The sequence below is a fragment of the Cyclobacterium jeungdonense genome (genome assembly GCF_010994275.1).
Taxonomy (GTDB): Bacteria; Bacteroidota; Bacteroidia; order Cytophagales; family Cyclobacteriaceae; genus Cyclobacterium; species Cyclobacterium jeungdonense.
The window spans coordinates 403,700-634,385 of the sequence record NZ_WMCD01000001.1 but is presented as its reverse complement, the minus strand read 5'-3'; the positions used below and the strand labels follow the sequence as shown (position 1 = coordinate 634,385).

General features: G+C 44.3%; 161 protein-coding genes, 3 tRNA genes and 2 pseudogenes (2 of these 166 cut by a window edge). 67 read left to right on the top strand and 99 right to left on the bottom strand.

Going from position 1 to position 230,686, the window contains the following annotated elements:
* The 3 genes from GKS34_RS02370 to GKS34_RS02360 all read right to left on the bottom strand — a co-directional run.
* A protein-coding gene (locus GKS34_RS02370; RefSeq protein WP_163383201.1) for a SusC/RagA family TonB-linked outer membrane protein crosses the window boundary here: on the bottom strand, positions 1–2,237 show its 5' portion. The gene continues 1,225 nt to the left of window position 1, outside the view; only the first 2,237 of its 3,462 coding nucleotides appear in the window; its start codon is at positions 2,235–2,237; its stop codon lies off the left edge, out of view.
* Positions 2,238–2,284: 47 nt separating this feature from the next.
* Positions 2,285–3,310 (bottom strand): FecR family protein, encoded by a 1,026-nt coding sequence (locus tag GKS34_RS02365; protein WP_163383200.1) that lies wholly within the window; start codon positions 3,308–3,310, stop codon positions 2,285–2,287.
* A 129-nt stretch (positions 3,311–3,439) separates the two neighbouring features.
* Complete coding sequence (locus GKS34_RS02360; RefSeq protein WP_163383199.1) at positions 3,440–4,033, bottom strand: RNA polymerase sigma factor; 594 nt, start codon at positions 4,031–4,033, stop codon at positions 3,440–3,442.
* Between the two features lie 413 nt (positions 4,034–4,446).
* Between GKS34_RS02360 and moaD the strand changes: the two genes are divergently transcribed.
* From moaD to GKS34_RS02335, 5 genes are read left to right on the top strand one after another with little or no spacing between them, the layout of a single operon-like run.
* Complete coding sequence (moaD, locus tag GKS34_RS02355; protein ID WP_163383198.1) at positions 4,447–4,686, top strand: molybdopterin converting factor subunit 1; 240 nt, start codon at positions 4,447–4,449, stop codon at positions 4,684–4,686.
* Between the two features lies 1 nt (position 4,687).
* Positions 4,688–5,101 (top strand): molybdenum cofactor biosynthesis protein MoaE, encoded by a 414-nt coding sequence (locus tag GKS34_RS02350; RefSeq protein ID WP_163383197.1) that lies wholly within the window; start codon positions 4,688–4,690, stop codon positions 5,099–5,101.
* A 36-nt stretch (positions 5,102–5,137) separates the two neighbouring features.
* Positions 5,138–6,127: a GTP 3',8-cyclase MoaA gene (gene moaA / locus GKS34_RS02345; RefSeq protein WP_163383196.1), complete on the top strand. Its 990-nt coding sequence runs from the start codon at positions 5,138–5,140 to the stop codon at positions 6,125–6,127.
* A gap of 41 nt (positions 6,128–6,168) precedes the next feature.
* Positions 6,169–7,365, top strand: coding sequence for a molybdopterin molybdotransferase MoeA (locus tag GKS34_RS02340; RefSeq protein WP_163383195.1), 1,197 nt, complete (start codon positions 6,169–6,171; stop codon positions 7,363–7,365).
* Between the two features lie 3 nt (positions 7,366–7,368).
* Positions 7,369–8,514 (top strand): XdhC family protein, encoded by a 1,146-nt coding sequence (locus GKS34_RS02335; protein ID WP_163383194.1) that lies wholly within the window; start codon positions 7,369–7,371, stop codon positions 8,512–8,514.
* Positions 8,515–8,554: 40 nt separating this feature from the next.
* On the opposite strand, the gene GKS34_RS02330 is transcribed toward GKS34_RS02335, so the two are convergent.
* The 5 genes and pseudogenes from GKS34_RS02330 to GKS34_RS02310 form a co-directional block, all read right to left on the bottom strand.
* Entirely contained in the window at positions 8,555–9,877 is a 1,323-nt protein-coding gene (locus tag GKS34_RS02330; RefSeq protein ID WP_163383193.1) for a hypothetical protein, read from the bottom strand.
* A 147-nt stretch (positions 9,878–10,024) separates the two neighbouring features.
* Positions 10,025–10,768: pseudogene (locus GKS34_RS23840) on the bottom strand (HAEPLYID family protein).
* Positions 10,769–11,076: 308 nt separating this feature from the next.
* Entirely contained in the window at positions 11,077–14,490 is a 3,414-nt protein-coding gene (locus GKS34_RS02320) for a HEAT repeat domain-containing protein (protein WP_163383192.1), read from the bottom strand.
* Positions 14,491–14,560: 70 nt separating this feature from the next.
* On the bottom strand, positions 14,561–17,989 hold the full coding sequence (locus GKS34_RS02315) for a HEAT repeat domain-containing protein (RefSeq protein ID WP_163383191.1): 3,429 nt from the start codon (positions 17,987–17,989) through the stop codon (positions 14,561–14,563).
* A 134-nt stretch (positions 17,990–18,123) separates the two neighbouring features.
* Positions 18,124–19,452 (bottom strand): AGE family epimerase/isomerase, encoded by a 1,329-nt coding sequence (locus GKS34_RS02310; protein WP_240459163.1) that lies wholly within the window; start codon positions 19,450–19,452, stop codon positions 18,124–18,126.
* 562 nt (positions 19,453–20,014) lie between these two features.
* Between GKS34_RS02310 and GKS34_RS02305 the strand changes: the two genes are divergently transcribed.
* From GKS34_RS02305 to GKS34_RS02295, 3 genes are read left to right on the top strand one after another with little or no spacing between them, the layout of a single operon-like run.
* A complete protein-coding gene (locus tag GKS34_RS02305) occupies positions 20,015–21,127 on the top strand; it encodes a Re/Si-specific NAD(P)(+) transhydrogenase subunit alpha (RefSeq protein ID WP_163383189.1) in 1,113 nt (370 codons plus the stop codon).
* 1 nt (position 21,128) lies between these two features.
* Positions 21,129–21,446, top strand: a complete 318-nt coding sequence (locus GKS34_RS02300; RefSeq protein WP_163383188.1) for an NAD(P) transhydrogenase subunit alpha part 2 — start codon at positions 21,129–21,131, stop codon at positions 21,444–21,446.
* A gap of 5 nt (positions 21,447–21,451) precedes the next feature.
* The gene (locus GKS34_RS02295; protein ID WP_163383187.1) at positions 21,452–22,819 is read left to right on the top strand and encodes an NAD(P)(+) transhydrogenase (Re/Si-specific) subunit beta; all 1,368 of its coding nucleotides are present in this window, start codon (positions 21,452–21,454) and stop codon (positions 22,817–22,819) included.
* A 142-nt stretch (positions 22,820–22,961) separates the two neighbouring features.
* Here GKS34_RS02295 and GKS34_RS02290 read toward each other — a convergent pair whose 3' ends face one another.
* The 4 genes from GKS34_RS02290 to GKS34_RS02275 all read right to left on the bottom strand — a co-directional run bounded on the left by GKS34_RS02290 (position 22,962) and on the right by GKS34_RS02275 (position 26,061).
* The gene (locus tag GKS34_RS02290; RefSeq protein ID WP_163383186.1) at positions 22,962–23,297 is read right to left on the bottom strand and encodes an L-rhamnose mutarotase; all 336 of its coding nucleotides are present in this window, start codon (positions 23,295–23,297) and stop codon (positions 22,962–22,964) included.
* An 11-nt stretch (positions 23,298–23,308) separates the two neighbouring features.
* Complete coding sequence (locus GKS34_RS02285; protein WP_163383185.1) at positions 23,309–24,139, bottom strand: amidohydrolase family protein; 831 nt, start codon at positions 24,137–24,139, stop codon at positions 23,309–23,311.
* Between the two features lie 16 nt (positions 24,140–24,155).
* Positions 24,156–25,229, bottom strand: a complete 1,074-nt coding sequence (locus tag GKS34_RS02280) for a 3-oxoacyl-ACP synthase III family protein (protein WP_163383184.1) — start codon at positions 25,227–25,229, stop codon at positions 24,156–24,158.
* 196 nt (positions 25,230–25,425) lie between these two features.
* The gene (locus GKS34_RS02275; protein ID WP_163383183.1) at positions 25,426–26,061 is read right to left on the bottom strand and encodes a peroxiredoxin; all 636 of its coding nucleotides are present in this window, start codon (positions 26,059–26,061) and stop codon (positions 25,426–25,428) included.
* 224 nt (positions 26,062–26,285) lie between these two features.
* Between GKS34_RS02275 and GKS34_RS02270 the strand changes: the two genes are divergently transcribed.
* Together GKS34_RS02270 and GKS34_RS02265 are read left to right on the top strand one after the other, a co-directional pair.
* Positions 26,286–26,357 (top strand) — tRNA-Glu (locus GKS34_RS02270).
* A 30-nt stretch (positions 26,358–26,387) separates the two neighbouring features.
* Positions 26,388–26,459 (top strand) — tRNA-Glu (locus tag GKS34_RS02265).
* A 257-nt stretch (positions 26,460–26,716) separates the two neighbouring features.
* On the opposite strand, the gene GKS34_RS02260 is transcribed toward GKS34_RS02265, so the two are convergent.
* On the bottom strand, positions 26,717–33,934 hold the full coding sequence (locus GKS34_RS02260) for a malectin domain-containing carbohydrate-binding protein (RefSeq protein WP_163383182.1): 7,218 nt from the start codon (positions 33,932–33,934) through the stop codon (positions 26,717–26,719).
* A 375-nt stretch (positions 33,935–34,309) separates the two neighbouring features.
* Between GKS34_RS02260 and GKS34_RS02255 the strand changes: the two genes are divergently transcribed.
* The 4 genes from GKS34_RS02255 to GKS34_RS02240 all read left to right on the top strand — a co-directional run bounded on the left by GKS34_RS02255 (position 34,310) and on the right by GKS34_RS02240 (position 39,812).
* Positions 34,310–35,542, top strand: coding sequence for a multidrug effflux MFS transporter (locus GKS34_RS02255; RefSeq protein WP_163383181.1), 1,233 nt, complete (start codon positions 34,310–34,312; stop codon positions 35,540–35,542).
* A gap of 72 nt (positions 35,543–35,614) precedes the next feature.
* On the top strand, positions 35,615–37,228 hold the full coding sequence (locus tag GKS34_RS02250) for an ABC-F family ATP-binding cassette domain-containing protein (RefSeq protein ID WP_163383180.1): 1,614 nt from the start codon (positions 35,615–35,617) through the stop codon (positions 37,226–37,228).
* Between the two features lie 18 nt (positions 37,229–37,246).
* Positions 37,247–38,638, top strand: coding sequence for a high affinity choline transporter 1 (locus tag GKS34_RS02245; protein WP_163383179.1), 1,392 nt, complete (start codon positions 37,247–37,249; stop codon positions 38,636–38,638).
* Positions 38,631–39,812 (top strand): class I SAM-dependent rRNA methyltransferase, encoded by a 1,182-nt coding sequence (locus GKS34_RS02240; RefSeq protein ID WP_163383178.1) that lies wholly within the window; start codon positions 38,631–38,633, stop codon positions 39,810–39,812. Before GKS34_RS02245 ends, GKS34_RS02240 begins: the two co-directional genes overlap by 8 nt.
* 46 nt (positions 39,813–39,858) lie before the next feature.
* On the opposite strand, the gene GKS34_RS02235 is transcribed toward GKS34_RS02240, so the two are convergent.
* Entirely contained in the window at positions 39,859–41,268 is a 1,410-nt protein-coding gene (locus tag GKS34_RS02235) for a Gfo/Idh/MocA family protein (protein ID WP_163383177.1), read from the bottom strand.
* A gap of 56 nt (positions 41,269–41,324) precedes the next feature.
* Positions 41,325–42,431 carry an acyltransferase family protein gene (locus tag GKS34_RS02230; RefSeq protein ID WP_163383176.1) on the bottom strand — a complete coding sequence of 369 codons (1,107 nt, stop codon included), beginning with the start codon at positions 42,429–42,431 and terminating at the stop codon, positions 41,325–41,327.
* 237 nt (positions 42,432–42,668) lie between these two features.
* Here GKS34_RS02230 and GKS34_RS02225 point away from each other — a divergent pair, with 237 nt between their 5' ends.
* Positions 42,669–43,799, top strand: coding sequence for an amidohydrolase family protein (locus GKS34_RS02225; protein ID WP_163383175.1), 1,131 nt, complete (start codon positions 42,669–42,671; stop codon positions 43,797–43,799).
* 3 nt (positions 43,800–43,802) lie between these two features.
* Here the strand turns inward: GKS34_RS02225 and GKS34_RS02220 are convergent, their stop codons facing one another.
* Both GKS34_RS02220 and GKS34_RS02215 read right to left on the bottom strand, forming a co-directional pair.
* Positions 43,803–44,903 (bottom strand): SGNH/GDSL hydrolase family protein, encoded by a 1,101-nt coding sequence (locus GKS34_RS02220; protein ID WP_163383174.1) that lies wholly within the window; start codon positions 44,901–44,903, stop codon positions 43,803–43,805.
* Between the two features lie 149 nt (positions 44,904–45,052).
* Positions 45,053–45,589, bottom strand: a complete 537-nt coding sequence (locus GKS34_RS02215; protein WP_163383173.1) for an O-fucosyltransferase family protein — start codon at positions 45,587–45,589, stop codon at positions 45,053–45,055.
* Positions 45,590–45,963: 374 nt separating this feature from the next.
* On the opposite strand from GKS34_RS02215, the gene GKS34_RS02210 reads away from it, so the two are divergent.
* The 5 genes from GKS34_RS02210 (at position 45,964) to GKS34_RS02190 (ending at position 55,529) form a co-directional block, all read left to right on the top strand.
* Entirely contained in the window at positions 45,964–47,334 is a 1,371-nt protein-coding gene (locus tag GKS34_RS02210) for a sulfatase-like hydrolase/transferase (RefSeq protein ID WP_163383172.1), read from the top strand.
* Between the two features lie 298 nt (positions 47,335–47,632).
* Positions 47,633–49,468, top strand: a complete 1,836-nt coding sequence (gene glmS / locus GKS34_RS02205) for a glutamine--fructose-6-phosphate transaminase (isomerizing) (protein WP_163383171.1) — start codon at positions 47,633–47,635, stop codon at positions 49,466–49,468.
* 17 nt (positions 49,469–49,485) lie between these two features.
* Positions 49,486–51,690, top strand: coding sequence for a DUF4954 family protein (locus GKS34_RS02200; protein WP_163383170.1), 2,205 nt, complete (start codon positions 49,486–49,488; stop codon positions 51,688–51,690).
* 176 nt (positions 51,691–51,866) lie between these two features.
* Positions 51,867–53,837, top strand: coding sequence for a hypothetical protein (locus GKS34_RS02195; protein ID WP_163383169.1), 1,971 nt, complete (start codon positions 51,867–51,869; stop codon positions 53,835–53,837).
* Positions 53,838–53,849: 12 nt separating this feature from the next.
* Entirely contained in the window at positions 53,850–55,529 is a 1,680-nt protein-coding gene (locus tag GKS34_RS02190) for a glycoside hydrolase family 88 protein (RefSeq protein WP_240459162.1), read from the top strand.
* On the opposite strand, the gene GKS34_RS02185 is transcribed toward GKS34_RS02190, so the two are convergent.
* Together GKS34_RS02185 and GKS34_RS02180 are read right to left on the bottom strand one after the other, a co-directional pair.
* Positions 55,511–56,761, bottom strand: coding sequence for a glycosyltransferase family protein (locus GKS34_RS02185; RefSeq protein WP_163383168.1), 1,251 nt, complete (start codon positions 56,759–56,761; stop codon positions 55,511–55,513). The two genes, GKS34_RS02190 and GKS34_RS02185, sit on opposite strands and share 19 nt — an antisense overlap.
* A 107-nt stretch (positions 56,762–56,868) precedes the next feature.
* Positions 56,869–58,149: an MFS transporter gene (locus tag GKS34_RS02180; RefSeq protein ID WP_163383167.1), complete on the bottom strand. Its 1,281-nt coding sequence runs from the start codon at positions 58,147–58,149 to the stop codon at positions 56,869–56,871.
* A 292-nt stretch (positions 58,150–58,441) separates the two neighbouring features.
* Here GKS34_RS02180 and GKS34_RS02175 point away from each other — a divergent pair, with 292 nt between their 5' ends.
* The 4 genes from GKS34_RS02175 (at position 58,442) to GKS34_RS02160 (ending at position 62,631) form a co-directional block, all read left to right on the top strand.
* Positions 58,442–58,873 carry a hypothetical protein gene (locus tag GKS34_RS02175; RefSeq protein ID WP_163383166.1) on the top strand — a complete coding sequence of 144 codons (432 nt, stop codon included), beginning with the start codon at positions 58,442–58,444 and terminating at the stop codon, positions 58,871–58,873.
* 12 nt (positions 58,874–58,885) lie between these two features.
* Positions 58,886–59,101 carry a DUF3820 family protein gene (locus GKS34_RS02170; protein ID WP_163383165.1) on the top strand — a complete coding sequence of 72 codons (216 nt, stop codon included), beginning with the start codon at positions 58,886–58,888 and terminating at the stop codon, positions 59,099–59,101.
* Positions 59,102–59,191: 90 nt separating this feature from the next.
* On the top strand, positions 59,192–61,567 hold the full coding sequence (locus tag GKS34_RS02165; protein WP_240459161.1) for a TonB-dependent receptor: 2,376 nt from the start codon (positions 59,192–59,194) through the stop codon (positions 61,565–61,567).
* Between the two features lie 113 nt (positions 61,568–61,680).
* A complete protein-coding gene (locus tag GKS34_RS02160; RefSeq protein WP_163383164.1) occupies positions 61,681–62,631 on the top strand; it encodes a DUF4625 domain-containing protein in 951 nt (316 codons plus the stop codon).
* A gap of 65 nt (positions 62,632–62,696) precedes the next feature.
* Here GKS34_RS02160 and GKS34_RS02155 read toward each other — a convergent pair whose 3' ends face one another.
* Together GKS34_RS02155 and GKS34_RS02150 are read right to left on the bottom strand one after the other, a co-directional pair.
* A complete protein-coding gene (locus GKS34_RS02155; protein WP_163383163.1) occupies positions 62,697–62,921 on the bottom strand; it encodes a hypothetical protein in 225 nt (74 codons plus the stop codon).
* A 168-nt stretch (positions 62,922–63,089) separates the two neighbouring features.
* Entirely contained in the window at positions 63,090–63,605 is a 516-nt protein-coding gene (locus GKS34_RS02150; protein ID WP_163383162.1) for a hypothetical protein, read from the bottom strand.
* Positions 63,606–63,709: 104 nt separating this feature from the next.
* Here GKS34_RS02150 and GKS34_RS02145 point away from each other — a divergent pair, with 104 nt between their 5' ends.
* From GKS34_RS02145 to GKS34_RS02100, 10 genes are all read left to right on the top strand, one after another.
* A complete protein-coding gene (locus tag GKS34_RS02145) occupies positions 63,710–65,302 on the top strand; it encodes an ATP-dependent DNA ligase (RefSeq protein ID WP_163383713.1) in 1,593 nt (530 codons plus the stop codon).
* On the top strand, positions 65,292–67,736 hold the full coding sequence (locus GKS34_RS02140) for a ligase-associated DNA damage response DEXH box helicase (protein WP_163383161.1): 2,445 nt from the start codon (positions 65,292–65,294) through the stop codon (positions 67,734–67,736). Before GKS34_RS02145 ends, GKS34_RS02140 begins: the two co-directional genes overlap by 11 nt.
* Positions 67,737–67,809: 73 nt before the next feature.
* A complete protein-coding gene (locus tag GKS34_RS02135) occupies positions 67,810–68,937 on the top strand; it encodes a PQQ-dependent sugar dehydrogenase (RefSeq protein WP_205602005.1) in 1,128 nt (375 codons plus the stop codon).
* Positions 68,938–69,018: 81 nt separating this feature from the next.
* Entirely contained in the window at positions 69,019–70,689 is a 1,671-nt protein-coding gene (gene betA / locus GKS34_RS02130) for a choline dehydrogenase (RefSeq protein ID WP_163383160.1), read from the top strand.
* Positions 70,689–72,164, top strand: coding sequence for an aldehyde dehydrogenase family protein (locus tag GKS34_RS02125; RefSeq protein ID WP_163383159.1), 1,476 nt, complete (start codon positions 70,689–70,691; stop codon positions 72,162–72,164). Before betA ends, GKS34_RS02125 begins: the two co-directional genes overlap by 1 nt.
* Positions 72,165–72,230: 66 nt before the next feature.
* A complete protein-coding gene (locus GKS34_RS02120; protein WP_240459160.1) occupies positions 72,231–73,715 on the top strand; it encodes a high affinity choline transporter 1 in 1,485 nt (494 codons plus the stop codon).
* Complete coding sequence (locus GKS34_RS02115; RefSeq protein WP_163383158.1) at positions 73,712–74,674, top strand: nucleoside hydrolase; 963 nt, start codon at positions 73,712–73,714, stop codon at positions 74,672–74,674. Before GKS34_RS02120 ends, GKS34_RS02115 begins: the two co-directional genes overlap by 4 nt.
* A 722-nt stretch (positions 74,675–75,396) precedes the next feature.
* On the top strand, positions 75,397–77,037 hold the full coding sequence (locus GKS34_RS02110) for an acetolactate synthase large subunit (protein ID WP_163383157.1): 1,641 nt from the start codon (positions 75,397–75,399) through the stop codon (positions 77,035–77,037).
* Positions 77,034–78,437: an aldehyde dehydrogenase family protein gene (locus GKS34_RS02105; RefSeq protein WP_163383156.1), complete on the top strand. Its 1,404-nt coding sequence runs from the start codon at positions 77,034–77,036 to the stop codon at positions 78,435–78,437. The genes GKS34_RS02110 and GKS34_RS02105 overlap by 4 nt, the downstream gene beginning before the upstream one ends.
* Before the next feature lie 286 nt (positions 78,438–78,723).
* Positions 78,724–79,023: a cupin domain-containing protein gene (locus GKS34_RS02100; protein ID WP_163383155.1), complete on the top strand. Its 300-nt coding sequence runs from the start codon at positions 78,724–78,726 to the stop codon at positions 79,021–79,023.
* A 63-nt stretch (positions 79,024–79,086) separates the two neighbouring features.
* Here the strand turns inward: GKS34_RS02100 and GKS34_RS02095 are convergent, their stop codons facing one another.
* The 8 genes from GKS34_RS02095 to GKS34_RS02060 all read right to left on the bottom strand — a co-directional run bounded on the left by GKS34_RS02095 (position 79,087) and on the right by GKS34_RS02060 (position 87,485).
* Positions 79,087–80,082: an NADP-dependent oxidoreductase gene (locus GKS34_RS02095; RefSeq protein WP_163383154.1), complete on the bottom strand. Its 996-nt coding sequence runs from the start codon at positions 80,080–80,082 to the stop codon at positions 79,087–79,089.
* Positions 80,083–80,536: 454 nt separating this feature from the next.
* Positions 80,537–81,094: a glycosyl-4,4'-diaponeurosporenoate acyltransferase CrtO family protein gene (locus GKS34_RS02090; RefSeq protein WP_163383153.1), complete on the bottom strand. Its 558-nt coding sequence runs from the start codon at positions 81,092–81,094 to the stop codon at positions 80,537–80,539.
* 80 nt (positions 81,095–81,174) lie between these two features.
* The gene (locus GKS34_RS02085) at positions 81,175–81,603 is read right to left on the bottom strand and encodes a papain-like cysteine protease family protein (protein ID WP_163383152.1); all 429 of its coding nucleotides are present in this window, start codon (positions 81,601–81,603) and stop codon (positions 81,175–81,177) included.
* 29 nt (positions 81,604–81,632) lie between these two features.
* The gene (locus GKS34_RS02080) at positions 81,633–83,873 is read right to left on the bottom strand and encodes a hypothetical protein (RefSeq protein ID WP_163383151.1); all 2,241 of its coding nucleotides are present in this window, start codon (positions 83,871–83,873) and stop codon (positions 81,633–81,635) included.
* On the bottom strand, positions 83,851–84,654 hold the full coding sequence (locus GKS34_RS02075) for a SagB/ThcOx family dehydrogenase (protein ID WP_163383150.1): 804 nt from the start codon (positions 84,652–84,654) through the stop codon (positions 83,851–83,853). The genes GKS34_RS02080 and GKS34_RS02075 overlap by 23 nt, the downstream gene beginning before the upstream one ends.
* 32 nt (positions 84,655–84,686) lie before the next feature.
* Positions 84,687–86,018: a YcaO-like family protein gene (locus GKS34_RS02070; protein ID WP_163383149.1), complete on the bottom strand. Its 1,332-nt coding sequence runs from the start codon at positions 86,016–86,018 to the stop codon at positions 84,687–84,689.
* Positions 86,011–87,099 carry a hypothetical protein gene (locus tag GKS34_RS02065; RefSeq protein WP_163383148.1) on the bottom strand — a complete coding sequence of 363 codons (1,089 nt, stop codon included), beginning with the start codon at positions 87,097–87,099 and terminating at the stop codon, positions 86,011–86,013. Before GKS34_RS02065 ends, GKS34_RS02070 begins: the two co-directional genes overlap by 8 nt.
* A gap of 74 nt (positions 87,100–87,173) precedes the next feature.
* The gene (locus GKS34_RS02060) at positions 87,174–87,485 is read right to left on the bottom strand and encodes a hypothetical protein (RefSeq protein ID WP_163383147.1); all 312 of its coding nucleotides are present in this window, start codon (positions 87,483–87,485) and stop codon (positions 87,174–87,176) included.
* 694 nt (positions 87,486–88,179) lie between these two features.
* Between GKS34_RS02060 and GKS34_RS23240 the strand changes: the two genes are divergently transcribed.
* Positions 88,180–88,323: a hypothetical protein gene (locus tag GKS34_RS23240; protein WP_205602004.1), complete on the top strand. Its 144-nt coding sequence runs from the start codon at positions 88,180–88,182 to the stop codon at positions 88,321–88,323.
* Positions 88,324–88,491: 168 nt separating this feature from the next.
* Here the strand turns inward: GKS34_RS23240 and GKS34_RS02055 are convergent, their stop codons facing one another.
* The 3 genes and pseudogenes from GKS34_RS02055 to GKS34_RS02045 all read right to left on the bottom strand — a co-directional run bounded on the left by GKS34_RS02055 (position 88,492) and on the right by GKS34_RS02045 (position 92,402).
* The gene (locus GKS34_RS02055; RefSeq protein WP_163383146.1) at positions 88,492–89,172 is read right to left on the bottom strand and encodes an SAM-dependent methyltransferase; all 681 of its coding nucleotides are present in this window, start codon (positions 89,170–89,172) and stop codon (positions 88,492–88,494) included.
* A pseudogene (locus tag GKS34_RS02050) lies at positions 89,173–89,364 on the bottom strand (VOC family protein); the annotation flags it as partial. It abuts the gene before it with no gap.
* A 53-nt stretch (positions 89,365–89,417) separates the two neighbouring features.
* The gene (locus GKS34_RS02045) at positions 89,418–92,402 is read right to left on the bottom strand and encodes a DEAD/DEAH box helicase (protein ID WP_163383144.1); all 2,985 of its coding nucleotides are present in this window, start codon (positions 92,400–92,402) and stop codon (positions 89,418–89,420) included.
* A 2,205-nt stretch (positions 92,403–94,607) separates the two neighbouring features.
* Between GKS34_RS02045 and tnpA the strand changes: the two genes are divergently transcribed.
* Positions 94,608–95,048: an IS200/IS605 family transposase gene (tnpA, locus tag GKS34_RS02040; protein WP_163383143.1), complete on the top strand. Its 441-nt coding sequence runs from the start codon at positions 94,608–94,610 to the stop codon at positions 95,046–95,048.
* Between the two features lie 495 nt (positions 95,049–95,543).
* Here the strand turns inward: tnpA and GKS34_RS02035 are convergent, their stop codons facing one another.
* The 6 genes from GKS34_RS02035 to GKS34_RS02010 form a co-directional block, all read right to left on the bottom strand.
* Entirely contained in the window at positions 95,544–95,951 is a 408-nt protein-coding gene (locus tag GKS34_RS02035; protein ID WP_163383142.1) for a hypothetical protein, read from the bottom strand.
* A 1,286-nt stretch (positions 95,952–97,237) separates the two neighbouring features.
* Positions 97,238–98,110 carry an SMP-30/gluconolactonase/LRE family protein gene (locus GKS34_RS02030; protein WP_163383141.1) on the bottom strand — a complete coding sequence of 291 codons (873 nt, stop codon included), beginning with the start codon at positions 98,108–98,110 and terminating at the stop codon, positions 97,238–97,240.
* A 58-nt stretch (positions 98,111–98,168) separates the two neighbouring features.
* The gene (locus GKS34_RS02025; protein WP_163383140.1) at positions 98,169–99,062 is read right to left on the bottom strand and encodes a sugar phosphate isomerase/epimerase family protein; all 894 of its coding nucleotides are present in this window, start codon (positions 99,060–99,062) and stop codon (positions 98,169–98,171) included.
* 18 nt (positions 99,063–99,080) lie between these two features.
* A complete protein-coding gene (locus tag GKS34_RS02020; protein WP_163383139.1) occupies positions 99,081–99,872 on the bottom strand; it encodes an SDR family NAD(P)-dependent oxidoreductase in 792 nt (263 codons plus the stop codon).
* Between the two features lie 2 nt (positions 99,873–99,874).
* Complete coding sequence (locus tag GKS34_RS02015) at positions 99,875–100,900, bottom strand: zinc-binding dehydrogenase (RefSeq protein WP_163383138.1); 1,026 nt, start codon at positions 100,898–100,900, stop codon at positions 99,875–99,877.
* A 105-nt stretch (positions 100,901–101,005) separates the two neighbouring features.
* Positions 101,006–101,710: an orotidine 5'-phosphate decarboxylase / HUMPS family protein gene (locus GKS34_RS02010; RefSeq protein WP_163383137.1), complete on the bottom strand. Its 705-nt coding sequence runs from the start codon at positions 101,708–101,710 to the stop codon at positions 101,006–101,008.
* A gap of 311 nt (positions 101,711–102,021) precedes the next feature.
* On the opposite strand from GKS34_RS02010, the gene GKS34_RS02005 reads away from it, so the two are divergent.
* Together GKS34_RS02005 and GKS34_RS02000 are read left to right on the top strand one after the other, a co-directional pair.
* A complete protein-coding gene (locus GKS34_RS02005) occupies positions 102,022–102,378 on the top strand; it encodes a hypothetical protein (RefSeq protein ID WP_163383136.1) in 357 nt (118 codons plus the stop codon).
* Between the two features lie 8 nt (positions 102,379–102,386).
* Complete coding sequence (locus tag GKS34_RS02000; protein ID WP_163383135.1) at positions 102,387–103,529, top strand: geranylgeranyl reductase family protein; 1,143 nt, start codon at positions 102,387–102,389, stop codon at positions 103,527–103,529.
* A gap of 87 nt (positions 103,530–103,616) precedes the next feature.
* Here the strand turns inward: GKS34_RS02000 and GKS34_RS01995 are convergent, their stop codons facing one another.
* Genes GKS34_RS01995 through GKS34_RS01985 form a run of 3 tightly spaced genes read right to left on the bottom strand, consistent with a single transcriptional unit; the run spans position 103,617 to position 107,796 of the window.
* Positions 103,617–104,669 (bottom strand): SMP-30/gluconolactonase/LRE family protein, encoded by a 1,053-nt coding sequence (locus GKS34_RS01995; RefSeq protein ID WP_240459159.1) that lies wholly within the window; start codon positions 104,667–104,669, stop codon positions 103,617–103,619.
* On the bottom strand, positions 104,669–105,916 hold the full coding sequence (locus GKS34_RS01990) for an aldose epimerase family protein (RefSeq protein ID WP_240459158.1): 1,248 nt from the start codon (positions 105,914–105,916) through the stop codon (positions 104,669–104,671). Before GKS34_RS01990 ends, GKS34_RS01995 begins: the two co-directional genes overlap by 1 nt.
* Positions 105,917–105,924: 8 nt before the next feature.
* On the bottom strand, positions 105,925–107,796 hold the full coding sequence (locus GKS34_RS01985) for a glycoside hydrolase family 2 protein (protein ID WP_163383133.1): 1,872 nt from the start codon (positions 107,794–107,796) through the stop codon (positions 105,925–105,927).
* A 166-nt stretch (positions 107,797–107,962) separates the two neighbouring features.
* Between GKS34_RS01985 and GKS34_RS01980 the strand changes: the two genes are divergently transcribed.
* From GKS34_RS01980 to GKS34_RS01970, 3 genes are all read left to right on the top strand, one after another.
* Complete coding sequence (locus GKS34_RS01980; protein ID WP_163383132.1) at positions 107,963–111,034, top strand: DUF7133 domain-containing protein; 3,072 nt, start codon at positions 107,963–107,965, stop codon at positions 111,032–111,034.
* Between the two features lie 165 nt (positions 111,035–111,199).
* Positions 111,200–116,860 carry a PKD domain-containing protein gene (locus GKS34_RS01975; protein ID WP_163383131.1) on the top strand — a complete coding sequence of 1,887 codons (5,661 nt, stop codon included), beginning with the start codon at positions 111,200–111,202 and terminating at the stop codon, positions 116,858–116,860.
* Positions 116,857–117,888: a PorP/SprF family type IX secretion system membrane protein gene (locus tag GKS34_RS01970; protein WP_163383130.1), complete on the top strand. Its 1,032-nt coding sequence runs from the start codon at positions 116,857–116,859 to the stop codon at positions 117,886–117,888. Before GKS34_RS01975 ends, GKS34_RS01970 begins: the two co-directional genes overlap by 4 nt.
* On the opposite strand, the gene GKS34_RS01965 is transcribed toward GKS34_RS01970, so the two are convergent.
* Entirely contained in the window at positions 117,885–119,147 is a 1,263-nt protein-coding gene (locus GKS34_RS01965) for an alpha/beta hydrolase family protein (RefSeq protein ID WP_163383129.1), read from the bottom strand. The genes GKS34_RS01970 and GKS34_RS01965 overlap by 4 nt on opposite strands.
* Positions 119,148–119,347: 200 nt before the next feature.
* Here GKS34_RS01965 and tyrS point away from each other — a divergent pair, with 200 nt between their 5' ends.
* From tyrS to GKS34_RS01945, 4 genes are all read left to right on the top strand, one after another.
* Entirely contained in the window at positions 119,348–120,637 is a 1,290-nt protein-coding gene (gene tyrS, locus GKS34_RS01960; RefSeq protein WP_163383128.1) for a tyrosine--tRNA ligase, read from the top strand.
* A 56-nt stretch (positions 120,638–120,693) separates the two neighbouring features.
* Positions 120,694–121,392 carry a TetR/AcrR family transcriptional regulator gene (locus tag GKS34_RS01955; RefSeq protein WP_163383127.1) on the top strand — a complete coding sequence of 233 codons (699 nt, stop codon included), beginning with the start codon at positions 120,694–120,696 and terminating at the stop codon, positions 121,390–121,392.
* A gap of 145 nt (positions 121,393–121,537) precedes the next feature.
* Positions 121,538–121,756 (top strand): hypothetical protein, encoded by a 219-nt coding sequence (locus tag GKS34_RS01950; protein WP_163383126.1) that lies wholly within the window; start codon positions 121,538–121,540, stop codon positions 121,754–121,756.
* 146 nt (positions 121,757–121,902) lie between these two features.
* On the top strand, positions 121,903–122,670 hold the full coding sequence (locus GKS34_RS01945; protein ID WP_163383125.1) for an SDR family NAD(P)-dependent oxidoreductase: 768 nt from the start codon (positions 121,903–121,905) through the stop codon (positions 122,668–122,670).
* Here GKS34_RS01945 and GKS34_RS01940 read toward each other — a convergent pair.
* The 5 genes from GKS34_RS01940 to GKS34_RS01920 form a co-directional block, all read right to left on the bottom strand.
* Complete coding sequence (locus tag GKS34_RS01940; RefSeq protein WP_163383124.1) at positions 122,667–123,623, bottom strand: YihY/virulence factor BrkB family protein; 957 nt, start codon at positions 123,621–123,623, stop codon at positions 122,667–122,669. The genes GKS34_RS01945 and GKS34_RS01940 overlap by 4 nt on opposite strands.
* A gap of 79 nt (positions 123,624–123,702) precedes the next feature.
* Positions 123,703–124,260: a 1-acyl-sn-glycerol-3-phosphate acyltransferase gene (locus GKS34_RS01935; RefSeq protein WP_163383123.1), complete on the bottom strand. Its 558-nt coding sequence runs from the start codon at positions 124,258–124,260 to the stop codon at positions 123,703–123,705.
* Complete coding sequence (locus GKS34_RS01930) at positions 124,257–125,060, bottom strand: patatin-like phospholipase family protein (protein ID WP_163383122.1); 804 nt, start codon at positions 125,058–125,060, stop codon at positions 124,257–124,259. Before GKS34_RS01930 ends, GKS34_RS01935 begins: the two co-directional genes overlap by 4 nt.
* Before the next feature lie 39 nt (positions 125,061–125,099).
* Complete coding sequence (locus tag GKS34_RS01925; protein WP_163383121.1) at positions 125,100–126,047, bottom strand: acetyl-CoA carboxylase carboxyltransferase subunit alpha; 948 nt, start codon at positions 126,045–126,047, stop codon at positions 125,100–125,102.
* Between the two features lie 88 nt (positions 126,048–126,135).
* Complete coding sequence (locus GKS34_RS01920; RefSeq protein WP_163383120.1) at positions 126,136–126,789, bottom strand: ABC transporter ATP-binding protein; 654 nt, start codon at positions 126,787–126,789, stop codon at positions 126,136–126,138.
* A gap of 247 nt (positions 126,790–127,036) precedes the next feature.
* Here GKS34_RS01920 and sucC point away from each other — a divergent pair, with 247 nt between their 5' ends.
* Together sucC and GKS34_RS01910 are read left to right on the top strand one after the other, a co-directional pair.
* Positions 127,037–128,251 (top strand): ADP-forming succinate--CoA ligase subunit beta, encoded by a 1,215-nt coding sequence (sucC, locus tag GKS34_RS01915; RefSeq protein ID WP_163383119.1) that lies wholly within the window; start codon positions 127,037–127,039, stop codon positions 128,249–128,251.
* Between the two features lie 38 nt (positions 128,252–128,289).
* Positions 128,290–128,363: transfer RNA gene (locus tag GKS34_RS01910), tRNA-Arg, on the top strand.
* 121 nt (positions 128,364–128,484) lie between these two features.
* Here GKS34_RS01910 and GKS34_RS01905 read toward each other — a convergent pair.
* A complete protein-coding gene (locus GKS34_RS01905; RefSeq protein WP_163383118.1) occupies positions 128,485–128,904 on the bottom strand; it encodes a transposase in 420 nt (139 codons plus the stop codon).
* A gap of 507 nt (positions 128,905–129,411) precedes the next feature.
* Between GKS34_RS01905 and GKS34_RS01900 the strand changes: the two genes are divergently transcribed.
* From GKS34_RS01900 to GKS34_RS01890, 3 genes are all read left to right on the top strand, one after another.
* Positions 129,412–131,946 (top strand): M56 family metallopeptidase, encoded by a 2,535-nt coding sequence (locus GKS34_RS01900; protein WP_163383117.1) that lies wholly within the window; start codon positions 129,412–129,414, stop codon positions 131,944–131,946.
* A 121-nt stretch (positions 131,947–132,067) separates the two neighbouring features.
* Positions 132,068–133,276, top strand: coding sequence for an alpha/beta hydrolase family protein (locus GKS34_RS01895; RefSeq protein ID WP_163383116.1), 1,209 nt, complete (start codon positions 132,068–132,070; stop codon positions 133,274–133,276).
* Positions 133,269–134,396, top strand: coding sequence for a mannonate dehydratase (locus GKS34_RS01890; protein WP_163383115.1), 1,128 nt, complete (start codon positions 133,269–133,271; stop codon positions 134,394–134,396). Before GKS34_RS01895 ends, GKS34_RS01890 begins: the two co-directional genes overlap by 8 nt.
* Positions 134,397–134,400: 4 nt before the next feature.
* Here the strand turns inward: GKS34_RS01890 and GKS34_RS01885 are convergent, their stop codons facing one another.
* Together GKS34_RS01885 and GKS34_RS01880 are read right to left on the bottom strand one after the other, a co-directional pair.
* Positions 134,401–135,669: a hypothetical protein gene (locus GKS34_RS01885; protein WP_240459157.1), complete on the bottom strand. Its 1,269-nt coding sequence runs from the start codon at positions 135,667–135,669 to the stop codon at positions 134,401–134,403.
* Complete coding sequence (locus tag GKS34_RS01880) at positions 135,666–137,201, bottom strand: sulfatase family protein (protein WP_240459156.1); 1,536 nt, start codon at positions 137,199–137,201, stop codon at positions 135,666–135,668. Before GKS34_RS01880 ends, GKS34_RS01885 begins: the two co-directional genes overlap by 4 nt.
* Positions 137,202–137,420: 219 nt before the next feature.
* On the opposite strand from GKS34_RS01880, the gene GKS34_RS01875 reads away from it, so the two are divergent.
* Positions 137,421–138,974 carry a hypothetical protein gene (locus GKS34_RS01875; RefSeq protein WP_163383113.1) on the top strand — a complete coding sequence of 518 codons (1,554 nt, stop codon included), beginning with the start codon at positions 137,421–137,423 and terminating at the stop codon, positions 138,972–138,974.
* Between the two features lie 63 nt (positions 138,975–139,037).
* On the opposite strand, the gene gap is transcribed toward GKS34_RS01875, so the two are convergent.
* On the bottom strand, positions 139,038–140,042 hold the full coding sequence (gene gap / locus GKS34_RS01870; protein ID WP_163383112.1) for a type I glyceraldehyde-3-phosphate dehydrogenase: 1,005 nt from the start codon (positions 140,040–140,042) through the stop codon (positions 139,038–139,040).
* 268 nt (positions 140,043–140,310) lie between these two features.
* On the opposite strand from gap, the gene GKS34_RS01865 reads away from it, so the two are divergent.
* Entirely contained in the window at positions 140,311–141,225 is a 915-nt protein-coding gene (locus tag GKS34_RS01865; RefSeq protein WP_163383111.1) for a bile acid:sodium symporter family protein, read from the top strand.
* 16 nt (positions 141,226–141,241) lie between these two features.
* Here the strand turns inward: GKS34_RS01865 and GKS34_RS01860 are convergent, their stop codons facing one another.
* Genes GKS34_RS01860 through GKS34_RS01845 form a run of 4 tightly spaced genes read right to left on the bottom strand, consistent with a single transcriptional unit; the run spans position 141,242 to position 145,117 of the window.
* Positions 141,242–142,273, bottom strand: coding sequence for an aldo/keto reductase (locus GKS34_RS01860; RefSeq protein WP_163383110.1), 1,032 nt, complete (start codon positions 142,271–142,273; stop codon positions 141,242–141,244).
* Between the two features lie 11 nt (positions 142,274–142,284).
* Positions 142,285–144,165, bottom strand: coding sequence for a TonB-dependent receptor plug domain-containing protein (locus tag GKS34_RS01855; protein ID WP_240459155.1), 1,881 nt, complete (start codon positions 144,163–144,165; stop codon positions 142,285–142,287).
* On the bottom strand, positions 144,135–144,557 hold the full coding sequence (locus GKS34_RS01850) for a phosphoribosyltransferase (protein WP_163383109.1): 423 nt from the start codon (positions 144,555–144,557) through the stop codon (positions 144,135–144,137). The genes GKS34_RS01855 and GKS34_RS01850 overlap by 31 nt, the downstream gene beginning before the upstream one ends.
* Positions 144,558–144,589: 32 nt before the next feature.
* Entirely contained in the window at positions 144,590–145,117 is a 528-nt protein-coding gene (locus GKS34_RS01845; RefSeq protein WP_163383108.1) for a hypothetical protein, read from the bottom strand.
* A gap of 168 nt (positions 145,118–145,285) precedes the next feature.
* Here GKS34_RS01845 and GKS34_RS01840 point away from each other — a divergent pair, with 168 nt between their 5' ends.
* The 3 genes from GKS34_RS01840 to GKS34_RS01830 all read left to right on the top strand — a co-directional run bounded on the left by GKS34_RS01840 (position 145,286) and on the right by GKS34_RS01830 (position 149,002).
* Positions 145,286–146,824 (top strand): GH3 family acyl-acid amido synthetase, encoded by a 1,539-nt coding sequence (locus tag GKS34_RS01840; protein ID WP_163383107.1) that lies wholly within the window; start codon positions 145,286–145,288, stop codon positions 146,822–146,824.
* A 100-nt stretch (positions 146,825–146,924) separates the two neighbouring features.
* Positions 146,925–148,175 carry an MFS transporter gene (locus GKS34_RS01835; protein ID WP_163383106.1) on the top strand — a complete coding sequence of 417 codons (1,251 nt, stop codon included), beginning with the start codon at positions 146,925–146,927 and terminating at the stop codon, positions 148,173–148,175.
* 29 nt (positions 148,176–148,204) lie between these two features.
* Positions 148,205–149,002, top strand: coding sequence for a TspO-related membrane protein (locus GKS34_RS01830; RefSeq protein ID WP_163383105.1), 798 nt, complete (start codon positions 148,205–148,207; stop codon positions 149,000–149,002).
* 20 nt (positions 149,003–149,022) lie between these two features.
* Here the strand turns inward: GKS34_RS01830 and GKS34_RS01825 are convergent, their stop codons facing one another.
* The 14 genes from GKS34_RS01825 to GKS34_RS01760 form a co-directional block, all read right to left on the bottom strand.
* Positions 149,023–150,093 (bottom strand): glycoside hydrolase family 113, encoded by a 1,071-nt coding sequence (locus GKS34_RS01825; protein WP_240459154.1) that lies wholly within the window; start codon positions 150,091–150,093, stop codon positions 149,023–149,025.
* On the bottom strand, positions 150,090–151,559 hold the full coding sequence (locus tag GKS34_RS01820) for a BCCT family transporter (protein WP_163383104.1): 1,470 nt from the start codon (positions 151,557–151,559) through the stop codon (positions 150,090–150,092). Before GKS34_RS01820 ends, GKS34_RS01825 begins: the two co-directional genes overlap by 4 nt.
* A gap of 310 nt (positions 151,560–151,869) precedes the next feature.
* Positions 151,870–153,303, bottom strand: coding sequence for a BNR-4 repeat-containing protein (locus GKS34_RS01815; protein WP_163383103.1), 1,434 nt, complete (start codon positions 153,301–153,303; stop codon positions 151,870–151,872).
* Between the two features lie 85 nt (positions 153,304–153,388).
* Positions 153,389–153,769 (bottom strand): response regulator, encoded by a 381-nt coding sequence (locus GKS34_RS01810; protein WP_163383102.1) that lies wholly within the window; start codon positions 153,767–153,769, stop codon positions 153,389–153,391.
* 307 nt (positions 153,770–154,076) lie between these two features.
* The gene (locus GKS34_RS01805; RefSeq protein ID WP_435380176.1) at positions 154,077–155,363 is read right to left on the bottom strand and encodes an enolase C-terminal domain-like protein; all 1,287 of its coding nucleotides are present in this window, start codon (positions 155,361–155,363) and stop codon (positions 154,077–154,079) included.
* A gap of 138 nt (positions 155,364–155,501) precedes the next feature.
* Positions 155,502–157,880, bottom strand: a complete 2,379-nt coding sequence (locus GKS34_RS01800; protein ID WP_240459153.1) for a c-type cytochrome — start codon at positions 157,878–157,880, stop codon at positions 155,502–155,504.
* Positions 157,880–159,334 carry a sulfatase family protein gene (locus GKS34_RS01795; RefSeq protein WP_163383100.1) on the bottom strand — a complete coding sequence of 485 codons (1,455 nt, stop codon included), beginning with the start codon at positions 159,332–159,334 and terminating at the stop codon, positions 157,880–157,882. The genes GKS34_RS01800 and GKS34_RS01795 overlap by 1 nt, the downstream gene beginning before the upstream one ends.
* A complete protein-coding gene (locus GKS34_RS01790; protein ID WP_163383099.1) occupies positions 159,331–160,920 on the bottom strand; it encodes a sulfatase family protein in 1,590 nt (529 codons plus the stop codon). The genes GKS34_RS01795 and GKS34_RS01790 overlap by 4 nt, the downstream gene beginning before the upstream one ends.
* Positions 160,921–160,929: 9 nt before the next feature.
* Positions 160,930–162,063, bottom strand: a complete 1,134-nt coding sequence (locus GKS34_RS01785) for a formylglycine-generating enzyme family protein (protein ID WP_163383098.1) — start codon at positions 162,061–162,063, stop codon at positions 160,930–160,932.
* Positions 162,064–162,170: 107 nt separating this feature from the next.
* Positions 162,171–164,075 carry a sulfatase family protein gene (locus tag GKS34_RS01780; RefSeq protein WP_163383705.1) on the bottom strand — a complete coding sequence of 635 codons (1,905 nt, stop codon included), beginning with the start codon at positions 164,073–164,075 and terminating at the stop codon, positions 162,171–162,173.
* Positions 164,076–164,086: 11 nt separating this feature from the next.
* Entirely contained in the window at positions 164,087–165,805 is a 1,719-nt protein-coding gene (locus GKS34_RS01775; RefSeq protein WP_163383097.1) for a hypothetical protein, read from the bottom strand.
* Positions 165,806–165,886: 81 nt separating this feature from the next.
* On the bottom strand, positions 165,887–167,419 hold the full coding sequence (locus tag GKS34_RS01770) for a sulfatase family protein (RefSeq protein WP_205602003.1): 1,533 nt from the start codon (positions 167,417–167,419) through the stop codon (positions 165,887–165,889).
* A gap of 57 nt (positions 167,420–167,476) precedes the next feature.
* Positions 167,477–168,622 (bottom strand): M14 family zinc carboxypeptidase, encoded by a 1,146-nt coding sequence (locus tag GKS34_RS01765; RefSeq protein WP_163383096.1) that lies wholly within the window; start codon positions 168,620–168,622, stop codon positions 167,477–167,479.
* A 157-nt stretch (positions 168,623–168,779) separates the two neighbouring features.
* Positions 168,780–170,018: a Tm-1-like ATP-binding domain-containing protein gene (locus GKS34_RS01760; protein WP_163383095.1), complete on the bottom strand. Its 1,239-nt coding sequence runs from the start codon at positions 170,016–170,018 to the stop codon at positions 168,780–168,782.
* Between the two features lie 190 nt (positions 170,019–170,208).
* Here GKS34_RS01760 and GKS34_RS01755 point away from each other — a divergent pair, with 190 nt between their 5' ends.
* A complete protein-coding gene (locus GKS34_RS01755) occupies positions 170,209–172,884 on the top strand; it encodes a phosphoenolpyruvate carboxylase (RefSeq protein WP_163383094.1) in 2,676 nt (891 codons plus the stop codon).
* 103 nt (positions 172,885–172,987) lie between these two features.
* Here the strand turns inward: GKS34_RS01755 and GKS34_RS01750 are convergent, their stop codons facing one another.
* From GKS34_RS01750 to GKS34_RS01730, 5 genes are all read right to left on the bottom strand, one after another.
* A complete protein-coding gene (locus GKS34_RS01750) occupies positions 172,988–174,367 on the bottom strand; it encodes a serine hydrolase (protein WP_163383093.1) in 1,380 nt (459 codons plus the stop codon).
* 477 nt (positions 174,368–174,844) lie between these two features.
* A complete protein-coding gene (locus GKS34_RS01745) occupies positions 174,845–177,049 on the bottom strand; it encodes a DUF5916 domain-containing protein (protein ID WP_163383092.1) in 2,205 nt (734 codons plus the stop codon).
* Between the two features lie 92 nt (positions 177,050–177,141).
* Entirely contained in the window at positions 177,142–178,371 is a 1,230-nt protein-coding gene (locus GKS34_RS01740; RefSeq protein ID WP_163383091.1) for an alkaline phosphatase family protein, read from the bottom strand.
* Positions 178,372–178,466: 95 nt separating this feature from the next.
* Positions 178,467–180,266, bottom strand: coding sequence for a RagB/SusD family nutrient uptake outer membrane protein (locus GKS34_RS01735; RefSeq protein WP_163383090.1), 1,800 nt, complete (start codon positions 180,264–180,266; stop codon positions 178,467–178,469).
* Positions 180,267–180,279: 13 nt separating this feature from the next.
* The gene (locus tag GKS34_RS01730) at positions 180,280–183,513 is read right to left on the bottom strand and encodes a SusC/RagA family TonB-linked outer membrane protein (RefSeq protein ID WP_163383089.1); all 3,234 of its coding nucleotides are present in this window, start codon (positions 183,511–183,513) and stop codon (positions 180,280–180,282) included.
* Positions 183,514–183,708: 195 nt separating this feature from the next.
* On the opposite strand from GKS34_RS01730, the gene GKS34_RS01725 reads away from it, so the two are divergent.
* From GKS34_RS01725 to GKS34_RS01700, 6 genes are all read left to right on the top strand, one after another.
* Complete coding sequence (locus tag GKS34_RS01725; protein ID WP_163383088.1) at positions 183,709–184,353, top strand: TetR family transcriptional regulator; 645 nt, start codon at positions 183,709–183,711, stop codon at positions 184,351–184,353.
* 176 nt (positions 184,354–184,529) lie between these two features.
* Positions 184,530–186,662 carry a carbohydrate binding family 9 domain-containing protein gene (locus GKS34_RS01720; protein WP_163383087.1) on the top strand — a complete coding sequence of 711 codons (2,133 nt, stop codon included), beginning with the start codon at positions 184,530–184,532 and terminating at the stop codon, positions 186,660–186,662.
* Between the two features lie 186 nt (positions 186,663–186,848).
* The gene (locus GKS34_RS01715) at positions 186,849–188,795 is read left to right on the top strand and encodes an ATP-binding protein (protein ID WP_163383086.1); all 1,947 of its coding nucleotides are present in this window, start codon (positions 186,849–186,851) and stop codon (positions 188,793–188,795) included.
* Positions 188,796–188,856: 61 nt separating this feature from the next.
* On the top strand, positions 188,857–190,248 hold the full coding sequence (locus GKS34_RS01710; protein WP_163383085.1) for an arginine decarboxylase: 1,392 nt from the start codon (positions 188,857–188,859) through the stop codon (positions 190,246–190,248).
* 113 nt (positions 190,249–190,361) lie between these two features.
* Positions 190,362–192,326, top strand: coding sequence for a hypothetical protein (locus GKS34_RS01705; protein ID WP_163383084.1), 1,965 nt, complete (start codon positions 190,362–190,364; stop codon positions 192,324–192,326).
* 85 nt (positions 192,327–192,411) lie between these two features.
* Entirely contained in the window at positions 192,412–193,260 is an 849-nt protein-coding gene (locus GKS34_RS01700; protein WP_163383083.1) for a DUF2490 domain-containing protein, read from the top strand.
* A 186-nt stretch (positions 193,261–193,446) separates the two neighbouring features.
* Here GKS34_RS01700 and GKS34_RS01695 read toward each other — a convergent pair whose 3' ends face one another.
* From GKS34_RS01695 to GKS34_RS01675, 5 genes are all read right to left on the bottom strand, one after another.
* Positions 193,447–193,983 carry a hypothetical protein gene (locus GKS34_RS01695; protein ID WP_163383082.1) on the bottom strand — a complete coding sequence of 179 codons (537 nt, stop codon included), beginning with the start codon at positions 193,981–193,983 and terminating at the stop codon, positions 193,447–193,449.
* A 22-nt stretch (positions 193,984–194,005) separates the two neighbouring features.
* Positions 194,006–195,292, bottom strand: a complete 1,287-nt coding sequence (locus tag GKS34_RS01690; RefSeq protein ID WP_163383081.1) for a hypothetical protein — start codon at positions 195,290–195,292, stop codon at positions 194,006–194,008.
* Positions 195,293–195,311: 19 nt separating this feature from the next.
* Positions 195,312–195,884: a YceI family protein gene (locus GKS34_RS01685; RefSeq protein WP_205602002.1), complete on the bottom strand. Its 573-nt coding sequence runs from the start codon at positions 195,882–195,884 to the stop codon at positions 195,312–195,314.
* A gap of 573 nt (positions 195,885–196,457) precedes the next feature.
* A complete protein-coding gene (locus tag GKS34_RS01680) occupies positions 196,458–197,948 on the bottom strand; it encodes a sulfatase (protein ID WP_163383079.1) in 1,491 nt (496 codons plus the stop codon).
* 7 nt (positions 197,949–197,955) lie between these two features.
* Entirely contained in the window at positions 197,956–199,701 is a 1,746-nt protein-coding gene (locus GKS34_RS01675; RefSeq protein ID WP_163383078.1) for a c-type cytochrome, read from the bottom strand.
* 187 nt (positions 199,702–199,888) lie between these two features.
* Between GKS34_RS01675 and GKS34_RS01670 the strand changes: the two genes are divergently transcribed.
* Entirely contained in the window at positions 199,889–200,419 is a 531-nt protein-coding gene (locus tag GKS34_RS01670; protein WP_205602001.1) for a hypothetical protein, read from the top strand.
* A 90-nt stretch (positions 200,420–200,509) separates the two neighbouring features.
* Here GKS34_RS01670 and argJ read toward each other — a convergent pair whose 3' ends face one another.
* From argJ to GKS34_RS01615, 11 genes are all read right to left on the bottom strand, one after another.
* A complete protein-coding gene (gene argJ, locus GKS34_RS01665) occupies positions 200,510–201,721 on the bottom strand; it encodes a bifunctional glutamate N-acetyltransferase/amino-acid acetyltransferase ArgJ (RefSeq protein ID WP_163383076.1) in 1,212 nt (403 codons plus the stop codon).
* 13 nt (positions 201,722–201,734) lie between these two features.
* Positions 201,735–202,781: an N-acetyl-gamma-glutamyl-phosphate reductase gene (gene argC, locus GKS34_RS01660; protein WP_163383075.1), complete on the bottom strand. Its 1,047-nt coding sequence runs from the start codon at positions 202,779–202,781 to the stop codon at positions 201,735–201,737.
* Positions 202,774–203,973 carry an acetylornithine transaminase gene (locus GKS34_RS01655; protein ID WP_163383074.1) on the bottom strand — a complete coding sequence of 400 codons (1,200 nt, stop codon included), beginning with the start codon at positions 203,971–203,973 and terminating at the stop codon, positions 202,774–202,776. Before GKS34_RS01655 ends, argC begins: the two co-directional genes overlap by 8 nt.
* Positions 203,974–203,975: 2 nt before the next feature.
* Positions 203,976–204,800 (bottom strand): acetylglutamate kinase, encoded by an 825-nt coding sequence (argB, locus tag GKS34_RS01650; RefSeq protein WP_163383073.1) that lies wholly within the window; start codon positions 204,798–204,800, stop codon positions 203,976–203,978.
* Between the two features lie 182 nt (positions 204,801–204,982).
* On the bottom strand, positions 204,983–205,744 hold the full coding sequence (locus GKS34_RS01645; RefSeq protein WP_163383072.1) for a PhzF family phenazine biosynthesis protein: 762 nt from the start codon (positions 205,742–205,744) through the stop codon (positions 204,983–204,985).
* Between the two features lie 14 nt (positions 205,745–205,758).
* Positions 205,759–207,210: a TrkH family potassium uptake protein gene (locus tag GKS34_RS01640; RefSeq protein WP_163383071.1), complete on the bottom strand. Its 1,452-nt coding sequence runs from the start codon at positions 207,208–207,210 to the stop codon at positions 205,759–205,761.
* Between the two features lie 2 nt (positions 207,211–207,212).
* Entirely contained in the window at positions 207,213–208,559 is a 1,347-nt protein-coding gene (gene trkA / locus GKS34_RS01635; RefSeq protein ID WP_163383070.1) for a Trk system potassium transporter TrkA, read from the bottom strand.
* Between the two features lie 113 nt (positions 208,560–208,672).
* Positions 208,673–210,673, bottom strand: coding sequence for an alpha amylase C-terminal domain-containing protein (locus GKS34_RS01630; RefSeq protein WP_163383069.1), 2,001 nt, complete (start codon positions 210,671–210,673; stop codon positions 208,673–208,675).
* Between the two features lie 185 nt (positions 210,674–210,858).
* Positions 210,859–212,217: a Ca2+-dependent phosphoinositide-specific phospholipase C gene (locus tag GKS34_RS01625; RefSeq protein ID WP_163383068.1), complete on the bottom strand. Its 1,359-nt coding sequence runs from the start codon at positions 212,215–212,217 to the stop codon at positions 210,859–210,861.
* Between the two features lie 127 nt (positions 212,218–212,344).
* Complete coding sequence (locus tag GKS34_RS01620; protein ID WP_163383067.1) at positions 212,345–213,322, bottom strand: endonuclease/exonuclease/phosphatase family protein; 978 nt, start codon at positions 213,320–213,322, stop codon at positions 212,345–212,347.
* A 149-nt stretch (positions 213,323–213,471) separates the two neighbouring features.
* Positions 213,472–214,749, bottom strand: a complete 1,278-nt coding sequence (locus tag GKS34_RS01615; RefSeq protein WP_163383066.1) for a DUF445 domain-containing protein — start codon at positions 214,747–214,749, stop codon at positions 213,472–213,474.
* A 236-nt stretch (positions 214,750–214,985) separates the two neighbouring features.
* Here GKS34_RS01615 and GKS34_RS01610 point away from each other — a divergent pair, with 236 nt between their 5' ends.
* Entirely contained in the window at positions 214,986–216,383 is a 1,398-nt protein-coding gene (locus tag GKS34_RS01610; RefSeq protein ID WP_163383065.1) for a sensor histidine kinase, read from the top strand.
* 2 nt (positions 216,384–216,385) lie between these two features.
* Here GKS34_RS01610 and GKS34_RS01605 read toward each other — a convergent pair whose 3' ends face one another.
* From GKS34_RS01605 to GKS34_RS01565, 9 genes are all read right to left on the bottom strand, one after another.
* Positions 216,386–217,123: an NYN domain-containing protein gene (locus GKS34_RS01605; RefSeq protein WP_163383064.1), complete on the bottom strand. Its 738-nt coding sequence runs from the start codon at positions 217,121–217,123 to the stop codon at positions 216,386–216,388.
* Between the two features lie 49 nt (positions 217,124–217,172).
* Positions 217,173–218,045, bottom strand: coding sequence for a universal stress protein (locus GKS34_RS01600; protein WP_163383063.1), 873 nt, complete (start codon positions 218,043–218,045; stop codon positions 217,173–217,175).
* Positions 218,042–219,643 carry a BCCT family transporter gene (locus GKS34_RS01595; RefSeq protein WP_163383062.1) on the bottom strand — a complete coding sequence of 534 codons (1,602 nt, stop codon included), beginning with the start codon at positions 219,641–219,643 and terminating at the stop codon, positions 218,042–218,044. The genes GKS34_RS01600 and GKS34_RS01595 overlap by 4 nt, the downstream gene beginning before the upstream one ends.
* A 13-nt stretch (positions 219,644–219,656) precedes the next feature.
* Complete coding sequence (locus GKS34_RS01590; protein WP_163383061.1) at positions 219,657–220,997, bottom strand: hypothetical protein; 1,341 nt, start codon at positions 220,995–220,997, stop codon at positions 219,657–219,659.
* Between the two features lie 248 nt (positions 220,998–221,245).
* Complete coding sequence (locus tag GKS34_RS01585) at positions 221,246–222,106, bottom strand: alpha/beta hydrolase (RefSeq protein ID WP_163383060.1); 861 nt, start codon at positions 222,104–222,106, stop codon at positions 221,246–221,248.
* A gap of 242 nt (positions 222,107–222,348) precedes the next feature.
* Positions 222,349–223,410 carry a zinc-binding metallopeptidase family protein gene (locus GKS34_RS01580; RefSeq protein ID WP_163383059.1) on the bottom strand — a complete coding sequence of 354 codons (1,062 nt, stop codon included), beginning with the start codon at positions 223,408–223,410 and terminating at the stop codon, positions 222,349–222,351.
* A gap of 491 nt (positions 223,411–223,901) precedes the next feature.
* A complete protein-coding gene (locus tag GKS34_RS01575; protein ID WP_435380177.1) occupies positions 223,902–224,756 on the bottom strand; it encodes a sugar phosphate isomerase/epimerase family protein in 855 nt (284 codons plus the stop codon).
* Positions 224,757–224,816: 60 nt separating this feature from the next.
* Positions 224,817–225,809 (bottom strand): sugar phosphate isomerase/epimerase family protein, encoded by a 993-nt coding sequence (locus GKS34_RS01570; protein ID WP_163383057.1) that lies wholly within the window; start codon positions 225,807–225,809, stop codon positions 224,817–224,819.
* A 125-nt stretch (positions 225,810–225,934) separates the two neighbouring features.
* Complete coding sequence (locus tag GKS34_RS01565) at positions 225,935–227,344, bottom strand: Gfo/Idh/MocA family protein (protein ID WP_163383056.1); 1,410 nt, start codon at positions 227,342–227,344, stop codon at positions 225,935–225,937.
* Positions 227,345–227,578: 234 nt separating this feature from the next.
* Here GKS34_RS01565 and GKS34_RS01560 point away from each other — a divergent pair, with 234 nt between their 5' ends.
* From GKS34_RS01560 to GKS34_RS01550, 3 genes are all read left to right on the top strand, one after another.
* The gene (locus GKS34_RS01560; protein ID WP_163383055.1) at positions 227,579–228,154 is read left to right on the top strand and encodes an RNA polymerase sigma factor; all 576 of its coding nucleotides are present in this window, start codon (positions 227,579–227,581) and stop codon (positions 228,152–228,154) included.
* Entirely contained in the window at positions 228,141–229,412 is a 1,272-nt protein-coding gene (locus GKS34_RS01555; RefSeq protein ID WP_163383054.1) for a hypothetical protein, read from the top strand. Before GKS34_RS01560 ends, GKS34_RS01555 begins: the two co-directional genes overlap by 14 nt.
* Before the next feature lie 120 nt (positions 229,413–229,532).
* Positions 229,533–230,686, top strand: partial view of a PVC-type heme-binding CxxCH protein gene (locus tag GKS34_RS01550; RefSeq protein ID WP_163383053.1) — the 5' portion only. 1,780 nt of this gene lie beyond the right edge of the window; only the first 1,154 of its 2,934 coding nucleotides appear in the window; its start codon is at positions 229,533–229,535; its stop codon lies beyond the right edge, outside the window.

The following is a 230,686-nucleotide window of genomic DNA, read 5'->3' as shown; positions in this document are numbered from 1 at the left end:
AACGAGGGGTAGAGAATACTTCGGTTGGCCGGGGAAAGCGTCGAAAACCAATCGTTTCTAACCGTACCGTTTACGTACAAAAACCCTTTGTAAGACAATTCCGTGCTTGCATACAATGAATTTACCTGACGTTCGGAAATGGTATAGTTTGTGGTAATTTTACTGGCATTGCCGATGGTGTATAATCCTCTGGTATAAAAGTTTTCACCCAATAAAGTATTCACATCCAATCTCCTGTACATTTGGTTCCCACCTAAATTGACGAGCAATCCGAAATCCCCAAAGGTCCGGTCCAAACCTATTAGAAAATCTGCGTTTACCTCGCGAAAACGCCTCAAATCCTGAACGTACTGCCCATTTACAAATCCCGGAGGTGGTGACGATTGCCGTTGCGAGCCGGTAGGTAAATTGTATTCGGAATCCCTGGAGTAAAAATCCTGGCCGAATCTTCCTTGCACATACAGCCAATCTGTAATGTCATACCTTGCTGTAATGTTGCCATAGACCCTATCCCTCACATTGTTTTCAAACCGGGAAAGGGCAAAGTAGGGATTGGTACGGTTGGTAAAACGAGAATAGGGAAATTCATCTCCGTTTTCATCAAAAGCATATTCCTCCAACAGGTCTAGAGGCATGGATGTAGCCAGGGTATAAATGACTACCGGACTAAAATCCTGCTCGGCAATATTCGGCGGATTAACCCGGTCTTCCTTGGAATAATTGATATTACCGGAAACGGTAAGTTTTTTCATGTTTTGGGTAAAGCCCAGGTTTATCGTTTTCCTATTGTAATTGGAGCCGGGAAGAATTGCCTTACTGTCCATATTGGCCACTGATAGGCTAAAACCACCATTTTCTCCTCCGGATGAGATCCGAATGGTATTCGAAAAGGTGGAACCATCCCGGTAATAGCCTCTGACTTTATTAGGCTGGGGCTCATAGGGCACTTCAATGCCATCAAATAAAATTTGGGTCATTCCGGGCTCAAATTTTTCTCCAAAACTCCACACGCCCGAAACCGGCCTGGGTGAGGTCGGTCTAAGCCCGCCTTCACCTTGACCGTATTCATACTGATAGTCGGTAAAATCCAGTGGAGTGTCATGGGTATAATTGGAATTTAATTCCACCTGAATTCCCGATCCGGTAGACCTATTCCGGGTAGTTATCATGATGACACCATCCTTGGCTCTGGCACCGTACAGTGCTGAGGCCGCTGCCCCTTTCAAGACCGACATGGAAGTAATGTCATCCGGATTGATACTACTCAACCCATCCCCACTATCCGATTTCCTGTTGCTTCCCACTTCCGAAACGTCTCCACTTACGCCAAAATTGGTATTGTCAATTGGTACGCCATTGACAACAATCAATGGAGAATTGTTTCCTCCAAAAGACGAAACCCCTCTTATCCTAATCTTACTGCTACCCTGAGGACCCGATCCCATTGAGGATATGTTCACTCCTGCTACCTTTCCCTGAAGGGAATTGATGAAATTTGGTGTCCTGTTTATCGTCATCTCTTCTGATTCTACCGTTGAGGTGGCATATCCCAGGCTTTTTGCTTCCCGCTTTATCCCCAAAGCGGTAACGACCACCTCTTCCAAGCCGGCAATATCTTCCTGTAAGGTAACATTGATGATGGACCTGGAATTGATATCGACCCGCTGGGTTGCAAAGCCAATGTAGGAAAATAATAATTCGCCGTCTTCTGGGGCATTTAGTGTATACTCACCATCAATATTGGTAATGGTCCCAATAGTGGTACCTGCTACAGAAACCGCGACCCCAGGCAACGGCTCCCCTGTTTGGGCTGTTACCTTACCTGATACTTCGATGTCGGCTTCTTCCACTCGTATTTCAAGGCGTTGAGTATCCGCATTTTCGGCAAGAAACCGCACGCTTATGGCATTATTTACCTGTTTGAAATGCAGTTTCTTTTCGATGGCCAATTCCGTCAATATTTCCGCTACGCTTCCTTTAAGCTTATTTAGATGCAGAATTTCAGGATCTTCAAGTCCTTTATCTGCATAGAAAAACCGGTAGTCGGTTTTGCTCTCAATGTGGCGGAGTATCTCCTGCAGACTCCCCTGCCGGATATCCAGTTTTATGACCACATCTTCAATACTTTTGACACTGTCAAAGGCATAACCGGTATGAAATACCAGCATGCTTAAAATTCCTAACGTCAGTATCCTGACCTTTAGATTTTTAGTGGGTTTTAATAAAACATGCTTCATGGGATTTTGGGTATTGGTTAATATTAGATGGTTATAATTGATGCAATTCAACTGGGAGAAGGATAGATGGATACTTTTTTACCATCTAATTCGTAATCAAAATGCATGGCGTGGCTTAATACATTAAGAACATCACTCAGGTAGGCTTTCTTTTGAAAGGTTCCGGAGAATTGGTCATTAGGGAAATTTCCGTTTACTGAGATTTTAACATCATACCAGTTTTCCAATTTTTTAAGTATCGATTGAAAGGATTCTTTATCGAAATAAAGAATCCCCTCCTTCCACAAGGAAATTTTCTTCGGATCTATATCCATTTTTTGCATGGGTTTACTTCCTGAGGGCACCAAACTCCCCTCACCCGGAACCAGTTGCATATTTTTACCGGTTTGCTCATTTTTAACCCGTATTTTCCCGGTAGCTAAGGCTATTTCTATGGACTCCAGGGAATTTGTATTAATATTAAAGGAAGTACCCAAAACAGTAGTGGTTACATGAGCAGCCTGAACGGTAAATGGCATTTCCTTTCTCTTTTCTACTTCAAAAAATGCCTCTCCATTTAAAATCACCAGACGATTCATAGTGAAATTTCTAGGATATTTGATTTCGCTGCCAGCATTTAAAAAAACCCGGGAGCTATCCGGCAACAAGATTTTTGATTTTATGCCTTTTGGATTTGATTTCGTAATCCAGCTTGATTCCGAATCCAACTCATTAGCTATTGGCACTGCTGAATATCGGGGCAAAAAGCCCCATTCCTGGAGCATAAGTAAAAAGATCACTACAGCGGCAGCATAACGAATCCAACTATAAATCCAGGGTGAATTCCGTTGAAATTTAGGTAACTGTTTATTCGTTTTTTTTTGTTCATCATCCCCCTTTTGACCTTCCGGTTTGGAAGGTAAAACAGCGTCTGTTTTATCTGAAGTGATTTCAGAATCCCAAACTAATTTCAGTAGCTGTTGAAACTCTTTTTTCCCATCAGGACTATTCAGATATTCTAAAAATGCCTTTGCATGACGCTTTGAAAGCTTGCCTTCATGAAAATCTTTCCATTTTTGAATAAAACCGCTCATGCTTACCTGGTAGGTTATACGGTATATATGCTCAAATCAGGTAATTTACTTATGCAAAGGGAATTTATTCCATATATTTTAATGAAATATGTTAAAAATAAAAAATTACTAAGCAAAACGGTAAAAAAATTAGAAAATTAATAACAAAAAGAATAAATCCGACGGAATCAACTCACTGGATTGAAATTCTTGTTTCAGTCTTTTTGTTGCTTTATAAAGTTGGTTCTCCACCGTTCGTTTGGACAAATGCAACCTAAGCGCTATTTCTTCGGCTGTCAGGTGTTCGGTGAATTTGAGTTTAAAAACCTCCTGCTGACCTTTTGGAAGAGACGCGATAGCTTTTTCTGAAAACAGTTTCAATTCCTTAAATTCCATCTCTTCCTCGGTATTGCAAGTTACCTGGACGCCATAATTTAACTGATACTGCTTGTAGGCAATTTCTAAGGCCTGTTTTCGTGACCTAATAAAAATGGAGGAACGCATGATCGTGAACAAATAGGCATTAAAAGAGAGCGAGCTATCCAATCCCTCTCTTTTTTCCCAAACCTTTAAGAAAACTTCCTGAACGACTTCCTCGGCATCTTGATGACACAAATACATTTTCTTACAGGTTCTCAGAATTTTGGCAGCAAACCGCTGATATAATTGTTGATATGCAACGGCATCGCCTTGCCTCACGAAGCTTACGAGTTCAGGAACCGAGTATTTGTTTTCAGTTGACATCGAAAATTTAGACCTTACTACCTTACAAGTAATGTAATTTTCCAATAAATCACAATATTTTACTTCATTTAATATTTTTTAAAGAATTTTATTTTTAAAAATATAATTTTATCAAAAGCTTAGATGATTTTACTAATTTTTTAATAAAAGCTAAAATTTTAAAATATAAATTTTAGTGTATTTCCTTTTTATAAATCATATTAGTTGATTAAAGACCATTATTAAAATATTATTTTGAATTAATTGCTACAAACCTAGTTCAAGTGAATTAAAAATTCACCGTACAGTTTCATCCAAAACCTCTGAATGCGCCTGCGCTTTCGAGCAGCGATTAATAAGCTGTCCAAATTCGTGGTTTATCAAAACTGATTGCGTAAATTTAAGACTCACAATAGCGAAAATTTCAACCAACTATGGAAGTGCTTTTATTCGGAATTTCAAAGGAACTAATGGGACAACAAGTGTTATCCTTGCCAGAGCACCAAAAAATTGCGACGGTTTTGGAATTAAAACAATGGATCTTGAATCAATATCCAGAAATGGGTACTTTATACAGTTTTGCCATCGCTGTGGATCAGGAATATGCTGATGATGAAACCCCGATCACTGAAAATCAGGAAATTGCTTTAATCCCACCTGTTAGCGGAGGTTGATATGAAAAAAATATTGCTTGTCAACCAAATCGATTTAAGCGAAATGTATTCCTGGCTTCAAGACCCCGAGGCCGGAGGCATAAACCTGTTTATTGGAAATGTAAGAAACCATGCTCAGGAAAAAGCGGTTGTGAAGTTAGAATTTGAAGGCTATAAGCCCATGGCCATGAAGGAAATGGAAAAATTGGCAGCAGAAGCCATGGAGAAATGGCCTATCAAAAAACTATTGATGGTACATGCATTGGGAAGCAAACAAATTGGCGAGCCAGTAGTGGTCATAGGTACGGCAACAGCGCATAGAAAGGATGCTTTTGAAGCCAGCCGGTTTTTGATAGATGAGTTAAAAAATAAGGTCCCTATCTGGAAAAAGGAGTATTTTGCCGACCAGACGGTTTGGGTAAATGCCCACCCCTAACGATACGTTAGTTACTAAAAGGAAATTTAAAATAGCATGCAAAAAGAATTGATAGATCGGTACGGAAGAAAGTTGGATTACCTGAGGTTATCCGTTACAGACCGATGCAACTTCAGGTGCTACTATTGCATGCCCGAAGAAGGAATGGACTTTGTTCAACGGAAAGAACTGCTATCCTACGAAGAACTCGATTACCTGGCCTCATTATTTATTCAATTAGGAGTAAAGAAAATCAGAATTACGGGGGGAGAGCCATTCGTTAGAAAAGGTATAATGGGCTTTTTAACCCAGCTTTCCCAACAACCAGAACTGAAAGAAATTACCCTTACCAGTAATGGATCGATCACGGATACCCAAATCCAGGACCTGGCAACGCTTGGTATCCGGAAGATTAATATTTCTCTCGATTCTCTCGATAAGCAACGCTTTTTTGAAATCACCCGTAGAGATCGGTTTGAGGAAGTATACCAATGCATCCAAAATCTGATGGATCAGGGGTTTGTAGTCAAACTAAATTGTGTGGTCGATGGCAATAAAAATACGGAAGATATTATTCCATTTGTCAGATTGACCGAAAATTCCCCTTTGTCCGTACGTTTTCTCGAAGAAATGCCGTTTAACGGAACCGGAAAGTTTGAACCGCCTCGATGGAACCACATCGCTCTTCTGGAATATATCAAGGAATTTTTCCCAAATATGCGGAAGGTGTTGGATGAAAAAAACAGTACCTCTGTCAATTACCAGGTTCCCGGCTTTCTTGGCACGTTTGGGATCATTCCAGCCTTTAGCAGGACATTTTGTGGTACCTGTAACCGGATCCGGCTTTCGGCCACCGGAGAATTGAGAACCTGCCTGTATGGCCCCCCGGTAACCAATCTAAGGGATGTATTAAGAGGCGGAGCGAGCGATGTTGCCCTTATGGATGAAATTATTCAGGCAGTAGCCAATAAAGAAAAGGATGGTTTTGAGGCAGAAGCAAAGAGTAAGAAAGTCCCGAAAAAATCAATGTCCTTTTTAGGAGGCTAAGGTGGCCAATAGAAGCTTCTTATCCCAACAACCTACTACAAATGATTAGCGTAAACCAAGCCAGAGATATCCTTTCAAGTAATCCCTTGTCCTTACCAGAGGAATTCATTCCTTTCCAAAAAAGCCTGAATCACACCCTTGCATCAAATGTATATGCAGACCGTGATGCGCCGCCGTTTCACCGGGTTACCATGGATGGGATTGCCATTCAGTCCGAAGTGCTACAAGTAAAAAAGCAGTTCAAAATTGAAGGCATTCAGGCAGCGGGACAGAAACAGATGACGCTGAAAAATTCCGAAAATTGTCTGGAAGTAATGACCGGAGCGGTCTTGCCGAAAAATACCGATTGTGTGGTGCCCTACGAAATGGTGCAGATCAATAAGGACACTGCAAAAGTGAATGAATTTGAATTTAAGAAATTCAAAAATGTCCACCTCCAAGGTACCGATGCTAAAAAAGGCGACCTGATTTTACGAAAAGATTCCTGGATCCATCCTGGAATTTTAGGTGTGCTGGCATCGCTTGGGCAGGAAAAAGTAAAGGTCGTCCGACCGCCAAAGGTGCTTATTTGTGCCACTGGTGATGAGCTTGTGGGAGTGGATCAGCAGCCCCTTCCGCATCAAATCCGCACGTCCAACGTGTACATGCTCGAGGCAGCATTAAAAAATCTGGGCATAGCGGCGGAAACAGCCCACCTACCAGACCACAAGGAGGAGCTCCGCAGAGATATTGAAAAAGCATTGAAGAGCCATTCCATTCTGCTGTTTTCCGGGGCAGTTTCCAAGGGAAAATTTGATTTTCTTCCCGAAGTATTAAACGATCTCGGCCTGGACATTCTAATTCATGGGGTCAAGCAAAAACCTGGGAAGCCCTTTTTATTTGGCAGGAAAAATGAAAATTTCGTTTTTGGATTTCCCGGTAATCCCAGCTCTACTTTAGTGTGTTTTCATACCTATTTTAAACCCTGGCTGTCCAAGCAGTTAAAAAGATCTGCATCCCAAGCTTCCGGGATATTGGCAGAGGAGGTGATTTTTAAGAAACCCGTTACCTATCACCTACTGGTAAGAACCGAAATCCAAGACGGTAAGATAATGGCTTACCCTATAAAAAACTCAGGATCCGGGGATTGGGTACACCTTTCGGAGGCAGATGCTTTTCTAAGTTTGCCGGCTGACGTGGAAACATTCCAAAAGAACGATATCTTTCCATTAAATTATTTTCATAAGGGCGTTTTCTAAAAAATGAAAGAAATAAAATCCATCGTTGCAGCTCATGAATCAGCAGTTCAAAATGGGGAGGCATCTGCCTTGGCCACAGTCGTAAAAGTGGATGGCTCGTCTTACAGAAGACCCGGAGCCAGGATGTTGGTTACCGAAAACGGGCAACTAACCGGTGCTATTTCTGGAGGTTGCCTGGAGGGAGATGCGCTGAAAAAGGCTCAAATGGTCATATTCAGTCAGAAATCCATGTTAGTCACTTATGACACTACCGACGACGACGATGCCAAATTCGGTGTAGGATTGGGTTGCAACGGTATCATCCATATTCTCATCGAGCCGATTTTACCTGAACAGGAAAACAACCCCATCTCGCTTTTTAAACGTTGCCTGGAAAACAGGGCGGACAAGGTACTGATTACTGTTTTTAACACTCAAGAAAAAAGAGCTACTCAGGTAGGAACTTGTTTGCTAGCCAGTGAACAGCAATTCGTTCAAAACCCAGGAGCAAATCAAGTAAGCGATTCCTTTCAATCCTTTGCCAGTAATAAAGCGAAGGAAGTATTGAAGAAAAAGCATTCGTTGATTACACCTCTTGATTCTCAATCGTCATTGCAGGCTTTTGTAGAGTTTGTTCCCGCTCCTATCAAATTGGTACTGATCGGAGCTGGAAACGATGTCATACCCTTAACCCGCCTGGCGGATGTCATGGGATGGGAAATGGTTTTGGTTGACGGCAGGTCTGATTATGCTACCACCGCCCGCTTTCCCATGGTTTCTCAATTGCTGATAGGTAAAGCGCAGGAGGTTCTTCCTCAATTAAATCCGGATCAAAGAACAGCGTTGGTATTAATGACCCATAATTTTGACTACGATCTGCAAATTATGAAAGGCCTTTTTCCCTATACTTTTCCTTATTTGGGAGTTTTGGGACCCAAGAAAAAACTGGAGAAATTGATTGAAAACCTGGAAACAGCGGGAATTCAACTGGAAGAAGCCCAACTTCAGTGTATTTATGGACCTATGGGGTTGAACATCGGAGCTGAGAGCCCGGAAGAGATCGCTCTATCTGTTACTTCTGAGATCATGACAGTACTTTCCGGACAGCAACCTAATCATTTGAAAAACAGGCAAGGTCCTATACATATCGATGAAAATCGGTACAGATAGGCGCTTCAAATCCCTTTTAACCCAAATATTATTTATTTTATTAGATGGAAATCTGAAATTGAAAAACCAACATGCCTTTCCTGTCGGATGAGGAAATTCCTTCCTGCGACTCAAGAAATATTGGGCGACTCTGATAGTTTAGCGACAATTTTGTTTGATTTTCATTAATCAACCAATTAAACCCATATTCGTAGGTAATAATCCGGTCTTCCAGCAAATCAAATTTTGAGATCTGGCTGGTTACAAAGGGCTGCAGGGTTCCCCAACTGCCTAAAAGATCTTTTTTCATAAGGTATCCTACTTGACCGTAAAAGCTATTTCCAGTCCCCATCATAGGGAAAGCATTTCCCGGTCCATTAAAACTAGCCTGGGCAGTGGTTCCGTTAGTAGGATTCATGACGCCCAGATTCCGAATATAATTCTTACCATAGTCATTGGAATGAAATGCACCGTAAAGGGTAAGCGCCGTGTTTTCGCTACGATTAAGCGGTTTATCATAAAATACATCGACGGACAGCAAGGCCAGATCGGAATAGATAGTAGGCCCACCTGTTTGTTCCAGATGCCACATAGCCTGATTTTGGTAAAGAAAACCGGCTCCGATGTTAAAAACGTGTTTCTTTCCCAGGTAAGACCCCGCATTGTAGGGAGTGGTATTGGACTCCTGATCTAAAAACTGGTACATATAATACCCATGTAGCTGTAATCCGGCAGGTGAACCAGCAAAGGTTGCCACTAAACCCGGGATGTTTCCCTGAACGGAGGATTGACTTACCGCCATGGGTTTGCTCAATGCCATTCGGTAATCCAGGCGATTAAATTTCCCCTTGGCATAAATGGAATATTTTCTCAAAAACTGGTCGGTGACATCATTAGTGGTTTGCTGGTACAAGGGGGCATCCAATGATAAAATCGAGCCGACAGAAGGAGAAGAATACCTGGATACTCCGTTCCAACCCGTAAGTCCGGTACCTATGGATAACTTTTCGTCCCAAAGGGCTATTTCTCCCAGCGCGTCATGAAAAAACAAGCCTTGCTTTCTTTCTCCCAGATAGGTCAAATTATTGGTTCCAAATTGGGTATAAAAAAACACTTTGTCCGTCAATTGACCAAACAACTGAATTCGGGTCCTGCGAAGTCCAATATCAAAGGTTTGATCTTCCAGGTAACCATCCACGGTGGTTCCCGGGTTATTCCAAGTATTCCGTACCCAAATTTGATTTAAGAATGTTAATTTTACGTACTGACTCCCATCCTCGTTCAGTGCATATTTCAATTCCGAAGTCTCTTTTTGCTGAGCGGAGAGGCCGAGCGGAAAAATAAAGAAGAAAATAAAATAAATCCGTACAGGTAATCTGGGCATATTCGATAATGGATTATCATTAAAAAAAGCTTTTATCAATGATTAGCTAAAGAAGCTACACAAAGGTACATTTCTCAGGCAAATTGAATCTAACTCATTGTAGCTTTAAAATGAAAATTATATAAGTGGAAAATTTCGAACCGGGATTCAATGACCCGGTTCGTAAATTATCCTTAAAAACGAACTGAACCTTTCATTTTCCCTGCTTACAGGAATACCGGTAACTATCCCAATCAACAGGTTTTCGGCAATGCTCAGCCTCATCTGAGGCCTTATGATCATGTCAAAATCTTCACTTGCGATTTCTTTATTGAATTCGATACCGATAAAATTTCGCGTTCCACTAATCATGTAATGGAAATTGGTATTGACTTGCCAGATTACTTACAATCCGGAAACTCCGTAATGACTCTGCATAAACGGACCGGTGTAAATGAGCGTGTGGTAATTGAATCCCCACCTTTTGGCAGCAATAAAAAAGGGATTATAGGCATTACCTGAAAATATACGCTCTTCCTTGTAGTTGGAGAATTGATTCATTTCAAAATCATGAATATATCCGATGGCAAGAGAAGTCTTGCGTTTCTCCGATACAAAGAACGTATATTGACCTGCTAATTTCAAACTGTTGAGTTTGTTTTCAGGAGCCGCTCCGTTTCCGTTTATTGGATAATAAAAAGAAAACGGCAATTCTACCTCCAAACCTTATCTATTCATGGGAGCCCATTCGTATTCCACCAGGGCGAGGTATTCATCATAACGTTCCTTATCAGTAAGTCCCAGGCCAACATTCCATTCCCTTTCCCCTTTTCTTGCGCCAAGATCCCGAATTAGATCAATGTATAAGGGTTCTGCATGCAACACTTTGGCGGTTTTTTTTTTCTTCGACATCAGAGATGTAAATACTATCTAGTAATTCGTTGGAGACCTCTATTTTTGTTTGTGCTTGTACATGGTAATTAATTCCAATCAGTAAAATACCGATCCTAGCTATTTGATTCATCATTGGTGATAAAATTAGACATGAAAAAACAAGCCCTGCTGGAGAAGCGGAGCTATTAATCAATTAAAGAGGATGTTTATGAAATCTCCGGCGGAGGAGAAGAAATGGCAAAAAAACCAGGTGCCACCCATCCCAGGGTACTTGTTAAAAAATTAGTATTACGAATGTGACGAATCATGGGCGCAAGGATCGGAAATTAGTTAAATGGCTCTTCCAATGTTGCTAAAAAACTTACCAGATCTCTGATTTCCCTTCTCGTCAGGTATTCTTTCATATCGGGCATACTGGATGGGGCATCCCTCCTTTCGGTGATATGTGATTTTTGAATAACTGTATCCGGCTGATTACCCATTTCCAGGGTAATGCTGGTATCATTTTCATCGACCTTAATACCGGCCAGGGTTTTTTCGGTTTCCAGGGTAAGCGTAACAACGCCAAAGCCGGGCGCCAACCTTTCACTGGGAGCGATCAAAGCTTCCAACAATTGCTTTCTGCTTAGCTTTTTTCCGATACCGTTGAGTTTGGGGCCAGCGTTCCCTCCAAAGTCGTCATACGCATGGCATTTGATGCATTGTCCCGTAGCGTGCTGAAAAAATATACGTCTACCTTTGGCCTCATCGCCCCCATACATGCTGCCACTATAACTTGCCAGCAGGTCATCTTCTGTCATTTCGGATTTGATTTTCTCATAACGGCTAAGCAGACTACCCGCTTTCATACTTTCCATAGCTTCAAAAAATTCCAGTTCTATGGAGGGAGGTAAGGTACCGTTTTCCAATTGGTCAAGTAATCGCTCCAAGACCGGAAGTGAAGCGTTTTCATTTAATTTGGCAAGCGTGGTAACGGCAGCTTGTTGCTCTTCAACCGTCCTTTTTTGAATAACCTCTTCCAACAGCGAGGCCTTGGTTTCGTCATCAATTTCCAACTGTGCAATTAGATCCAGGCCAGCAACCCGTACCGTTTTTTCCTGATCAGCCAACGCCTTTTCAATAGCCTCATCGATAGGTGCCTGTTCCATCTTGGCCAAAGCTCTCAGGCTAGCCTCCCTCACCGTAGCTATCGGGTCCGAATTCAAGAGATTCAAGAGAATTTCGGAGGACTGATCAATGGTGAGGTCACCCAATGCCTTCACAGCTGCCTCACGAATTTCAGAAGATTCGCTGGTTGCAACGGCCATCAGCGTTTCAAAACTGGAAGCTTTTAGATCGGCCAAATCTCTTTGGACCTCTCCCCTGTACCAACCATCTACCCTGTCCAAAACAGATGGCGATGCCCAGTTACTTACAGTGGCGATTGCCTCCATTCGCATCGCATCCGGAGCATCAGAACGATTAATATATGTCAATAAATTAGCAAGCGCTTCATCCGTCCCCCATCGGAGATTGGCATTAATGGATCGTCTAAGCAATGGTTCAGAATCGAAATTTCTTTTTGTCAGCAAACTTCCAAGTGCAGGAAATGCTTCCGGGATGGAGAAATCGTCGTTTATGGCACGGGCTGCTTCTGCTACAATGTATTCACTGTCGTCCATTAAAAATTCGGTAATCCCTTCGTGCCGAAGTCTCCTGAGCGCAAGCACGGCTCCTAAACGGACGGCATCCGTACTATGGTCTGCAAGCGAAACCAAAAACTCAGGGCTGGCCACCCTGGACAGTGCCAGACTGGCTGCGTGGCGGATATAAACGTCTTTATCGTCGTTTTGAACCAGTAAATTGACTAATTCTTCTTTGCCGGCTTCGTATCCAATTCTACCAATCGCTTCCGCCGCAAAAAAACGAACCCGGGGATGATTGTCCGTTAAAAGGGGAACCAGATGCTCGCCCGCCGGAACATACCGCACATCTCCCAGCCATTTAGCGGCTTGTGCCCGAATTTCATCGTCACTATCCAAAAGAAAAGGCAACAGTAACGCCGCGGTTTCAGCATCTTTTCGGGCAAACTGTGAAATTCCCCAAATGGAATGAACCCGAGACAACTGATCAGTGCCATTTTTTAACTTTTTATGAAACACCTGTAATCCAGATTCTCCGCGTTTGGCCAATTCAAATTGTGCTTTTTGGCGTACCCGTTGATCTTCATATTCTAATAGTTGAGCCAATTCTTCCAACTTCAATTCCGAATAATCCGCAGCCAGATAGGAAGCCGTCATTTTCAATGGATCTGCAGAGGCTGTGACGTCAGTTAACTTCCAGATTCTGCCATAGCCTTTATTTACCCACCCATCAATCCAGTCTGAAAAATACAAGGAACCATCCGGACCAAAATCCATTCCGGTGGCCAAAATCCCTCCTACCAACTGCTCGGATTCACCCATTTCAAATCCTGCCCCCTTAGGTTTCAGACTGAAGGCATGGATACCGGACCTGGCAGGATTTCCTGCAAATTCTGCTACGAAAAACTTGTTTTTCCACTGTTGCCCAAGTGCTGTACCCGGATTATAAACCATGCCCGTAGGACCGTTGATGTAATTAGCGATGGTAGGAATAAAATAAGCAGCCTGCTCTTCTGAGCGAGGTAAATGCATATTTTCATCCATCCATACCTTGTAAGAATTGTTCTTGGGATCACGATATTTACCAAATTGCCAATTGATCCGCCATCCCGTGTCAGAACCTTCTACCAGGTAAACGATTCTTTCCCGCTCTCCCCGGTGATCCCCGTCATTGTCTACGCTAATAAGGTTCCCGTATTCATCAAAATCAAACTCATGCGTATTTCTTACGCCGTAGGCAAAAATCTCAAAGTCTGTTCCATCTGGATTTGCCCTTGCTATTACACCGCAATTAGGATAAACATATTCATTTCCTTCCTTGTCCACACCGTTAAATCCGATATCTCCAATTCCCCAATAAATCTTCCCTTCCGGACCCACCTTCAAACCGGACATATTATGTCCCCCAAAGCCTATGTGAACACCAAATCCATGAGCGAGGGATTCCTTTTCATCCATGGTCCCGTCTCCATTAGTATCGCGTAATTTCCAAAGATCAGGAGCGACACCTACAAATAATTCCTCCTCGTGGTACAAGACCGCACCCGCCACATCCGATATTTCCTCATTGAAGTCACTTACAATTAATTGCGACCGATCGGCTCTTCCATCTGCATCTGTATCCTCCAATCGAAAAACGTTCTCCTTTTCTACTGTCAGATCTTTCCAATCATGGGACCCGTCTTGATTAATATCCGGCAACCATTCGTTTTCGGAACTGTTCTCAGGCGCCAACTCCTGGTGAATAAATGCTCTCCTATCATCCACATGCTTCATTTTGATGGAAGAAATCTCCCAGTCCTGATGACTACGGATATCAAATTCGGAAATTTTTCTTCGATTGGTCTTGCTATAATACACACGCCCCAAATCATCTATCTGCATGGAAATGGGGTCAGCTACCAGAGAATCTACCGCCCAAATATCTAATTTTAAGTCAGCGTGTGTTTGAGGCTTTACCAAATCCAAGACGGCCTGAGCTTGGTCATTTACCTCCTCTTGCGTCAATTCGATGGTAACTGGCTCTTGCCTCTTTTCCGAGCAGCGAAAAAGTATTACCAAAATAAATAGTTGTATGAAAAGGATGGGTCTATTCGTCAATTGAATTTTCTTTAACATGTGATATTAACCAATTTTATTCCCTTCTTGTTACTCCGTTCAATTTTTAAATCCGATCGGGTATTCCCACTTACCATTCATCGGTCAGGGTGACTAAAAAACTGACCAAATCCCGGATCTCACGCTTAGTAAGCAGCCCTTTCATATCAGGCATCGAAGACAGCGCGTCCGTCCTTTCCTGAATCTGACTTTTAGGTATCGATTTTTCAGGATCGTTTCCGATCTTAAGGTTTACTACTTCTTCATTTTCAGAAACCAAGATACCGGATACCGTTTCTCCCTTATCTAGCTTCAGCGTTACCATCCCATACCCCGGAGCCACCCGTTTACCCGGGTTGATCAGAGCCTCCAACAATTCTTCCCTATTCAGCACGTTCGCTATCCCATTCAAACGGGGGCCTGCCATTCCGCCATAATCATTATACGCATGGCATCGCATGCATTGCGCGTTTTGGTGCTGAAAAAAGATTCTTCCTCCAGCCCGTTCATCGCCTCCATATAAGCTACCCGCATAGGAAGCCAATAACTCATCGGTACTTAGTGAAGACTGAATGGATGAGTATTTTTCCAACAGCCGCTCATTGCCAAGCATTTCCACCCCTTCACTCAATTCCAACACCAGCCCTGGGTGCAGCTTTCCATTTTCCCATTGATCCAGTAAATCCTCCATTACAGGTACCGCATGCAATGCTTCCACTTCTGCCAATGTAAGCAGGGCAGCTTGCTTTTCTTCAATGTCTTGTTTATCAATGACTTCTTTTAATAAATCAGCCAGCAGTCCTCCATCAAAATCCATCTCTCCCATTAAATCTAAGCCAGCTATCCGAACGATTTTCGCCGGATCACGTGTTGCACACTCCAGTGCGCGATTCATTTCATCCCATTCCAAACTAGCCAACGCCCGCAATGCGGCTTCCCGTACTTCTTCGTTACTATCATTTTGAAGTTTTGTAAACAAAAGATCGGCAGCTTCGAACATTTCTATTTGGCCGGCTGCCTGAACGGCTGCCAAACGAAGGCGATTGTTTCGGTGATTTAGCATTTGCAGTATTACATCCGATGCCTGAGCCTTAAGTGCGGACAGATCCCTGCTCATTTCTCCCCGATACCGGCCATCTACCCTATCTAGCAAGGAGGGAGATGCCCAGGTAGAGACTGATTCCATAGCTTCCTTTCGCATGGCTACCGGTGCATCTTCCCTGGAAATATAGTTCAGTAGATTGTCAAGTGCCGATTCCGAACCAACCCTAACGTTTGCATTGATAGCACGTCGAAGAAGTGGCTCAGAGCTGAGGTCGCTCCTTTGTAAAATATTTCCAAGCGCAGGCAATGCTTCGTCAATGGAAAAATCATCGTTAATAGCCCGAGCAGCCTCTGCCAAAATGTACTCATCTCCATCTTCTAAAAACAGCTCAATAGAAGGTGCCTTCATTCTCCTGAGTGCGACTACTGCAGCTATCCGGACCGCTCGGGAGGAATGTTTGTGTAGGTTCTGAACCGCCTCCATGTCGCCAATTCGAGCGAGGGCCAGACTTCCGGCATGCCGTAAATAAACATCTTCATCATTATTTGCTTCAAGCATGTTTATCAGTGGCTGAACTGCAGCTTCGTGACGAACCCTTCCCAGGGCTTCGGCAGCGAAGAAGCGAGCCCGCGGATAGCTGTCCTGAAGCAAGGGAATCAAGGGATCTCCGGCATTTTCAAAGCGAATATCACCAATCCAGCGTGCTGCCTGAGCCCTGATTTCCGAATCACTATCGTCAAGGTAGTTTACCAGGAGTTCTCCTGCCCGTTCTTTCTCTCCTGCCCGACCCATCTGGGCAATCCCCCAAATGGCATGTACCCGTGCCAGTTGATTGCCTACCTGATTCAGCTGACTATCAAAAACCTCCCATCCTCTATCTCCTCGGGTGACTAATTCAAATTGTGCCTTTTGACGGATTCGCTTGTCCGCATGCCCCAATAAAGATTCCAATTCAGAAAGGTCCTTGATTTCAAAATCAGCCTTCATCAGGCTTTCAGTTTCTTCTCTTACCGGATTGTTCTTCCCGGACATATCGTCCAGTTTCCAGACTCTACCATAATCTTTTGTTCCCCAACCATCGATCCAATCGGAAAAATACAAAGCGCCGTCTGGACCAAAATCCATCCCGGTAGCCAATATACCACCCATGATTTTCTTGGTTTCTTTTAGGGAAAATCCTGCTCCCTCGGGTTCCAACTTAAAGGCATGAATACCGGATCGGGCTGGATTACCGACGAACTCTGCTACAAAAAAGGTGTTTTTCCACTTGTCTCCCAGAGCGGTACCTGGGTTATACAACATTCCGGTCGGACCGTTGACGTAGTTGGTTATGGGTGGAATGAAATAAGCTGCCTGCTCCTCATGTCTGGGCAAGTACATACCTTCGTCCATCCAAACCTTATAAGAGTTATTTTTGGGGTCCCGGTATTTTCCAAATTGCCAGTTTATCCTCCAACCGGTATCCGACCCGTCCACCAGGTATACAAGACGTTCACTTTCTCCTCGGTGATCACCATCATTGTCCACGCTGATCAGATTGCCATAATCATCAAAAACAAATTCATGAGTGTTTCGCACTCCCATCGCAAAAATTTCAAAATCACTTCCATCCGGATTGGAACGAGCAATGACGCCGCGATTGGGATACTTGTAATGGTTTCCTTCCTGATCCACTCCGTTAAAGCCGATATCGCCTATTCCCCAGTAAACCCTGCCATCCGGACCCATTTCTGCTCCTGACATCCCATGACCACCAAAACCAATATGCACCCCAAAACCGTGAGAGATGGATTTTTTTTCCTCTACCAGGCCGGTACGCTCGTTTATCTGCATGCGCCACATATCTGGTCCTGCCCCTACAAATAGGTCATCTCCGTATTTCATGACGGCACCAGCTACATCTGTTACTTCTTCATTTAATCCCTCAAAAACCAACTGGTATTGATCGGCCAGACCGTCTCCGTCTGTATCCTCAAGGCGGTAAATATGCTCCTTTTCTACGGTCATGTCCCTCCAGTCACGGATTCCATCGGCGTTGACATCCGTCAGCCACTGGTTTTTATCGCTATTCTGCTCCGATAATTCCTCTCTCAAAAATGCTCTTTTGTCTTCAACGGACTGAAGGCCAATAGACTTTATTTCCCAGTCCTGATGGCCACGTATATCAAATTCAGAACTTTTTTGCCGGTTTGTCCGGCTGTAGTACAAGGCTCCCTTATCATCGAAATCAATGGAAATAGGGTCAAAAACCAATGAATCGGATGCCCAAAGCGAAATTTCCAAGCCCTCCTCCAATTCAGGTTGTACCAGGTTCTCCAGCTCGGCCGCCATTTGGGAAGCTGATTCTTTACTAATTTGCTTGATCCGTAACTCGTCTTGGGAAGGATTGCAAGCATAAAAAAAGGTTAGTCCGGAGAAGATTACAAAAGGCCAAATTCTCAAATTAATAGCTGCTTTATGATTTCTTGATCCCATTTATTGATTGTGTGATTTGATTTTCTGATTTATCTCTGAAAATCAAATTTTAATTAAAATATGCCCGTCAATATATGAAAAAGTTAAGGAGTGAAAAACTAAAATTTTATAAAAGCCGAATTCTCAACTTTTTTTTAGTTTTCGCTCTTTTTAATGGTAAGGCTCAAATGCGATGGGTCCCGTAATTTCAATTCGCAATTATTCAACGATCGGAAATTATGATAGGCTGTTTTCCAGATGTGACCTTTTTTTTCCAGTTTCAGATCGGGCTGTTTGTCCAGTCCGCCCGAATACCATTCTCCATGCTCGTGGTCAATCAGGTATTGCTGTATGTAATCCCATTGTTTCTTAAATTTTTCAAAATAGCGATACGGGTCGTCAGGATACAAATCAGCCATGATGAGCAAGGTATTGAGCCCTTCAGCCTGTGCCCACCAATTTTTTGTATCTCTAAGCGTTTCGGGAGTTTCCCTTCCGGGGAAATAGTATCCCCCATCGAAGAAGCCACCCGTAGCCTCGTCCCACCCGAAAGTCAGCGCATGATCTACCATTTTCTTTCCGATATCCCAGGTTTTGTAATCGTTTTCCAGACCTAAAACGTGAGAAGCCTCCATCATCAGGTACGCCGTCTCCACATCGTGGCCATAGGAAACATGGTCGATGGCATGGTGCTTTTCGATGGCCTCCCTGCCCTGATCCCGGAAACTTACCGGAGTCCAATCTGCTTCCAGAAAAAGCTGCAGGTAACCTTGCTCCTGGACAATGGTGTCTCTTATCAGCTTTAAGAGTTCTTCCGTACGTTTTTTCACCAGGGGATCTTTCCAAACCTGATACAGTTCGGTAAATGCCTCCAATAAATGAATGCTACTATTTTGATCTTTATATCCAATGGTTGAGGTAGAAGGGGTTTCTGCCGTGCGCATGATGGGAGTTCCATCCCGGTAGAGGTTTTGAAAATACCCACCATGCATCGAATCGTAACTGTGTTCTTCTAACCAATAGAAGGCTTTCTTTGCCAGTTTCAATGCCTCCGGGTTGCCTGTTTCCTTGTAATAAGCGGCCAAACCATAAATACCAAAGGCATTGCCATAGGCTGTTTTCTCACCTGAACTGTCCGGGGGCAAAGTACCGTCCCTGGTCAACAGGGTATGAAAGCCTCCATATTCAGAATCCCAAAATTTGTCCCGCAAAAATTCAAACCCAATTTCTGCTCCTACCTCGTAATGGCCCACTTCAGGAAACCTTTCCCTAATTTTTGATAAGGTCCAGAGATGCCTTGCCTGGGAGACGATCATTTTATTTTGATTTTCAGAGAGCGAGAAATCATATTCAAAACTACTCAAATACCCTCCAAATTGGGTATCATAGGCTTTGGGATACCAATGATTAATCATTTCGTGTTTTATGGAATAGGCAATCTCCTCAGCAATAGCCAGGCGAACCGCCTCTTGCGCGGAAGCCATGAAAATTGGGAGCAAAAGGAACGCTAATAGGTATGGGGGCAGTTTGGTCATTATGATGGGGTTATTGGGTTATTTATCTTCTCGCGATTAGGTCAATAACTTCTTAAGTTATTGGTTTTTGCGCTTTTTCCAGTACCGGTACAATACAATAACGAAAATGGGTAATAATATTACAGGCCAATATTCAAAAAAAGGGAGGCTTTCTTCGCTGGTAGCATTCTGGGAAAATACCAATGAAGGAACGGTAAGTAAGACTGGAATAAATAGACGTATCATTCGCATAGGTCGGTATTTTAATGGTTTTTGTTGTTCCAAAATGCAATCAATCCTGTGTCCGAGATTTAATGGCAAGATCAATTGCTAATATTTTCGATTATGTTTTGAAATTTAATTAAAAAAATGGTTTTGAGCTTTATTTTAGTAAACTTTTAAAAGACATTACTGTAAAATCCCTAAAAAAGTGCTTTTTTTGCACTGCCAAAGTTAAAAGGCTAACTTAACCACAAGCAGGAGCAACCGCTGGATTTGGAATTGTTTTTGAAGTAATCAATTAACCACCACTATGATTTTAGGAATTTTAAAAGAACCTTCTCCGGAAACCAGGATATCCCTGCATCCGGAGGCAGTAAAGGTACTCACGGGATCGGGCAATCAGGTACTGATTGAAAAAGGAGCTGGAGAATTCGCTTTCCTTTCCGATGAGATTTACAAAGAAGCAGGTGCCAGCGTAAAAACCAGAGCAGAAGTGCTGGATTCGGCTGAAATGATTTTCCAAATCAACCCGCTTGAACTGGAAGAGCAAAAAAAACTATCCAAGGGTAAGTACCTTATTGGCGTATACCAGCCTCTCGTAGCTCGGGATCTAGTGAAGGAATTGGCAGAAACAGGAGTCACGCTGTTTAGCATGGATTCCATTCCGCGAATCACACGAGCGCAAAGCATGGATGTATTGTCCTCCATGAGTACCGTTTCTGGCTACAAGGCGGTCCTGCTGGCTGCTGCTACTCTTCCCCGATTTTTCCCCATGCTAATGACGGCAGCCGGAACCATCGCTCCTGCTAAAGTACTTGTAATCGGAGCGGGAGTGGCCGGTCTACAGGCCATTGCCACTGCCAAAAGATTAGGGGCTGTAGTGGAAGCTTTTGATACGCGACCTTCTGTAAAAGAGCAAGTAGAGAGTCTGGGAGGTAAGTTTGTAGAGGTTCCGGGAGCCGTAGAGGACAAAGGAGCCGGAGGATATGCCGTGGAGCAATCCGAAGAATACAAACAAAAGCAATCGGAAATGCTGGAAAAGTCCATTATTAAATCGGATGTGGTTATTACCACGGCTTTGATACCAGGTAGGAAAGCCCCCGTTTTAATCACTAAAAGCATGTTGGTAAAGATGAAAGCCGGTGCCGTAGTAGTGGATCTGGCTGCTGTGAATGGTGGAAATTGCGAAGGCACGGAAAACAACAAAACCGTCACAATAAGTGGGGTCACTGTTATCGGGAACTCAGTATTGCCTTCCACGATGCCGGAAGATGCCAGTAAAATGTACAGCAAAAACGTTCAGAACTTACTCAAATTATTGCTCAAAGAGGATCAAATCAACCTCAATTTTGAGGATGCTATTATCAAAGGAACCTGCATCACACATGATGGCAAGGTTATTTATGAACCTTTATTAAAATAAAATGGAAGCGATCATAGACTATATATCAGTCAATCAACAAGAATTTTACATATTCATTCTGGCCATATTCGTGGGGATAGAAGTGATTTCCAAAGTTCCTACTGTCTTGCACACCCCGCTAATGTCTGGGTCTAACGCCCTTTCCGGAGTGGTTATCGTGGGATCCATTATCGTTCTGGGAAAAACCGACCCCGCCAATTACCTGGCTTTGGTATTGGGATTTTTAGCCGTGTTGCTCGCCACACTGAATGTGGTGGGAGGCTTTGCCGTTACCAACCGCATGTTAGAAATGTTTAAAAAGAAACCCGGTAAAAAATAATAACTATGATTTTACAACTAATCGATATATGCTATCTGGTAGCTGTGGTGCTTTTTATTCTGGGAATAAAATTAATGAGTCATCCCGAATCGGCCAGAAAGGGCAATAGCATTGCCCTTGCAGGAATGATTTTGGCTATCATTGCCTCTTTTTTCACCCCTGGTTTGGATAACATTGCGCTTATACTCATTGCCATCGCCCTTGGAACGGTAGGCGGGTTGTATTCTGCCAAAACCGTACAAATGACGGCCATGCCCCAGTTAGTCTCTTTCTTTAACGGTATGGGCGGCGCGGCCGCGGCGTTAATTGGCATGGTGGAATACGGAGACCTCCCGGTTGATGACACGGGAAAAGGAGCCGTGTTGATGGCCAGCCTCATCATCGGCTCTGTCTCTTTTTCCGGATCCATGATTGCTATGGGAAAACTCCAGGGAATTATCAAAGATATCCGGGTCAACAAAATCCTTGCATTCATTGTACTTGGGTTTTCAATCGCCCTTGCAGTGTACGTTCTAAACTCAGGTGAACCCCAACCCATGCTGGTGTACGGTTTGGTGTTTTTGGCTTTGATTTATGGGTTATTATTTGTCTACCCAATCGGAGGTGCCGACATGCCAGTGGTTATTTCGCTGCTCAATTCGTTGACAGGGGTGACAGCAGCCACAACCGGATTATTGTACGATAACAAGGTGATGTTGATGGGAGGTATTTTGGTAGGATCGGCAGGTTTGCTGCTGACTTTACTGATGGCCAAGGCCATGAACCGTTCTGTCAGCAACATCCTCTTTACCTCCTTCGGATCCGCCTCAGGCGCAAGCACCTCTGGAGAGGACGGAGATCAGGTGGCTAAAGAAATAAACACCTACGACAGTGCTATCTTACTGGCGTACGCCAAACGCGTAGTAGTAGTACCCGGCTATGGGCTTGCTGTAGCTCAGGCGCAACACGCGGTGCATGATCTGGAAAAAATCCTGGAAGAGAAAGGCGTAGAGGTTACCTACGGAATTCATCCCGTAGCTGGCCGGATGCCCGGACATATGAATGTGTTGCTCGCGGAATCGGATGTTTCTTATGACAAGCTGATCGAAATGGATGAGATGAACGAACAGCTTCCAAATACGGACGTGGTGATGGTAATCGGTGCAAATGATGTGGTCAACCCTGCCGCCAACGACGATCCTTCCAGTCCGATATATGGCATGCCTATTCTGGAAGTGAACAGAGCAACCAATGTCATCGTCATAAAGAGGAGCATGAGTTCCGGCTACGCTGGCATTCAAAATGCCCTCTTTTTTGATCCTAAGACCAGAATGCTTTTCGGAGATGCGAAGAAGGTCCTGAATGGACTGGTTAGCGAAGTGAAAAACATGTAAAACTCATTCACCAAAAAAAAGCCTCCCTAAACAAAGGGCGGCTTTTTTGGTTTTTAAGATGACCAAACACCTTGAATCACGTTAAGTACATTACCTTCAAATGGACTTGAGTTACACAGGGGCTGATTCTTGAATTTTCTAGCTAATCTCCAAGTGAAAAAATCCGTTCCATTAGCACCCATTTTTCACCAGGAGCGGCCCAGGGCAAGGATCTCTGAAGGCTTCCCATTTGTTCTTCCCATTCCTGCACGTGTATATTATTAGCATCCATACGAGCTTTCCTTTCAAACGAAAAGTCTTCATCTACTTCTATAATCATAAAGAGTCTGTTGCCGGTCAGGTATATGTCCATGACCTGGATACCTGCTTTCCGAATACTTTCCTCAATGACCGGGGGTACCTGTTGATGCCGTGATTTATACCGATCAATGATTTCTGGATCATCTTGAAGGTCTAATGCCAAACAATAGCGTTTCATTTGCCTTTAAGTTAAAGTCTGTAAAACTTCCTGGCATTTTCATACCATACTTTGTTTTGGAAGGCTTCGGGTTTTCCCTCCAGGTAGGATTCCAAAATCTCGCAGACCTGTTGGTAGGAAGCGGCTAACTTACAAACCGGCCAGTCGGATCCGAAAAGTAATCTGTCTTCTCCAAAAGCGTCCATTACCACATCCAGGTAGGGATAAAAATCCGTTTGCTCCCAATTTTGCCAATCAGCTTCTGTCACCATCCCGGAAACTTTGCAGGATACTTGTGGATAGCTGCTGAGTTCGATGATCTTGTCTTTCCAGCGACTTATCTCCCTTTCACGAATCGAGGGCTTTGCCAGGTGGTCCAATACAAACCTTCCCTTCGGAAAATTTTCAACGGTATGAATGACTCCCTCCAGTTGGTGCGGAAGTACCAGTAAATCGTAGCTGTATCCAGCCTCGAAAATTTTTGCCAATCCTCGCTGAAAAGCTGGTTTTAAGATAAATTTCGGATCGGTCTCATCCTGCAGTAGGTGCCGAAAGCCTTTTAGTTTGGGAAAGGGCTGGTAAGCATGTAATTTATCTGTCAACTGATCTGAAGTCAAATCAATCCAGCCAACCACGCCTAAGATAAAGGGATATTCTTCCGCCAGATCTAATAGAAACTCGGTTTCGGCATCTTCGGGAACCGCCTGGACAGCCACGGTCCCTACTACCTCATTTGCCTGAATTAGGGAGTGCAACTGATCAGGTAGAAAATCGCTAGCTAAAATTTCCAAACCCTCCCCTATCCAGGGAAACCGTTTTGTATCGTAATGCCAGAAATGCTGATGGGAATCGATTTTTTCCATAGCTTCAAATGTCTGATTAGGGATGGCAATACACCATCGCATTTATATTCATACCGGCTCCTACCGAAGCAAATAATGCATATTCTCCAGAGACAAACCGATGGTTTTCCATTTCGCCTTTGGCCACCAAATCGTATAAAATCGGGACGGTAGCCACAGAGTTATTTCCAAGCTTTTGAATACTCATAGGCATGAGGTCCGCTGGTATCTCTGTCTGATTGTACAACTGAAATAGACGCTCCAAAATGTTGTGGTCCATTTTGGCATTCGCCTGGTGTATGAGCACCTTTTTGATCTTTTCCAGAGGGACTCCTGAACGGTCGATACAGGCCTTTAGCGTAGGCGGAACGGTCTTTATAGCGTACTCATACAATTTCCTACCATTCATTTTTAAGAATAGGGTGTCGTCCGGATAATCCGGATTGTAAGAGGGGCCCATAGTGAGCAAATGAGCATGATCCAGCGTATCAGACCGGGTTAAATGGGATAGAATCCCCGTTCTTTGTGCTGTTTCGGAAGCCTCTAAGATAACTGCTCCCGCACCATCCGAAAAAATCATGCTGTCCATATCGTGAGGATCGGATATACGGGAAAGATTTTCAGCACCTATTACCATCACCCGTTTGGCATCCCCGGATTGAATGTAATAATTGGCCTGGATAATCCCCTGAAGCCATCCGGGACAACCAAACGGCAAATCGTAAGCAACTGTATATGGATTTACTATACCAAGCTTGTGCTTGACCCTGGCCGCAATGGTGGGGCAGGTATCGATGCGGATATTACCCTTTCGAATATCTCCAAAATTGTGTGCCACAATAATGTAATCCAGCGATTCACCATCAATGGAGGAGGAATCGAGAGCCATTTTCGCTGCAAAATAACCCATATCAGAAGTCATCAGATGATCTTCGAGATACCTTCTTTCCTTGATTTCCGTTATTTTTTGAAGGGTAGCCACTATGTCTGGAGTCGGTTTTACCAGTCTTTCTCCATTAGCACCATAAAATTCCCGAGACAAAAAATCCTCGTTATGTACTCTAATAGCTGGTAAATAACTTCCGGATCCTTTGATAATACTACTAATCATGTGCTTTTGTATCAGTGAACAATTCTGTTGGAAAATAAAGCGCCTAAAGTAATGAATTTTCTCTTAGTAGGAATAAAAATAGAAGACTGATTTGGCATCAACAAATACAAGTAGATGCCGACATGGAAAAACAGTGTTTTTTCCAGGTATAGGGTGAAAAAAAAAAGGATGATTATGGTCATCCTTTTTTAGTTGGTTAGAGGTTTGGTTGCGGTGTTGTTCTCAGGTAGGGTTTGATTTCCTTGTGTCCTTTTGGGAATTTGGCTGGAATGTCCTCATTTTTAATGGCCGGAGCTATGACCACGTCTTCACCAAGCTTCCAGTTGGCCGGGGTCGCCACGCTGTAATTGGCTGTTAGTTGCAATGAGTCGATCACACGAAGTAATTCGTCAAAATTTCTACCCGTACTTGCGGGGTAGGTTATGATCAGTTTGATTTTCTTATCATTTCCGATGATAAAAACTGAACGTACAGTAAAATTCTCATTGGAATTGGGGTGAATCATGTCGTACAGTTCAGATACCTTTTTATCCTCATCGGCGATAATGGGGAAATTTACTGTCGTGTGCTGTGTTTCGTTAATATCTTTTATCCAGGATTTATGACTTTCAACACCATCCACACTTAAGGCCAACATTTTGACATTCCTTTTGTCAAACTCGTCTTTTAACTTAGCTGCTGCGCCAAGCTCAGTGGTACATACTGGCGTATAGTCGGCAGGATGGGAAAAAAGAATCCCCCAACTATCTCCCAGATACTCATGAAAATTAATCTTACCAGCGGAGGAATCTGCGGTAAAATCCGGTGCAATATCTCCTAATCGTAATGACATAATTATTTTGGTTTAAATTATTCTATAGATTTAGTAGGGAAACGGTTGCTGGTGGAAAAAAGTTTGTTGAATCAAACCTTTTTTAAAGATTTTTAAATTTAATCGCTAATTTTCAAAGGATTGTCCAATCTTCACCGAATAATTTTTTGGTGGGTTTTGGTTTATTATTGAAAGGCCCTATATTTGCAACACCTTTTAGAAAAGAGCTAATTCTTCGACAAAATGGTCCGTTCGTCTAGGGGTTAGGACGCATCCCTTTCACGGATGAAACACGGGTTCGATTCCCGTACGGACTACAGATTTATTAACAGTTCTTTTTTCTTAAGGGTCCGTTCGTCTAGGGGTTAGGACGCATCCCTTTCACGGATGAAACACGGGTTCGATTCCCGTACGGACTACAACAAATCGGATTTATCTGTCCTAGACAGGTGAATCTTATTTGTGGTTGTTAGTGGTTAAAGTGAATAAAAAAACCTGGTCTCTTGACCAGGTTTTTTTTGTTTAGGTTCCAACTGTTTTTTCAAACAGTAATTTTTTTTTAAAAATTTGATCCGTGATTCATACCAGAATTAATATGTAAACAAGTCCATTGATTGTAACAAAAAAAGCCTGATCGCTAGACCAGGCTTTTTTTGTTATTAGGTACGTAAACTCACTATCGATTCACAATCAGCCTTAATTGTAGAACTTCCCCTTCTTTGGAAATCAACCGAATCAAATATACTCCCTGCTCCAACCGTGCTACTGGTAAGGCGTATTCCGGTTGATCACTATCCCGTACATTCAACATCATAACCTGTTGCCCGCTTAAGGTATAAATTCCAATCCAGTCCAACGGCATATCCCCTTCCAGTCTCACGAATGCTTCCGCACTTGCAGGATTTGGATAAAGTTTCACTGAAGGGAAACTCGAGGAGCCTGTGTTAAATAATTCCATTTCTGCCCCGGAATCGTCATGAACGAACAGTTTGGCACCACTTCCACCAGTACCTACTTTCGTACTAACCCTTTCTAACACGATACCTGAAATATTGGCATTATTTTGTGAAGCCGAGAAATTCAGATTTAAAATACCATCCAAAACTTCTATATTTTCGAATACCAGCTCCGTAGGCAGGTTATTACTTTCGATGTAAATATCAAAATCATTTTTAACCAACTTTCCTTCAATCTGGATATCAAAAACTCGCTTACCTGGACCGGCAGAAGGACCAGCCTTTCCAAACCATAATTCATTATGATAGGTGCGCACCCTGTAAGTCCCGTTTTCAACCGGTATAGAGTAGGCCATATTTTGACCATACCTTTCTGTTTGGAATAGTTGGATACTGCTTGCAGAGGTATTTGTAAACCTACCGTTGCTGGAATAGTATTCAGGATAGTTTTGATCACCCACAAAGTCCCTGCCTTCATAGCTGACAGAATTCGCAGTTCCCGTGTTTAGACTCAATGACCAGGAAGGCGCTTCGTCCCAAACGTTAATAGAAATCTGTTCTGAATCAGAACCTCCATTTTCATCCGTAACGGTCAATTGCACCTCATAGGTTCCGGCAGTGATGTACTCATGAACTGGGTTAATTTCCAGACTACTGCCTCCATCACCAAAATCCCATGCATAACTCAGTGCGCTTTCACCACTGGAAGACGATCCATTGAAGGACACTTCTATAGGAGCAACGCCCTCTGTGGCACTAGCCAATATGACCGCTTGGGGCGGAAGGGCTGCATCTGATAGCGATTCGATGGAGAATCCAGAGATGGTTGCATTATTTTCCTGAGCCACCAAATTGATGTTTAATACACCATCCCTAACTTCCACTGCTTCAAATGTCAGTTCGGTGGGTTGATTGTTGTATTCGGAAAACAGGTCCAAATTGTTTTTTACCGTTTCTCCTTCCAATAGAATGGAATATATTCGTTGCCCCGGAGCTGCGGCCGGACCGCTTTTGCCAAACCACAATTCATTGTGGTATGTTTTAACAGTATAGAGTCCATTTTCCACCGGTATCGAATAGGTGAAGTTTTTACCAAACCGCTCCGTTAAAAACAAGGGGGGATTTCCAGCACTGCTATTACTAAAGGTATTGGAACCTGAAAAACTAATTTCTACGTTGTTTTCACCTAAAAATTCATTCCCATTATAGGTCGTGGAATTATTTGTCCCTCCATTTACATGCATTGAAAAAGAATTTGGGCTTAATACCGTTACAGTTACCTGATCGGATGCCTGATCACCCGAACTATTATACACAGTTAGGCTCACCTGGTATTCTCCTGGAGTTTCAAAAACATGTGTTGGATTTTGTTCTGCTGAGAAGCTTCCATCTCCGAAATTCCAGAAAAAAGTAAAATCCGAAGGTTTACTTATCTCATTCGAAAAATTAACTTCCAGGGGTGCTCCGCCTGACAAAACAGAGGCGTTGATTGATGCCAGCGGAACAGTTCCTAATTCTCCTTCGTTGACGATGGAAAATCCTGAAATGGATGCGTTGTTACTGGATGCAATTAGATCCAAATGAAGGACGCCATCGTTAACCTCCACATTTTCAAACACAAGAGCTAAGGGTTGGTTATTACTCTCTACGAATAAATCCAAATTATCTTTGACAACCGTACCTTCCAATGCAATATCGTAGACCCTTTTACCTGCTGCGGCGGTACCTCCTCCTGGTTTACCAAACCAGGTCTCCGAATGATGCGTAGTCACGGTATAGACTCCGTTTGGAACGGGCACTTGGTAAATTAGATGTGTTGAAAACCGTTCGGTCTGATAAAGAGCATCCGTTGCCAGGTTGGAGTTACTGTAAACAGAGCCTCCATTATGTATATTCGTAAGACTCACATCCCCAAGATAGGTATTGCCCCCAAATTGCACATTATTGGACGTTCCGGCATTGTAATAAAGAGATACCTCTTCGAATTCGCCATCTCCCAGTAGCGGTACGATGGTTTGACCTTCCTTGCCCCAATCTATCACAAGATTGGCGACTCCCTCAAGAGCCTCCCCTTCATAATCCAATGCCAATGTAAAACGATGGCCAGGCTCCCAGAATACATTTTCCACAGTTTCTCCTTCCAGGATAAGAAAATCTGACGCGTTTGGCCCGGTAAGACTGATAGATCTGATCCACAAACCGGTATTTCCGTTATCAAGCGCTACCTCGATTTCTTTGGGCTGCCCCTTTTTAAACCTGACCGAATCAGGCACAACCAATTTACTTTTTACCAATTTAGTACCAGCCGGTTGATCGAAACCAAAGAATTCCATGTTCTTTTGATTTCCTCCGCCTTTGGTGGGAGAACCTGCCAATACGAACAATCCTTTTCCAGATACAATGCCCTGAGTACCATGCCTCCCAAAATTAAGCGAACTTAAAGTCTGCCAGGTTTGGTTAAGTGGATCATACATTTCAGTAGTATTCAATGCAACAGAACTGGTATCCACTTCTCCACCCGCAACGATCAATTTATCCAGGTAATTATTGACAATCGCTCCTGCTCTCGGTGTGGGCAGGTTCTGTCCTTCCGGAAGTGTGCTCCAAGTTTGACTATTAAAATCATATACATCCACCTCAGGTAATACCGGTGCAAAAGTTCCTCCGGCTCCTCCGGATTGCCTACCTGATACCAAGTATAAGCGGCTTCCGATAGTAACCGCAAAGAAGTGATCACGCGCTCTCGGAGCATTCTCTAAAACAGTCCATTCGCCTGTTTTTGGATCAAAGGAATCAAAATAACTCACGTAACCACCGTCATGGCCATCCGTGTTGCCTCCTACTATGTAAAATTTACCTCTGTGTTCAACCACACCCGCTGATCCCCTTCGTCTGTTTTCGGGAATTTCCGGCCCTTGTATCCATTCCTCAGCAACTGGATCAAACATCCAGATATGAGTGGCCGGCAATTCATTAGGAAAATTATTGGTCTGGAAAGCTCCGATAACCCAAATCAACCCTTCATAGGTAATGGCCTGAAAGTGGTTAAAGCTATGCGGGTTAATATTGGGAAGGGAACGCCACTCGTCTTTAGAATAATCATAAATATCAATGGTTTTGGCACTTTCTCGTCCCCCCATTAAATAAAATTTATCCCCAGCCTGTACAAAACTGTTTTCATGCCGGCCTGCATACGAAGTACTTTCATTCTTCACATGCCATTCCTGATCCACCAGATCCGGACTGATGGTCCATGTAAAATTAAATGATTCGGCATCAGAATGAATTTCATCCTCGTCATCAATAGTGATGGTAATACGATAAGGGCTATTTGCAAGAGCGTCCTCCGCTATTTTACCATAAATGGTTCCATTGGTTGGTTCAAGGTACACGCCAGGAGGCAATCCTTCTGAAGAATAGCTTAGGTTTCCATTTCCTCCAGAGGCTGCCACAAACATACTTCCGTCCAGCTCGTATCCCGAGAAATTTATCTGATCCTCAACGGCAGTAAATTCAATTGGAATCTGAATAGGTTTACCTATTATTTCAATACCGTTCACAAGCGGGTTTTCCTTTTGCTTCAGGAATGAAATGTTAAGTTCTCCGTCAGACACAGATACCTCATACTGTTTCATACCGCCAACCAAGTGACCAAATGCTTCTATTAAATCAAAGGAGGACGCAACCGTTTTCCCTTCGATTTGAATACCAAAGTAGCGTTGCAACGGTGTAGATGTACCTGCAAAGCCATTTCCCATATACAAATTCACAAAATATTCCCCGTTTGGTAGAGGAATTCGATATTCCATACTTGCCTCTGTGCCATACCTTTCCTTATTGAAAATCTGTACGTATTGGGTATCCGATATGTAATCAGGAATGGACTCGTGTCTTTGGTTTGCATTAAATGAATTGGTAGCGCTTCTGCCACCGGAAACAGAAAACAGGTCTGTTTGCTCCGGACCAGTGATACTATTGGCCAGCCAGTTAGGTGAACCGTCCTCTCCATTGAGCAGGCTACCTCCTGCATTAATTCGTAACAAAATTTCAAAATCCTGTTCTATGGTAACGGCAAAGGATTGTTCCACATAGTACCCGTTGGAATCAGTAGCTCGGACGGTAAGGTTAGCTGTCACTTCATCACTCGGAGTCATTATGCGAAGAAGGTTGTCTTCAACCTGAGTAGCGACCGCTGGATTGGTATTTCCAGAAACCGAATAAGTCAGGTTATTGACACCATCATTATCATTGAAATATTCATCAAGATTGACCGTCACATCCGGATCGCCTATCAGTCGATTCACATCCCGTAAGGTCCGGATAGTATAGGGGATTTCCCCACTAACTTTGAAATAGTTCCATACACCTATAAAGCTCTCCAGACTGTTGTGAGAAGATCCGTAGATGCCAATCGCAAGGGGCTTCGACAAGTCCTGAATGGCTTCTAATACCGCCCCACCGGCATTCAAGGTTCCCAATGATGTGGCGGGATCATTATTATAGGTATATCGTGGCTCTAGCGTACCTTCCATCGGATTTACCACAAAAGACAATTCGAGAAGGGTATTGGCATCGGCGCGCTGATCAACAGGGATTTCAAGGAAAAGCGATTCGGCTGCTACCACATCGTCGATCTCCTGAACAGCAGTGATTCCATCTTTGGTAAAGACCAATTTGATAAAATTACTTTGCGTACCGTCTCCTATCTGAATACCTACCTCACCATCCCCGGCATAGTCATACAATTGTCCAGGGGAAGACAATCCGATTAGGCCCGAGGAAATTATATAAGTACCCGTTTCAATTCCGACGTTAACACCCAGCTGAAACCCTTTTTCCTGATCATTAGCTGTTCCGTTAGCTGTTCCTCCAGTCATCGAAACCTGAATGGCACCGGCAGTTCCACCATAAATATCTGGAGGACCAGGAGAAGCGTTTCCTTTATCCAGCCACTCCAACCAGTTTGGATTCTCATCCCCATTATTCATCAATCCGGTCAATCCTAATCCTAAGAATCCAAACTCATCTCCGGAATCATCTGATTGGTTGGTGAATAATTGGTTTTCCAAAGGCAAATCGGTAGGATAGCCGATTTGAAATGGGTCATCGGCATCCAAAATACCATCTCCATCGTCATCCAAATCATTCAAATTAGAAACAAAGTCTTTGTCATAATCATCCGGTGCAGAACCGCCAGAGCAATAATCTGTGCCATTATCCAACTCGTCTTGATTGGAATAGCCATCGTGATCATAATCTGCATTAGGGTCGAATGCGGGATCGTTTACGGCAATACAGAATACATCATCTGCCGGAGTGAGCACCATAATCCTATTATCAAAAGTGGCTACCCATATGGTGCCGGGAAAAATTTCAGCATCCCCATTCGTGGCGATGCCGAGAGCATTTCCTCCATTCAAATTCCATTTACTAAATTCAGCCTCCTTAAGAGACCCATCTCCATTTAGATGAATCAGGTGTAGGGTGCCTCCGTTTTTTCCGACGACCAGGGATCCTTTCAGCGCCCCATCAAAATTAGTCCCCTTGTACTCGGCAATGCCGTTGGAATTATTTGGAAAAACAGTAACGATACTGGGTTGCGGTCCGTTGGCATTGACCAAAGTAGGTGCAATAAAATTCGCCTCTGCTGCATTTGCTCTGCTTTGAGGTACCGGAGGCCAGTTTGCAGGAAGGCTATTCGCTGCGTATTCATCAAACCCAGTCTGCCCGGGGGCTACTGGCTCCAAAATTTGAGTTCTGAATTTATCTGTGGGAGAAAAAGCAGGAGTAATATTCGCGTAGTTATTGTTATCACCAACAAATTTTGTGTACAAACCCGCACCTCCGGGTTCGAAGGGAAACGGAGATCCCGCTTGATAAGGCTGGCCGGGATTTGCTCTAATCGGCGTGGGATGCCCTCCGTAAAAAGTTCCCGGCGTATAGGCATCCAAATCGGTGGTTACCAGCAATAAGTGATCCTGATTGTCTACAAATTCTCCATCAGCGGAAGGATTTAAGGGGCTGGCACCCGGTTCTCCTGGATCGTATTCGTTGCTTACAAGCGAGGCATTTCCCTCGTTGATAGGTAACCCGCCCCAATTGATATTGGCACCGTTGTCGGTTACAAAAAGTTTTCGGTCCTCGGTCACTACTAAATCATACGAATTCCGGTATCCTGGTGAATAAATCTGCACCGGCCCGTCTAAGGTAACCATTCCCATATTCAACCCGTCATTTCCGCCAAACGGATCATTGACATCTATTCCATCGTAATTTGGGTCGTTCGGATTATATACTCCATTTACATTTTCCCTACTCGGGTCATCCAATGTAGGGATATCGTATTTGAAGGACCGACCCGAATGCGTATCTGTTTTTGTAGGTAGGGCTTCAAGGGCATTAAGATCTATACTCAAAATGGCAGCTGAAAGCGCAAACTCAGTAATGTAGGTAAAGTTTTTCGATGGGGCTCCGGCATTGGTCAATCCACCACTTGCTACCAATAAATACGGCTTGCCGTTGATCATGGTAAATTCCAACCCGTTGGTAGAGTGATTTTCTTCTGATCGAGGCAAGCCACGAACCAAATCCATTGCTTCCCAAGTTTCGCCTGTCCAGCTAAGACGGGTGATGACTCCAGAATTAGTGTCCAGCAACTTATCCCCGCTGGGGCCGCCCCATTTAGGATCACTGGAACTCACATAAATGATCGGATTTTGGGCCGTGCCAACTACGGTCAATCCGGTGATTTGCCGGCTTCCCCTATTGTCGTAAGCTAACAGCCCGTTGTCATCGTAATTGGGAATACTTTTCACTCCCAATAAAATTTCTTCCCCAACCACATTGTACTCATTGGGGCCTTCTTTTTCGATGGTGTAAATTTTAATTTCTCCTTTTAGCTGAGCCACATAAAGTCTTTCATCTGGACCGAATTGCAAGGATGTCCCCAAATTAATGTTCTGAAAACCGTTAAAATTCAGAGAAGTCTGGTTGAAGCTGGCGTTTTGAGAAAAAACATAATTTTGATGAGATATACCAATAAAAATTATGAGCCAAAAAAATAAAATAGAATTTGATTTTACTGTTCCCATGAATTACGGAAGATTAAATTGTAAAACTGTTTAATTATAAATTTTAAAAGTATTATGCTGTTTTAACAACACAATATTAAACATTTAATCTAATAATGTCAATGGTAAAAAACGTTTTATTTTATTTAAAATACATTTTTATTGTTTTGATAGTTTCGCTTTTTCTTTCTTAACCGCAAAAAGCCTGTAAGTTTATTTAAATAGCTATTTTTGTGATTTCTTATGAAAGAACAAAAAAATTATTTTATTCTGGTTTTGGTTTTGGGTGCGTTGAGCACCATCAGCCCTTTTTCGGTAGATATGTATCTGCCGGCCTTTCCCGCTATATCGGAAAACCTGAATACGAGCATTTCCAATGTGCAGCTTTCCCTCACCAGTTATTTAATAGGGATTGCCATCGGACAACTTTTTTACGGCCCTTTGCTGGATAAATTTGGTAGAAAAAAGCCCCTGTATGCCGGTCTTTGGATTTATGTAGTTGCCTCAGTTGGTTGTGCCTTTACTTCTTCCGTAAATTCGTTGATAGTGATGCGGTTTATTCAGGCCGTAGGTGGCTGTGTGGGTATGGTGGCTGCGCAAGCGCTGGTTCGCGACTTATTTCCAGTCAATAAAATTGCGCAGGCACTGGCCATGCTCACCCTGGTAATCGCCGTTTCTCCCATGATTGCTCCCACCTTAGGAGGCTATCTGACAGCCCATTTTCACTGGCACTGGATGTTTATTTTACTTGCAGCTATTTGTACCGCTATTATTCTGGCCTGCAAATGGCAGTTGCCGGATGGGGCAGACCCGGACCCGGACCTTTCGTTAAGACTAGGCAGAGTTACTAGAAAGTACCTTGACGTATTAAAAAACAAGCAGTTTTTAACCTACATCCTGGTAGGAGGCATTGCAGGGGCAGCCCCTTTTGCTTACATAGCGGGTTCATCCGATGTTTTTATCAACATCTACGGATTGACAGCCACTCAATACGGCTGGCTCTTTGCTTTTTTGTCCGTAGCTATGATCGGAGCCACCCAACTTAACCACGTTTTACTGAATCACTTTAGCAACCGAACGATCGTTATTACTGCCCTCTCCTACCAATTGGTTGTTGGGTTGGTAATTATCACCGGTGTAGGTACTGGTGTCTTTAACGTTTGGATGCTGATAGCAATGATGTTTATTTTTCTCACCGGCCATGGGTTAAGTGTACCGAATGCGGCTGCTATTTCGCTGGCTCCCTTTGAAAAGAACGCCGGGAGTGCCTCCGCTATGATGGGCTTTATGCGCATGTCTTTTGGGGGGCTGATCTCAGGTCTTGTAAGTATTTTTCATAACGGCACTGCCATGCCAATGATACTGCTTATGGCAGGTTGCATCCTGTTAGCCGGCCTGGTCTTGATTCATTACTACCATTCCACCGGAGAATTGTATACCTGGAGGAAAAAGAATTCAAGGCTGTCTCCCAGGTGAACGGGAAAATAGGTGATGCTCAATTATTTTTCTAACTTTGCGCTTTATTAAAATTCTCAGAAAGTACAGACAATGATTTCAGTTGATAATTTATCCTTAAAGTTTGGTAAAAGGACACTTTTCGAAGACGTAAACTTAAAGTTTACTCCTGGAAACTGCTACGGTGTGATCGGTGCCAACGGAGCTGGAAAATCCACTTTCCTAAAAATTCTCACCGGAGAAATCGACAGTACTTCGGGCATTGTAAACATCACCCCGGGTCAACGAATGGCGGTGTTATCGCAAGATCACTTTGCCTTTCAAGAAGAAGAAGTACTACGTACCGTAATCATGGGACATCAAAAGCTTTTTGATATCATGACAGAAAAGGATGCTATCTACATGAAGGAGGATTTTACGGAAGAAGATGGAAACAAAGCGGCTTTATTGGAAGCGGATTTTGCTGAGATGGATGGATGGAATGCAGAAAGTGACGCTGCCGCTCTATTGTCCGGTCTGGGTGTAAGTGAGACTTACCACGGTAAGTTGATGAAAGACCTTTCCGGAGATCTAAAAGTGAGGGTATTGCTGGCGCAAGCCTTGTTTGGCAATCCGGACATTCTGATTCTGGATGAACCTACCAATGATCTGGATGCCGAAACCATCGGTTGGCTGGAGGATTTCTTAATCAACTTCAAAAATTTGGTGATCGTGGTGTCCCACGACCGGCATTTTTTGGATCAGGTAGCCACGCACATCGTAGATATCGATTTTGGTAAAATCAACATCTATTCCGGAAACTATTCGTTTTGGTACGAATCTTCCCAACTCGCCGCAAAACAAAAGACAGATCAAAATAAAAAGGCGGAAGAGAAGCGGAAAGAGCTTCAGTCTTTTATAGAGCGCTTCTCGGCAAACGTGTCCAAATCCAAACAGGCGACTGCCCGGAAGAAAATGCTCGAGAAACTGAATGTGGACGAAATCAAACCGTCCACCCGAAAATACCCCGGCATTATCTTTAAACCGGAAAGAGAAGCAGGAGACCAATTATTGCTGACAGATCAGTTGGAATTAAAAAATGGAGAGAAAATATTTTTTACCGACGTAAACCTGATGGTTGACAAAGGGGATAAAATTGCTTTTTTATCCCGAACGAAGCAGGCTGTCACCAAGTTTTTCCAAACGATCATGGAAGAAATTCCCGTGCAATCCGGAAGTTTCAAATGGGGAGTCACCATCAATAAAGCCTACATGCCCAACGATAATTCTGCCTTTTTCGATTCGGATTTAAAGCTGATTGATTGGTTGAGCCAATACAGCGAAAATCAGGAAGAAGCCTATGTAAGAACTTTTCTGGGACGAATGCTATTTACCGGCGAAGAGTCTCTGAAGAAGGCTTCTGTATTATCGGGTGGAGAAAAAGTGAGGTGCATGGTATCCCGAATGATGTTACAGAACCCAAACTTTCTGGTATTGGATGAGCCTACCAACCACCTGGACCTGGAGTCCATTCATGCCCTTAACAATGCCATGATCGATTTCACGGGAACTCTATTGTTTTCGTCTTATGACCATGCTTTCGTTCAATCAGTAGCCAACCGGATCATCGAGTTTACACCTAAAGGCACCATCGATCGGCGAATGGATTACGAGTCGTACCTTGAAGATTCTGAAATTAAGGCATTAAGGGAAAAAATGTACCATTAAATATTTAATAAACAAAAGTTGCTGGCCACTGCAATCGTTTGTTACCTGCTGGGAACCATGGCACTCGGTGCCTGGTCTTCCCGTAGGGTCAAAACCTCGGGAGACTTCATGCTGGCAGGCAGGCAGCTTCCCCTATTTTTAAGTGCCTCCGCCCTATTTGCTACCTGGTTTGGGTCCGAAACCATTTTCGGTGCCTCTTCCGAATACCTCAAACATGGCTTGCTTGGAGTCATGGAAGACCCTTTTGGGGGTGCCTTATGCCTGATGCTATTCGGCTTGTTCTTTGTTAAGCCCATTTATGCCATGCAGGCGCGAACTCTGGGAGATGTCTATCAAAAACTGTTCGGAAAGCGGGTTGCTTTGTATGCCAGTATTTTCATGATCCCTGCCTATTTTGGATTCATTGCCGCCCAGTTAGTTGCCTTTGGTTTAATCCTAGAGGCCGTTTCCGGCCTTACCATGGCATCAGGTATTGTAATCAGTGCGGCCGTCGTTTTATTCTACACCTTTCTCGGTGGCATGTGGGCCATATCCATTACGGATTTTGTTCAAACGATCGTGATTGTGGTCGGCCTGATTTGGCTAGCGGTTACGCTCAGCCAGGAAGCCGGAGGCATTTCCACGATTCTAGAGCAGGCACCCGCTTCCAGTTTTAACTTCTTTCCACCGCCAGCAATTGGCGACTGGCTAGAGTACCTGGGCGCCTGGGCGATATTGGGTTTGGGAAGTATTCCCAGTCAAGACATATACCAACGCTCCATGGCTGCCAAAAGCAGCAATACTGCCCAAAAATCCCTATTTCTGGCATCAGGATTTTACCTGACCATTGGTCTGCTGCCATTGTTTATCGCGTTAAGTGCAAAAATTCTCTATCCGGATATTTACCTTGAAAACGAGCAATTGCTCCTTCCGGAACTGGTTTTACAACATAGTAGCGTACCACTGCAAATCGTCTTTTTTGGAGCGCTCCTTTCTGCCATCATGAGTACCACGAGTTCTTCCATGCTTGCACCTGCGGCCCTGTTAACCGAAAATATCATCAAGCCGATTAAAAAATCTGTTTGGAAGGAGCAGCAATTGTTGTGGGTATTACGAACTTGCCTAACAGCCATCACAATTATCTCAGTTGGTCTTGCGTTTTGGAAAACCAATATTTATTCCCTGATCGGAGAAGCTTCCATGTTGCTTTTGGTATCCTTGTTGGTCCCATTAACTGCCGGCCTCTATTGGAAAAAAGCCTCTACTACTGGTGCCAATGGATCTATTTTCGGAGGAATGGTTGCTTATCTGTTGTTTTATTTTGAATTTGTTGCTATGCCTTTTCCGCACCATTTGGCGGCATTGGTAGTCAGTATGGCTGCCATGATCGGCGGTTCTCTCTTGTTTCCCAGACCTAAACGTAATGAATAATTACCCTGAAATTATCTTAAAAAAAGGAAAGGAAATTTCCTTAAAACGAAAGCATCACTGGGTTTTTTCCGGTGCCATTCATCAAAAGCCCAATACGCTGGAAGACGGGGATTTGGTAAAAATCCTTACTGCCAAAAGCCAGGTGGTTGGAATAGGGTTCTATTCACCAGGCTCCATTATGGTACGAATGATTACTTTTAGTGATCGGGAAATAACGGAAGCATTTTGGTTGGAAAAACTCTCAGCCGCCTACCAGTTAAGAAAGAAACTATTTTCCCGCCAAACACAAAGTACCACTGCCTATCGAATGGTTCATGGAGAGGGGGACATGCTTCCTGGCTTGATTATCGACTATTACGACGGAATCCTGGTAATTCAAGGACATCACCTGGGAATAATCAGAGAGTTACCATCCATTTCGAACGCACTTCAACATCTCCTGGGAAACGCACTCAAAGCCATCTATAATAAAAGCTCCGCGGCACTTCACGGAAAAACAGAACAGGCAGACGACTGGATTTTTGGTGGAAATCAAGCGCTTCGTATAAAAGAGAATGGGTTACACTTTGAAATCAATTTGGAAAAGGGCCAAAAAACAGGTTTCTTTCTCGACCAACGGGACAATAGAACACTGCTTCAGAGATATTGCCAAGGAAAAGAAGTTCTCAATACCTTTTGTTATTCGGGTGGATTTTCGGTCTACGCGCTTGCTGCTGGTGCTAACCGGGTCACATCTGTAGATATTTCATCAGAAGCCATTGCTCTTTGCCAAAAAAACCTCGAATTAAATGGCTTCGACTCCAAAACGAACCCCTGTCTGACAGCTGATGTGTTGAAATTGTTACAAGACATCGATGACGCTTATGAGGTGATAATTCTCGACCCGCCAGCTTTTGCGAAAAATATTCGCTCACGTCACAATGCAGTCCAGGCGTATAAACGGTTAAATGCCATGGCAATGAAAAAAATTAAGTCTGGGGGTATCTTATTTACGTTTTCATGTTCGCAGGTCATTGACCGGGAACTCTTTCACCACACGGTAACATCAGCAGCGCTGGATGCAGGCCGAAAGACCCAGGTATTGCATCAGGTATCTCAGGGAGCCGATCACCCTGTTAATGTATTTCACCAGGAAACATCCTATTTGAAAGGATTGATTTTGTACGTGACCTAAAAAAAGAAGTGGCGGGAATGCAAACCCCGCCACTTAATCACGTCAATTAAACATTTACTCCGGTGGTTCCCCCTCCTTTCAGGGTAAGTTCCACCGGCTTATTGGTTTCCCAGGAACCAGCCGTAAAGTCTGGAACATCAATTGAGTTGGACCGGTTGGCCACCGACCATTCACTCAGTGGAGTGATGGAACTCCACAATGCTGCGTCGTACACATCCTGATCCAGCGGTAGCCCGTTTCTGAGACAATCAATTAATCTCCAGTCCATCATAAAGTCCATGCCTCCATGTCCCCCTATTTTTTTCGCCATTTCGCCAACTTTTTTGACAATTTCCGGGGTGTACTTTTCCTCCAGGGCTTTCATTTCCGCTTCTTCCATCCAGCCATGTCCGGTAGAAATTCCAGGAACAGGCCATTTTCTGGCCATGCCCTTGGTTCCGCTTATCAGATGGATTCTGGAATAAGGCCTGGGAGAACTCACATCATGTTGAATCATGATGGACCTACCTTTTTTGGTTTTTACCAGGGAGGTATTCATGTTTCCTCGGAATTGTTTGGTAGCGAAGGACGCATAAAAATCATCCTGATCGGCTAATTCCTCCGCACGCGCTTTCATGTGAAAATCCTGGCTGGAGAGGGAGGTAAGGTAGTCCATTTGGTCCCCTCTGTTGATATTCATTATCTGGCAAACCGGACCCAAACCGTGTGTGGGGTAAATGTTCCCATCCCGGTAATTTTCCTTCAGTCGCCACATATCCTGATACCCGGTATCTTTTTTGAAATTCAGGTCCAGAAGATCGTGAATGTAAGCTCCTTCCCCGTGAATAACATCGCCAAAAAAACCATCTCTGGCCATGTTCAGCGTCATCAGTTCAAAAAAATCGTAACAACAGTTTTCCAATTGCATACAATGTTTTTTAGTTCGTTCCGAAGTTTCCACCAGTTGCCAACATTCTTCGAGTCTGATGGCAATAGGGACTTCAGAAAAAGCATGTTTACCGGCCTCCATGGCATAAACCGCCATAGGCGTGTGCCATTGCCAGGGAGTAGCGATATAAATCATATCCAGGTCGTCCCTGTCCACCATTTTTTTCCAGGCATAGGTGCTGCCGCTGTAGGTCGCCGGCTTGTGAGAAGTTCCTTCCAGGCTCTTCATTACCTTATCTACCATTTCCGGCCTTAAGTCACACAATGCCTTTATTTCTACTCCCTGAATTTTACTGAGTCGGTCCACGGCACCCGGGCCGCGCATTCCCAGTCCAATTACTCCTACCCTAACGACATCTAGTTTGGGAGCTGCGTAGCCAGACATATTAAATCGTTGTGCATACTGCCTTTTGCTTTGCACAAGCACTTTTTCTTGTTCTTCCTGGGATAAACCGGTAAAACCCGTTCCCATCATTCCTATTCCGGCCAAGCCGGAGAGTTTTAAAAACTCCCTCCTTTTATTACTCATAGTATTTGATTGTTGATTGAATAGTTTGACAAAACCCTCCCGGGCTTTTTTACGAATTATATCTTAAAGAAAATCTTGTTTTTATAAAGAAAATAACAAATATACCACATAAATGCCAACGTAAAGAAGGCATTCAATAGTGCTAGCACGTTTTCCGGCAAACCTAATAAACCGAGAAATCCGTAATTAAAGATTCTTACAAAGCCCGTCAGCCAATCATGCCCCAGGATTTCTGCGAACAGATAAATAAATATCGGATTCATTCCTACAATAAGAAAAACAAACGTCCATTTTTTAATATTTTTCACATCAATAAGCCAGTAAAAAAAGACCAGTGCCAAAACCGCCCAACCACCGGATGCCAGGACAAAAGCACTGGTACTGATGCGTTTGATAATGGGAGTGATTCCTACCCAATCCAGCCCATACCCTATCGATAATCCCAGCAATCCTGCTATAAGAAACGTCTTGATTTTTTGCTCATCCGAGGTTTTGGACAGAAGTAATTTTCCACACATGGCTCCCCAAAGGGTATGTACAGCCGTCGGAAGGCAATTAATGGCTACCCAGCCTCCTTTGTTAATTTTACCCATCAGGATCATGTCCAGAAAAGAACCGAAATTTTCGCCTTTTACAAAAGGATCGGCCGGATCGTAAACCCGGTATACTATCTCAGTTAGTATCAATAAGCCAACCGATAGTGCAAGCTGCCATTTAGCAGGGTAATTAATAAACAAATAGGTGAGTAATATAGTAAAGGATAACTGCGTCAGTACATTCCATAATTCAAATACTAATGCATCAGCATACACACAATGCAATCCGGTACCAAATAAAAATAAAAGCAAACACCTGCGAAGGATATGTCGGGTGATTGCTGAAGGGGCGGCTCCTTTTTCCCTCCTTCTTTTTAAAGAAAAAGGCATGGCTACCCCGACGATGAACATGAAAAAGGGCTGAATGAGATCCCAAAAGCGGAGGCCATTCCATGGATGGTGGGTGAATTGCAGAAAAACAGCGAACTCAAAACTTCCTTCCGGAACCATTCCCAAAAGAGCTCTATATACAAGAGCTGACTCTGCAACCAATAAAAACATGGTTATTCCCCGGTAAGCATCCAAAGAAACTAATCTTCGGCCAGGGGCGGTTGGGCTTGGATTCATAGATGGTTTCTCATAAAACTCGATTCGGAAATTTTGTCTATCAGTAAGTATTTCAAATATAGCTCTTCAGAGAACAGGTTCAAACACCAGAATAAGAAAAGGGATGAATGGTTTTTTGCTTATTTTAAACTTTTATAAAATATTTAGCTACATTTAATCAAAACGGTAAAAAGGTTTAAAAAAAATCAAAACAAACCTTTTTCGGTCCCTTCAAAACCCCTAAACATTATTTAAGGTATGCGTACCCATTTACTCGGAATACATTTATTAATTACTTTCGGCATTCTATTTTCCTGCAGTAATCCCGAACAAGATGCTGGAAATACCGATGCGGAATTCAAATCTGAAAACTCTGTTGAAAACCTGCTTCTAAAGGATCACCAGCCGGTATCGCTATACCAAGGAAACGAACATCCCGTGGAAAAGGCGGCATTTCCAATTATCGACATGCATGCGCATCCCTACGCCAAGTCGGAAGCACAATTAGATGAGTGGGTGAAAATTATGGACAATGTAGGCATAGAAAAGACCGTAATTCAAACCTATCGAACCGGTGCTGCTTTTGATTCCCTGGTGAAGGCCTACAGCAACTATCCGGACCGCTTCATTCTTTATTGTGGATTTGATTATACCGGATTTGAAGATGATGATTTTGGAGCTGCTGCTGTTAAAGAACTGGAAAGGTGTTTTTCGGTAGGTGCTAAAGGTGTAGGAGAACTGGGGGATAAAGGGAAAGGACTTTTTTACTCCCGACCGACCAAAGCGTTTGGCATGCATATCAACGATCCCAGAATGAAACCGCTCCTGGAGAAATGTGCGGAATTGGGCATGCCGGTCAGCATCCACGTAGCAGAACCAATCTGGATGTACCAGCCAATGGACGCCAGTAACGATGGCTTGATGAATGCTTTTAAATGGCGACTCGATGACCAGGAAGGAATCGTAGATCATGGGGGCATGATGAGTATTTTGGAAGATGCGGTGGGGCAAAATCCCAAAACAACTTTTATTGCCTGCCATTATGCCAATAGCAGTTATGATTTAAGTATCCTCGGAAATCTTTTTGACAACTACCCCAATTTATATGCTGATAACAGTGCCCGATATGCCGAAACGGCGACCATCCCCCGAACGGTAAATCGATTCTATACCCAATATGCCGACCGCTTGGTTTATGGGACCGATATGGGGATTAGTGAAGCTATGTACCGTACCACATTTCGTGTTTTAGAAACTGCCGACGAGCATTTTTATGACAGAAACATCTCCTCCTACCATTGGCCCATGCATGGGTACGACCTTCCGAAGGAAATATTGGAAAAGGTCTACCGTACTAATGCCTTGGAAATTTTAAACCTGCAACCTTGATTATCAATATAAAATTTCGGTTATCAGATTGGCATAGCCCCGGGCATATTGATCCATCCCCAGGTCGGACGGATGTGTACCGTCTACCGTGCCTTCCATGGAGAGACCGATGGCGTCTTTCTCCAGGTAATACACTTCGCTTACACCTAAAGCTAAAAGTTCCCCGTACACCTCCTGTGACCATTGATTTCTTTTTTCGTAAGCCTCTCTCCTATCTTTGTTGACCAGTCCATCTGTATAGCCTGCATGATCAACTAAAAGAATTGGGGTTTCTGGTCGTTTGGACTTTAGATAAGTTACCGCATCGTTAATCCTTTGTTTAACCTCCTCTTCCTTAAAGGTATCGCGCACCAAATTAGGCAGGCAATCGAGTACATACAAGCTACTTTCGATTGATGCCATATATCGGATGAGTGGATCTTCCAACTGCCCGTTTCCGGAAAAACCAAGATTGATTAGCGGCCGATTTACAGCTCTTTCCAGAATAGCTGTCCATGCCATCCCAGGTCGCGATGCACAAGCACCCTGGGCAATCGAAGTACCGTAAACTACAATCGGTAAGCTAGCAGCCTCTTTGGGCAATAATTCAAATGTGGCATCGGCAGCGACGCCGATTTCAAGGAACAGAACTTCGTTGTAAAGCGGGAGGTACAAGTCAAATTCCCTATCCCTGCTATTCTCTTCTATCAGTTGAAATCGGTAGCTAATTGTATCGCCAAATGAATAATCTCCTTTTACCCAGATCCAATCGCTTGTTTCATTTTTTGTATAAAGATCTAATCCACTCACTCCCGTAGCAGGCATATGCGGCATTTCGATGTTGCCGGAAACAGTGTATCGAACCTGAATGTTTTTGGCATCGGTATGAAAGCGTAGCTTCACTCCTGCTGCATGCCTCGAAAGCCGCCAAACTGGTTCTCTAACCTGGTCTTTCAGCGTTTCAGGTAATCTAACAAATACTGCCTCTGAGCTTGCATTTCCATGAACAATATCCTCCTTTTCAGATTCTAAGGGATTAATCCACTGCAATTGCTCCTGTCCATGTGATGTAGCGTAGGAAAATAATACTATTAGAAATATATAAAAAACAGTTCTTCGTTTCATAGAAATGAAATTATCAAGTTTTAAGGATTTATCTGTAATTGGAGGTAGCCTTTTCAATGCCAGCACCTGTTTTAACCTCACAAACACAATACTACAAAAGAAAAATGGGTTAAAGAACTAGCAATTTAACCTAAATACTATCACGGAGTTTAAAGATGAAGGATTTCCAGTTCCGTGCCATAAATACGGTTAGCAACTCCGGAGTAAGAGCTCCAGCCAGTAGGAACCGTAATTTTTTTTGTTTCAGCCAATAAAAACAATTCAACTACAGCATCAATCATCCCTTCCCTAGAGTCTCTACCAAAGACTTTTTGATAGGTAAATACTACTTCTGGATATTTTTTTTCAAAAAATTTTGCTGTGCCAGGGTCATCTGTTGCTAAAAAAACACCAAAACTTTCAGGGTTAGTTGCCAAATATTCCTCAATCTTATTTTCAAAAAGATATTTCGGGCTATTCCGTATGGCTTTTATATGGTCACCCTTGCGGATATGCATGCCTATCATATGGTCTTTAAAACTACCTTTAAAAACCTCTATTTTAGTTGCAATTTGCTGGACCGGAACAAAAGAATGAAAACCTTCCTGATAGTCGATACACTGGTTACCCGTTATTACCAAAATCTTTTCCTTATTTTTACATACTTTTTTCAAATGATCGATACCTTTTTTAACATCCTGGTCCATAATCAGGCAATCAAACCCCAGCAACCTGGAAAGACCTTTATTCTATAAAGAAACCATCCATCGAATGAAGTTCATTTTGTGATCTGCCAGAAATTGACTCCTGATAAAAAAATTGTATTTAGATTCTGGATTTACTAATTTGAAATTGGGGTTAGGTTGGAAAATTTCCTGATACGGGATATTTAAACCAGAATCAGGAATCCAAATAACTTCCAAGTCGGCATTAATGAGTGATTTAAAGTAAATAAAGGATGAAATGGCTCTCATCCTGTTGCCCAGGCCAGATGTAGGTTTCAGTAATAGTTTTACTTTTTCCATTGGAAAATTAAGCCTACTTTCAATCAAAAATTGAAATTATGATACCAATTATAAAAATGATAAAGATTATTTTTACAAGCCTGCTTCTTGTCATAATTATTTCAACTGAATTAATTGCTCAAAAAAAACCAAATGTGCTTGTGATTCTGACCGACGACCAGGGTTACATGGATTTGGGTAGTTATGGAGCTACAGATCTAAAAACGCCCCATATTGACCGCTTGGCTGAAACGGGAGTAAAATTTACGCAATTTTATGCAGCAGCTCCTGTATGTTCCCCCTCCCGGGCTGCTTTATTAACCGGAAAATTCAATTTCAACGCAGGGCTTTTTGGAAATGTGGCTCCTCCTCACCGAGATCCGGAGGGAAATTCAGGGCTACCCACTTCCGAAATAACCATGGCAGAATTATTTAAAAGCAATGGGTACCGAACCGGACTTATCGGAAAATGGCATTTGGGACATACTCCGGAAAAACTTCCCAATGGCCAGGGCTTTGATTATTTCTTTGGCCATCAAAGGGGATGCATTGACAACTTTTCCCATTTTTTTTATTGGAGTGGACCTAATCTCCACGATTTGTATCAGAATCAACAAGAGATCTATCGGCCAGGAGAATTTTTTGGAGACTTGATGGTGGATGAAGCTAAAAACTTCATGGATCAGGAATCAGATCAACCTTTTTTTATGTATTGGGCGATCAACATGCCCCACTATCCCTACCAAGGTGATCCCAAATGGCTGGAAGAATACGCCAGCCTGGAAAGCCCCCGGAAAGAATACGCTGCTTTCGTTTCTACCATTGATGAGTTGGTAGGTGAAGTGTATGCTCACCTAAAAACCATCGGAGAACTGGAAAATACCATTATCGTTTATCAATCGGACCATGGTCACAGTGTGGAAGAAAGGGCCTTCTTTGGGGGTGGGGATTCAGGACCATTTAGTGGAGCCAAATTCAGTATGCTGGAAGGAGGAATCCGGGTTCCAGCTATCATTCGCTATCCCCAAAAACTTCCTCAAAATGAACTCAGGCATCAGTGGGCAAATAGCATAGACTGGATGCCTACCTTGGCAGCGTTAGCAGGTATCGATCTGCCAGTGAGGCATCAAATCGATGGTAAAAATCTGGTTCCTTTACTTTTAAATCCACAGCTCCCCAGTCCACATCAAACCATGTTTTGGGGAACGGGGCAACCGGAGAATGAAAACCATCCCTGGGCAGTTCGTAAGGGTCCGTGGAAATTGATCGGCAACCCAACAGATCCAACAGGAAAATTGCATTTCAGTAAAGCGGACAAACTTTACCTGGTAAACCTGGAAAGCGATTCCACAGAGGTTCGCAACTTAGCCCCACAGCACCCGGACAAAACCAACGAATTATATTTGCTTTACAAAAACTGGATCGAAACTTTAAAAAAGGAAAAATAATTTGCCGTTGAATAAATAATTTAAAAATAAATTGTTTTTCGACCGGTCCAATCATTTTAAAAGCAAAAATTTCTTTTACGAGATATTGACTATATTTAGCAATTTCAAAGTTTAGATATCAAAAGTTTTTCACCAAGTTAAATCACTAAACTAAAAATAGAAAAAAAAGAATTTACTTATTGAATTTTTTCCTTGCGAAGCTCCGAAGAGGCTATTGCAGATATAATTTTTTATTTATTAAATTTCGTCCAAAGAGCACGAGAACAATTTTTAACAAACATTATTTTGACATTTTATTATGTGTGGTATTGTTGCTTATATTGGTAACCAGGAAGCGTATCCAATAATTTTAAAAGGCTTGCAAAGATTAGAGTATCGAGGATATGACAGTGCGGGTGTTGCCCTGCTGGATCACAAGCTCAGTATTTACAAGAAAAAAGGAAAAGTGGCTGAATTGGAAGGGTCGCTTATCGGCAAAAACCTTCATGCTAAATCAGGTATTGGCCATACCCGGTGGGCAACCCATGGTGAACCTTCAGATCGTAATGCACACCCCCACCAGTCTCCATCTGGAAAGTTGGCGATGGTTCACAACGGAATCATCGAAAATTTTGCTCCGATAAAAAAGGAGTTGCAGAATAAGGGATATGTTTTCGAAAGCGATACGGATACGGAAGTATTGCTTTATTTTATTGAAGATATTTACAAAAACGACGCAACAAGCCTGGAAGAAGCCGTGCGAATCGCGCTCAAGCGGATCATAGGTGCTTATGTAATCATCCTTATGGATGAAGCTCATCCCGACACTCTCATAGCTGCCAGAAAAGGAAGTCCTCTGGTTATCGGAATTGGCAAAAACGAACATTTTTTGGCTTCGGACGCCTCTCCTATAATAGAGTATACAAAAGAGGTAGTATATATTAATGATTACGAAATGGCCATCGTAAAACCGGATGAATTGATACTGAAAAATCCGGGGAATGAACGCATTACTCCCTTCATTACCAAACTGGATTTGGAGTTGGCGGCTATAGAAAAAGGGGGGTACGAACATTTCATGTTAAAGGAAATATTCGAACAGCCCACTGCTGTATTCGATTGTCTGCGGGGTAGGCTGGATGCCAAGGCGGGTACCATCCGAATGGGGGGCATAGACAAACATCTGGAATTACTCAAGGAAGCCAAAAGAATTATACTGGTAGGTTGTGGGACTTCCTGGCACGCCGGTTTATTGGCCGAATACGTTTTTGAGGAACTCTGCAGGGTGCCTGTAGAAGTGGAATATGCGTCGGAATTCAGGTACCGGAATCCGGTTATTAATCCGGGAGACGTGATCATCGCGATTTCACAAAGCGGGGAAACGGCAGATACGCTGGTTGCATTGGAGAATGCAAAAAATCAGGGGGCTTTTATTTTTGGGGTAGTTAATGTGGTGGGTTCAAGTATCGCCCGCCTTTCTCAGGCAGGAGCCTATACCCACGCAGGTCCTGAAATTGGCGTTGCATCCACCAAAGCCTTTACCGCTCAAATCACCGTATTGTACCTTATTGCGATTAAGCTAGGCTATGCCAAAGGAAGCCTTTCCAGAGATCGCTACCTTAACCTAATTGGGGAACTGGCTCTAATTCCGGATAAAATCAGCGAAGTACTGAAGTCCGCACCGGAAGTGGCCGCTCTGGCAGAGAAATACAAAGATGCCCGAGACTTTCTATTTCTCGGTAGGGGTTATAATTTTCCGATTGCCTTGGAAGGCGCCTTAAAACTTAAGGAAATTAGCTATATACATGCAGAAGGCTATCCTGCAGCCGAAATGAAACACGGGCCCATCGCTTTGGTGGAAGAAAGCCTTCCGGTAGTTTTTGTAGCAACCAAAGATGCCTACCACGACAAATTGATAAGCAATGCACAGGAAATTAAGGCTAGAAAAGGAAAAGTATTGGCCATCATTTCCGAAAACGACACCGTTTTTCAAGACATTGCCGACGAAACCATTGCTGTTCCCGTAGCGGATGAAATTCTTGCGCCTCTCCTGAGCGTGGTTCCCTTACAATTATTAGCCTATTACACCGGCTTGGCAAAAGGCCTCGATGTGGACAAACCCAGAAATCTGGCAAAATCAGTGACCGTGGAATAAAAAATCACCCAATATTCATGAATAAAATAACAAGGCATCCATTATCCGATTTGGGATACCAATTCATTGAGGATCGTTTTTTACCTAAAGGTAAGGATGAATATTACCTGAGAAATAAGCAGAACCGAACCGAGACCATTTACCGGAAATTAAATGCCCGGGAAATTGAACAATTGGTTCGAAACCAAAACCAATCCGATAACTGGAATAATATCCTGGTATCCGACGCCTTCAATCCGGAATTGGTCAAAAATTGTAAGTTTTTTGGCTTGGTCCGTATCGGCAAACTGGAACCTTGTTTCCTGGAATACCACAACCTCCGCATGCCTGTCGGGATTTACAACAGCCACATTATAAGTTGCGATATCGGAGATAACGTGGTGATTGATAACGTCCACTACCTTTCCCACTACATCCTGGGAAATGAAGTAGTATTGGTAAATGTCAACGAGATGGCTACCACCAGCCACGCAAAATTTGGTAACGGCATCATTAAGGAAGGGGAACCCGAATCCCTGCGAATCTGGTTGGAGGTTTGCAATGAAAACGGGGGCAGAAAGATTGCTCCTTTTAGCGGTATGCTTCCAGGGGATGCCTGGCTTTGGTCCCGCTTTAGGGCAGATGAGGTGCTTCAACAACAGTTGTTGGCCTTTACCCAAAAAGCCTTCGACGAAAAAAGAGGCTATTATGGCAAAGTAGGTGACCGGTGTATCATTAAAAACTCCCTCATATTAAAAGATGTCTGGATTGGATCGGATGCTTATATCAAAGGGGCGAATAAACTAAAAAACCTGAGCATTCACTCCAACCCGGAGGCAGTTACCCAGATCGGTGAAGGATGTGAATTAGTAAATGGCATCGTAAGTGAAGGTTGTACCGTTTTTTATGGGGTAAAGGCAGTTCGATTCGTAATGGCCTCTCATTCCCAGCTGAAATATGGTGCACGGCTGATCAATAGTTATTTAGGCTCCAATGCAACCATTTCCTGCTGCGAAGTTTTGAATTCACTTATTTTTCCAGCGCACGAACAACATCATAACAATTCCTTTCTTTGCGCTGCCCTGGTTCAGGGACAAAGCAACATGGCGGCAGGCGCTACGGTAGGATCCAATCACAATTCCAGAGGTGCCGATGGGGAAATTGTCGCAGGAAGAGGGTTCTGGCCCGGCCTGTGCGTTAGTCTAAAACACAATTCCCGGTTTGCTACCTTCAACCTGATTACCAAAGGAGATTATCCGGCGGAAATGGATATCCCCCTCCCCTTTTCTCTGATCAGCAACGATGTTCACCGGAACGAATTGGTAATTCGCCCCGCTTATTGGTTTTACTATAATATGTATGCGCTGGCCAGAAATGCATGGAAATACAGGGATAGGGACAAACGCACCACTCAAACTCAAAAACTGGAATATGATTATTTGGGACCGGACAGCATGCTGGAAGTTTCCAAAGGTATCGCTATTCTGGAAGAATTGTGCGGAGAAGCCTGGTACAAACAGCAATCATCAAAACCCCTTCCTGCCAAAGACCTGCTTCGAAACAAAGGAAAAGAACTACTTTCTTCAGACAAAGCTGAAATTGATAACTTAGACATTCTTGCCAACAATTGGGAAAACGGCAAGCGGAATGTTCGTTTGGTTAAAGTCCGAGAAGCCTATTTGATGTACAAGAAACTGGTTGAATATTATCCTATTAAATGCCTGGAGGAAAGCCTGGGATCTGAACAACCAGTTAATTTTAACAGTTTTTCCCCCTATTTTCCCAAACAAAGCCTTCCCTATAAATGGATCAATGTGGGCGGACAATTAATTCTCGAAAAGGACTTGGATCGCTTCATAGACGAAATAAAAAGAGGTTCCATCACAAGTTGGAAAAAAATTCACGAACGGTATAAAATGCTTGGGGAAAGTTATGAGAAAACCAAAACCATGCATGCCTTTTCCTTAGCTATGGAAAACCAACAAGGTTTTTCCCAAATGGACAGAACTGCTTTAAAGGACATGCTAGTAAAGGCAAAATCCTTTCGCTCATGGCTTTCCGAACAAACCTACCTTTCCCGAAAAAAAGACTATGAGAACCCATTTCGAAACATGGTTTATCAGGATTTTGACGAAAGAGATGAGGTACTAGGATCGCTGGAAAAAAACAGCTTTATTTTGAAAGATAGAGAGGATTGTGAGACTTTCCGGAAAAAAATGGATGTTTGGATTGCCCTTCTTTAAAGGTCCTGATTCATTCCTCATTTTATCAAAACTTAATGATGTATCCAATCCATGATGCGAAAGAAGCGGTAGCAAGCAGCTGGTCCAGGCATTTCCACTTCCAGGCAGTTTTTTTTTTGAATAAATAATGCTAAATTATACTGTTTTGGTGGTAATAATGAATTGGATTAAACTATATGCCTGACAGATTTTCTTTTGCGAAATTAATCTTCCTATTCGGAACGGCAGTGGTGGTTTATCAAGCGAAAGCTCAGCCTTGCCCTGAAAACCTGATGGCAAGGGATTCGGCCTCTAACTATCTGGAAATTTTATCTCCTAATTCCGATCCTATCTCCATTCCCTTGCCTGAAGTGCAGGTATTTCCCGGAGGAAAAGAACGGATTTACATCCTTCTTCCGGATATTCTTACTGAACTATCGACTCCTGTAATCCGATGGAATGAATTGGTTCTGAAGAAACCACTTAATTCGGATGAAAATTGGAAGGGCTCCCTGGATCGGGCTTTGTTTTACCCTACTCATTGCCTCCCTGATTTGGATGAAAGCCATTTTTCTGAGGCTAATTCGCAGGAGGGATTCTTCTACGAAACAGAAAACAATAGGGTGACCGTACAAGGAACCGTATCTTTTGCAGAAGTAGATGGGAAGCAGATGAAACTCCATTTCAACGTGACCGACCGGGAGGTCCCAAGACCATTGATAAACGACCTGGATGGAAAAATCTATTCTAGAGGTAGTTCACTGACCATTTCCTCGGGTGAAATCAGTTACATTCCTACAGATAGGCTTTTAACAGGCTCGGGTTTCGCGGAGGGAGATAACCTAGACCAACGATTTGATTTTCAGATCAATGAATTTCAGGGAGAGCCCGGGATTTATGTTGTCGACGAGGGACCTGATTACCTGGATACCTATTTCATTTATAAGATCGATGGAAACCCGGAGACCGAAATATTTATTAAAAAATTCGCAATTAACTCATCGGTTATGGCTTCGAACTCCTTTTTTGAACCCGTTCCATTTCAGGTAAACTCCCAGGACCTGGAGCAGCTTCCGTTATTAGCCGAAATGCATAGTAGTAGTCTGTTAATTGATCCAAAACCAGTCTCCATTGAGTTACCTCTCGTCAATCAGGCTTTTGAGGGCAATTCGCCCAATATTCAACAAATTAGGAGCTTTACCAATCCACCGGTATTGAACCCTGATTCCTGGGTAAATGACTATACCGTCTTCTTCGAAAACTTACCGGTATGGAACCTTAAATGGGTAGAAGAAGATTCAGCGGATGTCGTAAAAACGATCAGTCTGCAAAATCGTTTGCCAGAAACGAATACCGATGAGCCTGGAATTGAACAGCGGCTCAGTTACCAACAGGTAGAAAAAATGAACGAAGGTTTTATGGAAATCTTTAAGAATTTTGATGATTCTGCCGATACCACCCAATTAAAAACATCCATTTTGAGTTTATTTGAAACCAATGATCTGACTACTTCAGCGGGGATGAATGACTCTTTTGAAGAATTTCTGGTGACGACCATTTCGGCCTTCCGGGAAGCCGAAAAACACGCGCTATATACTGGATCTGCGGCAGCCCTTCCCGCATTAGATGCAAATGCCCTGGAATTGGCGCCCGTCGAGCTGCAGGTGAATACGGAAACCGGATTACCGGTATCCAGGTCTTTTACCTTTAAAGAAACAAATATTCAAATAACTTATGAAAAAGATAGTATTTCCCTATTGGCTGTCAATAAAAACCAGGGCCAACAATCAATCAAAATTCCCAATGCTGGCTTACTGGATATTTATCAGTTATTTGGAGTGCTAAGTCAGTTACCGCTTGCCGAGGACTCACAGTTTAATCTGGGCTTTTTTGACTTGATGCCCGTTGAAAAACGTACGGTGGAAGAACCCAATCAGCAGAGACTCCTCCTGCTTCCAAAATACATCCATGCAAGCGTGGAGGTGGTTGAGAAGTTAACTTATCAGGGTACCGCGGCAATTAAATTAGCTATCCAATTCAACGGCTTGCGCAACCCTTTATTCCCGGAAAGCTATGAACCGGACTTTAGCGGCACCTATTACGTCAGCCAATCATTTCCGCACCAACTTATCAAAGCTACTTTTAATCAAGGATTGACTCTTCAGTAAAATTTTCCCTATATGACCATTCCCCTATCAAAATTCCCTCATTTATTGTTTTGGTTGCCTTCCTGTTTGATAGCCCTAACCGTAAGTATGTTGCCATCCTGCCAGGGAACCTCCATTCAGCCTCCAGAAAACGATGTATCACGGGCGATGGAAAATGGCTACCTGGCCCACGAAGGATACACCCGAAGTCTTCATTTTACAAGGGATTGGCTGGAGCACGCAGATCCGGAAACCGGTTTAATCCCCAGAAATCTGAATGACAGCAAAGATATATGGAATGCAAAAGATGCGGCAGCAGACAATTACCCCTTTATGGTCCTGACCGCTTCTCTTCTGGATAGAGACCTTTATGAAGGAAAGCTGGCAGGCATCCTGGAAACCGAACAAAAGTTAACCAATCGCCTAGACCGTTTACCTGACACCTATTCCTTTTCCAAAGGTGATTTTGAGCAGGGAGAGTTGAATAAAGAAGAAATTATTTTTGGTGCCTCGGAGTACATAAAAGATGGATTACTTCCGCTGACGGAATATATTGGACAGACCCCCTGGTCCAATCGCATGACCGCACTTCTCGACGATATATGGAAAAATGCAGCTAATGAGACGCCGTATGGAGTCATTCCTTCACTGAATGTGGAAGTTAATGGAGAATTATTACAGGCTCTTTCAAGGGTATATTGGATGAGTGGGGATGATAAATACCTGGACTGGGCCATCCGATTGGGGGACTATTACTTATTAGGTGACCATCATCCCACAGATGATTTCGAACTACTCCGGCTTCGGGATCACGGTTGTGAAATTGTCTCCGGGCTTTGTGAACTTTATGTTGCAACCGCCTTTGCAAGGACGGAAAAAAAAGAAGCTTATCAACCGGCCATCTATCGAATGATGGACCGAATCCTGGAAGTTGGGACCAACGAACACGGGCTGTTTTACAATCAAATAAATCCCCAAAATGGAGAAATTCTCGATAAGGGAATTGCCGATACCTGGGGGTATACGTATAACGCTTATTACAGCTTGTTTTTACTGGATAATCACGAACCCTACCAACAAGCTGTGCTAACGGCCTTAAAGAACCTGGACCATTATGAGTACTACGATTGGGAAGGAGGAAGTTCCGACGGCTATGCAGATGCCATTGAAAGTGCTTTAAATCTTTACAACCGAGAACCTTTACCAGAAACCAAAGACTGGATAGACAGTCAAATTCAACACATGTGGTCCCTGCAGGATTCGGCTCACCGTAGTGGAACGGAGTCTTACCGGGGCAATGGCATCATCGAGGGCTGGCATGGGGATGGGAATTTTGCCAGAACCACCCTGATGTATTGCCTCTGGAAAGCACAGGGGGTAACAGCCCATCCATGGAATGAAGATTTGTACCTAGGCGCTGTTCCGGACGAAAATGGAATTCTAATTTCCCTTTTGAGCGAAGAACCATGGAAAGGCACCATCAGATTTGACCGGATCCGGCATCAGCACATCTTTAATCTGCCGTTGGATTATCCCCGAATCAATCAGTTTCCGGAATGGTTTGTGGTTTCACCGAAGAAAAAGTACCGGGTGAGCTTCCCTTCCGGGGATACCTCGGGAAGTTACAGGGGTGACGAATTGATAGCGGGTATCGAAATAAATTTGGAAAAAGATCAGCAAATAGCGATCCTCATTCAGCCCATTGAGGAGTAGGAAGTATCCCTCTTCCTGAAGAATGCCAATAAGGTTACGGCATCCGGGTCTTGCAAAGCCAGTGAATCACTGGCTAGAATTTGCTGTGCAGCCTTCGTTACCGGTAGGTTTGGAAAGAAATGATCACGTAGGTAATGGGTCAATTTGAGCACCAAAAAACCATCAAACCATTGCCAGAATTTTTTTAAAAAAGAAGCTTTTGTGGTGGATTCCCGCTTTATTTGCTGCACCCGCTCCTGGAATTCAATTATTTCTAATATTTCCTTCAATGGCTCTGGCAATTGCCATTTGTGGGGTTCCTGATCGTAAAGTAGGGGTATCTGAGTAAATAATTCCTTTAAACAGGCATAACTGTCTGGATGATAGCTTTCTTTTGCAAGTGAATCGCCTCCCAGAAAGTCCAACTGAGCCCGGCCAGTACCGAAAGGTACCCGGTCTGACGCCCTGCAGGAAGGAAAAACCGTTGCATCCAGATACGAAAATTTTACTACGGGTAATAGTTTGTGCATAAAGTAAAAGTCCTCTCCGGCCTTGCGACTATTCATCCCGCCAGAACGGGCGTAGGCCGCAGCCCTGACAGCCATGCAGGAACCAACGGTATGAAAAGCAAAGGGGTAGCCCGCCCATTTCAATCCCTGAATGTAACACCTTAGATGGAGTTCGTATTGAATGATTCCTGATGCCAGCGCCGGTTTGGGTTCGTTTTTATACCGGTGTTCAAACATAAAATGTCCAAGGTCCAGGGAAGGATCCTGAAAAGCCTTTTCGGCAGCCACAAGGTATGGCTCAGAAACCTCACAGTCTGCATCCAAACAAAGAATGGGACCATTTTTCCCCAGCATCCCCCAGCGGCGTAAGGCCTCATCCATGCCAATTTTCCGTGCCAAACCGGCTCCCGCCTTCTTTTTTGGAAGCGCTTCCTCCCGAATAAGCTTCAGCTGTATGAAATGATCTGGATGGTTCCTCTTCCATTCCTGGACCTGTCGGATGCATTCCCGATTAGTTGTCAATACAGCGTCCGGAGCACCAGCTGGTGCATTGACAACACAAATTACTTCTACTGACCCAGTGGTAGGCTGACAATTTCCGAGTGAATTTAGGGTGATATCGATGTTGGGTTCCATGTAGGCGGGAATAACCACAACTAAAGACAGGTCATCGGGAGGAGCACCCTTAAGGTAGGATTCCTTTACCTGAAATCGTTTGGTATATGTTCCAATAATCGCTTGCATGGTGGAGAAAACTATTGTGTGATTTATTTCGGAAAAGTACAAAAAATACTGACAGAGACCGGCCGATTGTACCTAAGGCTTAGGATGAAGTTTCAGGTCCTGATAAATCAATGCTTCAAATTGAAAATATTAAAAAAATCAAACCTTCGGTGACGCCTTTTGTATTTGTATTTCATTTTAGCATAGGTGTAATTAGGTACGATCCGGAAAGACATTATGATAATCACGAACATCAAAATCAGGGAACCGATAAATACCACATCAAAGCTATAGCCAGCATCCACTACCACGCCGTAAATGGCAGGACCTACGGCCGAACTTAACACCATGACGGAAGCAAAAATACTCCGAACCTTGCCTATAAAACCGGCACCAAATAATTCAACCTGGAGGGCAGAAACGATGGCATTTCCAAAGCCCGCAGAGGCCCCCATCAGGATCATGTATGGAAAAATGACCAAGGGGTCACTGAATAACCAAATACACAAGATGGCCAAAAGAAAAGGGATCAGGTAAAAAGGAAAAAACTTCCTTGCCGTGTACTTGTCAATCAGAGGCCCCGCAAACAAGATGGCCATAGAACCCGAAATAGCATAAAAAGTTAGCCCTACCGCCATCCATTCCAAAGTCCAGCCCTTAAAATCAGCAATGGCAAACTGATAAAAAAACAAGCCAGTCACTGTAAAAGAAAGTACGAATAAATTGGGGGCTAAAAGCCAAAACGTTCTGGATTTCATAATTTCCCATTGGGTAGCTTCTTTTTTAGAACTGGGGTGGTCGGAATCGTTTACTTCCTCATGTACAACCAGCTTTTTTTCATCTATGAAAAAATACAAATACAAGGGGACCACTACCAAAACGATCAGGGCATTTACCAATAAGGATTCTCTCCAGCCAAAAAGGTTGATCAGTCCCACTACCATGATAGGCAAAGCCGCCTGCCCGAAAGGGTGCCCCAAGGATGCCAGGCTGATGGCCTTTCCCCTGCCCTTCTGAAAGTATTTGGACATACTGGTAATGGCTATATGACTGAATAACCCCTGTCCGGCGATACGCAGCCCAAAAAAGGCCAGGGGAAGGAAATACCAATACTTGTTAAAACTCATTAACACCATGGCCAAAATAAAAATGACCATTGCTATAAGTGTGTATTTTACCAAGCTGATTTTGTCGATGTATTTTCCTATTTGAGGCAAAAGCAAAGCACTTGCAATGGTAGCTACCATGTAATAAACGCTGATTTGGGCATTCTGAAGGGAAAACTCCTCAATCAGGTAGGGCACATAGAGAGCCAGCAGATAGGTTTGCCCGTAGCCCGAAAGACACGTCATTAGCAACCCGAAAGACAGGAGTTTCTTATTTTCTAAAACAAAATTCAAGTAGTTCATTAAATGCTGGTTTTTTGCAATCTATAAAAAGGTTTTCCGGGCTTTTAAAAAGATTATTTGTAAAATTAGAAATTAATAATTTTCAAAAAAACCAAATAAGATAAAAATGAAAGATAATTCCACACCCTATATTAACAACAGTCCCAACCAATCACTTCCCATTTAAATTGACCCAAATTGCCCATCATTAAAAGACAAATAATTCCTTCTCCTACTATAAAGCAGCTTCATTTGATGAAAGAGTCGTAATTTTTTCTTTATTTAGCCAATCGAAACAGAAAACACTCCAAACATGACCACCGGATTTCAGCATCTTCATTCTTTCCTGGCCTACATTGTTCTGGCAGGCATTTTATTTAGCTTCGTAGTTGCGCTCTATGGCGCCTTAAGTAACAAAACCTTTACAGAAAAAGACCGGAAATTCGGATTGTTAGGCATGGTGCTCTTACATATCCAATTATTAGTTGGAATTATCTTGTATTTTCTCAGTCCCTTGGGCTTATCCAACCTTAGCGGAGAAGCCATGGGTGATTCCATGAGCCGTTTGTATGCACTCGAACATCCACTGATCAATATCCTGGCCGTAGCGCTGGTAACCATCGGCTATAGTAGGGCCAAAAAGCTGACTGAAAGCCGGAGTAAATTCCGAAGTATCTATATGTTTTACGGAATCGGGTTTATTCTTATCCTTAGTCGAATCCCCTGGAATGCCTGGTTAAACTAATTTTCCCAAGATTTGGACAATACCATTCTTCTCGATCTGGTCTCTAAAAAAATGCCCTTTGGTAAATACAAAGACAGGCTTATTTGCGATGTTCCCGAACACTACCTGATCTGGTTCAAACGACAAGGTTTTCCTGAAGGTAAATTAGGCATCTGGCTCGAAACCATGTATGAAATCCGGCTGAATGGACTTGAGCATTTGTTGGATAAGTTAAAAACAAAAAGGTAATCAAATTCAATTTGCCATATTGTTGCAATAATTGGCAAATAAAGATACCTTTGTGTTTGAGTTCTGGTTTTCATCATCCAAATTTATCCTGTGAGGATTATTCTTCTATCCAGTTTCTTCCTGGTTTATTTGTCTCTTTTTTCCGTTGCCCAAGAAAGGTCGTTCTTCGCCATTGAAGGTACGGTAAGAAGCGAATCCGGGGAAGGCTTGCCAGCCACTATCATCGTACATGAATTGGGGAAAGGAACAGCAGCAGACTTAGAGGGTAATTTCCGTATAGATGGTTTAAACCCAGGAAACTACCACTTACACGTAACCCACCTCGGGTACAAGGCCCTGACCAAAACAATCAGGATAACTACGGAGGACCTGCAACTCGACCTTAGGTTGGAAGAATCGGCGATTACGCTGCAATCGTTAACCATAGAAGCAAATCCATTCAAAAACGGACCAGTAGAACAGTCCCAGAGCATTGAAGTAGTGGACAGGGAATTCATGGAAAAAAACAACTCTGGAACTTTTGCCAATGCCCTGGAAAAATTACCTGGGATCAGCACCATCAATACCGGAGTAGGCATCAGCAAGCCCGTTATCCGGGGAATGAGTTTCAACCGCATCATGGTCAATGACCGGGGAATCAAGCAGGAAGGCCAGCAATGGGGGGCTGACCATGGTTTGGAAATCGACCCGTTTGACGTAGACCGGGTCGAGGTGGTCAAGGGGCCTGCCTCGCTTATTTACGGTTCGGACGGAATGTCCGGTGTGATCAATATATCCCCAGCTCCCTTTCCCCGGGAAGGGAACATTCAGGGCCATCTGATCAACAGCTACCGTACCAATAATGCCATGAGAAGTCATTCGGCCATGGTAGAAGGAAATAAAAACGACTTTGTGTTTAAAGGACGAGTCACCCTTCAGGATTTTCAAGATTACCGGGTCCCGGCAGATAGATTTGTCTATGCAGGTTTTGAATTACCGGTATATGATAACCGGTTAAAAAACACTGCCGGAAAGGAAAGGCATTTTTCCCTCATGACCGGCTGGCGAAAAAACTGGGGAAAATCCACGCTCACTGTGAGCCGTTTTCAACAAAAAGCGGGGATATTTACCGGGGCTGTGGGCATTCCAAACAGCTACAACCTTCGTCACAACGGAGATTATGGGGATATCGAATTTCCCCGCCAGGACAACACCCATCTTAAGGTCATTTCCAATACCACGATTCAATTAAAGGAAAACTGGTTAGAATTAGATCTGGGCTATCAACGGAACGAGCGAATGGAGCAATCCCTTCCCCATATTCATGGGGTGGGCCCCACGCCCGAAGGAAATTTAGCCTTGGCCTTATACCTCAATACCTTCACGGCCAACGCCCGCCTAAATTACCACATCAATCCAAAACACCAATCCATTATTGGGTTTCAATCCTCACTAATGGATAACCGGTTTGGAGGTTTTGAATTTTTATTACCTGCTTTTCGGTCATTGAATGCGGGTCTTTTCTATTTCCATGAATACCGGTGGACAAATAATTTGATAGTAAACGCCGGTCTGCGATTGGATGGAGCACGTCATGTTATCCAGTCCCACGAACAGCCAGTATACGATCAATCCTTAAATCCTACAGGTGAAACGGTACAGCGAAACCCGGATATTGATCGCGATTTCTTTAATATCAGCGGAGCTACCGGTTTTTCCTGGATTCTTAACGAACATAACAATTTCAAATTAAACCTGGGCAGCAGTTTCCGTATTCCCACTCCTATTGAATTAGCCACCAACGGCATTCACCATGGTAATTTCAGGCATGAAATTGGCGATGCTGATCTTAAAAGTGAGCGGAGTTATCAGGCAGACCTGAATTTCACCCATTCATTAGATAAGCTTCTATTTGGAATCAGCCCTTTCATAGCTTATTATCAGGATTATATTTACCTGGCTCCTACCGGCAGGTTTTCTACCTTATCCGGTGCAAGTACCCTTTGGGAATACCGACAGAATAATGCCCTTTTTGCAGGCGCAGAGTTGAAATTTCAATGGGCTCCAATCCAGGGAATACAGTTTTCTCTTGCCGGAGAATACATTTATAATCAAAACCTGGATACCCGTTTGCCTTTACCCCTGACACCTCCTGCCAGCGTGCTGAGCAGTATCGAATATTCACTTCCAAAAACTTTGTGGTTCATTGCAAACAGCTATTTCTACCTGGAATACCGACAAGTAGCTGCTCAGAATCGGGTAGACCGAAACGAGCGAACTACTGGAGGTTATGGGTTGCTCCAGGCCGGGCTGGGATGGGAAATCCCTCTTGGCTCCAAAGCGTGGAAAATTCAGATCAGTGGTCAAAACCTGCTCGACACCTATTATTTCAATCACCTGAGCCGATATCGTTTGCTCAACCTGCCGGAACAGGGAAGAAATATTAACTTTAATCTGAAAATCCCCTTCCAGCTTAAAAGTAATTGAGAATTAAACGTAAACTTTTTGGAACTCTACCGGGTATGGCTTATTATTGCAACACTAATGCATATGCAATAAAATTGTATTGTAATCCATCTCTCTAAACTACCGCATCAATTATGAAAACAAACGGAATAGTCTTAATGGCCTTTGCTTCTATTTTTTTTCTGGCATGTGAAACCGGAAGTGAGTCTCCCCAGGATCTGGAAGCGCCTGTCATTGACCATGCAGAAAGCCACGATGAAATTGAGCCTCAAAATGGCGAGGTTTTCGGTGAGACAGCCGATCACGCGCCTATTAGGTTCTCTGTAGAAGACCCCTCGGGAATCGGACAGGTTCGGGTAAATGTACATGCTAATTTTGATGGACACAGCCATGCACGTATGAATAATGATTTCGTCCGATTGAATATTAACGATATTTACAGCCCGGAAGCCTCGAATCCAGATTTCCGATTTCCGGAAGGAAGTACCCGAATCAACATTGACGATCCTGGTACGGACATTTTCTGGGCAGGAGCCAACTCCCGATTGACAGGGCCGGTTATCGCTGGCTCGTATGATGTTGGCATTGAGGCTACAGATATTCACGGTAACCAAACCGGCTATGATGATGGAAGCAGCTATCTGGCCACCATCCAGATTCGTACCCCGTATGCCCCTTCGATCAGCATTACCAATCTCCATGAGGAGGAATTAGAAGCGGAGGCCGGGATGCCTTTAAACGTACAGGGTAGCATAAGTAGGACCAGTCATGATCTGAGTGCTCCCATTTCGTTTTTATGGATCAGGCTAACGGAAGAGCATGATGACCTCGAGGGCGAAGGCGGTCACAATCACCGAATCTCAGAGGAAGATTACTACGATCAAATGTGGGGAAGTTCAGCCTGGCTGGAAGAGGGAAGTGGTCCGGAATTACCACACGATGAAATGCTGGATCTTTCTAAAATTTTAACCGGAGATAATGCCATCCAAGTCCCTTCCGGAGAAGATCACCTGGATTTAGTTATTCGTGCTGAGGATGTAAATGGAAATACAACCGAAAAAACATTTACCGTCCACATAGAGTAACTGAATCAAAAAAGCGCTTTCATATGATAGCGCTTTTTTGATTTTTAAATATATAGTGGTTTAGTTTAATTTTTTCCTGTCCAGTCTACTTTTATCTGGGTGTGAGGCAAATCAAATCGATGAACAATTAAATCTTTTTTCACCGACCAAAAAGCATCCTTTATTGATTGAGGCAGCTTAACTGATTTGGCAGAAAAATCGCTCACCTCCGGTAGCGAATCCCAAAACCCTTGTTGACTTATTAAAGAAAAGGTTAAAATAATAAGCAGATACTTGATAGAAAATTTCATAACTCATTTTGTTTAATAAAGTAATAACTATAATTAAACAAAAATGTTTGCGTAGAAAATAAAAAAGAGCCAGTTAGGCTCAAATTTTCAGGATAATCAGCTGATTAAAATGTTTGATCCTAATAGAAGGGCCCGCTTACCCCGAATTAACTAAAAAATAATGATTAACTATTCAGGGTAATTAGGTGAACACAATGCTATTTTGTTGGTATTAAAATTTTGAAGTGAAGTATCGTTGCTACCGATATTGCCGCTAACGAGAATAATATCGTAATCAGGACCCTGGTCTGCCAGGTGGATTTTTATATGCCCATCGAAGTTTTTTAATGTTTCAAAATCTGGCTCATTTCCATTTGATAGTTTGCCAATAACCGTTCTGCTTTGCAAGGTTCGGCTGTCAATGGGGCTAAGCAGCTGTGCAATGGTAGCGTCTTCTTCGTCCAGACTTCCAAAATGTAAGTGCCCTGTGTAGAAGTAAGGGTCCATGGAATTTACACCGTTCAATTGGATTAATAACTCCACAACAGCATCTTCCCTTAGCTCAAAAGTAGCGGTACCATCAAAGGCATATTCTCCGGTCTGGTACAAGGGATAACTAACGGACTGAATTTCAGGAGAATTTTCTTCCGGTTGGCATCCTGTGAACGCCAACACTAAAACTGAGATAAATGGGATTTTTTTCATTTGTTAGTAATTTACTCACCAAATTTCTAAACGAACAATTGAAATTATTGGTTTATGAAGAACTTAAAATTGTGAAATTAAGTGAGGAAAATCATCAAAATAGGATGAAAAGATTTTCAAAATTGATCAACCAACTAGACGAGACTAACAAGACCGGAGATAAATTACGTCTGTTGGAAGCCTATTTTGCCGAGGCACCTGACCAGGATCGTCTTTGGACCATGGCGCTATTCACCCATAAGCGACCCAAAAGAACCGTAACCAGCAGGCAACTACGGGACCTATGCTGCGAAATTGCCGGGATTCCCGATTGGTTATTTGAGGAATCGTACCAAACCGTCGGAGATTTGGCTGAAACCATTGCGCTGGTACTTCCTGAATCGCAGGGGCATTCGGAAAGCCCTCTACACGTGTGGATACAGTTTCTCGAAGAGTTAAAAAATCGGGAAGAGGTCGATAAAAAAGCGGCCATTCGGCAAGCTTGGCAAACCCTATCCAAAGAAGAGCGTCTGGTTTTTAATAAATTGATAACTGGGGGATTTCGAATCGGAGTTAGCCAGCAACTGATTACACGCGCGTTGGCAACTACCTTTGGTTTGGAAAAAACAGCCGTAGCACATCGGATCATGGGAAACTGGAATCCCTGGCAGACATCTTTCAGTGATTTAATGTTTAACTCGGATCTTTCTGCGGATCTTTCCCGTCCCTACCCTTTTTTTCTGGCTCATCCGGTGGAAAGGGCTGAGGACTTACCCGGAGAAAGGTCAGACTGGCAAGCCGAGTGGAAATGGGATGGTATCCGGGGCCAGCTTATTCATCGCCAAGGAGAGGTTTTTATCTGGTCCAGGGGAGAAGAATTGGTTACGGATAAATTTCCGGAATTAGAGGCCATGGGAAAAGCCATTCCGGATGGTACGGCATTGGACGGTGAAATCATGCCTTTTGAAAGCGACAGGCCGCTTCCCTTTGGCCTGCTGCAAACCCGCTTAGGTAGAAAAAATGTCAGTGCCCGTCTTTTGAGAGAGGCTCCGGTATCTTTTATGGCTTACGATTTACTGGAATGGGAAGGACAGGACGTTCGGAATTGGAAGCTTTCCGAACGAAGGAAAACCTTGGAAGGTTTGGTTGAATCACATCCTGAAAAAAAACTATTGATTTCCCAAGTGCTGGCGGCTCCTACCTGGACGGAATTAACCCAAATACGGGAACAATCCAGAGAGATGAAAGCGGAAGGTTTGATGCTGAAAAGAAAAGACGGAGTCTATGAGACTGGCAGAAAAAGAGGCGGATGGTGGAAATGGAAAATAGATCCCCTTACCATTGATGGGGTGATGATTTATGCACAAAAAGGCCATGGTCGGCGCGCAAATATCTATTCAGATTACACCCTTGCTGTTTGGAATGGGGATGCGTTGGTTCCCTTTGCAAAGGCCTATTCCGGACTGACCGATGCTGAGATGAAATCGGTAGATACCTATGTCAAGAAAAATACCCGAGAACGATTTGGTCCGGTAAGGACTGTGAAACCCGGTCTGGTTTTTGAAATTGCTTTTGAAGGGATTCAGGAGAGTCCCCGGCATAAATCCGGAATAGCACTTCGGTTTCCCAGGATTCATCGCTGGCGAAAGGACAAGCCCATCGAGGAAGCCAATTCCCTGGAAGATTTACAGCATTTATTGGAAAAATATGGAAAGTAACTGGGCAGAGAACTGGTTTCAAGAAAAAGGCTGGACTCCGTTTGATTTTCAGAAAGCCTGCTGGAAACACTACTTGCAAGGTCAAAGCGGTTTACTAAATGCTCCTACCGGCTCAGGCAAAACCATGGCTCTGTGGATGCCTGTACTGATGGAATACGTACGGGAACATCCCGATTCCTGGAAAAAACCACAGAAAAATGGCTTACAAGTTATCTGGATCACCCCATTGCGGGCATTAGCTCAGGACATACACCAGGCAATGAGCCGGGTTTGTGAAGAAACCGGCCTTCCCTGGCGAATAGGTGTTCGAAATGGAGATACGGGAGTGGCCGAACGCCAAAAGCAAAAAAAATCCATGCCGGAATGCCTGATTACCACTCCTGAAAGCCTGCATTTGCTGCTCTCCCAAAAGGACCATCCAATCCTCTTTAAAAATTTAAAAGGGATTATCGTTGATGAGTGGCATGAATTGCTGGCAAACAAAAGAGGCATCCAAGTACAACTCGCTCTCAGTCATATTCGCACCTTGACCAAACAGCCTTTAAAGATCTGGGGCATATCGGCCACCATCGGCAACCTTGCCCAGGCTCACCAGGTATTGCTAGGTGAAAAACAGCCGGAGCTTATCGTCCGCTCCGCTATCAAAAAAGAAATACTGGTCCAGTCCATCTTGCCGGACGAAGTAGAGCGGTATCCATGGGCCGGTCATCTGGGCATCAAAATGATCCAGAAAATACTTCCGGTAATCGAAGCCAGTCAAAGCGTCTTGTTATTTACCAACACCCGTTCCCAAACCGAAATCTGGTATCAGAAAATCCTGGAAGCCAAGCCGGAATGGGCAGGAATAATGGCCATGCACCACGGCTCCCTGGATCCTGCGGTACGGGCCTGGGTAGAGGCTTCCCTTCATGATAAAAAACTCAAATTAGTGGTCTGCACCAGCAGTCTGGACCTGGGAGTAGATTTCAGACCGGTGGATACCGTAATTCAGGTAGGAGGTCCTAAGGGCGTTACGCGCTTTGTCCAACGCGCAGGCAGGGCAGGCCATCAGCCCGGAGCCCTTAGCAGAATCTATTTTATTCCCACCCATTCCCTGGAATTGATAGAAGCAAGTGCACTAAGACAGGCGATTCATAGCGGGCAATATGAGGATCAGGTTCCTTTGGAAAACTGCTACGATGTACTTATTCAGTTTTTGGTTACACTGGCCCTGGGAGAAGGCTTTTATCCGGAACAACTGTTTCCTGTCATCCAATCCACTCATTCTTTCCGATCGCTCAGCCGGGAAGCATTCAAATGGATGCTCGAGTTTATCACCGTCGGAGGAAATGCCTTAGGCAGCTACGAAGAATTTTCAAAGGTGGAAATACAGCTCGATGGGCTTTACAAGGTGACCAGTAGGAAAACTGCCATGCTGCACCGTTTGTCTATGGGTACCATTGTCAGTGATCCTATGATTCAGGTAAAATTTCTGACTGGAGGCTATATTGGCTCTGTGGAAGAGAGTTTCATATCTAAGTTAAAACCGGGAGACGTTTTTTGGTTTGCCGGCAGAAGTCTGGAGTTTGTACAAATTAAGGAAATGAAAGCCCTTGTACGAAGGTCAAAAAAGAAAACCGGAACCATCCCCCGCTGGATGGGGGGACGCATGCCCCTTTCTTCCAGGCTGGCCGAACTGATTCGATCTGAGTTGCAAAAAGCAGCAGATCATGAGGAGGACTCTGTTGAGCTACGGACGATTCAACCTATTTTGGCACTACAGGGATCACTGTCCAGAATACCGGATCAGAAATCCCTACTCGTAGAAAAATGCAAAAGCAAGGAAGGATACCACGTCTTTTTCTTTCCTTTTGAGGGAAGGTTTGTACATGAAGTCTTGGCTGCTTTGCTGGCATACCGCATCAGTGTCAGCAATCCCATTAGCCTGAGCATTGCCATGAACGACTATGGGATTGAATTGCTTTCCGATAGTCCTATTCCCATAGAAGAAGCGCTGGAGGAGGACTTGTTTTCTTCGCACAATCTGATGGAAGATATTTATGCCAGCATCAACGAGAGTGAAATGGCACGGCGACGCTTTCGGGAGATTGCGGCCATTGCTGGCTTGGTATTTCAGGGCTACCCCGGAAAAAGTATTCAAACCAGGCATTTGCAGGCCACTTCGGGTATCCTTTACGGGGTATTTGAAACTTATGATCCAGACAATCTCCTTTTGGAACAGGCCAGGAGGGAAGTACTGAACGTTCAGATGGAAAAAAACCGGCTTGAGAACGTTATTGATCGCATCAACCGGCAAAAAATTCATTTGCTTTCCACCTCAAGGATCAGCCCCTTCGCCTTTCCAATCATGGTAGACCGCCTGAGCAGAAACAGTCTTAGTTCCGAAAAAATTGAGGACCGTGTTCTGCGCCTGCAGGCAGAACTGCTCGTTTAAAACTTGTTTAGGAGCTATTTTAAGTGTAATTTTACCTTTTATTTAATTAGCATATACCAAAATTACTCCTTATATGAAATCACTCTTTCTTTCCATACTGATGACCAGCCTTTACGTGGCCTGCATGGGGCAGACACCACCCAATGGACCTGAAGTAACTGACCCTGAATGGGACAACTACACCGTCGAAACGGTAGTCGACGATCTGAAATTACCCTGGGGAATGGCATTTTTGCCGGATGGCAGCCTGCTGATCACAGAACGTTCGGGAGAACTAATCCATTTTAAAAATGGTGAAAAAACTGAAATTAGCGGCGTACCTGAGGTACGTGCCAAGGGACAAGGAGGCTTGCTCGATATTGAGCTACACCCGGATTATGCTAGCAACGGCTGGATATATCTTTCCTATTCCTCGGAAGAAGGTCCGGGAGACGGTGCGCACACGGCGATCAGTCGCGCAAAGTTAGAGGGCAATCGCCTGACCAATCAGGAAGTGATTTACAAAGCTACCCCTAATACCGAAGCTGGCCAGCATTATGGGTCCAGAATTGTATTTGATAAGGATGGATATTTGTTTTTTACCATTGGTGAAAGGGGTAATCGGGACGAAAACCCGCAGGACATCACCCGTGACGGTGGAAAAGTATATCGATTGCACGATGACGGCCAGGTACCGACGGACAATCCGTTTGTAAACTCCACCGGAGCAAAAAAGGCCATTTATTCCTATGGTCATCGAAATCCGCAGGGAATGATTGTACATCCTGAGTCAGGAGAAATATGGGTTCACGAACACGGTCCCCGCGGTGGCGATGAAATCAACGTGGTCAAAAAAGGGGCGAACTTCGGTTGGCCAGAAATTTCCTATGGCATCAATTACAACGGAACCATCCTTACAGAGGAAACTTCCAAACCTGGCATGGAGCAACCGCTTTATTATTGGGTACCTTCCATTGCTCCCAGTGGATTTGCTGTAGTGACCGGCGACCGTTATCCGGAATGGCAAGGAGATTTATTGGTAGGCTCTTTAAGCTTTGCCTACCTGGAAAAACTTACACTCGATGGCGATGAAGTAACCAAAAGAGAAAAAATCATCGATGGAATGGGCAGGGTCCGAAATGTAGTAATGGGACCGGATGGCTACATTTATGCCGGAATTGAAGGAAAAGGTATCGTGAAGATCGTTCCATCAGCTAACTAATCAGGTTCGCTTGAGCACGGAAAACCCTGGAGTGAGAGCAACAGGAAAATCAGAATCGGATAGTTGCAGAAAAAATAAACAATGTCGAAAAACACCTATGATTTTATCATTATTGGCGGCGGCTCTGCCGGAAGCGTATTAGCCAATAGACTAAGTAAAGACCCTGAAAACAACGTTCTCGTCATAGAAGCAGGAAGGATGGACCATGCCTGGGATTTCCGGATTCACATGCCGGCTGCCCTTACCTACCCACTTTCTAACAATTTTTACAATTGGGGCTACTCTTCCGACCCAGAACCCTACATGCATAACCGCCGAATCTACCAACCCAGAGGCAAAGTGCTGGGAGGCTCCAGTTGTATCAATGGCATGATTTATATCCGAGGCAATGCGTTGGATTTTGAAAAATGGGCCGCAATGGATGGCTTAGAAGATTGGGGATACGCCCATTGCCTGCCTTACTTCAAGCGCATGGAAAACCGCTTGATCGGAGGCAATGATTACCGTGGAGAAGGAGGTCCTTTGCACCTGACCACGCCAAAATGCGACAATCCGCTGTTTGATGCCTTTTTTGAATCCGTTCAACAAGCTGGCTATCCCCTTACAGATGATGTGAACGGGTATCAGCAAGAAGGTTTTGGTAAATTTGACGCAACCATTTATAAAGGAAAGCGCTGGAATGCAGCCAGGGCATACATTCATCCGGTAAAAGACCGTAAAAACCTCAGTATTTCCCTAAAATCCACTGTTTCCCGCATTCTGTTTGAAGGTAACCGTGCCATTGGAGTTGAATTCGTAAAAGGCGGCAAAACCCATAAGGTCTATGGTGAGAAAATAATATGTAGCGGAGGAGCAATCAATTCCCCCCAGGTTCTTCAGTTATCTGGCATCGGTAACGGTGCTGAACTGAAAAAACTGGGCATTCCGGTGGTAGCGGACCTCAAAGGGGTCGGCGAAAACCTTCAAGATCACCTGGAGGTATACGTGCAGTGGGCTGCCAAGAAACCGGTCAGCCTCTACCCCTCCTTAAAATTTTACAACCAACCAAAAATCGGCCTGGAATGGCTTTTCAATAAAACAGGTGTCGGAGCTAGCAATCACTTTGAAGCAGGGGGTTTCATTCGCGGCAACGAGGATGTCTCCTATCCCAACCTGCAATACCATTTCCTTCCTATTGCTATCCGCTACGACGGTTCCGCCCCGAACGAAGGGCATGGTTTTCAGCTTCATGTGGGCCCCATGAATACCGATGTCCGGGGCCATGTGAAGATAAAATCTTCCGATCCCGGAGAATACCCCAGCATTTTGTTCAATTACCTTTCCACCGACCAGGAAAGGAAAGAGTGGATAGAGGCCATACGCTGTACCCGAGACCTTGTGAATCAACCGGCCTTTGACGAATTGCGGGGAAAGGAACTTTCTCCCGGCGCATCGGTGGAAACGGATGAAGAAATACTTGACTTTGTGGCAAGGGAAGGCGAAAGCGCTTACCATCCAAGTTGTACCTGTAAAATGGGGTATGACGACCAGTCTGTAGTGGATGCTAATCTAAACGTTCATGGCATCGAAAACCTGAGTGTGGTGGATGCTTCCGTAATGCCTGCCATTACCAATGGCAATATCTATGCACCGGTAATCATGATTGCAGAAAAGGCAGCAGATATTTTATTGGGCAACAGCTCCGAATCACCACAGCAGGTTCCCTATTACACGCATAAAACCGAAGTGGAAAAAAACCAAGTTTCCCATTAATGGATATACAACCCTTTTTTATTGATGGCTCCTGGGTCACGGCGCAAGCTGGAAACCAGCGAACCATCATCAATCCTTTTGATCAAAAGCCAATTGCTCTCGTCGCTGAGGGAGACCGAACCGACGCCCGGGCAGCTATACTAAGTGCGCGGAAAGCATTCCAGGAAGAAAGCTGGAGCCAGATGCCTGCCCCAGAGCGGGGAAAGATGCTCTATGAATTGGGTGATCTTATCGCTGCGAATAAGGAGAAATTAGCCAAACTGGAAACGCTAAATACTGGTAAAACCTACACTGAGAGTCTTTGGGACATGGATGACATTGCCGGCATCTTTCGCTATTATGGAGGCCTGGCAGACAAACATGCGGGAGAAGTCATAGCTAGTCCCAATCCTCACAGTCATAGCCGGCTGGAAAAAGAACCGGTAGGTGTGGTGGGCATGATTTGTCCCTGGAATTACCCTCTGCTACAGGCAGCCTGGAAAATCGCTCCTGCGCTAGCTGCCGGCTGCACGCTGGTAATCAAGCCCAGCGAACTCACGCCTTTAAGCACCCTGGAATGGACCCGACTGGCAGATAAAGTAGGCTTTCCAAAAGGGGTTATCAATATTGTTACCGGACCGGGTGCCACCGTTGGGGCCGAATTGGCGGAAAGCCATGAGGTGGACATGATTTCCTTTACCGGTGGCGTGGTAACGGGCAAAAAAATCATGCAGGCGGCTGCCGGGAATGTAAAAAAAGTAGCCCTTGAGCTGGGAGGCAAAAACCCACACATCTTGTTTGAAGACGGGGACTGGGAAACTGCCATTGATTTTATCCTGAACGGAGTTTTTTTTCACGCCGGACAAATCTGTTCGGCCGGAACCCGGGTAATGGTACAAGCCGCTATCCACGATGCGGTAGTTGAACGTCTCGAAACCAGAATCCGCAATATTCGACTCGGTGACGGAATGAAGGATACCACCCAAATGGGGCCACTCATTTCCGCAGATCAGTTGAAAAAAGTAGAAAATCACGTACAGACTGCCATCCGGGAAGGGGCGCATCTGGTCTGTGGGGGCAAAAGACCGCAAGGATCTGAATTCAGTCAGGGTTTCTTTTACGAGCCTACCCTTATAACTGGCTGTACCTCAGGAATGCGCATCGTTCAGGAAGAAATTTTCGGCCCCGTGGTGCATGTAGAGAAGTTTGACTCTGAAAAGGAAGCTATTCAGCGAGCCAACAATACCATTTATGGCTTATCTGGAGGGTTTTGGTCCAAAGATCCGGACCGGATTTCCAGAGTTTCTAAAGCCCTACGGTTTGGAACCGTATGGGTGAATGACTTTAACGTTTACTTTACCCAGGCCCCCTGGGGAGGATACAAACAATCCGGACTGGGCAGAGAACTCGGTACCAATGGCCTGGAAGAATTTCAGGAGATCAAGCATGTCTATCAAAATTTCAACCCCCAACCCCTAAACTGGTTCGGGAAATAAACTCTTACAACTATCGATACCACAAGCCTAGGCATTATCGTCACCGTTTTTTTTTACCTGATCATTTTGCTCACGGGCTATTATGCCAGCAGAAAGGAATCGGGTGATCAAACTTCCCAGGGAATGTTACTGGCGGGACGAAAGATGCCGGCATGGATAGGTATTTTTACCATGACTGCTACCTGGGTGGGTGGTGGATATATTATCGGTACCAGCGAGGCAGTTTTCGATAGCGCCCGTGGTCTGGTATGGGCCCAGGCTCCCTGGGGTTATGCCCTGAGTCTGATTCTCGGAGGCTTGTTCTTTGCCCGTAAAATCCGGAGCTTCGGATTTACTACCTTCATCGATGTATTTGAAAATAAATACGGAAAAAAAACCGCCGCCATCCTTTTTATCCCTGCCCTGATCGGGGAAATATTCTGGAGTGCGGCTATTTTGGCTGCGCTGGGAATCACGTTTGCCACGATTTTCGGACTGGATCTTGAAACCTCCATTTTGGTTTCTGCAGCTATCGCCGTAGGCTATACCATGCTAGGCGGACTTTGGTCTGTGGCCTATACCGATGTGGTGCAGCTGGTTTTTATCATCATTGGCCTGGGCATCAGCATTCCATTTGCATTGGATAAAATCGGCGGAATGGATCAGGCATTGGAAATATACGATCAAACCATAAGTCATGGGTTTCAGATTTTTCCTTCCCTGGAGGCCTTTACCGGCAACGACCCTGCCTGGGGAAATGGTATTTGGGTATGGTTGGATTTTGCGCTGCTGCTCATTATGGGAGGCATTCCCTGGCAGGTCTATTTCCAACGCGTATTGTCCTCGAGTTCGGACCGGTCAGCCGTTCGGCTTTCCATCTATGGGGGGATTTGTTGTGCGCTAATGGCCATCCCTGCCGTACTTATCGGCCTGGCTGGTGTGGGATTTGACTGGAGCAATTCTTCGTTGGGAGCAGCCCCGGAAGCGACCATGGTACTGCCTTACGTTCTTTTGGAAATGACCCCTCCGCTGATTGCAGCACTGGGGCTCGGCGCCGTGGCAGCGGCAGTCATGTCCTCCGTGGATTCCTCGGTGCTCTCGGCTGCCTCCATGTTTACCTGGAACCTGTACCGGCCCCTGCTCCGTCCGGGATGCACCGACAAACAGATCAAAAACACCATCCGATGGGCCATTCTAGGAATCGGATCGGTGGCTACCTGGCTTGCCCTGACCCTGAAAAGTGTATACGAACTTTGGTACCTCTGTGCAGATCTGGTCTATGTCATCCTGTTTCCACAGTTGGTTTTGGCCCTATATTTTAAGAGTAGCAACCACTATGGGGCCATCGCCGGGATTTTGGTTGGTTTGGTATTGCGATTTGGCGGTGGAGAGCCAATTTTCGGAATCGAACCTTTTCTCCCCTACCCCATGAATGATCCAATAGAAGGGTTACAATTCCCTTTCCGTACCTTTGCCATGCTGGCCAGTCTGCTTACCATAATCGTCGTTTCTCTTCTAACCCCGCAAGGATCCGGCTCGAAACAAACTAAATTGAACACTGAAAAATCATGAAAACCGGGTTTTCTCTTTACCTTCTTTGCTTTATTTCGGGAATTACGTTGGCTCAAACTGAGAAAATTATTCTGGATACCGATCTGGATTCTGATGTGGACGATGTAGGAGCTTTGGCCATGCTACATACGCTTGCAGATCATGACCGGGTAGAAATTCTAGGTGTCATCGTCACCAGTGACGACCTTTTTGCACCTCAATGTGCCGATGTCCTCAACCATTATTTTAAACGCCCAGACATTCCCATTGGCGTTGAAAAAGGCATTCCGTTAAATGATTTTTCCAGATACACCAGGGCACTGAGCCAGGCCTTCCCCCACAGGCTTAAGGAATATAATGATGCTGAAGATGCCACTCAAGTTTACCGAAGGCTACTGGCGTCACAACCCGACAGCAGCGTCACTATTGTGACCATTGGGCATTTGACCAACCTCAGGCATTTAATCGAGTCAACTCCGGATGCCATCAGTGAACTTTCCGGATTGCAATTGATTGAAAAAAAGGTAAAACTATGGGCCTGTATGGGCGGGCGATTCCCCGAAGGCAAGGAAGCAAATTTTTACCGGCCAGATCCGGAATCCACCAAAATAGCTGTGAACCGCTGGCCTGGCCGGGTGATTTATTCGGGATGGGAAATTGGCAATGAAATCATCACCGGAGGTACCTACCTGAAAAAATCCCTTCCTACCGAGAGCCCGGTTTACCTTGGGTATAAACTGTTCAATGACTTTGCTGGAAGACAAAGCTGGGACCAGTCGATTTTGCTGTACCTTATCTCTCCTGACAGCTACTGGGAGTTAAGTCTCAGAGGCAAGGCCCTGGTTAGTGAAGATGGCAGCAATGCATGGGAAATGGATAAAGAAGCAAATCAACAGTACCTGATCGAAAAGACCACTCCGACAGAAGTGGCCAAAATTATGGATGCCTTGATGGTAGGGCAATATCGGGATGGGTTTTAATCGTTTATGTTGAAAAGTCATACTTTGTGGCTGTCGTGCATATTATCCATACCGGAACGAATTGAGTCGATATTCCTCTGTTTTCTGTCCCTGATTCACTTTTCTGTTCGGGACAGGCTTTGATTAAAAGCAAAAAAATGCCGGAGCCTCATTGTTCATGAAGCCCCGGACAAACCCTACATTAAAAAATAACCAACTAACCAATAGGCAATTTCTTGCCTTCTATTCAACCCTTCTTGTCTTTCTCCAAAAAATCGAAGATTCAAACTCCAAAAATTTCTTTTAATCTTATTGCTGTCTGATGAAATAAAGGTAATAGATAAAAAATGGGTAATAAAACTTTTTTCAGTATATTTCACTTTAAAAATTAACAAAACAGTTTTTTAATTTTGAATAACATAATATTAGGTAAGGATAATTTTAAACCCTGTATTTTGCATTTTCTATGGTGAAAAAATCGCTTTACCCCGTTTAATATTCTAAATTTCAATAGGTTACTTATTATCCAAAACCTGGATGCGTTTGCGCCGGTGAGGGAGGTGTTCGAATTTGAAAATGCCCCAGGTAGGGTTTTTGTCATTTTTTGCGCTTCAGCAAAAAGTGAAAAAATCAAGAAACCACTATAAGCCAAAGTGGCACATAAAATTCGGTATTTAAATTCATAAAGGGTAGATTAGTATAAAATTTGCACCTAAATTAATCCACTACTACAATTTTTATTTATGAAAGCATCCGATTTATTTGTCAAAGCCCTGGAAAAGGAAGGGGTGGAATATATTTTTGGCGTTCCAGGCGAAGAAAACCTGGACCTGCTGGAGTCCTTGAGTACGTCTTCCATTCGTCTGATCCTTACCCGGCACGAACAGGGAGCTGGTTTCATGGCGGCTACCTACGGAAGATTAACCGGCAAACCGGGCGTATGTCTTGCTACCCTTGGACCCGGAGCCACCAACCTGGTAACTCCAGCTGCCTATGCCCAGTTAGGCGCCATGCCCATGATGATGATTACCGGTCAAAAGCCCATCAAAAAAAGCAAGCAGGCCCGTTTCCAGATCATTGACGTGGTGGACATGATGCGTCCCATTACCAAATACACCAAGCAGATTGTTAATGGCAGCGTAATCGCTTCCAATATTCGGGAAGCGTTTCGTCTGGCTACCGAAGAAAGACCCGGTGCCGTACACCTGGAATTACCGGAAGACATTGCCCAGGAAGAGACGGAAGATACCGTGTTCGACGTGGTTGGCCATATCATGCCCAAACCGGATGATAGGGCCATAGAGGCTGCCGTCACCATGATCAAACAGGCTAAAATGCCTTTATTGCTGATTGGGGCCGGAGCCAACCGCAAAGTAACTTGCGATGCCTTGGCAGATTTTGTAGATGAGACCGGTATTTATTTTTTCACCACCCAAATGGGCAAAGGAGTGATTGACGAGCGTCATCCCCAATACCTGGGAACCGCCGCCCTGTCCAGCAACGATTTCCTGCATGCAGCCCTTGACGAATCGGACCTGATCATCAATGTGGGGCACGATGTGATAGAGAAACCGCCCTTCTTTATGAAACACGGCGGTAAAAAGGTGATCCATGTGAACTTTGCTCCGGCAGAATTGGATCCCGTATATTTTCCGCAGCTCAATGTGGTGGGTGATATCACTACTGCCGTGGAAAAACTGACGGAGAAAATCACCAAAACCAGCAATTGGGACTTTTCCTTTTACCAAAAAGTGAAAGCCGAAGTGGCCGGCCATTTGAGCAAGTACTTTGAGGACGAGCGCTTTCCTACCCTGCCTCAACGCCTGGTAAACCTGCTGCGCAAAAAACTGGGCGAAAAGGATGTGATCACCCTGGACAACGGGGTGTACAAAATCTGGTTCGCCCGTAACTATACCTGCTACCAGCCCAAAACCCTATTGCTGGATAATGCCCTTGCCTCCATGGGTGCGGGACTTCCCTCAGCCATGACCGTAAACCTGCTCTACCCCAATAAGAAAGTCGTGGCCGTGTGCGGGGACGGGGGATTTATGATGAACTCCCAGGAACTGGAAACTGCCGTTCGGCTGGGACTTAATCTGGTGGTCATCATTCTCAATGATCAGTCCTATGGGATGATCAAATGGAAACAAGAAGACATGGGCTTTAAGGACTTTGGCCTGGATTTTAAAAACCCGGACTTTATCCAATATGCCCAAAGCTATGGTGCCCATGGCTACCGGCCGGGAAGCGATCAGGAACTTCAGGAGGTCCTGGATAAAACCCTGAACAGCCCCGGAGTGCACGTGATTGACCTTCAGGTCGATTACTCCCTAAACCACCCCATTTTAAATGTCATGTTAAAAGAAAAAACAGCGAAATTATGAGCGATACGAATAAACTAAAAGTACACTCTCCCTATGATCAGCAACTAATCAAGGAGTTGCCAATGATGGACGGGGCGGCGTTGGAAAAAATCATTCAAACCGCCTATGAACTTTTTCAAGACCAGTCTGGCTGGATTGCTCCTTATAAAAGGATAGCGATCCTGGAAAAAGCCCGTCAACTTATGGAGGGAAAGGTAGAAGAACTGACCAAAACTGCCGCTCAAGAGGGCGGTAAACCCTATAAAGATTCCAAGGTCGAAGTGCTACGAGCTATCAATGGAGTAAAAATCGCTACCGAGGAGATTTCCCAACTTAGGGGGGAACAGGTACCTATGGGCCTTACAGCTGCCTCTGTCAACCGACTAGCATTCACAATCCGAGAACCTATAGGTGTGGTGGCCTCCATTTCCGCCTTTAACCACCCCCTCAATCTGATCGTTCACCAGACTATTACTGCCTTTGCGGCAGGCTGCCCGGTGATCATCAAACCCGCCAGCACCACTCCCCTATCCTGTGAGGCCTTCGTGGCTATTTTAAAGGAAGCCGGTGTACCGGATGGATGGGTGCAGATGGTGCTTTGTACCAATGAACTGACCGAAAAGCTTGCCACGGACAAAAGGGTCAATTTTCTTTCCTTTATTGGTTCGGGTAAAATCGGTTGGTACCTGAAGTCCAAGCTGGCTCCGGGCACGCGCTGCGCACTGGAACATGGAGGTGCTGCTCCGGTGATCGTGGAACAAGATGCTGACATGGAAGACATGCTGCCCCTGCTGGTAAAGGGTGGCTTTTACCATGCCGGACAGGTCTGCGTCTCCGTGCAAAAAGTTTTTGTACATGAAAAAATCGCTAAAAAACTGGCGCAGGACATGGCCACGGCGGCCAAAAAACTAAAAGTAGGCGATCCCCTTGATGAAGCCACCGAGGTAGGACCCCTGATCCGCACAGGAGAAGTGGATCGCGTAGAAGAATGGGTAAAAGAGGCCGTCGAAAGCGGTGCCGAACTGCTGTGTGGTGGCAAGCGGATCAGTGACACCTGTTTTGAACCGACTGTACTGTTTAATCCTCCTCATGATGTGCGCGTATCGAAAGAAGAAATTTTCGGCCCGGTGGTTTGTGTCTATTCCTACACAAATCGGGAGAAAGCCATTAAATTGGCCAACAGTTTGGAATACCATTTTCAGGCTGCCGTTTTTACCAGGGACATCGACCTGGCCCTGGATACCGTACAAAAGCTCAATGCCACGGCCGTAATGGTCAACGACCATACCGCTTTTCGTGTAGACTGGATGCCCTTTGGAGGACGGGACGCATCCGGTGAAGGCCTGGGAGGCATCCCCCACTCCATGCATGACATGACAAGGGAAAAGTTGATGGTGTTCAGGAGCAAAATGTTGCCATAGATTTTGATAAAATTGATTTAAAAGGCCTTTCATCGGAGGATGAGGGCCTTTTTTACTAAAGCAGGGGAGGACTTGAAATTAAAAGTCAGGGTAATTCCCGGGTTTTTCTTAACTTGGGGTAAATGAGATGAATTAGCCCAATAAAAGGTCCTGGAAGCCCAGCTGATACCAAATAGTTCGAAAAAATTCCTGGATTAGGAGCAATTTGACTGGCTTTATCGGAAAAATTCAGAATAACATAAAAAAATAAAACAGTAAAACAGGACATACCCAAAAAGATAGCCAAATGACAATTAAAGAAATAAAGGAGGAACTAAAAACTTCTAATCATCCCATTGCAAAATCACTTCATCACGGAACTGGTTTTAAAGTTCTTGTTATGGGGTTCAATAAAGGGATGATTTTAAAAGCACATAAAGCACACAGCCCATCAAAATTGACCGTATTGGAAGGTAGTGTAATTTACAAAGAAGAGAATAGGGTTATAGAACTAATGCAATATGACGAGGTAGAAATACCGATTGAAGTAACGCATTCTGTTGAGGCTGTTGAGGATAGTTTATGCATTCTATCGCAAGGGGAATAATAGGTTTTGTTTTTTAAAAACCTCATTTTGAACCCTTTCAGACATAAAAAACCACAGCCGTTTTCATACCTTTACAATCATTTTACCTTTATTTTTTCCGTCAAATAAATCAAGAAATGCCTGCGGAATGGTATCAAATCCTTCCATAATAGTTTCGCTGAATTGCAGTTTTTCATCTGTTAGCCAGGCAGCTAATTGTTTGGTGGCAGATGGGAATTTTTCAGCAAAGTCACCGATGATAAATCCACGCATGGTCGCACTTTTTGTGAGGAGGATGGGCTGCAATCGGGGGCCAATTGGAACCTCTGTTTCGTTGTAGAGCGATATGGCACCACAAACAGGCAATCGCGCAAACTTATTGATGTTTGCCAATACCGCATCTGAAATCTCCCCTCCAACGTTGTCGAAATAAATATCTACCCCATAAGGACAAGCGTCTTTGATCGCCTTTTTTAAATCAGGAGTTGTTTTGTAATTGATGGCATGATCAAAATTAAACGTCGACGTAAGTAGCTTTACTTTTTCATCATTGCCGGTGATACCAACCACTTTGCAACCTACCAATTTTCCAATCTGTCCGACTACCGTCCCTACGGCTCCGGCAGCACCGGAAACAACCAGTGTCTCCCCTTCCTTTGGCTTTCCTATTTCAGTCAAGCCTATATAAGCGGTAAGTCCGGTCATTCCTAAAATTCCCAAATAACTAGATAGTTTAGCAACTGTAGGATCTACCTTATTCAGACCTTTACCTTTTGAAGTCTGGAATTCCTTCCAATCCAATATGCCAGATACAAAATCGCCCTTTTTGAAATCCGGAAGGTTGCTGTCCACCACTTCCGCTATTATTCCCGACTGAATCGGTTTGTTTAATTCGAACGGTGGAATATAGGATTTCGCATCATTCATCCTGCCACGCAGATAAGGATCGACCGAAACGTAAACTGTTTTCAGCAAAACCTCCCCCTCCTTGGCAGTAGGGACTTCCTCACTGACCGTTTTAAAATCATCGAGGGACGGCTTTCCATGCGGGCGTTTGTTCAAAAGGATTGTCTTATTCATGATTTTCAAGTTTCCCTATATGATGACAAAAATGATACCGCAAGTGGGAAAATTCCTGGAAATAAATATCCCCTTTTTATATATTAAATTTTGCAATTGGTACGACTGATTAAGAAAGAAGCCGAGCCCACTTCATGTATTGTAAAATTCAGATTTGAGTGCTTTAAAGACACATGATTTGGCTAAAGCCATAGATGAGGAAAAAAAATCCTATTACTTACAGCTGAAGCAGTAGGCAATTGATTAAGAGGATCCTGTTTTTAGACGATATTTCCTCAATAGGAATGTGGCTTCAGCCCATTCTTAAAATAGAATAGCAAAACCCCCGGCTTTAGCCAAAATGAATACCTCAAGCAGCAATCAATTAATCAAAATCCGGTTCCAGATCATTACTCTTCACTAGGAATGCGGCTTTAGCCCATACCTTTAGGCAGACCCAAAGGTTCCGATCAATTTATCTACCAATAATTTTCTGAATCCGTATGCGATGAACACGTTGCAGCAAAATCGGATAGCCATTTCCGATTATATTTAGCAAGGTGGTGAGAAAAAAAATGATGGTATATCCCCGGAACAATAGCATAACTGATGCAACACCCAACAATACAAAGGCACCCAAATGACCGAATTCGGATTGCCTGGTCTGGAAACTAAGGTTAGCAATCCCTGTTTTGGTGCCATCGAAGTATTTCTTTCGCTGCTTCTCCTTTCCCCAAAAGGCAACAAGCAGCAACCGTTTAAAATACTCCCCTCCCAACCCTACATACGCCGCTTTCAACCGCTCGGGTTGGCGAATCTGGTAATAGGTGTCCGGAAGTAGCGTACTGGTAGCAAATGCAAATCCCGGAAAGGCAAAAACACCTGTCAGAAACAGAGCCAACAAAAAAGAAATAAAAACAGATTCAAAAAGGGACAAATCAGGGATGGTACCGCGACTTAGCCCATTCACCATTTCATAAGACCGAAAGGCCAGGAAGAGTGAGAGCAATAGGAAACCGATTTTTCTAAGCATCTAAATACATATAAAAACGAAATAAACGACATTTTTATTTAGAAAACCATGGCGGATACCTTTTCATTTTATAACCCGTATTAAACACTTCTAATTGTTTTATAAGAATGAGTCCAATGGTAGTACTGCTGATACTCACGGGTAAAGGCATCCAAGCTCCAAATGCTGTTCCCAAGCATGGAATCTGCAATTAATAAATTACTATCTTCATCGATGCCATAGATCACAACCAAGTGCCAACCAACAAAATGCTTCATACAAGCGGCAATTGGGTGGGAATTTTGCAATTCAGAAAGGATTTCCTCCCGTCCTAAGGCTCTATCCAGGCATTCAAAAAAATTCCCGAGGTAATCCAGGGCTCTATCAGGTGCAAAAAACCGATTGTAATTATTTCCTAACAAACGCTTTGCAAAATCCAGTTGATTAAGCCCACTAGCTCCTTTATAAAATCGGGCAACAGATACCGAAACGGCTGCCCAACACAAACGGGTATCGCATTGAGGTTCCATTTCAAAATCTAATTTAATAGCACCCATAGTTACAAAAAAATGGTAATTAGACGCTTTTCCTCCATTCGTCTCAAAACTTTCAAAATCGAATCATCCTTTTTATAAGCTTCATAAATACTTCTGACGTTAGAATATAGATGGATATTTTCCAAAATCATTTTTTCGATTTCTGATAACTTCATTGGTCTTCTGTAGCGCTTAAAATAAACAATAATTTGATTTTCTCCTCGGTCAATAGAAGCAATCGCTTGGCTTATTCTGACCTTGGAGGACAACAAAAAATCAAACTGCTCCTTATGTGTAAAGAAATATTTTTTTTCACCAAAAATAATTTTTGAAACCTGATATCGAATGCATGAGGATAATAATTCCTGGGATGACACCGGCAATTCATTCCCAAATTGTGAATCGCTAAAAACCGTTGTATAATTTTTCAATTCAGGCAGAATCAAACACAAAATGCGATAAGTTAATCCCTTCAATGAGTTATATCCCAGACCGTTGTAAACGCTTCTGACTACCTTTGACGAAGCCATAATACCCAAACCTGCCGTACCTAAAGCAATCTCCGGATTTTCATCGGCTCTATCTATTCTACTAAATGAAATAGTTCCACTCGATTCAAAATCCTCGAAAACCAGATCCATTTTCTGACAAATTGAGCGCAATGCATTTTCTAATTGAATTGATATAGATTCTACAGATACGCCTTTGGAAGACAACCCGCTGCCCAAAATAGCTTGTGCAACACGAGGAGCTAATGCTTCCGGGTGTTCATTACTCAGCCAATGAATACTTGATCGTAACCAAAAAATAAAAGCTCTGTTATTATTTCCCTTTAATTCTTCCAATTGAGCAAAACAAAAATTAAAATATAATAAATCGCTTTCTACTTTTAGACTATTATTAACTTCAAAAGCTTTCAAATAATAAGTTTGAGCCAATTTATAATCCTTGATCTTCTTATAAAGACGCGCTTGGTTGATTGAGTTTATATATAATATATGCCAATCGATATTTTTTTGTAGGGCAAGCTTATTCTCTATCTCCCTTTCAAACCCAAATGCAGAATCCAAATCACCTATTTTTAATTTATTTAATGCGGAAATATTCAATAAGTAAAGATAGACCCTTGGATATTTCGTTTTAGAGAGATACTTTCTGGCTAGTTCAAAAATCGGTTCAGCTTCATGTGGTCTATTGGTCATCACCAGTCCCCAAGCCTTACTTTGATACAAGGTGGCTTTGTATTCATTTGGTAAATCTTCGTGTGGAGCTTTTTCCTTTGCTGCCTCCGAAAAGTACATGAGTGCGATCCGAATATTCTGAATTTGGGAAACTACAGACGCTAATTTCAATTTATCAAGGATTTTTTTTCGAATAGCCTCCAAAATCCTAAGAGCAATGGCATAACCACCTTCCGAAAAACGCTTGGCAGCTTCCCATTGTAAAAAACCAATTTCTCCATCGTTTCTCAGCCGCTGAATTTCAAAATAAACCCGCAAATGAGAAGCGCTATCAACTGTCTTTAGCCTGCTGTAAAACAAGCTGGGATTGCTGTTTTCGTTTGTTCTTTCCGTAGGAGCAATTACAACATGACCCCTGGATAAAAAAAGACTTGAAGACGGAATTAACTCCTCCAACTTGGAGGCTAACTGGCCCTCTATTAGTCCGGGAATCGGAAACGATCCTGTAGGAATCATTTGATTAGCTGGTGAAAAATCAAAGGTTACCTGCCAGTTCGAGGGAAAAGAAGCCTCGGCAAAATTCAATAAAGCGATCTTACATGAAGTAGTTTTCAACCCTTCAGAAAGCAATTGAATAAATTCAATATTTTCCGGTTCCCAGGAATATCCCGGCAAGGGAGGAATGATTACTACGCATTTAATATGTTGTTTAACAAGCTCAATAATAATCCTTTTACAGCTTTCATAAGCGATTATAAAGTTTTGGTCACCTGTACTTTCGTTGTCAATCAAGCGACTAATAACAGCTGCATATTCTTCCCCTTGGTTATCAACGCCAATCAACGGCTGTAAATACTCATAAACGTCGATGCCCAATTGAGTACATAACTCGTGCACGACCCAGTGACCTTTCCAGGCACCCAATGACAAATCCGAAAAAAGACATTCCTTGCTCAGACAAGCTACATGAAGCTGTTTTTGTAAAATGTCCCAGGATTCAAAATGAAACCCTTTTAAGAATGTTGTTTCATTGGATCGGGAAATGACTGGCGTATCCTTATTAATTACCTCTGCAAATTCCATTCAAATAAACCGTTGCGTGATTCAACCCATCAATTTTCAAAAAACGGTCGACCAACCGATCGTGGTACCCGCCGATATTTATAACCCCTAATTCGAGAGCGGTGGCGGCCAAATTAATATTCTGCGCCACATGCCCTGCTTCAAAAAGTGCAAATCGATAGCCTTTTTCCTTGTACTTAAAGGTGGATCGGTTAAATGCAGCGGTGATGAAAAGGATCAGGGAGGTGTCGTAGGCAAGATGGGTTTGAAACCCTACCAGGCTATTGGCTATTTCCTCATCAAAATTTCCTTCCCGAATGAACTGAATGGCATTTTCAACAGGAGAATAATGATAAAGTCCCGCTTTTAAAGATTCTACTCTTTCGTTGGTATAGAAATACAACTCCAGCGGATACAAGGCTCCTCCCGAGGGCACGGTCCGGAAAGGACGTCGAATGTATTCGTTGTCTTTGTTGTCTCGTGTAACTCCGTAGCCACAATATAAAATGGTGCGCAGCTGCTCCAGGGTAAGTGTTTTCGGTAATATTTCTTTGGGCGTAACCCGATTCGTCACGGTTTCCATAAACGAACGTTCGATACGCGAAAAGCTGATAGGTAAAGGAATGGACGGGAATTGCTGATACGGAAACACATCGTATAAATTACTCATTTCCTCAACTACCTGATCATTCGTCAAAGAACCGTCATAGTGACCCGTTTTTGAACTTTCATGAAAAATCTCCCAGGAAGGTGTAACTGATTCGCCAGCAAGTGCTGCTTCTTTCCACAATGAATCTAACATACGTTAATTTTTTTTATCAGTGAATATTTCTGTTACGGGAAGGGATGGGGAAATGGATAATCAGCTTTTCCTGTAACCAACCCTTCAAAACCTAATTTCTGGGGAATCGTCCATAGCCGTTCACTACCTAAAGGGCGCTTGTGATACCCCATAAATAGCGGATGATACCCGGGTATAATCGCCCGAATGACGGTCATTCCCAGACTCCTAATATCAGCGGTCGTTATATCTGTAACCAGCACATCGTATCCTGATTTTTTGATTGTAGAAACCAAGGATTTCATTTCCTCTAGCGGAGTCTCTTGAGAATAATCCACTAATTCATTAAAATCCATCCATTGATCAGAACTGTATAAAAATTCAGCGTGTTTACTGACCGCAGGATTAACCCAAAAATTAACGTGGTGCACTTGCCCCAGCACATTGTCAAATTCAGGATGCGATTCCAAACGGGGCAATTCATTTTTAATTTGATAGGCATACCTTTCCGTATGCGCTAACTCCTCCATTGCTTTCCTAACCGCTTCTTCCGGGGATAAGGCTACCGAAGCCGCCACAACCAGGGGCACAAAGTTCGTTTTTATACCTGTCGCAACCGCTAAAATTCCAGTGATCTTGGTTTCATTGGAGATGTCCATCAGGTGAATCTCATACCCTACTTCCTCAAAACGCTGAATCAAGTCCTTGTTTTTTTCACTTAAGGTGTGTTTCCTGATTTTCCGTCTGGATAGCTTGGCTTGCCAGGTAATCATAAAATTATCTCTTTCAATAACCTCGCAAACCCCACCCACCACTGCCTCTTCAAAGGAACAATGACAAGACAATCCGGAAGAAATGGGTTGGACAATAGGTGTTTCATCGCCATTTTCGTAAAAAAAATAGGGCACAAACACCATGGAAGCAGGAACCGCTTGATGCTCCCCGGTTGCCTGATTTACGGCCTGTATCCAACGAACAGGTGCGTCCTCCGTAAATTCGTCAAAGTCAAATTCGGGGTGGTTGTATTGTTCTTTACTATACAAAGCAAATTTCTTCGGATGAACACAAGTAAAGGGCGCGTCATTATAGGAACACAGTGGAAATTGTTTCTTGTCATAAATTGCTGCGCAATAGCGTTCCACACATTCCCCTACCGTTTTGGCTAACGCTAGCTCCCGGGTGGTGGCGGCACCTCCGCCAATGGCGAAGTTTCGGTATTCTCCAAATGCTTCTGTGTTAGCAGCCGAACCATTAAAACGAAAAAATCGAGGAGAATCGACCTCTAATGGGTGTTCACTGACCCCCGTAATTATTCCTACTTTGGGATCTAGCAGAAAAGGTAAGGTATCCGTGAGTCTTCGTATTGGTGTTAGTAATTCATTCATCGTACCCTACCGTTTGTTCGATTTCTTTCCAAGAGTCTTCAGAAGTCAATTGCTTATGAATATTAATCAACGGCATTTCATTTAACGGACTGCATACCGGGCAGCGGGGTGCTTTTACCAAGTTCCTTTTGTTCATGGAACCGGCCAGCAGATCTACTTCACACAGCGTACCCAAATCCCACTGAATGTTGGATTTGAATTTTATCAAATCAAATGCACCCACCTCTGCCAATACCGTAACCATGGAATGATGGTAGGCTGCAATTTGCTGCCCCTCAAAAGCGAATTTTTCGGTAAGGCGTTTCTCGCTAAAATCAGAACTGGCGGAATTTTGTCGAAGTTTTAAGCATTCTAAACAAGGCCCCTCGTCCCGAATAACAAGAGGACCTGCATAGCCAACCATATTTTGTAATAAAAGTGGGTAGAAAGCAATATTATTTTTTACAGCAAAGGCATTCCATGATTCTAAGAGATAAAAACTTCCAAACTCAGAAGAGGCAACTATAAAACCTACACCTCGACTGTCTTCCAAAAAATCTGTTTCCTGAATTTTTACAATACGCTCGTCATTCCAAAAATTATCAACGATTTTATGATTGTCATCGAAAAAGCGTACATTTCGTAGAGAGGGGTCATCGATGACCATAAAGTTATTCTTACCCTCTGTAAAAAGCGAACTTATTAGTCGCTTGTTTAGCTCATTAATTCCTATAAAAGCCCAGGGCTTTTCATTCAATGTTTCTGAAATTTGGGATTGATGCGCATTAAAATGCCAGTAAAAAATATCCTGTGGAGTCTCTTCATCATACCTATAGTTATTTGTGTCCTCCAGATAAACAATGAATTTCTTCTCTATAAGATGGTTAATAAAAGATTTGATCAAATTGTAGATACTTCCCGTAAATAGACTGGCCAGTTCATCGACTGTTTTAGGACTTTGTATTAATGCCTTTTGGATAACCTTTATAATAATAAGGGCGCTTTTATCAGGGATGGCCATGGAAGAAAGTCCACGCTTCAGCACTACGCTATCTTCCAATTCGATAATTTGAAATGGAAGTACTTTTAATTTTTTTTCCATAATACATAAATAGATTTAGTAGTCTAAAGAATGAAAGTGGGGAGCTTTCCCCACTTTCAAGCCAAAGGATAGAATTATGCTGCTTTAACTACTGCGGCAGCAGTGCAGCAACAGGCTGGCGTACAAGTACAACAGCAACTAGCACCCACTACAGGAGCTCTGGAGCTTCCAAAAAGGCTGTGGTTGGAAAAAGCTTCTTCGATGGATTGTAAATCCCTTACACCTAATTTCTCCGTACGAGGTGTGTGATTTTTCCAGGCTAAAGCTACTAAATCTCCTTCTACCAGTTTTTTAGCTGCATCTGTTAAAATACTCAAATCGTGACCCTCTAATAATTCCCCTATGGGAGTATTAAAGTCTTCGTAATTTTCTAATAATTTGCTCATTTTGTTTGGTTTAAGTGTTTAAAAATAATTTGCACGATTAAACTCATGCCTGAGTTTCTTTCATAAATAGGAAGTCACCCTTTTATTGACTGGCTGTTTCAGTTATATATTTGCAGGACTACGTATCATACCAATCACCCAATCAATGTTGGGTACCAATGCTGGCTAAACAGGTGTCAGCCACAGTATAAATTTATCAGGCCTCTTGATGCCGCCGTTGTCGTATTTCTCTTTAAAATTCCTCCGGAGCACCCATGTACTCCATCAAACAGGGATAATCAAAAGGAATACCCTTATTCATAGGAAAAGCGTATAGGCTTCTTTCGCCTTTATTTAATATCAGCACCGAATTCCAAACCGCACCATTTTCAAACAATACAAACAATATAGGGATTATTTAATTAAATCATGTTTTTTCATTCAAAAAATAATTTAAAATATAATTATTCTATACTTTTATGACAAAACGCAGAACAAATAGTTATTGGAACCACTTTCCTATCGGGATTTCTTTATTAAATTTCTTCCTAGGTTTTTTCAATGGAAGTACAGCACTATACTTTGAGGATTTCAGCCTGGATTTTTCTTGCTTTGGTGTATATTATAATAAAAAATATCAGAAGAGAAATCGGTTTTAAGAACGAAAAATAAACCCTTAATAAACAATTAAAACGATCTCCTTAGGGGCTAACTATTGGCACAAATAGAAACAAAAACAGGGGTTCCTTCCCGTATGAGACCAGATAAGCAAAAACAGGCACACAAGAAAAGGAGCAACGGGGAGGGAATCATCATAGGCACCCTGCCCGACCACGTGATCGAGAAGGAGGCCCCTTAAGTGAGGATCGGTGATCGCCCGGCTAACTGATGACAGGTACGGTAATGGAATGTTGGGGTTTGCAGGCGTCGCAATTGTCTGCAGTGACAAAATTTGATGCGGGGCAGAAAGGCATACGTACCTTTTGAACCTCCCATGTTTTATACATGATATTAGGCAACGGTATTCCTATTTCCTTTTTATTATCAGCATTTCATTTCCGTTTTTTTGGAATTCATAATCAACCTTTTCTATGTTTACGATATAATTCGTTTCAAAATATTCAATCAAGTTAACTAACAAATCTGTCTTTTTTGCATCCAGGTTTAATATCGGAAATATCCTAATTTCTTTCGCCACTCTCAGCATTTCTGTTATTGATGAAATATGAAAACTAAGTCCAAGTTGAGAATATAATATCAGGAAATGAGAACTTAATCCCAAATCAAAAGACAAATCTTCAAAATCCGTTTTGTTTGGTAATTCATGATTTATATACCTACCTGTCATCTTTCCATCCTCATAATCTTGAAGGAATTTAGTCATTGCAGAAATTCGGATTTTTTCCAGTTCTTGAATGTTTTTAATTTTCGTCCAAACAAAGTTTTCAAGATTGTTTTTTGTCTGCTCTAAGACCATTTCCTTTGTCTCTTCAATCTTTTGTTGAAGTTCTTTTTGAGAAAACTCGTAAATGGGGTCAATCGAAACAACACGTTTACCATTTTCAGTCATTTCACTATTAAAACTCGCAGGTCCATCACCAAAACTGATAATCCTACAGTCCAAATCAGAATCTGTCAGGTTGAACATGTTACTATATTCTTCCAGATTTCTGCCCCAGGGAACCGTGTTTTTTAATTCAAATGCCATCTAATTTTTCCTTTCAGTTATTTCACCATTTTTATCAAGGGGTAAATAGGGATGATAACCCACTTCCCATAAATTTTCGTCTGGGTCGGCAACGTATCCGCTGTATCCATCCCAAAATGCTTTTTCAGGTTTCTTTATTATCGCAACGCCATTTCCTGATAATTCTTCAACTATCAAATCAACCAGCATTTCTGTCTTTGTATGGTATGCTAATGTAAAACTTCTAAAATCGAGATTTGGAAATCTTAGCCCTCAAACAATGTTTTTTGATAAACACCTCCTTTGATTTTATTCATTAATTCACGAATAAATTCATAATGTTTCACATAGTGATTGGGTACAACTATTCTATCGATATTTTTAGAATGCAGTAGTTGCATTTTAATCTTATCTGACCTAATTCGTTTTTTATTTTTATAATGTTCAATACCATTTATTTCAAATACCACTTTTGGCATCCTACCCTGAAAAATTACACCGTCAAATTCTTTTTTGTTTAAATCCGGATTGTTTAATTCTCCCGGAAAGACATCGATTACGTTGACATTTCTTTCAAAACGGCTGCCCTGTATGGTGCAATAATGGCTCATTGTTTTATAAAACTCGTCTTCAAATTTGGAATCATTCGAAAATCCGATGGTAAACTTGTTTGCAGCACTTTTTTGGATTTGGGTAGTACCATTTTTCTGAACATAATCAATCAGGGCGTACAAATCATCATCTTTCCTGGATAACCTATCTATTGCCCTTTTATCGGCTACCACAACCAAATTTTCCTGTGCCCTGGTAACGCCAACATTGATTAACTGGCTGTTGTTTTTTATCCAGTCGTAGGTTCTGGGAGTTGTGTTTCTGGATAGGGAAGTAGATATAATGATGGTTTTATTCTCTTGCCCCTGAATTTTGTGAATCGTACCACAACTAACGGAGGAATCAATTTCGGCATTTGCTTTTGCCTCATTCAGATAATGATTCAAAACCTCCTGCTGGTTTCGGAAGGGTGTGATGATAAACGTATCCGTTAATTTATTTTCTGCGATGTATTTTACTATTTCCTGTGCTTCTTCAATGCATGCATTTCTATCCTTTTGGTTTACATTATTCACATCTATCAGCTTCACCTCACCTTTTACTGTAATCTTAGAGAGGTTCAATCTGTTCTCATAAAACCGCATGTTAGAATAATTGATAATTTTCCTTCCACAGCGATAATGATAGCTCAGCAAAATATCTCTGGAAATATTATCTATCCTTTTATAAATGGACAGGATAGAATTATTATAGTAATCGTAGGTATTATCTACCCCAAACTGGCTCATCAGGTGTCGATTTCTGCTTTCTTCAAAAACAACAATCGGTTTTAGCTGGTTTGTGTCGCCAATCAGAACCATGTTTTTGCATTTTGAAATAGGAATCAGGCTGGTGGCTATATCGCACTGCCCTGCTTCATCCATTACCAGTAAATCAAATTTATATTTCCGACCCAGCTTACGGCTGGATATATTGGTAGTAAGTATAATGGGAAATACTTTCGTGAGCTTCTCCAGGTTCTCGTCATCGGATATCCATTTATTAAATTCCTTTACCTGTTTTTCAGATTCCTCAATATCCAGTATTTCAATCAACTGAATAAATTCCTTGCTGTTCAAACGCTTTACATACCGCAATGATTCGAAGTAGAAAAACTGCAACAGCTGTTGGTTATCTTTTATCACTTCAAATAAATTATCCAGATCGTCATTGTTGGTTTCTGGGATTTGCTTTAGTTTTTTTTCAATGGCCTGTTTTTCCTTTTCCAACAAATGATTTTTTCCTTTTGACAACAGACTGCTAACGAAGGACAGGTTTTGTGCCTGTTCAATTCTGGTTTCGTAATTTTTAATTTTCTCCAGTAATTTTCTGTTTTTCTCTTTCGACCTTTCTTTGAGGTTAACCAATAGTTTTTCCTTAGGCACATCTTTTGTTTCAAAGGCATACCTTTCTCTAATTAAATCCAGTGCCTGGGCAACAAATTTATTGTTTCCAAGCCTAAGTACAGGAAGCAGAATTTCCTTGTTCCGGTACTTGCCTATGTACAATTTATCCTTAATTCCATCAATGGGTACATTGTTGTTTGACGAAATCAACAATGTTTTACCATTGGTAAGGCAATTCACAATAATATTCAATATGGTTTGTGTTTTGCCGGTACCGGGTGGTCCTTGCACATAGGTGATGGGGTATTTCAACGCATTGTAAATGGTTTGAATCTGATCAATATTAATATTCCGGTCATACAGCGCAATATGAGGTTCTGTTCGGTTTTGTCTGTCCAACAATGATAGGTTTTGAAAGAATGCCTTTAAGGGAACCTCCATTTCCTTTTGCTCATAGGCTGCATGTATGTTATCGTAAATTCCAGCTATATCTATCTGGGCATATCCCAAAACAACTACCTCTGGCCTTGTATTTGGCATTTCGCCGGTTTTAAAATTGCCTCGCAATAATGCTAACGCTTCGGACTTATCCCTTAAGTAGATCGCTTCATAATCTTCCGGACTCAAATCGGTGTAGTAGGATAAGGAATGCTTTACATCTTTGATATAAAAGTTGGGATTGAATTGTGTTTTGCTACCTGCATGTAAGGTTTTGTTGACGGGATCTAGCTCGAGTTTGCGGTAGGCAATTACAAATTTACCTTTCGAAGGTAAATCAATTGAAAATTCACTTATCGCCAGCTCGTAGTTAAAATACTTGTTGTAATCGTTATGATAGATATCTTTTATGATCTGCTTTTGCTGTTCGTCGGATAACTGATACGGATTTTTCTTCGCCAATTCTGTTAAGTCCACCCCCGGAATTAAATGGGCTTTGTAAAGAAAGGGGTCTTTATTGGCTTTGTAACATTCCAGGTAGTAGTTTAATATACTATTATCATACCGGTCAAATTCAAAAACCTGCAAACCTTCATCCTCCTCCAGCTTTTTGATCAGCTTTTCCGACACATTGTAGTGTGAAAATTTCAGGATTTCAGCAGTCTGAATGCTGGAAATATATATTTTGGCATCTCTGATGGGGTCATCTTTTGTTACATTAAACATGTTTACCCACAGTTCACCCTTTTCATTTATATTTAGTATGCTTATCCAAAAAGGTGTAATCTCCCCGCTCCTATTTTGGTAGGTAATGTTCAGGTATCTCCCTTCCCGTATGGCTTTACCAATAAGTGTGGTGATTTTTTTGTCGATCATTTTGGGTGCTTTTATTCTTCATCTGCCCCGAAAACTAGTTCAGCAAATGTAATTTTAAAAATAGCAACAATTTCAATTTCTATCTCCTGCAACCTTTCGATCAGCGCAAACTTTCGTCTTAAAAAATGAATGCAGCTATTGGTATCTAAAAGGTACTTCATTCGGAACCAGCATCTCATGCTTTTTCAACTCGTGCTTCTTATTTCTTTGGAATCGTTGTTGTCTTCCCATGATATAAAAAGTGATTTCAAGGCCCTCTTCCCTTCTTTTATATCAAGAGTTGCTGTCAATTTTATGATCAACTTTTTCTTGGTGCGATCATCCATACCTTTCCATAGACCGAAATATTGTTCCAATGGCTTGTTATTTAAAGTGAGAGGTTTGCCATGCTTTTTGCTTCAATTTACGGAATTAATAGGTCGATGGTCAAATGTTTCAAAAATTAAATTAACAATCAAAACAAAAACCAATGTAATATCGGACGGGGATTTTATCTGTTGGCCTGATCCCATCAGCCGCCTTGGTCCCCTTGGAAACCCCGACATAAATAGAAATGCTCCGTTAGCCCAGACCATAGAATAGAATCCCAAACCATCGCCTAAATGGATCAAATGGTGAAATTTGGTTTGGAAAGGTTCAAAGATAAAAGTTTTGGCTAAAGCCCTAGTTTGGTAAAAATTCAATAATGCCTACAGCTGAAGCAGTAGGCTATTGATTATCAAAATCATGGTTTCAATTGATGATTCTTCAATAAAATGCGGCTCTATACCATTCCTCTAAATGGTTATTTCTCAATAGGAATGCTTTAAAATTGGAATAGTAAAACCTCTGGCTTTAGCCAAAATGAATACCTAAAGCAGCGGCCCACTAATCAACATCCTGTGCCAAATTATTACTCTTTAATAAGAATATGGCTTTTATCCATTCCATAGAATAAAACCCCAACCATCGCCAAAATGGATGAAATGGTGAAATCTGGATTGGTAAGGTTTAAGGAAAAAAATTTGGCTAAAGCCCTAGACGGAAAAACCAATATTGCCTATAGCTGAAGCAGTAGGTAATTGATTGTCAGAATCATGGTTTCAAGTGATGATTCTTCTATAAAATGCGGCTTTAGACTATTCCTCTAATTGGATATTCTTCAATAGGAATGCGGCTTTAGCCCATTCTTAAATATGGTATAGTAAAAACCCTGGCTTTAGCCAAAATAGAGGGAATTGTAAATTCTGGATTGGAAAGGTTTAAAGGTAAAAGATTTGGCTAAAGCCATTGATGGAGGAAAAATCCATATTGCCTACAGCTAAAGCAGTAGGCAATTGATTAAAAGAATCCTGATTTTAAATAATATTTTCTCAATAGGAATGGGGCTTTAGCCCATTCTTAAAAAGGGAATAGTAAGAACCCTGGCTTTAGCCAAAACCGATACCCCAAGCAGCAGGCAATAAATCAAAATCCGGTTCAATTTAATAAGAATATGGCTTTTATCCATTCCATAGAATAAAACCCAAACCATCGCCAAAATGGATGAAATGGTGAAATCTGGATTGGTAAGGTTTAAGGAAAAAAATTTGGCTAAAGCCCTAGACGGAAAAACCAATATTGCCTACAGCTGAAGCAGTAGGCAATTGATTGTCAGAATCATGGTTTCAAGTGATGATTCTTCTATAAAATGCGGCTTTAGACTATTCCTCTAATTGGATATTCTTCAATAGGAATGCGGCTTTAGCCCATTCTTAAATATGGTATAGTAAAAACCCTGGCTTTAGCCAAAATAGAGGGAATTGTAAATTCCGGATTGGAAAGGTTTAAAGGTAAAAGGTTTGGCTAAAGCCATTGATGGGGGAAATCCATATTGCCTACAGCTGAAGCAGTAGGCAATTGATTAAAAGAATCCTGATTTTAAATAATATTTTCTCAATAGGAATGCGGCTTTAGCCCATTCTTAAAAAGGGAATAGCAAGACCCCTGGCTTTAGCCAAAACCGTTGCCCTTAGCAGTAGACAATTGATTAAAAGAACCCGGGTTCCAAATGATAATCCCTCAATGGAAATGGGGCTTTAACCCATTTTTAAAAATGGAGAAGCAAGAACCCCGGCTTTAGCCGAAATTGATAAATTAATAGGTCGTTAGTTTAAAATACCGATTTAATTAACAGAAATTTCAAAATGATTTATTAAATCTAATATACTCTCATCCATCTTTATTATGCCATTTGTAAAGGTTTATATCCATTTTATTTGGAGTACCAAAAACAGGGTACCCTTGCTGGATTCGATTAATTTGAGAACGAACCTTTGGTCCCATATACGGGAAAATGCAGTGAAGAAAGGGATTTTTATTGATCACATAAACGGATACTCAGACCACTGTCATTGTCTGGTTTCTATGGGCATTGATCAAACCATGCAAAAATTGATGCAATTGATAAAGGGAGAGTCTTCTTTTTGGATTAATAAAAACAAACTTACCCAAGAGAAATTTGAATGGCAGGATGAATATTTTGCGGTGTCTGTTTCTGAATCGATGGTGGATAACGTCAGAGCCTACATCAGAAATCAGGAAGTCCATCACAAGCGCAAAACATTCCAGGAAGAATATGAGGAGTTAATTGTGAAATATGGTTTTGAAAGGTTTAAGGATAAATGATTTGGCTAAAGCCATTGATGGGGGGAAAATCCTATATTGCCTACAGCTGAAGCAGTAGGCAATTGATTAAAAGGACCTTGATTCCAATTGATGATTTTTCAATAGCCCCTTCCTAAAAAGCGAATAGCAAGAACTCTGGCTTTATCCAAAACCGTTGCCCTTAGCAGTAGACAATTGATTAAAAGAACCCGGGTTCCAAATGATAATCCCTCAATGGGAATGGGGCTTTAACCCATTTTTAAAAATGGAGAAGCAAGAACCCCGGCTTTAGCCAAAACCGATATCCCAAGCAGCAGGCAATTGATCAAGAGAATCCTGGTTCCAAATGATGATTTTTCAATAGGAATGCGGCTTTAGCCCATTCTTAAAAATGGTATAGTAAAAACCCTGGCTTTAGCCAAAATGAATACTTCAAGCAGCAGGCCATTAATCAAAATCCGGTGCCAACAAGGAATACGGCACTGAGGGCAACCATCCCTTTTTAAAATTCCTTAATCAACTAAAAATTATAGCAACCAAGACCGTTACCGCAATGGTTATAATCATCGCAATTGCACCTACGCCAGCCGCTTTCCAGGCAGAATAAAATTCTCCATTCGATTCCTTATGATTTTTTAGCCGTTCCCCTTGAATTCTCTGAACGATCAGGTAGATGATACCGGTATAAATTAATGGAATGAGGGCACTAGGTATGCTATCAATAATCTCTTCCGGAATCAAAAATATGCCGGCAAAAAGTACTATACTGGCTATTACTCCTATAACAAGCGATTTTTTTGCATTATCTGGTTGTTTTAAGGTCTCATAATTTTTCTTTACCAAATATCCGGCCGCAAGCGGTCCCCCTACGAAAGTTGCAATCGCTATGACTCTTACTGAGTAAAATTTTTTTGGTTCTTCCATGTACATCTTTTAAGGTTTAAATTTGGTTCGGAAGTACCCTACTTCACTTGTCAAGTACCCCTACCCACTTCTTAAGTACTCCCCCCCGCTTCCGAAGTGGGAGGGGGTACCTCAAACTGACAAGGTTGGCGTTCGGAACTCGAACGTTGCGGTTCGGAACCCGGCGTTTGAAGCTAAAATGCTCTATTTTTTGCAAAAAAACCGAAGCGTTCTGGTTAAATCACGAAATTTCTGCCATTTTGACCGGATTTTTCCGGTCCGGAACTCGACAATGGTACTTCCGAAGTGGGGGGGAGTACTTCCGAACTCGGCCTGTCAGGTTTTTACATGCACGCTTGCAGTTCGGAACCGGGTACGTGCGGCTTTTTAGTGAAAACTTGCGCCATTTTGGCGGGTCGATAGAGCTAAAACCTGCGAACTTGCGGTTTTAAACCGCATTCTTGCAGTTCGGAACCGTTCGTTTGAAGCTTGGAAGTGCAAGCTTAAAGCTAAGCACCTCCCCTTTGCGGCTTCGATGTCGTTTGTTAGGGTATTGGATGGACGTTTGGAACGGAGTTTATGGAAGGAGGGAAAAAATAAACGGGTGCAGGGTGACATCCCTCCACTGTGCCCGCTATTTGTTTGAGAGAAACCTAAGCCACTTTTTTCTTTCTACACATCCTTTCCCTTCTCCAAGGGACTGCCTGACTTTTCAAAACGCTGCCCCTGGTAATCGTAAATTACCTTGGCATGTCCTGGATTTTTCCAACAGGAGGAAAGATGTCTTCGCTCATTTTGGGAATGGCTAGCTGCTCTGATGGAGACGGTGTCCTCAAGTAGTCTTGATTGTATTTATTGTTATATAAACAGAGCACCTTCATCATTTTAACTTATATATTTCCCAGACAAAAATCAGGGTTATCCAACCATTTACGACTGGATACCCCTTATTAGTCTGTTTTTTTGCCAGGGTTTATTTCTTCGACTATTGCTGTGTCTGGTAGGGAAGTAAGCCTTCTAAGCCGAAGTTTCGTCAGCCTTTGAAAATACATCGAGCCTCCATGGAAAAGTTTTCCACCAGCTGCTTCCAAATCCTTCCAGACACACGAACAATATAGTAGTTTAATTTAAGAATGGCTTGGAATACCGTCCAAAAAATCCAGCCAACCAAATAAAAATAACCTGGGTACAGCAAAAAAATACGCCGGAACAAAACCTGCCGCTCCCCCCTTCCCGGAAAACGTCCCGGGGGAAGAACCGGCTATTCCGTCAGCATGATCCTATAGTCCACTTCCTTCCTCTTGTGATCAAAAGGCGGGTCCGTAGACCTGTGCTCCTTTTACCGGAACCTTACAGGTAAAAACACTTCCACTTTGCGGGTACCGCTGTATCTTTTCGGCGGAAAGGTTTTCGCGGGCGGTGGTGATGAGTAATTCGTCGTTGTCTGGTCCGGAAAAGGCGCAGGAGGTGACATGTGGCGCGGGAACGTCGATTTTGTCCAGTTGCAGGCTGGTCTCGGGGTCCCAGCAGTACACGCCGAATCCCCCGTAATGGGCCACCCAGAGCTTGCCGTTTTGATCCATGCACATGCCATCAGGCGTGCCCAGTTCCTCGGGTATGGTCACGGCTACCCGGTTAAAACTGATAAAGCCCTTCTCCAGATCGAAGTCAAAGGCTTGTATCTTTCGGGTGGGACTGTCGATGTAGTACAGGGTGCGCTCGTCCAGGGACCAGCAGATGCCGTTGGAGATGCTGACCAGATCGATTACTTTTTGGGGAACCCGATCCTTATCCACCAGGTACAGGGATCCTGCATTTTTGGTGAATTTGGTGCTCATGGTGCCTGCCCATAGCCTGCCTTTGCTATCACAGGCCCCGTCATTCCAGCGGTTGTCCTGCTTGTCCTGCTCCACCTCGCATAGCCAGTCAAGTTGCTCCGATTCGGGGTCAAATTTGGCCAGTTTCCGATCCAGCGACAGCAGGTATTGGCCGTTTCCGTCGGGAATGATCATGGTAAGGCGATGGGGAAAGCTCCATTTTTCGGGGGTTGTATCTCCCCTTTTCAGGCGAAACAGGGTTCCATTTTCTATATCCACCCAGAGGTACCGGCCTTCTGTTGGCTCCCAAACGGGGCTTTCAGCCAGTACACAGCGGGAATCGAAGAGTAGTGTTGCTTTCATAATACGTGCATTTTTTCCCGATTGACCGCAGGCTTGCTGTCCATCGGGAGGTAAGAAATCAGGCTTGTTCGGGCCAGTAGATGGCGAGCTTTTTCTTTAGAAAAGCCACGCTTCTTTCCAATTGATCCATGCCGTCCACGCCGTCCTCAATGCTGACCCAGCCGTCGAATCCCACGCGCTTCAGTTCGGTGAAAATGGAATCGTAATCGTTCAGTCCTTTGCCAATCTCCCCATGACTCAACCGTTCGGCATAACCCACGGCCCCACCTTCCTCTTTTTTCAGGTCTTCGATGGTACCGTATTTTAAGTAACGATCGCTGGCATGCATGGTTACCACCCGGTCCGACACCCGATGGAGCAGTTCCAGGGGATCCTCACCGGCCAGAAAGGTATTGCTGGGATCGTAGTTGACCCCAAAATGGGAATGCTGTATGCTGTCTACCAGTTGGCAGAACACGTCCATTTTCTGGGCAAATTCCGGATAGGTCCAGAAATCGTCTTTGTAATGGTTTTCCAGAATCAGCGTGATCCCCCGCTCTTCGGCATAGGGAATGCAGCTCATAATCGCTTCGGCGGCCAGTTTCACTCCTTCATCCAGGCTTAGTTCGGGTCGTTTCTGTCCTGACAATACCCGGCAATAGCTGCCGCCCAGGGCACGGGTCATGTCGATCCAGTGTTTTTGTTTGGCGATTTCCTTTTCCCGAAAAGCCGCATCCGGATGGGTAAAATCCGGGGAACAGCACATCATGGGGATTACTTTTCCGGTATCTTCCACCCGGGCCTTGAATTCGGGCCAGCGGGCGCTGTCTTCCATTTCCAGGAATCCGGCGTACCATTCCAATCCGTCTATGTCCAGGGTACTGGCGAGTTGAATCCATTCCTCCAGTTTCATGGATCCGTCTTTGCACAGGGCTTGCATGTAGGCTTTGGGAAATGCGGCTAATTTTGGCATAATGTATTTATTGAAAAATTAATGAATGGTACTTGCATCTTTGGGGGCATTGCGGCCGATCAGTGGGTACTGTTCCAGCTCCATCACCTGTCCGCTTACGGGTCCGCACTCGTCGGACAGCCAGAAGATAGCGGCGGCGGCGATTTCTTCCGGAGCAATGATTCGTCCGGCCGGGGCGTACATCTTGGGAAGGTCTTCGTACCAGGTATCCGAAAGGCCGTGTTCCTTTTTGCGTTGTTTTTCGGTTTCGGTGAGCACCCAGCCCGGATTGATCTGATTGACGCGCACGCCTTTATCACGGAAAAGGCTGTCACCCAGGTTTCGGGTCATGGTCATCAGCGCGCCTTTGGACATGCTGTAGGCCAATAGATTGGGTTCACCGCTCCATGCATTGACGGAACCGATGTTCAATACATTACCTTTGTTGGCGGATAATTCCGGCAGGGCAGCTTTGATCAGCAAAAGCGGGGCGATGGAATTGATGGCCAGCACTTTTTCCAGAAAGGCCCGGTCCACGCTTTCCAGATCGGAGGACACCACCCAGGCGGCATTGTTTACCACCGCATCCAGTTTCCCGAAGCGTTCTTTGGCCAGGGCTACCAGGCGCTGCGCACAGCCGTCCTCTTGCAGGTCTTCTATGTGCAAAGCAGCCTGCTCCACTCCTATTTTTTGCAATACCGCTTCTCCCCAATCCTTTTCCAGCCCGTGCAGCACCACCTTGGCGCCTTCGGCTGCGCAACGAAGGGCGATGGCTTTGCCGATGCCCGTGGTACTGCCGGTGACGATGATTACTTTTCCTTTTAGTCGCATGATCAGACGGGTTTGAGTACGCTTTTTACCACTTCTCCATGATGCATTTTCTCAAAGGCTTCCAGCCAGGAGGTAACGGGCCATACGCCTCCGATAATGGGTTTGACATCCAGCATGCCGGAACCCATCATGCCGATGACTTTTTCCCAGATGGGCCAGTTGTGGCTGAAACTTCCCTGAAGGCGGACGTTTTTCTGTACGATGGGATCCAGGGAAAAATTACAGGGCTGCGGACCCCAGCCTACCTTGGTAATCTGCCCGTTGGGGCGTACCAGGTTCATGGCGATTTTCAGGGTGGCGCTTGCTCCTGCGGCATCCACAATCAGGTCGGCTCCCAATCCGTCCCGGGATTTGGCCCAGTCGGTAGCATCGCCAATAATGCCTTCACAGCCGTAGCCTTTGGCAATTTCCAGCCGGCCCCTATCGGCTTCCAGACCCAGAACGGCCACCTCAGCACCGTTTAAGCGGGCCATAACGGCGCAAAGCATGCCAATGGTACCGGGACCGATGACGACCACACGGTCGCCAGGCCGGATATTGGAGTTCACTACAACTGCATTGTAGGCCACGCAACAGGGCTCGGTAAGGCAGGCTTCCTCGAAAGGAACCTGCTCCGGTACCCGGTGCAGGCAGCGGGCCGGTACTTTTACAAAGCGGGTCATGGCCCCATTTACCCCGTAGCCAAAGCCTTTTCGGGTGGGGTCCAGGTTGTACAGGCCAACGCGGCTCATGGGATTCAGGGGGTCGATCACGGCGGCGGTTTCACTCACCACCCGGTCTCCCGTCTTCCATCCTTCCACCCGCGGCCCGATCTCCAGGATCTTACCGCCAAATTCATGTCCCAGTACCACCGGGTAGTTCACCGGCCAACTGTGATCCGAGGTCCATTGGTGCAGGTCACTGCCACAAACCCCTACGTTGGCCACTTCCAATAATACTTCGTCCTCTCCTATTTCAGGTTGTTCGATTTCACGTATTTCTACAGAACCTTTGGCTTCTGCATAGTTTACTACTGCTGCTGATTTCATCTGTATAGAATGTTTTTTTAGCGGTCAGATAAAATCTCGCATGTTTCATAATCATCCCTCCGTGGGTCGCTTGCATCATGCTCGATTTCATGTACCTGTTGATTTTTATTTAGAAATACCTACATCCCCGTGCGCATGTACTGCATCACAAATTTTCTTTAGCGAAGCTTCCAGATTTCCATCTGCGGTTTTAAATGCATCCGCATCGATGGTCAGGGGCGCGCCCAGCACCACCAGCGGAGCGCCATAAGTTGGCGTGGAAATGGCCTGCTCCAGGCTCAGTCCGCCTACGGCCTGCACGGGAATGCTAACAGCGTTTACTACTTCTCTAAGCTGGTCCAGGGGGCTGGGCATGCGCTTTCCTTTTGCGGCGATCCCTCTCCTTTCATCATAGCCGATATGGTGGACGATAAAATCACAACCCAGGTCTTCCAGGAATTTCGCTCCGGCTACCATGTCCGGACAACCGAGGTTGTCGCCCATCACCTTGACGCCATGATCTTTTCCTGCCTGAACCACGCATTTGATGGTTTCTTCGTGGGCACGGGCCATGACCACCACGTGGGTAGCACCAGCTTTGGCCATCATCTCTGCTTCCAGGTAGCCCCCATCCATGGTTTTCAAATCGGCTACAATGGGTGTATCGGGAAAGGCTTCGCGTAATTTACGGACTCCATGCAGGCCTTCGGCCAGGATCAAAGGTGTTCCGGCTTCCAGCCAGTCTACGCCTGCACGCATGGCCATGGCCGCTGTTTCCAGCGCTTCTTCAATATTCGTTAAATCTAAACTGATCTGAACAATTGGTTTCATTCGTTTGGGTTATTAATAAAGATGTAATTAATTGCTTGCTTAAGCCTGAATAGAGCTTCACTAATTCAGGTAATTATTAATGGAAAACAGGTGTTTTCCGGTAAAAAAAATCAGGGAAATTCGGGAAAGCGTTGGTGCTAATCATGGAAAATGGGGAATTGTTGGTTACGATTCTGTTCGATTCCAAGTTAACTATTTATATTTAAAGCTCCTTAGGGTTTTCGCAAGTAATACGCTAATCTTTCAGGAATGGACTATTACCGTTTTGGGCGAATTCCGGTACTTCATACATTAATTAATTTTCGAGGAACATGCAGGAAAAGTGGGTTTTTGATTGGAAGGAACAAGATAAAAAGGACAACCTAAAAGAATCCTTTGATTCCCTTTTCTCCCAAAAAGCAAAAGAGCTGGGGATTTTTCTGAGTTACTATACCCGCTCCGAAGGAGCCGTTGCAGAGAATGTCCATCTTCTGGAAATGGAGGAGCTCTTATCCCCCCAAGAAGGATTGCTCTGGCTGGGGTTTCAAAAAGTGTTTTACAATGCCTGCCTAAATATCGACGAAACCGATCCGGATAAAATGCAGGTCAGGTACCTTATTAATCCCTCAAAAGGAAAACTAGTCCTAACCGGTCCGGATGTGCCCGAAAGGGAGCCGGACGAGCTCTGAATTATCACATGAACGCATACGACATCGCCGTAATCGGCACGGGACCGGCGGGTGCCATGGCGGCCTACACCGCCGCCTCCGCAAACAAACGCGTCCTCCTGATCGAAAAAGAACAGCTCCCTCGCTACAAAACCTGCGGAGGAGGCCTGGTATTCCGGGGAAAAAGCCGGTTACCCTTTTCGATCGAAGCCACGGTAGAAACGGAATGCCTGGAAATCGAAGTCTATTTTGAAGGTTCCAAGCGGTATTTTTCCACGCGTAGAGAGAAACCGATTATCAGCATGGTGATGCGTGATTCCTTCGACTCCCTGTTGATAAGGAAAGCCCGGGAAAAAGGAGCGGAATTGATGGAGCAGTGTACGCTACAAGGATTGACGCAGGAAGAAAAAGGGGTTTTGCTCCAGACTTCATTAGGGGAAGTCCGTGCCGGGTATGTGATTGCTGCTGATGGGGCGCTTAGTCCAACCGCGAAGTTGGCGGGCTGGGAAGAAAGCAGAAAGCTTATTCCAGCGCTGGAATACGAAGTAACCGTTAATCCGGAGGATTTTGAGCGGCTGTCGCAGAAAACGCGCTTTGACGTGGATGCCGTACCTTATGGCTATGCCTGGTGCTTTCCCAAAAGGAACCATTTGTCCCTGGGAGTCTGTAGCCTCAAAAAGCAAAAAATAAATTTAAAAGAATATTACCAGGCGTATCTGAAAAAACTACAAATCAAAGAGGTGCTTTCCGCTTCTGCCCATGGTTTCCAGATTCCCATTGCCCCCAGAACAACTGGGTTTTCCAAGGGTAGGGTTTTCCTGGCTGGCGATGCGGCCGGATTTGCCGATCCGCTGACGGCCGAAGGAATTTCCAACGCCCTGTATTCCGGGGAGTTGGCGGCAAAAGCCCTTATAGAAAACGGGAAATCAAGCATTGCTGCCGGCCATGCCTATCAGGCTTTGCTGGAGGAAAAACTGCTTCCTGAGTTAAAGACCTCCGCTTTAATGGCCTGGATATTTTATGCCCAGCCCTCCATGCGAAATATGCTTATTCAGAAATACGGGCAGCGAGGCTGCGAACTATTGACGGACCTTTTTATGGGAAAAAAAGCCTTTCCGGATAATTTAAAGCAGAAGTTAAGAGAAAAAATTCCGATGTTGAGGTTTAGTTGACTGAACTAATTCCCCCTTTTAAGGGGGCGAGGGGGATTTGATTTCGTTCGGGATTTCCGGGTACGATATACAACATAAAACTTCCTCCTATTTCAACGCTATCTTAACCACGTAACTATCGGCGGTGACAAAAAGCAGGTCTTCATTTTCATTTAGTGCCACATTGGAGCAGCGTTCGCCCAGGTTCAACCTGCCCAATACCTGCCCCTCCGCATCGAAAATCCAGATGCCACCGGGACCAGTAGCAAAGACGGTTCCGTCGCTTCTGACTTTCAGTCCGTCCGGAAGGCCGGGATTGCTTGCCGACACTTCGCTGGCATCGTGATACATCTGTCCTTCGGTGGGAAATCCATTTTCATCCAGGGAATACCGATACCAATAGGGTTTTTCCGGATCAGAGTTGGCGATCAGCAGTTCCTTTCCATCCGCCATGAAGGCCAGACCATTGGGACGGGAAATACTGTCCAATAGCAAATCCAATTCCCCTTCTTTGGAGTAACGATACACGCCTTGAAAAGGGATGGCTTTCGCGGGATCATCCATTCTGGATTCCAGTCCATAGGGAGGATCGGTAAAGTAAAGGTTTCCATCCGCATCGTAAACAGCATCGTTTGGACTGTTAAAAGGCATGCCTTCGTATTCGCCAACGATAGTTTCAAAATTGGATTCGGGCTGGTCCAAAGGGGCCAGCATCCTTGCCATCCGCCGGTCTCCATGCTGGCAAAGCACCAGGTTTCCCTGAGGATCGAGCAACAATCCGTTCGACCCCAATTCCCCGCCACGGCTTCCTTCTCCGGTAAATCCGGCCGGATCCAGGTAGACTTGCGGGGCTTCTCCTTCTTTCCAGGAATGCACTTTATTGGCTGGAATCTCCGAAAACAATAACATTCCTTCGGAAGCAATCCACAAAGGTCCTTCCGTCCATGCAAAACCACTGCCGATAATAACAGCCGTTGCCTCCGGATCGATAATGCCATCCAGGGCATCCCGCTCTTTCATAATCTGCAGGGGAAGGGTTGCTTCCTTGGCAACAGAATCGGCTGTGCCCTGACCTGTCGAATTTTTCGTGGAATTTCCTGAGCAGGCCGCCAGAAAAACCAGCATGCTCAGAAATAGTGCTAATGGGTTCCCAGTATTCATTATTCAATCACAGAAAATTTGTAAATGCATTCGTGGGTATAGGTCTCTTCAGGATTTAGGGTGACCGATGGAAATTCTGGTTGGTTGGGAGAATCCGGGAAAAACTGGGTTTCCAGGCAAATCGCTCCCCGCTTACCGTAGGTTTTATCTCCCTTAGATGCCGAGGTCCCATCCATAAAATTTCCAGTATATACCTGAACTCCAGGCTGGTCGGTGTAGACTTCCATCCTCCGGCCATTTTCAGGAACCCAAACCGATGCCGCCCAAATGGTTTCATCGGTTCCTTCTTCCCGATTGATCACCCAGTTGTGATCGTATCCGCCAGCTTTTTGAAGTTGCTCGTACTCATCGTCTATTCTTTCTCCTATCAGATGCGGCTCGGTAAAGTCCATCGGTGTACCTTCTACAGGGCGCAACTCACCCAAAGGAATCAGCACCTCGTTTACCGGCGTGAAATAGTCTGCATTCAATTCCAGCATGTGGTTGTTGACATTTCCCTCCCCTTGTCCATTCAGGTTGAAAAACGAATGGTGGGTCAGGTTTACAATGGTAGGTTTGTCCGTTTCCGCCTCGTAGGTGATTTTAAATTCGTTGTCATCGGTTAGGTGATAATTCATAAATACGGTAAGCTCTCCCGGGAAACCGGCCTCTCCATCGGGAGAGACGTATTTCATGGCCAGCTTCTGATCCGTTGCTTCCAACACTTCCCATACCACAATATGATAGCCGCCCGGCCATCCATGCAGGTTGTTGGGGCCATTATTGGCTTCCAATTGGTAGGTTTCCCCATTCAGCGTAAACTGGGCATCGGCGATTCGATTGCCATAGCGGCCTATGGGCGCACCGTAATAGGAAGTAGGGCTATTGATGTAATCTTCCAGGTTGTCGTATCCCAGCACCACATCTTCAAAATTCCCGCTTTTATCCGGTGCAAAAAGCTCCACTACCCGGGCACCGTAGTTGGTGACAGTCATTTCCATGCCGTTGGCATTGGTAAGCCGGTATAGTTTCACTTCTTTTCCGTCGATCGTTTTTTCAAATTTTGCTGGGTTCATTTCCGATAAGGTTTTAGTCGTCTGCTCCTCTTCCACTTGTTGCTTTTCTGCCGGCCCGCAGGCTAGCAGCAGTCCCGAAATGGCCAAGGAACTAATAAAGGATAATTTCATGAGTTTATAATTTGCTTTTTTAAAGGTCACATGGAATCTCGCATGCTTTCTAATCATCCTTCTGTGTATCGCTTGCGTCATGCTCGATTTCATTTCATTGGGATTTTAATGGTGTATAATTCCTGGTGTTTGTCCCGCAAAAAGGCAGGCTCAAATTTAATTACCTCGCGGTCGTAGGTCATCAATCCGTTTACTTCCACTTCCACGTCCGTGGTTTGTGTATAAATGGCCGCAGAAAGGCCTAAGGGAATCAACGGTTTCAGGTCCCGGATCAACTGGCTGTAGCGCTCCTGAAGCTCGGTTTGATTTTTAAAACTCTGATAGCCCCAGTTGTCTTTTTCCTGCCAGGTATGGCCGTCCACCGGCAGGCCAAGGCCTCCGAATTCTCCCAGTACGATCACCTGCTCCTCACCCCAGATTTGGGGATCCGGCATGACCGGGTCCGGATAGTTGTGCATGTCCATAATCTGCCCTTTCAGAGTGTAATTTCCTCCACTGGCGCCATTCACTAAGCGGCTGGGATCGTAATCTACGGTCCATTCCACGATTTCGTCGGTATCAAACTGCCCCCAGGCCTCATTGAAAGGCACCCAAACAACAATGGAAGGGAAATTGTAATTGGCATCCATGATGGCTTTCCATTCCTTCCTGAAAATTTCTTCCGATTCGGAGGTACGGTTTTTCTCCGTACCCTTACCGACCACTCCCGGCCTGGATTCCCAGCGATTTCCCATATCTCCGCTGGGCATGTCCTGCCATACCAGCACACCCAGGCGATCGCAATGGTGATACCATCGGGCAGGTTCCACTTTTACGTGTTTCCGGATCATGTTGAAACCCATATCCATGGTTTTCTGAATATCAAAAAGCAAAGCCTCGTCCGTAGGCGCCGTATACAAGCCATCCGGCCACCAGCCCTGGTCCAGCGGACCATATTGAAAGACAAATTCATTATTTAGCATCATCCGTTGTATGCCATTTGCATCCGGAGCGGTACTGATTTTTCGTAATGCGGTATATCCTTTGACCTGATCCACCACTCTATTACCATTTAAAATGGCTACTTCCAGATCGTATAAAAAGGGGCTCTCCGGACTCCATACCTGCGGCTGATCCAACGTGAATACGGCTTCTTCCTGGTTCGCAACAATGGTTTCTCCTACCTGCATGCCATCTGCCATCAGGCGTACGCGGACCCTGTGATTTTCGCCAGGAGAAGAAATATTGGTTTGCACCCGGATCTGATTATTGTCAAAGTCTGGTGTATTCTTCAGGGAAGTGATGTATTGCTCGGGCACGGCTTCCAGCCAAACCGTCTGCCAAATACCGGTAACCGGTGTGTACCAGATTCCCCTGGGTTCGTTCACCTGCTTACCTCGGGGCTGCGGTCCCTCGTCCGTGGGATCCCATACCCGAATGGCAATCGATTGATTTTTGCCGGATTGCAGGGCTTCGCTGATTTCGAAATAAAAGGGATCGTAACCTCCCTGATGAACGCCAACGGACTGCCCGTTGACAAAAACCTCGGCTTCCCAATCCACCGCCCCAAAATGCAACAGCACCTTATCTCTACGCATGGATCGGTCGATTTCGATGTTCCGGAAATACCATAACTCCTGGTCTTTGCCTACCCGACTTCCCACACCGGACAGGGCAGATTCAATGGCAAATGGCACCAAGATTTCCCCGTCAAATTCCTGAGGCATGCTAGCACCTTTGGGCGCCAGGGCATAATTCCAAAGCCCATTCAGGTTAGTCCAGGCATCGCGTTCCATTTGCGGGCGAGGGTACTCCGGAAGTGGATTGGCCGGATCTATATCCTCTGCCCAAGGGGTCAGAATTTTGGCATCCACCGGATGCCAGGAGGCCTGTTGTGCAAAAGTCGGCGAAATAAGGAAAAGGGTTACCAGCCACAATGTCAGAATTGGTTTCAAATGATTATATTTTTCTTTTGCGGCCATAGGATCGGTTAGGTTTATGCTATTGATTTTCAAAAGTTCTGATTTTTGTGAAGGAATAAGGCGAAAATATTAAAAAATATGGATAATGACACCGAATCTTAGGTTAAATTCCATAATTTAATGCGGCGATTCGCTACAATCCTTTGTTCATCATCCTAGACTTCAAATGATTATCCACCACCCCATTTCCTACCCAAAATACCAGTGCTTTTCCATCTCAATGGCCCTGTTGGTAATCTTTCTTGTTGGTTGTGAGCAGCAGGAGAAATTTGAACATTCCCTGGCTGCCAACGAGGATGTGGCCCAATACATGGAAAATTTTGAAGGCAGAGGAGACCTGACCGATCCGGATTCGCGTCCAACGGATCCTGAAAAATCGATTCAGGCCTTTCGATTGCCCGAGGATTTAAAACTGGAGTTGGTTCTGAGCGAACCGGACATAGTCCAACCGATCCACATGAGTTTTGACCAGCAAGGCAGGCTATGGGTGGTGCAATACCAACAATACCCTTATCCGGAAGGGTTAAAAATTACTTCCATAGACAACCACACTCGGGTAAAATTTGATCGGGTACCGGAAGCACCACCGGCAGGAGCAAAAGGAGCGGATGTCATTTCTGTCTTTGAGGACAAGGAGGGCGATGGAACGTTTTCGCATGCCTTTGACGCCATTGAAGGTTTAAATATCGCAAGTTCGGTGGCATTGGGCAGGGATCGGATTTGGGTTTTAAACCCACCTTACCTACTGGCATATCCGGACCCGGATGGAGACGGTAAACCCGATGCAGAGCCGGAGGTTCATCTGGAAGGGTTTGGTCTGGAGGATACCCATGCCATTGCCAACAGCCTGCAATGGGGACCGGACGGCTGGCTTTACGGAGTTCAGGGAAGTACCACGACTGCTAACATCAAGTCAGAAAACAGTGATCCCGTTTCCTTTCAGGGACAGGCCATCTGGAGGTACCAGCCGGAAAACAAAACCTTTGAACTGTTTGCGGAAGGAGGAGGAAACAACCCCTTTTACCTGGAATTTGATCGGAAAGGCCGGATCTTTTCAGGTTCCAATGGTTATGGCCGCGGCCCTTACTACAAGCAAGGCGGATACTATGTGAAAAGCTGGGGCAAACACGGGGCGTTGACCAATCCCTATGCTTTTGGCCACCTTCCTAATATGCCTTTAGATGGCGAGAAAAAGCGGTTTACCCATGCCGTGATGATCTACGAAGCGGATCTTTTACCGGCAGCTTACCAAAATAAAATGATGGCACTTAATCCCCTTCAAAATTATGTCCAACTGACCGCCTTCCAGCCAACGGGTTCTTCCTTTTCGACCCAGGATGAGAAGATGCTGGTGGAAACCACGGACCAATGGTTTCGTCCGGTGGATATCAAAACCGGTCCGGATGGGGCCGTTTACCTTGCCGACTGGTATGACAGCAGGCTTTCCCATGTGGATCCCAGGGATACCTGGCACAAGAGCAGCGGCAGGATATACCGCATTTTACCGAAGGACGCATCTCCAACTAAAGAATCCTTTGATTTGGCCAGAGCTGATTTGGAGGAACTCACCGAATTATTAAAACATACCAACAAATGGTTTCGCCAACAGGCATTGAGGCAATTTGCGGACCGAAAAGATCCGGCAGCCCTGCCGGCGTTGCATTCATTGTTTGAATCTGAAAACCCGCAGCATGCCTTGGAGGCCTTATGGGCAATTCATTTGTCCCAAGGTTTTGATGAGGCCTTTATTATTAAAGCCTTGAACCATAAAGATCCCACCGTACGAATGTGGACCTACCGACTGGCAGGAGACGAAAACGCAGTAAGCTCCCCGGTGCTAGAAGCAATGATTGAAACGACGGAACATGAGGAAGATGCAGAAGTGAGCGGGCAAATCGCCTCCACAGCCAAAAGGTTGCCGACGGAGCAAGCTCTTCCTTTATTGAAAGCCTTGCTTCTATCAAACCCGGATGCGGAAGATCCGGATATACCCTTGTTGGTTTGGTGGGGGCTGGAATCCAAGGTTGCCGGTGATTTACCCCTGGTTTTGGACTTTTGGGAAGACCCTCAAATCTGGGAAAGTCCCATAAGCAAGACTCATTTGGCCGGGCGTATGATGCAGCGTTTGATTCGGGCGGATCAATACGATGCTGCTACCGAACTACTTTCGCTTTCTCCTGATGAGTCGTTCGATCAGGTATTGGTGGCCGGTTTTTACGAAGGTCTGGTAGGCAGGGATTTAATTAACCTTCCCAAACCCCTCTTGGATAAAGTGTCTGAAAAAGAAAAGGATACCCAACCTTTCGAATTGGCTTTAAGATCGGGTGATTTTACGAACCTGGACAAGGCCATTGAACTAATCGGCGACACAGAGCAGCCGCTAAACGCCCGACTAAATATGGTTCATTTGTTGGGAGAACTTCAGCCAGCGGCCGCCCTGCCGGCATTAATTGATCTTATTGGATCCGGTGCCAGCCCGGGATCCTTGAAGCAGGCAGCCATTCATGCATTAAAGAAATTTGACAATCTGGAAATCGGTAAAACAATGGCCTCCATTTATCCCGGAATTCGGGCCGATGCCTACGTTCGGGAGGAAGCCATCCGGCTGTTTAGCAGCAGGCCGGAATGGGCCAAGGCATTTTTTGAGGAAATTATAGAAACCAAAGTGATCCACAAAGAGGACGTACCCTATTCTTTGGCCCGGCATTTCTACTTGTTGGAAGACGACGCTGTCCGTCAAAAAACGAAGCAGATCTGGCCGGAGACCCAATTGATGACATCCGATGAAAAAAACGAAGCTATTTCCAAATACAAATCCATTGTGAAATCCGGGGAAGGAAATGCTATTTCCGGAAAGCAGGTTTTCGCTCAAAATTGCGGCAGTTGCCACCGAATGGACGGTGGAGGAGGCACTATAGGGCCGGATTTGACGGGATATGACCGTAGTGATTTGGATTACTGGTTGCTCCACGCCGTTGATCCCAATGCAGCCATACGGGAAGGCTACGAAACCATGGAGGTTAGGACAAAAGATGGAAGAACAATTTGGGGGAAGCTGGAGAAAGACGAAGGAGAAACCAAGTACCTGGTTCCGCCTTTGGGAGGGAAAGGGGAATTCCTTTCCGGGAATGATATCCAGTCCATGGAGATTCAGCAGGTTTCCGTCATGCCAGAGCGCCTTCTGGAAACCTTAAACGAACAGCAAATCAGGGACTTATTTGCTTTTATTCTAAAATAAATGGATAAAAAACAGGCCGTGTAGGCAAAATTCTGGTACAATTGCTTAATTTTGATTCCAGATGTAGTTATACTCACTAATATGTATTTCTAATTATTAAATTTGTTTTTTATCGTGTATCATTTTTTTAGAAGGATCTTTTTTAGGCCAAAATTAAAGGGAAGTATGTGGGTGATGGCTTCGCTGATGGTAGGCTTATCTATCTTTCAATCCAATGGGAACGGCTGGAATTTCTTCGCTCCCATTACCATCACCGGGCAGGAGGATGTGAGCATCTATTACGACGAAACAAAGGAGATTACCCTGGACATGCTTTCCATCGATTACGATGGCGATCCCGATGATTTAATTATACAGGTGCTAGACGGAACCGGATACAACCGTTCCGAAAATTCCATTATCCGAACCATCGAGTACGATGATGAATGGGCCGCCGCAGGAGAGGAAATCTCGGTGAATGTTCGGGTAAGCGATGGGGCCGATCAGGCAGATTTTGAATTAACGGTACTGGTAATACCTCCATTGACTCAAACCAGTTATTCAGAAAACACCTGCCTGGGCACCATTTCACTAACCGTCAGGGCATACCGACCCGAGCCTAGTATTCGTTCCGAATCATTTCCATTTACCTTTACGCTTTCTACCCTAACAGGTGAGGTAATAGACGAAATCGTATTTGATAGCAATTTTCCAGGTCAGGGAAGTGCCTCGGCCACGTTCGGGGGCATCGATTTGGAACTTGACCGAAACTCCGCCTACAAAATTCGGGTGGAAGACAATTTGGGCAGGACCTTCGAACGAGAGGCCGGTCCAATTGGAGAGGCGTATTCATTGAATTTTGATATTAATGTATCCGGACCCTTGTGCGCCGGCGATCCGGGAGGCGTGGTGGAATATATAATCTACAATGCGGAGGTGCCGCTGAATTTCTTTGGTATTTACCGAGAGAACGGCACACTTGTTACGGAAGTCTACGATATTGTCAGCCTTGCAGATGACTACGTCATAGTGAATGCAGACAATCTCAGCGCAGGAAGGTATTATATTGAAGTCACCGATAACTTTGGTTGTATGGGAACCCAGGAATTTGAAATCGTTCTGCCAGATCCCATAGCAGTAGCGGAAAGAATTCTCGACCCATCCTGTTTTGGAGCCAGTGACGGTCAGATAGACCTTTCTATAAGCGGAGGCTGGTCCCAACCTTTTGATGGAAGTCCCATCGAAGCAGCAAGGGATTATTCCATACAGTGGTATAACTCCGCAGGTGACGAACTAGGCACTGGGACAAACAGCCCGATCGAAGAGACAGGAGAAATTGTGGGCATGGAAAGCGTGCTTTCCGGTCTGCCGGCAGGGAGGTATTATGCTGAAATTACCGAAAGCGTAAGGCGGTTTGAAATCCCAGATGCAGATCCCCTGGTATGTGCCTTCGTTACTCCAATCTATATTGTGGAAGGGCCGGAACCTCTTGAATTAGGTGCTGTTTCCAATGACATTTCCTGCCATGGAGCCGGAGACGGGCTTTTATCCATATCGCCTACTGGAGGAACTGAAGCCTACACAGTAAACTGGTACGAAGGGAATTTTGCCGACCTGAATGCCCCGGATGCTTCGGGGCTCACCCCTTTACCAGAACAAGTAGGGGAAGGATCTTTCCAGCGTCAGGGAATCCCCGCCGGTGACTATGCCATTTTGCTAACAGATGCCAACGGATGTTTTCTTGCCGAAAACTTCAGTATTTCAGAACCGGATCCCCTTTCTATTTTTGAACGAACTGACTTGAGGGAAAATGTTCGGTGTTTTGGAGAAGAAAGCGGTACCATCGTCGTAGAGGTAGATGGACCTACCATTTCCCCGTATTTCTTTGAAGCTTTTAAAGATGGGGCCACTACGGGCATTAAGGCAGCTCCCATCGTTTCCCTGGGCTTTAGCCCGGTATATTTTACAGACCTTCCGGCTGGGGAATACCGAATCCGGGTAACCGACTCCAATGGATGTACATTTGATATCGATGGTATTTTGATAGAGCAGCCAGCCACAGGCCTGGTTATAGAAGAGCCCCTGATCTCGGATTACAGCGGCTTCGCTGTTTCCTGTGCCACCGCCACCGATGGAAGCATTGAATTGACCATAACGGGAGGTGAAGGGGAATTGGAGTACCTGTGGACCGGACCAGATGGCTTTGAATCCACGGAAAAGGATATTTACGATTTGTCACCTGGCCAATATCAGTTTTTAGTTACCGATGAGAACAACTGCTCGGCCACCATTGGTTCGGTAGAAATGATCGCTCCTCCCCCGCTTACGCTAAGTGTAGATATTCCTCAGTACAATGACTACCAAATCAGTTGCAACGGCAGTGAAGATGGAAGGATTACTTCCCTTCCAAGCGGGGGAACGGGTAATTACACCTTTGATTGGACCGGTCCGGATGGATTTACCGCCGCCGGTCCTACCATTGATAACCTCGGGCCTGGAGTTTATTCTTTGATCGTCACCGACGAAAATGGCTGCTTCGCACAAGCCGATTATTACCTGGATCAGCCCGCACCACTAATCATAAGTGAAAATTCAGATGAAAGGCAAAATATCACCTGCTTTGGGGAGGATACCGGAGCTTTGACAATAGGCTTACTTCCTACCCTACCTCCTTTTGATCTTGAACTGGGACTGGTGGGAGAAGTCGATCCGATACGGACCATCAGCGAATTTAACGGCGAAATATACGAATTCACTAACTTAGAAGCCGGCGATTATTGGGTTCGTGTTCGAAATAGCAATGGCTGCACCGATATCGTCGAAGACATTCCCATCATCCAACCGACCACCGGACTGGAGTTGAGCGATGTAATGGTCTCTGATTTTAACGGATTTGAAATTTCCTGTTCCGGTGCCAATGATGGATCCATTTCCCTGGAAGTAGTGGGCGCACAGGGTGATCTGAATTACTCATGGACCGGACCGAATGGCTTTACTTCAGAAAGCAATGTCATTGCTGGTTTGGCTCCCGGCAGCTATGAATTGCTTGTTTCCGACGATTCCGGCTGTTCACTTACCGAAACGTTTGAATTGACCGAGCCTGACCCCTTGATGGCAACGGATGACGTTTCTGATTTCAACGGTTTTGGAATTCAATGCCATGGTGGAGATCAGGGATTCATTACGCTTTCTATATCGGGAGGGGCGGCTCCCTTGTCCATAAATTGGACCGGACCGGATGGCTTTGTTTCCAGCGAACCCGCTTTGGAAAATCTGGTAGCAGGCCTGTATGAAGTCTCCATTACCGATCAAAATGGTTGCCAGCTTAGCAACAGTTACAACCTGTTGGAGCCGGAGGAACTGGAAATAGTAGAATTAGCTGACGAAAAGATTGACGTAGCTTGTTTTGGTCAGGAAACAGGCAGGCTTGGTGTAAGCTTAGGCCGGGCATCCACCGGCCCATACCGGTTTACCCTTGAAAATACTGATGGAACCATTACCCGGGAGGCGCTTGCCAACCCGGACACTACCTGGATCGTGGAAAACCTGCCCGCCGGGGTATATCGCGTTCGGGTAACCGATGGAAATGGTTGCCAGGTAGAAATAACCGAATTGGAAATCACCCAACCGGAAGATGGAGTGCAAATCGAATCCATAGATGTTTCAGATTACAATGGATTCAATATCAGTTGCTTTGGTGCTGGAGATGGGTTTATTGAGCTACTTGTCACGGGTGGTTCCGGAAATTATGATTTCTCCTGGACTGGCCCTAACGGCTTCTCCTCCGATCAGGCAGTCATAACTGATCTGGGGCCGGGTTCTTATCAGGTTACAGTTTCCGATGAATACGGGTGTACCCTTTCGGAGACTGTGGACTTGAACGAACCGGAAATGTTAGCCCTTTCCGAGGAAGTGTCTGATTTTAATGGTTTTGGCATCCAATGTAATGGTGGAAAAGAAGGCTTTATCAATTTAAACCTTACTGGAGGGGTGGGCCCTATGGCCATCAGCTGGACCGGTCCGAATGGTTTTAGCTCCAACCAACCTTCCTTGGATAATCTGGCTGCAGGCGTCTATCAGGTGACTATCATGGATCAAAACGGATGTGAAGTTCGGAACGAGTTTGTGCTCAACCAGCCCGAAGCGTTAACCGTGGATTTAATTGACCAGGTGGATGTTTTATGTTTTGGCGAAGCTACGGGGTCCATCGATATCGCAGTAAGTGGCGGTATACCTGATTCCTATGTCTACGAATGGCGTCGGGATGGGGCAGTTATCGAATCGACTACGCAAAACCTGGATTCCATTCCGGCTGGTAGCTATTCGTTAACGGTGACTGATGCCAATGGATGTAGCGCAGGAATCGCTCAAATTAACATCTTACAGCCAGATGCTGCACTTCAGCTTACGCTTAATCAAACACCGATTTCTTGTTATAATGCCAATGATGCTAATCTTTCCGTGGATATCCAGGGAGGCGTGGAACCCTACCAGGTCAGTTGGAATATCGGCTCTACCCAAAGGGAGTTTACCGGTCTCGGGCCAGGCTTTTATCAGGTAACCGTAACCGATGCCAACGGCTGTTCCCAAATCAGGGATACGGTCATTGAAGACCTTCCGGTTTACGATATAAGTCCTGAGGTAGTTCCGATTTCTTGTCACGGAGCTGCAGATGGAAGCATTTTATTGAATCTGGAAGGAGGAGAAGCACCGGTAAGGGCCATATGGGATCATGGCCCGGAACAGTCCTCCCTGTATAATTTAGGACCGGGTGAATACCGGGTGGTGGTGGAAGATGCCAAAGGGTGTACCATTGAAAGAACATTCAACCTCGTAGAACCGGACTTGCTGGTAGTGGTGGAACAAATACAGGATGCTCTGTCCTGTGAAGATGGACAGAGTGGATCCATCGACTTGATCGTTTCGGGAGGTACTCCCCCCTACTCCTACAATTGGAGCAACGGCGCTACTAGTGCCGGAATTTCAGGCTTGACCAACGGTACCTACTCAGTTGAAATAACGGATCAATCCGGTTGTTTTGTAAGTCAATCCTTTCGGGTAAACCGGCCTGCTCCTATTGTTATCGATCTGGTATCTACTACCACGGCGAGCTGCGAACCCAGAGAAATCAGGGAAACGTTTGACATCAACGTAGATGGTGGTGTGGCTCCTTATGATATTCAGTGGAGCAGTGGGGACGTCTCCGCCGATGGGTATCGTATGGAAACCGACGAACCGGGAACGTATTTTGTCACAGTAACAGATGGATACGGTTGTGTTCAGTCCCGAAGTTTTGAAGTAGACAATAGTCAAATCCTGCTAGATGGCGACTATGCTTCCACCTCCTTTCCCGCTTACGGTGAAAATCTGGTCAATTTTGACGTGCAGTTTATCAATAACAGCAGTGGAAACATCCGCTCTTATTACTGGGATTTTGGAGATGGGAATAACAGCCTGGAAGAGGCTCCCTTGCATCGCTATCAGGAATCAGGTATTTACCAGGTGGAACTTACCGCCTATGATGCCTGGGGCTGCGTTACTTCCACCACCTTTGAAATTGAAATTCTGGATTACTTCCTGGAAGTGCCCAACGTTTTCAGTCCTAATGGCGATGGGATCAACGATTCCTTTTTTCCAAAATTTCTCTATATAGAAACCTTGTCGTTTACCATTATGAATAAATGGGGAGAGATCCTATTTCATACGGAGGAGTTGGGTTCCAAGGGATGGGACGGTAGCTATCGTGGGCAAAAGGCCATTCCCGGGAATTACATTTATAAAATAAATTTTACTACTACCGATGGCAGAACGTTTTCTGATACCGGTGCATTGATGCTTTTGGAATGAAGTACATAAGAAGCGCAGCCCTGATCGGCTGGTACCTTTTAATGGTTTTTGCAGAGGCTAAGGGTCAGGATTTTCACTTTACTCAATTTTATGCCGCGCCTTTAAACCTGAGCCCTGCTTTTACGGGCGCCATGGAAACCACCCGGGCAGGGGTTAATTACCGCAAACAATGGCCAGGATTTGGCTATGATTTTAATGCAGCGGGCTTTTATTTCGACACCTACTTTACCGAATCAAACATAGGTATCGGTCTTTCTGCCTCCCAGTTTACTGAATCCTTTTTAAAAATTCGCTCCGCCGACTTATCAGGATTTATTTCTTACCGGCTTAAGTTGTATGAGGAGACTTTCTTGCGCTTTGGAGGGCAGTTTGGAGTGGTCAACAGAAGCCTGACGCTGCAGGAATTGGTTTTTGGCGACCAAATCGACCTGCTTACCCGCAGCATCAATCCGTCTACCATTGACCGGCTTCCTGGAGAGGACAGCAACTGGTACCCGGATATTTCCTTTGGAGCGTTAGTTCAGGGGACTGATTTCTGGTTTGGAGTTAGCAGTGCCCATGTCACCCAGCCCAACATCGGCTTTTTGGATGACGGTATTGGAAATAACCTGCCGATTAAATGGGGGGTACACGGAGGATATGTCAGAAACCTGGATAACCGCATGTTTAAAACCTATCCCATCCGAAAGGTTTTCTCTGTATCTTTCAATTATAAACGGCAAGGCACTTTCCAGCAAATCGAAGTCATTCCCCAACTACAAGTAGAAAACTTTATAGGCGGCCTTGGCTTTCGAAATATTACCCGGTTTAATGAGCTGCCAGACCAAAATTCCATCAATGCAGTTTTGGGATTCAGTCTGCTGGATGGCATTACCATGGCCTACAGCTACGATTACATGCTAAACCGCTTTAGCAGCCCTGCACACGTATCACACGAAATATCCATCTATTTTACAGATTTAAAAAAGAAACGGATGATGCAAACCATACTCCCCTGTCCTCCAGGCAATGCCAATTGGCGGTACTAAAAATGAAGATCCGCAAAATCCAGGTATTGCATCCAGTCGTATTCCAGCAAACCATGCCCACCTGACCTAACGTGGTAGCCAATATGCCCCATTTCCGGATGATTTACAGCCGGCTGTGTGGCTACAGGCATTCCTTCCAGGCCAAAAAGTCGATAAACGGGACTGGCGGCTACACAGGATAGAAATTCTCCTTTGGGGTCTGCCCATCGATCTTCCACCCCACTCGCAACATAGACCGGTCTGGGAGCAATCAGGGCTAGCAACTGGTGCTGATCAATGGGTAATTCCATTTCCCTTTCGTTGTATTGATTGAAGTTTTCCGCAAACCAATGGGGAAAAGACTGGTTAATTCTTCCCACTGTTTCTCCGTATTGCCTTCTGGAAAGCGCCGCTCCCCCGCAACCCGAGTTGTTGGAAATGACCAGGGCAAATCGTTTGTCCATGGCACCTGCCCAGAGTGCCGCTTTACCGAGACGACTGTGGCCTAGGACGGCCACTTTTTGCGGATTTACCCAGGATTCGGTTTCCAGGAAGTCCATTACCCGGGAAAGACCCCAGGCCCAGCCAGCCACACTGCCCCAGGATGCTGCATTTCTGCTTTCCTCCGGAAATAGCCCATGCACCCCATTTTGGAAACCGTCGTCAAAATCCGGGTCTAACTCACCGTAATACAAGCTTACCAGACCATATCCTCTGGAAATAATTTCTTCATAGGGCCAATTGGGGATTCTTTTACCCCGGCCGGTTTCGGAGGCTTTATTATCACTGCTTCCCATGGCTTCATTGTTTCGGATCCAGGCGGTTGGGACAGCAACCTCAGAATCGGTAGCAAGGGTATGGTTGCCATAAAAATTCAAACCCAGAAAAGCGGGTATTGCCTGCCGGGTATTAGGATAAAAAATGAGCAAATCCAAGGGCAAGTCCTGACCGTTCCTTTTTAAGTGCAAACGTATTCCTTTTCGGGTAGCTTTTCCATCCATAAAATCCGGATTGACGAACAATACTTCGGCTTCCAGTTCCCCATCCCATTCAGGCGACTTGCCGTAGACTTCTTTTTCAAATAATTCAAAAATTTCCTGCCTTCTGTTATTCCATTGTTTCGGACCGGTTACCTTTTCACCATTGGTAAACAGTAATGGATCCGGAAGGGTGTATGAAGGAACCTGTGCCTCCTCGTAATTGGGCTCAAAATCCTGGGCTAGGATGGGTTGGAAAAAGATTCCACTCCCTATCAGTAGACTAATGAAGAAATTTCTCATAAGGGCTATTCTTTGATACAAAAGTTATGGAAAAAATTCTAATTTGATAGGACTTATTTTTTTTAATCCAGAAATGATAGGAATCATTTTTAAATGAAAGGGGGTTGGAACAGGATAAGGTGCATAATAAGGACCATTCCTTCCCTCCTTTTCCACAGATAGCTTTATATTTGCGGTCGCAATTAAAAAGCAGCGCAAGGATGAATGACTTTATAGAGGAATTAAAGTGGCGGGGGATGTTGCAGGACATGACCGCCGGTATTGAGGAGCACTTGGAAAAAGGGAGGGCAACCGCCTATCTGGGCTTTGACCCAACGGCCGACTCACTTCATATTGGCCATCTGGTAGGAGTCATGACCTTGCTGCATTTCCAAAGGGCTGGACACCAACCAGTGGCACTGATTGGAGGAGCCACCGGTATGATTGGAGACCCCTCCTTCAAATCGGCCGAACGTAACCTTCTGGATAATGAAACGCTGGATAGCAATATTGCTGGTATTCAAAAGCAACTGGAAAAATTCCTTGACTTTGGTTCGGAAAAGGCTAATAAAGCACTATTGGTTAATAATTACGACTGGATGGCTGATTTTTCATTTCTGGAATTCATCCGGGATGTGGGCAAATACATTACGGTCAATTACATGATGGCCAAGGATTCCGTTAAACGCCGGCTGGAAGAAGGTAACGGCTTATCCTTTACCGAATTCACCTACCAGCTCATACAAGGCTATGACTTTTACCATTTATGGAAAAACCGGAATTGCAGCATTCAACTTGGCGGATCAGATCAATGGGGAAACATTATCACGGGGACCGAACTCATCCGTAAAAAGGCAGGAGGTGAGGCCTATGCACTTACCGTTCCCTTGATTACTAAGGCAGATGGAAGCAAATTTGGAAAAACAGAGGGCGGCAGCGTCTGGTTAGATCCGGAAAAAACCTCTCCTTATGCCTTTTATCAATTTTGGCTGAACGTTTCAGATGAGGATGCATCGAAATACATTCGTATCTTCACCACGCTTGATAGGAACACTATCGAAGACCTGGAAAAAGAGCATCAGGACGCACCGCACCTTCGGCTGCTTCAAAAAGCCATCGCTAGAGAAATCACCATTCTTGTTCACAGTGAAGCCGATTATGAGATGGTGCTGAAAGCTTCCGGAATTCTCTTCGGTAAATCCTCACTGGAGGATTTAGCTACTCTGGACGAACGAACATTTCTGCAGGTGTTTGAGGGTGTTCCTGTGATGGAAATCAATCGAACCGAGTATAGTCAGACCGAAAACGTGCTTGATTTACTTTGCAGGGATCAAACCATCTTCGCTTCCAAAGGCGAGGCCAGAAAATTAATGCAGGGCGGTGGGCTTTCCATCAATAAAATAAAAATCACGGATCCTCAAGTAAAAAACGAGGTGCCATTGCTTCAGGATAAATACCTGCTGGTCCAAAAAGGTAAAAAGAACTATTTTATCATTGCTGTTAGTAATTGATGGAACCACAGACAACGAATCAGAAACGCTACCTTAACCAAAGCCAATAAGCTAGCATGGGTGTTTACGAGAGACAACAGAAGGAGAAAAAAATCCTGGAAGCAGCCATTCACCTATTTAGCGAAAAGGGTTTTCATGCCACAAAAGTGGACGAGGTCGCAAAAAAAGCCAGGATAAGTAAAGGGCTGGTTTATTTCTATTATAAAAGCAAGGAAGATCTGTACATGGCCATCACAAAAAAAGGGGTCGATGAACTAAAAGAAATATTCAATAAGGCATTTGGAAAACCAAAAGAAAAGACCGGCCTGGAAGTGATGACGGATCTCGCAGAGAGCTACCTATCTTTTGCCAGGGATAAAAAAGTCTTTCACGATGCTATCCTGCATTTTTTAGGTCTCCTTGACCAATATCAAGTAGATAAAGAAAAGCTAAACCCGCTGATTCTGAATAGTCAGTATTTCACCAAATTGGTTCAAAGTCACCATGATCTGGCCAAACTGGGTATCAAAGCGATTTCTACAGGCATCAAAGATGGAAGTATCCGACCGGATTTACATGCAGAGAGCACCTTTTATACGTTGTGGAGCATGATGATTGGATACTGTAGGATTTCAGGCTCTGTGTCGCTGGAACCCGGTGAGATAAAAATTAACACCGAAAGCTGGAAAAACGGATTCATAAAACTGTTTTTTGAAATCTTGAAGGGAAGTAGTACTCCTTCTGTAAGCCAGCCGGTGCAAGGGAAATTGTTTTAGATTGCTTTCGGTCATGTTTTTACAAGGAATCTAACAGCCCGCTTAATTAAATAGCCCTTCGGGCGATACTAAATAGTAAGTTTAAACGATTAGGCACCTTTCTTGTTCTATTTCTGGAAAAAATGTTTAACCAAACCAAAAAATCATGGATTTAGTAATAGGCGCCTTATTTGTTTTTGCCGTTGTTCTGGCACTCTATTTAATTTTTAAACGAATTTTTAATAAGCGCAAGGACAAGGTAGATCAGACCCAGGAATTGGCCTCTAAAGAGGTAATCGGAAAGGAAGTTTCCAATTTTGACTCCGACCCTAAAAGGCAAGACGAAAAAAACGAATCATCAGATCCTAAAAAAAATGATGTTTGAGTCTGGATTCTGATAGCATAGGTCGAAATCATCAAAAAAAATATTTGTTCAACCTGCAGTATAAAATCCTTAAGAATAGATTAAATTCATAAGAATAGTTTAAATTGAAGGATAAATAATAAACTGTTTTTCCGACCAATAATCATATGGATTTAAGTACACTATTTTCCCTTCAAAATAAGGTAGCGATCATCACCGGAGCCAGTAGAGGCATTGGTTTTTCAATTGCCCATTTTTTTGCCGCCGCCGGAGCCAAGGTCGTTATCAATAGTAGGAACCAGGAACGGTTGGATGAAGCAACACGCCGATTACGGGAAAAAGGGTACGAAGTAGTTGGGATTGCGAATAACATCGGTTATCCAGAGGGCCGTCAAAACCTGATAAATCAGACCGTTGAAAAGTATGGACAAATAGATATTTTGGTCAATAATGCGGCTACAAATCCGGTATTCGGGCCAATTGAAGAAACCGACCTTTCGTTATTTGATAAAATTTTGGACGTGAACCTGAAAGCTCCATTTGAGCTTTCCAAACTCAGCCTTCCGTTTTTGAGGCAATCCTCTTCTGCATCCATCATAAACGTAAGCTCCATTGCAGGCTTGTCACCCGAAAAAGGACTGGGCTTGTATAGCGTAAGCAAATCCGCTCTAATTTCACTAACCAAGTCTTTTGCCAAGGAGTGGGGAACGTATAACATCCGTGTAAACGCCATATGTCCCGGGTTAATTAAAACGAAGTTTAGCGAAGTTTTGTGGTCTGATGAAGTAATCAAGGAAAAATTTCTTTCTCAACTACCACTTAAGCGAATTGGTGAAGAAGAGGAAATCGGCGCGATGGCATTGTTTCTGGCTTCTCCCGCATCAAGTTATACAACAGGCTCCGTATTTACAGTAGACGGTGGCTTTAACGCTTAAGTAGCACTTGTCTCCTCCTCATCTTCCAAGCCGTCATCATCTATTTCGATTGTTTGTATTTTGACTGCCTGCTTAATAGGGGTTATTTGGCCACCCACATTCTCTGCAATAAAATAAGTCAATTGGGCTCCAAAGAGAAAAATGACTGCGGAATAATATACCCAAATCAATATAATGACTAAGGATCCAGCTGTTCCGTAATAACTTCCCACATCGGCATTGCTCATATACAATCCAATCAGGTATTTGCCGAGGCCGAATAATAGCATGGTGACAAAAGCTCCTAACCAAACGTCTTTCCACTTCACCACTGCATCCGGAAGAATTTTATACATCAGCCCAAACACTAGAATCAATATTCCCTGAGTAACAAAGAAATTAATGACCGAAGCTAATCTTAGCGTGCCGCTATCGAAAAGCTCTGAGAAATAATTTAAAAAGATGACAATTAATGCATCTGCCACCAAAGAAGCCAACAACAAAAATCCAATGGATGCCACCATGGAAAAGCTAAGTAGGCGGTTTACGACAAACTTTAATATACCTTTCTCCGGTTTGGATTTTATACGCCAGATATGATTGATACTGTTTTGAAGACTCACAAATACCGTCGTGGCGGAAAATACCAAGATTCCTATCCCTAGAATTCTGGCGTATATTCCCCGGTCGCTGACCGATACATTTTTCATCACATCGTCCAGTGTATTGGCACTGTCATCACCGATTAACTCAGAAACCTGGTTGAGCAATTCATCCTTTACGGTACTTTCGCTATACAAAACCGAAGCGATGTTAAGAACAATTATTAACAAGGCCGGTAAAGAAAAAATCGTGTAGAAGGCCGTGGAAGCAGCAAACGTGATGGAGTTGTTTTTTCCAAATTCTTTAACACTGTCAATTAAAATTTCAAAAACAGTATAATTTTTAAGTGCCTTAAATTTTCGCTTGATCATACAAGAGGTTCAGTTTTAACGCAAAAATCGGTTCAAAAACCATACCTCAAATCTCTAAAACAAACTAATATCTAAAAATTTAGCGGATTCCCTGATCCGGGTATTTTCCTGTAATGGTTCTTCCAAAGGCTTTCAACTCCTCTATTTGTTCATTCATATTGCCATTAGGAACGATCACCGGGCCGATGCCTGCCAATTTCCTTTTATAATCAAGAAACCCTACCACCACGGGCACTCCTGCCCCTTGTGCAATATGGTAAAATCCCGATTTCCAGCGAGGAACGTATTTTCGTGTACCTTCAGGTGTTACCATAATGACAAGCTCATCCCTATCCTTTAACATTTGAATCATAGCTTCGGTATAGGTCTGCTTTCTTCTTCCCGGCATCCGGTTTCTGTCTATGGATATGCCGCCAAGTGCTTTAATTAACCAGCCCAGGGGCCCTACCATGACTTCCTTTTTTATGGTAAACCTCACCGGTACTCCCATAAGATAAAAAGCAGCTCTCGCATATAACAAGTCCCAATTACTGGTATGGGGAATGGCAATTAATACCGCTTTCTTGAGGCCAACCGGCCATTGGCCTGAAATTTTCCAACCCGATATCCAAAATATAAAACGAGCGAGTAACTTCATGGTTTGATTGAATCCAAATTCCTATTACCGAGTGCTGCCAGATGTGGCGTTTTCTCTAAATATTCCAGACAGGAAGTATATCCTGCGGCATAAATATCTTTGGCCCTTTTTATTTCCAATACGCCAAAACTGGCCAAACCAGGGGGTTCAATGAAGTAGTCGCATAAGTCCCTCCTGCTGTACACATTGTAATTCATGGATAAAATCACCGATCTTTCAATCAGGGCTTTGATATGGCTGATGGTTTGTAGTTCGGGCAAATGGTTGCAATTCACTCCAATTATGGTCTGGCATTTGTCGGTCAAAGGTTCCACTGGCAGGTTATTCAATACGCCTCCATCGACATACAAGGCTCCATCCATGGAAATAGGTTCAAACATGCCCGGAATGCAGGAGGAAGCCATTAGTTTTTGAATGATGGGTCCCTCGGAAAAGTAAACCGTTTGCCCGGTTAAGATATTAGTTGCCGCTATAAATGTGGGAATTTTTAAAGCAGAAAAGTCATCTACCGGCATGTACTTCGCAAAAAGGCCTTCAAAAAGATCCATTTTCAGAAGTGCCTTGAAGCTAATGGAAGGTTTGAAAAATTTAAAATACTTGGTTTGAACGATTATATCCAGAATCTCCTCTGGCTTGTATCCAGAGGCATACATGACGGCCGCTATCGCCCCCGCACTGCTGCCAGACAAATAATTTGGGAATATCCCTTTTTCGTTCAATGCCTGCAGCACTCCCAGGTGGGCAATTCCTCTTACCCCACCACCGGAAAGAACAATTCCTATTGAATGGTTGTGTTTCAAATTGATGTACTGGATTTTGGAGGCTTTAATTTACCCCGGTTATTCATTAACGACACCCATGGAGCAGAATTTGTCAATCCGCGCCACGATCCGCTTGTCGGGATTGATTTTGTCCAATTCCTTCAACGAGGCGATAATGGTCTTTTTTATTCGGGTGGCCATATCCCGCAAGTTTCGGTGTGCTCCTCCCAATGGTTCATCGATAATGGCATCAATCAAACCATTGCTCTTCATATCAGGACTTGTAAGTTTCAGGGCTTCAGCTGCTTGTTCTTTGTAATCCCAGCTTCGCCATAAAATGGAGGAACAGGATTCCGGAGAAATAACCGAGTACCAGGTGTTTTCCAACATGTATACCTGGTCACCGATAGCGATACCAAGCGCTCCGCCAGAGGCACCTTCACCTATTATGATACAAATTACCGGAACTTTAAGCTTAAACATTTCCCGCAGGTTCTTGGCAATGGCCTCTCCTTGTCCGCGCTCTTCCGCTTCGATTCCGGGATAGGCACCAGGCGTGTCAATGAGGGTAACAATGGGTTTTTTAAATTTCTCCGCCATCTTCATCAGCCGCAAGGCTTTCCGATATCCTTCCGGATTTGCCATTCCAAAGTTTCTTTCCTGGCGTTGCTTGGTGTTTCTGCCCTTCTGCTGGCCTATAAACATGACAGTTCGTCCATCCAGATCTCCCAACCCTCCAATCATGGCCTTATCGTCTTTCACCGTACGATCGCCGTGTAATTCAATAAAATTATCGGTCATCTCGTAGATGTAATCCAGGGCATAAGGCCTGTCACCATGACGGGAAAGTTGCACCCGTTGCCATCTAGTCAGATTCTGGAAAGTCTCTTTTTTCAAGCTGTGAAGTTTTTCTTCCAGCGATTGAATATCAGCTGATAAATCAACATTTTTCCCTTTTGCCAATTGAATCATTTCATGAAGTTTTTGCTCCAGATCAGCGATGGGTTTTTCAAATTCTAATACCATAAAGTGCAGTTTTGAAGTAACAAAGATAAAAATTAATTTTTGAAACCACGGTTAACCTTAATCAAAGATACTGGGTATCCTTTTCATCTTACCTTAAAATCTTCCCATCTTCCATGGTAAGCATGCGATCAGACATTCCGGCGAGGCCTTGGTTATGGGTAACGATAATAAAAGATTGCCCGAATTCGTCCCTTAACTTGAGAAAAAGTTCGTGTAATGCCTGGGCATTTTGCGTGTCCAGATTCCCACTAGGCTCGTCTGCAAAAATCATATCCGGATTGTTAACCAGTGCTCTGGCTACTGCCACCCGCTGCTGTTCCCCTCCGGATAGTGCTGCCGGTTTATGTGATAGCCTATTCTGGATGCCCAGCAATTTGGCCAATTCTTCCGTTCTTTTTTTTAAGGAAATTTCCGATTTCTTTCCCATCAAGCCCGGGATCATGATATTTTCCTCGGCAGTAAACTCGGGCAGAAGGTTATGAAACTGAAATATAAAACCGATTCTGTCATTTCTAAAAGTAGCCAATTTATCTCCACTTAATTTCAACAAATCCAGGCCTTCCACCTCCAGGCTTCCAGAATCTGCTTTATCCAAGGTACCTAATATATGTAGTAAGGTACTTTTGCCGGCACCGGAAGCACCCACTATCGATACAATTTCTCCCTTTTCAATAGAAACATTTACTCCTTTTAAAACGTGAAGTTCACCGTAATATTTATGAATGGATTTGGCAATGAGCATAGATAAACGTATATAATAAAAGGAATTGAAATCAGAGAACGCTTGTAAAATTAATCAAAAATTTAAAAAAGCAGGAAATGGTTCCCGTTAATCATCAGGTATTTTGTTATTCTTCTGATTTATAATGGCATAGCCTTTTGTAATGAAATTTCAGAACCACAATCTTTCCTTGTTCGGCCAAAAAGGCTGACGCAAACCTTGAATTATCGGACATTTGACATTAACTTCGGGCAAAAATTTGATCCGAATGAATATACACGAATATCAAGCCAAGGAAGTTTTAAAATCTTACGGAGTAAAAATACAGGAAGGAATCGTAGCAGACAGTCCCGAAGCAGCCTTAGAAGCTGCCAAAAAACTGAATGCAGACACCGGCACTTCCTGGTACGTGTTGAAAGCCCAAATCCACGCTGGAGGAAGAGGAAAAGGAGAGATCAAGGAAACCGGCTCCCGAGGAGTGGTTTTAGCCAAATCGCTTGAAGATGTTCCGGAAAAAGCAAAGAATATCTTGAACGGAACGCTTGTAACTATTCAAACCGGAGAAGACGGAAAACTAGTGAAGAAAATTCTGGTTGCACAGGATGTATACTATCCCGGAAAATCAGAGCCAAAAGAATATTACCTGTCCATACTGCTTGACAGGGCTACTGGCAGCAATGTAATCATGGCATCTACAGAAGGTGGGATGGACATAGAAGAAGTAGCTGAACATACCCCTGAAAAGATAATTAAAGAGTGGGTAGACCCTACTTTGGGTATTCAGCCTTATCAGGCAAGGAAAGTAGCTTTCCAACTTGGGTTGGAAGGAAATGCCTTTAAAGAAATGGTCAAATTCATCATGGCTTTGTATGCGGCTTATGATGCTACCGATGCCTCGCAGTTTGAAATCAACCCGGTATTAAAAACTTCAGACGATCAGATTCTCGCCGTAGATGCAAAAGTAAACCTGGACGATAATGCCCTTTTCAGAAATAAGTCGCTTGCAGCGATGCGGGATGTTGCCGAAGAAGATCCACTGGAAGTGGAAGCAGCGGAATCTGGCTTGAACTATGTAAAACTTGATGGAAACGTGGGTTGCATGGTAAACGGTGCAGGCCTAGCCATGGCTACCATGGATATGATCAAACTTTCAGGAGGGGAACCAGCTAATTTCCTGGATGTAGGAGGAGGAGCCAATGCCCAGACAGTGGAAGCCGGTTTTAGAATAATCCTCAAGGATCCCAAAGTAAAAGCCATTTTGATCAATGTCTTCGGTGGCATTGTTCGATGCGACCGGATTGCTACAGGTGTTGTGGAAGCTTACAAGTCAATTGGAGACATACGTGTACCTATCATCGTCAGGTTACAAGGAACCAATGCTGAGGAAGGCGCAAAAATAATCGATGAATCGGGACTAAAAGTTACCTCTGCGATTACTTTAAAAGAAGCAGCAGAAAAAGTACAAAATGTACTGAAATCTTAAATAAATTTTATTAGTTTTGCGCCACGTTAACGCAAAAAGCACCCGTAGTTCAACTGGATAGAATATCGGATTTCGGCTCCGAGGGTTGAGGGTTCGAATCCTTCCGGGTGTACAAAAAAGCCTCCTTTTCTAAAAAAGGAGGCTTTTATTTTTTTAAAATCAAAAACTCAATTGCCTATTCATTAGTGATAATGGTTGGCTAAGCATGATCCAGAAAGCGGAATTGTAGGCTATTAGGCCTCTTTTATCCACTTAAACAAGGTTTGATACGTAACGCCTGTCTCTTTACTGAAGTCAGCTTTTGTTTTACCCTCTGCTTCTGCTTTTTTCCAGGCTTTAAGGATGTTTGCTTTTTCCTGATCAGAGTAAGTTCTTCTCCCCCTACCCATGGGCTTATCACTTTTACCCTCCACTCCATAAATAAACTGAAGCAAACCAATAAATTTTGAAGCCTCATTTTTAGAATGAATTCCAAGCTCACCCAGGTCAGCAAGTGCTGTATCTTTTACATTCTTTGTAACAAATGGATGCGTACCCTTCTTGTGCGCTTCATCTATTGAATGAAATACTTTCCCCTCTGCATCTTCCATGTAAACGATAGCATCTGATTTTGAAAGATCTGCATACTTGTTTAAAAACTCCTGAATTGTCATTAATTAATTAATTTTAATTGATCGATTTATAAATAATTTTAACGCGCAATATACATATTAATTGTTATACAATTATACGATACTATTTTATTCTATATAAAAACGGGATCTATCTAATTTTGTTTAGCGAAATACGAGATATATACAGCAAAAGCTGTTCCAATTCTACAAAGCTCAAAACCACCCTTATACTGTAATCTTAAATCGGGTTTCCCTGCAGTGAATACACCACACTTCAGTACCCCTTTATTAGTGCTTGCATTAGTACCTTGACTTTTCTGCTCCAGATAAATTTAAAAAAAATAAATTTTGATTTGGATGTGTAAAACTAAATGGTTAAGTTTATTTCAGAGTACAGGTAGCTTTAAGGGCATGCATCCAATACCACGAAATGAAAAGGTATCCTAATTCTTGTCTGCAAATGAGGAATGTAATGTTTGTAGTTGATAACGTTCCCTGGACACGATTCACCCAATTAAAATCATCCAACAGGTAAACTGAATACATATGGCAACCATTATCAATTATGTATGGCAAAGTACTTTCTGTCTTGCCTTTTTTTACGGACTTTATTGGGTCTTTCTCAAAAATGAAAAGACCTTTCTATTCAACAGGTTTTTTCTATTAGTAACCCCTTTGCTAGCTATCTTATTTCCCCTGGTGGAAATTCCGGTTGCATTTGATAAGCCCAGCATATCCCTGGAGGACACGGCCTTCCTAAGAGCTTTTGAAGCCGGTGAATCAACGGAAATTGTTGGAACTTTCGGATTACCGGAAATAACGGTGACAGGCAGCAAATTACCCATCCTATGGGGAATTACCGATTACCTGTTATTGGGATACCTGATCGTGGCGATGGTACTATTTTGCCACCTATTGTGGCAATATTTGCAATTGAGGCAGTTAATAGAAAAAGGATGGTACCAGACGGTCTATATTCTGAAAGGAAACTATTTCAAGGTTCCTACTTACGGTATGGCTCCTGTTTTTTCGTTCTTTGATAAAATCTTCTGGGAGGACAATCCCCAGTTGCAGCTTCAGGAAAAGGAGCAGATATTGGAGCATGAACTGGAACATGTGAGGCAAAGACACACCTATGATGTGCTCTATTATCAGGTGCTTAGCATCCTATTTTGGTTTAACCCGATGATTCACCTGATGCGGATGGCTTTGATAGACCTACACGAATACCAGGCGGATGCACGGGTTTTGCAACGAACAGAAAACAAACTGTCCTATGCCCAACTCATTGCCAGAATGGCTTTCAAAGGTCTGGACCTGCCCTTAGGAAGCTATTTTATTCGGTCCACAACTCTGAACCGAATCCTGATGATGAAACGACCACAAAAAACCAATTGGCTTAAATTAGTAATGCTGTTGCCCCTGATGGCCATGCTCTTCGGTTTGGTTTCCATGAAAACCAAAGAAGGGGTTACTCTATTTAATAAAATCAACACCCGGCCTGTACACCTGCTAAAGCGTCAAATACTGGCGGCTCAGGATTCCATTCAGGTAGGGATCAAAGTCAAAAACATCAAAAACCCGCTGCACTACGAAAGCATTGGAGTATTGGAAGATCAGCAGTTGGTGGCCCAATTGGGGGAACTTTCCTATGAGTTTTCGGGAATACGAAACGAAAAGGACTATTTCAGGGTACTGGAATTGATTGAATCTCTCCGATCCAATTCTACCATGGTCCGGCAATATGGCAATGCTTATACTTTTGCTACGGTGGAAAACAAACCAACACCGGAAACTGGCTGGGACAGCTGGTACGACCACCTGCAACAAGGCCTGCAACCCTATCAGGACGAGCTGACACCTGCATCAGGTCCGGTGGAGTTGGAATTTATTATCGACCAGGAAGGGGCTCTACTTCATCCTGTAATACGGGAAAGCTTCAATAGCAGGGTTGACCAACAGTTGCTTGACGCTGTCAGTAGTCAGGATGCTCCGCAGTGGAGTCCAGGTAGTCATAATGGCAAACCGGTGCCGGTAGTTGTGCAAGCCAAACTATTTATCTCGGGTAAATTGGAAACGTCCCGAAACGAAAAAAAATCCAATCCAGACCCTGTATTTCCTGACCTGGCAATCGTGTCCGGTGGAAATGGCTGGAATGCATCGACCTCATCATCCCTTCGTGTTTCCAATTCTGAAATCACTTCCATTGAATCAATCAATGACCTTAAAACCGGCGCCATTACCTTGGGATCGGCGGCCACAAAACACCTGTCTCAAAGCCTAATATACCCCTCAAATGATCGTAAGAACGCAACTGTAGGTACCAGCCTGATCAAAATAACAGCTGACAGGCAGGGTAAGGTGGTCAATTATCAAATCATCGATCCTCTCTCTCCAGAAATTCAGCATATGTTACTTGAGGTGTTAAAGAATATCCCCGCGCTTGAACCAGTTCATCCCAAAAATGAATACCTTGTCTTGCTCCCAATTACCTTTCAACTTCGCGGTAGTGACATTCCGTTACCCCCATCTAAGAAAAAAATGTATGGAGACGAAATAACCGTCAACGGCTACGGACAACAGGATTCGAGGAAGAGCAAAATCACGGAGCTTCCAGCGCTAACCAAAAGAGTTTCTCTTAAAATCATTAATAAAGATTACCTAACCATTGATGGGTTTACCCTTCCCTTATCCATTGGTCTTACAAATACCATTAAAAGTATCATACGGTCCCAGGAATGGGATCCGGATAAAATCGAAGTGGTGTTTTATGCTTCCAAAGGAATTACCATGGATATCATCCAAAAAGTGCAGGAAGCATTACGGGAAAATGGTATCAGAAAACTCGATTATGCAGACCCGTCACAGTCCGAACCGTTGGATGCTACTCACGACCCGTTGATTCTGATAGACGGGGTGGTGCAAAAGGATAACATGACCTTGAGTAACACCAATCCTGAAGATATCGAATCCATCCAGGTAATGAAAGGAGACCAAGTCAATTTGTTTGGGGAAAAGGCAAAAAATGGGGTAATGCGAATTACAACAAAAAATTTCTATTCACAATCAAAAGATAAATAGCCAGCAACTTTTAATAGATAGCCCCTGCCAATTTACAGAAGATACTCTTCAGTAAATTGGCAGGTTTTTTTATATTGCATCCTATAGGACACAAATAATAAACCCAATTCAATAACTTCACATGGCATTCAAATCTTTATTATTCCTTTCTTTGAGCATACTGTTTATATACCGGACCAATGCACAGGATGCATTTAATTACGAAGAGTCTAAGGTTCCACCATTCTCCCTACCCGATCCCTTTGTTTCCCAAAAAGGAAAAGCAATTAAAACCATTCAGGACTGGGAGTTTCTGAGAAGGGGGGAGATTATTTCCTTGTTTGAAAACCAGGTGTACGGGCAACTTCCCCGAAGTTTGGATAATATCCGTTTTCAACTTGTTTCCGAAGATAAGCAGGCGATGAGCGGCAATGCCCATTTGAAAGAAATCGACATTCAGGTGGAACGAAATGAAAAAAACATCCGCATGCGGCTGATTTTGTTTATTCCCACCAAAGTGAATAAACCGGCACCGGTATTTTTACTAATTACCCACCGGGACCCGGAAAACATCGATCCTACCCGCGAGGTAAAAATGGGTTTCTGGCCTGCAGAAGCCATCGTAGCAAGGGGATTTGCTGCGGCTACCTTCCACGTTAAGGACGTTTCGGATGATAATAACGATACCTTTAAAGAGGATATTCTGAATACCTTGTATCCCGAGCAATTGGAAATGGAAAACGGTATGCGAGGCCTGGGATCCTGGGCTTGGGGTGCGATGAGAGCGATGGACTATTTTGAAACAGATCCGCTAATTGACGCTAATAGGGCCGCCGTGGTAGGACATTCCAGAGGTGGAAAAGCCTCTCTATGGACCGGAGCACAAGATACCCGCTGGGCCATCACCATCTCAAATGAATCCGGTTGTGGTGGTGCTGCATTGTCCCGAAGAAAGTTTGGAGAAACGGTCAAAAGAATCAATACCAGTTTTCCCTATTGGTTTACAGATAATTTCAACCAATATAATGACCACGAAGAACTGCTTCCAATAGACCAGCACATGCTGGTTGCGGCCATTGCTCCCAGGGCCGTGTATGTCGCCAGTGCTTCAGAAGATCAGTGGGCAGATCCGAAAGGAGAATTCCTCTCCCTGAGCCTTGGAACCCGGGTGCATCGCGAAATATACGGTATGAATGGCAGTTTCCCTTCCAACTTACCTGCCATAGAGTCGCCCCTACATTTACCTTATGCCGGACATCATATACGAGAAGGTAAACACAATCTGACCCCTTACGATTGGGAGCGATTCATGGATTTTGCCGATCAACTGTATGGGATAAATCATGAGTAAGAGCCGGAGAACCTTTCTAAAAAATGCTGGCGGTCTCGCAGGATTTAGTCTTGCCGGCCCTGCAACTATAATCCAGCAGAATAATCCGACTCAGGGAAATTACGTAAGAGACCTGGGAATGCGTCTCTGTTTGGCCTATTTTTGGGGTGTAGAACCACGAAAAACAGCCCTTGCCAGACAAATGGATGTGTTAGGTGCCGTAGGAGGAATAAACCCAACCATGGCCGGATTAAGTACCGAAAAACCCTGGTCCAGAGAAGTGATCAAAGGGGTTAAAGAGGTCTGGAAAAAGGAAGGGTTGACTTTGCGGGTAATTGAAGGCCCTCCTTCGCTGGGTACGAAGACCAAGTTGGGCTTGCCCGGAAAAGACGAAGAAATTTCCAACTTCATAACCTTATTAAAAAATCTTTCCCTGGAAGGAATAGATACCGTCTGTTACAATTGGATGCCCGTGATCAGTTGGGCAAGAACGGTATTGGACAGACCAGGCAGAGGTGGGGCACTGGTAAGTGGCTTTGATATAGAAGATGTCAGAGACAAAGAACCTATTAGGGATTACGGTAATTTGACTCCTGAGCTGATGTGGAACAATCTACAATACTTTTTAGATGCGGTAGTTCCCGAAGCAGAAAAATACCAGATAAAATTGGCACTACATCCGGATGATCCACCAGTAGCCCATATTCAAGGCATTCCCAGGATCATGACTTCAGTAGATGCCTTCAAACGGTTATTGACTATGGCCCCCAGCCCCTTTAATGGAATCACCTTCTGCCAAGGCAGCTTCGCCTCCATGGGTGAAAAGGCAAATGAGGTAGATATCCCCGCTGCCATCCGCTATTTTGGCCAAAAGCAAGTCATCCATTTTGTACATTTCAGGGATGTGAAAGGAAATAAAAACAATTTTGAAGAGACCTTCCATGACGAAGGTAAAACGGATATGTTTGCTTCCATGCGCGCACTGCATGATATCGGTTTTACAGGCCCAATCCGACCGGACCATGTTCCCACCATGGCAGGTGACAGCAACGAAAAACCGGGCTATAGCACCATCGGAACCCTTTATGCCATCGGGTATATCCGAGGTTTGATGGAGGGAGTTGGAAAAAGCAGCGAATAAACGATCAGGACCCCACGATATCCGAAATGTCCAGGTAATACATTTGCCGGCTTCCTTCATGGGTGGAATCGAAAAACACCCTCCTGCCCTGCTGGTCGCAACGCGGGTGCAAGTCACAGCGCCACTCCCCAACGAAACGCTCCGGAGAATGAAATTTTCCTAAAATGACTTTTCTATTGCTGGGTATGTGATACAGGTAAAGCGTTATCTTCCTTTCTTTATCCGGATAGGTGTCGTTTAAGACCCATTCCTCATTGGTTTGCGGAACATAGGTATTGTGACCGTTCCGGTCCATGGCCTCCTCTCCTATCAGTTCCATTTCCTTAGTTTTGTCTTTTATCAACCAAAACCCATTCTGCTTACCCACGGGACGGGTCCAGACTAAGATATGGTTAGGATCCCTCCAGACAAAATGGGAGGAATTCCCAGATGGATCCGCTACGTAAAGGTCCTTCCCAGCCGTATCTACCGTTATCATCCGGGTGACAAAGCCAGTTCTTGCCATGATTTGATTTTCCAGGATTTCGGGTCGCCATCGGTGAAGAAACAGCAATCGCTTACTGTCAGGACTCACCAGTAAATGATTGAACCAATGCCAATTGTCAGAAACATCCTCACCTAAATGGGGAATCGCCGCCAAATCGGCCAAACTCAATAAAGAAGTGGTGCTTCCTGTTTTTAAATCCATGGTATAAAGGCCAATCTCATCTGGTGCTTTGATATGCTGGTAGGGATCGGAAATGCCGGCATACCCGTAACCTGGCCTCAGGTTCTGTATTCTGTTAAAAGCGGTTCCAATAGCGAAGGATCCATTTGGGGCCAGTGTGTAAATGGGCTCCGGCAAAGTTCGGGTTTGCTCCGTTTGAATATGATAAGTGCGGCTCACATAGGTATCGCCCTGCCGGTCATTCCATATCACCTCCTGGGAGGAACCCGGTATCCATTGCAGCATACAGGATTGTTGCCAGCCCCATGCATTGGTCTCGCCAATTTTCTTCCAACGGTTACCCTCCTCCAAATCGATCAATCCGATTTCCAATTTGTCCGAACCCAATGGAGACCTTTCTTCAAAGCCCACCCTGCAACCCAATGCAAAGCGGCCCGATGGGTCCACCTGCCACTTGTCGTAATACCCAAACCAGTGACCGGAAGGCCCTTTGGTTATCCGTACTGGGGTTTTATAAGCTGTCTTGCCAATCCAGGCAGGCCCGGTAGCCAAAAGGGCACTGCATGCTACCGAAGACCGCATAAAAGTCCTTCTGTTCATCATCATCGATGGTATTTAGATGTCGGTTGCAAATTTACGGTATCTCCATAATGAATCCTGGCTTCCTGTAATTGATCCTTCATTGACGTTATCAGTTCCTGGTATTCCGGATCCTCATATTGGCTGTTCATTTCATTGGGGTCATTTTGCAGGTCAAAAAATTCCCATTCGTCGATTGTATAATAGTGGATTAGTTTGTACCGATCGGTGCGAATGCCGTAATGTTGCCGCACAATGTGCCAATCGGGATAGGCGTAGTAGTGATAATAAATGTATTCCCTCCAGGATTTCACATCTTCCGGGTTTTTCAAAAGGGGTACCAGGCTTCTGCCCTGCATGTCCGCTGGAATAGGACTTTCGGCCATGTCCAGAATGGTTTGGGCGAAATCCAGGTTTTGCACCAGGTGGTCGATCCGTTCGCCTGCTTCCGTTACTCCAGGCCATTTTATGAGTAAGGGCATTCGCAAGGATTCCTCATACATCCAGCGCTTGTCATACCAGCCATGATCTCCTAAATAAAACCCCTGGTCCGAACTGTAAATCACAATGGTATTCTCCGACAGACCCGATTCCTCCAGGTAATCCAACACCCTTCCAATTTCCTTATCCATACTTGTAACTGACCTCAGGTAATCTTTCAGGTACCTTTGGTATTTCCATTCGGTCAATGACTTACCAGCAAGGTTTGCTTCTCTGAATGCCTCGTTTTCCGGTCCATAGGCGGCGGCAAATTCGGTCAGCTGTTCCTCATTCATATAATCCGGATAGATCAGTTTAAGGTCCCTTTCGTTCATGTCTGCGGCTATCTCCATTTCCTGCTCGCGGGTAGCACTGGTCCGGTTTTCATATTCATCGTAAAAATTAGCAGGCAGGGGTAAGTCCACGTCCTTGTAGAGATCGTATTCCTCGGGAGCCGGTACCCATTCCCGATGGGGTGTTTTATGGGAATAGGCCAGGAAAAAAGGCTTGTCCTCTTCGGTCTGGTTTTCCAAAAAATCGATGGCCCTATCGGTAATCAAGGTAGCGGTATAGCCCGTTTCTTCCTGCTGTCCTTCCGCTTCTGTAAAGATGGGATTGTAATAAGAACCCTGCCCGTTTCCCCGCGTCAATACCGACCAATAATCAAAGCCTGTGGGATCAGATAATAGGTGCCATTTCCCAATCCAGGCTGTCTGGTAGCCGGAACGCTGAAGGATTTTCGGAAAGGTTTGCTGAGCTGCATTAAAGGTGGTATCGTTGTTCAGCATCCCGTTAAAATGACTGTGCTTTCCGGTTAAAATCACTGCTCTGCTGGGACCGCAAATGGAATTGGTGCAAAATGCATTGGTAAACAACACCCCTTCGTTTGCTATTCTGTCCAGGTTTGGAGTTTGGATAAAATCAACTAGCTCCGGGTTGTTGGCTTTTGGTCCATAGGCTTTAAGGGCGTGCGTGGCGTGATCATCACTAAAAATAAACAGGATATTGGGCCTGGCCGGTTTTTTAGCTTGTTTTGACTCGCAGGAAACGAGCACTACAAGTGATACAGTACATGTCACTAAATAGAGAAAATATTTCATAATCAGGAATTGCCCAAATAATTATTTATTTTACCTTTCGATATTACCTAATAGATCAGAAAAAAGAAAATAGTCACCAGAAAAATATACCCTATACTTACAGGCAGGCTTTCCAAAGCCCAGGCAATCTTTTTTATAAACCCTTTTTCCATAGCCCATTATTCCCCTTTAGGGTATAAATATTAAATTTCTTAAAAAATGAAAACCTGGATAAAAGTCACGCTGACCTCACTGGTACTGATCATTGTCCTGGTCGTTGGGTATGGCGCCTATCAATTTAGGGATCGTCACCCCGGATATTCCATAGACCTTTTTTTGGAAAATCAGACCCCGGGGTCCTTACAGGCCGGATTTGCAAAGGTCGACATCAGTCCGGTTGGTTTTGATACCTGGGAAGATACCAATGGAGATGCACGCTTCCAGAAAGCAGAGGGTGACCGCTTTCATGATCTCAACCAAAACGGCAAATTTGATCCCATCTGGGTGGCAGGTTTTCATCAAAACAAACCCGCTTCCGGAATAAATGATCCCCTATGGGCAAGGAGCATGGTATTGGAGGACGGAAAATATAAACTGGGGCTTTGTATCATCGACATGATTGGTTTTGGTAACGATGAGGTGCTGACACTAAGGAAACGAATTTTGGAAAAAACAGACCTGAATCACCTCATCATTGCCAGCACACATGTTCATTCTTCTCCCGACATGATGGGCATGTGGGGACCGGGACCTTTTACGAGAGGGGTCAACAGGGAATACCAGCAGCTCGTTTTTGAGGGGATCGAAAAGTCCGTTTTGACCGCCTTGGAAAATAGCCGCCCGGCAAAAATAAAATTTGCTGTCAATGAAAGCGATGCTTTGCCATTGGTCGGGGATAGCCGGAAACCGATTGTCCTGGATGCAGCTATTCGACTGATGCAGGTATGTGACCGGGAAACGGATGAAACACTGGGAATCCTTTTGAATTGGGGGAATCACCCGGAAACACTTTGGTCTAAGAATACGCTGATCAGTTCTGATTTTCCTCATTACTGGAGGCATTACATGGAAGACGGTATTTTTCATGATAATGAAATCATCCATAAAGGTCTGGGAGGAGTGGCTATTTTTATGAACGGCGCCTTGGGAGGATTGATGACTACCCGCCCAGGTGATGCCATTGTACATCCTTACACGGAAAAAATCCATACGGAAGCCGGAGTAGAGAAAATTGAGGCACAGGGTCTGGCATTGGCAAAAATTAGCTTTGAAACGCTGAAACTAGAAATGGATAGCATCACGGAAGGAAGTCTCTCCCTACGGGCCAAAACGGTGGCTTTACCGATGACTAATAAGCTATTCCGTCTGGCGGCATTTGTTGGCGTATTTGACAGGGGTTTTATTAAATGGGGTCAGGTTCGATCGGAAGTAAATGCCTGGACACTGGGCCCGGCTTCCTTCATCCATATTCCCGGAGAGTTGTATCCGGAAATAGCCAATGGAGGGGTCGAATCACCTGAAGGTGCTGACTTTGGAATTGGCCCGGTGGAAGTTCCGGCTATACGGGGTCAGATGCCCGGAAAATACCGTTTTTTCAGCGGGATGGCCAACGACATGATTGGCTATATCATTCCAAAAAGCCAATGGGACGAAGAATCCCCCTTTACCTACGGAAGGGATTCCGCTCCCTATGGCGAAGTCAATTCCCTGGGGCCGGAAACAGCTCCCATTTTACACAGGGAGGCATTGCAATTGCTTGAGGATCTGAAGTAAGCAGTTAAAAAAAAATAGGGTTGAAACTGAATTCAACCCTATCAAAAATAGTAATTCGGAAATTTACTTTTTAGAAATATACTGAACGAGGTCCACTACTTTGTTGGAATAGCCCCACTCGTTGTCATACCAGGCTACCAGCTTAACAAATTTATCGCTCAATTGAATACCTGCACCAGCATCAAATATAGAGGTACGAGGATCTCCAATAAAATCATTGGATACCACGGCATCTTCGGTGTAACCCAAAATTCCTTTTAGATCTCCTTCGGACGCTTCTTTCATTTTAGCACAAATTTCTTCATAACTGGCTCCTTTGACCAATCTAACGGTAAGATCTACCACCGATACATCTGGAGTAGGAACTCTAAAAGCCATTCCGGTCAATTTGCCATTCAATTCAGGAATCACTTTTCCAACGGCCTTGGCGGCACCTGTGGACGAAGGTATTATATTTTGGCCGGCGCCTCTTCCGCCTCTCCAGTCTTTCATGGAAGGACCATCTACCGTCTTTTGGGTAGCAGTAGTAGCGTGAACCGTAGTCATCAGTCCTTCTTCAATGCCCCAGTTGTCATTGACCACTTTTGCAAGGGGAGCCAGACAATTGGTAGTACAAGAAGCGTTGGATACATACACCATGTCCGAAGTATAGGAAGATTCATTTACTCCCATTACAAACATGGGGGTATCGTCCTTGGATGGTGCAGACATCACTACTTTCTTAGCACCTGCATCGATATGGCCTTTGGCGGTTTCCTTTGTCAGGAATAAACCGGTAGATTCCACGATTATTTCAGCACCGATATCAGACCATTTCAGATCTGCAGGATTTTTCTCGGAAGAAACACGAATCGCATTTCCATTTACCACCAGTTTTCCGTCTTTTACTTCCACATCTCCGTCAAACCGACCGTGGGTGGAGTCGTATTTAAGCATGTAGGCCATATAGTCTACACCAATTAAGTCATTGATGCCTACGATTTGTACATCGTCTCTTTCCTGGGCGGCACGGAAAACAAGTCTTCCAATCCTACCAAATCCATTGATACCTACTTTGATTTTTTCCATAATGTAAATTGTCTAATCTAAGGTTTAAAAGATTAATAGAAATTGTAAACCATCTATAAACTATGCTGATTCGATCCCACAGGGAACAAATCAAAATTAGCTAAAGAAGGTTTTTATACAATCCTATCGAAATTTTCAATGGTCAAATTTATAAAAATTAAACTTATCATTGAAATTTTGCATTTGATTACTTGTAAAAACTTTGAAATAAAGAAAAACGCTCATTTTTGGTCGATTTATTCTATTTTTGATCTTTTTAATAGCTAATATGGAAGAATTGGATCAGTTACAGATACACTTTGATGGGGATTCCTTGTTTCTGATGAATGTTTCCCTGGCGGTGATTATGTTTGGCGTAGCACTGGATATCGACCTTCAGGATTTCAGACGTATCTGGGTCCAGCCAAAACCATTTTTTTTAGGTATTCTGGCTCAATTCCTTGTACTTCCTTTTTTTACCTGGCTGTTAATTCTGTTGGTTAATCCTATTCCAAGTGTTGCTTTAGGTATGTTTCTGGTCGCAGCCTGTCCCGGAGGAAATATATCCAATTTTCTGACCCACCATGCCAATGGCAACAGTGCGCTATCGGTCAGCCTTACCGCATTTGCTACGATCTCCTCTATTGTGCTGACTCCGCTGAATTTTGCCTTATGGTCAGGTTGGTACAAACCGGCTTCCACCCTGCTAATCAGCATTCAGCTCGACTATTTCGAAGTTTTCCAGACGGTAGCTTTGATTTTAGGAATACCCCTGGCCCTGGGAATATATGTTCATCAAAAAAAGCCTTCCATCGCTCGTAAACTAGCTGGTTTACTAAAACCACTCAGCATCATGGTATTTATTACCATTGTTATCGTTGCTTTTTACAGCAATTTTAATCTGTTTACCAAAGTAATCGGACTTATTTTTGGATTGGTACTCGTACACAATCTTCTGGCGCTATTGTCGGGCTTCTCCCTTGCAAAAATGGCAGGACTGAAACTGGCGGAAACTAAAACGCTAACCATTGAAACAGGTATCCAGAATTCAGGGCTGGCTCTGGTTCTCATTTTCAATTATTTTGAGGGACTGGGCGGTATGTCCATCATTGCCGGTTGGTGGGGAATCTGGCACATTATTTCCGGATTAACCCTGGCTTCCCTCTGGAAAATGCAAAAAAGGGAAGAACCTATTTCTCACTAACTCATCCGAAAGAGAATTATACTTTGTAATATTCTACCAATCGGCCGTCAAATCCAGCCACTTTTTCTATCAACTGGTTTCTTTTTGCGGCATCAAAGGATTGAAATCTTTTAGCGTAATCAATCTTTTCGGAAAGCATCTCCGCATCGTCCGCTCCGGTGATCAGTACACTGATAGGTAAAGACCAGGAAAAATGCACCGCTTCCTCCACTGTCATGGCGTTGGGAATGATCCTGGGTTTATCTCCGTGATTGAAATGTGAAGTTCCTCCAAAAAAACCACCGTTCGCCAGGGTTTTCATGGCCATGGGGGCCATTTTTTTCTCCACCAATCGAGGCATTACGTTGGTAATAAAACTCTTATAATTGGGGTCAAAGGCATTTACCGGCATCTGACAAGCCTGGAGCAGGTCCGTTCGCTCCAGCATGCGCAGGTGAGCATTGAAATCAGAATGGCCCGAAAAACCAATATACCGGACTTTTCCACTATCGCGAGCCTGCTGAACCACATCCAGCACCCCATTGGTCAACCTGCTATCAACATCCGATGGGCTGGTAACGGCATGGATCAACCACAAGTCAAGGTAATCTGTTTTCATGCGCCGCAGGGTCCCTTCCAGGTGTGCTTGCGCGGTCTTCCCGTCCCTGGCCGTTGATTTACTCTGTATAAAAGCCACATCCCTGTATTTGGGAGTTAGGTATTTGCCGTACCTTTCTTCTCCCCTTCCATTTCCGTAGGATTCCGCATTATCAAAAAAACGGATCCCCCCTTCGATGGCACGCTCGATGGTTTTTTCCGCTTCCGTTTCAGGCATTCTTGCTATGTGGGCTCCTCCCAGGCCCAACATGGTGACCGCTTCTCCCGTGTTTCCAAATTTTCGTTGAGGGAGTAATTCTCCCCATTTATCTTTTGCATAGACCGCTTTTGATCCGGAGTCAGCACTTCTTGCCTGCGATCCGGAAAAATGGACGGGCAACATGATTCCGGCCGTCAATCCCGCAAGGGATTTTAGGAAGGAACGCCTTTCATTCTCATTTTCGCATTTCATGGGTTTTTTGGTTAAAATTGAAAATTGATGCCCGCTGATAGGTTAATTCCCGGCATGGGATAACCGTTTTCCAGCTGGTATTCGCTGTCCAGCAAGTTATTTGCCTGAACATGGGCTCTCAGGTTCTCCATCATCTGGTAATTTAGTTGTACATTCAGCAAGGTATAGTCCACCGATTCGGTCTCGCTATTCAATGAAGTGTTCAGACCGAAAACCTGTTGGGCAAAAGGCATGACCTGGAATCTTCCAACCTGTGCATCCATCTGAAGTTTCAGGTAATGCTCAGGTGCAAACAACACATTTTCAGAGACATCTGCAAAATTATAACTGAAAATAAATCCAGGAAAAGCATCTTGCCTGAAACTAATTTGAGCTTCCAGCCCCTTATTTTTGAAAGTCCCTGTGTTTCTGTTTCTGGGGGGAGCCTGCGCTGCATCCAATTGGATCAGGTTATCCCCCTTCGCATAATAAACTACCAGTTCCATGTCCCAAAGACCATCTGGAGACCTGCGGAGAAATGCCAGCTCATGATTCCACATGGATTCAGGTTGCAATTCTATATTGGAAGGTGGGAATAAAAACAAATCAACCACAGAGGGGCTTCTAAATGCCTTGGAAGAGGATAACTTAAATACATGCTGGGAATCCATTTCGAAAGAAAGGCCAAAACCCGGAACGGTAGTCCTGCCAAACTGGGAATTATATACCTCTCTAACGCCGGTATTGAGGTGTAGCTTTTCCCAAAGTGTTTGCTGCCATTGCATGTAAACCTCGGTTTGATGCACCTCCTGGGATTCATTCAATCCAACAGCCACGGGAGGCGGTATACTTTCGTTGCTAGCTTCGCCTCCAAACCGGTTAAAATCGATTCCCAGGGTGATTGTCTGACCGGGGATTAGTTTTAAGTTTTGGTAGGCAGCGATTCCTTGATTAAAATCGCTGGATTCAAATCCGCTGGTAAACCGATGATCTCCAAAATTGTGAAAAAACAACGTAGCACCAGAGACTTTTTCCCCCTCGTTGGTCAGGCCTAGTGCCGCCCGCCCTCTAAAATACGTTCTTTTATCGTCTAACAAAGGGGCTTCTAAAGTACCCGGATGTTCGTAACTGGCATCGGATAATTGAAAATCTCCTGATACTTTCAGATTTGAGTCAATCTGATGGCTGAGTTTATAAAAAATCGCCGTGTTTTCGAAACCGTCTGAGGCATCTTTTCGGTACCCGTCGGTTTTGCTCCGATTTAAAGACAGCACCGACTCCCAGTTTTTAGTCTGATACCCTACTTTTCCGGAAAGGGAGTGGGTGCCAAATGAGCCCGCGGCAGCATCTACTTTTCCAGACCAACCCTGTCTATCTGTTTTAGCAGTGATAAAATTGATAGCGCCACCCATGGCATTGCTTCCGTAAAGAACCGATGAAGCTCCCCGGATGACCTCTACCCGTTCAATATCCGTAGAATGAAAGGAATCTGCAATAGGGTGGCTAAATATCCCCATATACTGAGGTTGTCCGTCAATTAAAACTAAAATGCGGTTGTTTGGAGAACCACTTATGCCGCGGATTGAGATATTCCCTCCCGAACCGGGGCCTACCCCATAACCCAGGGTGGATCTATCATTAAGTAGGAGACCCGGAACATGCCGTACCAAAGAAGGCAATACGTTTACATGGGTAGATTGAGCCAACTGTTCCTTATCTATAATGGTAATACTGGAAGAAACCTCAGAAGCAGCACGTGCTGCCCGGGTACCTGTCACCACTACCTGGTCCAGGGCCATACTCAGGGAGTCTGAATCCTGTGCCTGCAAGGACTTCCAGGAAAAAACCGTCCCCAGAATCAACGAGACAAGGGTCAATCTATTCATCCATCGATAGCGTCTTTCCAGGGCCATGCCACACAAGATTTTACTTTGGGAAATAGAACAAAATCGGCAATACCTTTTAAAACAAAGGTGTATACTTCATGGCCGGAAAGCTTTTCTTTTACGGTGGCCAGCGTTATTCCGGTAACTGAAACATCATCTACTATCAGTATGCGGTTATGGCTAAAAAAATCCCAATTGAAATCGGTAAGGGTTACGGGAGATTCGTAAATGGGTTCGTTATTATCGTTTCTATAACTTATTCGGACAATTTTTAATGCTGCTCCAAGCTGATGGGCGATCATGCAGGCAGGAGATGTTCCGCCTCTTCCAATTCCCAACACCATGTCTATTTCAGGGAAATCAAAAGCATGCAGTGCTTCGCTGATCGCATCAAAGGTAATCTCCAGCTTTTGAGTCATCGGGATTGGTTCTATTTATTATGAATAAAAGCTTATAGCATACGCTCCTTTTCCGTATTCACCTTTAAAAGGAAACTCAACACCAGAAGAATCAAAATTCCAGGAAGTCCGGTATATAAGGATTGGATAAAATAATTTACAGGAGACAGGGGCAATAAACCAAATGCCATAATAAGCCCTGCACCTGCAAGCTTGGCTAGAAGAATCCCTGGTACCACTGCCCAGAACGAAATCTTTCTTGAAAACAAATCGCTAATAACTAAGGTAAACACTATTAATTCCAGCGATAATAGAATTAAAAGCGACCATTGCTCATTTCCTGAAATTAAAAAATTTAGTGTCGGTGATAACGCTGCTGCTACAAGCGCCGGAACCTTGTCAATTAAAATCAAGGCAACCAGGGGAACATAAAACATGGGTAGCAAAATAGCACCTAAAGGGGAGCCCTGAACTGGAGGCCCCAGGTGCACGACTATCGGAAACAGAACAGCCACTACCACGGTCATCAGCATGATCCATGTGGGACTGGTTTTGTATTGGTGTTTTATCAAATCTATCATCAGTATAGGGTAAAATTGCTGTGTTTAAAGTAGGTAAAAATTTTTAAGCATACAATTTTTAAAGCAAAATTCCATCGACCATGCTGATTTTGGTTCGATAGGGTTTCTGGTCTGATAATTGTGCAACTATTTTTTAAAGAAATTTCAATAATCATTAGCTAAGAAAACATGCCAGTAATCGGTGAATTGATTAAAAAAGCAATTGAATTAGGAGAAAAACTGAATACAGATGTCAGCCCTAAAGAAAAGCAAGAAAAAGTATTGCAGGAATTACTGGAGAAGGCCGAGGATACTTCGTTTGGAATCTACCATGGGTTCAATAGGATACTGAACGAGGAGAATCGAATAGGGGAATTTCAGGGGAAGGTCCCCTATTATGATTACGACAAAATTTACCAGGAATGGTGGCATAAGATCCGCGAAGGGCATAAAGACATCACCTGGCCGGGAATTAATCGATTTTTTGCGGTAAGTTCGGGCACCACCAGCAATAGTAAATACATCCCTGTAACGGATGATATGTTAGATGCCATCCGAAAGACCGGCATTCAACAAATCGTAAGCTTGTCCCATTACAACTTACCCGCTGATTTTTTTGAGCGACAGATCATGATGTTGGGTAGTTCTACAGAATTAAAGAAAAACAATGGGTTTTTAGAAGGAGAAATTAGTGGGATTAGCGCTAGCCAGATACCCTTTTGGTTCAACAACTTTTACAAGCCCGGACCTGAAATTTCCGCCATAGAGGATTGGGACGAGCGGATTGAAAAAATTGCAGAAAAGGCCAGGGAATGGGACATAGGTAGCATTTCCGGCATCCCTTCCTGGATCGAATTGATGATGAAGCGGGTGATTGCCTATCATAAAGTAGAAAACATACATGATATTTGGCCTAATCTGGAAGTTTATACACCCGGAGGGGTAGCGTTTGAACCTCATCGAAAGAGTTTTGAAAAAAACCTGGCGCATCCACTGGTTTACATCGATACCTACCTGGCTTCGGAAGGCTTTCTTGCTTTTCAGAAAAGACCCGACACCGATGCGATGGCGCTGGTACTGGACAATGGGATCTTTTTCGAGTTTGTGCCCTTTAAGCCAGAAAACATGGACGAATCGGGCAGCGTTCATCCCGATGCGGTTGCTTTGACCATTGATCAGGTTGAAGAGAATCAGGATTATATACTCGTTATTTCTACCGTTGCCGGTGCCTGGCGGTACATGATTGGCGATACCGTTTCTTTTACAAATAAAGAGAACGCAGAAATCAAGATTACCGGCAGGACGAAGTTTTTTCTCAATGTAGTCGGCAGCCAGCTCAGCGTTCATCAAATGGATATGGCCATGGAAGCATTACAGGATAAATTCAATCTTACCATTCCGGAATATACTGTCAGTGCCGTTCAGGAAAATGGCGAATACCTTCATCGTTGGTATTTGGGAAAGGAAACCGGAGAGGCTGTAAAGGAGGAAGTAAAAACTTTTCTAGACCAGTTTCTACAGGAAAACAACAAAAACTACAAAGTGGCGCGAAGTAAGGCACTGAGATCTATTGAAGTAGAAATCATTCCTGCAGCTGCTTTTATCGATTACAACGAAAAGCAGAAAAAGAAAGGGGGACAGACAAAATTTCCCAGGGTGATGAAAGAAAGCACCTTTTCAAAATGGGAATCATTTTTAAGCCAACAAGGCCATATAACCAGAAGCTAAATACCATTCTGAACTGACATTTTAACAAAATAAGTTTATTTTTGCATGGGGATTTAGATGGGTCAACGAATAGGATGGAAAGGATGTACGGAGAATTATCATGTTAATTTTTAAGTCACTGTCTTCTAAAAATTACCGATTTTTCTTTACCGGGCAGGCCTTTTCCAACCTGGGAAACATGATGAAACAGGTGGCAGTGGGTTGGCTGGTCTACCGGATTACTGGTTCTGCTTTGCTTCTGGGCTTGGTTTCTTTTTCCAGGGAAATTGCCGCCTTTTTATTTTCAACCGTTGCAGGAGTACTAGCAGACAGGTATAACAAGCACCGCCTGTTGATGATATGCCAATCCATCATTGCCCTCAATGCTACCATTCTGGCTCTTTTGACCATTTTCGACAGCATCAATTTCGAACTTATATTAGGTTTGGAACTACTTTTCGGAATAGTAAGTGGTTTGGAAATGCCCTCCAGGCATGCCTTTGTCAATGATTTGGTGGAAGACAAAAACAACCTGACAAGTGCCATCGCTTTAAATTCCTCCCTTTTTAATACTGCCCGGATTTTCGGTCCCGCCCTGGCGGGAATTTTAATTCCACTTATTGGAGAGGGATTTTGTTTTTTGATTTATGCCCTGGCCAGCTTTTCGGTGGTTGGCTTTTTTGCCGGTATCCATTACCAGCCCAGCGCCAAAAAAGGACCAACTAAGAATTTCAAAAACTCCTTCCTGGAAGGAGCTGCTTACTCCATATCCACCAAATACATTCGGTTTATCATTCTTTTTGTTGCTGGAGTGACGCTCTTGGGCGTATCTTACATGGTGGTGTTACCAGTTGTCGCTGCCGAGGTATTCCAGGGAGACGCCGTCATCTTTGGGTACATGACGAGTGCCGTTGGGGTGGGCAGCCTCATCGGAGCCTTTTTTATGGGCTCCAAAACCAATGCCCTTGGACTGGATAAATTGATACTTTTGGGCACCCTTGTTTTTGCTCTAGGTCTGGGGGTTTTCTCTTTTAGCACGTTATTATGGTTATCTTTGCTAGCCCTGGTAACCACGGGCCTGGGTAGGGTTGTAATATTCACCGGGTCCAACACCTTACTTCAAACCATTGTTCCGGAGGAGAAAAGGGGTCGGGTATTGAGCTTTTACATCATGCTCTTTATGGGGTCCCTATCTATGGGAAGTTTCTTGATCGGTTTGGCTACCGATTGGATCGGTGCTCCGCTCACCTTATTTTGCGGAAGTATTGGAGTTTTGCTTATGGCTGTTTATTACGGTAAAAGTCTTCCCTTATTGCGTAAAAGAACCTATAGAGCGATTAAAAAATCTGCTTTACTATGGGAAAGAAATTGATAGTATCCTTTCATTAAATTGCTGTCCTTATGAAACCTCTACCCCTTCTTCTGCTCAATACCTTCAGTTTTATCGTCGTACTGTTCTTCAATTACCTGGGTGGTGCCGGGGATTTTTTCGGCAATTCGGTCGGTGAAATCAGTTCCTTTTACCAAACACTACTTACCCCATCCGGCTATGCTTTTTCTATTTGGGGGTTAATCTACCTGGGATGGCTCGCTTATCTCGGGTTCCAGTGGTATGGCTATTTGTCAAATGACTATTCAACTGCCCTTCTTCCGGCGGGAATTTGGTTTTTCTTAGCCAACTTGAGCAATGCACTTTGGGTTTGGGCCTGGACTTCCGGATACCTATGGATTTCCCTGCTTATTATCGCCTTTTTATTGTTTTCCTTAATGCGCCTGGTTATCAAGCAGGGGCTTGAGTTGGGAGATGTTCCCTTGCGCACCATTTTCTGGATCTGGTGGCCTATCACTATTTACAGCGGATGGGTAATTTTGGCTACGGTGCTGAACGCCTCGATCGCTATAAAAAGCCTTGAATCTCTGGCTAGCCCGAGCGGAGAAGTGGTCTGGGCGGTAATCGTATTGTTAATCGCCACTGGCATTTACCTGCTGCTTACCATCTATAGAAATATGCGGGAAGCGGCCCTGGTCGGTACCTGGGGATTCGCTGCCATTGCAGTTAATCAATGGGAACAGTCTGCTGTCATCGGAATTTTAGCAGGGATTTTAGCAGTAGTATTGTTAGTAACGGCTGGTATTCATGGATACATCAATCGAAAAACAGCTCCATTGGTAAAAATTCAGAAAGGGGAATGGAAGTAATTGGCATCCAACGGAATTTGTTACAGATTTTCCTTTCCTTGCGTCCTATTTCCTAAGAAAAAAGTCCTCATCACCCCCTGAGCTAATTTATTCTGGGGGGTAAAATCAGGAACCCGTTCTCGTGACCGTGGGTACCATTTCCAGAAATAAACGCCTTGAAACCAGGGTTTGTCCCAGACTGCCTCAAAAAATGCCTGGTAGCATAGGGCCTGCATTTCCTGGGAAATTGGGACCTCTTTTCGCTGATTTGGCCACAACCAAGGTTCCTGCGCGGCATCTTGGGTATCACAATATCCCAGCTCGGTAAACATGATGGGCTTTTGAAAATCCCGACTGACATTTTCCAAGGAAGGCAGTACTTTTTGCCAACCTTGATGCAACTGAGTTAAAGCTGGATCCAGCCCCATCGCCAGGGGAAAATAGGCCTGCACACCAATGTAATCCAGAGCGTCCCAAAAAGCCACTCTTTCGTATTCGGTAAAGTTTGCCGCATAGGTCAGTTTTCCCGAATACACCTCCCTTACGGCTTTGATGATCCCTCGCCAGTCGCTTTCCCGATGACTGGTTTTCTCCAACTCGGTACCAACGCAAAGCAGCGGCAAGCCGTTTTTTTCAGCAAAATGAGCATAGTACAGGATAAAGGCTTTGTAATTGCGAAACCAGGTTTGCCAGTCGGTTTCATTTTTCATTGAAATTTCACCGGGCCAGGAACCGCGCACCCAAAGGTGGGGCTTTAACATGCTGCTCAGGCCCAATGCCCTTGCCGAATCGAGGGTAGCCTGCAAACCATGGATACTTTCTCCCCACCACATTTTGTCTGTATGGGTCTCCCAACGCAATTCCGGATCCTGTACTTGCGACTGCCAACCAAAAGGAGTTTGGGAGATATGACTAGCACCGATTTCTGTCAAAATCTCTAATTCACCACCTTGTAAAGGATGGGGACTGGCCACCCAGCATACACCCCGGTGCTTTTCGCCATCCAGGGTAGTCAGGGTTTCGGAATTTTTGGCAGCAGAACAGGCGATAGCCACCATAACCATAAAGGTCAGGTAAAGCAGGTGATTTCTAGCCAGGTTCTTGCAGCTCATGATTGCCTTCTTTTATACAAGGTAAAAAGAAAAGAACCAATCATCAGCAGGTAAATCCAACTAAATGGCAAAGCCATTACGATCAACAGTTGACTAATAGATTCCAGCAATCGTTCTTTTCCTATAAAAAGCGTGGCGACGGTAAAGAGGACCAAAATTAATCCCCAAACGAGCAAATTTCTTTTTTTCGGATCCCTGTTTCCGTTATCAGCAAACATGCCCAAAACATAAATTGCCGAATCAATAGAGGTAATCAAAAAAGTAAAAACCAAGAGTAAAGCCAGCGGTTGAAGCAAGGCCCCCAGGGGAAGCTTATCAAAAAAAACAAATATGGACCCGTACAGGGAATCAAACTGTCCTTGATATAAGTCCGGGTTTCCGATAAGCAAAAAAGCTTCCGTTCCGAAAACCGCAAACCAAATGAACGTCCCAAGGGTTGGTACCAGCAAAACGCCAAAGATAAATTCCCGAAAGCTTCTTCCCTGAGAAATTCTGGCAATAAACACGCCTGTAAACGGTGCCCAAGAAAGCCAGAAAGCCCAATAAAAAAAGGTCCAATCCATTAAAAATGAAGCTGGAACCTCCATCTTGCCGGCGTTCACACTCATCGGAAAGAAATCGAAAAGATAAGCCCACAATGCATGTATAAAGTTACTTGCCATTTGACCGGTATTCCCTGCCAATAGGGTGACCGCCACTAAAAACAAGGCGGTGGCGATATTAAAACGTGAAACATTTCGTATCCCCTTACTGAGCCCGGAAAAGGCCGAAATCGTAGCCAGGGAACCCAGAAAGAGAACAACATAGGCATTATTGGAATAACTCATTTCTACCTGCATAAAAAGCTGACTAAACCCAGCCAGTAGCTGCCGACTGCCGAGCCCCACCGCTCCAACCACTCCAAACAAGGTACTGAGGATGGTAATCACATCTATGGGAACAATTAACCAGGACCGCTGATACCGATCACTCAAAATAGAAGAACTAAGCATCTTACGGGACCTGCCGTATACCAGGTAGCCAATGATCAAACCAAACATTCCATAAAATGCCCAAGGTGTCAGACCCCAATGAAAAAAGGTATACTCCAGGGCAAAGACATCGGCCGCCCACTCCGAATGACGTGGCGGTTGCGTGTAATAGAAAGTGGGCTCCTGAACCGCCCGTAACATCAGGCCCGCTCCCATACCGGTACTGTAGAGCATGGCAATCCACGAAAACCAGCCGTAGGTAACCGGACCTTCTCCAAGGGTCTTTTTTCCCCAGGGAGAAAGGGCGATGCCCAATAAGACCAGCACCATAAATAGCCCCAGGTACAAGTAAAAATTTCCGAAATAGTATAACGTTAGTGCTGCAAACTCCTCGAGTTGCACTTTTAACCCTTCGGGAAATTGAAAAGCAGCAACCAAAAAGAGCAGGCAGGTCAAAAGGGTGGCCAGAAAGGTTGGTTGCGTTTTTAGTGTCACGGTAATAAACTATTGTTTCGCTGAATATACCAACCTATTGTCGTCTTAGCTGTTATTTGTTGTTTTTTTTTGATAAAACTTAATTTTTAGGACCAATGTAAAATCTAAGTTTTTCCAGGCCCTTGCCTATTTCAGGTGCCTTCATTAGCAATTTCCATCCCAACCCGGTGTGGTGATTTTCAATCATCGCGACGATACCCTTGGGAATAAAACCTCGATTCGATCGATACTTAGGTCGTAAAGTTCAAATAGTCCAGTTTCTAAATGGGTAGCACTAGATAACCCAAATAAACAGCAGGGAAGCCTTCAGTTACCGGGAAAACCACCTGCTGAGCCAATTATTCCGCCACTTCTTGGGTTTTACCCAATCTTCTTCCATTTCATATGGTAGTTTCCACACATTGCCTTCGCTATCTCCAAAATACAGGTGACTTTGGCTAAATTCATCCGGGTTACCATCTGCCCAAAAATAATAGAAGGGGTCCGAACCGTTGACTACCCTACGGATGTAATTGTGGTTTCGGTTACTCCCTTTGGTCAACTGGCGACTCATTTCCCAGCTCCGCCCCTGGTCGCTACTTTTCCAGAGCTGCACTTCTCCACCGGCACCCCAAACCTGGGGACGATTGGCAGTCGGGCCTATTACCATCCATTCATCTTCTTCCACCCAAAGGCTTCCCATATCGTAATTGTGATCGGAATGGGTGATAAGGTGGTCCTGCCAGCTGCTGCCATCCCAATGCACCACATGCCATGATCGGGGACCGTTTTCCGGGCCTGGCTGATGCCCGATTCCTTCCACATACAAGCCGATGGGATTCCCATCAGCATCGAAATTCACATCCTTTAGATACACATTTCGTTTCTGGCTAAAGTATTCCTTTACCAAACCTGAAGAGGTTAAGTTTAACACCGGAATTTCCACTTCATTACCATCACTATCTGTCCATGTTTGGCCAAAGTCAGTGGTTTGGAAATAATACAAATTGGTTCGTAAATCCACATTTCCATTTGGATGCCAATTACAAAAAAAACCGATTTTATTTCCCTTATTTCCAGACACCTGATAATGCCCACTATTCTTGTCTCCGTTACGTTTGATAGCCACGAGCTTTTGATCAGGGCTCCAAACCAGACCATCCGTGCTTGTTTCCATGTATAGTTCCCGAATACCGGTGTATTTGGTAAATAAATTCAGAAAACCATACCCAGGTATAAACTTAGGTTGGGGGTAGGTCATTTCCTCCTCACTAATCAAATCAAAGGAATCGATACTGTAGGGATTGGTGCTTCTGTATTTATAGCCCATCCTTTTTCTACCCCTACCACTAACAAAAACCCAAAGATATCCCTGTTCGTCAATCGCCAGGCTGGGATTGTCATGCGGGTCATCCACCCCTTCTTTATCGTGTACCACCACCGGCTTCGACACCATTCCTGATTCATGATCAAACACCCCTATCATGCACAGCAGATGCTTTTCTTCCTGAGAACGGGTTCCTCCATAGACGAAAAATGTCCGGTTAACCTCCGGAGCATGAATGGCAAGTGGAACGTGTTTGGCGGTATAGGTTCCCAGTCCCCCCGAATATTTGTCCCCAAAATCTGAAAACTGGCCTAACGTAAACCAAATACCTTTGTACCCGTCAACAGTGGGAAATTTCTCTTGGGCAATCAAATGCTGCCCAAAAGAACAAAAAATAAGAAATAAGCTGGAAAGGATAAGTTGATGCGATCGTTTCATACGGATTACAATGATGAAACAACAATAATAGGGAAATATTTGCGCTTAAAATAGGCCAAGACCCGGAACCCGAACAATTAACGGATCAAAGGTGAAATTTTTCTTTGAGTTGAATAAAATCCTGAATACTAAAGGGTTTTACCCAGAAATCTACTATTCGCTGGTAATCTTCGGCATGCTTTTTATCAGTCTCTTCTATGGAAGAAGTAATAATAATCACTTTTAGGTTTTTGGAAATGTTCATAGAGTCCAAAGTATCCAGTACATCCCAGCCCGATAATCCTGGCATATTGATATCCAGAAACATCAGGTATTCTTCATCATTGTAACCATTTTTAGCTAAAAATCGCAGCGCATCCTCCCCGTTATTGAATGAATTAACCTGATGGGTAATCCCTGCTTTTTCCATCAGCTTTTTTTGTAATAATATGACGATAGGATCATCGTCTACCAATAATATTTTCACCTGATACCAATTAATGTTGTCAATTTAAATCCTAAAAAAAACAATCCAGTCCAATTGGGATTAAAACAAACAGACTTGGAAAATGGTATTTTTTTAACATGCATATTTGTATATATAAAATACATTTTTTCAAATGTAAACTAAGTGAAAGGAATTAAAAAATATTGATTGGTTTTTTTCGTAAAAATTTCGAGATTCCGAATTTTGTAATAAAAAATATAAGTTCGGTGATAAATAAATCAAAAGTCGTTCCTTTAATGATTTGGTTACAACGAGTTACTAATAATTAGAACTATAGTCCTCTGCATTAACTTTCGACCATCGTTTCATAATGAGGGCTACTGGCAAGAATACCACCACTCTTTTGATAGAATTCCTTACCGGTGGGATAAACACCGTCTCGGGTATGTACCCAGGCCGCGTGAGACATGGGGTGGTAACCAAGCATTTTTTCCCAGTTCTTATAATATTGGTGACCATTCGTTTCCTGCAATCCAATATTCATATCTGGAAAAGGAGCTAATCGCGCAGCCACATTTTTATTCCAGTCCACCAAAATCGGATTCACCGTTAAGTCAGCACAAAAACAGGGCACGTTCCGTTCGTAAGCGGCCTGCACAATTTTCATGGTCATGCTCATGGTTTTGGCAATGGCCTTCACGGCAATCGCAGAATATCCTTGCTCTATCCGAGTTAACGCATCCTCCACGGTGTGTGCACTCTCATCAGCTGCAATGCGTACCCCCAGGTCCCCGACAAAGGTTTCATTAGCTTCACCGAACGGTTCTTCAATGACTGCAATCTGATCGAAGGCTCCAATCTTTTTGGCATGGTCCAGAAATCGCTCCAGGGTTTCCTTTTTTTCATACCTTTCATTCACATCAAAATAATATGGGATTTTACCATTTTTTGTGTGTGAGGTCTCCCTGTCTCCCAGCGTCTTGTGAACCGCTGTCAAAAATTCAATGTCCTTTTCCAGCATTTCCTTTTGGGTACCCGGAGCGCCCGTTTTCAATTTCATAATGAAATGACCTTTGTCCGCGGCATCCTTTATGTCATTAATCGATGCACCCACGCTGAACGAAGGAATACTTGCCACTTTATCGTGTTTATGGGAAAGCCCGGGACGGTAGGCTTCCGGAATCATTTCGTCAAAGGTCTGCAAGCCATTCTCCTCTCCGAATAATAACCAGGCCGCATTATCAACGGGCACCAAGGCATTTAAAGCAAAGGTCTTTTTAAGATCCGGATTTCTGGTAATTTTTTTGCCATAGTCATAAACCTCCGGCAGGATATCTTCCAGCAGGGATACCGGATCAACAAAGTGGGTACCTTTGATGATTTGCAAAGCTCTTTCCGTCATCGCATACATCAGGGCATTTCCTGCCGTGGTAGAATGGGCTTGAAACACCGCCTTATCGGACCACAAAGTTCCTTGGGTACCAATGCCTATTTTATGCCTACCACTCTCGGCTTTCATTAATGCCACCGTTTGCCAGGCTTCCGTAATGGCACTTCCTTTAAACCGGTAGGGAAATAGAGGTTCCCTTTCAAAATTGGAATCGGTATGAATGATTTTTATTTTTTTATTCATTTTCTGTTTGGTTGATGGTCCCGCAAATCCAGTGTGGGGAAAGCCACTCATACTTCCTAAGGCCATGACTGTCCCTGAACGTTGTATAAAAGACCTGCGCGTCCACTCTTTATTAGAATTATTTTTCATCGTATCGGTTTAGTTGGGAATGTTGTTAAGGGTATACCAAGCCTCTGAAGACCATAGTGAATTACCCGTTTGACTTTTCAAATCTTCGGGTAACTTAAAATAAATAACGTGATTTTCCATTAATCCCGGGATGGTTAAATGCAGCCTTTTCCCATCTCCGGATAGTTTCATGGATTCTGGAGTTAGCTGCGTCAAGTCCAACTTGGGACCACCATAGGAGGCAGTGGGCTTGTACCGCCACTGCTGAACTTCAAGCAAGGCCGGATCCAGTACCTCTGTTCCGATTGGCTCAGTAAATTCGATTTCAAACCCGTCCGGTTTTGCACGGATAGCCAGCATTTCAAAAGTACTGCTCCCATTGTACATTATTTTTTCCAGACCAAATTGGTTTCCTTTCCAGCTCCAGCCGCCTACCATTCCTACCTCTCCCACATATAGGGCGCCATCCGGTCCCCAGACGAGTCGATTGACCCCCGCTGTAAAGCCCTGAGAAAAACGGAACACCGCACCTTGATAGGCTCCGTTTACCTTTTCAAGAAAATCCCGCTTGATTCCCCCATTGGTTACATCTCCATGTAATAACTGTCCCTGATAGGGCCCGTCCTTCATCAAAATAGGCTCTGAGGGCGAGTTTCCAATTTCTTTGTCCGGCAGCCAAATGGCAGGAGGAACCATGGCAGGCGGGTCCAGTTCTTGCTCCTCCGAAAGCCCCCATGCCATGCCATTATACACTCCTTTTCGAACGTGTATAAGTTTGTTTGCAGGTAACCATTGCCCTTGGTTATCGGTCACAAATAGCTCTTCATCCATACCCAAACCGATTCCATTGGGCGTTCTCAAACCATAATCCATCCATTCGTAGTTGCCTTCCCGATCGATCTTCAGGGTTCTTCCCCTATCCGGGAGCTGGCGCTCATTGGCCATCAGCCGCATTGCCATGGACAAGGTGATGTAAAAGTGGTTGTCCTTGTAAACCAGTCCAAAAGCAAACTCATGAAAATCATCCCGTACACCCCAGTCGTCACAAACTACCCGGTACTCATCGATTAAATCATCCCCATCGTGATCGATTAACTGGGTCAATTCGTGCTTTTGTAAAACAAATAATTCTCCATCCACCACCTCCAAACCCAGGGGTTCCGCCAAGCCAGCCGCAATGCGCTTTACCGATACCGGAGCCCTGTCCCCTTCCAGGATATTGTCAACCAAATACACGCCTCCTATGGAATCCCAGGTACTGACCAATAGCCTTCCGTCTGGCAAAAAATCCAGCCCGCCTACCCTTGGCTGAAAAGAATCATTATGTAAAGTCGTCAAATCGTAACTCGGATGCACCCCTTCCACAGCAGCGCCATGGCCAGGCTTCGGAGAGGGGGATTCTTCTTCTATATTGGTGGATGGCCTCTTTTGGTTTACCCGATTTCCAGTGGCAATGGTTGTTTCCTTAGGTTTGTACGTAAAAATATAATCCAGCATGGTTTTAATCTCGGAAGAAGACAAATCAGGATGCGGATTCATGGGCGTATCTCCCCATACTCCCGCTCCCCCTTCTTTTATTTTGCTGGTCAAAAAGGAATAGCTTTCCCCATTTTTCGGGTACCGAGCAGCAATTTGTTCGAACGAAGGGCCTACCATGGCGTTCTTTTCTTCGTGACAGGTGTAGCAATCGCTATTTTCCATCCACAATATTCCCAGGTGATCATAACTATCCCCAATGGCAGGCGGCGATTGCTCAGGAAGCTGTTGAAAAAAATCAGTTGCTACAAGATCTCTGGAAATTCCCACCTGAACTTTATCATTATCAGACCTCAAGGAAACTTCCAATCCCTCGGGAATTTCAGAGCCAGCAAAGGAGCGTTTGAAGCCCGGTTGATCCAGTTCATTCCGAACAAATTCCGGATGCTCGTTTATTTTTATCCTTGTTCCGTCGTCCAGAACCAATTCAAACCGAATGGTTATTTGGTTGTCCTCCAACAGGTATCCTTTGTACTGCGTCTCGAAGGAGAGGTTTTCTCCATTTTTGGACACCAACCACTGATTGGGCAGGGAATCCTCTCCATAATAAGATGTACCCCAGGAACTGGGTTGAATGTTTTTCTTATTGGTAAAAACGGTTCCTTCCCGAAGGACTCCACCCTTCCACACCTTGTAAAGCTCTCCTTTTCCCAGGTCATACGCAGCAAAGCAAGCGGTATCCAATGCAAGTGTCAGCATTCGGGGGCGTTTATCCAAAACGGAACGAAATGCCCAGGGATCCATGGGCCGGGAAGGTATTGCTTCCGGTTTGGAGTTACAGGAAGTCCCCACCACTAGAAGTATCGCCATTCCGCAAAGCAGTGCGTTGAAACGATTGACAATTTCCTTTATCTCCATCCTTCGGGTAATCATTAAAAGGGTCCTTTGTTGGTGGTACTCAGGGCATCCGGTCCTCCTGGCATTTCTCCGCGGGTTCTTTCTATGTCCAGGGGTTTTCCGGTTTCCTTGTTGTACCAATCCTCCGTTAAATCATTCGGAACCGTGTCGTCTGTTTCCTGACTCCATTTTTCCAGGACATCCCGCAAATAATCCAGCATGCCCGTACTATCTCCTAATGTCGCTCTGTTCAGAAGCTGATATTCATCTTCCTCAACCAGATAAAACTCTTCTGCCGCTCGGGGCGCGGAAAATACATCCGCCTGTGCCGGATTGAGGCTCCCTTCGTCTCTTACTCGTTTTAAATCCGCAAAAGCCTCTGAGGCATTCGAATCGGCAGGTCCCGGATTGCTGAATCCGGGCCGGTTGTTTTTAATATACAGGTAATTTTTAGTCCGTACCATTCGGGCATGGGCCTCGTGGTCGTGCCAATTGTGCTCGGCAAATACAAAATTACGAAAGGGCAGCCCCGGATTCTCTAATAATGCCATAAAACTTTTTCCCTGAAAGGAATCAGGAGGAGTCAATCCGGCAAGTTCCAAAAAAGTAGGCGCCAGATCTATGCTGCTCAACATACTTCCCGAAATGCTCCCCACTTTCGTAATGCCCTCCGGCCATTTGACGATCAGCGGAGACTTGATCCCGGAATCAATCAAGCGAGTTTTACTTCTAGGGAAAGGCCTGCCGTTATCAGATAGGACCAGGATTAGGGTGTTTTCCAACACACCCTGCCGGTCTAATTCAGCTTCTACCTTTCCTATAAACGAGTCAAAACGGGAAATTTCGTCATAATACCGAGCCAAATCTGTTTTGGTGGGCATTTCATCTGCCAGAAAAGGCGGTACCTGTACCGATTCCGGGGTATGAGTTCCCGAAAAAGAATTGGGACCCCAGGGTCTATGGGCATCCAGAGAGGCCAGCCATAGAAAAAAAGGTTTGTCTTTGGGTCGCTCTTGCAGCAGGGGAACCCACATATCTTCTCCGCCATCGCCCATAGTGGGGCCTTTATCGTAAATCACATCAAAGCCCCTTCGCGGAGCAGGCCCCATGTGCCATTTTCCTGCCTGGCCAGTAAAATAACCGGCCTCTTTTAACAATTCAGGAAAAATGGCGATGGATTCCGGAAGCGTAGTGTGTAATTCCGCCGCACCGGTATTGTGTGGGTAGCGTCCGGAGATCATGCTGCACCGGCTGGGGCTGCAGGAGCTGGTAGTTAGATAAAAATTGGTGAAGCGGAGTCCTTCCGCCGCAAACCTGTCTATTACAGGTGTCTTTACCTGGGTATTACCATTCACCCCAATATCTTCATGCCCAATATCGTCCGCAAGAATCATAACGATATTGGGCCGTTTATTCTGAGCCCAGCCCGGGCTATTCCCTGTCAGCAATAAGACACTCAGAACAAACCAAAAACGCCATCTTCTTTTCATTCCTTAAAGTCAGTTTCATAATCCGTATCGTTCACCCATCCGGTGTTGAAGGATTCACCCTGCATAAAGCGATTGTAAAAATCCTTTTGACTCTCCTGCGCATATTCATAGGAATCGAAAACATCCCCATTCCCAAACATCCGGGGATCTTCCTGTGCCTTCAGCTGCCGGAACAATTCTTCCTTCAGGTTTTCTTTGATGGCCTGGTATTCCGGATGCAGAGCCAGGTTTTGGATGCATTCCGGATCCTTTTGCCGGTCATACAACTCTTCCTGGGGACGCTTGCCAAAAGAAAGATTCCAAAAATGCCTGTTGTCTTCTACCCGTCGCTGGTTCAGAATAACCGTTTTGGTCGGGCTGCCATCGGTATTTAGGTAACCGGTTTCAGGATTTCCGGCAGGCCAGCGGTCCGGTTCAAAATTGTGAATGTAAGTGAATTCCTCGGTGACAATACCCCGTATCGGGTAGCCCTGATCATCCGGCCGCCCAATATCATGACGCTCTTTTCCTATTAATACCGCATTCCGTGAAGGGTCGGTTTTTCCCGCTTTTTCCGTTAAGAAAATCGGTAACAAGCTTTTTCCTGTCATGGGAGCCATTCCAGAGCTATCGGGGTTAATTTTTGCCAAGTCCAGGAACGTAGGAGCAAAATCGGTGAAGTTGACGAAATCATCTATGACTCTTCCCGGATTTTGGATGTTTTTTCCCCACATCACGGCCAGGGGCAAATGATTTGAATACTCGTAGGCCTGTCCTTTTACCCGAGGAAATGGCATGCCGTTGTCCGCTGTTACTACCACTACCGTATTCTCCAATTCACCACTTTTCTCCAGCTCTTCAAGCATGGTCATCAGATGTTGGTCAAAATATTCAACCTCAAAGGCATAATCCAGCAAATCGTTTCTTACCGAATCATTGTCGGGCCAAAATGCCGGAACATGATCTATACTATCTATGGATTTACCAGCAAGTTCTGCCCCAGAACCATAGGCATAGGCTCTATGAGGTTCGGTGGACCCGTACCAAAAATAAAAAGGGGTCTCCTCTGGTTTTTCATCCAAAAAATGCTTGAAATTAGCTCCATAATCAATTTTGCTTATCTGCTCGGTAGGGGGATCCAGTTGGATATCACTGTATCGCGGGCCTGTGAGCATTCTGGGGTTTCCGTTCCGCTGCCCGGGATCTCCAGGCGCCCAGCCTTTCCCTGTAAAACCGGTGAAATAGCCGTTTTCACCCAATATTTCTACATGAGATGCAAATTTTTCAGGAAAAAACGGAACGTGGTTGGCGGCCTCTTCCAGCTGCCAGGAGTTTCTGCCGGTAAGAATGATGGACCGGGAAGGAGAGCATTTTGAATTGGGAGTATAGGCCCGGGAAAACAGCAAGCCTTCCTTCGCCACCCGGTCAAAAGCTGGGGTTTGAATCCAATCAATACCGTAGGCTCCCATATGCGGATAAGAAAGGTCATCGGCAATGGCAAACAGGATATTAGGCCTACGGTAGCTTTCCACTTTCTTCTCCTGGCAGGAAAAGAGCAAACAGCAACTCAGAAAACAAATTAAAAACAGGCTTTTTTGGGCAGTCATAAGTCGCATTTAATTGGAGGATACACAGCGGAATCCCGTGTGTTCCAGTCCGGTATCTGCGGAAGACTTCATTTTAGCACTCACCCGGTATCCCTCACAGTAAGAAACGTTGCAAAGAAAAGAGCCTCCTTTTACGATTTTTTTGGGAACGGTGGGCTCCTGCGGGTCGAAACTGTCTTCCGGACCCTGTGGATTTACCTGAACTTCGTCAGTCAAGCGGGAATAGTAGTCTTCCCGATACCAATCGTTGGTCCATTCCCAAACATTGCCGGCCATGTCGTACAAGCCATGAGGATTAGGTTCAAATGATTTAACCGGTGCAAGGCCCTGAAAACCATCCTGGCCTTCATCCGTGACTGGAAACTCTCCCTGCCAGATATTGGCCATAAAGCCACTTTGCTCTACTGGGTCATCTCCCCAGGGAAAGGATTTTTCTTCCAGCCCTCCTCTGGCAGCAAATTCCCATTCTGCTTCCGTAGGAAGACGCTTTCCTGCCCATTTGGCATAGGCCACAGCATCATCCCAGGCTACGTGCACTACGGGGTAATCCTCTTTACCCTCAATGCTGCTACCGGGTCCTTGCGGCTGTCTCCAACTAGCTTCTGGCGTCCATTCCCACCAATGGGAGGCATTGTTCAGGGGTACCGACTGATCAGGCGAGCGAAACGTGAGGGAAGCCGCTACCAGTACTTCATCGGGCGGTTTAGGTGTGCCGGGTGGTAATTGTTTTTTGATTTCTTCCCAATCCGGTTTTTTCTCTGCCACGGTTACGTAACCAGTGGCCTCCACAAATTCAGCAAATTCCCGGTTGGTTACTTCAGTTTCATCCATCCAGAAGCCGTCAACTTTCACCGTGTGCGCAGGAAGTTCATCTTTTCGGCCCCGTCCATCAGTGGCTCCGCGGGTAAAGGTTCCTCCTTCTATCCAAATCATTCCCTCGTGCGATGCAGGAGCATCCCGCTCGGGGATAACATTTTCCGAAGAAGCATTGCCCGCAGAAAACCTGTCCGGAATAGTACCGTGGCAGTCCGTCATGTCTTCTGCTGTTTCTTCGGCTTCAGAGGAATCGGAAGGAGAAGAGCAGGAAAACTGCCCTATAAGAATTAGTATTACAAAAGGCCAAAGCCTAAAACGAATGTTCATGTTAGTTGAATTAGTTTATCGGTTTCAATTTAATGAAGTTAGCCAAAAAGCCCTATGGATCGTAAAACTTTTTGATAAACGCACCCTCCTTTCCATAAAACACCCATTTACCAGGTGCCTTTAAGGTAAGCAAGTCTGCGCTCTACCTCCGGATTGGATACCCTAACTACCAGATCGCCTGGATCTGTCTGCGGCTCAAACCGGCTATGATCAAGGAAATACACCAGGGTATTCAGCCCAATCAATGCTGCCACCGGATCCCGCGTTCCCTGAATCCAGGAAAACAGCGCCGGAAAAGGATTGTCTATTTCAAGGATTCCCATCAATTCGATCGCCCGTAACTGTACCATGGGTTGCTTCTCTTCCCTCCAATCCGGGAATTCCCCATACTCCGAGGCAATGCTTTTTCCAAAAGATGCTGCCGCCATATAGGCCCAATACCTTTCCAGGTAAGAGCCAGATTGTAGGGTGCTGAATATATTTGCTCGAACTTCCCTCCAAGGTTGGGTTGCCCAGTTTGAAATATGGATCAATTTTACCAACTCCGGGTGAAAAGCCTTTCCATAGGCCACCGGATTGTCCAGCGCCTCGTTTACCAGAAGGTTTTCGGGTAGAAATCCCAGGTCGTTATTAGCTGCTAGCCATTGATTTAAACCTTCTCTCATCCCATTCAGGACTGATGTTCTGGCGGGATCATCAGCAAGATTTTTTGTTTCAAAAGGATCCTCCTCCAGATCATAAAGCATTTCAACCGGCTTGGCTTCAAAAAAAGCTGCTTCGATAGTATCCAGTTTTCCCTGATCGTATAAGCTCCGCCACTCTGCAAAAGCCAGCATTTTGTACCGGTAATTGTTTTGCAAGCCATCTGGATACCAAGGTTGGTAACTGCGGATGTATTTCCACTTACCCTTGCGAAAAGACCGGACCATCTCGTACTTTTCATCAAACCGATCCGCATGTCCATAGGCCTCGTCCCTGGATTCCAGTGCTTCTCTCTCCAACCCCTTTCCCAAAAAGGGTTGCCCATCCATGGGTTCGGGTATTTCTAAATCTGCCAGGCGAAGTACGGTGGGTGCAAAATCGATAAAGCTAACGAATGCTTCGGGCGAGTCCCCCTTTTGGTAGGGAACCAAATGTTTCCAGTTTTCGGGTATGCGGACTACCAGGGGTACGTTTATTCCTGTTTCGTACAAATAACCCTTACTACCTGGCAAAACGCCTCCATGGTCACCAAAATAAAAAATAAAGGTATCTTCAAGTACCATTGCTTCCTCTAATTCCTTGATTTTTTGGGCTACCCAGTCATCAATTTCCCGAATTTTATCCCGGTGGTAAGCAGTGGTATAGCGAAACAAGGGTGTTTCGGGAAACTGCGGGAATAGCTTGACCTGAGCAGGATCGTCGGTAGGATGGTAGCTATTCATCCGTTCTTTGTCAAAATGCAGGCGGCTCTCGTGGGATTCTGTAAAGGTTTCCTGATGAAAAAAGGGCTTTTCTGACTGGGGATTGTTATGCCAGGAAGCCTGATATGAGGATTCATCCCAAACGCCTTCTCCCTCCTGCGCATTGTAGTCCTTTTTGGCGTTGTTGGTGGTATAATATCCTGCTTTTCGCAAATAAGCAGGAAACATTTCCAACCCATCGGGCATCGGTGCGGATTTTATCTTCCGGTGAAGGTGAATTCCTGTTCGCGTTGCCAGCGTGCCTGTAATAAGGGTACTTCGTGCCACCGAACATACCGGAGAATTGGAAAACGCATGTCCATAGGTCAGTCCATTAGAAGCCATTTCCTCAATAGCAGGTGTGGACACTCCGTTTGGGTCAAAAAGCTCCATGAAATGTTTTGAATTGTCCTCCGATATCAAAAAGACGATGTTTGGCTTAGCCGCACTTATTGACCGTTCCTTCTCCGGAGCCTTATTGCCAAAAACCGTCAAACAGGGCAAAGAAAAGCACAGGAGCGCAATTAGAATTAAACGAAATGAGGGTATAGTAAGGGTTTTTATCAGCATGCTATCGGACATCAAGTGATTTGAATTGTATGGTGAAAGGGTGTGAAACCGGTTAGAAAAACGGTTGGCGCATCCTGTTTAGGTAAAGCTCCCCTTAATTGCACCCAGCGGTGCTGATGCAGGCCAGGGCCAAAGTGAATCGCTGATCCGGCATGCGAATATTTCCCAGTCCCTTCTTTCAGGTAATACGTATCCTCCAGCTCTTCGTGGGGAACCGTTCCCACAAAGGTTCCTCCGGGTCTGAAAACCAGTTCCAGGGCTACGGGCACCCGGTCGGTACCCGCAATGCTGATTTCGATCGAAAAGCCCTGCTCCGTCTCACGAATGGTAACCCGACTGTTGAGTTCCTGGACTTCGGATTGAGGTCGTTCCGACCGCGGCATTCCAGACCAATCCCCATCACCGGGGATTTTATCAGCTGGAAATGGCTGGTAATAGGGTCCCTGCAAATAACTGCTGAGAATATAGGTGCCGTTTTCTTCCTTCAGGCTTTCCGAGACAAATTGCCCTTTCCCAAAAAAAGCACTGGCAAACCGAATCCCCTGAAGTGCCAAAGAGGGTTTGTGAAAGGTGAAGAAAACAGGGCTTCCCATCAGGATGGATGCATCGTAGTCTCCCCTACGTACCCGGGCCAGATTGGAATTTCGAAATACTTTGGAATAGGAAGTGGGCAGCGGTTTCGGGCCGGGCAATGCTTTCCACAGCTCCTTGTCCTCCAGAAAATAATATAAGAATCCAGTAGTTTTCTCGAAAGCGGTCGTTTCAATAAGTCTACAAGCTGCTGCGTATTGCCCGTTTTCATCCTTGAGCGCCATGTACCGATACGGGTAATAATAATTTTCGAGGGTTCCGATGATGGAATTATCCTGCCGTCCGGAAGCTTCTGTGACAATTTCCCCATTCGGGTGCAGGTAATAAAAATTCATGTCCAGATTCCTGCGCACGTTGCTATAAAGTTCGGGCTTATCGAAACCACGGGCGGTACTTATCAATACCCGGTTGCTGAGAGAAGAGTAGATATAGCTGCTTTTCTCCTCGTATTGCCCGTCGGCGTCCATGTCAATTCCTTCAGAAAGCCATCTTTCCGCCCGGTTCCTGTATCCCGGATCTTTTTCAATTTTATAAAGCTCGGCCAGGGCCGAACACACCACCCAGCGATGATTCGGTGTATGGATACCGCCGACTTTTAACGCCTCTCCTGCCTGCAACAAAAATTGCTTTAGGGGAATGGTGATGGCGTCTTTTTCTGGCACGGAGCTATTATCCAGTAAACGCCATACGGGTGCCAGCCATTTGACAATAAACCCGGTATCGGGGGTAGAATGAAAATTGGTAGACAACAGATCAATGGTACCGTCCTCGTGCTGCAGGCTTAAAAGAAACTCCGCCGCATGTCCCAACCTTTCCACCAAACCGGAATCGGCATGGTAGGTGGATTCGGGACTAATCAGGGCGCAAATACCTGTTTTCAGGAAACTCGTGGCCGCATGCGGGGAAGGCATCCCATATCCATCCAGAACCTCGCGGAAGTGGGGGGAATCCGGATCCGCCACGTACCTTCGCTGTACCCTTTCCAAGGAAGCATCGTTATTGGCAATCATTTTCCGGAGCCACGCCGGCTTTACCTCCGGGGCATCCCTACTGGAAAAAAGGGAAGGGAAAGAAACGGGTACCAAGGGAGCCAAAAGGGCCACTTGTCCGTTTTTACGAATAAACGTTCTTCGTTTCATGAAACGAGGTTATTTTTGGGTAGTGATGAAGTTTTGAATTTACCAATTTTTACCAATGGAAAAAGAAAGCTTCTCAAAAAATTATTGATAGGCCCAGCTTACCTGCTCCCAGATTTCGGGGCCATCGTTTTTTTGCCGGGGACCGGCAGTGCTTCTGCCCTCTTTTATCAGTGCAATCAGTTCTTTTTTTAAGGCTTCCACCCGCTCAGGATACCGATCCACCAGGTTATTTACTTCTTCGGGATCGGTAGCCAGGTTGTATAGCTGAAAATCCGGTAGGTCTTCCAGGCCGTTTCTGGTAAGCGGTTCGGTCCATCCCCCGGATCCGGGCCAGCAAATCAGTTTCCAGTTCCCTCTGCGAATCGCAAAACGGCCTTCGATGGAATGGTGGACGATAGAAGTCCTTTCTGAATCCGGATTTCCCTGCATTAAGGTTGGGAAAAAGCTAAAGCTATCTTCTCCTGCATTTTCCGGAAGTGGTGTTCCCAACATTTCGGCTACCGTAGCCATTAGGTCGGTGGTACAGATTAGCTGATCGGATGTGCCGCCAGCAGCAATTTTTTCCGGCCAGTGCACCAAAAACGGTACCCGGTGTCCTCCTTCGTATATATCCGCTTTGTGCCCCCGCCAACCATTACTGGGGTCATGTCCTACCCTAGCCAATTCCGGATAATCTGCCCGTGGGGAGCAACCATTATCCGAGGTAAAAATAATCACCGTATTCTCCAGTAGCCCATTTTCTTCCAGAGCCCCAATCACCTGTCCGACCACATCGTCTACCTGCAGCATAAAATCTCCGTACATGTTGGAATTACTTTTGCCCATAAATTCGGTAAGGGGTAAAATAGGCGTATGAGGTGCGGGCAAGGCAAAATAAAGAAAGAAAGGATCAGCGGAACTGGCCTGCCGGTCAATGTAGGTAACTGCTTTTTCAGTCAGATGTGAAAGGGTTAACGTATGGTTAAAATCCGTACCGGTAGGGCCATCTCTCCAAAAACCCTTTTCGTCCACATTGATGGTTCTCCGGTCGGGAAGAGCCGTCACCCGGTCGTTTTCCACGTAGACGTATGGAGGAATATCCAGAGAACTGCTAATACCGTAAGAATAGGTAAACCCCCTGTCGTTTGGTCCATTTTGGATGGGCTGTGTATAATCCACCTCCAGGATTTGATTTAGGCTATTTATATTCTCATATTCTTGTTTGAAGGACCAGTCCCAACCCAGATGCCATTTTCCGACAAAGGCAGTATGGTAGCCGGCCTCCTGCAGGTAATCCCCAACCGTAAGCCGCTCATTCGAAATCAGGGGAGCAGAAAATCCACCCAACACCCCATTTTTTAGCTCCGAGCGCCAGTTGTACCGACCCGTCAGGATTCCATATCGAGTCGGAGTACAAACAGCAGAGCTGGTGTGCGCATCCGTAAATTTCAAGCCATCGCTTGCCAGCCGATCAATATTCGGGGTAGTAAAAGCCGCCTCCGAATTGTAACAGGAGGCATCCCCTATCCCCATGTCGTCAGCAAGGATATAAACAATATTGGGTCTGGCGTTTTCTTGCGCCATGGCCTTGAAGGCCAAACAAAAACAAAGAACGATAAGGTACCTGGAATTCATAATGCTTTAATTGGTTTCAATAGAATGTGCTGTCAAATTAGAAAGAAAGATAGCCGATTACTTTTCCCAAATCAATCGGTTGTCCCGAATGTAGGAAAAAATTTCCCGGTACAGGACGAGTTGAATGTCCAGCAATTCTTCATAGCTGGTGCCGTCTTCCAGGGTGCCGTGTGGGCTCTCGAAGGTAAAGGACATGGTTCCACTGGCATGGTGCAGGGCACTTACCAAATTAAAGGAGGCCCTGGGAGGAAATTCCGGATCGTCGTCTTCCAGACTCAGTCCCCAATTTTCGGGCCTGTGGGGCAGGTCGCCGGCAATAAAAGCCTGGTTCAGTTGTTGGGCAAAATCGGCAATCCGCTTTTTCATAAAAAGGGGGGCATGACTGTTCTGGATCACAAAAGGAGTGCAGGAGCAAGAGTGCAAGGAAACACTCAGGTCGGGTGCCTCCTCCTTGGCCAACTGCATGATAGCTTTGGTTTCAGCGGCCATGGGATCAAAAAAGTCATCGTGCATGATATTGATGCCGTTGTCATTAAAGTAGGCACCCAAAATACCCACATCTCCTTTCATGGGATGCAGCGATTTGGCCCCTGGCCAGCGCCAAAGGGTACCGTCTTGCTGGGTACCCTGACCGTATTTCGTCATGATTTCTTCAGGAAGTCCTTTGAAGGTGTCGTAAGGATTTCTTCTCCTTCCATCCGGATTGCCACTGGGAACGATGATTACCCGAAACTCGGCAAAGAAAGCCTGCAGTTCCGGCCATTCCCTACCGCGGTAATCGCTACCCGTTTCGGCAATGTGAAGCAGGTTAACCAGGCCGGAAATTCCTTCCCCTTCCTGCCCGTGAACCGGGCCGATAAAGTAAACTACCGGCTTGGTGTCTGAGGTCTTTTCGGCAAAAAAGGCCGGATTCCGCGCTGCTACGGCAGAGTTGTAATTGGCCTGACTATTAAGATCCTCCTTTTCCCCATAGAATATGGCGTACAGTGGTAAGCCTCCTGCTGAGTAGGCAATCCGTTCGACTTTTCCTTTCTGAAGCAGCTCCAGTTCCGCTTCGATATCCGACAAGCGGGATTTATAAAATTCGGGGATATCCGAAGGGTTTTCCGGATCTCCGGGCTCTGGTAAGGGCTGGGAGAACGTGCTTCCGGCCAAAATGCAGAAAGTCAACAGGAGGGCTGACAAAGAAAAGGCTTTATTCATTGGGTTGGGTTTTAACAATCAAACAGTTAATTTCAAGGCAATTTATTGAATTGTAAAGAGAATATCCCGGAAGGGAGCCGGAATTTGGAAAGGAATTTTAGTTCAATTCAAGACCTGCCAGCTTCTGGAAACCTGGCAGGTCGACGCACTTTAAAGACTATCCTTTGGATTTCTCCACTTCCAATATACCCAATAGGATGGCTACAACTTCCTTTGCAAAGGCGGCATCATTAATCGGCAACGCTATAGTGATGCGTTCAATTTCGGGATCCAGATGGGTTGTCAGGGCTTTTTCAAAGGCCTTCACGCAATTTTCGTTGTGAAAATAATTACCCCGAGCGTCCAACTGGGAAAAGCCTTTTGAAGGGATGACCACTTTTGTCTTTACTTTGTTTTTACTCTTATTTAGTTTTTCCGCGATCACTTTCCCCAGGGCGAGGTTCTCTTCTTCATTGGTCCGCATCAGGGTCACATCAGGTGCCCATTGGTAAAAAAGCCTGTCCCCATAGGTTTCAGGAACGCTTTCTCTGGTTCCAAAATTAACCATATCCAGACATCCTGGAGCCAGCAAACAGGGAATACCCATTTCAGCTGCGGCTGTCAACCGATCCGGACCAGCACTTAAGATCCCGCCACAAAGTTCATCTGCCAATTCGGTGGTGGTCAGGTCCAGGACCGCTTCGAAGACTCCTTCGCGAATTAATGCTTCCATGGCTTTTCCTCCTACTCCGTTGGCATGGAAGGCCATTACCTCGTACCCCTTCGCCTGCAAAATCTGTGTGCATTCATTTACGCAGTCGGTAGTATTTCCAAACATGCTGATGGCAATCGTACCTTTGCCATCAACCTCCTTTTGTGCTGGCACCTTCGTCATGGCGGACAGCGCAGCCGCTGCCTGATGTATTATCGGACGGATAATGGTATTCAGACCTGCTACATCCACTACCGAAGGAATTAACACAATATCCTTCACCCCTACCAAATGCGATACATCCCGGGTAGCCAGCGTAGAAATGCATATTTTGGGCAAGCCCAGAGGCAGGACCTGCATGGCTTTGAGTAGCAGATAGGTTCCCCCACCGCCTCCCATTCCGATGACGCCTTTGATTTGTCCTGGAAAACTTCGAAACAGTTCTCCGGCACCTCGGGCCATCATCTCCAATGCATGACCCCTGTCATTTTTTTCCCGGAGTTCTTCGAGAGAACTTCCCGCCAGAGAGGCCAGGTATTCTGCTTCCACATCCACCGGAAATAAATCGGTGCTGCCGAAGATTCCTGCATTGATACAAAGGACCGATTCGCCTCTGGCCAAAAGTTGTTCTCGCAGGTGTGCAAATACTTCTCCTTTGGTATCAAAACATCCCAAAACAAAAATAGCTGGAAAGGAAGGGGGCATATTTTAATGGTTCATAGCTTACTACTTGAATGTAGTAAAAAATATACATTCGAAAAAATCAGGTGCAAGGGCATTTTTACCCGGCAGGCACTGACTTCGATCGGATCTGCACCGGTTCTGCATTTTCATTCCATGCAGCCATCTGTTATATTTAACCTTCCTATTTATTCACCATCTAGTCAACGAAAACATGGCCACGGACAATCCTCTATTTAAAAAAACCAACCAAGACCTGAAATTTCTGACTCGCTGCTTCCAGAAAGTATTGCACCAACTTGGCGAATTCGAGTTGGAAAAAATCCTTACCCAAAAACCCGTACTGCCCGAAATTGATTGGGAGGCGGGTGAGTTGGAAGAAAAGCACATACAGGTTTTAAGCATCTATCTGCAATTAATGAATCTGATAGAAGAAAATGCGGCTGTTCAGGGCAGGAGAAAACGGATCAATGAAAAGGGTGTTGACTCTATTCGTGGATCATGGGGTGAAACGTTGGCAAGATGGCAAGATCAGGGATGGACGGAAACCCAGATGCTGGATTGCATTAGAAATACACAGGTTTACCCGGTACTAACCGCACACCCTACAGAGGCGAAGCGAAAATCCATTCTGGAATTACACCGGGAAATCTATTTAAACCTGGTCAAACTGGAAAATAATTCGTATTCCCGGCTGGAAAAGCAGGGCTTGGAACGGGAAATCATGGCCTTGCTGGAGCGTTGGTGGCGATCCGGAGAAGTATACCTCGAAAAACCCACGCTGGAAATGGAACGAAATAATGTGATGCATTATTTTTCAAATGTATTCCCCAGGGCCCTGCAGAAAGCCGACCAGCAACTTATGGAAAGCTGGATAGCGATGGGGTTTGACCCCTCCAGATTTGATACAGCGTCTTCTTTTCCTGATTTTCAACTGGGAAGTTGGGTTGGTGGTGACAGGGACGGACACCCTTATGTTACGGCCGACTTTACCAAAAACACCTTGTTGGAACATCGTCAAACCGCCCTTTCACTAGTAAGAGAAAAATTGCAGCACCTGGGGGCTCAGATGAGCTTCTCTGATATTCGAAATCCGGTGCCCCATGGATTCAGGGAACAAATCCGGGAAAAGTCGGAATTCCTCGGCGAAGAAAGCGAAACTGCTTTGAGACGAAATCCCCGGGAACCCTGGAGGCAATTCATTAACCTGATGTTGATACAGTTGGAAAATACGCTTCAGGAAAACGGACAACCCGCTTATGCCGATTCGAAAGAATTGCAAGACGATCTTCAAATCCTGCGACAAAGCCTTCTTGAAATAGATGCCATCAGCATTGTGCAACAATTTCTATTGCCGGTAGAAAGACACGTTTCTTGCTTTGGTTTCCACCTTGCCAGACTGGATATCCGGCAAAACAGCTCCTATCACGAAAAAGCCATCGACCAAATTCTGGCGGGTACATTTACCGAATTGATGCCTTACTCCACCTGGTCTGAAAAAGAGCGGGTAAAATTCATTAGTGAAGAACTTAAAAGCAACCGGCCTTTTGCCTTTTCTGGGAAAACCTTCGGGCCAGAGGCGGACAAGGTGTTGGCTAGTTATCAGTGTGTCAAGAATCACATCGAACAGTATGGCGACGAGGGTATCGGTTCCTTTATTGTCAGTATGACTCGCTCCCTTAGTGACCTTTTATTGGTATACCTTTTTCTGAGAGAAGCAGGTTTGGACCGTAACAGGTACCAGGTAGTCCCGCTTTTCGAAACCATTGAAGACCTGCAACAGTCGGACAGCGTACTGGACGAATTCCTTTCTCATGAATCCTATCCGGGTAATTTTGCCTTTCAGGAGGTAATGCTTGGATACAGCGATAGTAATAAGGATGGTGGAATCACGGCAAGCAGGTGGAACATCTATCAGGCCGAACAAAAACTTACTGACCTCGCGAAATCCCATGGTAAGCGCTTGCGCTTTTTTCACGGAATCGGCGGAACCATCAGTCGTGGGGGAGGAAAATACCACCGATTTCTTGAAAGCATGCCCCAGGGTAGCCTGCAAGGTTCCATCAAAATCACGGTACAGGGAGAAACGATCTCCCAGCAATTTGCCAACCTGCTAACGGCCGGCTACAACCTGGAAATGCTGTTTTCGGGCACCGCCCTGCAAACTGGCTATACCTTATTGCCTAAAGAAATTCCTGATTTCCCTATCGATGCAATGCAACAACTATCTGAATTTGCCCAAGACCATTATCAGAAACTAATCCGACATCCTGATTTTCTGGAATTTTATGGAGAAGCGACTCCTATCGATGTATTAGAACTTAGTAAAATCGGTTCTAGACCTGCAAGAAGAACGGGCAAAAGATCTCTGGAGGACCTTCGGGCCATTCCCTGGGTTTTTAGCTGGAGCCAGTCACGGTTCAACCTGACCGGCTGGTATGGCCTTGGAAGTGCTATAAAAACCATTAGAGAATCCCATCCGGATCTATTCAAGAAATTACAAGCCAATACGCAATCCTGGCCGCTACTGCGTTACATTCTGATTCAGGTAGAAACAAACCTTCTGAATGCGGACCAGGAAATAATGAATCAATACGCCGGTCTGGTAAAAAACCGGGAAACCGGAGTAACCTTTACAAAGTGGATTATGGACGAACACCAGTTAAGCCTGGAGGAAATCGGTGAACTCCTGGGCAAGGAAAGGGAAAACAGAAGAATTGGCTTGCTGGACAGTATCAATCGAAGGAAAAATGCCCTTCATGGTTTGCACCAGCTGCAGTTAAAAAACCTGAAATTATGGCGGGCATCCAAGGAACCGGATTCTCCCCTGGTGACACGTTTGCTTAAAATTACCACAGCTCTTTCCAGCGGGTTAAAGAATACGGGTTGATCCACGCTGAAACGGTAAACCTTAAGCAGTATTTAAAAAGTAATCTATAACCTTTTTTTAGGACGAATCAGGGTTTTTCCGAATTGGAGGAGGTGGGATTTTACTATTCCACCTTCTTTCCAGGCATTTCTTGTCCGCCTTGAAAAAGTATCAGGCTTTCCACCAGACCATTTTTTCGTTGAAAGGAAATGCTTGCCTCCACAACCGTCAGATAAAATTTAGTGTCATTTTCCGGATAAATCTCGAAGCGGGGCTGACCGGTGGCCTGCAAATATAACTGCTTCCCTTCTTTAGTAATGGTGATTTTGAATTCGGGGGCTAACTCATAAACGCCCACGTATTGTTCTAGCGTGGCCTCAGGTACATTCACTGCCTGATTCTTCGATTTTATATTCGCTAACTGTGATCCCGGATCGAGTAAATGGAAGCCAATATCATCCGAACTTATGGATGAATTGGTAAGTAGTACCACACCAATTCCGGTTTCTTTTACAAATCCGGCAAAAGCCCTGTACCCGCCAGTGCCTCCATTATGCCAGATTACATCTCCATCCTCCCCATTCTTAATATGCCAGCCCATGGCAACTTTCATATCACCCGCTTTCCGGTGCCTGACTTTATGAGAAAAGGCCATAGCTTCCGCCAACGGGCTTTCTACATAACCCAAATTTGCCGCTATAAATGTTGCCATATCGGAGGAGGAACTTCTAATCGCTCCTGCACCAGCAAGTGTAGGGATGTCCCAATTTTCCACAACCTCGCCACCATTGTGTCCCGGAGCCAGGTTTTCTTTCATTCGATCCGTCAATCGGATCCGTGTGTCCTCCATTTCCAATGGATCCGCAATCGTCTGCACCATCAATGCTTCATAAGTGTTGTTTTTATTCAGGGATAGCAGGTGCCCCAAAAGCCCTTGAGCAAAATTGGAATACTCGTAGGACTCGCCCACTTCCCTCTCCGGCTTGTAGTCCGAGATAAAGGCATACATCTGATCTACCGTGTAGTCCGCAAAGGGATTGTTGGGATTGGCTGGGTCAAAATTGTCAGGCATTCTGGGGAATCCCGAGGTATGGTCCGTAAGGTGGCCAAAGGTAATTTCTGCTTCGCCCATCGTAGCGGCTTTAATACCATTAGGTAAAAAATCATTTATCTCATCTTCCAGATTGAGGTCGCCATCCAGCACTTGTTGAGCAAGCAGGATCCCGGTAAACACCTTGGAAATAGACCCTATTTCATAAATGGTATGCTCATCCACAAGCTCACCGTTCTTGGCAGTTTTTCCGAAATTGTGATACGTTATTCCGGCAGAATCGATTAAGGCAATGGCCATACTTGGCGTAACCCCATCCGCTATGCGTTTTTCAATCACTTCAATAAGCTCTGGAGGCAGTGTTTTGAGACTTTTTTTTGCTGTGGTTGTCTGACAATGAACAGAAAAAACGGAAATCAAAAGAATAAAAAGGGTGACTCTAAAGTGATTCATCGCTATTTTGATTTTTAGTGGTTCAATAAGAATTAAGTCTCCCTTCGAAATTTCCACCTTTCCAAGAGTTTCCACTGCCAGTTTCAAAGGGGAATAGAAAGTTCTCAATATTCAAAACATCCGCTCTCATTTTACTCCCTAAATTAATCATTTCGGACAAGTAATCAAGTAGTTAGTTAAACTTATGTATCCTATGTGATAGGCATTTTTTTCACCAGGTAGTAGCTTCGTTCTCATGGAATGTCGTAAAAAATTAGAAATGCAGGAAAAATCCGCCAACTCCCGTTTCAGCTTGTTCTTTCCACCTACCAAAGAGAATAATTTATTGTAGACCCAATATTGAGTTACCAAACTTCACGGAAATGAAATTATCCAACAGTGAACGTTCCTGCTACGGCCGCTGGGGCTTCTTTACGTCCGTTGAGAGAAACGTTACTCATGCCAGTTCGCTAATAGATGCAATAATCACCCGTTGATTTATAAATTCAGCCAGTAATTAAGCTTCATCACAAAGGCCCGTTGCTTGGAAGCGAAGGTGTCAGGAAAATAATTGTCTGTATACACCATAAATAGATCCGATACCGGGGCATAACGCCATTGGATCCGGGTGTTGATATTAATATTGTCAATCTGGTTGTTATACTGAATAAAGGTGGTCCAAAAGAGGCTTCGGGTAAATGTGAGATCTATCCGTGGACCGATCAAAAACAAGTCAGCATCTTTCTGGGGTTCAGGCAGCCGGATCCGACTATAGCTGAGGTTCATGGATATATTGGCCCTGTACCCTATCCGGAGCTGAGCAATCCCTGTAAAATTAGCCATGGTCCCATTGTAATACTGCCCTACCTGGCCGGTTCCCCGAAGTGCCAGGGCTTTCCGGGGATCGGTACGAAAATCGATCCCCAGGTAGCTGTACCTGTATCCCGTTCCTTCGGCCAGTGGTTCGCCACCGGTCCGGGTAGGATCAAAGGGGAAAAAAAGATACGTATATTGATTATTGGCGCTCAAGGTGAATTCTGCAAAGGAATGAAACTGAACCAGATAATTAAGGGTATGCAACTCGTCTGTAACGCCAAGGGAAGGGTTCCATAAAGTTTCGGAAAGAAAGCCCGGTCCGTGTCTGTTGACCTGCTCGGAATCCGGAAAAAAAGTATAGCCTATTTCCGGGGCAATGCGCTGGTATCCCGAGCGGGGCGTGTAGCCAACCAGGGGATTGTAATTTTCTCCCACGTAGGAATAGGCAAGGCCTGCGTTAAAATTTACATCGTTAAAAGCAAGTTGCGCATGTCCGGTACCGGTATCTTCATCCACTCCTTTTTCAAAGGTGCGATGGTAGAAAAACTTACCGCTCCAGCGGTTGTCTTTGGAAAAAAGGTTGTAGTCAATACCTGCCAGACGGTTATGATCGCCGTTTACCAGATTGGTTCTTTCCATATCCAGGGTCTCCCGATTGATGAGCATGACTCCCACATTGGAACGGTTAAACACTTTTCGCTGAAGGGCTGCTACGGAAAAGTTTTTTCCGGTGATGCCTCGCAGCGGATCGCTACCCGTTTGCATGTTCATCGCCCCGATCCGCCAGTCATCCGTTAGTTTACCGCTTAACCGGGCACCGTATAGGATCTGGTTTTGGACATTTTGGCCGGTGGATTCATCTCGGTCCACCCCTATTCGGCGCGAGAAAAAGGGCCGGATGCGGTCGGTACCAAAATCAGCAAAAAGATCCACGTTTTCAAGGAAAAACTGCCGGCGTTCCGGAAAGAAAATCTCAAATCGATCGAGATTCGTTACTTGTTCGTCTACCTCTACTTGGGAAAAATCCGGGTTGACCGTCAGGTCCAGGTTCATGGCCGGACCCAGCCCGATTTTAGCGTCCCCACCGAAGGAAGGTTTCAAGGGCTCGCTGTATCCTTCCTGAGAGTTGGTTGAAGTAGCCATGGCGGCATAGGGAATCAGCGAATAATTTCCACCAGATTTTGGCAACGGCTCAGGAAAATGCAAATTCCGGGAAAAAGCCATGTGGGTCACGTTAAAATTTCGGGGAATCGGCGTCCAGGTGGTTTTTTCGGAGTATTTACTGTCAATCCTGTAAATGTTTACGTTCCAGTTATCCGTCGCGTCCTTGTATCGCAGGGTTGAAAACGGGATGGCTATTTCCGCCACCCATCGATCCTCCAAAATCGTCGCCTCCGAATACCACTTGTTGTCCCAGGCCAGGTTAAAATCGGTAGGTTGTAAACCTCCGTTACCCACCATGGCTTCGCGTTGAACACCATAGGGATTCACACCGAAAATATAGCCGTTCGTTTTATCGTTAAAGGTGTCGATCACAAAGCTGATCCCGTCATTTTGATTTCCACGGTAATCGCGTCGCAGGGAAGTACTCACATAGTCTTCCCGCGGCTCTGGGCTGAGCATAATGGCCGCGATATAAAGAAACTTATCATCATAGGCAATTTTTACCCGGGTTTTAGCAATAGCCGGCAATGTATCCGTTGGGAAGGTCTGGATAAAATCATCTATCCAGCCCCCTTCCTGCCAGACTTTTTCATCCAGTCTCCCATTGACCGTCACGGGCTCCTCAAGTCGTTCGGCATACATGCTGGCAGGCTTTTGGCTTTGCCCTTGGGCAATAAAATTAGTTAAAAAAAGAAATAAGTAAGCAGTTATTAGTTTATTCATTAAATCTGACGTTTAAAGTCCAAGTTAGGACCTTAAACGCCAAATATATCATGAGATTTACATAAATGGTAGCAAAACCTGCTAAACATAAATCAATCAGTATTCTTTACCCAAACATTAATAAAGCCGGTGGGTAATTCCAAAACCACCTTTACGTTATTTTGAGGCACTTTAATGTCAAAATTCGCCGATTCGTCTTCCAAATTCACTTCTCCCAACATACGGTACAGATCTGAATTACCATACCGAAATTGATTGGTAGAAGTAACCCAAACCCGGCCCGTTTCACCATTTCCGTAACTTTTCCAGTTCAACTTCAGTTCGGTGCCTGAAAGGGTCCCCGTTAGATGAGAGGCATAAGCCTCACCTAAAAGTGAGACACCATCCACTTCCATAGCATGGTTTTTTGGAATCGTAAGCCCCATATAGGTAGCCATGGTTGGAAAGATATCTACTATTCCCGGTGTCTGGGAAGCGATTTCGTTAAACGCTTTATTTGAAATAATCCAGGTAGCCCGTTCTTCATCCGATTGGCCCCCATGGTGAAATCCCCCTTCTCCCCGGCCGTGGTCTGTGGTGATGACAATCAGCCACTCTTCATCAAACTTTTTTTCTCGCTCTTGGATAGCATCCCAAATCATCCCGACCTGTCGGTCGGCTTCCTGAATACCCAAATCCATTTCCGGACTTGCTCCGAAGCGATGACCCATATCATCGGTGTACTGTAAGTACACCCAGGTAAGATCCGGGGCTTTCTCTCTGACATCTTCCGCAGCATACGCAGCCACTTCCTGGTCGATCCTTTTGATATAATCGCTTTCATCATCATGGGGATATCCAAGCGTATCGACTTCCAACCCATCAAAGTGGTAATCCAATTGGAAATTTCCCGTAGCCTCCAGGTTTTCCCCTATCAGCTTGGTGCGATTATCCAGCCAGGTGGAATACACAGCCGTGGTTTTGTTAGGGTAATTTTCCTTGAAATGTCTGAAAATTGTCCAATAATTGTAATTGGGCTGGCGGATGCTGTTTCCCTTCACGTTGTGTTTGTTGACCCAAACACCTGTAAGCAGGCTATTGTAACCCACTGCCGAAATGGTCGGAGTTTCGGAATAGCCTCCCTTTGCTCCTCCTACGTAGGCTGGAAAATAACCTCCTTCAGAGATAATATCATCCATATTCGGAGTGGGGTTTTTGATCAGCAATTCGCGTTGGATCCCGTCTAAAATTATAAACAGGGTTTTCTTTTCCTGAGCTCTTGCCTGAAAAGCGGTCAGGAAAAAACATAAAAAAAGGACTGTTAAGGAATATATTCTATGCATCGTATTTTGGTTCATGTTAAATTTCGGTAGGTATAGAAAAAAAGTAAGCCACCGATAATTGCCGGCAGCTTACATTTAATGATCTTATAAAACTATTATTCCCATCCGAAAATCTGTTCCAGATTCGGATTCAAGGTAACTTGTTGTATAGGAATGGGTCGGTAATAATACTTGGGATCTTCAAAACTCCGCTCGGTGGTTTCGGTCACCAGGGTGCCTCCCTGAGAACCGTTTTCCATGTAAACGGTCACGTTGTCATCCACCGTTCCTGCTTTGTAGTAGATCAGCATTTTGCCCAGGGAATTGATTTCCTTTTGGGGATCTAACGGAATGTCCGCATCCTTATCTATCAATAGAATGTCCTCAATACCGTCTCCTGTCATATCGTATTTTCCAAGACCGGGAAAATACATGCCTTCCGGAATGTTTTCCAGCAACTCACCTGCCGACCAGCGCATGAGGTCATCGTATCGGTATCCCTCCATGGCAAATTCCACTCTTCTTTCTCTCCGAACTTCCAAGATCACCCCGCTCATGGGTCCGTTTACATTGGGATGCTTTGCCGAAAGAAAGGAGTCAGGCTGGGCATTGGCCTGCGACACCTGCAAATCCGGCATGCCAGCTCGTTGCCGCAAGAGGTTTACCGAAATATCCGCATCCGCTTGTGTCAGGCTACCCAATTCGGCCAAGGCCTCAGCATAGGTAAGCAATACTTCCGCGTAGCGGTAAACGGGAAAGTCCAGGCTACCAAGGGCGATGTTTTCGGTGGTATTGTTGTATCCTTTTTGCTGAAAATATCCAGTAAAATTTCTGGTTAGAATAGGAATAAACGCTTCCGGTTCCGGCGCTCTTACCCACCCCGGATAGACCAGGGTCTGAGACATTCGCGGATCCCTGTTTTCGAATTCTTCTACATAAAGCATGGTTTCAAATCCAGGCTGGTCGGTAAATCGCGATCCATCCCGCATCAGGTACGTTTGCACCAGGTCTCTGGAAGGTGACTGTTCGTAGGTTCCAAAAACGGTATAATTGATGTTACTACTTTTATCCTTATTCAGGTCATAAGGATTAAACAGAATTACTTCGCCATTGCCAGAAAGATCTTGGCTGTTAAAAAGCGCCTTGTAATCACTTCCTGGATTTCCCGTTTGGTGAAGGGAGAAATTACCGGAATCCATGATTTCTTTTGACAGGTCTCTCGCAAGGGTAAGAAATTCATTGGCAGATCCCTGCAGCCCTAATTCGTCGTGATACTTTCGATAGGTTCCTTCGTACAAGGCCACGCGTGCATAGAAGGTTTTGACTGCCCAATTACCTGGAGTACCACTGGGAACATCTTCCCACACATGCGCTGCTGCAAAGGCCAAATCTTCCATCATTCCCGCAACCACGGTCTCTCTGGAATCTCTCCCTTTGTAGAGCAGTTCCTCATCTGAAGGATTTAGCAGTTCATCGTACCAGGGCACATCGGAATACCGCTTTACCATTTCGAAATAGAATACGGCCCGATAATACCTGGCTAACCCTTCGTAATGCTGAATGGCCTCCGGGCTGGCATCGGCATTCGGGCTGTTTTCCAGAAAGTAATTGATGTTCCGTAACCTGGTCCAGTCCCAACCACTGGTGATGTTCTGCGAGTTGGGCGAACCGGTCATGATATTCTTAATTTCTATGGCACCGGTGGTGGCCATATTGTCACTGGCCTGATCCTCCTGGTATTCATACATGTCCGGCAGGGAAAGCAGCCCATCCACGTACAACCTCAGGTCTTCCTCGGTTTTAAAAAATTCCTCGGGCGATATGGATGTCTGCGGATACCTGTCCATAAAATCCTCATCGCAAGAGGATAACCAGAACAAATTCAGGAGCAGTATATATATGCTATATCTTTTCATTTCTTTTCTTGGTTTAAAGGTCAATGTTCACACCAAATGAATACCTTCTTTGGAAAGGATAGGACCAGCCGTAGCCATTATTAACCGATTCGGGATCTACAAAGGACTTGATAGCCGAAAATTCGAACAGGTTTTCGCCGGTAATGAAAAATCGTATTCTGCTGGCATTGATTCTGGCAGCAATTTCCTGAGGAACAGAGTAGCCTAAAGTAAGGTTTTTCACCCGCACATAAGCGGCATTTAGAAGGTAGCCGGTTTGAGGAATATCCAATCCAGCTCCGTAATTATTGTCCGCCAACCAGGATTGAAGGACAGGATATCTGGAGTCCAGATTCTGATCCGCTAAACCTGCATCCAGGTAAGATTGACTATGCTGCGCCCGCAAGGCTTCTCCATCTGCTTGTCCCCGGTAAAAATCCAGGTTCCATGGGTAAATATTGGCATAAGGCTGCTGATAAGGGCCCCAAAAGAGGTAGTGTTGCGGATAATAATCCTGACGACCTACACCCTGGAGGAACACGGAAATATCAAACCCATTCCAGGACGCGTTCAGGTTGGCTCCCAATTGGTATCGGGGACGGCTGTTTCCAATGATGGTAAGGTCTTTGGATTCTGTCTCCGTAAGCCCCTGCTCAATTTTCCCGTCGTTGTTTAAATCTTCGTATCGCGGCCATCCGGGCACGATATCCAGAGCGCCCCAGGGAACGATAGCTGATTGGTCCAACTGACTGATCTCATCTTCTGTGCTGAAAAGGCCGTCATTAACCAAGCCCCAGATTTCGCCTATTTCCTGGCCTACACGGTAGTTGGAAAGCAAGCCCTGCTCGTTTTCGAATCGGGTAATAAAGGATCTGGAATCGGAGACAAAGAATTTAGACGAAAACTGAACCGGATTATCATAACTACCGAATTGATTTCGATAATTCAAAGAAAGTTCCCATCCTTTGGTCTGCAGGTCGGCTGCATTTTGCTGTGGGGGTGAGGTACCCAATACACCCGGTAGTTCCACCGGGTTGGTAAGCATGTCTTTGGTATCCCGGATAAAATAATCGAAAGTAGCGAAGAATTTGTCTTCCCATAATCCCATATCCAAACCAAAATTAGTGGTGATTACCCGTTCCCAGGTATAAAAATTGGGGTCTACTGCCAGGGCGGGAGCACTATTAACAACTACCTGCCGATCTCCGCCTATCAGGTAATTTGAAAGTCCGGTTGGCAATGCCTGGAGGTAACCAAAGTTGGAAACGTTCTGATTTCCCAAACTACCATAGGATCCCCGCACCTTTAGTGTAGGCGCTGTTCCCAAGGCCATGTCCTGGAAAAACCCTTCATCACTTATAATCCAGGCTCCCGAAATGGATGGGAAGAAGCCCCATCTGTTAGAGGATGGGAAACGAGAAGATCCATCGTAACGTCCGTTAAACTCCAATATGTACTTGTTGTCATAGGTATAATTGGCTCTTCCAAACACACTCTGAGTCGCATAGGAGCTGTATTCGGGACGGATAAATGAATCTCCGGTAGTCAAACCCAGGTAGGGCAAGGAAGAAGATATCAACACCCTTCTTTCGGATTCCACAGAGGAGTAGGAATAACTCTCCTGGTTGTATCCTGCCAGAATGTTGATGGAGTGATCACCAAAGGATTTAGTGTAGTTTCCATAGAGATCAAAGATGGTATTTTGCAGGTTCCCGTTTCTTTCAGCAACCAGTCCATCTCCCCCTTCTGTACGCACATCATCCGGACCAAAGCCGATTTCAAATTTTCTTCGGTCCCAACCATATATCCATTGCTCGCGCTTAAAGCTACCATTACCCGTCACGGTCAGGTCGCCATTTAAAAAGGTCCCTGTGGCCCGGATGATATTGTGAAAACCAAACATGTCTTCCCGGTTTCTTCCGCCGTCTACCAGTCGGGCTGCCAATCTTCCGGCATCCGTATTGGCCCAGGTTCCATCGGGGTTTTCGGCAACTTCTATAGGTGTGAGGTAATAAATATCCGTGATATCATTAGTAGACTCCGCCCGTTTGGTTTGGTAAATATTCAGGTTATTATCCAGTTTCAACCATTTCTTAGGAGTGGCCGTTACCCGTGCTCGCAGCGAATAGCGGTCCCAGTTATCGGGTTGCAGCTTGTTCATGCCGTTTTCACGGGTATAATCCCCGGACACGTAATAAGTCATGGGCAGGTTCTCGTTATTGGAACTGCCGCTGATAGAAAGGCTCTGATTGGTAGAAAAACTGGCATCGTTAAAATAATAACCGTACCAGTCATTGTTTCCCATATAAGCCCATTGATTGGGATTATTGGGATCTACTCGCACGTCTTCCACACTGGGATCCGCGGACCGCTCTCTGGCCCACTGATAATGAAAGTCATTGAAATTAATGTAATTCCAGGGAGTATTACTGGTAGCCTGGTCCATAACACGTGAATAAATGTAGGGATCGGTCACCGGTGGAGGAAGAACTGTTGGCTTTCCCCAGGAAAAATTGCTGTTGTAGGATACCTTTTGTTTACTTCCACCCTGCTTGGTGGTGATCAGCACCACTCCAAATGCCGCCCTTGCACCGTAAATAGCTGCAGAGGCCGCATCTCTCAACACCGAAAACGATTCAATATCTGCAGGATTTAGTCGTAATAAATCTTCGTAAGCTACGGCAATGCCATCAATAACAATCAGGGGTCCTCCACCATTAATGGATGTAAATCCCCGTATATTGATATCGGGTACAGTACCGGGACGACCTCCGGAATAGGTAATGTTCAAACCAGGGCTGGCGCCTTGTAAGCCTTGCATCACATTGGCAACGGGCCGGTCAATGATATCCTCACCCGAAACCTGATCTACGGCACCGGTAAGGTTAATCTTCTTTTGGGTACCATATCCTACTACCACTACTTGTTCCAGCAATGTTTCTTCTGCCGAAAGCGTCACATCGATGGTAGTTCGGTCTCCTACGATGATATTTTGCGTCTCAAACCCGATAAAAGAAAAAACAAGCTCAGCCTCTGGTGAAGCCACTTCTATACTGTAAGCCCCGTCGATATCCGTGATACTTACGTTATTTCCTCCTTTTTGGTAAACCGAGACTCCTGGTAAGGGAAGGTCTTCTACGCCGTCTTTGACCACTCCCGTAACCACAATCTGGGACTGTGCTGCCCCCATCAGCATCAAGGTAAGAAGCAAGGTTATTAAACCTGCTTTCTTTTTGATCTCTTTAAATTGTTGTAAAACTTTTTGCATCTAGTTTAGGTATTGGTGATAAATTTGATTCGGTATTTTCTCTGCAAGTTACTTCTGGCCTATTACCTTATTGTTAAACCAGAATTATCATTTATTTATTGAATATTCATTCAATATTTAATAATTTAAAATTAACAAAAAAATCAGATAAAGAATATTTTTATGGCTAAATTGCCCTTTTTATTCTAAATTAATATGAAACAATCGATCAGAGAAGAAAGAAAAAAGGAGATAGTTTCCGGATTGTATGAATTGTCCCGGCAAGAAGGATTGGAAAATGTATCCATAGCAAAAATCGGCAAACACCTGGGCATGCCTCCAAGTTTGGTCATGCATTATTTCCCTAACAAGCGTCTTTTAATTCTTGGATTAATTAACCATATTCTCCATCAATACCAACTCATTTATAAGCCCATTGTCAGCAAGCTTGAAAAAAAACCACGCGTAGATCCGGAGCTTTTGGTGGAACGGCTTTTTTCGAGAGAATGGAACCTGCTATTTGATGACGGGGTGTTTTTTAGTTGCTATGCATTTATCTTCCGGGATCAATTAATCAAAAAGGAGTATAAAAAACTACACGTCAAACTAAGGGTAACCCTTAAAAACCTGCTAGATAAAGATGAAGTCCTTGTTATGGGAGATACGGGGCTTTTAGCGGAAAAAATATTTGTGGTAATTGAGGGGGCCTACTATTACTTGTCCATGATGGATGAAGCCAGAGAATATGACCAAAAACTTGAACTGTTCAAAGATCAGGTATACGAGCTTATTTACGCTGAGATTAGTCGGCTCCAGACAGGGCCTGAAATGGGCAAAAGCAGGTATTCAACCGGGGGATAATCCTTCACATATTCTGCTGGAATCGCTGGATTCACGTTACCGTAACCAACCGATCGTAAAAAAAACATGGAACAGTCCCATTGTATTCCAGTATTTTGTGATTCATAAAACCACCTCGCTTTATCAAACAGTTTATTTTAGTCACAGGTTTCCTCTTATCCACTTTTTTGCCTGGTATGGCCCGGCAATCAGACGATTTGCGGGCCCATCCGCTCTCTCCGGATGTGCAACTGGAACTCGATGGTAGATTGGATGAGAACATTTGGAAGCAGGCAGGTGCCGCCACGGCTTTTCGGCAGCAGGAACCTCTGGAGGGGCAATTGGCCTCCGAGCAAACGGCCGTGCAGGTGGTATTCGATGAGAAAAACCTGTACTTGGGTGTTCGGCTTTTTGACAGTAATCCCGATCAAATCAAAGCGTTCCAACGAAGAAGAGATGCTGATTTATCCACTGATGACGTGTTTGCTTTTATCCTTGATACCTATAATGATCAGCGTTCCGCTTTCTATTTTGAAATTAATCCCGCAGGGCTAATGGGGGACGGAATCCTGCGTACAGGACAAGGAAGTACTGTAAACAGAGATTGGAACGGAATCTGGAGAGCCTGGGTGAGTAAGGACGATCAGGGTTGGTCGGCTGAAATTCGGATTCCGTTTATGACCTTGAATTTTGACCCGGCTAATGAGGTTTGGGGAATTAATTTCCTTCGTACTGTCCGACGAAAAAATGAAACCAGCTTGTGGACAGGATACCAACGAAACCAGGGTATCGAACGACCGCAGGATGCAGGAAAGCTAACTGGATTACGTGGTATCAATCAGGGTCTGGGCTTGGAAGCCATTCCTTACGCGATTGTTTCACAATCCTCTGCTAAAGAAGTACCGGAATTGGCCTCCAGGCAGTCCTTTACCTATAACGCAGGAGGAGAACTAAACTACAATATTACCCCTAACTTAAAAGCAGGTATCACTGTTAATACGGATTTTGCAGAAACGGAGGTGGATAATCGCCAGGTAAACCTTACCCGCTTTCCTTTGGTTTTTCCGGAAAGAAGGGATTTTTTCCTGCAGGGTTCCAATGTCTTTCAGTTTGCCCCTTCGAGCAATCCCAACCCCTACTTTAGCCGAAGAATTGGTCTGGAAGGGGGCAATCCCATACCCATAAAACACGGTGCCCGGCTTATTGGGAGGATAAAAGAAACGGATGTGGGGTTCTTACAAGTCAGGACAGGATCAGACGACGGCATACCGGGAGAGCATTTTACCGTGGGTAGGGTTTTACAAAATTTTTCATCGGAAAGTACCGTTGGAGTAATCTACACACGCCGGGAAACCGATGGAGATAGCCTTCCGGTGAGAGAGACTTTTGGTGCCGATTTGAATCTCAGTACCTCCCGGTTTTTGAAAGATAAAAATTTACAGTTCCAGGCTTTTTTTGTAGGACATACGCCTAGCTTATTTGGTGAATCCAGCAGTTTAATGGACCGATCGGTACGGGGATTCAGAGTGAATTTCCCAAACCAGCCCTGGGATGCTCATGTATCTTACCGGGAGTTTGGCGTCCAATACGCACCGGCGGTGGGGTTTGTGCCAAGAAACGGCTTCAGGCGATTGCAACCTACCTTTACTTTTAATCCCTTGATTGATCAGAGTAATACCATCCGCGAACTCAGCTGGGAATATGATTTCGAATACCTGATGTTTATGGACTGGAGGCCGGCAACCATCAATCATAATATCCGCTTTTTGGGGATTCGTATGGAAAGTGGGGATATTTTATATTTAAATCTTCACCAAAATTACGAGAATCTTAATTTCATTTTTGATGTGCTTCGGGATGGTCGGTTCCTCATCCAGGAAGGAATTTACAAAAACTACGGGTATTCCATTGAAATTCAAACGGCGCCTTTTCGAAAAATCGGAGGGAACCTTACTTTCGAGAACATGGGATTCTGGACGGGTAGACAAGCCAACCTGGAATTGGACCTCTTCCTTCGGCCATTTGCAGGTCTAAACCTTACGGGGAGTTATTTGTACAGTCAGGTGCGCCTTCAGGAAGGGTCGTTTGATACCCACCTATTCCGACTCATTAGCAGCTACGATTTCTCCCCCTGGGTTTCGTTAAATTTCAATATACAGTATGATAATGTAACCAACAGGCTGGGAACCAACAGCCGATTTATATGGGTGATTGACCCTGGCAACACGCTTTTCATCGTACATAATCACAATTGGCAAAAATTAGGGGATCGTTTTGATGTTTCAGAAACGCAATCCACCGTTAAATTGGCATATACTTTTAGGTTCTGAAAATTAGGCTTTTTGGAGATTTTTAGATTATTTTGGCAGCCTATGCAAAGAAATAATTGGTGCTATTTTTGGAATCCCAAAACCTGCCTTTCTGGTTTCATTTTTTTTATTTATGCATGCTGTTTTTTAGGTTGCCAGGGTCAGGATGAGGGGTATCAGCCCCGTTCCAAAAATACTTCCGATATATTGGATCGTTCGAGTAACCTGCTCAATAGCGGGCAATACCGGAAATCCCTTCAGTTTCTTGACAGCGCCTATCAACAAATGGAGCAAAAAACTCCGCTTGATTTATGGGAAAGGTATAATTTTTTGAGTAGAATTTACCTGAATTACGACATTGATCTGGAGCGGTCGAAGCGCTATCTGGACAGCATGTTTTGGGTATTGGAAAATAGGAGACAGATTTATCAAAAGGAATATGCAAACACCAAATTCCTAGAAGGTGACTGGTATAAGGCCAAAAAACAGTTCAGCGATGCTTTTGCAAGCTATTTTGAAGGCCGGGAATTTGGGCTTAAAAATCTAAACAATTGCCTGATCAGTAGCCTTACTTATCAATTGGGAATGTTTCGCTACGGTCAGATGCAATTTGCCGAAAGCATTCCTTATTTTAAGAAGGCGATTTTGGAAAACCAGGATTGCTGGGATGGGGATATGGCGGTTCAAAAACTATACTTTCCACAAATGTACCGAAATACGCTGGCCCTGGCGTACGAAAAAACAGGTAAACTGGACAGTGCTTCTCTTCATTACCGGCATGGTTTGCAATTTTTAACGGAAGCTGAAAAAAAATACCCTGGAGAGCAAAACTTTATCCGCCTGGCTAAAGGTGTCTTTATGGGCAATCTGGGAGGTGTTCTGGCCAAGTTGGGGCAATACGATGAAGCGGAAAGTTTGTTGCTTAAAAGTATTGCCATAAACAGCCGGCCCAACTTCGATACGCAAGATGCCCTAACCGCGAAAATAAAGCTGGCTGACCTGTATATTGCCCGGAATCAATTGGATGAAGCTCAGCAATTGATGAATGAACTGGAGCTGTCCCTTTCAAAATCAGAATTAAAAAACCGTTCCTATACCCAAACGCTGATCCGCTGGAACGAAGTACAAAGCAGCTACTTTGAGCAGGCAGGTGCCCCCGAAAAAGCGTATCCCTATTTGAAAGCCTATTTTCACTTAAAAGATTCTATAGATACTGTTGACGATGAACTTCGTGCGGTGGATATGGAAACCTTCTACGAAAATGCTGCTCAACAATACCAGTTTTCTATTATCAACCGGGATAATCAAATAAAGAATATTTACCTGGGTGCGACTATAGGTTTTACGTTACTATTAGTGGTCTTTTTGGGATTTGTCGGTAAATGGCTGAGTCGATCTAAAAAGATTAACAAGGAAATAAGTCAACAAAACATAGAATTGCAGGACACGCTGGGTGCTTTGGAACAAAGTCAGGCAGAGAACACCAAAATCATGTACATGGTAGCTCATGATTTGAGAAACCCCATTAGCAGCATGGTAATGATGGCTGACATCCTGCTGGCCGATGAGCAGATTACCGGGGAAAACAGGGTGCTTTTGGAGCACATCAAAACCTCCTGCAATAATTCGATCAACCTGGTTTCCGAAATGATGCAGTCCAATAAAAACACTGCATCCCTTACTAAAGAAGCAGTGGAGCTCGACCGACTTCTAAGTTATTGCGTAGAATTGCTGCAACACAAAGCCCATGAAAAGTACCAAAAATTAATTTTACACACCATTCCGGTTACCGCTTATATCAGCAGGGAAAAATTATGGCGGGTCATCAGCAACCTGATTGCCAATGCGATCAAATTTAGTCCCAGGGGAAAATCTATTTACATTAACCTGCTTAAAAAATCGGATAAAGCCATTTTTTCAATCAAAGATGAAGGAATCGGCATTCCGGATTCGATTAAAGACAAGGTCTTTGAATGGTACACCGATGGAAAAAGGACTGGTACCGATGGTGAAAAACCCTTTGGAATGGGATTGGCCATTTCCAAACAAATAGTTAGTGCCCATGGAGGAACTATTTGGTTTGAAACCGAGAATGATAGTGGTACTACCTTTTTCGTCGAAATTCCAATTAATCCCAAAATCCAAAAGAACTAATATTCCTTTGGATTTATAATACAAATTTTGAATCCCATAAAAAATGTGATAAACTTTAGGCATGAATAACTACATTGATCTTATCAAGCAAACCTTTGACTTTCCAACCAAAGAATTCTCAGTAACTAACAACCAACTGAACTTCAATGGGGTAAATCTAATGGAAATCATCCGGGAATACGGGACGCCCTTGAAATTAACTTATCTCCCAAAAATTTCGGAAAATATCCAGAATGCAAAAACGTACTTTGGCAATGCCATGCAACGGCATGATTACAAAGGGTCTTATACCTATTGCTATTGTACCAAATCCTCCCATTTCAGCTTTGTGATGGACGAGGCGTTGAAGAATGATGTCCATATCGAAACCAGTTCCACTTTCGATATCCCGCTGGTGAAAAGCCTCTACAAACAAGGTAAAATCGGCAAAGATACCTACATCGTCTGCAATGGTTTCAAACGTGAACTTTATAAACAATATGTGTCGGAACTTCTCAATGAGGGGTTTACGAATTGCATCCCTATTTTGGACAATTTGACCGAAATTGATTACTACCTGGAACACGTAAAGGTCCCTTTTAAGGTGGGAATTCGAATAGCCGCGGACGAGGAGCCGAAATTTGGGTTTTATACCTCCCGCCTGGGAGTAAGGTACCACGATATTATAAAGCTATATGAAGAAAAAATCAAATCCAATCCCAATGTAAGCTTAAAAATGCTTCATTTCTTCATCAACTCCGGCATTCGTGATACGGCTTATTATTGGTCCGAACTTACCCGATTTATCCAAAAGTACGTGGAGTTAAAAAAGGTCGCTCCCGATTTGGATACCATGGATGTTGGCGGCGGATGGCCTATAAAGACCAATGTGTTTTTTGACTACGACTACCAGTACATGGCCGACCAGATTATCAAGAATATCAAATGGATGTGTGCCAAAAACAATACGGAAGAGCCTAATATCTTTACCGAATTTGGAAGTTATACCGTGGGTGAAAGCGGCGCGGTATTGTATTCCATTCTGGACGAAAAATTGCAAAATGATAAGGAACTCTGGTACATGATCGATGGCTCCTTTATCACCCAGCTCCCGGATAGCTGGGGACTTAATCAGAAATACATCATGCTAGCCATCAACCATTGGGACAGGGAATACCATAACATATCCCTGGGAGGATTGACTTGTGATAGCATGGATTATTACAATTCAGAAGCGCACCAGTTCAATATATACCTTCCTAAACTGGAAAAAAACACCACCCAATACATTGGCTTTTTTCATACAGGGGCCTATCAGGAATCACTGGGAGGCTATGGAGGCATCCAACACTGTCTCATCCCTGCTCCAAAGCATGTGATTATTGACCGCAATAGCGACGGAAGCATTCATCACTGGTTATTTTCTCCGGAACAGGAAAGTAAGGACATGATGAAAATATTAGGATATAAATAAAAAAGAGGGTTTAAACCCTCTTTTTTATTACTGGCAGGCTATTTGTAAGGAGTATTTTCAACGATTTTTCTATTTCATTGCCAATTTAGCATCGAAATTGAAAGGAAATACACATGAAGCATAAAGTCTGCCTTTTTTTATTATTATTACTCCAAAGCGGCATTGGTATAGCTCAGATAAAAAACGTCTACGAGGGAGATTACTCCTTTCAGGAAAAAGAAGGCACGGCTACGTTTGAATTCCTGGAAAATTCGGGAGAGATGGTTATGGACGGTTTTTTTCGCTTTGACTTCCTGGAAAAAGACAGTACCGACCAGACAATCTTACACAAATTTCAAGTCACGGGCGAATATGTCCGGAATGAACGAAATGGTACCTGGATTTTCGATCGGGAAACTCACCGTATAAGTCTGGAAGATGTGGTGGATTTTGAAATCATCAGCAGTCTGAAAAGTGAAAACATCCACGTAAAAGCCATGTATACCGAAGGGGTAAAGACAGGAACGTGGACTTTTAAGCAAAATGACTATATAGACGGCGAACTAAAACCAAAAGCAGAAGCAACGGGAATCGTTTTTTCAAATGATAAAATTGTCAAGGATTTTGATTACAGGAACTTTGAAGGAGACTTTACGCAGCTAATTCGGGGAGAAATCAACTCTGAGGGCTATATGGATGGAGAATGGTCCCTGGTTTACCTTAAAGACAGTATTTTGGTGTCCGAAGTCCGTAATTATGAAAACGGATTTTTACTGGGAGTCAAACAAAGAAACCTGGAAACGGGTGCGGCTATAAAGGAAGTAATTTTTTATAAAACCATTGAAAAGCTTCGAAACCTGGAGGCGGGAAGTCAAAATTCCTTCAAAATTGCCTCCGCTGATTTTGGATTGATCTATAACGATGGTTTCCAATCCGAAAGTCCCCAACTTCAGATTCAGAAACCCGGTAACCGTTTCATCGATGACTTTATATCCAAACTAATGCAATATGATGCAAAAAATCCTGAAACAACAACAAGTGGCAATTATCCCATTTTAACGAAAAGATTTGAGTACGAGCTTTACGATGAATTAGACGGTCTTTTAAGCTCACTGGAAGAAAAATATACATTATTCAAAGACACCGTTGAGACCTATTCAGAAATGAATGCGCTGGAACTGAATAAAGATAAAAGCGATTCCCTGGCTTTCACCCATGCCTATTTTAGAAGCCGTACCAAAAAACTGGAACAAATGAAGGAATTGATTGAGCTGATACGCACGGGAGACATCCGGTATGTTGATTTAAATAATTATACCCGAACCGGTGTACCCTTTTTATCTCCATTGGATTTGATTGCATATTCCCACAGGGGGAAGCAAACCAGGAAAATTCTGAACCATGAAGTGGGGTATGGAAATGCCCGTTCCTTTTTAGAGCGCGTAGAAAGCAATTTGGAAGAAGAAATAAAGCTTTCTACTGATTTAGCCAGGTATGCCAATAGGGAATTGCAATCTATCGAGGTGAATTCCCGCCTGGTAGGCATAGAGGAAGAAATCACTGAAAAAAAATCTCTAGTGGAAGCCATGTACGAAAGTCACGAGTCGGCTTCAGAATCAGAAAGGCAATTTTTCGAGAATTTTACGGGACGTACTTTCGAACGGTTATTTGAGATGCGCCTCTCCGACTATGCCGAAACCGAAGAGCCAAGTATGAAAATCGAGAAAGGAATCCAACTTCTGGATTTTCTAAACGAGATGGAAACCCTTTACCCGGAACTTGCGGCCATTTATCCAAAAAATGAGGAGATCGATGAAATTTATAAGGAGGAGACCTTTGATCCCTTTACCTATACCCGGTATAATGCCAGGGCCAAACCACGTTTGTTTGAAGCAGGAATGGAGAATTTATTCCCTCATTACCTGACCGAAATGATCCGTGAGGAAGATTATACCCAAATCAAAGAGCATTTGGATAAAATTGCGCTTTTGCAGGAAAAATTAATGGCTCTACGGGATACGCCTACCAAAAGCCTGGAGCGCAGGTTGGGCAAAACCAAAAACCCGGAAAAAATAGCATCCTTGCTGGACCTGCCCTGAGACAGAAAGTCAACCGAAGTCAACGCTATAGACCCTATTCCCAATCCAACCCTGGCCTTTATTTTGAATGATCAAGGAAATAAACATGACAGCAATCGGTAAAAAACAAATCCTGCGCAGCTTATGTACAGTAGCCTTCTGTATGTGGACAAGCTTTAGCCAGGCGCAATACATGGAAAGTAAAGCCGAAGATAGCTCCTTGCCTGAAAAAAAATACACCCGGCAGTCCGGCTTATGGTTAGGAATGTATACCAAATACAAAATTGGAGAGAAATTATTCTATTACGGGGAATACCACATGAGAAGAAGGGATCACCTGATAAACAATATGGCGCAGATCTATCTGCGCTTTGGCCTGTCCTATTTGGTAAATGAAAAATTTGAAGTAACGGGGGGCATTGTTACCCCATTTTATTGGGCACCGGAAGGACAGTATTCTGATGAGGAGCAGATTGATAAAGTAGTCAATCAGTTTCGGTTCTGGCAACAATTTTTATTTATCCAGAGCATGGGCCGGGTAAAAATTTACCACCAAATTCGTATCGAACAAAGGTGGAAACGGGATTATATTATTGACTCACCGTTTAAACTTACGCACCGCATGCGGTACAAGATATCAACGTATATTCCCTTAAACAAACCAAAATTACAGGACAAAACCTTGTTCTTTTCCGGTTACAATGAGATATTTATTCAGGCTGGCAAACCAGTGCTTTACAACTATTTTGAAGATAATCGGCTCTTTTTGGGCTTGGGATATGTAATTAACGAAAATTTTCAGCTTCAGGCAGGATACATGAAAAGTATTCAGCAGAGAGAGCGCGGGTTTGATTTAAACAACCGTGACATCATCCGTTTTAGCGTGTATCACAATCTGGATTTTACAAAACGAAAAAAGAAACCTAAAAACCAGGAAATCGATCCAATACTATAAAACTACAGGCATTTTTTCAGGAAGAAAACGGGGATATTAACCTGAATGTATAGGAGGGGCAGCATCCTCCATTTTTTTTAAATATAAATGCAAATCTCGAGCATAGTGCGATAGACAATCAGAGCATTTTAAGTCTGAACTGGATTAAGTCAGGCTGGAACGACCCATCAAGGCCCAGTAAAAGAATCAGGAAGGCTCCAAATAAAGGTTGATTTCCAAATCGATGGCTTCTTCCACCGTGACCAGGCCACCGAGACGACTGCTGGCGTCCAGGCCCAATTGTTCAGTGGAAAGGTGTAACGTTCCTTGTAACTTACTTTCAAGGAGTTGAAATACAACTTTTTCGAGCACCATTTCGGTACCTGCCATTTGTAGATAAATATCTCCAAAAATTTGCTGGGAGCCTCTGCTAAGCCGATTGACCGAAACCAGACAAATGGGGTAGTCTTCCGCCTTCAGCGTTTTTCTGAAATCATTGTTCAATAAAAAATTACCGCACCCAAAATCATTTACTGGTATTTCAAAATCCAATGAATGAGCAGTTGGGAATTGACGGTCAAAAACAAGCGTATCGCTTTTAACCTGGCTGTCGTAACTACATTCAAAACTTCCAACGGAGGTTTTTCCTTTTACGATGATTTCTTTGTGATGGATTACCAATTCATTTTTTTCAAAGGCACCCATCAGGAAGAAACAGCAGCCGAGCATTAGAGCGATACGCATGATATTCCTATTTAGTTATGCTTTAAAAACCGATCACGCCTTCAATCATGATCCCGTTAAATGAACCGCCATTTCGGATATCCGTTGCAGCAAAATCATTGTATTGCTGGCTTACATACTCAAGCTTGGCCAGGATGTTTTTGGTTATAAACCAGCCACCTCCGACTTGTACGCGGGAAATTGAAGGCTCCAGACCGTTGGGCATTTCGCCTCCGACCTGGTTGTACCTACCTGCAAGGTAAAAGTTATCCATAGAGCCAAAACGATAAACGGCATCCAGCCCCACTTGATTCCAAGTCCGATCCTCAGTTTCGTTGGCAGCTTTTCCTTTGGATTGTTCCAAGGTACCAAAAAGCTCCAACCCCTGAAAAGAAACGAAGGGATTCAATACCATAGCGGTGACATTATCTCGCATACCTGGATTAAATCGTCCGGAAGTAAAATTCCCTGAAGTAGACGCCATGGTGTTTTCCATTACCAAATAGTACCTGGATCCGGTTCGGTCTCCAGACCATAGGGTATTGTTCACCGAACCTGACGTGGTATACACCGAGCCGGTTAGTCGTAGTCTAACCTCGCTATCAAGGGTTTTGTCGTAGCCTAATTTACCAATAAACGCTGGCTTCCTGCGCGATGGATTGGTCACTCCCCCTTGAATTTCACCGCCAGTCATAGAGCCCACAGCCAGAAATCCATTATTTTGATAGATTACCTCTGCACCAATCTCTGTAGCAAATGCATCCATGATGTAATTTCCGACAAATGGGTTATGGAATGCATTGCCATTATCAGTCCTTCTGAAATGTGAGTCTCCGTAATTAATTTCCATATGCCCCACTTTGATGGTTACCTTTTCCATGATTTGATCGAAAACCTCACTATTTAGAAAAGGGAGCTTGTCAAATTGCAAATAGCCTCCCTTTACCCAGGTTTCAGGGTGGTGCCTGGAAGAAAGATAGGTAATCAAATTTAGTCTGATCCCATCTCCCAGGGCCACGTCAATGTTTAGGTTCGCGGTAGCCAGGTTGAATCCCGACCCAATATCCATTAATTGATTGGTATTGATACCGTTATCATTAAATATTGGGGTGGCAGAATTTTCGTGACTCAGGGATTGAAATTGCTGTGCAAAGGCCCCTCCTATTCGTACCCGAACACCATCATAAGCCACGGTATCGGCTTTACCCGTCTCAAATACATTGATGCCTCGCTGGTCATAGGCTCTCCAGAATTGCATGTCTCTTTGCTGCGCCTGACCACTAAAGGACCATAAAATAGCGCATACCAGGAATAGAATATTCTTGTTCATAATAGTAAAAGTTAAGATGTTAATTAATTGGATTTAGTTTCATTTTTATGGCAATGGTCATTTCATTACCCGTTTTAATAGTGCCAAAAACGGCTGTGGGAGGATCCACATCGAAATCAGTTAATTTTATAGCCGCGGATCCGGAGAGTGTCAGACCAGTCCCTTCGGTTGCAATTTGAAGCTGAAAAGGCACGGTATTGGTTTCTCCGGCGATTTCTAGTCTTCCCGTTGCTTTCCAATCATTACCTCCATCCTGATGGGCTTCCACCAGTGTAAAGGTGATTTCGGGATGATCGTCTGCTTCCAGGGCTTTATAGGCATTGTTGTCCATTTGCCCCTTCCCACTTTTGAGGGTTTTTACTGGCATGGAAATTTCTGCCGACTGAATCGTTGTAACTTTTCCAGCAGAAAGCCTGAGGGTGGCCGTTCCACTGGCTTCGTTAGAAACCATATCCCAATCGTGCAAGGTGGAAGTACCTGAAACTTTCATTACAGGATCAGATCCAACTTCATACCTCTGCTGGGAAAAAACCGGGAAGGCACAAAAGCTAAAAATCAGGAAAAATAACAGTGCATTCAATTTAGATTGCATGTACATAACAGTATGGTTTAGGTCAATAAATGGGGTGTTTCCCCTTAAAATGATACAATCGATTACGTTGATATTTCAAAGGTAACACCTAATAACAGAGAAAAACATGATGAAAATCAATCAATACTATGATCTTTTACTCAATAGAAATAATGGTGGTTACAAGGGAAATAGTAGGGGCGCAAAGAATACTTATTTTAAAAATAAGCACATTTCGATTTGTGGGTGGACAAAAAAATAAGCTATGAAATAAAATTTCATAGCTTAAGTCAATTAACAATAAACCCAAAATAACCTAGTAGTAAGGGAAGGATTTGAACCTCCGATGCCTTTTTCGCATCTCCCGTTCCTCTGCAGAGGCAATACCTGTCTGATAAATGAACATGACAAAGATAAACAAAAAAATTATTTTAAAAAAGGATGAGCTAATTTTAGTAAAAATTTACTCTATTTTAAATTTTTAGACCAAAATTTATAAATAATAAAAATTTTCACCCCAAATAAAAGCTAGTTTTAACCATATTATATTTTGCTTGGGACCAAATAATGCAGGCTTACCATATTCTATTTTATTTATTTGATCAGTTCATCTTTAATAATCAGCTTTTCTTCCCAATACCAGTTCTCTCCTTTTTTCTCCAGTTTTCTGTGCTTACTACCGGGAGCATGGGGAGCATCCGTCCCTTTTAGCCAGCGGGCATGGTCTGCTTTGATTTTGGCAAAGGCTTCCACTTCGGCGAGATTATGATGTTCGTGGGGATCCTTTTCATGATCATAAAGTTCTTCCGATCCGTCGGCGTATCGAATGTACCGCCACCGATCTGAACGCACACTGTGGTTTCCGGGATTATGGGTAGTGATGGCCGGTCTTTCCCGGGACGTTTCCGGATTCCTAATTTGGGGAAGTAAGGAGATCCCTTCCAGACCTTCTTTAGCTGGCAGACCCGTCAATTCCACCAGTGTCGGATAAATGTCCAGCAACTCCACCGCTTCCTGACTAACAGTGCCCTCCGGCAACCCTTTGCCTGCAAAGATCAACGGTACGTGGGTGGAACGCTCCCAAAGGGTGTTCTTCCCGGTAATTCCCTTTTCCCCCAAGTGATATCCATGATCTGACCACAATACGATAATGGTATTGTCCTCCAAACCATTCCTTTCCAATGCATCCAGAACCCTACCAACCTGGGCATCGGTAAAGCTGATGGTGGCCAGGTAGGATCTTACTTTATTTTCCCACTGCTGATTCTCCTTTAACCAGGAAAGCCTTACTTCCGGCAAGTACCAATGCAGGTACCATGAAAAATCGGGCACATCATCCCTGTCCCAGTCCGGGGCTGGGGGCAAATACAAATCTTCATCTCCGGGGTACAGGTCAAACCATTTGCGGGTGGCAAATAAAGGTACGTGAGGCAAAAAAAATCCAACTGCCATAAAAAAGGGCTGGCTCGAATCCTCTTTTAATGTCGCCAATTTCTCTTCGGCCCAGCTAGCTACTTTGTAGTCATTCCGTACACTGTCCCCTTCCTCAGGGTACACTCCCCAATCCAAAAGTGGGTGATTGCCCATTTGGGTTTCTCCTACCAGCTTTGCGGGAGGATGCCCGCCTGTTCCTCCGCCGATGGGGCCCCATTCCTGAAACTCCACCTTTTTATCGGGGGTAGTACCAATACTGTGAAAAATTTTCCCATTGGACAAGGTACGGTATCCATTTGCTTCAAAGTATTGCGGAAGCGTCACCAGGTTCTGTGTTGCGACCACATCCCGGTGATGAGGAGCCAAATTATAAATCCCGGTGGTTTCCGGTCTTAAACCTGTCATAATACTTACCCTCGAAGGATTGCAAAGTGGAGCCTGGGTATGGGCATTGGCAAACAGCACCCCCCTTTTTGCCAGGCGATCAATATTCGGTGTTTTTACCTGTGGATGTCCGTTCAAGGCTCCCACCCAATCGTTGAGATCATCAATGGCTATAAACAAAACATTCGCCCGATCTTGTGACTGCCCGAAAACGGGAATGCCCGCCAAAACTATCCCTACCAATACAAAGTAAAACTTCCACAACATAGCTAATTTATTTAAAGGTAACTTTCCAAATATTTCCTCCCTTTTCCCTACCACCATACTCAATGACAAACAGGGACTCACCCACCAAAACGGCATCTACCGGTTGGGAAAAACCAGCTGCTACCCGGTAGGTATGTAAATTAAAGTTATTTTTTCCAGCATCAAATCGAAGGTCCAGTAGCAACAAATCCTCTCCATCCTGAGTAAACGGCTGCATTAGCACCGAACGCTGCCCGCTAGTATACCTCAAAGCCAATGCTTTGCCTTTGAACCTGCCGGGTAATTGATCCCTTCGATCAAACACTAATCCCAGGGGTGAAGAATGGGGTGTGAAAGTGGTCATCCCTATTCCCAGTTCTGAAGCATCCCGGATCAACCCGGAATCCGGATCTCGAAAATTATCTGCATCCGGACCGTAATTAACAATCCCCGGGCTAAAAGTAACTCCCTCGGGTACCTCCGGAAAGTCCGGATCATTGTAAAAATCATCTGGCCATGCGGCCGCTCCCTGATTTAGAAAAGGGTCGGTAGTTGGATCCGGTCTCCAATCCTCAAACTGCTGCGGCGTAAGCAAGCCGCCCATCATCCAGGGATACCCGTAATGCCGACCTTTTTGGACCCAAAACATATCTTCATTCTGATCGTAGTCTCCGGAATTGACTACAGCGAATAACCGTCCTTGCTTATCCAGGGCCAAATCGTAGGCATTACGAATGCCTTCAGCGAAGAGCACCCCCATCGCTTTTAGTTTTTCCAAATCGTTAGGTAGAAAAAGCTTCTTACTTTGAATCGGTATTTCAAATATTTTTGCCGTGAGGGCTTCGTCTCGGGAATAGGGATAGGCACCCAGGTTATCCTGAACCTCTCCATGGTCCGTGCGGCTTCCGCTGACCACATAGATAGATTGACCGTCCTGGCTTACCTGTAGGGCGGACCATCCGTGATCAAAAGGCGTATTAGTCGTTCCGTAGGTTTCCGTCGTAAAAACAACCTCCTCTATCCTATCCCCCTCGTCGTTCCAAAAAACACGTATCATTCGACCCGCTGTCCCTTTACCCTCGTTCAACGGCGTATTTCCACTTAAATAAAGCGTGTCGTTCCACATGGTAGCTCCCTGCAAACGCGGAATACCGTGCGCTTCGACGTCAAGCATTTTTTCAGATACCTGTGGAAATTCGATTGATAATCGATAAACTTCACCTCGCAAAGTGGCATACCAGAGGTAGTTGCCATTACGGCTCTCCCAAATACGGACAGCTCGGGGTGCTACTTTTGCCCATCGTGTTATTGAAAGTTCTGGTACCAGTGGTTGGGGGATATTGGTGGAATCGGCTACAGTCTGGGTATTTCCTAAATTTCGTAAATGGCGTACCAGTTGCCAGCGTTGCTTTTCGGTCATTATCTCTTTGAAGGAAGGCATTATCCCCCTCCCTTCCGAAATTTTATAAAACAACACGCCATCGGACTGAGATTGAACGGGATCAGAATGCAAATCTGCTGGTTGACTCCCCATGGCCTGCCCCGCTGCCCCATCTCCTCTACCAGATGCTCCGTGGCACGATTCACAATACAGTTGAAAAAGTTGCCGTCCCTCCATTAAATGCGTCTCAGATACAGGTAAGGGGTCGGAGCGTCTTTGGGCACTCTCAGGAACTTCCCAAAGGGATTCGGAATTTTTCCGATCCTGGGTACAAGAAGAAAAAATACCGATCAATACAATCCATCCAATAAAGGTATTCCGGGCTTGAGGCATGGTGAATTAGCTACAAAACGCTTTAATTTATAACTTTTTTCCAAAAATCCGGCATGCATGGCCGACGATTTAAACAAATCCGTCAGCTTTGGCCCGAATTCAATATTCGTAGGTCTATAAGGACTAATCACCTAATATTTCTTATCTTCGAATCCGATCATCTTTTTTTAAAATGAACGTTGAAAACATGATCAAAACCACTTTCATTGGAATGTTTATTATATTCCTTTCCTTCCAAAGCCTGGCCCAACAAGGGAATTTTCAAATCAACCTGGGATTCGATGCGGGAATCACCTTAAATGACTACTACCAAAATCAATTTCCAGCAGGTTTTGGCGCCTCTGTAAAAGGACTTATGGAAGGCAGCAGTACGGGGCAGCTTTCACTGACTGGAAACTACCTTTATTTCCCCATTGATGCCCCGCTACCTGCCGGAGAAAATCTCAGTTTGCACCTGATCCCGGTACTTGCTGGTTATCGCCTGAATTTTCAGCCTTTTTTTCTGGAACCGCAACTGGGAGGCGCCTTATTAATAAATCGGTTTAAAAATGCTCCCATCACTTATTCTGAAAACCAGGTTGAATTTGCTTTTGCAATGGAATTGGGGTACGTTTTGGAAAGTTTGGAACTAAGTCTGCGCTACCAACATGCCGGCCCTTCCCCCTTTCATTTGGGTTTGCTGGGGATTCGGGCCGCTTACATTCTGACGGGAAGATAAGTCCATCATCGTCTCATAAGAAAAGGCCGGGGGAGGCAGGGGATGTATATCCCTGCCTCCCCCGGCCTTTTTTTACCAAATACGAACGTATCAGGTCGTGTATACCGAATTAAACATAACGTAATCGGTCGTAAGATCCGATCCCCAACCTGTTGCTTCCTGTTTTCCAGTATTGAGCTCCACATTAATTTTTATATGTGATTCCCTAAGCAACTTTTTCATGTAATTTTTATCGAATTCGGTTGGTGTTCCTCTTTGAAGCACCAAAACTTGATTATTCGCATCTCCAAGGTACAGATTGGCCTTCTTGTAATTAAAGTTAATCCCCGCATTCCCACAAGCTGCGATAATTCTTCCCCAATTAGGATCACGACCAAACATGGCTGTTTTTACAAGCGTTGAATCCGAAATGGCCCTTACCAACTTCATGGCAACGTTCTCTGAAATCGCTTTGGAAACTTTGTATTCAACAAATTTGGAAGCGCCCTCCCCGTCTGAGACGATTAATTTCGCCAAATGAATCAACAGCTCCTGCAGTTTTTCTTTGAATTTAAGAAAAAGCGGATCATTTTCATTCGTAACCTTTTTATTACCCGCCATCCCATTTGCCAGGATAGCGACCATATCGTTGGTAGAAGTGTCCCCATCTACAGTAATCATATTAAAGGAACGGTCCACGCAATATTTTAGGGTCTTTTGAAGAAGTTTTTCCTCGATGTCGATATCCGTAGCCAAAAAACAAAGCATGGTAGCCATATTAGGATGGATCATTCCCGATCCTTTGGCCACACCACCTATGGCGATGGTGTTACCTTCCCATTCAAAATCCACAAATCCTTCTTTCGCAAAGGTATCGGTCGTTAAAATCGCGTTGGCCAAAAAAGATCCTGCCTTGCCATCATTGGATAATTTGGGAACAGTGCTTTTGATTCCTTCAATTACATCCTCTGTTGGGAAGGGCTCACCAATTAGCCCCGTAGACGCGACAATCACATCATCTGGAGAAATGGACAAGGCTTCCGCAATGGTGGTTGCCATGGCTTCAGCACCTCTTCTTCCTTGCTCTCCGGTACAGGCGTTTGCATTTCCGGCATTACAGACGATCACCTGGGCTCTGTTGTTTTTAAGATTTCTCTTAGTAACCTTTATCGGTTCTGCCTGAACCTTATTTTGAGTAAGGGTAGCTGCGGCTGCGGCGGGTACTTCCGAATAGATAATGGCCAGATCCCGACGCATGGACTTGATGCCGGAATGTGCACCCCAACATTTAATTCCTTTTACACTGGTAATATTTTTGATCATATCAACTTTTCGTTTATGGTTGCATGGGCACCTGATGCAATCCCATGGATTCTTCCAATCCCAACATCAGGTTCATGTTGTGAACTGCTTGTCCCGCAGCACCCTTCACCAGGTTATCAATTGCGGAGATAATGATAGCCCGGTTTGTTCTGGCATCCCAAAATGGAAATACATCCGCATAATTACTACCCCTTACATCTTTAATGGAAGGAGCCTGCTTCCTGATTCGAACGAAAGGCTTGTCCCGATAAAAATCCAGATACATCGCATCCAGTTTTTTCTGAGACATTTCCTTTTCTATTTTCAGGTAGGAAGTTGCCAATATCCCCCTGTCCACGGGTAATAAATGGGGGGTAAATTGTAAATTAACCGATTTTTTCACTAAAAACGAAAGCTGTTCCTGAATTTCAACGGTATGCCGGTGACTCCCAATACCATATGCCTTGAAATTATCATTCACATTGGAAAAGTGAGTGGTGTTGCTGGCTTTTATTCCCGCACCTGTGATACCCGATTTCGCATCGATGATGGCTCCATCGGGATCTATCCCTAGTTTGGAACGAAATAGCGGTGCAAGGCTAAGTATGGAGGCCGTGGGATAGCAACCGGGATTGGCTACCAATTTGGCCTTTTTAATAGCTTCCGCATGCAACTCAGGCATTCCATAAACCGCCGTATCAAAGCCTTCCGGATAGGTATGGTCTTTTTTGTACCACACCTCGTATATTTCAGGACTGGAAAGCCTAAAATCGCCAGATAGGTCGATGATTTTGATTCCGGATTCCTTCCATCGCTTAACAAATTCCATGGAAACCCCATGGGGAAGCGCTAGAAACAATACATCCAATCCTGTTACATCCAACTGGTCCGCACTTACCAGCTCCATATCTACAATGCCTGAAAACTGCCCATGTAAGTCTGAAAATTTCTTGCCCTTGTGGGATTCCGAGGTGATCGCAACAATGTCTGTTTGAGGATGGTTGATCAGAATGCGGGCGAGCTCAGAGCCCGTATAGCCGGAAGCCCCTATAATGCCTATTTGATAATTTTTATTATTCATTTTTTTCGATGGAACTGATGATGGCTTTTAATTTATCCAGGACCTTTACCAGGTCTTCCTCGGGAATATTCAGGGGAGGGACCAAACGCAATACCGACTCGGCAGTGGCGTTGGCAATGACTCCTTGATCCATTAGGGCTTTTACCAGGGGAGCTGCCGGGCGATCTAATTGAATCCCGATCATTAATCCAAGACCCCGAACTTCCTGGATCATGGGGTGTTCTTTGGCCCAGGATCGAATGATGCCCATTAGCCAATTGCCTTTGTCATGGGCCGCCTGGATCAGGTTTTCGTCCATGATGGCTTTGATCGTCGCCAGGGCTGCAGCAGAGGTCAGGGGATTTCCGCCGAAAGTGGTTCCATGGTCTCCAAAATCGATGGCCTCTCCTACTTTTTTATTGCAGAGAAAAGCCCCTATCGGCGTTCCTCCGCCCAATCCTTTTGCAAGGGTCATTATATCGGGTTGCACGCCGTAATGGTCTTTTGCAAAGAAATGTCCAGTTCTCCCAATTCCACATTGGATCTCATCGAAAATCAGTAACACGTCTTTTTCATCGCATAGTTTTCTGACTGCCTGCAAATATTCTTTTTGAGCCGGGATAATACCCCCTTCTCCCTGCACCGGTTCCAGGATAACAGCCGCTGTATCCATTGTGATGGCTGCCTCCAATGCCTGGATATCATTGAAATCGACCTGTACAAAACCTGTAGGGATGGGTGCGAATCCTTTTTGGTATTTTTTCTGTCCGGTGGCGATAGTAGCGAGCGTTCTGCCATGAAAGGAATTTTTCATGGAGATTATATCTCCCCCTCTACCATGTTTGGAAGCGTATTTTCGGGCTATTTTTATGGCACCTTCTACCGATTCTGCACCACTATTACTTAAAAAAACATGCTCAAGACGGCTAAGATCTACCAGCAGTTTGCTTAAAGCTACCTGCGGTGGGCTGACAAAAAAATTGGAGATGTGGATCAGTTCAGCTGCCTGATCTTGTATGGCCCGCACGACTTTGGGATGACAGTGGCCGACATTATTTACAGCTATTCCAGCCAGCATATCTATGTATTCGTTTCCATCTGCATCCCAAACCCTGCTTCCTTTGCCTTTAATCAGAGCCAGAGGAAAGCGTTTGAAGGTGGGTAAGTAATATTTTTTGTCCTCCTCATATAAATATTCGTTGGAAATTTGCATGTTTATTGAGTTATGGTTGTTCCTATCGATTGATGATTGATAATGTAGTCTGAAATTTGGTCTGGCTGAGTGCCGTTCAGAATGACGGCTTTTCTAACTCCTGCCTCCACAGCTCCAAGGCAGGATTCGATTTTGGGGATCATACCTCCTTTAATGACATCGCCAAAATAAGAAGCCATGTCTTTTACCTTCACTTCTTTCAATATGGAAGCCGGATCTGGAAAATCCAAATACAACCCATCCACATCAGTAAGCACAATATACGCATCTACTTTCAGTGCGGCAGCAATTTTACCGGCAAATACGTCTCCATTAATATTGTAATCATTGCCTGACTCATCCGAGGCAATACAGGTGACAACGGGGGTGAAGCCGTTTTCTAGAAGTAGTTCAGGTAGTTTTGAATTGACCACTTTTACATCGCCCACCTGCCCGAGGTCAAACCGGGTTTCTTCACCCTTCTCATTTTTAGCCTGGTGCCATCTTTTTTGGGCGATGGCTAATTGGCCGTCTTTTCCAGACAAGCCCACGGCTTTTAGACCCTGTTTGTTAAGCAAGTTAACCAGGGAACTGTTCACTTCTCCTTTCAGGGTCTTTTCAATACAGCGCAAGGCTTCCGTACTAGTGTGCCGATGGCCGTCAAAAAATTGTGTTTTTATTCCTGCCTCTTCCAGTGATTTGTTGATAAAAGGACCTCCTCCATGGACTAGAATCACCTGGCTGCCATGATCTTGCAGGGATTTTATTTTCTGTGCGATAGCAAGTTTCAACTCCTCATTTATCATTGCATTCCCACCGTATTTGATGAGAACCTTCCGGTATTCCATGTTTTATAAATTATGTTACTTGTTGGTTTAAAAAACTTTGCAAAATAAAAAAGCAATAATTATACCAGCGAAAAAAAATTCTATGGAAAAAACCGGAAAATAGGATTTAATTGAAATATTCCCATCTAATGTTTAAATAGTCAAAGCTTAGATTTTTGTACTGACATCCTGTCATAAAACCCCTATTCCATTTCAAAGTTTCCAGAAAGCACTACCTTATCCTTTATCAATTCGGAAAAAAACCGCCCTCCCCTGGGACTTAGCTGATACGATTCCATCCTTTTTTTACCCAGCTTTGCTGCCCAGTAAGGTACCAGGAGGGCATGAGAAGAACCTGTGGCATGATCCTCCAATTGCTGTACATGAGGCACCAGGGTGCGACTCACGAAATCAACCCGATCTCCCAACGCGGTTACCGCATAGCCGAAAATAGAAGATTGTCGCAACCGGGCAAAATCTGGCTTCATTTGAGCGACGGATGCTTCCGAATCGGATACGATCAGGTGTTTGTTTTCCGTAATGTACATTTCAAGAATTGGAATTTTCAATCCATCTTCTATTGCCTGAGGCGCAACTATTCGCTCCATCACCGGAATACCCTCCAAGGTCATGAAAAAAGTATTACCTTTCAGTTTTACGCTAATCTCACCTCCGCCATATTGTAAGGTGATTTTTTCCTTACCGGTTTCCTTCGCCAAAAAAATACCTGCAGCGGCAGCTCCGTGGCCACAAAGACCAATTTCCTCGTCGGGAGCAAACCAGCGAACCCGGTAATTGCCTTCTCTATCTTCAAATAGAAAGGAGGTGGCGGGCATTCCGATTTTTTGGGCCTGTTCCTGCATTTCATTATCTGAAAGCCTGCTTTTTGATAGCAGTACTGCAGCCGGGTTCCCTTTAAAACCCAATTCTTCAGCAGTAAAAACAGCAATTACTGTGGGAGTCATAAGCAAAATTGAGGTTAATTGGCGCGCCAGAAATAAGGCGTGAAAAGCACTAATATGGTAAATAATTCCAACCTTCCCAATAACATCAAAAAGCTAAGGAATAATTTCGCAAAAGGGGAGAGAAAGGCAAAATTATCTACGGGGCCCACCCTGCCGATTCCTGGTCCTACGTTCCCCAGAGAAGTCGCCACTGCGCCAAAGGAAGTGATCATATCGTATCCGGCCATGGACATTACAATCGACCCCAAGACAAAAATCATCAGGTATAGCAACAAAAAATTCATAATGTGGGTAATGATCTTACCGGTAACCCGCTCACCGTTGATCTTTAAGGGAACCACAGCACGTGGGTGTACAATCCGTTTGAATTCCAGGGTAGAGTTTTTAACAAATGTCAGGTGGCGAATAAATTTAATACTTCCGGCGGTAGATCCTGCACAGGCCCCCATAAACAACATCATGAAAAATATAATGGTTAAGCCATTGCTGTAGGCCGTGTAATCTGCTGTAACATACCCTGTCGTGGTTATTAGGGAAACCACCTGAAACATGGCATCCCGAAATATTTTTTCGATGTTCCCCGGGACCAGGTAATAAATTGCACCTGCGATGCCGACAACCAACACGCTTAATGAAATAAAATAAGCCCTGAATTCATCGCTGGCCCAAATCCTGCTAAACCTCCCTTTGAAGGCGAAATAAAGAAGGGTAAAGTTGGTCCCAGCCAGAAACATAAATAGGATGGCGGTATATTGTATGATGGGACTTTCAAAATAGGACATACTGGCATTTTTAGTCGAAAAACCGCCGGTAGACATGGTCGTTAGGGAATGATTCATAGCATCGAAAAAGGACATACCCTCCAGGTAATACAAGCCAACCAGAACAATGGTCAACCCAACGTAGATAAACCAAAGTCGCTTGGCCGTTTCCCTGATTCGTGGATGCACCTTATCTGAAGTAGGTCCGGGAGATTCGGCTACAAACAGCTCAATCCCCCCGATGCCCAAAAGCGGGAAGATGGCTACCGTCAATACGATAATACCCAAGCCTCCGATCCATTGGGTCATGCTTCTCCAAAGCAAAATTCCCGCAGGGAGACGCTCTATATCGGTGAGGATGGAGGCACCTGTAGTAGTAAAACCAGAAACGGTTTCAAAAATAGCATCTGTAACCACCGGAATGCTTCCACTAAAAATATAAGGCATCATGCCAAACACGGACATAATAATCCAGCTCATCGCTACGATCATGTACCCTTCCCGTTTGCGGATATTTTGGTCCTGATTGGCAAACGAGTAAAAAAAAGTACCCCCCACTGCCAAACAAATCAAAGCCGAACCTATCAAGGTAATCTCATCACCACTTTGGTAATAATAAGAAAAGGCGATACTGGGAAACATCAGGACGCCCAGAAGCATCATCAACCCTCCCATTACTTTTAAAATGGCCTTGTAGTGAATCATGATTAATTAAATAATTTTTCCAGAACCGGTTTGGCCTCATGAAGAGCCAAAACAATGGCTTTGTCGTTTAACTTCAGTTGGAATTCTCCGTCAGGTATAAATACTTCCTCTCCCCGGATAACCCCGGCAACAATTGCTGAATTAGGAAAATGAAGGGCTTTTAGGTTTTTTTTGGTCAGCCGGTTGTTTTTGGTTACCAGGTATTGTACAAATTCCGCCTCTACACCGTGGATGCCTGAAACAGCTTCCACCTTTCCTTTGGTCAGGTATCGGCTCACATGATTGGCTGCTACCAGTTTTTTATTAATCAGGGAATCCACACCAATACTGTGAGAAATGTGAATGTACTCCCTGGTGTCCACATGGGCTATCGTTTTGTAGACCCCATGATTTTTTGCACTTAGGCTGGTGATGATATTGGTCTCCGAACTACTGGTCAATGCCAAAAAACTGTCCGTCGTTTCCAGTCCCTCCTCTATGAGCAGGTTGATATTCTTGTAGTCTCCATGAATAACCAAGGTAGAATCCAGCCGTTCGGCCAGCCATTTACAACGTTCTTTATCATTGTGCACGAGGGTAACTCCGTAATCGTTTTCCAACTCTTTCGCCGTAGAATAGGCCAGATCATCTCCGCCGATCAACATAACACTATGGATTTCCTTTTCTTTGTGCCGAACCAAATTTTTTACTGTATCTACGGACTTGTTATTGGAAATAAAAAATACATGGTCGTTATTTCGGATATAGGTATCTCCTCTTGGAATGATTGTCCGGTGATCCCGAACGATGGCTATGATACGAATATCTTCAAAAATGGGATCGGTCGTCGCGTCAGATAGCCTTTTATTGACTAAAGGAGAATCGTATTCAAGGGTAATTCCGACCACACTTAGTTTTCCCCCTTCAAATTCGATCACATCTGAAAAAGTAGACCGCTTCATCAAGCGTGAAATCTCCTTGCTACAAAGCATGGAAGGCGAGATGATCGAATCAATTCCCAGGTTTTCAAAATAAACTTTGTTTTCTGGATAGAGATAGTCATGATTTCGGACCCTGGCTATCACTTTTTTAGCCCCCAATTGCTTGGCTAGCACTGCTGAACAAATATTGGTCTTTTCGGAAGTAGTGACTGCCAACATCAGCTCCGCATTGTGAATATTGGCTTTTTTTAATATATCAATAGAGGCAGAATCTCCCTCTATGGTCATTACATCTAATCGGGAGCCAATATTATCTAAAACATCTTTGTCAAGATCTATCAGAATGATATTTTTATTTTCATAGCTAAGCTGTTCGGCTAAGTGATATCCCATATCCCCTGCACCTGCAATCACGATGTTCATGGCCATTAACTTATTTTCAACGATTTAACCGTAATATTAAGCAAATAAGAAGAAACACCAATACTTATTTCTTAAATTCCGGTATTTATGGTTTTTCCCCAAATAATAATTGGGTATACCTAATCAATTCGTTTAAACACCAGCGCCGTTCGGTTGGTCATGTAGATGCTCAATTCCTGATTTTGGTTGGTAAAATAGGTTTTCGACGAATCAATTCTTCCAAAACCGCCAAATTCCCTGTCGTCGGAATTGAGCACCAATTGATACTGTCCCATAGCAGGAGCCCGAAATTTGTAATCCGGGATGGATGATTCCGGATGAAAAGAAAATGCAAAAATCAAATCCCCCCGCCGGAAAATCAGCACCTTATTTTTGGGATCTGCATGCAACTGTTCTGCAAAAGGAGCCAACAAAACCCGGTTCTTTTTGATTAGCTGAACCATGGCTTTATCCCATTGAAGCAAAAACTGATACCGGAGTTTAGGGTCTTCTGCAAGGCTCCATTGCCTACGGGCATATTGGTAACTCCAATTATTGCCCTCCCTGGGAAAATCGATCCATTCGGGATGGCCAAACTCATTACCCATAAAATTGAGGTATCCTTCTCCTCCAAGACTGCTGGTAAATAGGCGAAAAAGCTTGTGCAAGGCCATTCCCCGATCAATGACGATATTTTTATCATCAACCTGCATGTGAAAATACATTTCCTTGTCCATGAGCCAGAAGGCAATCGATTTATCTCCTACCAATGCCTGATCATGAGATTCGGCATAGGCGATCGTTTTTTCCCGATACCTGCGGTCACTGAGCTCCTTCCAGAACTCCAGTATATCCCAATCTTCATCTTTCTTCTCTTTAAGCATCCGGATGTAAAAATCAGGTATCCCCATGGCCATACGATAATCAAATCCAATTCCTCCTTCATCCGGCTGCCGGCAAACTCCAGGCATCCCACTCACCTCTTCTGCGATGGAAATGGCACTGCTCTTGACCTCCTTTATCAGCGCATTGGCAAGTTGCAGGTAAATGATCGCATCCCAATCCACGTCTTTGTGAAAATATTTTTCAAAATGATCGAAGGTAATCAGCCCGTGGTGAAAGTAAAGCATGGAGGTAACCCCGTCAAATCGAAATCCGTCGAAGTGAAACTCCTGTAGCCAATACTTTAGACTTGACAACAGAAATCGTTTAACTTCCCATTTTCCGTAGTCAAATAATTTGGAGTCCCAAACTTCATGGTACCCCCTTGGTCCGGCATGAAAATATTGATGATCGGAACCGTCAAATTCATTTAATCCCTCCGAAACATTCTGGACTGCATGGGAATGAACCACATCCATGATTACCGCCAATCCTAGTTCATGGGCAGTATTGACCAGGTATTTTAAATCTTCGGGCGTACCAAACCGACTGGAAGGGCAGAAAAAATTTGACACATGGTACCCGAAAGAACCATAATAAGGGTGCTCCATGACAGCCATAAGTTGAATGGCGTTGTATCCCAGGTTTTTCACCTTGGGTATTATGATATCCGCAAATTCTCGGTAGGTGCCCACTCCTTCCTTCTCCTGCCCCATCCCTACGTGACATTCATAGATAAGCGGCCCTTCCTGGGTATAAGCTGGTGAAAAATGGGCATCTGTCCACACAAAAGGAATATCCGGAAACCATAGTTGTCCTGAAAAATCCTTGGTTTCTTCATCCTGAACTACCCTACGGATATAGGCAGGAATCCGGTCCCTGGAGCTTCCTCCTCCTTTTACGTGAACCTTAACCAGACTTTTATGAATAATCCTTTCTTTATAGGGCTCAAAAGGTAAAAATAGTTCCCATACACCCCATTGATTTCTTTCTAACGGATGTGAGTTTCTGTCCCAGCCATTAAAGTCGCCCGTTAAGAAAAGGGCATCGGCTTCTGGTGCCCATTCCCTATACACCCAACCGTGTCGTCTCGTGTCAAAGTTGATTCCAAAATACTGATGACCACTGGCAAATTCAGAAAGACTCCCCTCAACGTTTACCAATTCCTCTTTAGCCAACTGAAACCGAATCCATCGCTGGTAAATCTCCTCCTTGTAATCCTCTAACCAAGGGTCCTCTTTAACTATATTTAATTTCATCTGTTTATATTTTTTTTTTCAGCGGTCATAACCTGTCCCGCACCGAAGGTCGGGATAGCCTGTCCCGATGTTAAATCGGAAGAATCTCGCATGCGTTATATATCATACCAATGTGTGAGTTTTTCGTCAAGCTCGATTCCTTCCAATTTTTCAATAGTAACTGTTGATTTTTATCCAAGACTGCGCTAATGGGAAACCGGGTAACCCGATGATTTCCATCTATCCAGACCTCCATCCAAATGATATACTTCCTTAAAGCCCATTTCCCTCATCTGCGAAGCTGCTTTGGCACTCCTTCCTCCTACCTTGCAATAAACAAAAACGGGTTGCCCTTTTTCCAATTTTTCGATTTTTTGTGAAAAGTCGGCTTGCATAAAATCTATGTGCTGAGCACCTGCGATCATGCCTTCATCTACTTCTGCCTGCGTACGAACATCCAGCACCAGCGGCTTTTGGCGTAGGGAGGCAAAATGAAACGTTTGGGGATCCAGTGCAATTACCTGGTCAAGAGGCTCCTCCAATAGCGCAGCTTGATTTGTTTTCATTGGAAAAGAGGGATTTACCCTCTGATAGGTGGCGTCGGGAAAAACAACCTGATATCCTCCCTCAAAACGAGAATCAGGCATGTAATAATCCGTGCTGATCAACTGAGCACCGCTCTCAAAAGCGGCTTTCATACGTTTGGTGTCATTGATCCGAGCTTCCCTGGTTTCCGCATCTGCCCTGGTTCTAACCAAATAGCCTTTTCCAACCAACTCTTTAATCCTTTCCCGCTGTTCAATGGGATCATTCAGAATGTGAATTCCAGACATGGGATGGGTTTCGGGAACGGTCACAAAAAAAACTGATTCCCTGCTTTCTTCATTTCGGGATAAATAAGCATCCAATTTTGCCTCATTTTCATCCAGAATCCAAATGAATTTGCCTTTCGCAGCCTTCAGATCCGGCCATCCGGACTTTGAAATGGCTGTTTTCAGATCTGCATGGGCGCCAATGATCTCCTTCGGGGTAATCAACTTCTCCTTCCCCATTACTTCCAGAATTAGCTCATCCAGCCCGATAAAGGCATTTTCATCAAAAGGTAAAACCTCTGTCATCTCCCTTCCCGGAAAATTGGCATCCTTGGCATTAACGGTAATAAAAACAGGTAAATGATTGGGATGCAACAACGACCATGTTTTCATTTCTTTCAGGTAATCCTCTAATAAGGGATAATGGCTTCCAAAATCGATGTCCTGTACATGAAATACCTTAAAACCAGGTTGGTTGAAAGCGGCTTTTTTTGCGGAATCCAAAACCTCCTCCTCCATATAGGCCTGAGCTAATGGCTCACTAAACCTGCCACCTTCCGGATCCCGGTAAACATCCAGCTCCAGTAACCGCAATCCCATAGTCAATTGTTCCCAAACCGATGGGTGACTGTAGTCAAGGCTGGCGGCCAGATCCGCATCTTCCGATTCAATCGCCTCCAAAATTTTTGGTGGTATGGGTAACTTGTAGCTGTTATGACTTCCAATTAATTGAAGGTGGTTTATTCTAAGCATATTTGGCTCCACTGCGGACTTTTGTTCGCATGCCATGCATAGGAATGCAATACCTAAAATGAAATACCTTAAATGCATAAATTTAAATTTTTAGTACTATGTAAATATATTGAAACTTATCAAAAAATCAGCTTTTGGTGGAAAACTCCGCCCAAAGTGGCAAATGATCTGAAATTCTCCAGGACATCTGGAATGGAGATAATCCCCTGGTCTTTAACAAATGCGGACCAAAGTCAAAAACCCCTCCATTCAGGTATTTAATGGAAAGTTGGGGGATCTGAAGGTGGTTTTCGAACCAGGCAATTTGGGTATAGAATTTTGTCGAATTGTCTATCAACGTTCGGCGAATATGCCACAGGTCCTCAGGTACCTTCAGCCCTGTCGAAACGAAGGCCTCGTACCGGGGGTCTCCTATTCGGTCTATATTAAAATCACCCAACAGAACCAGGCTTTGGTCAAAAGAACGCACGTCAATTGCCCAGTCTTTCAACCACTCTGCTATTGCTTTCAATTCGCCTTCCCGATCGGTCGGAGATTTTCCATACAATACGTGCATGCTTACTAAAATAAAGGTTTTATCTTCCACCTTAAACCCTACCGCATAGGGGGTTCGGGCAAATTGACGAGAAAAAGCCCCAGCTTTGATTTTTTCGATTTTTTCATTGGGAACCACCAATTCGCATGCCAGGCCTGAAAGTTTCACTTTACGGGTATCAAACAAAAAAGCCAACCTTTCGTCATTTCCAATATTACCACCGGATACATCTGTCAGGATAAAACTCCAGTTATTCCCCAATACCTTCAGCATGTGACGGAAAGCTTTGAGATCACCTTTAAGTTCTTGAACGGCAATAATATCAAACCTGGAAATAATCTGAGAGATGGCCAGTAAGGAATGCAAGTCTCTTTTTGGAGAGTCGCTATCTCCGGCTTCCCATTTTTCGGTCAATCCGCCAAATGTTCTGATATTCCAAGTGGCAATTAATATGTTGTGATCGAGTTTTTTGAAAGGAAGTTCATGGTCCAACATCTGGTTTAGCTCACGGATTTCATCCTGAACTGCCTGCGGCGGCAATTCCAATATTTTTGCAAGGATCTGACTCATATTATGGCTATCGTTGGGATATAAAAATCACTTATGAATTTAATAAAAATAGGGGTTTTTGGCAAGTTTTAAAATACCCATCCTCAAATCCGATCCAAGCGGGTCAGTAAGCGATCCCATCAATTTATCTTTATCCTGCCTTAGCCTTATCATAATAGAAACCAACGAATTAGGGCAATGCCTATTCCCACAAGGCCTCCCACTACTGCCCCATTTAACCGAATGTATTGCAAATCATTCCCAACCTTATTCTTGATCTGAAGCATGATGCCTTTATCATCCAATTTCCCAAGGCTACTTCGAACCATATTTCCCAGTTCATGATGATACCGATTGACCAATTGTGTCACCGTAGACCTGATCCACTCATCCATTTGAGCCCTTCCTTCCTTATCCTGGCGCAAGTCATCCAGCAAGCGAGTCAATTGACGATGAATAAGGCGCATTAAGGTGGTATCTGTGTGGAGCAATTGATCCTGAACCCCCTCTCTCAGCCGGTCCAGCACTTCCTGGATCATGGCTTTGGTTTGTTCATTCAGTACCCAGCTTTGCTTCAATCTTTCTAAATAAGCAAGGGTCTTTTCTTCCCCTTCCTCCAAATTGCTGGCAAATTCCAGAAGGTACTGGTCCAGTTTTTCACGAAGGGGGTGGCCGGGGTCATTTTTTACTTCTTCCAGCAGGAGCAGTGCCAGATCAAGAATCCGATCGGTAAGTACCTCGGGGTCTATCCCACCTGTTTTTTGACCCAACCAAACCGCCGATTTTTTGACCCAATCCTTTTTCGCATATTCCTTTAAGGCGCTGTGCAATTTTTGAAGCACCAGTTGCCGGGTATCTGACTCCTGGATGGATAGCGAAAATTGATCCAATGCCATTTGCACCAGGCCATGATGCTTTTTTTCCCTGATAGTCGCCTGTAGCCATTTGCCCAAAGGACCTGCAATATCCACTTGCTGCACCCGATCCTTCAGGAGTTTTTGCAAAAAAACCGGAAGCTTCGGGTGGTTCAACTCCCCGGATAATCGCAAAAGCACTATTCGTATAAAATTCAGCCATTTTTCCACCTGAGCTTTCTCTTCAAAAGAACGAAGCAGGGAGTCGGCTATCGATAAGCCTGCCAGTTTTTCACGTAGGACCTCTGGTGATAACCATTTGGTCGTGACCAATTCCACTATTCCTTCAGTCAATTTTTCTCTGTTTTTCACGATTATATTGGTGTGCTTGCGTACAAAGGGGATGGGGATCTCGTAAAAAAGTGCGCTAACAGCAAACCAATCAGCCAACCCACCGATGGTTCCTGCTTCAAATCCAGTAGCTAAAATTCGCCAAAAAGCTCCCTCCAGCCATCCGGTATGGATGCCTGTCTCTAGTAAAATAAATCCACCAATAGCAACCAGAAGAGAGGTATTTCCGATTTTACTTTTCAAAGTTTCTTTTTTGCTGAAAGGTACAAAAATGATGCGTCTTTTAAATAACTCCATCTGGTTTGACGAAAGGTCCACTTCCAACCATACAAAAGTTGGTATAAGCTCCCGGTTAAAAACCCCCAGCGATCCCAAAAATAAAAGAAGCAAGAGTTGTAAAAAATAATGGTTAATTTTGCGAAACACCTAGGGGTCATTTTTGGCTATTTTTGTTTTTTTTTTACACAGCTGTATTATCAATGGAAAAGGAGAATGCCTTCGACAACGGTTTAGCCAAAAGGAGTTGGAAAAAGTACCGGCAACACGTCTTCAGTACTTGTCTGGAAACCGGAAAAAGTAAAGACCCACTCAACTACTGGAGAGACTACCTGTTTGTCACCACCCTTCTTTTCATTATACCCCTCTCCCTCATTACGTTGATACCTGGTATTTACCTGGCTTATTTAACTTCTTTGAATGGTCTCATTGTAGCCGATGGAATCGCCATCGCAGGCTTGCTGCTTATTACACATCTTCCTGGCATTTCACTTATTGTAAGAAAATGGATTTTCATCGGCATTACTTATGGGATAGGAATTATTTTGATTTACTATTTGGGGAATTTTGGACCGGGGTTGCTATACCTACTTGCCATTTCGATATTCATGATACTGGTTTTACCAGGAAAAAGTCGCTGGGTAAGTTTATACTTAAATCTAGCCAGCTGTCTGGTTTTTGGATGGGTAATCCAGGCAGGCAACCCTTTTCAAGATCAGTACACTGCTGCGGTAGATATAAAAACATGGGTCGCCATATCCACCAACCTGATTTTTTTAAATGTCGTTTTTATCGTATTGATTCCCATCCTATTTAAGGGGCTTCATAAAAGTTTGGAAGAGCAGTATTTACTACAGGAAGAACTGGAACAACAAAAAAATGCCTTGAAGCGGTCGCTGGCTGAAGTAGAATCGAAAAACGAAGAATTGGAACACTTCACCTACGTGGCTTCCCACGACCTGCAAGAACCTTTGCGAATGGTCACTGGGTTTTTGCAGCTATTAGAAAAGCGGTACGCAGGCCTGTTGAATGAAAAGGGGAAATCGTATATCATGCATGCAGTGGATGGGGCTAACCGCATGAGGCAATTGATACTGGACCTCTTGAAATACTCCCGCATCCAAACCATTCAGGAACCTGCCCACGAGGTGGATATGAGTTGGTTATGTGCGGAAGTCAAAAACACCCTGGCAGAGGAAATTGAGAAACGTAATGCGGAAGTTTCTCATGGACCGTTACCAAAAATAACCGGCCACCATAGCTTGCTTTTGCTGGTGATCCAAAACCTCATGAGTAATGCCCTCAAGTACTCTAAAACTGATATCCCTCCAAAGGTTCACCTGAGCTATCAAGATAGGGGAACCAAATGGCTTTTCCAGGTAACAGACAATGGCATCGGTATTCACCCGGATTATTTTCAGAAAATATTCGTCCTTTTTCAGAGACTCCATCAAAAGGATAAGTACCAGGGAACCGGCATGGGTTTGGCCATTGTCAAAAAAATCATCGAAAATATGGGGGGAGAGGTCTGGCTGGAGTCAACCGAAGGCCTGGGAACTTCATTTTATTTTACCCTTCCCAAAATTAAACCCGAGGAATAAGACTACGCTTTATTTCTTACGTAAATTAATTTGTACCTACCCTTTTGGTTTTCCCGCTGTTCTACTTCGAATTTGTTAATAGACCCGATCAGAGGTGTTAATTTCTGGAAACCGTAATTCCTTGAGTCAAAGTTGGGTTGCTTTTTCTGCAGCAGATTCCCCACATCTCCCATGAATGCCCAGCCTTCATCGTCCGCCAAATCGGAAATCGTGGCAGCAATCAATCGGATGAGTTTAGGGTTGATCTTATCTACCTGCGGTCTGGATTTGACCTTTTCTTTGCTATCCTCCTGACCTTCGGTTTCCTTTTGTAATATTTCCAGGTAAATAAATTTATCACAAGCTACGATAAATGGATCGGGTGTTTTCTTTTCTCCCATGCCAATGACCAGCAGGCCTGCTTCCCGCAATCGGGTGGCCAATTTCGTGAAATCGCTGTCACTTGAAACCAAACAAAACCCATCCACTCTGGATGTATAAAGAATATCCATGGCATCGATTATCATAGCGGAATCGGTGGCGTTTTTTCCGGATGTATACCCATATTGCTGAATAGGATTAATGGCATTTTCCAGTAAAACACTTTTCCACTTCCCTAGCTGTGGCTTGGTCCAATCGCCATAAATCCGTTTGATCGTAGGATTACCATATTTGGCAATTTCCTCCATCATTTCCTTAATTTGGTTGGAGGGAACATTGTCAGCGTCGATCAAAACGGCAATTTTTTTATCCACTAGCATAGGTTACCGAAGGTGAAAGGATTGTATAAAGCGAAGCTATAAAATTTTTTCATATAAATCGCTTTTTCACAATCAATACCGGCAAGTGCTTATCCGAGGCTATCAGCTGTTCTGCCACGGAACCAATCAGAAGCGTGTCGTCATTGGATTTTCCTTTATTCCCAAGCACAATCAGGTCCGCCCCTTTCCGGATCGCATATTCGTAAATGCTCCTGCTTACCGGCTCGTCTTGTGCTTTGATAATTTCCATTTTTTCCTCCAATCCGGTTTTTTTCTGGAGCTTCTGGTAATTGGTTATGGCCTTTTTCTCAAGTGCTTCCTGAAATTCTGAAGGCTTCCGTATATAAGGAAAATATTGCATGCCGACTTTTAGCACATGTACCGGATATACTAGTGCTCCTGTATGCTCTGACAAAGATTTAACCAGTTTGGCAAGGTTTTCAGAATAATCCGAAAAATCTACTGGTAAGACAATTTTTTGAATCGAAGCTTTGGACGTTTCTGGAATGAAAAGGGTATTGGAAGAGGTTAAGCGCACCACTTTACTGCTAAAGACACCTGTTCCTCCATGTACTGATTTTTTTCCCAGCAACACCAAATCAAACTTCTCCTCATCCATCCAGTCTACTAACTGATCGAGTTGCCCTCCAGAATAAACTTTCACTTTTATGCTACTTTTTCGCTCATGAAAGACGGCTTCGACTTTTTCTAACGCTTCCTCTTCCAGTATTTCATCAAGGGATTTATGCAAATAGGGTAACATGTCCCCTATTTCTTTGGAAACCTCTTCCAATGCCACAAAATGGATCAATGTCAGCTGTTCAAAATCAAAAACTTCATCGAGTTTTTGAATGTATTGTAGGAGTAGCGTGTCCATATCGGACAAGTCGATGAACAATCCGATTTTTTTTAGTGTCTTCATGATTTCTTTTCTTTTTCCAATTTCTTCATTATCACATCTGATAATCTTTTTTCGTAAGACTTACGATCCAGATCCTTATCATATTGGCTGAGCCGGGCATATTCCTGACTTAATCCTTTCTGTAGCGAATAACACATGAAAACCAATATCAGCAAAAAGGGTAAACCGGTGGTGATAGCAGCGGTCTGAAGAGCAGTCAGCCCGCCTCCTATGAGTAATACCGCAGCCACGATTCCTTCTGTCGTTGCCCAGAAAATTCGTTGTCCAACGGGAGCATCCAGCTTACCACCCGCAGTAATGCTGTCTATCACCAAGGATCCTGAATCAGAAGAGGTTACAAAAAAACTGGTAACCAGCAAAATCCCGATAATAGAACCAATTCCGCTAAAGGGGAAATTTTCAAGAAAAACGAACATGGCGATAGAAACATCTCCAGTAATCGTTTCTGCTAAGATATGGCTACCAGAAAGGTTACCCTCCTGCATGTCTAGAAAAATAGCCGTTCCTCCCATGGCAGTAAGCCACAAAAAGGTCAATAAAGTAGGAACCAGCAAGACACCGAAAATAAATTCCTGAATCGTGCGCCCTCGGGAGACCCGTGCGATAAACATGCCTACGAAAGGAGACCAGGAGATCCACCAAGCCCAATAAAACACGGTCCAGTCTCCCTGCCAGCCATTATCCCTATAGGCTTCCGTCCAGGTAGATACTTCCAGAATACTCCCCAGATAGTTCCCCATATTCTGGACAAACGAGCGAAAAATAAACAATGTAGGTCCCACGATCAAAACGAATATCAATAAAATGGCTGCTATTCTGACGTTCCACTGACTAAGAAATTTCACCCCTTTGTCAATCCCCGAAACCACAGAAACGGTGGCAATTAAGGTGATTCCCGCTATTAGCAGCACTTGGGTGGTAACAGTATTGGGAATACCGAAAAGGTAAAACAAGCCTCCGCTTATCTGTTGCACCCCCAGTCCCAGAGAAGTAGCCAGTCCAAAAAGCGTGGCCAGGACGGCCAATACGTCAACGACATTACCCATCCAACCGTTCATTCTTTCTCCCAGCAAGGGATAAAAAACGGAACGAATGGTGAGTGGCAATTTTCGGTTGTAAGCAAAGAAAGCCAGCGATAGTCCTACCACTGCATAAATAGCCCAAGCGTGGAACCCCCAGTGCAAAAAGGTGAGGTTCATGGCCCTTTCGGCAGCTTCCAGCGAATGAGCTTCCCCATAGGGAGGAATTGAATAATGGTAAACTGGTTCGGCTACCCCCCAAAATAAAAGCCCAATACCCATACCAGCACTGAAGAGCATGGCAAACCAGGATCCTGTAGAAAACTCCGGTTGGGCCTCTTTGCCTCCCAGGCGAATGGCGCCAAACTTGCTAAATCCAAGGTAAAAGCAGAAAATGATAAAGGCATTTACAGCGATAATAAAAAGCCAGCCTGTCTTATCCGTAATAAAGGTTTTAGTGGAGGCAAAGATCAAAGCCATTGGTTCTCCCACCCAAAGCGTGACCGTAATAAACAAGATTATCAATGCTACCGAGGGCCAAAATACCGGAGCATGAATGTCGAAGTATTTATTTTTCATAAAATTATTTTATTTAGAAATAATAACCAATATTAATGTTCAATCGAGTATTCCAGCCTGGATCAATAGCAGTAGGATTAAGATCCGATATGGGTTGCTGATAATCGACACCTCTTCCGGTGCCCAGGGCATTTCCTCCAAAGGTGTTTGTTAACCAGGGGTGATTATAACCCATGGCCACGTCAAAATAAGCATATACCTGACCTGCAGTCACCAGCGCTCCGAAGACATTTTGTTGGGATTTTCGGTAAGCAAACGCCGATCCCCCTGGTTTCGAAGTAAACTTTTCCATCAAAGTGTAATCATTATACAACTGAATGTGGCTTACCGGACCCCAATCTAGCGGAATGTCGTAGGCCAGTCCAATTACATAAAGTGCCGCGCTATTGGCCACATCGTACGTTCCGAAACCATAAGCACCCATCTGTACCACGTCCAATACCTCCCCGTCATCATTTCTTACATCATTATAGGAATAGTAAATGGCCTCGGTTTTCAGATTCCAATTACGCCAATTTGCCTCGTGGTGCACGGATGCTGCCAAATTCGATCCTTTATGACCCGTTTGCAAATTGTACAGTTCATGGCGTTGTAGGGAAAGTCCCAGTTCATGCCCGGACCAGTTTCGCACTGCCCGAAGATTGACCTGGTGCCGCTCAATATTGGAGTTACCTGGAATGGGTACCACATCATAGGAGTACCTTGCGGTTGAAAAAGCACCAAAGGTGGCTTCATTGGTACCTCTGGGCTCCGCCAGCAAAAAATAGGCACCATCCAAACGCCAGTCATCTGTCTCGTGAGAAAGGTGAAATCCCATTTGATAATCGTCTTCCAACCCAAGGTAGTAAGGCAACTGAAACCACCAACTATGGGAGGCATACGTCAACAGGCCAAAAGGAACTTGCGTCACGCCCAGTTTCAGGTTGGTTTTTTCATTGAAGCGGTATCCCAGCCAGCCGTACTTTAGAAAATGGGTATTAAACGTGGGGTAAAACCGGTATTCAAAGGAAAATTTAATTCCTTCACTGTAAGCATCTACATTAATACGCCAGGTATCCCAGGTCCATTCATTTCTTAAAAATGTTCCTAACGGAAAAGTCTTTCCCTCGTAGTGAGTGTAAATATTATTCAGGCGAAAAGCCCCTCCTACTTTTAACCAGGTTGTGTCCCGATTCAAAAATTCCGTACGACTGCTTGCAGGCAATTCCAGGCTACTCTTGTTTGTACCGTAATCCTGACCAATATTCAGTACCCGCAGTACCCGACTGTGCTCTTTTTTTTTTAAACTATCTTCTTTTGCTTCTGCATTTAGGGTGTTTCCAAAAAGTAAGACCAAAAATAGCAAATAGCGCATTCGTTCTTCGTTTGATACAACAAAGACAAAGCTATCAAAATTTGCTTAAGAATGAAATAGATTAAAAAATATTGTTTATTTCCTATTTTAATCCCCAATTATAAACTAATATACTATTTCATCAGGGATTATATCCTTTTTCATAATTTCGAAAACAAAAATCCTATTTCCTGGAAAAATTCAAAAGGACCTCGCGGTTTCCTTCAGGCCAAAAAAATACTTTTCCGCAACTAAAACTACCTCTTTTTTCAGCGTAAATCAGGGAGTTGTCGCTCTACGAACGCCTTTAATTTGATCATACTGTCCAGCAAATTCAACCCCAGCCAACCATGACCTTCATTGGGATAAAAATGGAATTCATGTGCTACTCCAAGTTCTGTTAACCTGTCTCTTAGCTGCATGCCCTGTGAATTGGGAACCAGCGGATCATTTCCGCCATAAAAAAGTAGGGTAGCAGGCGAATCTGCCTTCACTTGGTATATTGGACTTGCTCTGGCTAATAGGTCCTGATCTTCCCCGAATAATTCCAGCATTTCCCGTAAGGATTCATTAGTAGCTGTTCTGTAGGATTCATCCAATAAATCGGTCGGACCTACCACACTGCAAACCATCTGTACACGGCTGTCCGTATCATGAGCATAACTCCATAAAAGCGACAAATGACCTCCGGCACTCACTCCCAGAAACCCCAGGCGACTTCCGAGCTGGTATTCCTCCCTATGGTCCTGCAGATAGGTCACCAGAGAGCTTATATCCTCGATTTGCATGGGATAAGGCTTGTTAAAAGCATCTGCCAGCCTGTAATTGAGATTGGCTATCGCCAGATAAGGGAGCTGTTCGCGTAAAAAATCCCGAAATGGATTCATGTCCGATTTGCTTCCCTCTTTCCAACCTCCTCCATGAACCAGAATCAGGGTTGGGGTATTTTCATGCCGATTGGGTGGAAGGTAAAGATCAAAAATTTGGCGTGGATGACTTCCATAGGCCTCATTAGTCAGGATTTTAGCCGGCAAATTTGAAACTGGATCCTGAATTCCCTCCTGAGGCAAACACCCAACCAACGATCCGAAAATTATCAAGCTTATATAAAAGGAATAAAAACGTTTCATATTTTATAATTAGAATCCAAAAAATCAAAAATAAGGCTAAATATAGAATATTATTAGGAAATACTTTATTATGTATTTATTATTTTTTATACATACACAATTTAACCATTTATAGTATTGTTTTTGACGATAAGTAAGTTTATTCCGTCACGATGTTCTTCGGACCTAGAGAGTAATGGATTGTATCAGGAAAAAACATGCCCGGAGAATACCTCCCCGACATTAGAAGGAAAAAAGTTGATTTAGAAACGCCCACCCCCGGGGCAGATAAGGTCATGCACAAAGGCCAGTTTCTTTGCAATTACAGGCGAAATAACAAAAGGATAACTGTCCTGAAGACCCATGCTTCGGTTCAGGCTATTTAATGTCAGTGCCAAAGGAACCCATTGCTGGAGCAACTTCGAAAAATCCGAGCAAAGGTAGGCATCTTCGGAAATCAAAGTGGAAATACCGGCTGGATGGTCTTCTAGCTTTGGATTGATGGTCACTCCAAAGGAAAAAGCGGTTTCCAGGGTATCCACCAGATGCAGGTAATGTGCCCAAGTCTCCGCCCAATCCTCCCAGGGATGGGAGCTGGCATAAGAGGAAATGTAGTTTTGCTGCCAATTTGAGGGAGCGCCATTTTGATAGTGCGTTTCGAGAGCAGCGGCATAAGAAACCCTTTCATCACCAAAAAGAGTCCTGAAATCATCCAGGTGGTCCGATTCAGCAATCAACACATCCCAATAATAATGTCCGATTTCATGTCGAAAATGACCCAAAACTGTACGGTAGACTTCATCCATTTGTCTTTTGGCCATAGCCCGTTCCACATCATCTGCTTCGGCAATGTTCATGGTGATGATACCGAAAGCATGCCCAGTAAGTACGTTTTCTTGATTTTGACTAGCCTTAAAATCAAAACCTAAACCCTTTCCGGTGGCTTCATCTCTTGGCGAAAACGGCAAGTTCCAACGCAAAAGGGCATATATCAACCTGTGCTTTGCTATTTCGATGGTTTGCCACCTTTTTTTGTAGGCTGGGTTAGCCAAATCCGGGATGACCCGATTTAGGGCGCAAGCCCTGCAAAACCGATTGGAAGCTGAAAATGGAATAAGCCAATTGCACCCGTCCATTTTTTTATTTTCACAATAGCGAAAGGCCGACTGCCCCTCATTTTTTGTAACAAAATGGTCCTCTTGAACTTCCAGGGCAAGCAAATCCAAACTCTGAGGGTCAAAACCCAGTTGAGTTCGGCAATGGCTACAATGCGTGTTCTCAAAATAAGCCGGACGCCCGCAATGGCTGCATTGGAAAAGTTTCATGGTTCAAGTTTGAAAGATCATATGCAATTATTGAACCACAAAAAATTGGTTTTTGAGAAGGCTATTCGGAGAACAAATCGAGATCTAATGAAACACTATGGTCATAAAGACATGGATAAGGCAGTCCCTTCAACCAAAAAAAACTTTCAGCTCAGGAATAGCCTGCAACTTTTCTAATAAGAACAAAGTTCCGGATTCGACTGGCTCAATTCATAACATATTTTTTGTTAGTCCAAAATGAGCAATTCTTTTACAGCGAATTTTTTACCCAATAGCCATACCTTTATCACCAGGGCCAAAAACCCGGGTTTCGGTGTAGGTATCACCTTGAGGTTTGTAAAGGAATTCAAATTCTAAGTCGGGATACTCTTAACATCACCGAACTACCCCACTCGACCAGAAAATTGGCTTTGACATCCTGTATCAGTTTGGTTGAATGCCAAAAGGTAAAATGAATTGTTCATTATTTTTTGAAGGTATTTTGGGCTAAGTCAATACTTCAAACCCTGTAAATAATCAATTGATTTTGGCACCTGCCGATAGTAAACCGGACTTTCATCCTCTATATAAAAATGCTCAATTCCAGCTTCTTTCGCAGCTTTAAGTATAGAAGGAAGGTCCAGTTGGCCAGTACCCAGTACCACGTCGTTTTCTTTAGGTGTGCCTCCAGACATATTCCCCTCCACCCCTTTTTTTAGGTCTTTCAGATGCATCAATTTAAATCGGTCAGGGTATTTATTAATCAATGCGGCAGGATCCACACCGGGAAAAAAGGTCCAAAGGATATCAATTTCATAGCTTACATATTCCGGATCTGTCTGATCCATTAGGTAATCGAATAGGGTTCCGTCTTCATAAGGATAAAATTCGTACCCGTGGTTATGGTAACAAAAGGTGAGGTCATGCTCTTCCTCTAAAATTTTTCCTGCCTTATTGAAATCGGCAATGGCCCTTTCGGCATCTGCCAGGTCAAAAGGAGCCTCATGGGGTATCCATGCTACCCTGACAAATTTTGCACCCAGGGTTTTGGCATTTTCAGCCACTTCCTGAGTTTTATTGACCAAATCAGCATAACCTACGCCAAAAGAAGAACAATACATGTCCCGCTCATCCAGCAGTTTCCGCAACTCTGCTGCCGTTTTCCCAAAAAGATTGGAAAATTCCATGTCTTTGATGCCCATTGCCTGCAAGGTGTCCAGGGTAGCAGACACATCCTTGGAGAAGCTATCCCGGTAAGTATAGGAAACCATGCCCGGCATTTCTTCGAAAATGGGTCGGTTGCCTTGAGCAAGGATCGATTCCATGCTTATAAGCATGAGTAATAGAAGGAAACTTAAATTTTTCATAGTCATCAACATGGGTTTATCTTTTTTCACTTTAGCTTGTACACCTTAACTGGGCTTAAATTATTCAAATTTCCTTACATAATCCAGAAATTTTCTAGCCGTGGCATCCAGGTTTTCGATGGAACCGCCCCCTTCCAATACTTCGCACATTTCGTAGACCAGGTACCCCTGGTAGCCGATTTCTTTCAGGGCTCCAATAAAGTTCTCGTAATCAATGATCCCCTCCCCGATAGCGGTAGCACGCATTACAGGTTTATCTGATTTATAGTTGGTCAACGCATGTTCATATTGGTACCTGGGTAGTGGCCTATAATCTGCCAAAATGGTATTTGCCAGAAAAGGCTTCATCTTCAATACGGAATTTCTGATTTCCTCCTTGCTCAGTCCTTCCAAAGTGGGAGACCAGGCATCCCAGCCCGCCATGACATTGGGCATGTTAATTTCTTTCAAAAGCCAGTACATGGCATCGTGGTGGATGGCGATATCATGATGGTTTTGTACCACCAAAGTCACCCCGTACTTCTGCGCCTCTTTGGCGGCAAGGGTGATTCCTTCCACCACCATCGCGTACTGTTTGTCATACGGAATGCCTGGACGTTCATAGCCGGTGAAAATTCGAATCATTTTTGTACCCAGGTCACTGGCAAGTTCGGCCAATTGACCAATGTAGGCAGCCTGTATCTCGGTATGTGGTATTCCAGGTTTGTCGATACCTGCCGTAAAATCAGAATAACCAGCAAGCCCCACCAATGTCAAATCCAGTTCCGCTAACCTGTTTTTTAGGCGCATCCTGGCTTCTTTATCGTAATCTAAAATGGAGAGATGAGGGGCTTTTGCCATGAGCATCACCCCATCGTAACCCAATTCTTTCGCTTTGAGCAAAAATTCATCCACCGAAAGGACTGCCTGTCCACGCCAAAGGCCGGAATAGCCAATAGAATGCAAGCAAGTTTTTACTTTAAAATCGGCCGAATTCCCTGTAGGTACGGCCTGCCCGTAAGATCGGAGCATGAAAAACATCATGACAAAGCCGATGTATATACATTTTTTCATCTGTTTATAATTTTCTTTTATTGGTCAGATAGCCTGTCCCGATGCTGAATCGGGAGAATCTCGCATGATTGATAATCATCCAACTGTGTGACATTTTCGTCATGCTCGATTTCATGGTGGAATAATTAAATTTGTTCAGAAAAGGAAAAGGGTTCTCTGTAAATCTTAGAAAGATAGGTGTTCGCTTCGGGATCGTTGGCAAATTGCTCGCTATCCCCCATAAATTTCAGCTTTCGTTCGACCCGATACGAAATATTGGCCAGCAAGGGTAATGCGGATGAATAAAAACCCTCCAGCATATCGCATTGCAGCATTTTATGATTGCCAGACCGCATAACTTCAATGAAATTGGAAAACAGGGTAGCTTCCTGTTCCGAACCTCTGTCTTTGGAGCTAGCAAAGGGCTTGGACTCCCCCTGATGGAATGCCCGCCAGGTGCTTCCGGTGATTTCCAGCCAACCGTCCGACCCGTAAAATAAGTTGCCTACTTCCTTTCCATCACTCCCTTCGTGATTGGTATACCTTCCACGAGCCTCGTATTCGAGCATTGTCCCATCGGCGTAATGAAATAAGGCGGTTTGGATATTCGGGGTTTCCTGCATGGACTTGTCATGCCCGTAGGTTTTCACATCCCCATAAACCATCGTGCCAGTGGTACAGTTATCAGGCAAACACGCATCCTTATTGAAACCATAAATTCCTCCCATGGAATAGATGGTTTCAGGGTGTTCGTGCTTTTGCAGCCCCCAGCGGGCGATATCCAATTGATGCGTACCGGTGTTTCCCGAATCTCCATTTCCCGTATCCCAGAACCAGTGCCAGTTGTAATGACTTCGCTTTTCATTGTAGGGCTTGTAGGGAGCAGGACCCAGCCACTGGTCATAGTGGAAGGTGGGTGGTGGATTACTGTCTTTTGCCGTTCCATAGGAATTACGGAATTTATAGGTTAGGGCACGGGCCATGTAAACGTTACCTATACCGCCTTCGTGCAGGAATTGCATGGCGTCCCTGACATTCGTATACGCCCTGTTGGTTAAGCCTACCTGCACCGTCAATCCACTCTTTTGAGCAGCCTCTATCATTTTCCTTCCTTCCCATATCGTATGGGATGCAGGCTTTTCTACATAAACATGCTTTCCTGCCTCACAGGCCCAAACCGTAGCCAGGGCATGCCAGTGATTAGGCGTAGCCATGGAAACTGCATCGATTTCTTTGTTTTCGAGAACTTTCCTTAGATCCCATTCCAGCTCCGGCTTCATACCCGTTTTATCGCTCACCATTTTGGATTTTTCATTAAAAAGTGCTTCATCCGTATCGCAAAGCACCTTCAAAACCACATTATGGCTGTCCTTCAGGTTGCAATAATTGTTAATGTGCACAGTGCCTTGGTTTCGGATTCCAATTTGAGCAAGGTGGATGCGGTCATTGGAACCCATAATGGAAGCATAACTCTTAGCACTGAATCCCAAACCACCAATGGTAATTCCAGCGGAGCTCAAAGCGGTTTTCTTTAAAAATTCTCTGCGTTTTGTCATGAGAGGAGGTAATTAATGTAGTATAATCAGGATATTAGGCATTTATTTTAATTATTTAAAATGAAAGCAGGTTTTTTTAGGTTCTTTCATGTCCCAGGATAGTATCCTCCTGTAAATTTTAATGAGAACATTTATTAATCCATATTGCTTTCCAAAGCATCTTATATTGAAATCTTAAATCTTTTAGTCCCTCAGGCAACTCCCCTTATTCTTTTTAACGTGATGTAGATACATATGAACCTGCATGAATCCACAAAACTGAAAAATATCATCGACCAATGTTGCCATGGTCAATCCAAAGCACAATATGAGCTATTCAAACAAACGTATCCCTATGCCATGGGAATTTGTTCCCGCTTTTCCTCAGGTCCTGAAGAAGCTAAAGAAATCCTTAATGATGGGTTCCTAAAGGTTTTTACGCAGATCAAACGATATACGCCAGACCGGTCCTTTGCAGGCTGGGTCCGACGAATTATGATCAATACCGCCATTGACCATTATAGAAAAAATAAAAAATACCATGACAAACATCTTGAAATCGGAGAATTAGAGGATAGGCCGGATACCGAAAAGACCCTTTCTCAGATGCATTCAGCCGATATACTCAAACTGGTACAATGCCTCCCCCCTAGCTATCGCATGGTCTTCACCTTACACGTGGTGGAAGCATACAGCCACAAGGAAATCGCGGAACACCTCGTTATTTCCATAGGTGCTTCCAAATCGAATCTCTCCAAAGCGAGACTAAAACTCCAACAGGCATTGATCGCCACTACCACTCCAACACATCAGATATATGGAAAAGGATAAAATGGATCGCCTTATCAAAGAAAAACTGGAAGCTTACCATCCTGAGTTTACGGAAACTGCCTGGATGGATTTTGCTCCTCATCTAAGCAAAATCTACTGGTGGAAATCCTGGTGGGGTTTCCCTTCCATTTCAGGGATCGTATTATTGGGGATTTACCTTTTATATCCAAGTTTCACAAAGGAACTACCGGAGAAAAATGTACAACTAGCAGAAAGTCAATCCCCGTCAATGCCATCCCCATGGGGAGAGGAACAGAAAGCGGTTCCTTCGTCAGCAGAAAGCCTTGAAGAGGAACCAGAATTGAATCTATCGGAAGCTTCTAACGCAGATTTCATAAAAAAGTCCAACGAAAAACCGGTGGACTCAATTAGCATACCAACTGAGGCAAAAACCAGAACAATGCAACGGGTCCTGGAAACAAAAGAACCTTATCCTGCTTTCCTTCGTCAACCTGGTTTGAAAAGGAATGCCGTGAACCACTACTCCGAAAACAGGCCGCGATATCATTACAGCGATCCGGGGCTGATGCGACATCTACTTGAAATTGATAACAATGCGATGACCCATCCCTCCACCACCGTAAAAGGTGTAGGGGACTTGTTTAAAATAAAGGAACCACTGCACTGGGATGTAACCGTAGGTCCGGTTGTCAGTTGGATGTATCCGGTAGATGGATTCAGTACCACGCGTTTACCCTACTCGGAAGAATTATTTTCCTGGCGATTCCCGGGAATGAATATTGAACTAGTAGTCAACCAAAAATGGTCTTTATCTACGGGGGTGATGGGTGGCAATACCGTTAATTACATTTCAGTTGGGGAAGATTATCCCATTGAAAACCTGGTGCATTTCCCCGATTGGTCGGAGGTAACCTATACGGTTGAGAACATAAAGATTGAAACCAGACAGCTGCTCCTGCCCCTTTCCCTCCGGTACCATCAAAAGATCATGGGTAATATTGGGATGAACTTCAAAGTTGGCCTTCTTGCCCATCGTATTGGCGATCAAAGCTTTGTATACGAAAAGTCTTGGTTAGCTTCATCTTTGGGCTTATCTACTGCGCTTTCTCAAGATACCTGGCAACTGTCCTACCTTCAAGGTGGTTTGGGTTTTAGCTATGATTTATTCAACCGTTTTTCCACCTTCTTGGAGGGAGCATATTGGAAAGGCATTAAGCCTATAGGTGGGGAGAAGCACCGGTACCATCTAATGGGCGTCTCCTTTGGGGTCAATTATCATTTGTTTCCAAAAGAATAAAAAACCAGATGTCCAGAAAACAATGTTTTCCTTTACTATCATTTTTTGTTACTTTTAAAGTCAATTGTAAACGAATCATTGTATTTACGCCTTCATCCGGTCAATTAAATTTCGCCCATCATGCCTAACAATTTACTTAAGTTGAGCACAACACCCTTCCAAAAAGCATTTTTTGGAATGACCATTCTTGTCGTGTTGTTGTTCACCATCAGTTGTAAAAAGGAAGTTCAGGAAGCACCTTTTTCACTAGGTGAAAAATATTATTCTGACAGCACCCAGCTTTATTTACCAGATGATCTGGAAGCCACCTTATGGGCCGAATCACCCCAATTTTTTAACCCCACCAATATGGACGTGGATATAAAAGGTAGAATTTGGGTTACTGAAGCTCTTAACTACCGATTATTCCGGAATGACCCCGAAAAATTTAAACACCATGAAGAGGGGGATCGGGTGGTGATCCTGGAAGACACGGACGGAGATGGTAAAGCGAATACTTCAAAGGTTTTTGTTCAAGACAGTGACCTGACGGCTCCACTCGGAATTTCGGTAATTGGCAATAAGGTTATCGTTTCGAGCGGGCCCTCCGTCATCATTTATACGGACGAAAATGGAGATGATAAACCCGATAATAAAGAAGTGTTTTTGACTGGTTTTGGTGGGTTTGACCATGATCATGGGCTGCATGCGGTGGTCGCCGGGCCCGATGGCAAGTATTACTTTAATGCGGGTAATGCCGGGCCCCATATTGTCACCGATAAAAGTGGCTGGACGCTACGATCGGGAAGTTTGTATAATGGCGGCTCTCCCCACATGCGCGATAACGAACCGGGAATGGTCAGCGATGATGGGAAAATGTGGGTTGGCGGAATTGCTTTACGGATCAATCCAGACGGTACCGGAATGAAAGTGCTGGGCCACAACTTTCGAAATTCCTATGAATTGGCGTTGGATTCGTATGGTAATTTATGGCAAAATGATAACGACGATGATGGCAATAAAGGAGTACGTGTTTCCTGGCTAATGGAAGGCGGAAATATGGGGTATTTCAATCCAGACGGATCCAGAAAATGGCAGGCGGATCGCCGTCCCGGCCAGTCTACGGTACGGGCTCACTGGCATCAGGATGATCCGGGAGTAATCCCAATGGGAGACAGTACGGGAGCTGGCTCTCCTACTGGACTCACCTTTTACGAAAGCGATTTAATGGGAGAAAAATACCGGGGAACTTTGCTCGCGGGTGAAGCCGGCCGAAATGTGATTTTGGCTTACAA

What these genes read in the sequence shown, in the direction of transcription:
- GKS34_RS02365 (WP_163383200.1), bottom strand. Translation starts at nt 3,310, where the DNA reads ATGAGCGGTTTTATTCAAAAATGGAAAGATTTTCATGAAGGCAAGCTT.
- GKS34_RS02360 (WP_163383199.1), bottom strand. Translation starts at nt 4,033, where the DNA reads ATGTCAACTGAAAACAAATACTCGGTTCCTGAACTCGTAAGCTTCGTG.
- moaD (WP_163383198.1), top strand. Translation starts at nt 4,447, where the DNA reads ATGGAAGTGCTTTTATTCGGAATTTCAAAGGAACTAATGGGACAACAA.
- GKS34_RS02350 (WP_163383197.1), top strand. Translation starts at nt 4,688, where the DNA reads ATGAAAAAAATATTGCTTGTCAACCAAATCGATTTAAGCGAAATGTAT.
- moaA (WP_163383196.1), top strand. Translation starts at nt 5,138, where the DNA reads ATGCAAAAAGAATTGATAGATCGGTACGGAAGAAAGTTGGATTACCTG.
- GKS34_RS02340 (WP_163383195.1), top strand. Translation starts at nt 6,169, where the DNA reads ATGATTAGCGTAAACCAAGCCAGAGATATCCTTTCAAGTAATCCCTTG.
- GKS34_RS02335 (WP_163383194.1), top strand. Translation starts at nt 7,369, where the DNA reads ATGAAAGAAATAAAATCCATCGTTGCAGCTCATGAATCAGCAGTTCAA.
- GKS34_RS02330 (WP_163383193.1), bottom strand. Translation starts at nt 9,877, where the DNA reads ATGCCCAGATTACCTGTACGGATTTATTTTATTTTCTTCTTTATTTTT.
- GKS34_RS02320 (WP_163383192.1), bottom strand. Translation starts at nt 14,490, where the DNA reads ATGTTAAAGAAAATTCAATTGACGAATAGACCCATCCTTTTCATACAA.
- GKS34_RS02315 (WP_163383191.1), bottom strand. Translation starts at nt 17,989, where the DNA reads ATGGGATCAAGAAATCATAAAGCAGCTATTAATTTGAGAATTTGGCCT.
- GKS34_RS02310 (WP_240459163.1), bottom strand. Translation starts at nt 19,452, where the DNA reads ATGGCTTCCGCGCAAGAGGCGGTTCGCCTGGCTATTGCTGAGGAGATT.
- GKS34_RS02305 (WP_163383189.1), top strand. Translation starts at nt 20,015, where the DNA reads ATGATTTTAGGAATTTTAAAAGAACCTTCTCCGGAAACCAGGATATCC.
- GKS34_RS02300 (WP_163383188.1), top strand. Translation starts at nt 21,129, where the DNA reads ATGGAAGCGATCATAGACTATATATCAGTCAATCAACAAGAATTTTAC.
- GKS34_RS02295 (WP_163383187.1), top strand. Translation starts at nt 21,452, where the DNA reads ATGATTTTACAACTAATCGATATATGCTATCTGGTAGCTGTGGTGCTT.
- GKS34_RS02290 (WP_163383186.1), bottom strand. Translation starts at nt 23,297, where the DNA reads ATGAAACGCTATTGTTTGGCATTAGACCTTCAAGATGATCCAGAAATC.
- GKS34_RS02285 (WP_163383185.1), bottom strand. Translation starts at nt 24,139, where the DNA reads ATGGAAAAAATCGATTCCCATCAGCATTTCTGGCATTACGATACAAAA.
- GKS34_RS02280 (WP_163383184.1), bottom strand. Translation starts at nt 25,229, where the DNA reads ATGATTAGTAGTATTATCAAAGGATCCGGAAGTTATTTACCAGCTATT.
- GKS34_RS02275 (WP_163383183.1), bottom strand. Translation starts at nt 26,061, where the DNA reads ATGTCATTACGATTAGGAGATATTGCACCGGATTTTACCGCAGATTCC.
- GKS34_RS02255 (WP_163383181.1), top strand. Translation starts at nt 34,310, where the DNA reads ATGAAAGAACAAAAAAATTATTTTATTCTGGTTTTGGTTTTGGGTGCG.
- GKS34_RS02250 (WP_163383180.1), top strand. Translation starts at nt 35,615, where the DNA reads ATGATTTCAGTTGATAATTTATCCTTAAAGTTTGGTAAAAGGACACTT.
- GKS34_RS02240 (WP_163383178.1), top strand. Translation starts at nt 38,631, where the DNA reads ATGAATAATTACCCTGAAATTATCTTAAAAAAAGGAAAGGAAATTTCC.
- GKS34_RS02235 (WP_163383177.1), bottom strand. Translation starts at nt 41,268, where the DNA reads ATGAGTAATAAAAGGAGGGAGTTTTTAAAACTCTCCGGCTTGGCCGGA.
- GKS34_RS02230 (WP_163383176.1), bottom strand. Translation starts at nt 42,431, where the DNA reads ATGAATCCAAGCCCAACCGCCCCTGGCCGAAGATTAGTTTCTTTGGAT.
- GKS34_RS02225 (WP_163383175.1), top strand. Translation starts at nt 42,669, where the DNA reads ATGCGTACCCATTTACTCGGAATACATTTATTAATTACTTTCGGCATT.
- GKS34_RS02220 (WP_163383174.1), bottom strand. Translation starts at nt 44,903, where the DNA reads ATGAAACGAAGAACTGTTTTTTATATATTTCTAATAGTATTATTTTCC.
- GKS34_RS02215 (WP_163383173.1), bottom strand. Translation starts at nt 45,589, where the DNA reads ATGGACCAGGATGTTAAAAAAGGTATCGATCATTTGAAAAAAGTATGT.
- GKS34_RS02210 (WP_163383172.1), top strand. Translation starts at nt 45,964, where the DNA reads ATGATAAAGATTATTTTTACAAGCCTGCTTCTTGTCATAATTATTTCA.
- glmS (WP_163383171.1), top strand. Translation starts at nt 47,633, where the DNA reads ATGTGTGGTATTGTTGCTTATATTGGTAACCAGGAAGCGTATCCAATA.
- GKS34_RS02200 (WP_163383170.1), top strand. Translation starts at nt 49,486, where the DNA reads ATGAATAAAATAACAAGGCATCCATTATCCGATTTGGGATACCAATTC.
- GKS34_RS02195 (WP_163383169.1), top strand. Translation starts at nt 51,867, where the DNA reads ATGCCTGACAGATTTTCTTTTGCGAAATTAATCTTCCTATTCGGAACG.
- GKS34_RS02190 (WP_240459162.1), top strand. Translation starts at nt 53,850, where the DNA reads ATGACCATTCCCCTATCAAAATTCCCTCATTTATTGTTTTGGTTGCCT.
- GKS34_RS02185 (WP_163383168.1), bottom strand. Translation starts at nt 56,761, where the DNA reads ATGCAAGCGATTATTGGAACATATACCAAACGATTTCAGGTAAAGGAA.
- GKS34_RS02180 (WP_163383167.1), bottom strand. Translation starts at nt 58,149, where the DNA reads ATGAACTACTTGAATTTTGTTTTAGAAAATAAGAAACTCCTGTCTTTC.
- GKS34_RS02175 (WP_163383166.1), top strand. Translation starts at nt 58,442, where the DNA reads ATGACCACCGGATTTCAGCATCTTCATTCTTTCCTGGCCTACATTGTT.
- GKS34_RS02160 (WP_163383164.1), top strand. Translation starts at nt 61,681, where the DNA reads ATGAAAACAAACGGAATAGTCTTAATGGCCTTTGCTTCTATTTTTTTT.
- GKS34_RS02155 (WP_163383163.1), bottom strand. Translation starts at nt 62,921, where the DNA reads ATGAAATTTTCTATCAAGTATCTGCTTATTATTTTAACCTTTTCTTTA.
- GKS34_RS02150 (WP_163383162.1), bottom strand. Translation starts at nt 63,605, where the DNA reads ATGAAAAAAATCCCATTTATCTCAGTTTTAGTGTTGGCGTTCACAGGA.
- GKS34_RS02145 (WP_163383713.1), top strand. Translation starts at nt 63,710, where the DNA reads ATGAAAAGATTTTCAAAATTGATCAACCAACTAGACGAGACTAACAAG.
- GKS34_RS02140 (WP_163383161.1), top strand. Translation starts at nt 65,292, where the DNA reads ATGGAAAGTAACTGGGCAGAGAACTGGTTTCAAGAAAAAGGCTGGACT.
- GKS34_RS02135 (WP_205602005.1), top strand. Translation starts at nt 67,810, where the DNA reads ATGAAATCACTCTTTCTTTCCATACTGATGACCAGCCTTTACGTGGCC.
- betA (WP_163383160.1), top strand. Translation starts at nt 69,019, where the DNA reads ATGTCGAAAAACACCTATGATTTTATCATTATTGGCGGCGGCTCTGCC.
- GKS34_RS02125 (WP_163383159.1), top strand. Translation starts at nt 70,689, where the DNA reads ATGGATATACAACCCTTTTTTATTGATGGCTCCTGGGTCACGGCGCAA.
- GKS34_RS02115 (WP_163383158.1), top strand. Translation starts at nt 73,712, where the DNA reads ATGAAAACCGGGTTTTCTCTTTACCTTCTTTGCTTTATTTCGGGAATT.
- GKS34_RS02110 (WP_163383157.1), top strand. Translation starts at nt 75,397, where the DNA reads ATGAAAGCATCCGATTTATTTGTCAAAGCCCTGGAAAAGGAAGGGGTG.
- GKS34_RS02105 (WP_163383156.1), top strand. Translation starts at nt 77,034, where the DNA reads ATGAGCGATACGAATAAACTAAAAGTACACTCTCCCTATGATCAGCAA.
- GKS34_RS02100 (WP_163383155.1), top strand. Translation starts at nt 78,724, where the DNA reads ATGACAATTAAAGAAATAAAGGAGGAACTAAAAACTTCTAATCATCCC.
- GKS34_RS02095 (WP_163383154.1), bottom strand. Translation starts at nt 80,082, where the DNA reads ATGAATAAGACAATCCTTTTGAACAAACGCCCGCATGGAAAGCCGTCC.
- GKS34_RS02090 (WP_163383153.1), bottom strand. Translation starts at nt 81,094, where the DNA reads ATGCTTAGAAAAATCGGTTTCCTATTGCTCTCACTCTTCCTGGCCTTT.
- GKS34_RS02085 (WP_163383152.1), bottom strand. Translation starts at nt 81,603, where the DNA reads ATGGAACCTCAATGCGATACCCGTTTGTGTTGGGCAGCCGTTTCGGTA.
- GKS34_RS02080 (WP_163383151.1), bottom strand. Translation starts at nt 83,873, where the DNA reads ATGGAATTTGCAGAGGTAATTAATAAGGATACGCCAGTCATTTCCCGA.
- GKS34_RS02075 (WP_163383150.1), bottom strand. Translation starts at nt 84,654, where the DNA reads ATGTTAGATTCATTGTGGAAAGAAGCAGCACTTGCTGGCGAATCAGTT.
- GKS34_RS02070 (WP_163383149.1), bottom strand. Translation starts at nt 86,018, where the DNA reads ATGAATGAATTACTAACACCAATACGAAGACTCACGGATACCTTACCT.
- GKS34_RS02065 (WP_163383148.1), bottom strand. Translation starts at nt 87,099, where the DNA reads ATGGAAAAAAAATTAAAAGTACTTCCATTTCAAATTATCGAATTGGAA.
- GKS34_RS02060 (WP_163383147.1), bottom strand. Translation starts at nt 87,485, where the DNA reads ATGAGCAAATTATTAGAAAATTACGAAGACTTTAATACTCCCATAGGG.
- GKS34_RS02055 (WP_163383146.1), bottom strand. Translation starts at nt 89,172, where the DNA reads ATGGCATTTGAATTAAAAAACACGGTTCCCTGGGGCAGAAATCTGGAA.
- GKS34_RS02045 (WP_163383144.1), bottom strand. Translation starts at nt 92,402, where the DNA reads ATGATCGACAAAAAAATCACCACACTTATTGGTAAAGCCATACGGGAA.
- tnpA (WP_163383143.1), top strand. Translation starts at nt 94,608, where the DNA reads ATGCCATTTGTAAAGGTTTATATCCATTTTATTTGGAGTACCAAAAAC.
- GKS34_RS02035 (WP_163383142.1), bottom strand. Translation starts at nt 95,951, where the DNA reads ATGGAAGAACCAAAAAAATTTTACTCAGTAAGAGTCATAGCGATTGCA.
- GKS34_RS02030 (WP_163383141.1), bottom strand. Translation starts at nt 98,110, where the DNA reads ATGAAAGCAACACTACTCTTCGATTCCCGCTGTGTACTGGCTGAAAGC.
- GKS34_RS02025 (WP_163383140.1), bottom strand. Translation starts at nt 99,062, where the DNA reads ATGCCAAAATTAGCCGCATTTCCCAAAGCCTACATGCAAGCCCTGTGC.
- GKS34_RS02020 (WP_163383139.1), bottom strand. Translation starts at nt 99,872, where the DNA reads ATGCGACTAAAAGGAAAAGTAATCATCGTCACCGGCAGTACCACGGGC.
- GKS34_RS02015 (WP_163383138.1), bottom strand. Translation starts at nt 100,900, where the DNA reads ATGAAATCAGCAGCAGTAGTAAACTATGCAGAAGCCAAAGGTTCTGTA.
- GKS34_RS02010 (WP_163383137.1), bottom strand. Translation starts at nt 101,710, where the DNA reads ATGAAACCAATTGTTCAGATCAGTTTAGATTTAACGAATATTGAAGAA.
- GKS34_RS02005 (WP_163383136.1), top strand. Translation starts at nt 102,022, where the DNA reads ATGCAGGAAAAGTGGGTTTTTGATTGGAAGGAACAAGATAAAAAGGAC.
- GKS34_RS02000 (WP_163383135.1), top strand. Translation starts at nt 102,387, where the DNA reads ATGAACGCATACGACATCGCCGTAATCGGCACGGGACCGGCGGGTGCC.
- GKS34_RS01995 (WP_240459159.1), bottom strand. Translation starts at nt 104,669, where the DNA reads ATGAATACTGGGAACCCATTAGCACTATTTCTGAGCATGCTGGTTTTT.
- GKS34_RS01990 (WP_240459158.1), bottom strand. Translation starts at nt 105,916, where the DNA reads ATGACGCAAGCGATACACAGAAGGATGATTAGAAAGCATGCGAGATTC.
- GKS34_RS01985 (WP_163383133.1), bottom strand. Translation starts at nt 107,796, where the DNA reads ATGGCCGCAAAAGAAAAATATAATCATTTGAAACCAATTCTGACATTG.
- GKS34_RS01980 (WP_163383132.1), top strand. Translation starts at nt 107,963, where the DNA reads ATGATTATCCACCACCCCATTTCCTACCCAAAATACCAGTGCTTTTCC.
- GKS34_RS01975 (WP_163383131.1), top strand. Translation starts at nt 111,200, where the DNA reads ATGTGGGTGATGGCTTCGCTGATGGTAGGCTTATCTATCTTTCAATCC.
- GKS34_RS01970 (WP_163383130.1), top strand. Translation starts at nt 116,857, where the DNA reads ATGAAGTACATAAGAAGCGCAGCCCTGATCGGCTGGTACCTTTTAATG.
- GKS34_RS01965 (WP_163383129.1), bottom strand. Translation starts at nt 119,147, where the DNA reads ATGAGAAATTTCTTCATTAGTCTACTGATAGGGAGTGGAATCTTTTTC.
- tyrS (WP_163383128.1), top strand. Translation starts at nt 119,348, where the DNA reads ATGAATGACTTTATAGAGGAATTAAAGTGGCGGGGGATGTTGCAGGAC.
- GKS34_RS01955 (WP_163383127.1), top strand. Translation starts at nt 120,694, where the DNA reads ATGGGTGTTTACGAGAGACAACAGAAGGAGAAAAAAATCCTGGAAGCA.
- GKS34_RS01950 (WP_163383126.1), top strand. Translation starts at nt 121,538, where the DNA reads ATGGATTTAGTAATAGGCGCCTTATTTGTTTTTGCCGTTGTTCTGGCA.
- GKS34_RS01945 (WP_163383125.1), top strand. Translation starts at nt 121,903, where the DNA reads ATGGATTTAAGTACACTATTTTCCCTTCAAAATAAGGTAGCGATCATC.
- GKS34_RS01940 (WP_163383124.1), bottom strand. Translation starts at nt 123,623, where the DNA reads ATGATCAAGCGAAAATTTAAGGCACTTAAAAATTATACTGTTTTTGAA.
- GKS34_RS01935 (WP_163383123.1), bottom strand. Translation starts at nt 124,260, where the DNA reads ATGAAGTTACTCGCTCGTTTTATATTTTGGATATCGGGTTGGAAAATT.
- GKS34_RS01925 (WP_163383121.1), bottom strand. Translation starts at nt 126,047, where the DNA reads ATGGTATTAGAATTTGAAAAACCCATCGCTGATCTGGAGCAAAAACTT.
- GKS34_RS01920 (WP_163383120.1), bottom strand. Translation starts at nt 126,789, where the DNA reads ATGCTCATTGCCAAATCCATTCATAAATATTACGGTGAACTTCACGTT.
- sucC (WP_163383119.1), top strand. Translation starts at nt 127,037, where the DNA reads ATGAATATACACGAATATCAAGCCAAGGAAGTTTTAAAATCTTACGGA.
- GKS34_RS01905 (WP_163383118.1), bottom strand. Translation starts at nt 128,904, where the DNA reads ATGACAATTCAGGAGTTTTTAAACAAGTATGCAGATCTTTCAAAATCA.
- GKS34_RS01900 (WP_163383117.1), top strand. Translation starts at nt 129,412, where the DNA reads ATGGCAACCATTATCAATTATGTATGGCAAAGTACTTTCTGTCTTGCC.
- GKS34_RS01895 (WP_163383116.1), top strand. Translation starts at nt 132,068, where the DNA reads ATGGCATTCAAATCTTTATTATTCCTTTCTTTGAGCATACTGTTTATA.
- GKS34_RS01890 (WP_163383115.1), top strand. Translation starts at nt 133,269, where the DNA reads ATGAGTAAGAGCCGGAGAACCTTTCTAAAAAATGCTGGCGGTCTCGCA.
- GKS34_RS01885 (WP_240459157.1), bottom strand. Translation starts at nt 135,669, where the DNA reads ATGATGATGAACAGAAGGACTTTTATGCGGTCTTCGGTAGCATGCAGT.
- GKS34_RS01875 (WP_163383113.1), top strand. Translation starts at nt 137,421, where the DNA reads ATGAAAACCTGGATAAAAGTCACGCTGACCTCACTGGTACTGATCATT.
- gap (WP_163383112.1), bottom strand. Translation starts at nt 140,042, where the DNA reads ATGGAAAAAATCAAAGTAGGTATCAATGGATTTGGTAGGATTGGAAGA.
- GKS34_RS01865 (WP_163383111.1), top strand. Translation starts at nt 140,311, where the DNA reads ATGGAAGAATTGGATCAGTTACAGATACACTTTGATGGGGATTCCTTG.
- GKS34_RS01860 (WP_163383110.1), bottom strand. Translation starts at nt 142,273, where the DNA reads ATGAAATGCGAAAATGAGAATGAAAGGCGTTCCTTCCTAAAATCCCTT.
- GKS34_RS01855 (WP_240459155.1), bottom strand. Translation starts at nt 144,165, where the DNA reads ATGGCCCTGGAAAGACGCTATCGATGGATGAATAGATTGACCCTTGTC.
- GKS34_RS01850 (WP_163383109.1), bottom strand. Translation starts at nt 144,557, where the DNA reads ATGACTCAAAAGCTGGAGATTACCTTTGATGCGATCAGCGAAGCACTG.
- GKS34_RS01845 (WP_163383108.1), bottom strand. Translation starts at nt 145,117, where the DNA reads ATGATAGATTTGATAAAACACCAATACAAAACCAGTCCCACATGGATC.
- GKS34_RS01840 (WP_163383107.1), top strand. Translation starts at nt 145,286, where the DNA reads ATGCCAGTAATCGGTGAATTGATTAAAAAAGCAATTGAATTAGGAGAA.
- GKS34_RS01835 (WP_163383106.1), top strand. Translation starts at nt 146,925, where the DNA reads ATGTTAATTTTTAAGTCACTGTCTTCTAAAAATTACCGATTTTTCTTT.
- GKS34_RS01830 (WP_163383105.1), top strand. Translation starts at nt 148,205, where the DNA reads ATGAAACCTCTACCCCTTCTTCTGCTCAATACCTTCAGTTTTATCGTC.
- GKS34_RS01825 (WP_240459154.1), bottom strand. Translation starts at nt 150,093, where the DNA reads ATGAGCTGCAAGAACCTGGCTAGAAATCACCTGCTTTACCTGACCTTT.
- GKS34_RS01815 (WP_163383103.1), bottom strand. Translation starts at nt 153,303, where the DNA reads ATGAAACGATCGCATCAACTTATCCTTTCCAGCTTATTTCTTATTTTT.
- GKS34_RS01805 (WP_435380176.1), bottom strand. Translation starts at nt 155,363, where the DNA reads ATGAATAAAAAAATAAAAATCATTCATACCGATTCCAATTTTGAAAGG.
- GKS34_RS01800 (WP_240459153.1), bottom strand. Translation starts at nt 157,880, where the DNA reads ATGATTACCCGAAGGATGGAGATAAAGGAAATTGTCAATCGTTTCAAC.
- GKS34_RS01795 (WP_163383100.1), bottom strand. Translation starts at nt 159,334, where the DNA reads ATGAAAAGAAGATGGCGTTTTTGGTTTGTTCTGAGTGTCTTATTGCTG.
- GKS34_RS01790 (WP_163383099.1), bottom strand. Translation starts at nt 160,920, where the DNA reads ATGACTGCCCAAAAAAGCCTGTTTTTAATTTGTTTTCTGAGTTGCTGT.
- GKS34_RS01785 (WP_163383098.1), bottom strand. Translation starts at nt 162,063, where the DNA reads ATGAACATTCGTTTTAGGCTTTGGCCTTTTGTAATACTAATTCTTATA.
- GKS34_RS01780 (WP_163383705.1), bottom strand. Translation starts at nt 164,075, where the DNA reads ATGCTGATAAAAACCCTTACTATACCCTCATTTCGTTTAATTCTAATT.
- GKS34_RS01775 (WP_163383097.1), bottom strand. Translation starts at nt 165,805, where the DNA reads ATGAAACGAAGAACGTTTATTCGTAAAAACGGACAAGTGGCCCTTTTG.
- GKS34_RS01770 (WP_205602003.1), bottom strand. Translation starts at nt 167,419, where the DNA reads ATGAATTCCAGGTACCTTATCGTTCTTTGTTTTTGTTTGGCCTTCAAG.
- GKS34_RS01765 (WP_163383096.1), bottom strand. Translation starts at nt 168,622, where the DNA reads ATGAATAAAGCCTTTTCTTTGTCAGCCCTCCTGTTGACTTTCTGCATT.
- GKS34_RS01760 (WP_163383095.1), bottom strand. Translation starts at nt 170,018, where the DNA reads ATGCCCCCTTCCTTTCCAGCTATTTTTGTTTTGGGATGTTTTGATACC.
- GKS34_RS01755 (WP_163383094.1), top strand. Translation starts at nt 170,209, where the DNA reads ATGGCCACGGACAATCCTCTATTTAAAAAAACCAACCAAGACCTGAAA.
- GKS34_RS01750 (WP_163383093.1), bottom strand. Translation starts at nt 174,367, where the DNA reads ATGAATCACTTTAGAGTCACCCTTTTTATTCTTTTGATTTCCGTTTTT.
- GKS34_RS01745 (WP_163383092.1), bottom strand. Translation starts at nt 177,049, where the DNA reads ATGAATAAACTAATAACTGCTTACTTATTTCTTTTTTTAACTAATTTT.
- GKS34_RS01740 (WP_163383091.1), bottom strand. Translation starts at nt 178,371, where the DNA reads ATGCATAGAATATATTCCTTAACAGTCCTTTTTTTATGTTTTTTCCTG.
- GKS34_RS01735 (WP_163383090.1), bottom strand. Translation starts at nt 180,266, where the DNA reads ATGAAAAGATATAGCATATATATACTGCTCCTGAATTTGTTCTGGTTA.
- GKS34_RS01730 (WP_163383089.1), bottom strand. Translation starts at nt 183,513, where the DNA reads ATGCAAAAAGTTTTACAACAATTTAAAGAGATCAAAAAGAAAGCAGGT.
- GKS34_RS01725 (WP_163383088.1), top strand. Translation starts at nt 183,709, where the DNA reads ATGAAACAATCGATCAGAGAAGAAAGAAAAAAGGAGATAGTTTCCGGA.
- GKS34_RS01720 (WP_163383087.1), top strand. Translation starts at nt 184,530, where the DNA reads ATGGCCCGGCAATCAGACGATTTGCGGGCCCATCCGCTCTCTCCGGAT.
- GKS34_RS01710 (WP_163383085.1), top strand. Translation starts at nt 188,857, where the DNA reads ATGAATAACTACATTGATCTTATCAAGCAAACCTTTGACTTTCCAACC.
- GKS34_RS01705 (WP_163383084.1), top strand. Translation starts at nt 190,362, where the DNA reads ATGAAGCATAAAGTCTGCCTTTTTTTATTATTATTACTCCAAAGCGGC.
- GKS34_RS01700 (WP_163383083.1), top strand. Translation starts at nt 192,412, where the DNA reads ATGACAGCAATCGGTAAAAAACAAATCCTGCGCAGCTTATGTACAGTA.
- GKS34_RS01695 (WP_163383082.1), bottom strand. Translation starts at nt 193,983, where the DNA reads ATGCGTATCGCTCTAATGCTCGGCTGCTGTTTCTTCCTGATGGGTGCC.
- GKS34_RS01690 (WP_163383081.1), bottom strand. Translation starts at nt 195,292, where the DNA reads ATGAACAAGAATATTCTATTCCTGGTATGCGCTATTTTATGGTCCTTT.
- GKS34_RS01685 (WP_205602002.1), bottom strand. Translation starts at nt 195,884, where the DNA reads ATGCAATCTAAATTGAATGCACTGTTATTTTTCCTGATTTTTAGCTTT.
- GKS34_RS01680 (WP_163383079.1), bottom strand. Translation starts at nt 197,948, where the DNA reads ATGTTGTGGAAGTTTTACTTTGTATTGGTAGGGATAGTTTTGGCGGGC.
- GKS34_RS01675 (WP_163383078.1), bottom strand. Translation starts at nt 199,701, where the DNA reads ATGCCTCAAGCCCGGAATACCTTTATTGGATGGATTGTATTGATCGGT.
- GKS34_RS01670 (WP_205602001.1), top strand. Translation starts at nt 199,889, where the DNA reads ATGATCAAAACCACTTTCATTGGAATGTTTATTATATTCCTTTCCTTC.
- argJ (WP_163383076.1), bottom strand. Translation starts at nt 201,721, where the DNA reads ATGATCAAAAATATTACCAGTGTAAAAGGAATTAAATGTTGGGGTGCA.
- argC (WP_163383075.1), bottom strand. Translation starts at nt 202,781, where the DNA reads ATGAATAATAAAAATTATCAAATAGGCATTATAGGGGCTTCCGGCTAT.
- GKS34_RS01655 (WP_163383074.1), bottom strand. Translation starts at nt 203,973, where the DNA reads ATGCAAATTTCCAACGAATATTTATATGAGGAGGACAAAAAATATTAC.
- argB (WP_163383073.1), bottom strand. Translation starts at nt 204,800, where the DNA reads ATGGAATACCGGAAGGTTCTCATCAAATACGGTGGGAATGCAATGATA.
- GKS34_RS01645 (WP_163383072.1), bottom strand. Translation starts at nt 205,744, where the DNA reads ATGACTCCCACAGTAATTGCTGTTTTTACTGCTGAAGAATTGGGTTTT.
- GKS34_RS01640 (WP_163383071.1), bottom strand. Translation starts at nt 207,210, where the DNA reads ATGATTCACTACAAGGCCATTTTAAAAGTAATGGGAGGGTTGATGATG.
- trkA (WP_163383070.1), bottom strand. Translation starts at nt 208,559, where the DNA reads ATGGCCATGAACATCGTGATTGCAGGTGCAGGGGATATGGGATATCAC.
- GKS34_RS01630 (WP_163383069.1), bottom strand. Translation starts at nt 210,673, where the DNA reads ATGAAATTAAATATAGTTAAAGAGGACCCTTGGTTAGAGGATTACAAG.
- GKS34_RS01625 (WP_163383068.1), bottom strand. Translation starts at nt 212,217, where the DNA reads ATGCTTAGAATAAACCACCTTCAATTAATTGGAAGTCATAACAGCTAC.
- GKS34_RS01620 (WP_163383067.1), bottom strand. Translation starts at nt 213,322, where the DNA reads ATGAGTCAGATCCTTGCAAAAATATTGGAATTGCCGCCGCAGGCAGTT.
- GKS34_RS01610 (WP_163383065.1), top strand. Translation starts at nt 214,986, where the DNA reads ATGGAAAAGGAGAATGCCTTCGACAACGGTTTAGCCAAAAGGAGTTGG.
- GKS34_RS01605 (WP_163383064.1), bottom strand. Translation starts at nt 217,123, where the DNA reads ATGCTAGTGGATAAAAAAATTGCCGTTTTGATCGACGCTGACAATGTT.
- GKS34_RS01600 (WP_163383063.1), bottom strand. Translation starts at nt 218,045, where the DNA reads ATGAAGACACTAAAAAAAATCGGATTGTTCATCGACTTGTCCGATATG.
- GKS34_RS01595 (WP_163383062.1), bottom strand. Translation starts at nt 219,643, where the DNA reads ATGAAAAATAAATACTTCGACATTCATGCTCCGGTATTTTGGCCCTCG.
- GKS34_RS01590 (WP_163383061.1), bottom strand. Translation starts at nt 220,997, where the DNA reads ATGCGCTATTTGCTATTTTTGGTCTTACTTTTTGGAAACACCCTAAAT.
- GKS34_RS01585 (WP_163383060.1), bottom strand. Translation starts at nt 222,106, where the DNA reads ATGAAACGTTTTTATTCCTTTTATATAAGCTTGATAATTTTCGGATCG.
- GKS34_RS01580 (WP_163383059.1), bottom strand. Translation starts at nt 223,410, where the DNA reads ATGAAACTTTTCCAATGCAGCCATTGCGGGCGTCCGGCTTATTTTGAG.
- GKS34_RS01575 (WP_435380177.1), bottom strand. Translation starts at nt 224,756, where the DNA reads ATGAAAAATTTAAGTTTCCTTCTATTACTCATGCTTATAAGCATGGAA.
- GKS34_RS01570 (WP_163383057.1), bottom strand. Translation starts at nt 225,809, where the DNA reads ATGAAAAAATGTATATACATCGGCTTTGTCATGATGTTTTTCATGCTC.
- GKS34_RS01565 (WP_163383056.1), bottom strand. Translation starts at nt 227,344, where the DNA reads ATGACAAAACGCAGAGAATTTTTAAAGAAAACCGCTTTGAGCTCCGCT.
- GKS34_RS01560 (WP_163383055.1), top strand. Translation starts at nt 227,579, where the DNA reads ATGAACCTGCATGAATCCACAAAACTGAAAAATATCATCGACCAATGT.
- GKS34_RS01555 (WP_163383054.1), top strand. Translation starts at nt 228,141, where the DNA reads ATGGAAAAGGATAAAATGGATCGCCTTATCAAAGAAAAACTGGAAGCT.